This is a genomic window from Tessaracoccus sp. MC1756 (assembly GCF_014164735.1).
GTDB lineage: Bacteria > Actinomycetota > Actinomycetes > Propionibacteriales > Propionibacteriaceae > Arachnia.
The window spans coordinates 173015-402405 of record NZ_JACJFZ010000001.1 but is presented as its reverse complement, the minus strand read 5'-3'; the positions used below and the strand labels follow the sequence as shown (position 1 = coordinate 402405).

The window sequence follows — 229391 nt, the reverse complement described above, 5'->3', positions numbered from 1 at the left end:
AGATGCGTAGCTACACCTGCGCCCAGTGCCACGTCGAATACTACTTCGAGAAGGACACCAAGGAACTCGTCTTCCCCTGGACCAAGGGCATCGACATCGACGACATCTGGGAGTACTACGAGGAGGACGGCCACGTCGACTGGGTGCACAAGGACACCGACGCCGAGATGCTCAAGGCCCAGCACCCCGAGTTCGACATCTGGTCCAACGGCATCCACGCCGCGTCCGGCGTCAGCTGCGCCGACTGCCACATGCCGTACGTGCGCAACGGCGCTCAGAAGGTGTCGGACCACCACCTGCAGAGCCCCCTGTTCGACGCCAACGCCTCCTGCGGCACCTGTCACAACGAGAGCGGTGAGGAGATGACGTCGCGGGTGGAGAACATCCAGGACCGCTACCTCCACTCCCGCAACCAGGCCTTCGATGCGCTAGTCGACCTCATCGACGGGATCACGCAGGCGCAGGGCGACGGCGTGGACGCCGCCCGGATAGCCGAGGCCCAGGAACTGCAGAAGAAGGCCAGTTTCTACCTCGACTACGTCTACTCGGAGAACTCCAATGGGTTCCACGCCCCCGCCTATATCCACCGCATCCTGGGCGACTCGCTCGACGCGTCCCGCAAGGGCCAGATCGTCCTGACCGGCGTGCCGGTGGCCGACCTGGAGCCGAGCGACGTCACCCGGCAGTACGAGGAGCTCATCGCCGGTGAAGACAACTGACATCCTCGAGTTCCTCGACACCGCCCCGGACGAGATCCGCCCGTGGGTGGAGGAACAACAACGGGCCCTGCGGGCCGGCGGGAAACCGACCGGTGCAGCGAAGGGTGTGACGCGCTCCCGCTTTCGACGCCTGATCGACACGTGGGCCAAGCCGCTCCTGATGGCGGCGACCGTCTTCGCCATCATCTTCGGCGTCTGGTTCCTCGGCCGGCCCCCTGTTGAGCCCGCGGCCGCCCCGCAGCAGACGCAGCTGGGTGAGGCGGCCTCGCGTTCGGTCGATGTGCAGCGGATGGCGGAGTTGACCGCCCAGGTACAGGTGACCCCGTCGGACATCGACGCCCGGCTCGAGCTGGGCGTCCTCCTGCTGGAATCCGGCGACCCGGCGGGCGCCGAGGAACAGTGGCTGGCGGCCGCGGACCTCGACGCCGGGCGGGTCGAGGCGCTCTACAACCTCGGCTTCCTCTACATGTCGAAGGAGCCAGCCGACGAACAGAAGGCCCGCGACGCCTGGGAGCGGGTGCTCGAGATCGAACCAGACTTCCCGCAGGCCGACGTCATCCGAAACCACCTGCCGCAGGGATAGCCCATGAGCCAGCTCGACGACCGACCCCTGAGCGTTCCCGAGGACCCGCTCGTGCTCGGTGACGAGCCCGAGGACGCGCCGAGTGGGCGCCGCGAAGGGCTGTTCCGCACCCTCTACCGATTCCTGCACAACAAGTTCGTCGGCCTCGCCATCATCCTGGCCATGGCCTTCCTCACCCTTCTCGGCACCCTGGTCGCGCAGGCGCCGGGCGGCGTGCTCGACGACCCGGTTTCGGCGCAGCAGTGGCTCGACTCCATCCGCCCACGCTTCGGGGGTTGGACCGATGTCCTCCACTTCCTCGGCTTCTTCAACATGTACCGGTCGGTGCCCTTCCTCGCCGTCGTGGCGCTGCTGGCCCTGTCGATCATCGCCTGCACCACCCACCGGGTCCCCATGCTGTGGAAGCACGCCACGCGTCCCCACCTGCACGTGACCGAGGGTTTCTTCAGCCACGCCCGCTACCGCGCCGGGCGCACCATCCCCGTCGCGCCGGAGCGGGTGGAGGCAGTGGCCCGCAGGGCGCTGAGGGGCCGGCGCTTCCGGGTGCTCGACGACGACCGCGGCCCCGGCCTGAACCTCTACGCCGACCGGTTCCGCTGGGGGCCATTCGGCACCGCGATCGCCCATGCGAGCTTCGTCATCATCCTGATGGGTTTCGTGGTGAGCGCGTTCTGGGGGCTCGACACCCACCTCAACGTCCCCGTCGGGACGCAGGTCGCCGTCGGCAACGGCACCGGCTACGAGGTCGAGGCCGTCTCCTTCCATGACGCCTACAGCGAGGACGGCCGCCCCGTCGACTACGTCTCGCACCTGGTGGTGCACGAGGACGGCGTCCCGGTCGCAGAGCAGCGTGAGGTGCGGGTCAACGAGCCGCTGCGCTTCGACGGCGTCAAGTACCACCAGGCCAGCTTCGGCATCGCGACGATGATCCGCGTGGCCGAAGGCGACACCACGCTGTTCACCGGCGGCGTGCCGCTGCAGTGGACCAGCCGCGACGGCAGCAACGCGCTCGGCCGCTTCGAGATCCCCGCCAAGGGCCTCGAAGTCATCGTCGTCACCCCCGCGTCGGGCCGCTCGGGGTCGACGATCCCCGCCGGCGAGGCCGTCTTCGAGGTCTACTCCGAGGGCGCCGACGAGCCGCTGGCCGTCCTGCCCGCGGCGCAGGGTGCGCCCGTCGAGGCCGGTGGGTTCCAGTTCACGTTCGAGCGCGAGATCCAGTACACCGGCATCACGGTGCGCTCCGACCCGGGCACCGCCTGGGTCTGGGCAGGATCGGCGCTGATGGTGTTCGGCATGTTCCTGACCTTCATGCTGCGGCACCGGCGCATCTGGGTGCGCATCACCCCCGACGGCGACGGCAGCCGCGTGCGCGTCGCGTCGTCGGAGAAGGTCGACGTCCTGTTCGAGCGCGAATTCACGCGCCTCGTCTCTGAGATCACCACCGGAAGGGCATCGAAGCCATGATGGAACTCGCTGAGTACTGCCTGACGGGCGCGTTCATCGTGGCCGGGTTGGCGCTGCTGCTGAACATCGGCGCCGTCACCTCGAAGAAACGCGCCCTCGAGCGGGTCGAGGCCGCCACGGCGCTGGAACTCGTGGGCAGTGGCAGGCCCACCGTCGGGGACCGGCCAGTGCCCGACTACGCCGACTACGGGGTCACGCCGCAGGCCGACACCGCCCGCACCCGCAGCCACGGCCTCGCGTGGTACGGCACCGCGTTCACCGTCATGTCGCTACTGCTGCTGACGGCCTACATCGGCATCCGCATGGCGGTGACGGGCCACGGCCCGTTTTCCAACCAGCACGAGTTCGCCGTGGCCTTCTCCTGGGGCATCCTGCTGGCCTACCTGGTGTTCGAGTGGCTGTACCGGCTCCGCGCCCTATCGCTGGCGGTGCTGCCGGTGACGCTCGGGATGATGGTCTACGCGATGAACCTCGACGCGACCGTCAATCCGCTCGTGCCAGCACTGCAGAACTCGATGATGCTGACGCTGCACGTCGGGTTCGCGGTGATCTCCTACGGCACCGCCTGCGTCTCGTTCGCCGCCGCCGTCCTCTGGCTGGTGCGCCCGAAGGTCAAGGCGCGCTGGCTGCCCGGCCAGGACACCCTGGACGACATCGGCTACCGCGCCGCAGCGCTCACGTTCCCGCTCATCACGATCATGATCGTGCTGGGCGCGATCTGGGCCGACACCGCCTGGGGTCGCTACTGGGGCTGGGACCCGAAGGAGACCGCAGCGTTCGTGACGTGGCTGATTTACGGCGGCTACCTGCACGCCCGTGTGGTGCGGAACTGGCGCGGGAAGAAGGCGGCGTGGTTGCTGGTCATCGGCTTCGCCATGGTGCTGTTCGCGTACTTCGGCAACCACTTCTTCGGCGGGCTGCACTCGTATGGGTAACAACCGCATCGTCTCCGTCGTGGTGCTCGTGCTCACCACGGCCCTGATCCTCGGCGGGGTCTGGCTGCTTCGCGGCGGCACTGCCGAGGGCGCCATGAGCGAGGTGACAGTCGCCGACGGTGGCGGCCGCGCCCCGAGGGTTGGCGAGAGCGCCGCCGACTTCGCCGCCCTCACCGTCGACGAGGCCGCCGTGCGGCTCTCCGATTACGAGGGCAGCCCGGTCTGGCTGATGTTCAACGCCACGTGGTGCGCCTCCTGCCGTGCGGAGAACCCCGACGTGCAGGCAGCCCATCTGGCCCACGACGACGTGGAGGTGCTGGCCGTGTACCTGGGTGAGACCACGCGCGACGTCGCACCCTACGCCGAGAAACTCGGGCTGTCGTACACGCACCTCGTGGACCCCACCACGCAGGTCTCGGCCCAGTACCAGGTGCGCGGCGTGCCCATGCACTTCTTCATCGACGCGGAGGGCAGCGTGCGGTCGGTGCGCGCCGGCACCCTGAACCGCTCCCAGATGGACGAGGAACTAGCCAAGATCGCCGGTTGAGAGCTTCTGCAGCAGGAGGGTCTCGGCCAGCGCGGCCTTGGCGAAGTCGCCCAGGTCGAGGGACTCGTCGATGCCGTGCATCCGCGAGGTGGGATCCACCACGGCGGTGACCAGCACCAGCGCGCCCTCGTTGCGGCTGGCGAACTCACCGACGATCGGGATGGAGCCCCCGATGCCCATCTCCACGGGCTCGACGCCGAACGCCTCGCGGATGGCATCGACGGCGGACCGGGCACGCTCGTCGTCGAGGGAGGTGCGGCTGCCCGCTCCCCCGCGCTCCGACTGGATGTCGATCTTCGCGCCCCAGGGGGTGTGCCTGATCAGGTGCTCGCGCAGCGCCCGGTCCGCGGCGACCGGGTCGTCGCCCGGGGCGAGGCGGACGCTCACCTTGGCGCGGGCCGACGCGATCAGGGTGTTCGACGCGTCCTTGACGGACGTGGTGTCGATGGCCAGCACGGAGCAGGCCGGCTTCGTCCACATGCGCGCCGAGGCCTTGCCCTCGCCAATCCACTGCACGCCGTCGAGGATGCCCGCCTCCGCGCGGAGCTGGGCGTCGTCCTCGTAGTCGATGGTGGGCTCGGGATCGACGGCCAGCCCCTCGATCGCGACGTTGCCCTTGTCGTCGTGCAGGGTGGCCAGCACACGGCACAGGGTGGTCAGCGCGTCTGGCGCCAGGCCGCCCCATTGGCCGGAGTGCACGCCGGATTCGAGCGTGGAGACGGTGACCACCGCGTCGATGAGGCCGCGCAGCGTGGTGGTGAGCGCGGGCCGGCCCACCGTCCAGTTCATGGAGTCCGCGATGATGAAGACGTCGGCGGCCAGTTGCGCGCCGAAGGTGTCCAGGAGTTGCTGCATCGACGGGGAGCCGATCTCCTCCTCGCCCTCGATGAAGACCTTCACGCCCACCGGAGGCTTGCCCTCGAAGGCGCGCAGCGCGGCCAGATGGAGCGCGACGCCCGCCTTGTCGTCCGCGGAGCCGCGCGCGTACAGGCGGCCGTTGCGCTCGGACGCGCTGAACGCGGGCGTGGTCCACGCCTCGGGATCCCCGATGGGCTGGACGTCGTAATGGGCGTACAGCAGCACCGTGGGCTGCCCCTCGGGCGCCGGGAAATGACCGTAAACGGCCGGCTTGCCGCCGGCCTCGAGGAACTCCACCTGGGGGCACCCCGCCTCGCGCAGCAGTTCGGCCACCGCCTCCGCGGCTGTCAGCACGTCGTCATCGTGCTGGGGCACCGACGAGATTGAAGGGATGGCGATGAGACGCTCGAGGTCGGTGAGGACGGACGGCAGTACGACGTTGACGCGGTCATGCAGGCTCATGGACCTAGACTACTACTTTCGCGTGAACCGAAGATGTATTCTGCCTATATGAAACAACGGCCTCCGACGATCGCGCCGCTCCTGCGCACGGACCTCCAAGGGGAACTGCTGGCCGCGCTGTTCCTGCACCCGGACGAGGAGTACACCCTCACGGACCTCTCGCGCCTCCTCGACGCGGGACTCAGCACGGTCCACACGGAGGTGGAGCGGCTGGCCGAGGCCGGCATCATCCGCGAGCGCCGCATCGGACGGGCCCGGATGGTCCGGGCGGATCCCTCCCATCCGCTCACGCCGTCGCTCACCGAAATGCTGACGCTCACCTACGGACCCCCCGCGGTGCTGCCGTCCCTGTTGTCGCGGCTGAAGGGCGTGGAGGAGGCCTACCTCTACGGGTCCTGGGCCGCGCGCCGGCTGGGCGACCCCGGGCCGTACCCCGAGGACGTCGATGTGCTCTTGATCGGCGCCGTGTCCCGCCGCTCGGCGAGCCGAGTGCAGGCCGAGGCGACTGGGCTCCTGCGCCGCGACGTCAACCTGACGGTGCTCCCCGCGGAGGAATGGCGCCAGCCCACCACGGGCTTCGCCAAGACCGTCCGCTCCGGCCCACTCGTGCCACTGACGCTGTCCTAAGCTGGCAGCATGTCGCGCTCGGCCCTGGCAGACCTCATCAAGGAGCGCCGCGTCGAGTCCGTCGCGCGGGACCCCCAACAGGTGGCCACCCTGCGCGAGCAGGCGCGAGCTCACCTGGCCAGTTCCCGGATGATCGGGCACACGGACGTGGCCGGCGCCTTCTCGCTGGCCTATGACGCCATCCGCAAGGAACTCACGGCGCTGCTGCTCGAACACGGGCTCCGCGCGAAATCCGCCGGCTCGCACGCGGCCACCGGTCAGGCCGCGGGCATCCTCCTCGAGGGGTTCGACACCTTCGGTTTCGAGTGGTTGCGCCTAGTGCGCAACGCAACCGAGTACGGATCGACGAAGCGCCCCGGCGCCACCATGGAGGACGTGGAAGAGGCGTGGGAGTTCGCGCGCGAACTCGGCGAGCTGAGACTTAGGCCATCGCAGCGGGAATCGGCGAGAGCCAGACGCTCCTCGCCTCCTCCGCCGACACCGTGAACTGACCGACGAACTCGAACTCGTCGCCCTCCGTGACCTCTCCCAGACGCTGCACCGGCACACCATGCTCGGCGCAGAGGGCCTCGAAGTCGGCGACGTCGCCGCCGGCCAGCGACACGATCACGCGCGCCGCGGACTCCGCGAACAACTCGACGGTGGGGTCGCCCTCGGGCAGCGTCACCGCGAAACCGGTGCCACCCTTGAACGCCGACTCAGCGAGCGCCACCCCCAGGCCACCCTCGCTCAGGTCATGCGCCGACGACAGCAGGCTGCGCCTGGCGGCCTCTCCCATGACCCTGGCCAGAGCCATCTCGGCGTCCAGCTTGACCACCGGTGGGAGCCCGCCGAGGTGGCCGTCGTGCACGGCCGCCTCCCAGATGGAACCGGAGAGTTCCTCGCCGGTCTCGCCCAGCAGCAGGATGGAGTCACCGGGATGCGTGAACGAGGCGCGGATGCGGGTGGCCACGTCGTCGATCACACCGAGCACGCCGACGGTGGGCGTGGGGAGGATGGGCTCCTCCGCCGTCTGGTTGTACAGCGACACGTTGCCGCCGGTGACCGGGATGCCCAGCTCGCGACAGGCGTCGACCAGACCCAGGATGGCCTCCGCGAAGGTCCACATGACCTCCGGATCCTCCGGGGAGCCGAAGTTCAGGCAGTCCGTGATGGCCACCGGCTCCGCGCCGGTGACCGCCACGTTGCGGTAGGCCTCGGCCAGCGAATGCTGGGCGCCCAGGTACGGGTTGAGGTAGGTGAAACGCGAGTTGGCGTCCAGCGCGAGCGCGATGCCCAGACCGGTTTCCTCGTCGATGCGCAGCATTCCCGAGTTCTCCGGCTGCGCCAGGACGGTGTTGCCGCGCACGTAGCGGTCGTACTGCTGCGTGACCCACGTCTTGTCGGCCACGTTGCCGTGCGCCAGCACCCGGAGCAGTGCGGCGCGCAGGCCCTCGGCGGTGTTGTCGCGCGGGAGGTCCTCGGCGCGGTCCGCCTGCACGTCGTCCAGCCACTCGGGGCGGTGGTACGGACGCTCGTAGACCGGGCCCTCGTGCGCGACGGTCTTGGGATCGACGTCGACGATGGTCTCGCCGTTCCATTCGATCACCAGGCGGTCGCCCTCGATGACCTCGCCCACGACGGTGGCCTGGACGTCCCACTTGCGGCAGATCTCCATGAACCGCTCGACGTTGCGGGGCTCGACCACGGCCATCATGCGCTCCTGCGACTCGCTCATGAGGATCTCCTCAGGAGCGAGGTTGGGGTCACGCAGCGGCACCAGGTTGAGGTTGACGAACATGCCGCCGTCGCCGGCCGAGGCCAGTTCCGAGGTGGCGCAGGAGATGCCTGCGGCGCCGAAGTCCTGGATGCCGTTGATGATGCCCGCCTGGAACAGCTCCAGCGTGCACTCGATCAGCAGCTTCTCCATGAACGGGTCGCCCACCTGGACGCTGGGGCGCTTCGCCGGGCCGTCCTCGTCGAACGTCTCCGAGGCGAGGATGGACGCGCCGCCGATGCCGTCGCCGCCCGTGGCCGCACCGAACAGGATCACCTGGTTGCCGACACCGGAGGCGTGCGCCAGATGGAGGTCCTCGTGGCGCAGGACGCCTACGCAGAGGGCGTTGACCAGGGGGTTGCCGAGGTAGGAGGTGTCGAACTGGACCTCGCCGCCGATGTTGGGCAGGCCGAGGCAGTTGCCGTAGCCGCCGACGCCCGAGACGACGCCGGGCAGCACCCGGCGGGTGTCGTCGGCGTCGAGGGGGCCGAAGCGCAGCGAATCCATCACGCCGATGGGACGCGCGCCCATGGCCAGGATGTCGCGGACGATGCCGCCGACGCCGGTGGCGGCGCCCTGGTACGGCTCGACGAAGGACGGGTGGTTGTGGGACTCCGCCTTGAACGTGACGGCGTAGCCCTGACCGATGTCGACGACCCCGGCATTCTCCCCGATGCCCGCCAGGAGCGGTCCCCGCGGGGTCTCCTGGGACAGGGTGCCGAACTTTTTCAGGTGCACCTTCGACGACTTGTACGAGCAGTGCTCGGACCACATGACCGAATACATCGCCAGTTCCGCCGACGTGGGGCGGCGTCCGAGGATGTCGCGGATCATCTGGTATTCGTCGTCCTTGACGCCGAGCGCAGCGTACGGCTGCTCGACGTCGGGGCTCTGGAAGGCATGCTCAACGGTGTCTACCACGGGGACAATCTACCGCGCCGCGCTCGGAACCGTCGCGCGTGCTCAGCGGCGACGCCCCTAACCCCCAGGGGTGGAATACCCGCCTGCGCCGATCGGCAAGGGGAGAGACTGACCCCCTCGTCCTGCATGATGACCCATTCCCTTCTCCACGACGAAGTAGTCGTGGAGCCTTACCAGGAGGAGAACTGGATGTCGCATCCATTCGCCGCCCGCTGCGCGCGGGCCTTCGGTGTGGGTCTCCTGTCAGCCACCGTCGCGCTCAGCGCCGGGACTGCCATGGCCGCACCCGGGCAGGCACCCATCGCCACCACCCCCACCACTCCCGCACCCCCCATCGAGGAACAGCTGGCAGCTCTCGGCGACGAGGTCGTCAGCGGCCGCTGGTTCGTCGAGGTCGACGGGGCCCCCGAGATCGCCGGCGGCACCGCCGGCGCCGCCAAACAGGCCCAGGACAAGGTCATGGCGGCAGCCAAGGCCGAGGGCATCGCGCTGAAGCAGCCGAAGCGCTTCACGGCCACGTGGAACGGCGTCGCCGTCACCGCGAGCGCCGCCGACGCCAGCAAGCTCGACGCGCTGGCCGGGGTACGCGGGGTCTACGCCGTCGTCCAGGTGGACCAGCCCGTCCAAGACGCGGCCGCCAGCCCCGACATCAATTACGCGCGCACCATGACCGGCGCAGACGTCGCCAACCAGGAGTTGGGTTACACCGGCGCCGGGATCAAGGTCGGCATCATCGACTCCGGCATCGACTACAACCACCCGGACTTCGGGGGGTCCGGCACCAACGCCGAGACCAGGGACTTCCCCGGTGAGCGCGTCAAGTGGGGCTGGGACTTCGTCGGCGACGCCTACGACGCGAATAGCGACGACCCGGCCATCAACACCCCCGTCGGTGACCGCTGGCCCGACGACTGCGGCGGGCACGGCACGCACGTGGCGGGCATCGTGGGCGCCGACGGTGAGGTCACCGGAATCGCCCCTGACGTCGACTTCGGCTCCTACCGCGTCTTCGGCTGCGACGGTTCCTCCAGCTCCGAAATCATCATCGAGGCCATGGACCGCGCGTACGCAGACGGCATGGACGTCATCAACATGAGCCTCGGCGCGTCGCTGCAGACCTGGCCCAGCTACCCCACTGCGCAGGCTGCGGACCGCCTCGTCGACGCCGGCGTGGTCATGGTCATCTCCCAGGGCAACTCCGGCGCCAGCGGCACCTTCTCCGGCGGCGCGCCCTCCGTCGCGCACAACGTGATCTCCGTCGGCTCGGTAGACAACGAGCAGTACATGGCGAACTACCTGACCTCCACCGCAGGCACCGAGCTCGCCTACATGACGGCGACAGGCTCTCCCGCCCCGGAGCCCGGCACCACGTTCGCGCTGGTCAACGCCGACCCGGTCACCGCCTGCGTGCCCGCCGAGATCGAGGCGGCCGGCGCGGACGGCCAGGCGCTGCTCATCCAGCGCGGCGGCTGCACCTTCCACGAGAAGGCGCTCAACGCCCAGAACGCCGGCTACGACGCCGTGCTGATCTACAACAACGCCTCGGGCATCATCAACATGACGGTGGAGGGCACCACACCCATCAAGATCCCCGCCATCAGCCTCCTCCAGGCCGACGGCACGGTCCTGGCAGCCGAAGCCGCTGCCGGCGCCACCAGTATCACGTTCTCCAAGGACCAGAAGCGCTTCGACAACCCCACGGGCGGCTCCCAGTCGGACTTCAGTTCCTACGGCCTGGCCGCGGACCTGACCCTGAAGCCCGATGTGTCGGCCCCCGGCGGCAGCATCTACTCCACCTACCCGTTGGAAGAGGGCGGCTACGCCACGCTGGGTGGCACGTCGATGGCGGCCCCGCACGTCGCCGGCGCCGCGGCGCTCGTGCTGGAGGCCCGCCCCCAGGTGGATCCGTACGAGGTCCGGACGCTGCTCACCACCACTGCTGACCCCTTCATCTGGGGCCTCTTGCCCCAATACGGGTTGGCCGAACCGGTGCACCGCCAGGGCGGCGGCCTCGTGGACATCCCGCACGCCATCACCACGGCGACATTCGTGGAGCCGCAAAAGATCTCGCTGGGCGAGAGCGCGGCCGGACCGGTCACGACCACGATCAAGGTGACCAACACCTCCGACCGTGACCTGACCTACGACCTCGGTGTGGAACACGGCGTGGGCACCTGGGGCGAGTCGACCGACTCTCTCGGGTTCTACATCCTCGAGGCCGACGTCACATTCTCCGCCGACAGCCTCATGGTGCCGGCCGGTCAGAGCGCCACCGCCACAGTGACCATCGACGAGAGCTTCGAGGCGGAGCTCGACGGCGCTATCTACGGCGGCTGGATCACGCTCACGTCCGGGAGCGAAGACCTCGTGATCCCGTTCGCGGGTCTGGCCGGTGACTACCAGTCGCTCACCTCACTGGAGTTCGCGGCGCTCACCTACATCGCCGACGAGGGCGTTCTCTCCGTGGCCGAGCCGTGGCAGACGTTCACGCTCGCCGACGGCGACATCCCGCGCATCGCGCTGTACCTCGCGTACCCCGTATCGGGGCTGTACGTCGACGTCTACCGGGCGAACCCGGACGGCACCCGCGGTGAGAAGGTGCACGCGAACTACCTCAACTACGCCACTGAGGTGGACCTCGGCCGCTTCGGCGACCTCGCCACCATCGCGTGGGACGGCACCTATCAGGGCAACCAGAGCGGCAACGGCAAGCTGCGCACCGTCGCCGACGGCAGCTACGTCCTCCAGGTCCGCGTGCTCAAGGCGCTGGGCGATCCCTCGAACCCGGACCACTGGGAGACGTGGGATTCCGCCCCGCTCACGATCGATCGTGCGCAAGGCATCGACGATCCCCGCGACTACAACGGTCCCAGCAAGGGCCGCGGTAAGCGCTGACCCCTGACCGAGGTGGCGATCTCGTCCTCGTGGATCTCCTCGCGCACGAGTCGCACCAAGGTCGCCGGGGCGGCGGGGTGCGCGGCGAGCCAGTCACGGCCCGCCGCGTGCCCGCCCTCCGGGAACCCGCCCCGCACGAGCCGCATGGCGATCTCAATCGGGTGGTCGCGCCACACCTGCTCGAGAGAGGCGAAGTACCGTCCAGCGTACGGTTCCCTCAGTTCCCGCTGGCCGGGTGCGGTGAAGCCCGCCAGCAGCGCATCGACGGCGTCGTTGGTCTCACCGTCGACGGTGTGCGCCCGGCGCCACGCCTCCTCCTTCACCGCCGCCTCCGGGCGCGAAGCCCAGGCCCGCAGGCGCGCCGTGCGCCCCGCCGCGGTGTCGTCGGCCGCCAACGCGGCATCCAGTTCGGCGTCGGTGGCGGCCCCCTGAGTCGAGAGGCTCTGCCACGCCAGCCAGGTGAGATCCGGCGAGAGTTCGAGCCCGTCGACCCCACCGTCGAGCACCCACCGCACGTCCTGCGCGGCCAGCGCGGCCGCGCGGAGGTACGCGCGGGCCCACAGCAACTGCTCCGGGGAGCCGGCCTCGGCGGCCCCCGTGGCCGCGCGGGCACCGTCGCGCCACTGCACGGCCAGGAGGTGGTCGGTGCTGTAGCGCGACACCGCGATGAAGGCGCGCTCGATCAGTGAGGCGAGTACGCCGGTCTGCCGCTCGCCCGACCCCACCACGGACGCGACGAAGGCACCCGGCTGGAGGTAGCCGGCGCGGACGTCGTGCCACAGGGCCGTCCAGGCGACGGCACGGGGCAGTGGGTCCAGGTCGCCGACGTGTCCCAGGAGGAAACCGCGCGACGTCTCGTCGAGCGCGACCTTGGCGAACGTGTGATCGAGGTCGTTGAGGAGGACGGCGTCCGGCAGCGGCCGGCCTGCGGCGGCGACGACGGGGGTTTCGCCCGCGGCGAGCACCACGTCGTGGCGGCTGTCGAGTTCCAGCCGGTCCCCCACCAGACGGTAGAGACCCACCGTCGTGGCGTGCGGCCGGCCTGCGTCTGCGTCGCCCGCGCCGAAGAAGTCGCGGTGCACAACCAATTCGCGCACGGTGCCATCGCCCGGCTCGGCGAGGACCGTGGCGCTCAGCGTGTCGTGGCCGGCGGTCTGCAACCAGGCCGCGCTCCAGGTGCTCAGGTTCCGGTCGGTCTCTGCGGCCAACGCGTCGATGAAGTCCGCCAGCGTGGCGGAGGAGAAGGCATGCGCCGTGAAGTAGCGACGCGAGCCCGCGAGGAACGCGGGGAGGCCGACGAAGTGCACCAGCTGCGTGAGAGCGGAGGCGCCCTTGGAATAGGTGATGCGGTCGAAGTTGGTCTTGGCCGCCTCGAGGTCCGGGATGTCGGCGACCACGGGATGGGTGGTCGGCATGGAATCAGCGAGGTAGGCGCCCACCTTGCGCTGGGTGGCGAAGTTGACCCAGCCCTCGTCGAAGCCCGCGGCTTCGACGGAGACGTGGGTGCCCATGAACTCGGCGAAGGATTCCTTCAGCCACAGGTCTCCCCACCAGCGCGGGGTGACGAGGTCGCCGAACCACATGTGGCTCATCTCGTGGAGAACGGTGTTGGCGCGCCCCTGCAACTGCGCCGGCGTGGGAGTGGAGCGGAAGAGGTACTGCTCGGTGAACGTGACCAGCCCCGGGTTCTCCATGGCCCCGAGGTTGTACTCGGGCACGAAGATCTGGTCGTACTTGGCGCCCCACGGGTAAGGGCCGAAGTTCTCGGTGAACCAGTCGAGGCCGGCCCTGGTGACGCGGAACAGTTCGTCGGCATCCAGGTGCTGCACGAGGCTCCTGCGGCAGAGCAGCCCGAGTTCGAGTTCCCGGGTTTCTGATGGGCCCGTCGGTTGGCGAGCGCCCAGCGGAGCGCCGGTCCACGCCGCGGTCACCCGGTGGTACGGACCCGCGCAGAGGCAGGTGATGTACGTCGACAGCGTGGCCGTGGGCTCGAAATCGACCCGCACCACGCCGTCGGAGACCGGCGTCCGGTTCGCCTCGGGCTGGTTGGAGCCGAACCACCAGCCAGCCGGACCGGTGACCGAGAAGGTGAAGGGCGCCCGCACATCGGGCTGCTCCATGGTGGGGAAGACGCGCCGTGCGTCGGCGGGTTCGTACTGCGTGTACAGGTAGGTCTCGCCGTCCACCGGGTCCACGAAGCGGTGCAGGCCCTCCCCCGTGCGGGAATAGCGGGCGCGCGCCCCGACCAGCACCTCGCAGCGACGACCCACCGGCAGGTCGGTGAGACGGAGCCGGGCGCCGTCATACTGCACGGGTTGCGGCTCGCCGTCGATGAGCAGACTGTCCACTTCGCCGAGGAAATCGAGCCACGTCTCGCCCTCGGCCGCGGTGAGGGTGAGGCGCGCCACGACGGGGAAGTCATGGTGCGCCGGATCGACCGCGTCCCGCACGTCGACCTCGACATGGTAGGCGTGCACCTCGACGGTGGCGGCACGGTGGGCGGTTTCCTGCTGGCTGAGGTTCGCAGACGACATGGAGCCTGAGTCTAGACGTGAGCATCGCACACCTCGGCGTGCGCCTCCGTACTTCGGGTTCGGGGGGTGCGGTTAGGGTTTCCCTAGAAGAAGGGATACTTCCATGGCGAAAGACGAGGATGTCTCATGTCCTACACCGTGAACTGCTCCATCCTCCTGACCGGGCTGCCGCTGCTCGAGCGCGCGCAGGCAGCACGGGACGCGGGATTCGATGCGGTCGAGTTCTGGTGGCCCTTCGCCACCTCCATCCCGCATGCAGCCGAGATCGCGGCCTTCGAGGCCTCGCTGCGCAACGCGGGCGTGCAGCTCACCGGCCTCAACTTCAACGCCGGGGACATGGCGGGGGGTGAGCGTGGCCTCGTGTCGCTCCCGGGCCGAGAGGATGAGTTCGTCGCCAACCTGGACGTGGTCGCCGGCATCGGGGAGCGCACCGGCTGCCGCGCCTTCAATGCGCTCTACGGCCTGCGCGACGACGCCTACACCCCGGACGAACAGGACGCGCACGCCGTAGCGATGCTCCGCAAAGCTGCGGACGCCGTCGACCGGATCGGTGGCACCGTGCTCGTTGAGCCCGTGTCGGGTGCCGAGGGCTACCGCCTGAAGACCGCCGCCGATGTGCTCGCCGTCATCGCCGAAGTGGGTCGTGACAACGTCAAGCTGCTCGCCGACTTCTTCCACCTCGCCGCCAACGATGACGACGTCGCCGCCGTGATCGAGGACCACGCAGCCGACTTCGGCCACATCCAGATCGCCGACTTCCCCGGCCGGGGCGCCCCCGGCACGGGCATCCTCCCGCTGGCCACCTGGCTCGAACGCTCGCAGGAACTCGGCTACGACGGCCACATCGGCCTGGAGTACAAGCAGCCCGACGCGCCCTTCGCCTTCGTCGGCCAGGGCGTCCTCCCCGGCATCTGACCCGCTCCTACCCATTCGTCGAAAGGCGTTCTCATGACCAACATCGCATTCATCGGCCTGGGCATCATGGGGCTCCCCATGGCGAGGAACCTCGTCAAGGCGGGCCACACCGTCGTCGCCTTCAACCGCAGCCCCGGGAAGGTGCAGCAGTTCGCCGCCGAAGGCGGCCGGGGCGCCACGTCCGTCGCCGAGGCAGTGAAGGACGCCGACGTCATCATCACGATGGTGCCGGATTCCCCCGACGTCGAGGCCGTGGTGACCGGTGACGAGGGAGTGTTCGCCAACGCGAAGCGGGGCGCCATCTGGATCGACACATCCACCATCCGCCCAGACGTCGCCCAGCGCCTCGCGCAACAGGCCACCGAAGCCGGCATCCGCGCGATCGACGCCCCCGTGTCGGGCGGCGAGGCCGGCGCGGTCGAGGGCAACCTGTCGATCATGGTTGGCGGCGACGCGGGCGTGGTGGAGGAGGCCCGCCCCGTGCTCGAGGACGTCGGTACCACCATCGTGCACGTCGGCCCGGCCGGTAGCGGCCAGACGGTGAAGGCTGCCAACCAGCTCATCGTGGCCGGCACCATCCAGCTCGTGGCCGAGTCGCTCGTGTTCCTCGAGGCCCACGGCGTCGACCTCGAAGCCGCCGTCCAGGTACTCGCCGGCGGCCTCGCCGGGAACCGCATCCTCGACCGCAAGGCCGCCTCGATGATCAAGGGCGAGTTCGCTCCCGGGTTCCGCATCGACCTGCACCACAAGGACCTCGGAATCGTCACCTCTGCGGCCCGTGAGGCGGGGGTCATCCTCCCCGTCGGCACGATCGTCGCCCAGCTCATGAACTCCGCCCGCCAGCGCGGGTACGGATCGCTGGACCACTCGGCTCTGCTGAAGCTCGCGCAGGACCTGGCCGGCAAGAGCTGAGCCACTCCCCCCCAACCGGACCATCCCCGACGACGACAGTCGCACCCACTAAGGAGACCGCTCATGACCCGGTCCTCATCCACCTGCGTATCGACGTCCAGATGACGGAGATCGAGTTCGACATCGAGACCCGCGGACCGTCGCCCGCCGGCGACTGAGGAGGCCTTCGTGTTGGTCGTCATCGCCCCCGACAAATTCAAGGGTTCCCTGGCTGCGCATGAGGTCGTCGAGGCCATCGCCGCGGGTATCCGCGACGTGATGGGTGAAGGCGCAGAGATCGTGTCCCTCCCCGTCGCTGACGGCGGGGAGGGCACGGTCGAGGCGGCCATCTCGGCCGGGTACGAGCGGCGCACCGCCACGGTGCGCGGCCCACTCGGCCACGGAGTCAACGCCCACTGGGCACTTCGCGACTCGGAGGCTGTCATCGAAATGGCGGCGGCCTCCGGCCTCGAACTCATCCCCGCAGCTGAACGCGACGGTCTCCGGGCGTCGTCGTTCGGCACCGGAGAACTGGTGCGCGCAGCACTGGATGCCGGGGCCAGCACCATCGTCCTCGGCGTGGGCGGCTCCGCCTCCACCGACGGTGGCGCGGGCATGCTGGAAGCCCTCGGGGTCCGGCTCCTTGCCGCCGATGGCTCCCCCGTGGGTCCCGGTGGCGGCCCGTTGGCCGACCTCGCGCTGGTCGACGCCTCAGGGCTCGACCCGCGGCTGGCCGCCACGCGTTTCGTGCTGGCCAACGACGTGGACAACCCGCTCTGCGGACCCAGAGGCGCCGCTGCCGTCTTCGGGCCCCAGAAGGGCCTGACCCCGGACGCCATCCCCGTCATCGACGACGCCTTGGGGCGCTGGGCGAACCTCCTCGGCGAGGCCATCGGGCTCCCGCCAGGAGCGGATCTGCTCCGGGGCGCTGGCGCGGCCGGCGGGGTCGGCTTCGCGGCCCTCGCTGGGCTCGGGGCTGAATCCCGGCCGGGGGCCGAACTCGTGGCCGAGCTCGTGGGCGTGCCTCAGGCATTGGTCGGGGCGGATCTCGCCATCACCGGCGAGGGCAGCCTGGACGAGCAGTCCCTGGGAGGCAAGGCCCCGATGGGCGTGCTCGCCGCCGCCAGGAAGGTCGGGGTGCCCGCCGTGATCGTGTGCGGCAGGTCCCTGCTCGACGACGACCAATGGCAGCAAGCAGGATTCACCGCTCTCTACGCGCTCACCGATCGGGCCACCAGCCCGGAGGAGAGCATGCGCGAGGCGGCGAGGCTCCTGCGCGAGGTCGGACGAGAGATCGCGATGTCGATGTTGACGCCGCTCCCCCAGCGAAAAGGCCACGCCTGACGAACTACCAGCCCCAGGGCGCCGTCGGCACCTGCAACGTGCCGACGCGGAAGAGGCGCTGCGTCAGCGCCGTATGCCGCGCGGCGCCCGGCCGGGCGGTTGTTGACCCGCGGCGAGTAGGGTCAGGCAGAGCTATCCGACAGGGTGCCGCTCACACCTTGGCTGCCCGGTACCCGGCCGCCTCTGCCGCGCTACGCGTTGCGAAGCACTCCTCGGGCTGCGTGCGGCTGTAGTAGCGCTGATCGGGCATGTGGTAGATCATCGAGTTCGCGTTGCCCTTGATGGGATATGCCGACGGGCAGTTCCAGCCATTCGGCGAGGCGGACCCCGACGTCGGCGCCGGGGCCACCGTGACGGGAGCCGCGATCGCCGCTGGCCTGGGCGCGGCAGCTGCGCTGAGGAGTTGCTTGGGGCCCGGAGCCGGCGGCGCCAGGTACGGTGCCGGGGCCGGGATCGTCGTCACGGCGGGTACCGTGGAGGTGGAGAAGCGCACCATCGAGTTGAAGACCTCCTTGGTCTCCTGCTTCACGACTCCCCCGGCCTCCGAGGCGACGGTGGCGACGATGTAGTTGCGGCACGCGCCCCGGCCGGTGGCCGCGGTGTCACACTCGGTGCGCCACGTGCGGCCGTCCGTCGAGGTCCAGGAGCCGGTGTTGCCCAGCGGGTTCGATGCCCACGCCTGGCGTGCCGAGGGGAGGTAGGCGAGGTTGTTGAAGGCCCAGGTGTTCTGCTTGTACCACTGGCCGTTCTCCATGAAGACCTTGGTGGCGAAGATGTCCGTGGTGCACCGGATGATGGTCGCCGAGTAGTTGGAGCACGACGTCTGCCAGTAGCGGTCGTTGATGAGTTGCACACCGGGCGTTGAGTACACGTCGCCCGTGGTGGCCTGTGCGGGCGTCGGGACCAGTAGCCCCGCCGTCGCTATGACGGCTGCGGCGATCCCCGCGAGAATTTTGCGCATGGACATGTCATTTCCCCAATCACCGGGACCCCCGCCCGGTTCCGAGCAGTCTGACACAGCCGGAACTGGGCGCCATCCCCGGGGTGGGGCTATGCAGCCGAAAGCGTCAGACGCGGGCGCCGAGGAACCCGATGACCGACTCGAAGAACCTCGCGCCGTCCGTGGTGGGCGACGTGAGCGGCTCGACGTTGTGCTCCGGGTGCGGCATGAGACCGACGACGTTGCCGCGCTCGTTGGTGATGCCGGCGATGTCATTGGCGGAGCCGTTGGGGTTGTCCAGGTACCGGAAGACGACCTGGTCGTTGTCCTCGAGCTTGCGCAGCGTTTCGGGCGTGGCCTGGTAGTTGCCCTCGCCGTTCTTCAGCACGATGGTGATCTCGTCGCCCTTGGTGAAGGCGGCGGTCCAGACGGTGTCGATGGTCTCGACGCGCAGACGCTCGTCGCGGCAGATGAACTGCTGGCCGGCGTTGCGGATCATGGCGCCCTCGAGCAGGTGCGCCTCGCAGAGGAGCTGGAAACCGTTGCAGATGCCGAGAACGGGCATGCCCTTGTTCGCGGCGTCGATGATGGTGTCCATGATCGGGCTGAAGCGGGCGATGGCGCCACAGCGCAGGTAGTCGCCGTAGGAGAAGCCGCCGGGCAGGATGATCGCGTCCACGCCGTCGATCGAATCCGAGCCGTGCCACAGCGGGACGGCCTCGGCGCCGGTGAGTTGCACAGCGCGCAGCGCGTCGTGGTCGTCGAGCGACCCCGGGAAGGTGACGACGCCGATGCGGGTCATCAGTCGGTCACCACATCGAACGATTCGATGACGGTGTTGGCCAGCAGGGTCTCTGCGGCCTTGCCGATCTGGTCAAGCATGTCGGGCGTGACGTCGCCTTCGACCTCGATCTCGAAGCGCTTACCCTGGCGCACGGACATCCCGTGGAAGCCCAGACGCTGGAGGGCACCCGTGACGGCCTTTCCCTGAGGATCCAGGATCTCCGGCTTGGGCATGACGTTGACAACGACGCGTGGCATGGGGGTAATCGTACCGGAAAGGGGCTGGGCGGCCCGATGTGTCTCTCGGAGCCACCGGCTGATTCCACCAGTCGGAGAACTAGGTGTCCTCTTCGGTGCCGTGTCCGGCGCCGGCGGTCAGGCGGCGAAGGCCGCCACCAGCTCTTCGAGGCTCACCGAGGGCTCGCCCGCGACGGTGCCGTCCGGGTTGACGTCGACCTGGTGCAGCGCGTCGTCCGAGTGCCAACAGACGCTCCAGTCCACACGGGCCGTCAGGAGCTTCTCGATGGTACGGTCCACCAGGTCTCCCGCCTCGGTCACCGAACAGTTCAGCCCGAGCGTCTCGTCCTGACCCATGAGGAACACGGCGCAGGAGTCCTCGTACCGGAAGGCGAAGATCGACTGGGTCTCGCCCAGCGGCGCGATGACCTGTAGGTGCTCGGTGGCGGCAGCCACCGTTGAGGCCAACTGGCGTTCCAGGCCTCGGGCGCTGTTCGTGGAGAGGGCCGGTGATAGCGGGAGTTCCTCCGGCGTCATGCCCAGCAGGCTGAGCGCGAGCCGGCCCTCTTCCCCCGAGGCCAGCAGTTCCAGGAACTGCGGCAACGCCAATACAACTGCACCTTCGGATGTGGTCATCTTGCCCCCCAAGAATCGACACGCGTGGAAATCCACCGAGTATCAACGATAACAGCCTAAGATGCCCGCGCGATACGCTCTTCTGCATGCCGTCCCGTCGCTCCGCAGTGCCGCCCTTCGAGGTGATGACCGTCCTGGACCGGGTCGCCACGATGCGCGCCGGCGGCCGCGATGTGATCTCCCTCTGCGCCGGCGAACCTGCGGGCGGGGCGCCGGCGGGCGTCACCCGCGCCGCGGCATCGCTCCATGCTTCTGGGCGGGTGTTCGGGTACACCTCGGCGCTGGGCATCTGGCCGCTGCGCGTTGCCCTCGCGGAGCACTACCGACGCTGGTACGGGCTGGATATCGACCCTGCCCAGGTGGCAGTCACCACGGGTTCGTCGGGAGGCTTCCTCCTGACCTTCCTCGCCGCGTTCGAGGCCGGCGACCGGGTGGCGCTGGCGCGCCCGGGCTATCCGGCTTACCGCAACATCCTCACGTCGCTCGGATGCGAGGTGGTCGACATCGAGTGCGGCGCCGACGTCCGGTTCCAGCCGACTGTCGAGCAACTCGCCGCCACGCACGCTGAGCGGCGGCTGCAGGGACTGATCCTCGCCTCCCCGGCCAACCCCACCGGGACCATGGTCAACCGCGACGAACTGGGGGCCCTGGTGGACTGGTGCCGGTCGGAAGATGTGCGGTTGATCAGCGATGAGATCTACCACGGCGTGACGTACCCCGTCGGCGGCCACCGCGGCACCTCCGCCTGGGAACTGAGCGAGGACGCCGTCGTGGTGAGTTCATTCTCGAAGTACTGGGGCATGACGGGCTGGCGCATCGGATGGTTGTTGCTGCCTGCCGACCTGGCCGACGCGGTTGACGCGCTGGCCGGCAACCTCGCCCTGTGCCCGCCGGCGCCGGCGCAGTACGCGGCGCTCGAGGCGTTCACCGACGAGTCCTATGCGCAGTGCGACGTCGCCGTTGCCGGTTTCGCAGAGGCCCGCGGCCTGTTGCTGGCCGCGGAGAGCCGGCTGAACTGGGGGGTGGCCGCGCCGGCGGACGGCGCCTTCTACTACTACGCGGACCTCGGTCCCCAGTTGGAGCGTTGGCCCGGCTCTGGGGCGTACGCCTCGGCGCTGCTCGAGGCGGCCGGGGTCGCAGTGACGCCCGGCCGGGATTTCGACACCGTGCTCGGCGACCGCACCGTCCGGCTGTCGTTCGCGGCCGGCGCCACGGCCGTCGCCCAGGCGATCGAACGGATCGTGGCCTTCCAGTCCTAGACGGTCCTGGAGTTATCCACAGCTGCATCGGTAGCCCTTGTGAAGATCCCCGGGGGCTCTATCTTTTAGAACATGCACGTGAATCGACGCAGTACTCGGGGGGCCTTGGAGGTCACCCGGGAGGCGTTGTCGTCGATCGATCACAGCGAGCGCGAGGGGTTGACCGCGGCGGAGTTGGTGGCGCTGATGCAATTGGCCCGCAACCTGGCGGACCGGTTCTCCGCGTTGGCCTCCACGGTGACCAGCGAGGTGGATCGCCGGAGGTCGGCGCGGGAAGCCACCGGCACGGAACTGACCGCGTTGATCTCCACGACGGAGGGCCTGGATTCGCGGGATGCAGCGGGTCAGGTGTTTCAGGCGGCGGAGATCAGCAGACACGAACCCGTGCGCGACGCCGCCCTGGCCGGCAATATCTCACCGAAGCAGGCCGCCGCGGTGGCCAAGGGCATGGCCACACTCCCCGAGTTGCCGGTGGAGATTCAACGCAAGGTCGAAGAGGCCTACGTCGGCAGGGCGCTGGAGATCGGCGCCACACCACGCAAATTGAGGGACATCGCGCCCTTGGTGCTGGCGGAGGTGGCGCCGGAACTGCTCCCCTCACGGGAGTCGGCGCAGGAGCACTTGGCCGCCCAGGCGGAGCGCGCCAGGGCCAGGCGGTATTTCGACTACTCGGACGACGGTGCGGGTGCGGTGAAGTTCCACGGCTGCCTACCCGAACTCGAGGCCGTGCCACTGTTGAAACTGGTGGAGGGCTACGTCGAGCGTGATCGCCGCGCCCAGCGCCGCCGGTTGGCCGGGCTGGCAGGGGCCAGGGCCAGCGCCTCGGACATCCGATCCCAGCGGGTGCTGGACCTGAACCGGACCCCCGGGCAGCGTCGCGCCGACGCCCTCCTCGCCCTGGTCGCCGACCACAGAGAGGGGCCGGTCACCTCCGGAGACCGGCCACGAGTTGTCGTTGAGATGACGCTCCAGGAGCTGCGGGGGCAGGCGGAGGAAGCCCGGCTCCTGCCTGAGGGGAAGCAGGTCGCGGCAGGGGACCTGCGGCGGCTGCTGTGTGACGCCGACGTGATGCCCGCCGTCCTGGGTGGCCGCTCCGAGGTGCTGGACGTTGGCCAGGCGCAGCGGCTGGTGACCCCGGCGATGCGACGGGCGTTGACAATCCGCGACAAGGGCTGCATCTTCCCCGGTTGCTGCAAACCCGACGCCTCATGCGAGGCCCACCACGTGATCCCCTGGTGGGCCGGCGGTGCCACCTCGCTCCGAAACCTGGCGTTGTTGTGTCCCTTCCACCACTCCCAGGTCGAACCGGACAGGTACCGGCGATCCGATCAGTGGAAGGTCATCATGGACCCCCTCACCCAAAGACCCAGAGTCGTCCCACCCGACAGGCATTCGGTGTTCACCCGTAGGGGATCAGGATCGGCCAGGGGGCCGGACTAGGCGCGCCCGCGGGAGACGGTGGGGTCGTCAGCGATGGAGAACCGCAGCGGGTAATCCGTGGCCACGCTGATGCCCACGCGCGGACCGGACACTGTCACGGGCGCGGGGCCGGTGCGAGGGCTGAGGAGCAGGCCGGTGGAGCCGTCGAGCGGCGCCCCGGTATCTGCGAGCGTGATGCCCATGGCCACGGTGAGCCTGGCCGGGCCTGCGGCGAGGTCGTGATCGGTGCGGGTCACCCCCTGCGCTGAGCGGCGGGCACGCGCTGTGTCCACTCCGTCGACGACCTCCCCGGCGCGCACCAGCACACCGGTGGCCGTGCCCTCCGGCCCCACTTTGATGTTGAAGCAGGTGTGGAGCCCCATGTGCCGGTAGACGTAGGCGTGCCAGGGCGGGCCGAACATCGCCGCGTTGCGCGGGTTGGGGCCGCGGTAGGCGTGCGAGGCCGGGTCGTGCGGCCCCGCGTACGCCTCCACCTCCGTAATCCGAAGAGTCACCGGCCCCGGTTCACGGTCGACCGTGAGGTGGGCGCCCAGCAGCCCCCGGGCCTCCCGGGCCACGAGGTCGAGGGCAGCCAGTGCGTCGGCACCGAGGTGGGTGAACAGGATGTCGCGAGGAACCAGCACCCCTCCGACTCTACGTGTCTCCGCTAGCCTGAGAGCCAGTTCAATGACGAGCGGAGGCAACATGAGCAGGGTGTTACCGGCGGGCGAGTCCTAGGTCAGCGCCGTGGACGACCACAAGGGCTACGACGTCTTCCCCCATACGCAGGTCCACATCGGCTGCGCTGAACTGCTCGCGGCGCCGGCGGAGGCGGGGCACGAGGTGACCCACCTGAGCTCCCACGACGTCGCCACGGATTCCCCCTCACGTTGGAGGGGCTGCTACGAGGAGTAGCCGGGCATCTTCAGCAGGCGGCACACGTCGTCGTGGAGCGGCGACACGGGCAGCTCACGGCCATCGGCCTGCGTGACGCGCGCGGCCAGACGGCCGCTGGACAACAGCCAGGCACCCCGGGCCCGGAAGAGGTCCTCGACGGTGATGGGCTTCACCTCCACGCTCAGCCCGGCCGCGGGGCCCTCGTCGAGCAGCTCGGCGATCGTGATGGAGCGAAGGATGCCCTCGAGCGGCGGCGTGGTGAGCACCCCGTCGAGGTCCAGCACGACGCTGGAGGTGGGGCCCTCGAGGATGGTGCCCGACGGGGTGATGAAGATGACGTCGTCGGCGCCGTTGGCGATGGCGTAGCGGCGCGCTGCCATGTTGATGCCGTAGCTCAGCGACTTGGCGCCGGGCAGCAGCCACGGCAGATCGACGATGCCGGAGCCCTCGAAGCCCCGGTCGAGCATCAGGACGCGCACGCCGTCGCGGCGCTCGCGCAACGTGCGCTCGTCCATGGGGGCGGCCATCACCCAGCCGTTCGGCTCCTCGACGCCCTCGGCCCCGCGGGTCATGATGAGGCGCAGCACCGCTTCCCGGTCGGCCTGCCAGTCCCAGGCCCGCACGACCGCCTCGATCGCCCGCCGGTAACCAGCGGCATCCGGCGCAGGCAGGTGCAGGATCTCGGCGGACCTCGCCAGTCGCCCTAGGTGCTCCTCGACATGGAGCGCGGCCCCGTCGACGGCAAGCAGGGCGTCGAACACGCCGTCGCCCCGGACGACGCCTTGGTCGTCGGCGCGGACAATGGGCTGGGAGGGGTCGATGATCGTGCCGTCGAGGAGTGCAACCATGCGGATAGCCATGGCTGGACTCTACGCGGCCAGCGCTCAGGCGGGGCCTGCCTGACCGAGGAGATCCTCGGCCTGCTGCCGGTGGGGAGCCGGGTCGATTCCGTGCTCGGCCAGCCAGGAGTCGTGGCCGTAGGTGGCCGCGTAGCGCTCGCCGGAGTCACAGATCAGCGACACGATGCTGCCGCTCTCCCCCGCCGCGTGCATCTGGCGCGCGATCGTCAGGGTGGCCCACAGGTTGGTGCCGGTGGAGGGCCCGACGGTGCGACCCAGCACACCGGCGACGGCCTGGGCCATCGCCACGGAGGCTCCGTCCGGCACGGCGATCATGCGGTCGACGACCCCCGGCACGAAGCTCGGTTCCACCCGGCTGCGGCCGATGCCCTCGATGCGCGAGCCGCGGTCCGTGTGCACGCCCGGGTCGCCGTCGCGCCAACCGGGCAGGAACGCGGAGAAGTCCGGGTCTGCCACCGCGAGGCGCGTGGCGTGACGTCGATAGCGCACGTACCGCCCGATGGTGGCGGCCGTGCCGCCCGTGCCTGCGCTCACGACGACCCACGACGGGATGGGGTGACGCTCGAGTTCCAACTGGCAGAAGATCGAATCCGCGATGTTGTTGTTGCCGCGCCAGTCCGTGACCCGCTCGGCGTGCGTGAACTGGTCGAGGTAGTGCCCCCCGGTCTCGCTGGCGAGGCGGGCGGCTTCGTCGGAGATGGCCGTCGGGTCGTCGACGAGGTGGCAGGTGCCGCCGGCGCGTTCGATGAGGCCGATCTTCTCCTCGCTGGTGGAGCGCGGGATGACGGCGATGAACTTCAGCCCCAGCAGCCGCGCGAAGTAGGCCTCGCTGACGGCCGTGGAGCCACTGGAGGATTCGATGACTGTGGTGTGCTCATGGATCTGCCCGTTGCACAGCGCGAAGAGGAACAGCGAGCGCGCCAACCGGTGTTTGAGCGAACCGGTCGGGTGCGTCGATTCGTCCTTGAGGTAGATGTCGACTCCGGGGTAGGCCAGCAGCGGGAGCCGGAGCAGGTGCGTATCGGCGGAGCGGTTTGCGTCGGCCTCCACCTTGCGGATGGCCTCGTGGACCCAGGCGCGGTCCGCCGCGTCCGAACGGTCGATGTCCTGGCCAGGCGTCATGTCTCAGGCTGCCTTGAAGTCCACACCCGTCAACCGGCGGTAGGCCTCGAGGTAGCGGCTGCGGGTGGCGGCGACCACGTCGTCCGGAAGGGCCGGCGGCGGGGTGTCAGAGGTCCTGTCCCAGCCGGATTCCTTGGCGAGCCAGTCACGCACATACTGCTTGTCGAAGCTGGCCAGGGACTCCCCCGGCGCCCAGAGGGCGGCGTCCCAGAAGCGCGAGGAATCGGGGGTGAGCACCTCGTCGGCCAGCACGAGCGTGCCGTCGGGGCGGCGGCCGAACTCGAACTTCGTATCGGCCAGGATGATGCCGCGGTCCGCGGCGAGCTCGGCGGCCCGCGAGTAGATCTGCAGCGTGAGGTCCCGCAACTGTGCAGCGAGCGCTTCGCCGTGGATGCCGGCGATGCTGGCGTAGTCGACGTTCATGTCGTGCTCCCCCATCGGCGCCTTGATGGCCGGCGTGAAGATGGGCTCGGGCAGCTTGTCACCGTCGCGCAGGCCCTCGGGCAGCGGCACCCCGCACACGGTGCGCGACTCCTGGTACTCCGTCCAACCGGACCCGGTGAGGTAGCCGCGCGCGACGCACTCCACCTCCACCATGTCCAGCGACTCCACCAGCGTGGCGCGGCCGGCGACCGCCTCGGGCACCTCCGTGGAAACGACGTGGTTCTCGACGATGTCCGTGAGCTGGTCGAACCACCACAGCGACAGCTGGGTCAGGATCGCACCCTTGTCGGGGATGAGCGTGCTCAGCACGTGGTCGTAGGCCGAGATGTTGTCGGTGGCGACCATCAGGATGCGCCCGTCCGCTGCGTACAACTCGCGGACCTTGCCCGCGTGCAGGAGGGGGAGGTTGAGGAGGTGCCCGTACTGACTCACCGGGTGAGCGTACCAATCCCGGCGCCGTCGCCGCCCCGCCTCATCCACGTCCTCCTCGATCAGCGCCATGTCCGCCGAGGAACGGATCAGGCGATCAGGGCCGTCGCCGAAGACGCCCGACCCGTTACGGTGACGGTACGGTCCCCGTTCACCCGCGCCACCAGGAGATCCGCGAAGGCCCCGGTGTCGCCGAGTGCACCGGGCACCATGTCGATGCCGAGCGCTGCGCACCGGTCGACCATGCGGTCGCGGAGGATGCCCTCCGCCACCATGAAGCTGACCGCGACCACCCGCGCCGCTTGGTCGCGCAGGCGCGGGACGACCTCTTCGACGGCGTCCCCACCGTCGAGCGCGGCCACGGCCCATCTGCCCCACCCCAGCCGTGGAGAGGCGGCGATCGTGTCGGCCACTGCCGTCACGGCGGGGCGATCGGAGGATCCTGCCACGAACACCAGCACCGCGGTCTCCGGGTCCGGCAGCACTCCTGCTGCGGTGAGCGCCTCCTCACAGGCCGCGAGCAGGCGCGAATCCGGGCCGAGCGGCGGCGTCGGCGTGACGGCGGAACCGTACGCTCCGAGCGCCTCGGCTGCGGCAGGGATGTCGACCCTCGCATGGTAGGCCTTGGTCAGCAGCACGGGGGCCGCGACGGCAGGCCGGCCCTGCAGGGCGAGGGCCACGTCGTCGATCGTCGGGCCGTGGTGGTCCAGGTACGAGGTGTGCACCCGGCGGCCCGGTTGGCGCACCCGGACGGCGCCGGCGATCCGTTCGACGGCGGCCGCATGACGCGGATCCGGCGAGCCGTGCGCGATCAGCACGATGTCCATCAGATCGACGCCCCGGCGTAGCGGTCCGGAGCGTCCGCCATGCCCGCGGCCATGGTGGCCCCGTCGGCTTCGTCGATCAACAGGAACGCCCCGGTGCGGCGCAACTCGTGGTAATCGTCGATGGGCAGGTCGTCGGCCAGCCGGATGCGGACCCGGCCGATGTCGTTGAGCTCCAACTGCTGAGGGGCTCGGGCATATTCGACGGCCTCGATGTCGAGCTGGTCCAGGATCTCCTCCACCAACGCCCGGACGGTGCGGGTGCCGGCGCGCAGCAGCACGCGGTCGCGGGGACGCACCGGGCGCTCGGAAAGCACGCACACCATGCCACTGACGGTGCGGGTGACGTGCCCGGGCTCTTCCACCGAGGCCAGGAGGTCGCCGCGCGAGATGTCGATGTCATCGGCCAACCTGACCGTCACCGACTGCGGCGCGAAGGCCTCAGTGAGCTCCCGCACCGTGCCGTCGGCCTGACCCTGGTCGATGCCGATGACGCGCGAGCGGCGGCCAGAGGGCAACACGGCGATCTCTTCGCCCACCCGGACGATGCCTGCGGAGATGCGTCCCGCGTAGCCGCGGTAATCGCGATGACCGTCCGATTGCGGGCGGAGCACGGCCTGCACGGGCAGCCGCAGCGGCTGGGTGGCCGGGTCTGTGCCCACCGGCACCGCTTCGAGGTGCTCGAGCAACGTCGGGCCCGAATACCAGGGTGTGTTGGTCGAGCGCTCGACCACGTTGTCGCCCCGCAGCGCCGAGAGCGGCACTGCGAGCACGTCCTGGATGTCGAAGCGCGCGGCCACCGTGCAGGCATCAGCGACGATCTCGGTGAAGCGGGCTTCATCCCAGTGGACGAGATCCATTTTGTTCACCGCGATCGCGACGTGCCGCACTCCCAGCAGCCCCGTCACGGCGAGGTGCCGACGCGTCTGTTCAACGACGCCGTGCCGCGCGTCGACCAGGATCAACGCCAGCTCTGCCGTCGAGGCGCCGGTGACCATGTTGCGCGTGTACTGCACGTGGCCGGGGGTGTCGGCGAGCACGTAGGACCGGTTGGCCGTCGAGAAGTAGCGGTAGGCCACGTCGATGGTGATGCCCTGCTCGCGCTCGGCACGCAGACCGTCGGTCAGCAGCGCCAGGTCCGGGCCCTCGAGCCCGCGCTCGCGGGACACCCGGTCCACGGCGTCGAGCTGGTCCGCCAGCACGGATTTGGTGTCGTACAACAGCCGGCCCACGAGCGTGGACTTACCGTCGTCGACGGAGCCCGCGGTGGCCAGACGGAGAAGGTCGTGCGTGCTCATCAGAAATACCCCTGCTTCTTACGGTCTTCCATCGCAGCCTCGGAGAGGCGGTCGTCGGCACGCGTGGCGCCGCGTTCCGTGATCCGCGAGGCAGCCACCTCGAGGATGACGTCCGACACCTCGCGGGCATCGGATTCGACGGCGCCGGTGCAACTCATGTCGCCGACGGTGCGGTAGCGCACCGTGCGGGTCTCGAGCGTCTCCCCGTTGGTCGGGCCGCCCCAATCGCCTGGCGCGAGCCACATGCCGTCACGCTGGAACAGTTCTCGTCGGTGGGCGTAGTACAGGCTGGGCAGCTCGATCTGCTCCCGCTCGATGTAGCGCCAGACGTCCAGCTCCGTCCAGTTGGACAGCGGGAACACCCGCACGTGTTCGCCCGGCGCATGCCGGCCGTTGTACAGGTCCCAGAGTTCGGGCCGCTGCCGACGCGGGTCCCAGGCGCCGAACGAGTCGCGCAGCGAGAAGACGCGCTCCTTGGCCCGGGCCTTCTCCTCGTCGCGGCGGCCGCCCCCGAAGACGGCGTCGAACCGGCCCTTCTCGATGGCGTCGAGCAGCGGCACTGTCTGCAGCGGGTTGCGGGTACCGTCGGCGCGCTCACGGAGCCTGCCGTCGTCGATGTAGTCCTGCACGCTGGCCACGTGGAGCCTGGCGCCGACGCGCTCGACGGTGCGGTCACGGTAGTCAAGCACCTCCGGGAAGTTGTGCCCGGTGTCGACGTGCAGCAGCGAGAACGGCAGCGGGGCGGGCGCGAACGCCTTGAGCGCCAGGTGCAGCATGACGACGGAATCTTTGCCGCCGCTGAAGAGGATCACGGGGCGTTCGAACTCGCCCGCGACCTCGCGGAAGATGTGGATGGCCTCTGATTCGAGGTGTTCCAGGTGGCTCAGGATGTAGCTCATGTGTGTAGTCCGCATTCCGTCTTGTTCTTGCCCGACCATCGGCCGGCCCTGGGATCCTCGCCGGCCGCGACCGGCCGGGTGCAGGGCTGACAACCGATGGACGGGTAGCCCTTCTGGCGCAGCGGGTTGAGGTGGACGTCCTCCTCGAAGGCGAACCGGTCGACGTCGTCGTCCGTCCACGCCGCGATGGGGTTGATCTTGATCATGGCGCGCTTGGCATCCCAACCGACGAGCGTGATGTCGGTACGGGTGGGCGCGTCGACGCGGCGCATGCCCGTCACCCAGGCACTGTGCCCGCTGATGGCGCGCTCCAGGGGCTCGACCTTGCGGATCGCGCAGCAGCGATCGGGGTTGGACTCGAAGAGCCGTGGCCCGTGCTGCGCAGCCTGCTCGTCGACGGTGAGCAGCGGCAGGACCGTGCGCAGCCGGACCCGGCCGGCGTAGTGGTCGCGCGTCTCGAGGGTTTCCGGGAAGTGGAAGCCGGTGTCGAGGAAGAACACGTCGAGAAATGGGGCGCTCTGGGCGATGAGCTCGACGAGCACCTCGTCACCCATGGACGAGGCGGCCGTCACGTCGGAGCCGAACGTGTCGGCCGCCCAGGTGAGCACCTCGCGGGTGAGCGCCACCCGCCCGAGGTGCCCCTGATAGCGCTCGTCGGCCTCCAGCGCCGTGAAACGCGCCTGCGCCTCTGCCGCGGTCTCGCGGAGGGTCATCGGAGGTCGTCCTCCTCCGCGCGGTGCGCCCACTGACGGAAGGATTCCCCGTCGATCCGCTGCGCGAGGAAGGTGCGAGCGAGCCGCTCGATGTACTCCGGCAGGTCTTCGGCGGCGACCTTCAGCGCCCGCGTCTTGCGCGCGAGCTGGGGTTCGAAGCCCAGGCCGCCGCCCAGGTGCACCTGGAAGATCTCCGTCAGGTTGCCGTCGGCGTCCTGCTGCACCATGCCCTTGAGGCCGACGTCCGCCACCTGAGTGCGGGCGCAGGCGTTCGGGCACCCGTTGACGTGGATGGTGAACGGCACGTCGAAGTCCGGCAGCCGAGCCTCGAGTTCCTCGACGACGGTGCGTGCCCGGGCCTTGGTCTCGACGAGCGCCAGCTTGCAGAACTCGATCCCGGTGCAGGCCATCACACCCCGGCGGAACTCAGAGGGGCGCGCCTTCAGGTCGAGTGGGTTGAGCGCCGCGACGAGGGCCTCCGTGTTCTCCAGGGGGACGTCGAGCACCAGCAACTTCTGGTGCGGGGTGAGGCGGACGCGCCCGGACCCGTACTGCGACGCCAGGTCGGCGATGCGCTTGAGACGCGTGCCGGAGACCCGGCCGGCGATGGGGGCCACGCCCACCCAGAACAGCCCGTCGTTCTGCGGGTGGATGCCGATGTGGTCGCGGCGTGCCTGCGACACGTCGGGGGCCGGACCGTCCACGAGGCGGCGGTGGAGGTACTCGTCCTCCAGCACCTGCCGGAACTTCTCCGGGCCCCAGTCCGCCATGAGGAACTTGAGGCGCGCCTTGTTGCGGAGCCGGCGGTAGCCGTAGTCGCGGAAGATCGACGTGACGCCGGCCCACACGTCGGGGATCTCGTGCAGCGGCACCCATGCGCCCAGCCGCTGCGCGAAGATCGGGTTGACGGACAGTCCGCCGCCCACCCACAGGTCGAAGCCCGGCCCGTGCTGCGGGTGCACCACGCCGACGAACGAGATGTCGTTGGCCTCATGCACGATGTCGAGCGTGGTGTTGCCGGAGATGGCGGTCTTGAACTTGCGCGGCAGGTTGGAGAACTCCGGGTTGCCGATGTAGCGCTCCAGGATCTCCCGCACGGCGGGGGTGCCGTCGACCAGTTCGTTCGCCGCGATCCCCGCCACCGGGGAGCCGAGGATCACTCGCGGCACGTCGCCGCAGGCCTCGGTGGTGGAGAGCCCCACCGCTTCGAGACGCTCCCAGATTTCAGGGACGTCCTCGATGCGGATCCAGTGGAGCTGGATGTTCTGGCGGTCCGAGATGTCCGCGGTGTCGCGCGCGAACTCGGAGGAGATGCCGGCGATCACCCGCAGCTGATCGTTGGACAGGGCGCCGCCGTCGGAGCGCACGCGCATCATGAAGAATTCAGCGTCGAGCTCCTCGGGCGCCAGCGTGGCCGTCTGGCCACCGTCGATGCCCTCCTTGCGCTGCGTGTAGAGGCCCCACCACCGCATGCGGCCCCGGAGGTCGTCGCCGGGGATCGACGCGAAACCCTGCTTCGAGTACACGTCGATGATCCGCTGGCGGACGTTCAGGCCGTCGTCGGCCTGCTTGAGTACCTCGTTCGGGTTGAGCGGGGTCTTGTCGCCGTCCGCCCACGCGCCGGTCACCTGTACGCGCTTGGGCCGCGCTGCCACATCAGTCATGGGGGGTCCTTCTCTAGGGCCTTGTCACCCGCCCACAACCTCCCAGGGGGCCCACGTCATTCCCCACATCGCCTCCAGCGAACATGTCAATCGTTCAACTACGCGTCACGGGTACGCCCCGTGCGGTACCCCCGCCCTCGACGGCGATGCCGTGGATGCCGATGAGGCCGAGGAACACGGTGTCATAGGTGCCCCGCACCGTGACCTGAGCGCCCGAGGCCTGCGTGAGCCGGACGTCCGCGGTGTAGCCGGCTGCCTGGGCGAAACCGAGGGCCTCGCGCTTGCCGGCCGCGATGTCCAGCCTGACGCCGGCGTCCGTCAGCGACACCTGATGCGTGGCGGCGCGGGCTGCCTGGGCCGCGATCTCCCGGGCCTCCTGCTCGGCCGCGGCGTGTCCGGCGAAGTCCACCCCGAGGCCGACGGTGACGATGAACGCGGGGAGGGCCACCGCTGTCCAGACGGACAGCGACAGCCCTCTCTCGTTTCTGCGACGCATGCCGCCATTGAACAGGTCTCCCGGGTCACCGTGTCCGGTGCTGCGGTCAGGCTGTGGACAACTCAGAGCACGGATCCCGGGCGGTAGGCCGCGGCCTCGGGATCAGCCTCGACGATCTCCGCCACCCGGGCGACGACGCGCGCCACCTGCGCCTGGGCCGTGCCGGCCAACTCGAGGGGGCTGCCCACGAGCCCGCCCAGTTCGTCGCGCGAGAGGCCGAGCCTGTCGTCGGAGGCCAGCCTGTCGAGCAGGTCGTTGGTGCGCGCGCCCTCGCGCAGATCCAGCGCCACGGCGACGGCGTGCTCCTTGATCGCCTCGTGCGCCACCTCGCGGCCGACGCCCTTGCGCACCGCCGCCATCAGCACCTTGGTGGTGGTGAGGAAGGGCAGGTAGCGCTCGAGTTCGGCCTCGATGACAGCCGGGAAGGCGCCGAAGTCGGCCAGCACCGTGAGGAAGGTCTCGAACAGCCCGTCGAGGGCGAAGAACGCGTCGGGCAGCGCGACGCGGCGCACCACGGAGCAGGACACGTCGCCCTCGTTCCACTGGTCGCCGGCGAGCTCACCGAGCATCGACACGTAGCCGCGCAGGATGACCGCGAGGCCGTTGACGCGCTCGCAGGAGCGGGTGTTCATCTTGTGGGGCATGGCCGACGAGCCGACCTGGCCCTCCTTGAACCCCTCGGTGACCAGTTCGATGCCTGCCATCAGGCGGATGGTCGTGGCTACATTCGAGGGAGCGGCGGCGATCTGTGCGAGGGCGGTCACCGCGTCGTAGTCCAGGGAGCGCGGGTAGACCTGACCGGTGGAGGTGAACACCGCGCCGAAGCCGAGTTCCTCAGCGATGCGCCGTTCCAGCTCGGCCAGCTTGTCGGCGTCGCCCCCGAGAAGGTCCAGCATGTCCTGCGCCGTCCCGACGGGGCCCTTGATACCGCGGGCCGGGTAGCGGGCGATCAGGTTGTCGAGCCGGTCGAGCGAGACGAGCAGTTCGTCGGCGGCGGTGGCGAACCGCTTGCCGAGCGTGGTGAGTTGCGCGGCGACGTTGTGCGAGCGGCCTGTGAGTGGCTGGTCGGCGTACTGCGTGGCCAGGCGGGCGAGCTCGGAGAGCGTGGCGACGACGCGGACGCGTACCACCCTCAGCGATTCGAGCACCTGCAGTTGCTCGATGTTCTCGGTGAGGTCGCGCGAGGTCATGCCCTTGTGGATGTGCTCGAACCCGGCGAGCGCGTTGAATTCCTCGATGCGGGCCTTCACATCGTGGCGGGTGACGCGCTCGCGCTCATCGATGGAAGCCAGATCCACCTGGTCGACGACGCTCTCGTAGGCCGCGATCACTTCGTCGGCGTCAGCACCGCCGAAGTCGACGCCGAGGTCGCGCTGGGCCCGGAGCACTGCGAGCCACAGCTTCCGCTCGGAGATGATCTTGGCCTTGGGGGCCCAGATCTGGCGCATCTGCGTCGACGCGTAACGGTTGGCCAGCACATTGGGGACGCTCATGGCCAAATCCTAGCCTCCCCCTTCTGGCCCTGCGCTCGCTGGGCGTCCTGTCAACGCCCGCTTCGCCTCTTGGCCAACAACCGCTGGAGCAGGACGAACACCAACAGCACTGCGCCCGTGATGATCGTCAGGTACTGCGGGTCGATCGAGCCGTCCTTCGTGATGATCAACCGCAACACCTGCAACACCAGAACCCCGATGACCGACCCCAGCACGTAGCCCGCCCCTCCCGTCAGCAGGGAGCCCCCGATGACGACGGCCGCGATCGCGTCGAGCTCCCAGCCCAAGCCCGTCACGTTGCGCGCCGAGCCCTGCACGCTGGCGGTGTACACCACCGCCGCCAAGCCCGAGCATGCGCCCGAGATCACGTAGATCAGTAGCCGCGTCCGCGCCACGGGCAGCCCCATCAACTCGGCCGAGTTCTCCGACCCCCCAATGCCGTACACCGTGCGCCCCATCCGAGTGCGGTGCATGAAAAACACGGCGCCGAGCACGACGAGGAGCGCGATCAGCACCCCCGGAGTGACCGTGAAGTCGTTGACCTTGGGCCCGTCGTACAGCTTCCACCTCGTCGACAGCCACTCGAACGGAGAGCCCTCGGGCGCCCGGACCACGTCAGTGGTGAGCATCGACGCGAGCCCGCGCGCCAGGAACATCATCGCCAAGGTCGCGATGAAGGGCTGAACGTTGAAGAACTGCACCATGACCCCGGCGAACAGCCCGAACAGCGACGCGAGGACGATCATCGCCAACACGCCCAGCCACCCGTTGAGGCCCTGGCCCATCAGCATCACCCCGGCCACGGAGCTGAAGGCGACCACGGCCCCGACGGACAGGTCGATGCCGGCCGAGATGATGACCACCGTCATGCCCACCGCGAGGATGAGCATGGGTGCCGCTCCTCCCAGCAGGTCCGACATCGTGCCGGGGTGGAACACCCGACCGTAGGCGACCTGCGCGTAGATGAGCATGCCCAGCAGCAGCGCCAACGCGATCAGGGTGGGCAGCAGGCGCTGGGCGCGATGCCACCACCCGGCCACGCCACTCGCGCGGGATTCCTGGGCGCGAGGCAGATCGGGTGCAGGCCGCACCTGGTCGACCAGCGAGCTCGACGCGCTCATGAGAGGACCCCCTTCGGTTCAGACCCGGCTCTTCCAGCCGACGGCACGACGGGGCCCCCGGGCGGCTTCCGGCGGAACAGCAGGGTGCGGATCCGCTCGGACTGCAGCAGCACGAGGACGATGATCACCAACGCCTTGAACGCGGGCGTGGCGGCGGACGGCACTCCGAGGAACACGACGGTCTTGTTGAGGGTGGCGATCAGCAGTGCGCCCATCGTGGACCCGAGGACGGAGAACTTTCCCCCCGCCAGGGAGGTGCCGCCGATGACGACCGCCAAGATCGCGTCCATTTCCATCAGGTTGCCGGTGCTCGACGGGTTGACGGTCATCACCTCGGAGACGTTGAACATCCCGGCCGTCGCAGCCAGGACGGCCGACAGCGCGTAGACGGCGATCAGGATGGGCCGCGGGCGGATACCTGCCAAACGGCTGGCGTGCGGGTTGATCCCGATGGATTCGATCATCAATCCCAGCGCGGTGCGCCGCATCAACAGCGCGACCAGCACGACGATGACCACAGCCAGCACGAAGCTGGTGGGGATGCCCAGGATCTGGCCGTTGGCCAGCAGCCGGAAGGGCTCGTTGCTCGCGTTGGTGTTCTGCCCACCCGTGACGACCCGGGCGATCCCGCGGGCGGCCATCATCATCACCAAGGTGGTGATGAACGGCTGCAACCCAACGACGGAGACCAACACACCGTTGACGGTGCCGAGCACGACGGCCACAAGCACGGCGAGGCCGATCGCCTGCAGCATCGCGGCCACCGACGTCGTCCCGCTCAGGTCGCTGAGCGTCTGCATCGCGACCGCGCCGCCCACCGCCATCATCGAGCCCACCGACAGGTCGATGCCCTCGGTGGCGATCACGAACGTCATGCCCAACGCGATCATGATGATGGGCGCGGAGACGCGCAGGATGTCGAGGACGTTGCCCGTCATCATCCCCGTGGTGGGGTTCAGCCCGACGGACAGGTAGCGCGGGTCCTTGACGGTGTTGACCAGCAGCAGCACGACGATGCCGACGATCGCCCAGAACCATGAGGTCCGCAGGAGCGCCTTGACCCGGCTCATGCCCCGGCCCCCTTTCCGGCGGTGGCGCGCTCCTCGGCCCCTGGTTCCGACTCCGCGGCAATGATCGAGACGATGGATTCGGCGCTGACACCGGGGCCGTTGACCACTTCGCCCACCTTCTCGCGGTCCTTGAGGATGACGATGCGCTCGGACAGGCGCACCACCTCCTCCAACTCGGAGGAGATGAACACGACGCTCATGCCGCCGTGAGCGAGTTCGGCGACCGTCTCCTGGATGTCCGCCTTCGCCCCGACATCGATGCCTCGGGTGGGTTCGTCGAGCAGAAGCAGCTCTGGATTGGTGGCCAGCCAACGGCCCAGCAGCACCTTCTGCTGGTTGCCGCCGGACAGCAGCCGGATGGGGCGGTCAGGGTCCCTGGGCCGCACGTCGAACCGCTCCATGTAGGTGTCGACGAGCTTGTCGACCTCCTTGGCGCGCACCCGCCGCATCCAGCCCCGGCGGGCCTGCACGGCCAGCATGATGTTCTCGCGCACGCTGAGGTCGCCGACGACGCCGTCCTCACGCCGGTTCTCGGTGGAGTAGGCGATCCCGTGCGCGAGACCCGCCACCGGCGACCCGATGGTCACCTTGTGGCCCTTGACCTCGATCGTGCCGGAATCCGGCTTGTCCGCCCCGGCGATCAGCCTGGCGAGCTCCGTGCGTCCGGCGCCGAGCAGGCCGGCGAAGCCCACCACCTCACCGGGGTGGATCTCCACGTCCGTGGGGTTGATGGCCCCCTTCCGCCCCAGGTTCGTCGCGGAGAGCAGGGGCGTTCCCGTGCGGTCGCGCGCCTCCCTCTGTCGGGTGGAGCCCAGCGCCTTGAGCGACTCGAAGTCCTTGCCGATCATCTTCGAAATCAATTGTGTGCGGTTGAGCTCGTCCACGAGGTACTCGCCCACGAACTGCCCGTTGCGCAGCACGGTGATCCGATCGCTGATCTCATAGACCTGATCGAGGAAGTGGGAGACGAACAAGATGGCGACGCCCTGATCGCGCAGGTGCCTGATCACGGTGAAGAGCACTTCGACCTCGTTGGCGTCGAGGCTGGAGGTGGGCTCGTCGAGGATCAGCACCGTGGAATCCGTGGCCATCGCCCGCGAGATCGCCACCAACTGCTGCAGCGCGATGGAGATCGACGACAGGGGCGCCCGCGGATCGAGGTGCCCCAGGCCCAATCGTGCCAGCGCCCGGCGGGCTTCGTCGTTGGTCTTGCGCCAGTTGATGCCGGCCCGGCCGCTCTCCTCGTGGCCGAGCATGACGTTCTCACCGATGCTCAGGTTGGAGCAGAGGTTGACCTCCTGGTAGACGGTTGAGATGCCCGCCGCCTGGGCCGACGCCGTGCCGGTGAGGTGGCGCTCAACTCCGCCGACGAGGATCTGTCCGGTATCGATCTGATAGACGCCCGTGAGCGCCTTGATGAGCGTGGACTTGCCGGCCCCGTTCTCCCCCATGAGCGAGTGCACCTCGCCCGGCAGCAGGCGGAAGCTCACGTCGTCGAGCGCCTTGACGCCGGGAAACGTGATGGACACCCGCTGGACCTCGACGACGGGCTCGGTCATCATGCACGCACCTCTCGTGTGAGCGTGGGGCCGCCGGATGACCGACGGCCCCGCCCGTGATGGAACTACTCTGTTGTGAGGCTAGAAGCCCATGCCGTCGTCCAGCGCCTTCTGGCCCGCCTCGGCGGAGTCGAAGGCCTCGCCCGGAACGATGATGGTCTTCTCGACCGACTCGCCCGCCAGCGCCTTGTTCACCGCGTCGATGGCCAGGTCGCCGAAGAAGGGGTTGTACTGGGCCACGAAGCTCAGGTCGCCCGCGGCCAACGCTTCCAGCGCGCCGGACGTGCCGTCGATGGTGGCGATCTTGACGTCGGTGCCAGGGGTCAGGCCCGCATCCTTCACGGCCTGCGCCGCGCCGATGCCCATTTCGTCGTTCTGCGCGAAGATGAACTGGATGTCGTTGTTGTTGGCGCGCAGCACGGTCTCGGTGACCGACTTACCCTCGTCGGCACTCCAGTTGGCGGTCTGGGCGCCCACCTTGTTCCAGCCCTCAGCGCCGGCGATGGCGCCTTCGAAGCCCTCGTTGCGTTCGTTGACCACGGACAGCCCGGGCACGCCTTCGAGCACGTAGTAGTTGGCACCGTCGGGGAAGGCCGTCAGCGCCCACTCGCCCACCTGCGCCGCTACTGCGACGTTGTCGGGGGCGATGCGGGTGACGTAGAGGTCTTCGTTGCCTTCAACGCCGCGGTCCAAGAGGATGACCGGGATCTCCGCCTCCTGGGCCAGCGCGAGCGAATCGCCCCAGCCGGACGCTTCGGTGGCGGTGAGCAGGATCACGTCGACCTCGTCGTTGACGAAGGTGTTGAACGCGTTGATCTGCGAGTTCTGGTCTGTCGGGCTCGACGCCGGCGCGTACTTGAGGTCGAAGCTGGCGTCTTCGCCGAACGCGTCGCGGATGGCCTTCTCGTGTGCATCGCGCCATCCGCCTTCGGGGCCTACGGCCACGTAGCCGACGGTAATGGCGTCGCTGCCAGCATCGGTAGTGGGATCTGTGGTAGCGCCGGAGGCGGCTCCGGTGGTGGCATCGGTTGTGGGCTCGGGATCTGCGTCACCCGCACACCCGGCCATGGTGAGGGCTAACGCCCCCGCAGCGAAGAAAGTGATGAGAGCGCGAGCCCCCTTGGTAAATGCCATGGTCTCCTCCTCGAGCCGGCTGGTCGCCAATGTGGGCGTTGTTACCGAGAACAATCTTGCCCCAGCGACGACAGTCGCGCCATGGGAACAGATTGAGTGTTACCTCTTCGTTACTGTGCGCGGACGGGCGGTCGAGGATCTGATCAGGAGCTCGGGCTCGATCAGCTCCCTATCCTCGACGGTGCGCCCCTCGATCGCCGCGATCAGTTCGCCGATGACGAGGCGACCCAGTGCCGCGAAGTCCTGCCGCACGGTAGTCAAGGGTGGGAGGAAGTGGCGCGCATCCGGCATGTCGTCGAACCCGACGACGCTGACATCCTCGGGGACTCTAATGCCTCGGTCCATGAAGCCATGGATCATGCCCAGCGCCATCTGGTCGTTGGCTGCGAAGACGGCGGTGGCCTCACGAAGCTCGACCGCGCTCGCGAAGGCGTATCCCGAATCCGACGACCAGTCGCCCTTGGCCGGCTCTACGATCGGCAGCCCTGCCTCCACCAACGCCGCGCGCCACGCCTCGGCCCGGGCGCGGGCGTCGAACCAATCCAGGGGGCCGGCCAGATGGAGGATGGTGCGGTGGCCGAGTTCCAAGAGGTGGGCCATAGCCATCGACGCCCCGGCCCGCTGGTCCACGGAGGCGGTGTGCAGGTCGGCGTCCGGCTCCTCCTTGATCACCAGCATGGGCACCACGACTGGGCCCTCGCGGAGCCTGTCCAGAGAGGAGGCCCTGGGCGCGATGACGCACAGGGCGTCCACCCCCTGCTTACGGAACTCCGCCAGGCCCGCGTCGACGTGCCCGTCGTCGTCACCGGTGGCCGTGTACGCGGTGACCGCATACCCGTGCCGACGGGCGGCGCTCTCGACTGCTCGCAGCGTCGTGTTGGGTCCGTATTCGGAGGGCGAATCGACGAACGCGCCGATGCGCATCGTTCGGTTGGTCTTCAGCGCCCTCGCGATCGAGCTACGCGTGAAGCCGAGTTCGTCGATGGCCACCAACACGCGGAGGCGCGTGGCCTCGCGGATGTTGGGGTGCCCGTTCAGGACCCGCGACACCGTCGTGTGGGAGACCCCGGCCTGCGCAGCCACGTCGTAGATGCTCGGCCGGCCGGCAACGCCAGCCTGGCTACTCATTGCCCGCCCTTCCATCGCGCCCTGGGATCATGATAGGTCCCAGGGCGGCGCGCGGACCGGCGGCGGTCAGCTTCTCGCGGCGCTCAACACGCCGACCAGGTGCGGCTTGCCCTCCTTGTTCACCACGGCAAAGGTCGCCGTGCCGTCCTCCCCCGCCGCTGTGAAGCCCACCTTGCCCGGCAACAGAATGGGTTTGGCGAGCTGCACCTGCACCTCGTAGGCCTCCGGCAGCCGACCACCCAGAGCGGCCACCGCCCGCGCGTGCGTCCACATGCCGTGGATGATCGGGCGCGGGAAGCCGAAGAGCCTCGCCGTGAGCGGGTACAGGTGGATGGGGTTCGCGTCACCGGAGACCTTGGCGTACTGCCGGCCGAGATCCGCGGGCAGCCGCCACAGTTGAGACGGCTCCCGTGTTGGCGCAGCCAGGCGCACCGACTCCCCTGGTTCGCCGTCGACCTTCGCGCCGGCGGCCAGATAGTTGGAGGTGCCGCTCCACACCAGTTCGTCGCCGGCATGGATCTCGCCGACCATGTCGAACGCCGCGCCCTTCGCATGCGGTGCCAAGTTCTCCGTCCGCACCGACATCCTCAGGCGCTCGCCCACCCGGACCGCCCGGCGGAGCCGCATCGTGTTGGTCACGTGCACGAGCCCGGCCAGCGAGAACGGGAAGTCGTCCTGCGCCATCAGCGCCGCCTGGAGCGGGAACGTCTGCACGTGCAGCCACGTAGCGGGCACCTCGTCGCGGAGGGAGAACCCGGTGACGCGGCAGTACTCCGCGAGGCGCGCCACGTCCTGCTGGTGGTCCATCACCAGGAAGGAACGCTCCGGCAGTTGGGCGCGTCGGCCCTTCTTGGTCACCGCACCGGTCAGGGCCTTGAGTAGCAACTTGTTGACATCGGGCAGTTCGCGCAGCTCGATCACATCGCGTCCCATGGCTCACGCCCCCACGAGGTTCTGGCCACACACCCGAATGACCTGACCGTCGACTCCGCCGGAGGCGGGGCCGCAGAGGTAGGCGAGCGTTTCGGCGACATCGACGGGCTGACCACCCTGGCTCAGCGAGTTCGTGCGGCGGAAGATCTCGCGCTGCAGGAACGGGATCGCCGCGGTCATCTCCGTTTCGATGAAGCCGGGGGCGACTGCGTTGGTCGTGATGGGCCGGTCCCGGAGTTCGTCGCGCATCGCCCAGACCAGGCCCATGACCCCTGCCTTCGAGGCAGCGTAGTTGGTCTGGCCCTTGTTACCGGCGACACCGGAGGTCGAGGCGATCCCGACGATGCGGGCCTCCTCGCCGAGCCCGCCAGGCACGTCGTTGTTCAGGAGGTACTCGTTGATGCGCATCTCGGCGGCGAGGTTCACGTCGAGGACGGAGCCCCACAGTTTCTCGTCGAGGTTGGCGAGCATCCTGTCGCGGGTGATGCCCGCGTTGTGGACGACGGCCCAGATGTGACGGCCGGGGTACCGGGAGGCGACATGCGCAGCGATGCGTGCACCCGCGTCGGGGACCGTGATATCGAGCTGCAGCGCGGAGCCCTGCACCTCGTTGGCGACCTTGGCCAGCGCATCCCCGGCGCCGGGGATGTCGACGGCGACCACCAGGGCGCCGTCGCGCGCAAACGTGCGGGCGATGGCCGCGCCGATACCGCGGGCGGCGCCGGTCACCACGACGAGGCGGTCGGTGAACGGCTGGTCGGTCACGTCATGGGCGATTTCCGCCGGCCCGACGCGCCACGCCTGACCGGAGACGAACGCAGAGCGGCCCTCCAGCAGGAACGACATCGTCGACGCGAGGTCCGAGGCAGACGCCCCACCGCGCAGGAACACCAGGTTGGACGTGGCGCCGCCCCGCAGTTCCTTGCCGACGGTGCGGTTGATGCCGTCGATCGCCTGGGCCACGGTCTTCGCCTCGAGGCCCTCGACCTCCGAGGCATCGGTGGCGAGGAGGATGACGCGCCCGGAGGGCTCCAGCCCGCGCATGACCGGGCGCAGCAGTTGGCGCAGCCCTTCCAATTGGGTGATCTCCCGCAGCCCCGTCGCGTCGACGACGAGCGCTCCCGGGCGCTGGGGATAGCGCGGCGCCTGGGCGCGCCCCTTCTCGTCCGTGGTCCGGTTGTCGGTCACGTCCAGGAGCGGCTCCCCGGGCGTCACGCCCAGCAGGGCGAGCGTTTCGCGGGCGATGCCGCCCCCGTCGAGTTCACCCAGCAGCACCTCGCCCGTGGGCATGGTGCGGCCACGACGCAGGGTGGGTGGTTCTGAAACGCCCAGCTTGCCGGCGACGAACTTTCCGGCGGGCGTGCCGTAGATCATTTCGAGAACGTCCATGTCAGGCCTCCAGAATGGCGACGATGCCCTGGCCACCGGCCGCGCAGATCGAGATCAGCCCGCGCGAGCCGGGTCCCTTGGCGGCCAGCATCTTGGCGAGCGAGGCGGCGATCCGGCCGCCGGTGGCGGCGAACGGATGTCCTGTGGCCAGCGACGACCCCTTCACGTTCAGCTTGGCGCGGTCCACTTCACCCAGCCCCTGCTCCTCGAGTGACTTCAGGGTGGCCACCACGGTGGAGGCGAACGCCTCGTGGAACTCGTAGAGGTCGAAGTCCTGCAGGGTGAGCCCGTTGCGCTTCAGCAGTTCCGGGATGGCCCGGGCGGGGGCCATCAGGAGGTCCTCGGAGCCGGTCACGTAATCCGACGCGGCGACCTGCGCATCGACGACCTTCGCCAGCACCGGCCACCCCTTGGCCCGGGCATGTTCCTCCTCCGCGAGCAGCACCAGTGCGGCGCCATCGGTGAGTGCCGTGGAGTTGCCGGCCGTCATGGTGGCGTTGTCCCTGCCGAACACGGTGCGCAGCTTGCCCAGCGCGTCCATGGTGGTCTCGGGTCGCAGGATGCCGTCCTTCGCGACCTTCAGATAGGGGGTGACGAGGTCGTCGAAGAAGCCCTCGTCCCAGGCCCCGGCGAGCCGCTGGTGCGACTGGTAGGCCAGTTCGTCCTGCTCTTCGCGACTGACGCCCCACTTGGTGGTGGTCATCGCCTGGGACTCGCCCATGCTGAGCCCGGTGCGGGGCTCCACGACGGCGGGCGGTACCGGCATCAGGTCCGCCGGGCGCAGCTTGCTCAGCGCGGCCAGTTTCTCGGGTAGGTTCCTCGCCCGGTGCAGGGCGAGCAGAGCCCGGCGCAGCGGTTCGGTGACGACGATGGGCGCATCCGAGGCGGAGTCGACACCGCCGGCGATCGCCACGTCAGCCTGGCCGAGCCGAATCTTGTTCGAGGCGTAAACGACGGCCTCCAGGCCCGTTGCGCAGGCCTGCTGGAGGTCGCACGCCGGCGTCAACGGCGACAGTGCGGAGCCGAGCACCGCCTCGCGGGTGAGGTTGAAGTCGCGGGTGTGCTTCAGGACTGCCCCGGCCACCACCTCGTCGACCTTCTGCCCGGCCAGCCCGAAGCGGGCGACCAGCCCGTCGAGGGCGGCCGTGAGCAGGTCCTGGGCGGAGGCCGCGGCGTACTTGCCGCCGGCCTTGACGAACGGGGTGCGGTTACCGCCGACCACCACCGCAGTGCGTGAATTCATGAGGGATCCTCCGGAGCGCGGAAATATTACCTGTAACCGAGGGTAGCAGGTACGCGGAGTTTCAGGTACCGTGAGTTACATGAACAACGTTGAGCAGATCGTCGACGGTCGCGCCGCCCGCTGGGAGCAGCACAACACCGAGCGTCGGCAGACGCTGGTGGAGGGCGCCGTGAAGGCGATCCGCAAGCACGGCCCGGGCGTCGGCATGGATGAGATCGCCGCCATGGCGCAGACCTCCAAGACCGTGTTGTACCGCCACTTCGGCGACAAGGCCGGGCTGTACCAGGCCGTCGTCGCCTCGGTGCACACGTTCATCCTGCGGAAGTTGCCGCTCGAGAAGGGCGCGCACATGCACCCGGCAGAACTCGTCTCGCAGGTGGCCGACGCCTACCTCGCCGTGGTGGAACGCGACCGCAACCTGTACCTGTTCGTGACCTCGCGGCCCACGGGCGACACGCCCACGTCAGACCCGGTGGGCTCGATCACCGCCCGGATCGGCGACCAGGTCGCGGAAGCGATGCGTGCCTGGCTGGGACGCGAGGGGCTCGACGAGGACCCCGCCAACATCTGGGCCCACGGCGCCGTCGGCTACATCTGGGCCGTGGCAGACCGGTGGATCGTCACCAATCTGCGCCGCCCAAGGGCCGACGTCGTGGCCTACATCAACCAGTTCTTCACCCCGGCTTTCGAAGCACAAAAGACACAAAGGAGTGACACCCCATGACCATCACCCCCACCGGCGAAGGCCTGCGACGTGCCCTGGACGGTCCGTTCCATGCGCTGAAGCAGCGCTGGCGTCACGAGGTGAGCGCAGACGACGTGGTCCGCGACACCGAGCTCAGCGTCGAAGAGGCCCGCGAGTGGACGTTGGACAGGCTCAAGCGGCTGACCCAGCGCGAATTCGTGACCGCCGGCTTCCCCGCCGCGCAGGGCGGCACTGGCACCTCGGCCGAATCAGTGGCCAACTTCGAGATGATGGCCATGGGGGACCTCTCCCTCACCATCAAGTCCGGCGTCCAGCACGGCCTGTTCGGCGGCGCCATCACCAACCTCGGCACCCAATGGCACCACGAGACGTTCCTGCCGGGCGCGATCGACGCGTCCCTTCCCGGTTGCTTCGCCATGACGGAGCTGGGCCATGGCTCGGACGTGCAGTCCATCGAGACCTCCATCACCTGGGACGCGGAGACCGGCGAGCTGGTCGTCCACTCCCCCAGCCCGACGGCGGCGAAGGCCTACATCGGCAATGCCGCCCGGGACGGCCGCATGGCCGCGGTGTTCGGCCAGTTGTGGGTCAACGACGTGCACCATGGCGTCCACGTGGCGCTCGTGCCCATCCGCGACGAGCAGGGCGACCCCATGCCGGGCGTCACCATCGGCGACCACGGCCACAAGGGCGGCCTCCTGGGCGTCGACAACGGCACCATCGTGTTCGAGCATGTACGCGTTCCGCGCCGGATGCTGCTGGACCGCTACGGCGGCGTCGACGAGAACGGCGAGTACCACTCGCCCATCGCGTCGCAGAACGCGCGTTTCTTCACGATGCTGGGCACCCTGGTGCGCGGCCGGATCTGCGTGGGGGGCGGCGCTGCGTCGGCCACCCGCAAGGCGCTGAGCATCGCGGTGCGCTACGCCAACCGCCGCCGCCAGTTCCGCCAGCCGGGGTTGGGCGAGGAGATCCTGCTGATGGACTACCTGCAGCACCAGCGCAGGCTGCTGCCGGACGTGGCACGCGCCTACGCCTACGGCTTCGCCCAGAACGAGGTGTCGCTGCAGCTCCAGCGGATCATGGAGGCCGACGGCTCGGATCCGCAGGCCGCCCGCGAACTCGAGACGCGCGCAGCCGGCATGAAGGCCGTGCTGACCCGCTGGGCCAACGACACGCTGCAGGAGTGCCGCGAGGCCAGCGGCGGCGCCGGCTACATGTCGGACAACGGCATCACGCTCGCCCGCCAGGACGCCGACATCTTCGCCACGTTCGAGGGTGACAACACCGTGCTCCTGCAACTGGTGGCCAAGGCACTGCTGCTGGACTACAAGTCCACCTGGGGCGACATGGATCTGGCCGGCACCGCGCAAAAGACAGCCAAGCTCCTGGGCGGCCGCTTCCTGGAGCGGACCACAGCCCGTTCGGCCATCGACAGGCTGGTGGCGACGGCGAAGCGTAAACCGGAGGCAGAGCAACTGCGGGCCCGAGGTTGGCACGTCGAGATGTTCGAGTACCGCGAGCGCCACATGGTCGAGGGCCTCGCCCAGCGCATGCGCGCGGCGGGCAGGGCCAAGTCGTTCGACGCGATCAACGCCTGCCAGCCGCACATGATCGAGGCTGCCAAGGCCCACGTCGACCGCGTGGTCCTGGAGGCCTTCATCGCGGGCATCGAGGAGTGCGACGACGACTACGTCAAGGCGTTGCTGATCAAGGTGTGTGACCTGTACGCGCTGGCCACCATCGAGACGAACCGGGCCTGGTTCCTCGAGCACGAGGTGTTCGACGCCAGGCGCAGCAAGACGATCACGTCCACCGTCGATGCGTTGTGCGGCGAGCTGCGCGCGCACTCGCTGGCGCTGGCGGAGGGTCTGGGCGTGCCGGAGGAATGGCTCGTCCATCCACGCAGGGCCGTGCCGCCGATGATGCAGGCCGAGGCCCCCGTCGCCGAAGCGGAGGAGTTGCGCAGGGTCAGCTGATCGCGATCTCGGACCGGGTGTGGGGTAACTCCACCCAGGTGCGTCCGGGCGCCATCGCCAGGGGTCTGCCGCCGGCGACCGTGAAGGTGAACTTCTCCGCGATGGCGCCCTTCGCCCAGGTTCCCGTGACGGCCTTGCCGCCCTGGAGGTAGAAGAACGGACCGGTGTTGTCGACGATGTCGACGACGGGGTCGGCCGCGCCGCCGCCCTTCCAGATCTTGTCCATCCGCCACGCGGCCTGGATGATCAGCACGTTGTCGCAGACCAGTTGGATGTCACCCTCAACGATGTGCGGGCCCCAGGGCTGCGCGCGGGCGTACTGCCGGGTGCCGGGGTCGTACTCGTAGCTCATGGCGAAGTCGCGGCCGTAGGGCACCTCGACCCTGTGACCCGCGCTGCCCGCGGTCGCCGACGACTGCGCGGGGTCTGCCACGAAGGGCAGGTAGTCAGCCGGGGGCGGCGCCGTCATGCGTTCGGCGAGCTGGGCCATCTCCGCGGGGTGGGCCATGATCGCCCGGTCGAACTGGCTCTTGCCGTTGGCCTTGTAGATCCGCGACCGGTCCACGCTGTAGGCGCCCGTGTCGCGCCACTCGAGGTAGGTCATCCGCTCGAGGTTCTCGTTGTGGGCCTTGACGTAATTCATCACCCAGTCGGCCGCCCCCGTGTTGCCGAGCACCGGACCCATGGGGCTCAGCACCGGGACGTCGACCGGGCGCATGGAGCGGATGGGCCCGACCGCTGTGGGGTACCTGCTGTGGAACACCGGCACCAGGCGCGTGTAGGAATCCCCGTTGGGCTGGCAGAACCACATGTCCGCTTCGGCGAATCCCGCCGTCTGGGGGTTCTCCTGCTTCAGGTTGGGCACCTTGAGCGCGACGGCGGGGCCAAGGAGCGTCGCGGCGTCCTCCACCGGCAGCCAGGTGAGGGGCGCGCGCGTCACCGGGGTCGGCGACGGGGTGGGGGTGGGCGACGGCTTCGTCGACGGCTTCTTCGAAGGCAAGGGGCTGGGCGTCGGCGACTCGACCGTGGGCTGCTGATCCGTGGCGCAGCCCGCCAGTGCAGCGGTGCCGCCGAGTAGGCCGAGAAGCAGGTGCCGACGCGTCGTCACTGACGTCCCCCCTTGGTCGCTAACAAATCGCCTCATGCTAGCGGAGGCGGACGCGGCCGATCAGCGCGGAAGGCGATCAGCGCCAGAAGTGATCAGTGCGGGATGCCGATGTCTGTGCGGTTGAACCCGTCGGCGTAGTCGATGCGACCCAGGAGTCCGTAGGCGTTGGCGCGGGCCTCGTCCACGTCGGCACCCCTGCCCACCACGCCCAGCACGCGCCCGCCGGCCGCGACCAACTGGTCGCCGTCGAGGCGGGTTCCGGCGTGCAGCACGTAGGCATCCGTCTCGTCGTCGGGCAGGTTGATCGCACCGCCGGCAGCCGGGACGCTCGGATACCCGGCCGCGGCCTGCACGACGACCAAAGCGGCTCCCTCGCGCCACTCGAGCTCTCCCACGGTGTCGAGCTCACCGCGGGCCGCGGCCCGGAGCACCCCGGCCAGCGGGGTCTTCAGCAGGGCTAGGACCGCCTGGGTCTCCGGGTCACCGAAGCGGACGTTGAATTCGACGATCCGCAGCCCCTTCGATGTGAGGGCCAGGCCCGCGTAGAGCAGCCCGACGAAGGGCGTGCCGCGTCGACGCATCTCGGCGAGGGTGGGGTTGATGACCTCGTCCATCACCTGCTGGGTGAGGCCGGGCTCGGCCCACGGCAGCGGGCAGTAGGCGCCCATTCCGCCGGTGTTGGGGCCTGCGTCGTTGTCGCCCACCCGCTTGTAGTCCTGGGCGGGCAGCAGGGGCAGCGCCCGTTCGCCGTCGCAGATGGCGAACAGGGAGGCTTCCGGGCCGTCGAGGAAGTCCTCGATCACGACACGGCCGCAGCTCTCCGCGTGGGCGAGTGCCTCGTTGCGGTTGCTGGTGACGACGACGCCCTTCCCGGCCGCGAGCCCGTCGTTTTTCACGACGTAGGGGGCGCCGAACTCATCAAGGGCCGCTTCATACTCCTCGCGGGTGGTGCAGACGCGCGCATCGGCCGTCGGCACGCCTGCTGTACGCATGACCTCCTTCGCGAACGCCTTTGAGCCTTCGAGGACCGCCGCCTCGCTCCCGGGGCCGAACGCATCGATGCCTTCGGCGCGCAACGCATCGGCGACTCCGGCCACCAGCGGCGCCTCGGGGCCGATCACGACGAGGTCGATGGCGAGCCGTCGTGCGAGGTCCAGCACCGCTTCGGGGTCAGCGGGGTCCGCGGAGTGGAGCGTGGCGATGGAGGCGAGCCCGGGGTTGCCTGGCACGGCATGCAGCTCGGCGACGGAGGGATCAGCGACGAGGGCGCGGCCGAGTGCATGTTCGCGGCCGCCCGAGCCCAGCAGGAGGATCTTCACCCGCGACAGCCTAGTGGGCCACCGCGAAATCAGAGCGCAGGCGGATGTTCGTCGTCGGCGATGGGCTCGTGCTCGACGTCCTCTTCGATGTGCTTCTGGGTGCCGATCCGCATGCCGAACCAGGCCACCAGGGCCATGGCTCCCACCGGGATGACCCACCACCAGCTCCACGGGAAGCCGCCCTCGCTGGTGGCGGCGATGATGAACCCGAGGCCGAACAGGGCGGCCCCGACCGCCAGGGCGATCACGATCCATTTCATTCTCGGCTGCACGGCCCCTCCTCGGATGGTTGATGGTCCGACCCTACGCATCTGACGGGTCACGATCACCACCCCGAGAGGTGCCACCGGCGGAGTCCACCACCGGCCAGGCGACATGGACGCACCCGTCCCGCAGGCTCACGCAGGCCCGCAGCTCGCCGATGGCGACCTTCTCGATCTGCCGGATCCGCTCGCGGCCCACGCCATGGGCCAGACCGATCTCCTCCAGGGTCTGCGGCTCCCCGCAGAACCCGAACCGGCGGCGCAGCACGTCCACGGCGCGCGCATCGCTGAAGACGAGCGGGTCCAGGAGCACGCGACACAGCCACTCAGCCTCGAGCGCCTCGCCGACCCCGGCCGCCTCGTCCACGAGTACCCCGCCGAGCCAGTCTGCGCCCAGCCCGTCCTCGCAGAACTCCAGGCCGACGGGGGTGCGCAGCCCGGCCAGCCACCGGATCATGTCCGGATTGATCCCCTCCGCGTCCAGGGTCTCCCGGTTGTCGCCGGTGAACCGGTGCCAGGAGCCACTGCCCTGCGCGGCGAAGAGCCCCGCCACACGTCGGTACGTCGCATCCGTGTGGACGGGGATTCGGATGAGGTCGCCCTGATCGGATTCCGCGCGCCTCACCGTCTGCGCCAGCCACCAGAGCGCATACGAGTCGAACGTGGTGCCCAATGTGTGGTCGAACTTCTCGACGGCGCGGACCAGCGCTGCGGCCGCCTCCTGAGCCCGGTCCTCCACCGGCAGCCTGCCGCTCCCGGACGTGCGGGCCACCCGCAGCGCCAACGGGAGGCGGCGCTCGATCACCCGCCTCTTGGCCTCGGCCCCCGCCTCGGCAACCCTTTCCAGTTCCGCCGGGGGCCACCGTCGATCCCCCTGCTCCAGCAGATGGGTGGCGTAGAGCCCAGCCTCGATGGCCGTCCACGTGCCCCGCTCGGCGCTGATCCGCTGATGCATGCGTCGTTCCCCTCATCCGGCTGGGAACGACGCTATTAGGACACTCGGACAATTCCTGGCGACGGCCCGATTGCTAGGGGGCGTCTCCAGGGTGCTGGGCGTCGTACTCGGCGTCCGCACGGTCCGCAGCTTCCTGGGAGCGCTGGATCACCAGGCGGAACCCGACGATCACCGCGATGAACGCCCCGCCGAGGGGCACAGCCCACCACCAGCCCCAGCCGATGCTCTCCTGGGTCACGGCGATGACCACCGTGCCGATCATGAACACGGTGATCAGCGCGATGAGCGCCACGACGAGGGGACGGACCCGCACGTCAGATCAGGTTGTGGATGGCGACCGACTGCTCGCGGCCGGGACCCACCCCGATGCCGCTGATGCGCACGCCGATGAGGTGCTCGAGGCGCTTGACGTAGTCCTGTGCCTTGACGGGCAGGTCCTCGAACGTGCGGGCGCCCGAGATGTCCTCGTGCCAACCGTCGAGGTATTCGTAGACGGGCTTGGCGTGGTGGAACTCGGACTGCGTCATCGGCATGACGTCGTGGCGCACGCCGTCGACCTCGTAGGCGACACACACGGGGATCTTGTCCCAGCCGCTCAGGATGTCGAGCTTGGTGAGGAACACGTCGGTGAAGCCGTTGATCTTGCAGGCCTGCTCCACCAGCAGCGCGTCGAACCAGCCACAGCGACGGGGGCGTCCGGTGGTGGCGCCGAACTCACCGCCGATCTCACGCAGCTTCTCCCCGTCCTCGTCGAACAGTTCGGTGGGGAACGGGCCCTCGCCGACCCGGGTGGTGTAGGCCTTCGCGATGCCGATGGTCCGGTCGATCCGCGTGGGGCCGACGCCGCCGCCCGTGGTGGCACCGGCCGCCGTGGGGTTCGACGATGTCACGTACGGGTAGGTGCCCTGGTCGACGTCGAGATGGTGCGCCTGCGCACCCTCGAACAGCACCACCTTGCCCTCGTCGAGCGCATCGTTGACAAAGCGGCCGGAATCGATGATGTAGGGCCGGATGATGTCGGCGTGCGCGAGCAGCGACTCGACGATCTCCTCCGGCATGATCGGGCGGCGGTTGTACACCTTGACCAGCAACTGGTTCTTCTGGTCGAGCGAGGCTTCGATCTTCTGCCGCAGGATGGACTCGTCCAGGATGTCCTGGATGCGGATGCCGAGGCGGTTGACCTTGTCGGAGTAGCAGGGGCCGACGCCGCGGCCGGTGGTGCCGATGCGGCGCTTGCCGAGGAAGCGCTCGGTCACCTTGTCGATGACCTTGTGGTACTCGGTGATGATGTGCGCGTTGGCCGACACGTAGGGGTGCGGCACGTCGACACCGCGGTCCTTCAGCACGCGCAATTCACCTGCCAGGACGTCGAGGTCGACGACGACGCCGTTGCCGATCACCGTCGTGGTGCCGGGGTTCAGGATGCCGGACGGCAGCAGGTGCAGGACGAACTTCTCGCCGCCCACCACCAGCGTGTGACCTGCGTTGTTACCCCCGGAGTAGCGCACACAGAGATCCACCCTGTCGCCCAACTGGTCCGTCGCCTTGCCCTTGCCCTCGTCGCCCCATTGCGCTCCGACAACCACCACACTCGGCATCTGGCTACTCCCATTCGTACATAGAGATGGCCCCGCGCGTCGCTTGGGGCCGTGCCACCGCAGTCTACCTCGCCGGGATGGAGCTCACGCGTGCTCCTCAAAGGGCGGCGAGAGGTTGGGCACAGAGCGCCCACCGATTGCGGCCGGATGGAAGAATGGAACCTGACGCGCGCACGCGCGCCGTGCAAAGACGCAGGAGTAGCGTGATGAAGAAATTGATCAATTCCCCTGACGACGTCGTCCGGAATGCTCTGAAGGGCGTCGAGGCCTCAGATCCCGAAGTCCGCGTGGATCACGACAACCGCATCGTCTACCGCGCCCAGCAGAAGGACCAGGGCAAGGTCGCCCTCATTTCCGGCGGCGGTTCCGGCCACGAGCCCATGCACGGCGGCTTCGTCGGGCTCGGCATGCTCGACGCCGCGTGCGCCGGTGAGATCTTCACCTCCCCCACCCCGGACCAGATGCTCGAGGCCACCACCACTGTCGACGGGGGGGCGGGCGTGCTGCACATCGTCAAGAACTACACCGGCGACATCATGAACTTCGAGATGGCGGCAGAACTCGCCGCCGACGCGGGGATCACCGTCGAGACAGTCATCGTGGCCGACGACGTGGCCGTGCAGGACTCCCTCTACACGGCGGGCCGCCGCGGAGTCGGCACGACGGTGCTGCTGGAGAAGATCGTCGGCGCCGCCGCAGAGGAGGGCCGCGACCTGGCGGCAGTGAAGGAACTGGCGCAGAAGGTCGCCGACAACGGCCGCTCCATGGGCATGGCGCTCACGTCCTGCACCGTCCCCGCCGCTGGCCGCCCCACGTTCGACCTCCCAGAAGACCAGATGGAGATCGGCATCGGCATCCACGGTGAGCCCGGACGGCACCGCGAGCCCATCGGCGACGCGAAGTCCGTGGCCAGGCAACTGGTCGAGCCCATCCTGCACGACCTCGACTTCACCGGTGCCCCGGTCATCGCCATGCTCAACGGCATGGGCGGCACCCCTCTCATCGAGCTGTACCTGATGTACGGCGAAGTCATCGACCTGCTGGGCGAGGCAGGCGTCCGCGTCGAGCGCAACCTGGTGGGCAACTACATCACCAGCCTGGACATGGCCGGCTGTTCGCTCACTCTGCTGCGTGCAGATGACGACATCATCGGCCTGTGGGACGCGCCGGTGCGCACCGCCGGGCTACGGTGGGGCCTGTGAGCGAGAACGAACTGACCCTCGACGACCTCGCGGAGTGGCTGCGCCGGTTCGCGCAGATCGTCGACGAGAACAAGATCTACCTGACGGACCTGGATTCGGCGATCGGGGACGCGGACCACGGTGCGAACATGGCCCGCGGCACCGCGGCCGTCGTGACCACGCTCGACCAGGCCAACAGCATCGACGCGCTGCTGAAGAAGGCGGGGATGACCCTGGTCAGCACGGTCGGCGGCACCGCGGGCCCGCTCTACGGCACGCTGTTCATGAAGATGGGCATGGCCACCGGCCAGGTCGTCACGCTGAGCGCCGCAGACTTCGCGGGTGCCCTGCGCTCCGGGATCGACGGCCTGATCGCCCGCGGGAAGACAGAGCTCGAAGACAAGACGATGGTCGACGCGCTGCTGCCGGCCATCGACGCCCTCGACGCGGCGTTGGATGAGGGCGCCACCCTGCACGACGCCGTCGAATCGGCGCAGGAGGCCTCGGCCGCCGGTCGTGACGCGACCGTCCCGCTGGTCGCCCGCAAGGGCAGGGCCAGCTACCTCGGAGAACGCTCGGCGGGCCACATGGACCCGGGAGCAGCCTCGGCCACCTACCTGTGGGATGCGTTGTCGCACGTGGTGCAGGCCTGATGGCGGTCGGCATCGTCGTCGTCTCCCACTCACGACGGCTCGCGGAGGCGGCCGTCGACCTCGCGCTGCAGATGGTCCACGACGACCCGCCGCCCATCGCGCTGGCCGCCGGCACCATCGACGGTGGCATCGGCACGGACGCGACGGCGGTGACGTCGGCGATCTCAGAGGTGGACCGGGGCGACGGCGTGGTGATCTTCGTCGACATCGGTTCCGCCGTGATGAGCGCGGAGTTGGGCATCGAACTCTACGGCTCCGGGGGCCACGACATCCGCGTGCTGGCCGCCCCTTTCGTCGAGGGCATCATGGCCGGGGTGATCAAGGTCGCCAGTGGCGCCGGCATCGACGAGGTCGAGGCTGAGTGCGTGGCGGCGATGGGCCCGAAGCAGGCCCATCTCGGCACCCCGGAACAGGTGCGCGCGGCCCCCGAATCGAACCGCTCGGCGCAGGCGCGCGGTGAGGCGCGGTTGGTCAACGAGGCAGGGCTCCACGCCCGGCCGGCTGCGATGTTCGTCGCCAAGGCCCGTCAGTTCGACGCCCAGGTCCTGGTCAGCAAGGGCGTCATCGGCCCGGTTCCGGCCACGAGCAGCATCGGGCTCGCCACGCTTGACGCCCGGATGGGCGACTCCCTCTTCATCGAGGCCACCGGCGCTGAGGCGCAGGAGGCCGTCGACGCGCTGGTGCGTCTCATCGAGTCCGACTTCGCCGGCTGAGCCTTCAGTCGGCGTCGGCGGCGAGCGCCTGGTACGCCTCTTCGGACGAATCGCGCAGGAACTGCGCGCAACGGTCCTGCTCCTCGGCCTCACCGATCCGTCCCGCGGCAACGCTCAGCGCGTACAACGCCCGGAGGAAGCCCCGGTTGGGCTCGTGCGCCCAGGGGATCTGGCCGCTGCCCTTCCAACCGTTGCGGCGCAGCAGGTCAAGCCCGCGGTGGTAGCCGGTGCGGGCGTAGGCATAGGCGGCGATGTCGTTGCCGAGGTCGCTTTCGGCCAGACAGGTCTCGGCGAGCAGTGCCCAGCAGAGCGAGCTCTCAGGATGCGACGCCACGACGTCGAGGAACCCCCCGCTGCCCCGCTCGACGATCGCTTCGAGAGCGGGGTCCTCGGGCAGGTGGACCACGACGTCGGATGCCATGAGATTGGGGTGCGTCTCGCTCATGGCGACAGCCTACACAGCGCGCGTCACAGCAACCTGAAGGCACTCCGCGTCAATCCCCGGCGTCCAGCACCGGTGCTCAGCGTTGCTCATGCACCTCACTGGTACCTCCAGCCTGCTCCCCACCGACCGGCGACACATGGAGCTCCGTCGCGTATGCGGGCGGACACGTCAGGTGCGTCAGTCGAGGCAGAACTCGTTGCCCTCGGGGTCCTGCATCACGATCCAGCCCGCGTCGCCGTTGTCGGGCGCCGGCTCCTCGCGCCGCACCCGCTTGGCGCCGAGGCCGACGAGCCGCCCGCATTCCGCTTCGAGCACGTCCATCCGGTCGGCCCCCACCTGCCCGGGCGCCGCCCGAACGTCGAGATGGAGCCGGTTCTTGACCACCTTGCCCTCCGGCACCCGCTGGAAGAAGACCCGCGGGCGCACACCGTCGGGATCGATGATCGCGTTGATCGAGTTCCACTGATCCCTGGGCACACCCCAGGCGACGAGTTGCTCCTCCCAGGTGTCGAATTCTGGCGGCGCCTCACGAACGTAGCCCAGCACCTCGCACCAGAATTGGCCGAGCGCCAGGGGGTCAGCGCAGTCGAAGGTAACCTGAAAGTCGAAGCGTCGCGGCATGCCACCAGTGTGGGCCTTTTTCTCCGTGGCCGCTTGCGGGCCGTACACTTTCCCGCGGCCCTCCGCCTTCTATCTCTGGGAGACCCCCATGCCCCAACGTTCCGATCTGCGTAACGTGGCGATCATCGCCCACGTCGACCACGGAAAGACCACCCTCGTCGATGCCATGCTGTGGCAGTCGGGTGCTTTCCGGGAAGGCTCGGACGTCAACAACCGGGTGATGGACTCGATGGACCTCGAACGCGAGAAGGGCATCACCATCCTCGCGAAGAACACCGCCGTGCACCACCGCCGTCCCAACGGCGAAGACACCATCATCAATATCATCGACACGCCCGGCCACGCCGACTTCGGCGGTGAGGTCGAGCGCGGCCTCGAGATGGTCGACGGTGTGATCCTCCTGGTGGATGCCTCTGAGGGACCGCTCCCCCAGACCCGCTTCGTCCTGCGCAAGGCCCTCGCGAAGAAGCTCCCGATCATCGTGGTGGTCAACAAGGTCGACCGCGCGGACGCCCGCATCTCCGCGGTCGTCGAGGAGACCTACGACCTCTTCATCGACTTGCTCGACGACGACGCGGCCGATGGCCTCGACTTCCCCATCGTCTTCGCCTCCGCCAAGGCGGGCCGCGCGTCGACGACCCAGCCGGCGGACGGCACCATGCCCGACAGCCCCAACCTGGAACCGCTGTTCGACACCCTGTTCGACACCATCCCCGCCCCCGAATACGAAGAGGGCGCCACGCTGCAGGCGCACGTCACCAATCTCGACGCCTCTCCGTACCTGGGTCGCCTCGCGCTGCTGCGGGTCGTCGCCGGTGAACTGAAGCGCGGCCAGCAGGTGGCCTGGTGCAAGACCGATGGCACCATCCAGAACGTCAAGCTCACCGAACTGTTGCGCACCGAGGCCCTCGACCGCGTCCCCGCGGAGAGCGCGGGCCCGGGCGACATCGTTGCCATCGCCGGCATCCCGGACATCATGATCGGCGAGACCCTCTCGGATCCGGAGAACCCCAAGCCGCTGCCGCTCATCGCGGTGGACCAACCGTCGATCTCCATGACCATCGGCATCAACACGTCGCCGCTGGCCGGCAAGTCCGGCAAGAACCTGACGGCCCGGCTCCTCAAGGCCCGCCTGGACCAGGAACTCATCGGCAACGTCTCCATCCGCGTCTCGCCCACCGAGCGGCCCGACACCTGGGAGGTCCAGGGCCGAGGTGAACTGCAGCTGGCCATCCTCGTCGAGATGATGCGCCGCGAGAACTTCGAGCTCACCGTCGGCAAGCCCCAGGTGGTCACCCAGGTCATCAACGGCAAGGTCCACGAGCCGATCGAACGCCTCACAGTCGACATCCCCGAAGAGTTCGTCGGCACCGTGTCCCAGCTCATGGGGCTGCGCCGCGGCCGCATGGAACAACTGGTCAACCACGGCACCGGCTGGGTCCGCCTCGAGTTCATCGTCCCGGCACGCGGCCTGATCGGCTTCCGTACCGAGTTCCTCACAGAGACACGCGGCACGGGCATCATGAACCATGTCGCGGAGGGCTACGAGCCCTGGGCCGGCGACTTCCGCACCCGTCCCACCGGCTCGCTGGTTGCGGACCGCACCGGCTCGGTCACGTCGTACGCGCTCTTCAACCTGCAGGAGCGCGGCACGCTGTTCGTCTCCCCCGGCGCCGAGGTCTACGAGGGCATGATCGTGGGCGAGAACCCGCGTCCCGAAGACATGGACGTCAACCCCACCAAGGAGAAGAAGCTGACCAACGTGCGCTCTTCCACCGGTGACGAGCTTGAGCGGCTGATCCCGGCCAGGCAGATGTCGATGGAACAGCAGCTGGAGTTCTGCGCGGCCGACGAGTGCCTCGAGGTCACCCCGGCCGTCGTGCGCATCCGCAAGGTGGTCCTCAACGGCAATGAGCGTCAGCGGGAGCGCAACCGCCAGAAGAAGAACTAGCCGGGCATGTAGAACGCCGGGCGTGCCTTGGGGGGATCTGCACGCCCGGCGTCCATGTTGCGGCCACGTTGCCGCTAGGCAAACACTCCGCCGACGGTGGAAAACCGTGTACGTCTACGGTACGACGGCGGGAGGGTCATTACAAGGATCCTTCGGCCAATTCGCGCTCGAGGTTGGCCCGCGCCGAGCGCTCCCACCGCTCCCGCCCGAGCGCTGTGGCGAAGATGCGGGGCCGTGCCAGCATGCGCTCAGCGAACGCCCGACGGCGGGCCCGCCACTCCTCCGGGGTCAGCCCTGGGAGCTCCGCCCTGATCGCCTGCACGTTGGCCAGGTACCGTTCCCAGGTGAGCCCCAGACCGTGCAGATCTGCATCCGCGACGCGCGCGGCACGCTGGTCGTCGTCCGCAGGCGCGTGCGAGATCGTGATCAACACCAGCCGGCACACCTCGTCCACCTCCGTGGGAGTCAGGTGCGGCGCGAGGAGAGCGCGGGCCTGCTCCGCCGAGGCCAGTTCATCCTGCGGAGAGGTGTTGGTGTGCACCGCGTCGTGGCACCAGTAGGCCAGGCGCTCGAGGTCACCGGCACCCAGAAGGTCGAGGGCCTCCAGCCCGTCGGTCAGGTGCGAGACGCCGTGGTAGCGACGGTGGGGTTCGCGCCAACGGGCCAGCAGCTCCGCCGCCACCTCCTCCGGGAGCGGGTCCGTCACCACAGGCGCACCACCCCGTAGGCGATGCCCGCCCACAATGCGGCCCACAGCACGCTGGCGAAGGTGCCGATGATGAACAACTCGCCTTTGCGGGAGGCGCCGGACGCCGACGTGGTCTTCAGGTCGGCGTAACGCCCGAGCCCCTTGACGGCGAGCACGATGGCGATTCCCTCCGGGAACCCCGCCACGAGGCAGCAGTAGATGGCGATGCGCTCAAGGATGCCCACCCACCGCCCGCCGGGCAGTTCCTGCTGGGCCGCGACCAGGCCCAGATTCCTCCGGGTTTGTTGCAGATCGTCCTCCGCTTGGACGGCGACCTGATCGATGCGGCGCAGCAGCCACCGGATCACGCCGTTGCCGAGCAGCGCGAACGCTCCGCCCGCCATCAGGACGGCACCTTTCGTCAGCAGCTCCAGCACGCCTCAGACGCTACACGGCGACACCGACAACAGGGGCGGGAGGCGGGCAGGTGCGCGGGCGGCTCGAAGAGACCTTCACCCGGCAGATCTTAAGCTAGTATCTTCATATGTCTCGAATGAAGGATTGGTCTAACGTCGTCGCGGTCCTCTTCGATGTCGTCGGTTCCCGCGGCGAGTCCCGCGCGCAACGCCACCGCGCCCTGCTGTCCGCCGTCGACGACACCAACCGGCGGGTGCCGCCGCTGGACGCCCTGCGGTTCACCGTCGGCGACGAACTCCAGGGCATCTACGCCTCGGTGGAGGAGGCGCTGCGTGCGGCCTATATCCTGCGCCTGACCCTGGCGCCGGAAGTGGACCTGCGCGTGGGCATCGGCGTGGGCGAGGTGAAGGTGATCGACGAGGAGCGGGGCATCCAGGACGGCACCGCCTGGTGGCGCGCCAGGGAGGCGGTCGACGCCGTGCGCGCACAGGCCTCTGACGCCGGCTACCGGGGCACCCGGACGGCCATCGTGGGCGTCCAACCGTCGCTACTGCACTCCACGGTGGGGCTCATCGACGCGCACCTCGCCCGGCTCCGTGGGACCACCGTCGGGTCCCTGCTGGGCCTGCTCGACGGGCTGAGCAACGCCGAGATCGCGGAGCGGGAGGCCATCTCCGAGTCCGCCAACTCCCAGCGGGTGATCAACAATGACCTCCGGCCGCTCGCCGACGCCATCCGGGCGGTCACGGGCGGCTAGCCCGGGGCTCAGTCCTCGTGCTCCTCTGGGTCCTCGGCCATCCGGTTCTTGCGGCCCATGGTCACGATCAGCGGGTCGACCGGTTTGATGACCGAGGGGTCCTTGCCGTCGTAGTCGTGCAGGCCGAGAAACAGGCGCATGGCGTTGAGCCGGGCGCGCTTCTTGTCGTTGGACTTGATGCGGTACCACGGGGCGATCTCCGTGTCGGTGTGCTTGAGCATCGCGTTCTTCGCCGCCGTGTAATCGTCCCACCGCCCCAGCGACTCCAGGTCCATCGGGGACAGCTTCCACTGCCGCACGGGGTCGATCTGCCGGATGGCGAACCGGGTGCGTTGCTCGCGTTGTGTGACGGAGAACCACAGCTTCGTCACCGTGGTGCCCGCCTCGATGAGCATCTGCTCGAACAGGGGCGCCTGCCGCACGAAGGTGTCGTACTCGTGGTCCGAGCAGAACCCCATCACACGCTCCACGCCCGCCCTGTTGTACCAGGAGCGGTCGAACATCACGATCTCGCCCGCCGTCGGCAGATGCTGGATGTAGCGCTGGAAGTACCACTGGCCCCTCTCCCGTTCCGTGGGCACGCCCAATGCCACGGTGCGGGCGTAGCGGGGATTGAGGTGCTCGGTGAAGCGCTTGATGGCGCCACCCTTGCCCGCCGCGTCGCGGCCTTCGAACAGGATGACGTGCTTGGTGCCGCGGTCCTGCGCCGAATACTGGAACTTCAAGAGTTCGATCTGCAGCTGCCGCTTCTCGATCTCGTACTCGTTGCGCCCCATGAGGACGTCATACGGGTAGCGGTCGCGCCAGGTCTCCACAGCCTGTCCGAGCGGGTCGACGAGATACGGGTCCTCGCCGTGCACATCAGTGACGGCGAAGCCCTCCGCGAGCAGTTGGTCGATGTATTCGCGCAGGCTCGATTGACTCATATCAGGATCCAACCACTTCCGGGTGAACCGAGGGCGAACACACGCGCGACCACCCCCTGTTCGCCGACAGGCGACGAGACGCACCCGTCGCCGTTTGGTTCCATGGGCAAGGATCGGGGCATGGCTGATATCACCCACAAAGGAAACCCCGTCCGTACCGTAGGCGAACTGCCCGCAGTCGGCTCCACCGCCCCGGATTTCGTGGTCACCGGCACCGACCTCGCCGAGGTCCGGCTGTCCGACTTCGCCGGCAGGAAGCTGCTCATCAGCATCTTCCCGTCGCTCGACACCGGAGTGTGCGCCACCTCGCTTCGCACCTTCAACGAGAGCGCCGCCGGCCTCGAGGGCGCCACCGTCCTGAACGTCTCGCGCGACCTACCGTTCGCGCACGCCCGGTTCTGCGAGTCTGAGGGCATCGACAACGTCGTGGTCGCCTCCGATTTCCGCACCGACTTCGGCGAGAACTACGGCGTCACGCTGGAGACCGGCGCGCTCAAGGGCCTCCTCTCGCGCTCCGTCATCGTGATCGACGAGAACGGCAAGGTCGTCTACACCGAGCAGGTGCCGGAGATCGGCCAAGAGCCGGATTACCAGGCCGCGCTCGCCGCGCTGAACTGACCTGTTCGCGACACCCCCACGCTCGGCTGATGCTGAGCGTGGGGTGTGTCGTTGGCGGCGTCAGCCGAGCACGGGCCGGATGTGCAGGCCGACCTCCGGGTCCACCAGCACCTCCTGGGCCGCGGCGATTCCGTCGGCCAGCAGTTCCGCGTCGACAGGCACGTTGCGCTTCACCAGCGCAAGGGCGATGGGGCCCAGTTCGTGGTGGCGGGCCGACGAGCCCACGAAGCCGACGGTGCGGCCGCCGTATTCAACAGGGGAGCCCTGTTCCGGCAGCTGCGACAGGGAACCGTCCAGGTGCAGCTGCACCAGCCGACGGGGCGGCCGGCCCAGCGTGTGCACGCGGGCGACCGTCTCCTGCCCGCGGTAACAGCCCTTGTTGAGGTGCGTGCCGACCAGGCCGATCTCGTTCGGGATGGTCTTGTGGTCCGTGTCGACGAAGAAGCGCGGTACACCGGCGGCCACGCGCAGGGCGTCGAACGCCCAGGTGCCTACGGCGGGCTCCAGCTCGGCGTCCACCGGAACGAAGACGTCCAGCCCTCCGACATCGGAGTCGCGGACGCGCCACTGGGGATCCAGGGGCACCTTGTGCCCGACCCACGCGAGGCGCAGGTCGGTCCGTAGGGTGACGTCCACGCGCATCACGAACCGCATGGAGTCGAGGAACTTCACCAGCGCCTCAGCCCTGCCCGGTTCGGTCCAGGCGAGGAAGCTGGTGCCGTCGTCGGTGCCGTGGAGCACGTGCTCGATGTGCCCCGTGGGTGACAGGATCAGCGCCGTCGTGGACTGCCCCGCCTCCAGGCCGGACAGGTGTTGCGTGGTGATCGAATGCAGCCAGGTGAGGCGGTCCGCGCCGGAAATCTCGACGATCTCGCGGTTGCGCAGATCCACGACACCCTCGCCCGAGGCGAGCGAGCGGGCCTCGGCGACGGGGTTCCCGAAGTGCCAGATAAGCCCCGCGTCGAGGCCCTCCTCCATGGCGACGGCGGCCATCAGACCCTCTTCAGGCGGGCCCACATGTGCGGGCGCAGGTCGTGGGCGGTGGTGGAGCGGTCGAGCGCGTACATGAGGTCGCCCTCAACCTTGCCGTACAGCCGCTGCCCGGACATGTGCTCGACGGCGGCGGACTCGCCGCGCACCACCGCGTCTGTGGTCATGTCGATGCGGGTCACCTGGATCTTGCCGATCAGGATCTCGGTCCAACCCTCGGAGTTGGCCAGTTCCACCTCGACGGAGGCGTCGGGCTTCGGGCGCCAGAACCCGGTCTCCATGCCGAGCACCTTGGAGGCCCGCCCGATACCCTCCACGGCCTCCTGCTGCTCGGCGGGGTCTGCGTCGAGCAGGAAGGTCTGTGAGATGTAGTAGAGGTAGTCGTCCCCGTTGTGCTGGAACTCCATGCGCTGTTCGAACTGGAAGCCGTTGCCCTCATGGTCTGTGCCGTGGCCGGTGCCTTCCCAGCGACCGACCATCCAGCCCAGCGCCGTCAGTGCGGGATTGAGCCCCTCAGGGACCTCGATGTCAATATTCATCTGCGGTTCGGTCGACATGCGGGCCAGTATACGAAGCAGCCACAATGGGCACCATGCGTGTTGTGGTGACCAGGGTGCTCGAGGCCTCTGTGAAGGTCGACGGCGAGTTGGTCGGCGCGCTCGAGCGCCCCGGTCTGCTCGTCCTGACTGGCGTCGGCCACGACGACACCTCCGACGACGCGGAGGCGCTTGCCCGCAAGATCTGGTCGCTGCGGATCCTCGCCGACGAACAGTCGGCCAGCGACATCGACGCACCCCTGCTGGTCGTCAGCCAGTTCACCCTCTACGCCTCGACGCGAAAGGGGCGCCGGCCGTCCTGGAGCCGCGCGGCAGGCGGTGGCGTGAGCGAGCCGCTCGTCGAGGAGCTCTGCCGGCAGTTGGAGTCGCTGGGCGCGACGGTGGCGCGGGGCCGCTTCGGCGCCCACATGCTCGTCAGCTCCGTCAACGACGGCCCCGTGACCATCACGATGGACACGAAGAACTGGGAGTGAGCCGGTTCAGGCCGGGGTGAGGAACTCCACCGAGCTGAGCGACACGGCGTCGGCGTTGGCCTCGCCGTCTCCGGGAGCCGTGGCGTCCAGCACCGTCATGGTCACGCCCGTGGCGGCCAGCGGCGGGAAGCGCACCTCCTGCGGGTTGCGGTTGTTCGCCGCCAGGCCCTGCACGAAGAAGGACCCGTCGTCGAACTCCCACCTGATGCTGAGGATGCGCCGCTCCGTCAGGTACCGGTCGGACCAGGCGGTGTTGCCGTTGACCACGCGCACGCCGACGAGGGGCCGGCGCCCGCTGAACGTGAACGTCACCTGCTCCCCCACCCCCTCGCCGTGGCAGCGCCACAGGGTGCCCGAGTCGTCGTCGATCAGCATCGCAGGCGTGTCCCGCGTGCCGCCCTCCAGGCACTGCCCCTCGGCCGCCAACACGTTGGCGACCACCACGGCGTCCGAATACGGCACCCCCGCGGTGCTGGGTGGGGCGGAGGCCGTCGCGGTGGGCAGCGGCGCAGGACTCACGGTCACCACCGGATCCTGGTTGCCGCGGAAGAAGAACAGTCGCCCGACGGCGAAGGCCAGCAGCACTGCGAGCACCAGGATGCCGGCCAGCATGCGCAGCGAAATCCCGTCCTGCCCCAGCGGCACCGTCTTGACCGACGACCGCTCGGGCGCATGGGACCGCTCCGGTTCCCCGCGCGCCTCCTCGGGCCCTTCTTCGGCCCCTTGCCGGAACAGATCGTCCGGAAGGTCCTGCGTCATGGGGAACATGGTAGCGGTGGAGCTCAGGCCGCCCCGGAACGTGCGTATCGCGGGGGGCGACGTACCACTAGGATGAGGTCGTCCCGCGGAGCGCGGAAGGAGGGCAGCCATGAGCAACATCGTGTTCGTCTCCTCCAAGGAAACGCCTCCGGAACTGGCACTGCTGAGCCACCAGATCACCACCGTAACGTCGGCCGCCCAGGCGTTGATCGACGCGGAGGGCGCTGATGTCGTCGTGGTGGACGGCACCGTCGACCTCGCGGGGGCCCGCTCCACCTGCCAGGCACTGTCGCGCGGCGGCAACGCCCCGGTGCTGCTGATCGTGGCGCTGTCCGGGCTTGCCGTGCTGTCGCCGGACTGGGGCTTCAACGACTTCGTGGCCGCGGGCAGCGAGCCGGCCGAGATCGACGCGCGCATCCGGGTGCTCACCCGCTCCAGCGCGGACCCCGATCTGCTGGTGGCCGGGCCCATCCGCGTGGATGGGGCCGCGTACACCGCCACGCTCGACGGGGCACCGCTCGACCTCACCTACACGGAGTTCGAACTGCTGCGCTACCTGATGCAGCACCCCGGCCGCGTGCTGTCGAGGGAGACCCTGGTCAGCCAGGTATGGGGGTACGACTACTACGGTGGCACCCGCACCGTGGATGTCCACGTGCGCCGGCTTCGGGCTAAGCTCGGCCAATTCGACTACTACATCGGCACTGTGCGCAACGTTGGTTACCGCTTCGCCAGTGCGAGGGAGGCTCACCGTGCTGGTTAGCTTGACGACGCTGACACCGACGATGCGCGACGCCCTGCGTGGCCTCGTCGACGCGATCACCGAGCATGACGGTATCTCCCCGGTCAACGAGTCGGGCTCGCTGGGCATCGACGGCGTGCGCGAGGCCGACTTCTTCTTCATGGGCAAGCGGAAGGACCCGTACGGCTTCGTCGTCTGCGATGAGCGCGACGGCACGCTACTCGTGGGCGTCCATCCGGACCACCGTCGTGAGGGCATCGGCACCGAGCTCCTGACGGAGGCGCTGCGGGCCCACCCCGAGTCGTCGGCCTGGGCCTTCGGGACGCTGCCCGGCGCCCCCGAACTCGCCTCCCGCGTCGGCATGCGGGCGGTCCGTTCCCTGCTCCGCATGGAATCCCGCGCCGACTACTCGCAGCCGATCACCGGGCCCCTGCCCGACGGCTACACCCTCGACACCTTCACCCCCGCAGACCGGGAACAGGTGGTCGCGGTCAACGCCGCAGCCTTCGCGCACCATCCCGAGCAGGGCCGGCTCACCGTCGCGGAGTTCGACGACCTCACCCGCCAGCCGTGGTTCGATCCCCGGGGCCTGTTCGTCGCCCGTCAGGACGGCGACGTGGTCGGCTTCCACTGGACCAAGCGGCACGGCGGCGGCCTCGGGGAGGTCTATGTGATGGCCGTGGCACCCGAGCACGAGGGCAGGGGCCTGGGTCGCGTCCTGCTGGAGGCCGGTCTCCAGCACCTCGCGCGGCAGGGCGACGACCGCATCCAGCTCTATGTCGAGGGCAACCAGGAGCGCGTGGTGGCCATGTACCGCAAGGCGGGCTTCGAGATCGTCCAGACCGACACGAGCTTCCACGCCGAGAGGACCCCTGCATGAGCGATCCAGTCATCGACGCCGCGGACAATGCACGGTTGCCGGCAGACCGCTACCTCGATCGTGAACTGAGCTGGCTGGCCTTCAACGACCGCGTCCTCGACCAGGCCAAGGACTCGCTCCGGGTTCCGCTGATCGAGCGTGCCAAGTTCCTGGCGATCTTCTCGTCGAACCTGGACGAGTTCTTCATGGTCCGCGTCGCGGGCCTCAAGCGCCGCATCGCGGCCGGCGTGGCCGTCCCCACCGTGCTGGGCAAGATGCCCGGCGAACTGCATGCCGAACTGCTCGCCAAGGTGGGCCGCCTGGTGAACGAGCAGTCGTTGGTGTTCCAGAAGGATGTCCGCCCCGCGCTGCGCGCCGAGGGCGTTGAAATCCTCAAGTGGGAGGAACTCACGGCCAACGAGAAGGACTCGATGCGGGCGCTGTTCGCCGAGCGGATCTTCCCCGTGCTCACCCCCCTCGCGGTGGACCCCTCGCACCCCTTCCCCTACATCTCCGGCCTCTCGCTGAACCTGGCGGTGCTGCTGCGCAACCCCGTCACCGGAACGAGGCAGTTCGCCCGCGTGAAGGTGCCGCCGGTGCTCTCGCGCTTCGTCCGACTCGCGGAGGGCCGCTACCTGCCGCTGGAGGAGATCATCTCCCGGCACCTGGGGCAGCTGTTCAGCGGCATGCAGGTGCTCTCCCACACCACCTTCCGCGTCACCCGGAACGAGGACATCGAGGTGGAGGAGGACGACGCCGAGAACCTCCTGTTCGCGCTGGAGAAGGAACTGCTGCGACGCAAGGTCGGTCGCCCCCCGGTCCGCCTCGAGGTCGAGGACGACATCGACGAGAAGATGCTCGACATGCTCATCAGCGAGCTCGACATCAACGCCAACGAGGTCTACCGGCTGCAGGCGCCGCTGGACCTCACGGGCCTTTTCTCGCTGGACGACTCCAACCGGGAAGACCTCAAGTACCCCAACTTCCTGCCGATCACGCACCCGGACCTGGCGGAGGTGGAGAGCGCCAGCCCCGCGGACATGTTCAAGGCACTGAAGCTGCGCGACGTGCTGGTACAGCATCCGTACGACTCGTTCGCCACCTCCGTGCAGCGCTTCATCGAGCAGGCGGCGGCTGATCCCGCGGTGCTCGCCATCAAGCAGACGCTGTACCGCACCTCCGGCGACTCCCCCATCGTCGACGCCCTCATCGAGGCGGCCGAGATGGGCAAGCAGGTCCTGGCCATCGTCGAGATCAAGGCCCGCTTCGACGAACAGAACAACATCGGCTGGGCGCGGAAGCTGGAGAAGGCCGGTGTCCATGTGGTCTACGGCATGCTCGGGCTGAAGACCCACTGCAAGCTGTCGCTGGTGGTGCGGGAAGAGGCAGACGGCCTGCGCCGCTACGCCCACATCGGCACCGGCAACTACAACCCGAAGACCGCCCGCCTCTATGAGGACATGGGCCTGCTGACGGCGCACCCCATCATCACCGACGACCTGGCGCGGCTCTTCAACCACCTCTCGGGCATGACGCAGGAGACGCACTACCGCCGCCTGCTGGTGGCCCCGGACGGTATCCGGCGCGGGCTGCTGGACTACATCGACGGCGAGATCGCCAATCAGCGACGCGGCCTACCGTCGGGTATCAAGATCAAAGTCAACTCCATCGTCGACGAGGCCATCATCGACGGCCTCTACCGCGCGTCGCAGGCGGGCGTGCCGGTGGACATGTGGGTGCGCGGGATCTGCACCATCAGGCCGGGAGTCCCCGGTCTGAGCGAGAACATCAGGGTCCGGTCCATCCTGGGCAGGTTCCTCGAGCACTCCCGCATCTATTCGTTCGTGGGGGGCGGCCAGCCCATCGTGGGCATCGGCTCGGCAGACCTCATGCACCGCAACCTGGACCGCCGTGTGGAGGCCATCGTCGGGCTCAGCAACCCGGCGCATCTGCGCCACATCGACGAACTCTTCGCGATGGCGTTCGACCCCGGCACCGTGCACTGGGAACTCAACGATTCGACGTGGACGGTGCACACCACCGGTCCGGACGGCTCCCCGTTGAGAGACATCCAGGAATGGCTCATCCAGCAGACCGCGGCCCGGCGCTCGACCCGATGAGCCGCCGCGTCGCCATCCGCGCGGCGGGGGCCGTCGTGCTGCGGGGCACCGGAGACGACGTCGAGGTGCTGATGATCCACCGCCCGGCCTACGACGACTGGTCACTGCCGAAGGGCAAGGGCACCGTCGACGAACTTGCACCCCAGACCGCGGTGCGCGAGGTGTTCGAAGAGGCCGGGGTCGCCGTCCGGTTGGGGCTACGGCTGCCCCCCATCGAGTACAAGCTCTCCAAGGGGCTCAAGGCCGTCCAGTACTGGCGCGCCGAGGTGTTGGCGGAGCATCCCTTCGAGCCCAACCGCGAGGTCGACAAGATCCGCTGGGCCCGGATCGACCGGGCCATGAGGACCCTCACCTACGCCGACGAGCGGCGCCTGCTGTCGACGGCACTGCTGAAGCCGCGCACCACCCCCCTGCTGCTCGTGCGCCACGGCAAGGCCATGCTCCGCAAGGACTGGAGCGGGCCGGACCAGGAGCGTCGCCTCACGGGGCGCGGCCGGCGCCAGGCCCGGGAACTGGCCCAGTTGTTCGGCGCCTACGGCGTCGAGCACCTGGTGAGTTCCTCCTCGACCAGGTGCGTGGAGACGTTGCGCCCCTACGCGGAACAGCGCGGGCTGGAGATCGTCACGGAGGACGTGCTCACCGAAGAGGAGGGCACGGTGCATCCGCGGGAGGTCCGCCGCTTCGTGGCCCGCCTGTTCAAGCGCACCACGGCCCCCACCGCGCTCTGTGGGCACCGCCCCGTGCTGCCGGCGATGTTCGAGGGCCTGGGGATCAAGGCCAAACCCATGGTGGTGGGCGAAGTCGTCGTCGTGCATCGGGACGACGACGGCGACCTCGTCGCCGTCGAGGTGCACAAGCCGACGGCCTGATCCGGATCTCGGCTCTGGGCGTCCCCAGGGGGTAACGATCACGTCACAAATACCCGAGAAACCCCCGGGCGGGGCCAGAACTCGCCCCCCGTTCATCATCTGTTAACCAAACCCGGACCATTCGGTTACCTGGTCGTCCTACGTTCACATGCAGGAACACACAGTTCGTTCAGTTCCAGGGCCAACTCGCGGCCCATTCCCGTCTCGGAAGGTATCCCGAAATGAAGATCCGCCTGACCGCCGCTGCCGGCCTCTCGGCCGCCCTCCTCCTGTCGGCCTGCGCCGCCAACGAGGGCACCACCAACGCTCCCGCGGAGAACACCCCCGCCGCCAGCACCGCAGAAGCCGCCCCCGCCTCGAACCTCGAGGGCACCCTCTCGGGCATCGGCGCCTCGGCGCAGGAAGTCGCCCAGCAGACCTGGATCGCCGGCTTCCAGACCGCTAACGAAGGCGTCACCATCAACTACTCCCCCGAGGGCTCCGGCGCAGGGCGCGAGGCCTTCATCGGCGGCGGCGCGGACTTCGCCGGCTCCGACCGGGCCTTCAAGCAGGAAGAGATCGACGAGAACACCTTCTCGCAGTGCGTTGACAAGCCGATCAACCTGCCCGTCTACATCTCCCCCATCGCCGTTGTCTTCAACGTCGAGGGTGTCACGGACCTGAACCTGGACGCCGACACGCTGGCCGCCATCTTCAAGGGCGACATCACCAAGTGGAACGACGAGAAGATCGCCGCTCTGAACGAGGGCGTCGAACTCCCCGACCTCGACATCACGGCCGTGCACCGCTCCGACACCTCGGGCACCACCGAGAACTTCACCGACTACCTCGCCGCCGCTGCTCCCAGCGTGTGGGACGCCGAGAAGTCCGGTGACTGGCCGTACGAGGGCGGCGAGGCCGCCGCTCAGACCCAGGGCGTTGTCTCCGCCGTCTCCGGCGGTGTCGGCACCATCGGCTACGTCGATGCCTCGCAGGCCGGTGACTTCTCCACCGCCAAGCTCGGCAAGGAAGGCTCGTTCCACGGCCCCACCACTGAGGCCGCCGCCGCCATCGTCGAGAACTCGCCGGTGGAAGATGGCCGCGCCGAGAACGACATGGCCATCAAGGTCGACCGCGAGGCCGAGGGCTACCCGATCGTGCTCGTGTCGTACCTGATCGCCTGCCAGGACTACCAGGACGACGCCAAGGCCGAACTGGTGAAGGCCTACGCGACCTACATCGCTTCGGAAGAGGGCCAGTCGGCCACCGCCGAGCGCGCCGGTTCCGCGCCGCTCTCCGCCGCGCTGTCCGAGCAGGTCACCGCCGCGATCGACTCCATCCAGTGATCATCAGCCTCTGATCGATGCAAAGTCGCGTCGCCCGAAACGGGTGACGCGACTTTGCACGATCAGGGGCGTGTAATCTGCAAACCGCTACTCTCGTTTCGATTCAGGAGCGCCCATGTCGGCAACGGAAGCCCCCGAAGCCCCGCAGACAGACACCGGACCCGAGTCCGAGTCCCATTCGCTCACCCGCAGCAAGAAGCGTTTCGGCGACTCCTTCTTCCGGGGTCTGTCCACCGGGTCGGGCGTCCTGATCCTCGTCATCCTGGCCGCCGTGGCCGCCTTCCTCGTGGGCCTGGCGCTGCCGGCACTCCTGGCGGACCCTGAGACGTTCCAGTTCGGGCGCGGTCAGAGCTTCTGGTCCTACGTCGCCCCCTACGCCTTCGGCACGATGTGGTCGGCCCTGCTGGCCATGGTGATGGCCGTCCCTGTCGCCGTCGGCATCGCGCTGTTCCTCACGCACTACGCCCCCAAGCGGGTGGCCTCGTCGTTCGGTTACATCATCGACCTGCTGGCCGCCGTGCCGTCCGTCGTCTTCGGCCTGTGGGGCATCGCGGTGCTGGCACCGGCCATGCGGCCGCTGTTCCTCTGGCTCAACGAGAACGCCGGATGGATCCCGCTGTTCAGCGGCCAGGTGTCCGGCACCGGCCGCACGATCTTCACCGCCTCCGTCGTGCTGGCCGTCATGATCCTGCCGATCATCACCGCCATCTCCCGTGAGGTGTTCCTGCAGACACCGAAGCTCCATGAGGAGGCTTCGCTGGCGCTCGGCGCCACCCGCTGGGAGATGATCAGGCAGGCCGTGATCCCGTTCGGCTTGCCGGGCATCGTGTCGGCTTGCATGCTCGGCCTGGGCCGTGCCCTCGGCGAGACGATGGCCGTGGCCATGGTGCTGTCCGGCTCGGGCATCATCAGCTTCAAGCTCCTCACCAGCCAGAATCCCAACACCATCGCGGCCAATATCGCGCAGTCCTTCCCCGAGGCACATGACGTCGGCCGCAACGAGCTCATCGCAACCGGCCTGGTGCTGTTCATCATCACGCTGATCGTCAACATGACCGCGCGGTGGATCATCAACCGCCGCAAGGACTTCTCGGGAGCCAACTGATGAGCACGACACAGACCGCACCGTCCCCGAAGACGAACGTGACCCCGAAACCCACCACCCTGACGCACGGCAACCTCCCGCCGTACACGGGCGTCGCGGCCTTCGTGGTCTCCGTGGCCGTCGCGGCAGGCCTGTTGGCGCTCCTGAAGTCGGCCAACATCGCCAGCGTCGTCGCGGCGGCCGCCGTGCTGTTCCTCCTGGCGATGTTCATCCTCTCCAGCGCCGTCGAGGGCGGCCGCCGTGCGAAGGACCGCCTCGCGAAGTACGTCGTCACGGGGTTCTTCCTGATCGCGCTGACCCCCCTCGTCTCCCTGGTCTGGGGCACGGTGGCCAACGGTCTGGCCCGTTTCGACGGCGTCTTCTTCTCCTGGTCGATGCGCAACGTCCTCGGTGAGGGCGGCGGCGCCGTCCACGCCATCTGGGGAACGCTGATCGTCACCGGCATCGCCACGCTGATCTCGGTGCCCGTGGGCCTGATGACGGCGATCTTCCTCGTCGAATATGCCGGCAACGGCAAGCTCGGAGCGGCGATCCGATTCTTCGTCGACGTGATGACGGGCATTCCTTCCATCGTCGCGGGCCTGTTCGCCTACACGTTGTTCTCCATGGTCTTCGGCGCCGGCCATAAGTCCGGCATGTCGGGTGCCGTCGCATTGTCGGTCCTCATGATCCCGACGGTGGTTCGTTCCACCGAGGAGATGCTGCGGATCGTGCCCAATGAGCTGCGCGAAGCCTCCTACGCCTTGGGTGTGCCGAAGTGGCGCACCATCCTGAAGGTGGTCCTGCCCACCTCGATCGCGGGCATCGTCACCGGTGTCGTGCTGGCCATCGCCCGCGTCATCGGCGAGACCGCGCCGCTGCTGGTCACGGCCTCCATCACGTCGTCGATGAACCTCGACCCCTTCGACAACCCCATGGCCACCCTGCCGGTGTTCGTGTACAACCAGTACATGTACGCGCCCGGCATTGATACGGCGGCGTACCATGCACGTGCATGGGCCGGCGCGCTCACCCTCATTCTGATCGTTATGGGACTGAACGCCATCGGGCGATTCATCGCCTGGAAGTTCGCCCCCAAGGCCGGACGCTGATTTAAGGAACCTGGAAATGTCCAAGCGTATTGAGATCAAAGACCTTGACATCTATTACGGCAAGTTCCATGCCGTGAAGTCGGTCAGCATGACCATCGAGCCCCGTGCGGTCACTGCGTTCATCGGGTCGTCCGGCTGCGGCAAGTCCACCGTGCTGCGCTCGCTGAACCGCATGCACGAGGTGATCCCCGGCGCCTACGTCGACGGCCAGGTACTGCTTGACGGCGTGGACCTCTACGCCGCCAATGTGGACCCGGTGCGCGTGCGTCGCCAGGTGGGCATGGTGTTCCAGCGCCCCAACCCGTTCCCCACGATGTCGATCAAGGAGAACATCCTGGCCGGTGTCCGCCTGAACAACGCGCGCATCTCCCGCAAGGACGCCGACGAACTCGTCGAGAAGTCGCTGCGCGGTGCCAACCTGTGGAACGAGGTCAAGGACCGCCTGGAGCGTCCCGGTTCCAGCCTCTCAGGCGGCCAGCAGCAGCGTCTGTGCATCGCCCGCGCCATCGCCGTCGAGCCCGACGTGCTGCTGATGGACGAGCCCTGCTCCGCGCTTGACCCCATCTCGACCCTGGCCATCGAGGACCTGATCAAGGACCTCAAGGAGGACTACACCGTCGTCATCGTCACGCACAACATGCAGCAGGCTGCACGCGTGTCCGACCGGACGGCCTTCTTCAACCTGAAGGCCCACGGCCAGCCGGGCGAACTCATCGAGATGGGTCCGACGGAGAAGATCTTCCACAACCCGGAGCAGAAGGCTACGGAGGACTACATCACCGGCCGCTTCGGCTGAGCCTGGCAATCACCTGACGGCGTCGCCTCTGGCGGCGCCGTTCTCCGTCTGGGGTCGGCGTCGGTGCCGCCAAATCTAGATTCGGGGTCGTCCAGCACCCCAGATCCAGATGCAGTTGCTTCTTCGGCCAGGGAGCGACGCCGCACACCCCAAATCCAGATTCGGGGTCGTCCAGCACCCCAGATCCAGATCGAGGTCCTCCGGGACCACCCGCCGGTCGCTCGCGATGGTTGCGCCATCGCCCCCGGGGAGCCGACGACGGGCGCCACGGAGGTGCGCGGCGGTGTGCTGCAGTGTTGTCCGAGTGGGCCACGGTGTTGTCCAACGGGCGCCAGGTGTTGTCCCTCCACCTCCTGGTGTTGTCCGTTGCAGCACAGGCACAGACAAAGAGTCACCCTGCATGCGAGCGTCGGCACATGTACCCGCGTCAGTCTCTGCCCATCAACCTGGTCTCCCTCGCCAGGCAACAGGCCGGCATGATCACCACGAGGCAAATGCTCGACGGTGGTCTCAGCCGTACTGTCGTTCGTCGCTTGACCGGAGCATGGACCCGTCTCATGTACGGCTTGTACTGCACGGAGCGACCCACCTGGAAGTCGGCCGTCTGGGCCGGCCTCCTGGCTGGTGGGGCCTCCGCCTCCGTGGGCGGCGCGGCGGCGCTCTACCTGGACGAGATCCTCCGTGATCCCCCAGAACTGGTTACCGTGTGGAGCGCCGAAAGCCGGGCCAATCTCGCCGTGGGTGAGTGGTCGATTCTTCTCAGGCGCGGAGAGCGCACCCCGATCGGGACGGTCCCCCGGACGCGCGTGGAGGAAAGCCTGCTGGATATGGCGGACCACGCTGCCCAGGATGACCTGACTGACGCCGTCGTACGGAGTTTCACCAATGGGAGAACCACGGCCAGCCGTCTTCTCGAAGCCCTGGAGGCTCGGGGTCGCAACGCGCACCGTCGGCACCTGCACGATCTTTGCCACCACGCCGCCCGAGGCATCGAATCGGCCCTCGAATGGCACTTCAGTCGCTCCGTGATCGCGGCGCATGGGCTGCCGGAACCGATACTCCAGCCGAAGAGCGACCACGGACGCTCAGATGGTCATTGGCCAGAGTTCAGGCTTCGGTTCGAACTGGATGGTCGCCGCGACCATACAGACGCAAGCAGAGACTGGTACCGGGACAACGCCCACAAGATCCACAACGACGAAGACACGCTTCACTATGGCTGGAACTCGTCCACGAAGCAGGCGTGCCGCACGGCAGCGCAGCTCGAGGACGGTCTGCGGAAGCTGGGGTGGCCCGGGCGAGCCCGCCCCTGCAGGGCAGTTTGCGACCTGCATACGCTTCGCGCAGCCTGAACCCGTCGTCGGGGAGTCCCCGAATCTGGATCTGGTGCCGTCCGCGACCCCGAATCTTGATTCGGGGTCCATCGCCCCACCGGAGCCAGGTGTGGACCGAATCTTGATGTGGGTCCGTCCGCGACCCCGAATCAAGATTTGGCCTCTCCCCCGTGCGTCAGTGCTTCGCCGCCGCAGCGGACGGCGCGACCCGGGTCCGGGAGCGACGCGCCACCCAGCCCATGCCGCCGGCCGGCAGGATCAGCACCGCAGCGACCAGCGCGAGGCCCCCATACCCCAGCCAGGCAAGGATGGGGCCGCCGATGAGGGCGGCAGCCGCACCCGCGTAGTTCATCAGGGCATCGGTGGCGCCCTGCAGCGGCACGCGCATGTCGCCGGAGTTCGTGCGCGCCAACAGCGCAGAACCGGAAATCATCGTGAACGACCAGCCGACGCCCAACAGGACCAGCGCCACCGTGACCAGCGGGAACGACTTCGGGGCGACGAGGATGATCCCGGCCGTCGACGCCAGGAGCAGGAGGCCGACGACAGCGGTGCGCATGGCGCCGAAGCGGTCGGCGAGCCAGCCGACGACGGGGCTCAGCGCGTACATCCCCATGATGTGGAGGCTGATCACCAGGCCGATGGCGGACAGCCCGTGCCCCTCGTGCCCGAGATGCACGGGTGTCATCGACATGACGCCCACCATCACGGCGTGCCCCACGACGATGAGCAGCACCGCGAACCGCGCCACAGGGTGCGTGGCGGCCCACCTCAGTGCCGCCACCGCGCCCGTCTTCGGGGCCGAGACCGCCTCTGTCACGGTCACCACGGGCGCGGCGGAGAGCGGGTTGCTGCGGTAGAGGGCCACGATGGCCACCCCCGCCAGGGCGAAGCCGGCGACGCTGAACAGATAAGGCCCCGCGAGTTCCGGTAGCCGGACGCCCGACCCGAGGGCCGCACCGGCGCCGCTCAAATTCGGCCCCACCACCGAGCCGATCGTCGTCGCCCACAGCACGATGGACATCAGGGTGGCCCGACGGTCCGGGCTTGCCAGGTCTGCCGCCGCGTAGCGCGACTGCAGGTTGGTCGCCTGCGCAGCGCCGAACGCCACGAGCCCCGCGAGTACGAGCAACAGCGAACCTAGCCAGGCGCCGATCAGGACGACCACAGCGCCCGCCGCCGCGATCACGTAGCCCAGGGCCAGCGCGAGCCGACGACCCCGTCGCGCCGCCAGATTGGCCAACGGCACCGCCAGCACCGCCGCGCCGAAGATGCTGACCGCCTGCCCGGTGCCGGCCAGGTGGTCGCCGCCCATGGAGGCGACCAGCAGGGCCCCGACCGCGATGCCGGAGGCCACCCCGATCCCCCCGAAGGTGTTGCTCAGCAGCAGAGCGGTGATCGAGCGACGGGAACTCATGCGGGGAACTGGGGGCCGACGCGCCAGTAGTAGAGCGGCTCGGCAGGTTTGCCGCAACTGGCAGGAGCGGCGCCGTCCGTCGTGACGCGCTGCACATCCACCGTGATCTCCCAGCCCCTCAGCCGCACGCGCACGCCGGGACCCCCGTCCAGCAGTTCGCTGGAGAGGTCGACGGCGGGGACGGGCGTGAGCGAGATGCCCGCCGTGTCCGGGTGGGCGGTCTCATCGCGGCGTCCGAACTCGGCCAGCGCCCAGGCCTCAGCGGCCTGCTGCTCAGGCGGGAGGTGCGAGCGACCCCGGTCCTTGCGGGCGCCGCCCGGCCACAGGGCATGCTCCTCGGCCGCGCGGTAGGCACTCAGCGCCGCCACCGCGTTGAGCCGTCCGAGGACCTGACCGGTGGGCAGCAGCAGCATGGTGGGGGCGAAGCGGTGCCCACCGAGGTGGGAGGCTTCCCAGATCGATTCCGGACCCACCTCCCTGGTGAGCGCCGCCAGGATGGGACGGCCGGCCAGGGCACAGCACTGGTCGCGCCGGGCGTGGCTGCACACCAGCATGGCTGCACCGCCGCCACGACCTTCCGGCACACCGGTGCCGCCCCAGGCCCGGACCATCCCGAGGAGTTCAGATGGATCCGCGACCTCCCAGCGGCGCAGCCAGCCGCCGTCGTCGAACCCCCCTGACAGGAGGACGGCGAGGGGGTCCGTCCCGATCGTGCGGCGCTCCGGGTGCCGGATCAGGACGAAACGCCCACCCAACCCTGCGATGGTCGCCTCCAACTCCGCGCCCACCGAGGCATCCAGCAGGCGCGCGTCGGTGGCGGCGAGCGGGCCCCAGGGGCCGGGGATCTCGAGGCAGACGTAGAAGTTGGCGCGCGCGGCGGTGCCCCAGGCGGGGAGGTCGGCGCGCGACCACTCCATCGAGCAACGCAGCATGGAGTCGAGACTACTCGTTCGGCACCTGGACACCGGGTGACGCCACGGACCGGTACCCCCGGTAGGTAAGCCTCACCTTGATTGAAGAAGCCGTTCGAATGGCGAAGACTGGCGTCATGGCTGGCTTCATCAGGCGTTACCCACTCGTGGCGGCCACCCTGACCGCCCTGGTCACGGTGCTTGCGCTCCACTTCGCCGGGCGGGCCGTCGCCGCCCAGTGGATCGGCACCGGCTACGTCGTCTTCATCGTCGCCCTCACCGCCGTGGACATGGCGAGGGACATCGCGCGGGGGCACTACGGCCTCGACATCCTCGCCGTCGTGGCCATGGCCGCGGCCATCGGCGTGGGGGAGTACATCGCGGCGATGATCGTGGTGCTGATGCTGACCGGAGGTGAGGCGCTGGAGGACTTCGCCGCGGCGCGAGCCACCCGCGACCTCGACGCCTTGCTCAAGCGGGCCCCCGTGACCGCTCACCGCCTGGCTTCCGAGGAGCCGACGGCCGCGGTCACCGACATCCCTGTCGACGACGTGCGTCCCGGCGACCTCCTCCTGGTCAAGCCCTCCCAGGTGGTGCCCGTCGACGGCGACCTCCTGACCGACGAGGCGACCTTCGACGAGTCATCGCTCACCGGCGAGTCGCTGCCCGTCGCGAAGGCCCTCGGCGACCCCGTCCTCTCCGGCTCGGTCAACACCCAGCGCGCGGTCCGCATCCGGGCGACCGCCGACGCCGCGTCGTCGCAGTACCAGCAGATCATCGCGCTCGTGCAGCAGGCGGAGGACGCCAAGGCCCCCACCGTGCGTCTCGCCGACCGCTACGCCATCCCGTTCACCCTCATCTCGCTGGTGCTGGCGGGCCTCGCCTGGTGGCTCTCCGGCGACCCCGTCCGCTTCGCCTCCGTCCTGGTCCTCGCCACCCCGTGCCCCCTGCTCATCGCCGCCCCCGTCGCCTTCATGGGCGGCATGAGCGCCTCCGCGCGCTCCGGCATCATCGTCAAGGGCGGCGCCACGCTCGAGGCTCTCGCCAGGGCGAAGTCGATCGCCTTCGACAAGACCGGCACCCTCTCGCACGGGGAACCCGAACTCGTCGACGTGATCACCGCCAACGGCACCTCCCCCGACGAACTGCTGAGGCTGGCTGCGTCCGCGGAGCAGTACTCGTCACACGTTCTCGCCAAGGGCGTCATCCGCGCCGCACGGGAGCGTGGCCTGACCCTCAGCAGCACCCACGACGCCGAGGAGATCGCCACCAACGGCGTGCGGGCGCGCATCGACGACCGGCGCGTCGTCATCGGCAAGCTCGCGTTCGTGCGCGCCGAGGACCCGGCCGCGCACCCAGTGCAACTGGGTGCCGGCCAGACCTCCGTCGCGGTCGCCGTCGACGGCCGCTTCGCCGGCACCCTCCTGCTGGCCGACAGGCTCCGGGAGAACGCGGCCCAGACCGTCGAGCAATTGAGGGGTCTCGGCTTCGAGAAGATCGCGATGCTCACCGGCGACAACCAGGACACCGCCGGGACCCTCGCCGATCAGGCCGGGATCGGGCATGTGCACGCCGAACTCCTGCCCGCGGAGAAGGTGGAGCGGATCCGCGCGATGCCCGGCCCCGTGATCATGGTGGGCGACGGCGTCAACGACGCCCCCGTGCTCGCGATGGCGGACGTCGGCATCGCCATGGGCGCCCGGGGTTCCACGGCCGCCAGCGAATCCGCGGACGCCGTCATCGTGCGTGACGACGTGCACCGGGTGGTGCGCGCCGTTGAGATCGGCCGGCACACCTACCGCGTGGCGCTGACCGCGATCTGGATCGGCATCGTCCTGTCGCTGGGCCTGATGCTCGTGGCCGCGTTCGGGTACATCCCGCCCGTGGCGGGGGCGCTCACGCAGGAGGTGGTCGACCTCGCGGCCATCCTCTACGCACTGCGCGCGTTGACGGGAGGAAAGCCCGACACTCAGGCGCAGTCCACCAGCCCGACGGCCGACTTGAGCCGCAGCACGCGGCTGGTGGAATCCAGCACCTGAGCCGCGAACGACTCGTCGTCGCCCGCCGCCTCCAGGGTGGCGGTCACCATGGCGCGCATGATCGAGGGGTTGGCGTTGATCACGAGGTCCCCACCGGCGTCGAAGAACCGGACGGCGCGCTCCCCCGGCTTGATGGCCTTCACCGCGGCGGCGGCGCCGAGGTCGTCGGCGATCACCACGCCGTCGAAGCCCAGTTCCCCGCGCAGGAGGTCCGTGATGACCGTCTGCGAGAACACACCCTCGTTGTCCGGGTCGATCTCCTCGAACACGGCCGACGACACCATGACCGAATCCACCCCGGCCTCGACGGCGGCGCGGAACGGCTCGAGGTTCCGGGAATCCCGCGTCGTGTCGGTGTCCTGCGCGGCGCCGTAATCCGTGTTGGTGGTGACCTCACCCAGCCCCGGGAAGTGCTTGACGGAGGTGGCGATCCCGGCCGACCGCATTCCCTCGATGAACCCCACCACGGAATCCGAGACAGCTTCAGGCTCGGCACCGAAATCGCGCTTCAACTTGCCGATGGGCTCGTTCGACAACCGTTTGTCCTCGGGCACCACATCGGCGACGGGGGCCAGGTCGTAGCGGATCCCTGCCGCATGGAGTTCCTCGGCCCAGCCGGCCGCGGCTTCCCGCAGTTCGGACGGGGGCAGGGCTCCCTGGTCGCGCGCCGGCGGGATGGCGTCGAAGCCCGCGCCCTTGAGCCGCTGGACGGCGCCGCCCTCCTGGTCGACCGCGACGAGGAGGGGCAGCTGCGCGGTGCCGAGGCTGCCGAGCTCCGCCGTCAGCTTCCGCAGTTGGCTGGTGCCCGCCGTGGTGTTACCCAGCAGGACCACCGAACCGATCCGGGAATCCGAGATGGCCGAGCGCGTCGTCGGGTCCAGCCCGCCGGTGTCGACGCCGACCATGAAGAGCTGGCCCACCTGCTGCTCCAGCGACAGTTCCTCCGCCAGTGCGCGGCACTCGTCGACCGGTGCGGCCTCAGGTGAGCTCAGTTCCCTGGGTGTCGTTTCGACGTCCGCAGCAGGGGTCGATTGGGACGATCTGAGGGCAGGCTCAGCCGCGCGGTACTGCGCCGGGATCAGCGGTTCGGTGGCGCAGCCGGTCAGTCCGAGCGCCGCCACCCCCGCCGCTGCCAGGATGCGCCTCACTTGTGCTGCTCCGCGTGCCGCTGGGCGGAGAGCAGGCCTAGCAGCGCGTTCTCGACCACCTCCGGCAGCGCGGGGTGGATCCAGTACTGACCGCGGGCCATCTCGTCGACGCGCAGCCCGAAGCACATCGCCTGGATGAGGGGCTGGATCAGTGTGGGCGCCTGGGGGCCGATGATGTGGGCGCCGAGCAGCCGCAGGCTCCCCGGATCTGCGAGCAGCTTGACGAAGTGCCCCTCATCCTCGAGCGCCCAGCCGTAGGCCACGTCGCCGTAGCGCTGGCGGGCGGCGACATACGGGGTGCCCCAGTTCTTGAGCTGCTCCTCGGTGGCCCCGACGGCCGCCACCTGCGGGTCACTGAACACGGCATAAGGGACGTAGCGATGGTCCGTCTCGATGGGGCGCTCCGGGTGCAGGAGGTTGTGCTGCACGGTACGCATCTCAGCGTTGGCCACGTGCTTGAGCAGGTAGTCCGAGGAGACATCGCCCAGCGCCCACACGCCCTCGGCGCTGGTGCGCTGCTGCGCGTCCACCCGGATCTGGCCGAAGGCGCGCGTCTCGACTCCCCCTGCGGCCGGGTCCAGGACATCGGAGTTGCGCTCCCGTCCGACGGCCATCAGTACCGCGTCGGCGTAGTACTCGTACTCGATGCCGTTGCGGTCCGTCGTGACGACGGTGACCCCGCCGTCGGCGCTCCGCTCGAAGGACGACAGCGCCTGGTTGAGGCGCAGCTGCACGCGCCGGCCCAGCTTGTGGGCGAACTGCTCCGAGATCTCACGGTCGGCCCCGCGCAACAGGACCTCTGAGCGGTTGATCAATGTGACCTTCGTGCCGAGCGAGGCGAACACGTGCGCGAACTCCGCCGCGATGAAGCCACCGCCGAGGATCACGAGACGCCTAGGGCGCTCGTCGACGCGCATGATGGTGTCTGAGGTGTAGAGGCTGCTGCGGATGTCGGCGATGCCCGGCACGTCCACCATGCGCGGCCGGGAACCCGTGGCTAGCACGATGCGGTCCGCGCTGATCTGGACATCGCCCACCTGGAGGGTGCGCTCGCCGATGAAGCGCGCCTCGTCACGGAAGACGGTCACGTTCGGGGACCTCATACGCCAGTCGAGCCCACCGGCGGAGATGGGGTCGATGCGGCCGAAGATGCGGTCGCGGATGGCCGCCCAGTCTGAACCCTTGTACTCCAGGTCGACGCCGAGGCGGGCCGCCTCAGGGGGCGAGGCCGCTAGGTCTGCCGGGAGCACGAACATCTTGGTGGGGATGCAGCCGCGGTTGAGGCAGGTGCCGCCGAACGTCTCGTCCCGGTCGATGAGTGCGATGTTCCACTTGTCGAACCGTTCATCGATGAGGGAGTTTCCAGAGCCGGAACCGATGACCACGAGATCGAAATGCTGCATGCCGCCCATTGTTCCATGCGTAAGGTAAAGGCCATGAGCAACACGTGGTCTGTGGTTACCGGAGGATCGACAGGGCTGGGGGTGGCGTTCGCCGAACGCCTCGCCGCCGAGGGCAGCGATGTCTGGCTGGCGGCCCGCAGCGGGGACCAGATGCAGGCAGTCGCCCGCCGGTTGGAGTCCGAGTACGGCGTCGCCACCCGTATCTCGACGGTGGACCTGACCCACCGGGAGGCCCGCCGCGCGTTCGTCGAGGAGGTCCGGGCGGCCAAGGTGGGCCATCTGGTGAACAATGCCGGCTTCGCCCAGCTCGGCCACTTCGCTGCCTCAGATCCCGAGGGCACCACCGACATGTTGGAACTCAACGTCGTGGCGCTCACGGACCTCACCCACGCCGTGCTGCCCGGGATGCTGGAGCGGGGCAGGGGCGCCATCGTCAACGTCGCCTCCACCGCGGCGTTCCAGCCGACGCCGAACATGGCCTCCTACGCGGCGAGCAAGGCATACGTCCTGAGCTTCAGCGTGGCGCTGTGGCGCGAACTCAAGCCCACCGGCGTGCGGGTCATCGCCAGCTGCCCCGGAGCCACGAAGACCGAGTTCTGGGCCAGGGGCGGCGACGACAACATGATGCGCAACCGCCGTACCCCCGAGCAGGTCGCTTCGGTGACCTTCGACGCGCTGCGGAAGCACCGCCCGTTCGTGGTGGACGGCACCATGAACCGCGTGATGGCTTTCGCCACCCGGCTGGTCCCGATGGATCTGCAGACGCAGGTCGCCAGCGTCGTCACGGCCTCGCGTTAGGAGACGGTGACGGCCTTGTTCTCCTTGACCTCGACCGGCGGATCGCCTTCGGGGACGGTCACGGTGATGTCGAGGCTGCCCTTCGGCAGCGACGTGGTCACCGTCCACACCCGCCAGCCCTCGACGTTGACACCCGCCGTGGTCTGGGCCGTGGTCTCGAGGATGACCTCGCCCGAGTCCTGATCCGTGATCCGGACGACGGGCACGCCCACGCCCTCCTTCACGGTGCCGATGATCGAAGCCTGCCCCGCGCTCAGCGTCGCCTGGTTGCGCGGTGAGCTGATCCACACCGCCGGCATCGGGTCCAGGCCGGTGCGCCCGTAACCCTCGGGATCGTTGAAGCCCTCGGGCGGGGTACCGCCGTCGGAGCGGAAGACCACCTTCAGCCGCGGGTTGCCCACCAACTCGGAGGCCGTGTAGATCACCTGGTCACGCGCCCTGGCGATGGCGACGGGTGACGTCAGGCCCTCATAGGCCTCCGCCGACAGGTCGACGACCAGCTCGTCGCCGTGGATCTCGGCGCTCAGCAGCTTCCCGGCGCTCCAGACGGTGCGGTAGTCCGGATCCATCGGCACGAGGCCCAGCAGGGAGTTGAGCGCCGCCCGCACCAGGTTCCCGGTGGAGGGCAGGTCGCGCAGCTCCCGGTAAAGCCTCCAGTCGCTCGCCACGTAGTACAGCGGGGTGTTGCGCACCGTGGCGTTGATCGAGCGCGACTCGACCGCAGTAGGTGTCACCACGGGTTCGGGGGCGGGTTCGACGGTGGTGCCGATGTCGTCGCGCATCAACGCGGCCAGCACGATCCCGACGAGGACGGCGAGCACCGTCAGCACCACCACGGCGCGGCGCCGGAACCTGGTGCCACGGTCTTCGGATATCTGCTCCAGTTCACCCTCGAGCATGTCGGCCTCCGGCACCGCGGTGACGCGGGCCGCCGACCGCAGCGCGGCCGTCAGCTCCTGCGAGAGCGACTCGATCACGCCGGGCTGGCTGCCGAGCGTGGGCGCACCGACGCTGGAACGCAGTTGTTCGAGCGCCCCCTCGAGCTTGACGTTGGCGCCGCGCACCGAGAGCCGCATGATGCCGGCCAGGTCCGGGCCGAAGACCGAGAGGTAATGGCTGACGATCAGCAGCTCCGCGGTGCGCGGGGCCATGGCGGACACGGCGCGGAGGATCTCGTCCTGCCGGGGCTCATCCACCCGCGGCAGGTGCAGTGGCTGCAGCGCGGGCCGCGTGGCCCGCGCCAGGTGCACCACGTGTTCCTGCACGAAGTAGACGCGCTCGAGGGGGTCGATGAGGCGGTTGGATCCGCGCTGCAGTGCAAGCAGCGCGCTGCGGACGATGGTGGCGGACTGGTCCTCGGCGCCGAGGAGGACGCAGAGCCGGTGCAGGGTCGGCCCTTCCTCCTCGTACAGCCTGGGCAGCCAGTCTGCCGCCTCATCGCCAGCCACAGGTCAGATACCGGCGTACGAGTGCAACCCACTGAACAGCAGGTTGACGCCCACGAAGTTGAACCAGAAGGCGAACACGCCGATGACCGCGATGATCGCCACCGGGCGGCCACGCCAGCCCGCCGTCGCGCGGGCGTGCAGGTAGGCCACGTAGACCACCCACGTGATGAAGGACCACGTCTCCTTGGGGTCCCAGTTCCAGAACCGTCCCCAGGCGTACTGCGCCCAGATCGAGCCCGCCACGATGGTGAACGTCCAGAGCGGCACGGCGAACGCGTGCATCCGATAGGACAACAGGTCGAGCTTCCCGGTCGACGGCACCTTCGCCAGGTAGCCGCGGATCTCGCCCTCCCCCGCCTGGGCCCGTCGCTCGGCGCGTTCCCGGAGCAGGTAGAGGATCGAGGCGAGCGCCCCGACGTTGAACGCCGCGCCGGCGATGGCCGCGGCCACGATGTGGATGACGAACCAGACGCTGTGCAGCGCCGGCACGAGCGGCGCGACCTCCACGTACCACTGCGTGACGGCCAGGCCGACCCCGATGGTGAAGAGCAGCGTCATGCCCAACCCGAGCCAGCGCATCCCCCACTTCAGGGCCACCACCAGGTACAGGACGGCCGCGAAGGCCATCGTCGACGTGATGAACTCGTACATGTTGCCCCACGGCGGCCGCCCGGCCGCCACGCCCCGGAGCACAACGGCCGACACCTGCATCAGCGCAGCCACCACGGTGAAGATCAGGCCGAGCCGGCCGAACAGGTCCACGCGGGTGCGGGCACCGTCCTCAGAACCGTCGACGGGACGCACGGGGGACTGGCCCCGCGCGGAGGACCACTCGACGGCGTGCGCGGCGAACGCGATGAGGTACACCACCGCGGCATAGACCATCAGGGTGTAGGACCACTCGGACAGGGTTGTCATGCAACGGGCTCCTCGTTGTCGGGGTGGGGCGCGGCCCCACCATTGTGCCCCGGTTCGCCGGTGGCCGCCCCGAGGAGGTCGGCCACCTCCTCGTCGAGGCCTGTTGCCGTGTCTGTACGGTCGAGGCCACCGACGATGACCTCCCCGTCGGCGATGCGCACGAACAGCCGCCGAGGCCGGATGTACAAGCTCAGGGTGAGCCCGATGACGCCGACGGAGATGGCGAGGAGGGTGAGCAGGTTGCCTGGGGTCTCACTGACCTGGAGGCGCACCCACCGCTTGTAGCCGTCGAAGCTCACGGAGCCGAGGTCGTCCGGCAACGACATGTGCGCGCCGGGCAACATCCGGGCGCTGAGCACCTGTCCGTCATCACCCGGCACCTGCTCCATGCCCTCGCTGTTGAGGACGTACACGTTCTCCGGCGCGCCGGTCTCGACTGGGGGCTCACCGAACCAGGCGTTGAGGAAGACCTCCGGGTTGAGCGCATCCGGGAACACCGAATGGGGACCGGTCTCGTCCAGCACCGCAGTGGGGAGGAACCAGGCCTCGAACGCCAGCCGCTGGGGACGCGCGTCCGGCACCTTGATGACGCCGGCGGAGGAGAAGTTGCCATCCTGGGGCAGGAACACGACGGGGCCGCTGAAGGCCACGTCGCCGTTGCCGTCCGTGACGGTGAAGATGGGGGCGTAGCCGTGGGCCTGCAGGTTGACCTGGGTGCCGTCGGCCGTGATGAGCGGTTCGTTGACCGTCATCTGCACGGGGCGCGTGCCCTGGGAATCCGAGAGGGTGACGTCGGCGTCGAAGACCCGTGCGGCGCCGCGCTGCACGTCGCCCGTCTCGAACTCGGCACGGAACTCGTCGATGGTGACGCTGAAGCGCTCCAGGTGGTCTGTGTCGAGGAAACCACCGGAGGTGAAGTCGTCGTACTGCGTGATGACGTTGGAGAAGCCCCGGCCCTCGACGACGATCGCGCTGCCGGAGAAGCCCCACAGGCTGGACCAGGCCAGCCCCACGAGCACGGCCAGGAGGGAGAGGTGGAAGGTGAGGTTCCCGAACTCGCGCAGGTAGCCGCGCTCGGCGCTGACCCCGGCGTCGGTCACCTTGGTGCGGTACCGCTTGGACTTCAGCCACGCCTCCGCGCGAGCCTCGGGGGCATGGCCTGGGAACGCCGCCGGGGCAAGGGCGGCGCGGGCCGTCACCGGCAGCCGCTCGATGCGGGCCGGCACTTTCGGCGGGGGCTTGCGCACCGCGCGCCAGTATTTCGTCACGCGCGGGATGATGCAGCCGATGAGCGAGGCGAACAGCAGCAGGTAGACCGCCGAGAACACCGCCGAGGTGTAGATGTCGTAGAAGCCCAGCGGCTCGAAGATGCGGTCCCAGCCTGGGTTGGCGGCCTTGAAGTCGATGACCTCGATGGGTTCGGTGTTGCGCTGCGGGATGATCGAGCCCGGGATCGCGGCCACGGCCAGGAGGAACAACAGCAGCAGCGCCGTGCGCATGCTGGTGAGCTGGCCCCAGGCCCACCTCAGTGTCTCCGTGACGGGGGTGCGCCGCCGGTTCACAGAATCGTCCCGAAGTTGGCGGCCCACTGTCGGAGCACCACCATGAGCATGTCCCACAGACCCGTGATCATTGCGACGCCCACCAGCATCATGACGATGCCGCCGATGCGCTGCATCAGGCGCTGGTTGCGCTTCATCCAGTTCAGCCGCGGCGCCAGGGCCGTGAAGGCCAGCGCGAAGGCGACGAACGGCAGGCCGAGGCCCAGGGCGTAGAAGAAGGCCAGAAGACCGCCGCGCGTGGCGGAGCCCTCATTGAGCGCCATGGTGAGCACCACCGACAGCGCAGGCCCGATGCAGGGCGTCCAGCCCAGGCCGAACACCATGCCGAGGAGCGGCGAGGCCCACACCCCCATCTTCGGCGTCACGCTGGGTGTCCACATGCGCGGCATGGGGAGGAAGCCGGCGAACGCGGCGCCCAGCACCAGGATGATGAAGCCGAGCACGCTCGTGATGAGCGAGGAGTTGCTCAGGAGCGCGCCGCCGATGCCGCCGATCAACGCCCCCGTCAGAACGAAGACCACCGAGAAACCGAGGATGAAGCCGAGGGTGCCCAACAGCAGCAACCGCTTCTTCGCCGTGCCGTCGGCGATTTCGCTGGCCCCCAACCCCGACGCGTAACTGAGGTAGCCGGGCAGCAACGGGAGCACGCACGGGGAGGCGAAGGACACCAGGCCGGCGAGCACCGCGACGGGGATGGCGAGCAGCATCGACGACCCGAGGGCCGTCTGCACCCAACTCTCCAGCAGGATCACGACGCGTTCACGTCCTCCACGATGCCCTTCAAAGTCGATGCGCTGACCTCGCCGAGGACGCGTGCGGCGACGCGGCCCTCTGCATCGATGATGACCGTGCTGGGGATGGCCTTGGGCGGGAGCTGGGCGAATTCCAGCAGCAGGACGCCGTCGGGGTCATGGAGCGACGGGTACTCGATGCCAAACGAGCGCTCGAACGCCTGGGCAGCCGCAAGCGTGTCGCGGGTGTTGATGCCGAGGAAGTTCGCCGAGCCCTCGAGTTCCGCGGCACTCTTCACCAGTTCGGGGGCCTCCGCTCGGCACGGCGCGCACCAGGATCCCCACACGTTGATGATGAGCGGCTGCCCGGCCAGGTCTGCCGTCGAGAGCGTCTCGCCGTCGAGCGTCTCTCCTTCCAGCACCGGGGCCGCGGAGCGTTCCTCCGGCGCGATGATCGTCACGCTGCCGTCGCCGCCGACGAAGCCGGCCGTGCCGCCGGCGCCCTCGTCTTCTGCAGTGGAGCAGGCGGTCAGCAGGAGGGCCGCAGCGGCGAGCCCGGCGACCAGTCGGGTCACGTGCCCACCCTCCACCTGCGGCCGGCCTTGACCGGCAGGAGGTCTGCGGCGGGCTCCGCGTAGTCGACGGCGGTCACCCGACCGTCGCGGAGGGTGAAGCTGGTGACCGAGCAGAGGGTGCACTGCCGCTTCCGCGGGTCGTGGGCGAAGCGGCGGCCCTCAGCGGCCATGCGGGCGATCCAGATCGACAGCTGGTGGCTCACGACGAGGGCCTGGCCGCCGTCACCGGCGGCCACGGCGGCGTCCTGGATGGCGGCGGCCATCCGCTTGGCGATCTCGGTGTACGGCTCACCCCAGCTGGGGAGGAGAGGGTTGCGCATGTGCCAGAACATCCTGGGGTCGCGCAGGGCGCGGTTGTCGCGGCCGAACGACTTGCCCTCGAACTTGTTGTCCGCCTCGATGACCCGATCGTCCTCGACCACCTCGAGCTGCGGGAAGAGCGCCGCCGTGGGGGCCAGGGTTTCCTTGGCCCGCTGCAACGGCGAGGTGCGCAGGTGCGTCAGCGGCACGTCGCGCCAGTGCTCGGCCATGCGAGCGGCCATCTGGTGGCCGAGTTCCGAGAGCCCGAAGCCCGGGAGCCGGCCGTAGAGCAACCCGTCCGGGTTGTGTACCTGGCCGTGCCGCATGACGTGCACCGTAGCTGTGGTCATGGGGAGAGCCTACGCAGTGGCTTCAACGGGCTTGCGCCGGCGACGGCGCTTCCGCTGCGAGGGCTTGGTGAGCGGAAGCCCGGCGTCGAGCTGGTCCTGCCTGCGGCGGTCTGCGAAACGGGCGAGGGACTCAGCCAGCGACTCGAAAGTGGGGGCGTCGGCGGTCACGTCGACGCGAAGCCCGTGGATCTCGCAGGCGGCTGCCGTTGCCGGCCCGATGGCGGCCACGACGGTGGCGGCGTGGGGCTTGCCCGCGATGCCGATCATGTTGCGCACCGCGGTGGCGGAGGTGAAGACGACGGCGTCGAAGTTGCCGGTCTTGATGTCCTCGCGCACCTCCGGCGCGGGGGGCGCTGCACGGACGGTGCGGTAGGCGGTCACCTCTTCCACTTCCCAGCCGAGCTTGCTCAGCCCCACGAGGAGGGGCTCCACGGCGACATCGGCACTGGGCACGAGTACCCGGTCCAGTGGGTCGATGAGGTCGTCGTAGGCGGGGAACTCGTGTGCGAGGGCGCCGGTGGTGTTCTCCACCACGGGGACAAGGTCCGCCTTGATGCCCAGCCGGGCGAGCGCCTCGACGGTGCCGCGGCCCACGGCGGCGAGGTTGATTCCGGAGAGCGCGCGGGAGTCCAGGCCGTACTCGTCGAGCCGCTCAGCGATGGCGCCCACGGCGTGGGGCGAGGTGAACACGACCCACAGGTAGCGGCCGTCGACGAGGCCGCGCACGGCGCGTTCCATGGCCTGCTCGGTGCGAGGCGGCTCAATCGTCATGGTGGCCACGATCTCCGTGGAGGCGCCGTAGTGCGCGAGTTCCTCGACGAGGGGGTCCAGCGGGTCCTTGGTGCTGGGAGCCACCACCCGCCAGTCGAACAGGGGTTTGCCCTCGAACCAGGCGTAGCGCTGGCGGCGGGATTCCTCGATGCCGGGGCCGACGATGAAGAAACACTCGTCTGCGTCCGAGCTTTCCACCTCGGCCCACGTGAGCAGTTCGCTGACCTGGCCGGTGCTGCCCACGCCCGTGAGCGAGAGGCAGGCGCCGTCGGCGCCGTAACGCTGGATGGCCTGCCCTGCCAGCCGGCCGGCGGATTCGCCGGTGGCACGCACGATCAGCGTCTCGGCGGCGGGCCATCTGTCGATGTCCGGCACCTCGAGCGTTGCGTCGAGGGCCGCGAACGACGACGTCGCCGCAACGGCACCGAACGACAGGGCCGCGCTCCACCGGTTGATGCCGGGCACGACGTTGACCCGTAGGCCGGCGGCCTGGAGCACCTCCGGAAGTACACCACCGGCGTCGGCATCTGTGAAGAAGTCTCCTCCGTGGAGACGGACGACCTTTCGCCCCTTGGCGACCGCGCTGAGAATGGCCGTGACCTCGTCGTCTCCGCCGGCGAACCTGAGTTCGGCGTGCGCCGGGACGAGATGGCTGACCGTTTCCTCGTCGTCGTCCTCGTCGATGATGACCAGATCCGCCATCCGGAGAGCGCGGGACCCGCTCATCGTCAACAGGCCCAGGTCTCCAGGGCCGGAGCCGACGAAGGTCACAGAACCTCCAGTTGGTTCAAACTCCGGCGGGGAGGCCGGGGAAGTTGGTTCCATGGAGCTGGTCACGTCGAGGATTTTCCGTTCTTAGGCCTTCAGGGGGTCCAGTCTGCGGAGATGAACTGGGGCGCGCTGGTAGCCAGCGCCGCACGCAACGTCGTCTCGTCGACGAACCAGTAGCCATGCAGCTCCTGATCCACGAAGGTCACCGGGACGTGGTCTGTGAACCGCGCCCGAAGATGTTCGTGGGTGTCGACATCAATGACGCGCCAGCCCACTCCCATATCCTCACAGGTTCTGCGGATGACAGCTTCGGCTTCCACACAGAGGTGGCAACCGTCGCGGGTCAACAGCAGTACCCGGGAGGGTGGAGTCACTACTTACCGGCGCGGCGACGCTGAATACGAGTGCGCTTCAGCAGTTTGCGGTGCTTCTTCTTCGACATGCGCTTACGGCGCTTCTTGATGACAGAACCCACTGTGTGCCTTTCTAGCCGGGGTTGTACTACGGACGTATCGACTGTCCTGCGGACGGTCAGACTCTCAATCTTAACCTGCACCGGGCAGGTTCAACCAATCCCGCTCCGCCGCGGACATGGTCGGCGACTAGCTCTTGCCCATCTCGATGCCACGGTTGCGGCACGCCTCGATGGCGTCGAGGAACGCGGCGCGCACACCGTGGTCGTCGAGAGAGCGCAGGGCGGCTGCTGTGGTGCCTGCCGGCGACGTGACCATCTCGCGCAGTTGGGTGGCCGACTTCCCGGTCTCAGCCAGCATCGCGGCCGATCCGACGAACGTCTGCGTCACCAACTCCGTGGCCTCCGCCCGGGTGAGCCCCTGATGCACGCCGCCTTCGATCATGGCCTCGGCGACGTAGAAGAGGTAAGCCGGGCCGGAGCCGGAGAGTGCGGTCAACGCGTCCAACTGCTTCTCGTCGATCACGACCGCGCGGCCCACGGCGTCGAGGAGCCCGCGGACCCGCTCGACGTGCTCCGCCGTGGCGTGGGTGCCGCGGACGACACCGGCCATCCCCTTGCCGACCAGGGCCGGCGTGTTCGGCATGACGCGGATGACCGCGCGCCCCGGCACGGCGCTCTCGAGCGCTGCGAGGGTCACGCCGGCGGCGATGGAGACCACCAGGGTCTCCCCCGCCAGGTCGTCCTTCAGCACCTTCAGAATGCCGTCGATCTGGTGCGGCTTGACCGCCAGGATGACGGTGTCTGCCTGGGCCGCCTCCGCGAGCGACACCCCGGTGACGCCGTGGCGCTCCTCGAGTTCCTGCACGCGGGGCTCGTAGGCGTCGACGATCACGACGTCGGTGCTGGGGATGCCCGAAGCCAGCCAGCCGGCGATGAGGGCCTCCCCCATCGCCCCGGCGCCGATGACCCCGATCATTTGACGAGCAGTTCTGCGATCTGGATGGTGTTCAGTGCGGCGCCCTTGCGCAGGTTGTCGTTGCTGATGAACAGCACGAGCCCCTTGCCGCCCTCGATGCTGCGGTCCTGACGGATGCGGCCCACCAGCGAGGTGTCGCCGCCCGCGGCGGCCAGCGGCGTGGGCACGTCGGAAAGTTCGACGCCGGCGGTTTCCGCCAGCACGGCGCGCGCCTCGTCCGGGGTGATGTCGCGGTCGAAACGGGCGTGGACGCTGAGCGAGTGACCGGTGAACACAGGCACCCGCACGCAGGTGCCGGCGACGAGCAGGTCAGGGAGATGGAGGATCTTGCGCGACTCGTTGCGCAGCTTCTTCTCCTCATCCGTCTCGCCCTCACCGTCGTCGACGAGGTTGCCCGCCAACGCCACCACATTGAACGCGATGGGGGCGACGTACGGGCCGGTGCTGGTGGGCTGGAACTGGGAGCCGTCGTGCGCGAGCACGGTGGGGTCCTCGATCTGGCCGAGTTGGCCCGCGAGGGCCTCCACCCCGGCGACGCCGGAGCCGGACACGGCCTGGAACGTGGTCACCTGCAGCGCGACGAGGCCCGCCGCGTCGTGGAGGGCCTTGAGCACCGGCATGGCGGCCATGGTGGTGCAGTTGGGGTTGGCGATGATGCCGAGTTCTGCCTTGTCGACGTCCTCCGGGTTGACCTCGGAGACGATCAGCGGCACGCGCTCGTCGAGGCGCCAGGCGCTCGAGTTGTCGACGACGGTGGCGCCCGCTGCGGCGACCTTCTCGGCGTACGCCTTGGAGGTGGAGCCTCCGGCCGAGAACAGGGCGACATCGAGACCGGCGAAGTCTGCCTTCGCCATGTCCTCCACGATGATCTCCTCGCCCTTCCAGGGCAACGTCCGGCCTGCGGACCGCTCGGAGGCGAAGTAACGGATCTCATCGACGGGATAGTTGCGCTCCTCGAGCAGGGTACGAAGAACTCCGCCGACCTGCCCAGTGGCACCAAAAACTCCAACACGCATGGGCGCATTCTAACCGCCGTTGCCGAGGTCGCCATGGTCGTCGAGCCGCTGTGGACGGCCGCGGGGCGGAACGCTGGGTCGTAGAGCCTGGAGCCGCAGCGCCTCGGCCGTCTGGGTTCAAGCGGAAAGACCCAGGTGCTGGTGGCTGCGCTGGACAGGGCAGGCACGCCGGAGCTGAGCACGTGCCAGGCGTCAGGGCGGACTTCAGGTCACACAAGTGCTGGGTTTGGCGCCATCCTCGGGCACAAACCCAGCATTGAACACGGCCGCCCAATTTCAGTGCTGGAAGTGACGCCGTCATCGGGCACAAACCCAGCAGTGAAGCAAGGCTCAAGCCGCCGGACGACGCTGGGTACCGCCCATCTGACGCGTTGGCTACCCTCGCCCGCGGTGAGCACCAGCGGCCGAGAGCCGATACTGACGGGAAGAACCCCCGGCTTCCAAGCGTGTTGCCTGGAAGACCGGGGGTTCCGTTTCAGCTACTGGTCAGCTGACCGTCTGAGCCGCGCGCGGACGCCCGGCCCAGGTCAGGATCAGCCTCGCTTCTCGGGTCCTCCGAACATCACGATGTTGTTGAAGACCCACTCGTTGCTCTGCGAGAAGGTGTAGCCACCCGCAGGCCTCGCCGTGGCGGCGTACACCGTCGTCCAGGTGTAGGAGCGGCAGGCGCCCCTACCGGTGGCGGCAGTGTCGCATTCGGTCTTCCACTGCCGACCAGCGGAGGTGAACTCGCCGGCTTGGCCGAGCGGGTTGCCCTTCCAGGCCTGACGCGTCATGTACGGCAGGTACGTCAGGTTGTTGAACGCCCACCCCGACTCGCGGACGAACTGCCCGTCCTCGACCTTGACCACCGTGGCCCAGATCTCGGTGCGGCACCGCTCCGTCTGCGAGTACGCCTCACAGGTCGTCATCCATTGACGGCCGTTGAAGTCGTGCTTTCCGGGAAGCGTGTAAGGCACCGTGGGCACGTACTCGTCCGAGGCCGGCGTGGTCGTCGGCTTGCCCGAAGGCGTGACCGTCGGCTTCACCGACGGCTTGACCGAAGGCGACGGGCTCGGCGACATCGTGGGGGCTGCCTTCTTCGCCACCACGAGGGTGAACGTCGAGTCGGTCGCGTTGCCCTTGGCATCGGTGACCGTCACCGTGATGGTGAACGTGCCGTCCGCCGTCGGGGTGCCGGAGATCACGCCGGTGTCGGCGTTGATGGTCACGCCGGCCGGCAGCCCGGTGGCGGCGTAGGTCAGCGGGGTCGGCGCGTCGGTCGCCGTCACGGCGATGCTCAGCGCCTTGCCCACCTGGGCATCGGCCGGGGCCACGATGGCGTCCACCACGGGTCCGTCCGTATCGGGCACGACGGGCGGGGCGCACCCGACCCAGACGTTGGCCCAGTCGAAGTGGTCCTGACCGTTGTGACCGTTGGGGTTCAGCACGAGCTGGATGCGGTTCACGCCGGTGACGTCGACGGTGGCGCGCTTGGTGCCCGACGCTGCGGTCACCACACCCGAGGTCCACAGCTGAGTTCCGCTTCCGTCTTCGACGGTAGCGGTCACGTTGGCCGCGGAATTGGTACGCATGCGGTCGTCGATGCCGTAGTCGAACTCCAGCAGCGTGCAGTCGGCGGGCAGGTCGATCACGACGCGGGAGGCGGCGTGGGCCCCGATGCCCTTGGCATAGGTGCGGCCCGACAACGTGATGGCACCGCCGTCGCCGGCAGCGTCCTCACCGTTGGCGGAGTCCCGCTCCACAGGTCCCCACCCGTTCGTGGCCGAGACCCATTCCATGTCGGAGAGATAGGTCCCTCCGGCGATCAGGTCGAAGGCCCGGGAGGCCAGCAGGACGTCACCGTAGATGAGCTTCGCGGTGAACTCGTCCCATCCGGTGCGGTCCCCGGCGTTGAGGGGCAGTCGCACCGAGACGGTGCCACCGGCCGGGACGGAGACAGTGACCGGGTCGCCCAGGAAGATCTCGTTGCCTTCGGCACCCAGCGTCACGTCGTGCGGCGCGTCGGTGCGGTTGCGCACCTCGACGCTCAGCGTCGCCGTGTCGCCGGCCTGCTGGACTGACAGCTTGTCGACGGTGATGAGCGAGCTCGCCACCACCTCGGCGTTGGCCAGCGCGTCGATGACGGCGTCGCGCTTGGCGACCAGATCCGAGCGGGCCGTCTGTGTGTCCGCGGAGTTGATCGGCTGCGCGAGGGCGGCCGCGACTGCGGCGTGCTGCGAACCCAGTTCAGCCTTCGCGAGGTCGAGCAGTTCGGCGTCCTCCTGGCCGTCCTTGAACAGTTCCCAACGGATGGAGGCCACCGGGCCGTCGCCCCCGGGGTAGACGAGGTACTCGTCACCCTGGGCGTAGCGGAACGTGGGGGTCTCGTAGACGGATGCCGGCCACGAGTTGTAGGTCCAGCGGAGGTAACCGTCGAGGTCACGCTGTTCGACCACCCAGGGCAGTACGCGCACGTTGACCGGCCGGGTGGCCGTGATGGTGTTCGGGTTGGCGGGTTCGGCCCATGTGTAGAAGAGGGTCGGCTCGCCGGCCGCCCGGCGGGAGTCGATCAGCTGCTGCGACACCGAACCGAGGAAGGACAGGTTGAACGAGATGTAGTCGGCGATGTCGGCCTCGGCCAGGGAGTTGGCCGCGAGCGCGATCTTGCCGCTCCACTCGGGGTTGACCGACTCGAGCACGGCGAACATGGCGTTCATGCGCGTGAGGGTCTGCTCGTCGAACGCCAGGGAGGTGTCCTCCCACCAGCCCTTGGCCTTCAGGTGGGTCTCGAACGCGGAGAGGAAGTCGCCCCACGCCTCGTTGTAGCGCTCGCTGCCCACCGTGACCGGTTCGTCGACCCACTTGTTGGTGGTGGTGTCGAGGTAGAAGAGCCGGTCGCGGCTCTGGAACTGCAGCATGGTGAAGGCGTGGATCCGCTGGGCGATGCCCGCGGCCTTCGCGTCGGTGACCAGGCGGTCGAAGACGCCGAAGTCGAAGGTGAAATCGGTGCCGTCGTAGCGCCACTCGACGGTGGAGCGGTAGTTGGACGCGGTCTGCGGGCGGATGGTGCCCTGGTGGTCGACGAGCCACGGGTCCTCGGTGATGACGAGGTTCAGCACGTCCTGCCCGGCCTCAGCCAGGTCCTCCCAGTACGGCACGAGGGCCTGGAAATGCTCCTCGCTCCAGTGCTCGAGTCCCAGATGGTCGGCGACGGTGTCGGGGTGCTGCCACAGGTCCAGGACGAACGGGCGTTCTGCCACGTCACGGAACTGGAGGTCGGGGACCACCACTTCCAGCGGGTAGCTGCCGATCTCGCCGGCGTCGGAGCTGACCGTCACCGAGGTGGTGTAGGTCCCGGCCACGGTGTCCGCGGGCACCCGGACCGTGAGCCAGATGGGCTGGTTCATGCTCGTGGGCAGGTCGACGGATTCCTTGACCTCCAGCGGGTCGGCGATGACGGTGCCGGCCTGGTCGGCGTTGGGGATGTAGCGCGCGTAGCGTACCTCCACCGAGCCGGCCGGGAGGGTGCCCCCGGCGACGGTGGCCCTGACGCCGGTCAGGTCGGCGCCTGCGGTGACGGCGAGCTGGGCGCTGCCGCGGCTGTTCGCTGGGACCTGCAGCTTCAGGGGGCCCGACGCGGGGTCACCCACGGCACCGACGCGCGGCACGCGGGTCAGCGACGAGGTGGCGAAGTCGCCAGTGGGCACCCAGACCTGCGCGTCGAGTCCGGCGCGCATCTCGCGGAGGTCCACGGGGAACAGGTCTGCGGTCGCATTGACCGTCTGACCGGCTCCCGTGGCCGTCGCGGTGTAGGTGGTGGACCACACACCGGTCAGGAGGTCGGCTTCGGTGACGATGCGGTTGGGACTGTTGTTCTTGCAGGCGTAGCTGGCGCCCGGCGCGAGCGACGAGAAGTTGCACACGTTCGCTCCGGACGGTGCGCTGAAGGAGATGCCCGTCAGCGGCACGTTGCCGGTGTTGTAGACCTCGACCCAGGGCTGGATCCGGTCACCGAGCAGGCCGTCGGGCGCGTTGGAGTAGATCGCGTCCAGCACGGGGCGGATCTCGAAGCGGGGCTGCGCGGTGAACCCGGCGCCCTGAGTGACCGCGATGCCGACGGTGACAGCACTGGTGCCGGCAGGGTTGGTGTAGGTCAGCTTGACCGGGTGGTTGCGTGTCTCGGCGGTGGCCGGCGCGGTCAAGGAAAGCGTGACCTGGGCCGAGGCTCCGGCTTCGAGCGAGGGCACGGACACCGGCCCGGCGGTCCACCCAGCGGTAACAGGCTGAACGGTGCCTGCCGCGAGTGCGCCGCCGCTCTGGTTGGTGACGGTGACGGACACCGGCGCGGTGGTTCCACCTGTCATCGAAGGTGCGGAGGCCGTGACCTTGGCACACACTCCGCCGAGCCAATCGAGGTCGAACTTGGTGAACGAAATGTGTCGGTAGCCCTCGCGCTCGTAGAAGAGCCCGAAGCCACCCGCGCCGAGCTCGCCTGTAGCGTCGGGCAGCGGGGTAAGCGTCGAGTACGCCGAGGCGCCGGACTGGATCACCTTGGAGACGGGCCAGGTGGCGCCCGAGTCGCACGACATCCGCACGGTGAGGTTGCGGCGCACATTGCTGTTGGCGGTGTTGGAGAACAGCAGGATCTGCGCCTTGGGGTCCGTGGGTGCGGCGTCCGGGAAGGCGCGGATGATGGAGCCGTTGTTGGCCGGATCGGGCAGCGTCGGGTCGTTGGTCCAGGGGCCGTAGGTCTCGCCCTGGTCCGTGGAGACTGCGTAGGCGCGCTGCGGGGCGCGGCGCGTGTTGACCATCACATTGCCGTTGGCGAGCTCCACGGACTTGTTCTCGTCGGCGCCGCCGCCGGGCACAGGCGCGGACGCGTGCCAGGTGGCACCGTGGTCGTCGGAATAGACGGACACTGCGCTGTAGCCGGCGCCCTGGATGTTGACCGTGTACTGCTGGATGAGGCGGCCCTTATGCTCGCCCTGACGCAACTGGATCCCCTCGCCGGAGGCGGCGAACATGCCGGCCCAGTTGGTCTTGCCGGCTTTGATCTGGTCGGTGATGCGGTGGTGGGTCCAGGTCATGCCGTTGTCCGCGGAGACCGAATAGTCGGCGTGCAGCACGTTCGGGTCGTCGTGTCCGGCGCCGGTGCCGGAACCTGCGAAGCCCTGGTTGATGGACGCCGCGTAGAACAGGAAGACCTTGTTCGTCTCGCGGTCGACGATGACGGAAGGGTCACCGAAGCCCTTGGGCGCAGTGTCCTGACGGACGACGGTCTGCGGGCCCCACGTCTCGCCACCATCGGTGGAGCGGCGCATCAGCATGGTGATGTTGCTGGGCAGGTCCGCCATGGAGGGCCGGCCGTCGTAGAAGGCGAGGATGTCGCCGTTGGGGGCCACCGACAGCGCGGGGATGCGGTAGCGCAGCCAACCGTTCTCGCCGCGGTTGGCCAGGTCATCCAACTCCAGGCCAGCGGCCAGTCCGTCAGCGGGGGCCCAGGTCCCGGCCGCTGCATCGTTGACGGTCAGCGTGAAGGTGGTGGTGTCCGTGCCGACGGAGTTCGTGGCGGTGACGGTCACGACTGCGACCGCCGCCGTGGTCGGGGTGCCGGAGATGAGGCCTGTGGTGGCGTTGATCGAGACGCCCGCGGGGAGGCCGGCGGCGCTGTAGGTGATGGGGGCGGTGCCGGTGGCGCTGGGCGTGACCCAGACCGGCGACCCGACGTTGACGGACGCGTCGGCGATCGCTGCGAGAGCCGGCGCCTCGGGGGCCGCCGGCTGAGTGACGGGGAGGGTTCCGTTCAGCGTGGTGAGGATCGGATCGCCCCCGGTCGAGGGCGTCTGCGTCCACGTGAGGTCGAACGCAGCCTGGCCCGCGGCGGCGTCTTCTTCGGTCACTGTGTAGGTGATGGCCGGCGTCCCAGTCCGTGCGCACGTGTACTTGCCGCCTGTACCGCCGGGGAATGCGGGCCAGTCGCAGCTGGCGGCATTGGCCAACGTGGTGGAGCTGGCGACAATGTCGCGCGTGGGCGCCTCAGCGTTGGACTCCATGCGGAACTCCATGGTGACCACGTCGCCGGCGGCATACTCCGCCTTGACTGGCGCCACAGACTGGATCTGCACCCGGCCGATGTTGACGTTGATCCACTCCCCCACGGTTGGGGTCGTGGCCGCCGAGGCGGCGGTCGGAGCGAGGGAGAAGCTCCCCAGCGCCAAGGCTACGCTGAGTAACCCTGTCAATATCGTTCGGAGGGAGCACTGAGCGCTCGTGGGGGCTGCATTCATCGTCGGCCTTTCGCAGGTGGGCGTCAGCGCCCACTCGTCGTCTCGCAGACCGCAACCGTACGAACTTTGGATGAACAATCCCTAGGGTGGCACCAAACCGCTCATCCGAGTTGTCCGACGTCCGCCGACCACACCTCGTGATCCTCCGCTCTCTTGACGATGGGCACCGTCAAACCTGAAGGCTGACCTCAGAGGCCGACCCACCCCATCACCACGGGCAGCAGCGGTGCACCGAGGAAGGCGACAATGTCCAGCAACGTGTGCACGACCACCAGCGGCATGACCCGCTTGATCTTCAGGTAGAGCCAGCCAAAGACCAGGCCCATCACCAGGTTGCCGATGAAGCCGCCGAAGCCCTGGTAGAGGTGGTACCCGCCCCTGATGACGGCGCTCACCACGAGGATGACCCACATCTGGCCGCCCCGCTGGGCCCATCTGGTGAACAGGTAGCCCACCATCACGACCTCTTCGAGCACGCCGTTCATCACCGCCCTGGCCAGCAGCATGGGCACCGTCCACCAGTTGTCCGCCAGGTTCGCCGGTTGGACCTGGGTGTTGATCCCGATCTGGAAGGCGAAGATGAAGAAGGCCAGGCCCGCCACCCCGATGACGGCGAACACGCCGAAACCCCATGCCACGTCGAAGCCGGGCCTGCGGAGGTCGAAACCCATCACGCGCCAGGGCCCCTCGGCCGGTCGGTGGTGCACGGCCAGCAGGAACAGGACGAGCACCACGGGCATCAGCGGGAAGATGAGGCCGGCCACCTGGTACGCGAGGTCGAGCCAGGGCCGGTCCGGTGTGGTGGACGTGTTCATCCGCGTCACCTGCTGCGCCAGCGGCTCCGGGCGGGTGAGTTTGTTGATGATCGACAGCAGGGCGTAGACCGCGGACTGGCCGAGCGAGATGAGCAGCACCACCACGATCTCGGTGCGCAGGCGTTGGAGCCCCGGGCGGGGAGCGGACGTGACTGTCATGGCCTCAACTCTTGTCGGCCACCGCGCGCAGGTAGCTGAATGCTGTGCGGGGGCGGGCGGCGATGCGGGTGGTCAGGTACTCGAACCAGCCCGGCCCGAAGGGGACATAGGTGCGCGACGTGAAGCCGATGTCCGTCAGGCGACGCTGCTCCAGCGGCCGCACGCCGTAGAACATCTGGAACTCGAACCCGTCGCGGGGTATGGCGTTGCGCCGTGCCAGGTCCTGGGCGATGGCGATCAGCGTGGGGTCGTGCGAGGCCAGCATGGGGTAGGCACCCGATTCCATGGCGACGCGGAGGCAGCGCACCAGGGCAAGCTGCTTGTCGCGCTCCCGGCGGTAGCCCATCGACGGCGGCACGGGGTAGGAGCCGACGCACAGCCTCACGCGGGCGCCGTCGCCGGCGGCTGTGGCGACGTCACGCTCGGCCCGTCGGATGTCGGCAGGCAGTGTGATGCCGAGGAGGGGGTGGTCCGACCGCGCCTGTTGCCAGAGGTCGAGCGTGGGCTGGTACTCGCCTGCCCCCTGCATCTCCAACGTGATCAGGGCCCCGGCGTCATCTGCGGCCCGGCACAACCCGTCCAGCACCGCTGCTGCTGCCACGCGGTCGTCGCGGAGGCCGAGGGACGACGGCTTGACCGACAGTTCAGCGCCCCGGGCGAGGTCCCCCAGATGCTCGAGTGTCTCGAGGATCCGGCCCGGCGACTCCGACTCGTCGTCGCTGGTCGGCAGGTAGGCCAACGAGATCTCGAGGCCCTGCTTCTTCAGCTTACGGGCCACAGAGATGGCGTCGGCCTCGGCGGGCACCACGTACGCGCTGGCGAATTCCTCGGCCACGCCGCTACTGAGGGCGGCGCCCTGAACCCACCGCGACCGGATGACCGAGCGCACTGCGCTGTTGAGCCGCGACATGTCAGCGGGCCCCGGCCTGCGCCTTGGCGAGCGTGTCGCGCACGGTCTGAAGGGCCCCGCCCAAGAGGTCCTCGCGTTCGTGGCGCGAGCGTGCCCGGCGCGTCGACACCTCGAGCACGATGTGCCCGGTGTACCCGGTACGCACGATCTCAGCCAGGACGCCCCAGGCGTTCTGGTCCCCCTCGCCGGGAAGGAGGTGTTCGTCCTTGAAGGACCCACGACCGTCTGTGAAGTGCACGTTGGCCAGCCTGTCGCCCCAGGCGTGCACGAAGTCCATCGACTGACGCTGCGAGGTGGACGCGTGGGACAGGTCCAAGGTCAGGTGGTCGTAGTCATAGGGCGTGGGATCCCAGCCCGGCAGGTAGGTCTTCATCGGGCCGGCGGGCGTGCGCCAGGGGAACATGTTCTCCACGCAGTACTTCACGTCGCCTGCGGCGTTGAGCCGCTTGATGCCGTCCACGAAGCCGGCACCGTACTCACGCTGCCAGCGGAAGGGCGGGTGCACCACGACGATGTCGCCACCCAGGTGCTGCACCGCCTCACCGGAGCGCTTGAGTTTGCCCCACGCATCGGAGCCCCACGTGCCCTGGGTGATCAGCAGGGTGGGCGCGTGGACCGACAGCACCGGCATGCCGTGGTAATTCGCCAGTTTCTCAACAGCCGCGATGTCTGTCGACAGGGCGTCGACTCCGACCATCAGTTCGATGCCGTCGTACCCGAGCGCCGCCGCCAACTCGAATGCGCTGGCGGAGGCTTCCGGATACACGGAAGTGGTCGACAAGAGAACCTTCGACTGGGTCACATCGCCACCCTACCGCGCACACAGAGCCCGCCGGTCCCCCGTGGGATCGTGATCGCGGACACCGCGCTGAAGGCCCCCCGGGCAAGCCTCGATTAGTCGTTTCGCCCCCACGAGGGGAAGAATGTCGGTATGCACGTCGACCATTTGATCTTCGCAACCGGTCCAGCAGGTCTCAAGGGTGAGGCTGAACGACTGGCTGACGCACTGGGCACCGAATACAAGGACGGCGGTTTCCACCCCCGCTTCGGTACGCGCAACCACATCATCCCCTTGGCGGACGCCCGCTACATCGAGGTGGTCGAGGTGCTCGACCACCCCGCAGCCGACAAGGCCGCCTTCGGCCAAGCTGTCCGCGCCCGCTCCGAAATGGGCGGCGGTTGGCTCGGCTGGGTACTGAGCGTCAATGACATCTCCCCCTACGAGAAGCGCCTCGACCGCTCCGCGGTGCCGGGCTCGCGCCTGTTCCCCGACGGCCGCCGCCTCGAGTGGGTCCAGATCGGCATCCGCGGCCTCATCGCAGATCCGCAGCTCCCCTACTTCCTCGAGTGGAAGTCGGACGATTCGCTCCGCCCCGCCGCCCTCCACGGCGACTGCGCATTGAAGGAACTGCAGATCTCCGGCTCAGCGGACCGCCTCTCCGAATGGCTGGGCGTGGACGTGGCGGACCAGATCGACGGCATCAAGCTGGACCTGGTGTCGCCCAACGGCACCCCCGGCCTCAACTCCGTCACGTTCGACACCCCCTCCAAGGGCACCGTCACCATCTAGTTCGTGGGGCCACCGACGACGGCTCGTCCGATTTTGTCTGCGCCGTGACCTAGGCTCAAGCGCGTGGCGAAGAAACAGGACACCTACAACTGCACCGAGTGCGGCTGGACGTCCGTGCGCTGGGTCGGCCGCTGCGGCGAGTGCCAGGCCTGGGGCACAGTGGTCGAGCGCGGGGCGCCACGGCTGCGCGCGGTGGCCTCCTCCGTGCCCATGCAGCAGGCGGTGCCCATCTCGCAGGTGCCCACGGATTCGGCCCAGCGCAAGCTGACCACCATCGCGGAACTCGACCGCGTGCTGGGTGACGGCCTCGTTCCCGGTGCGGTCGTCCTGTTGGCCGGCGAGCCGGGTGTCGGCAAATCCACGCTCCTGCTCGACGTCGCCGCCAAGTGGGCCCGCTCCGGTGAGAAGACCCTCTACATCTCCGGCGAGGAGTCCGCGTCCCAGGTACGGCTACGCGCTGAGCGCACCGGCGCAGTCGACGACGAACTGTACCTCGCCTCGGAGACAGACCTCGGCACGGTGCTGGGCCACATGGAACAGGTGCGCCCCTCCCTGCTGGTGCTCGACTCGGTGCAGACCATCTCGGCTGCGGACGCAGACGGCGCACCGGGCGGCCCCAGCCAGGTCCGCGAGATCACCGCGGCCATCGCCCGCGTGGCCAAGCGCGAGAACATGGCCGCCATCATCGTGGGACACGTCACGAAGGACGGCGGCATCGCCGGTCCCCGCACGCTGGAGCACCTGGTGGACGTGGTGCTCACCTTCGAAGGGGACCGCCATTCAGGTTTCCGCATGGTGCGGGCCACGAAGAACCGCTACGGCCCCGCAGACGAGGTGGGCTGCTTCGAGATGAGCGAGAACGGCATCGTCGAGGTGCCGGACCCCTCCGGGCTGTTCACCACCGCGCACAACGAGCCGGTGCCGGGCACGTGCGTCACGGTCACGCTCGAGGGACGGCGTCCCCTGCTGGCGGAGATCCAGGCGCTGATCGCACCCTCTCCCCAGTCGTCGCCGCGCCGCACCACCCACGGGCTCGACGGTTCCCGCATCGCCATGGTGCTGGCCGTCCTCGAGCGCAAGGTCCGGCTCCCGCTGTCGGCGCACGACGTCTACGCCTCAACCGTGGGCGGGGCCCGGGTCACAGACCCCTCGGCAGACCTCGCCGCGGCGGTGGCCATCGCGTCGGCCGCCCTTGACAGGCACTATCCCAAACGGCTCCTCGCTCTGGGCGAGGTTGGCTTGGCCGGAGACCTCCGACGGGTGCCGGGAGCCGAGCGACGTCTCGCCGAGGCGGGCCGGCTCGGATTCGAGCTGGCACTCATCCCCACCGGCTCGCGCGACGTCACGGCCCGCGTGCCGAAGCTCGGGAACCTGCGCGTGGTCGAGGTCCCCACTCTGGCAGACGCCCTGGGGGTACTGGATCTCCGGCGGCCCTGACCGCGCCCGGCCATGGACGAACGGTTTCCGTGGAGACAGGATACGCACGCCGCCACCGCGCGGCGCGGCCTAGGATACGAGGGCCGCAGACGGCAGACGGAGGGCAAACACACGTGAAGACCACCACCTCCATCCCGGGGCTGTTGGTACTGCGCCTGAACGTGCAGTACAACGACGACGGGTGGTTCAAGGAGAACTGGCACCGTGCGTCGTTCAGTGCGGCAGGGTTGCCGGATTTCGGGCCGGTGCAGCAGAACGTGACCCACACCGTGGACCGCGGCGTCACGAGGGGCTTCCACGCCGAGCCCTGGGACAGGCTCATCACGCTCACCAGCGGAAGCGCCATGGGCGCCTGGGTGGACCTCAGGCCGGGCGAGTCCTTCGGCCGCACCTACTGCTGCGACCTGGACACCTCGGTCGCCGTGTTCGTGCCGCGCGGAGTGGGCAACGCCCATCAGGTCCTGGAGGACGGCACCACGTTCTCCTACCTGCTGGAACACCACTGGACCCCCGACGCGCGCAAGCAGTCCGCCACCGCCAACCTCTTCGACCCGGCCCTGAACATCCCGTGGCCGATCTCTCGGGACCGGGCGCTCGTCGCCCAGCGCGATGCCTCGCTGCCGCTACTGCAGGACGCCATGCCGATGCCCCCACGGCGCACGCTCGTCGTCGGCACCGACACGTCGTTGGGCAGGGCCCTGGCCCGCCAACTCCCCCAGGCCGTGGGTCTGCCGTCCTCCGCCTTGGATCCTGGGGCAGCGCCCGTTGACCTCTGGGCCTTCGACACCGTCATCGGAGCCGCCGGCAGACTGCCCACTGGCCTCCCGGACCAGTTCGAGCGGGAGGAAACATGGTCGTCGGCCACGGGCCGGGCGCACCGGCTCGGAGAGATCGCCCGCACCCACCGGCTGCGCTACGTGCACATCTCGGCCGACGCGGCCCTGCAAGGCCCGGGTCCCGAGCACGGTGAAACCGACGCGCTGGACCTCGGTCATCCGCACGGGCAGGCGCTGGCCGCCGGCGAACTGATCGCCGCGACGGTCCCCCGCCACCTGATCATCCGGACCGGCCGGGTGATGGACCCGGATGAGGGGTTCCTCCGCGACATGACGGCCCGGGCCCGGCACCACCAGTCCGTCACAGTGCTGGGAGATCATTTCGGCCGGTTGACCTTCACGGACAACCTCGCGGCCGGGATCATCCACCTCCTCCGGACGGGGGCCGCTTCCGGCGTCTACAACCTGACCGGTGATGGCCGGTCGGTGAGCTGGGCGCAGGTGGCCCAGCGGGTGTTCCAGATCGTCGGTGCAGATCCCGCTCTGGTGCACAGTTCGCCCGCTGGCGACGCGCCGGCCTCCGCCCTGCTGAAGCTCGATAAGATCAAGGCCACCGGCTTCAGACCGGACAACGCATGGCTGGGCCTCATCGACAAGGTGCCCGGGGCCAAGTCCACACCGTTGCCGGTCACCCCGGAGGCCGGTACCGCAGCGGAGAGGGCGCTCGGCAGGCCCTACACGGTCGTGTTCGTCTGCACGGCCAACATCTGCCGCTCGGCCTATGCCGATGTCGTCGCCCGCGCGCGCAGGGTGCCAGGCCTCAGCTTCACCTCGGCAGGGATCCGGGCCCTCGTCGGGCACGAGATCGACCCACCCATGGCGGCACGCGTCGTGGACGGCGACTCCTCCAACCACCGGGCGCGGCAACTGACCCGGGCCATGCTCGAAGAGGCAGACCTGGTGATCGCCATGGCCGCAGACCACCGCCGCTACATCCTCGACAGTTGGCCGGCGCTGGGCCCCAAGGTGTTCGTCATCGGGCACATCGCCCGCGAACTCGCGTCCCTGCCGGAGTCGGCCACGCTCGCGGGCGTCACGGAGCATCTCTGGAGGCACCGCACCTCGGACACCGCTGACGACGTGCCGGATCCCTACGGCCGCGGCGACGCAGCTGCCCGGTCAGCAGCCGACAGCATCGACACCCACCTCGACATCATCCTCGGGGCTCTGACCGAGCTGGCCGGCCGTGACTGAGTGGCTCCGCATCGGCGAGGTGTCACGCCTCACCGGCCTGACGCACCGCACGTTGCGGCACTACGACGCGCTCGGTCTGCTGGTGCCCAGCGGGCGTTCCTTCTCTGATTACCGGTTGTACTCGCCGGAGGATATGGAGCGGCTGCTGGCTGTTCAGCACCTCAAGTCGCTGGGGCTCAGCCTGGACGAGGTTCGGCAGGTGCTGGACGACCCCGGCACGGATGCGGCTGAGCTGATCGGGCGCCACATCGTCGCCGTCGAGGCGCGCATCGGCGAAGAGCAGGAGCGGCTGGCCCGGCTCCAGCGGCTGCGCGCAGCGGCGGAGACCGGGTGGGACGACGTGCTCGACGTGCTGTCGTTGGGCGAGCAGCTCCAGCACGAGGACCCCAACGTGCGGTTCCGGGCCGCGCTCACCGAGCAGGGAGCGGCGGCCGTCGAAGACCTCGTGGAGAGGCTGCGCTCAGATCCGGAGCCGGGTGTCAGGGAAGCGGCCACCTGGGCGCTGGTCCACCGCGGCGCGGTCGTGATGAACGCCATCGCGTCGCTCAGGGACGGCGACGAGCGGGCACGCCAGTCGCTGGCCCACCTGCTGGGCAAACTCCGTGACCCGGCGGGGATCGCGACGCTGGGGCAACTCGCCCTCGACGACTCCGAGGCGGTCGCCGCCAAGGCTGCATTCGGGCTGGGACAGGTCGGCGGCGAGGCGGCGGCCGGGCTGTTGGTGCCGCTGCTCACCGACGAGCGCGGCGCGGTGCGTGAGGAGGCGACCCGGAGCCTCGGGCGCATCCCCGAAGCAGGCTGGTTGCTCAGGGACGCTGCCGCGGACGCGTCGGCCGTCATGCGGCTGCACGCCATGGAGGCCCTAGCGGGCCACAGGGACCCGGCCGACGTGCCGGTGCTCATCGCCGGGCTGCACGATGCCGATCCTGAGGCGCGTTTGGCCGCCCTGCTGGCGCTGGGCGAACGACCCGAACCGGAGGCGACCGACGCCATGGCGGAGCAGGCCTCGTCGACGGACGATCGCACCCGGTTGGTGGCGCGGCGGTTGCTCGGGTTGCCCTAGCCCGCCGCCCCCACGTCGCGTCGCCGCTGACCGCCGATTGAGCGCCCCGGCTGGTAGCGTCGATCACCCGAAACAGGAGGACGGCAATGAACAGCGACCAGTACCACGGCAGCGGCCAGCTCCCAGAGGACATCACTCCCCTCCCCGGCGTGAAGGCGCAGGACCCGGACACGGGAGCGGAGGACCCCCGCCGCTCGGACGAGGAGATCGCCGACGAACTCGAGGACGATCCGGCGATCGATTCCGACACCGGCACCATCCTGGATGCGGAGGACGACGACGACCTTGACGACGACATCGACGAGGACGGCACCGAGGACCTCGGCGCGGTGCCGTTCACACCCGTCCAGCCCAAGCATCTCGGCGGCTGACCGGGGCCTGTCGGATTGACCGACGGGCCCCGGCGGCCACGGGAGCTCAGGAGGGGTTGTGCACCCGCTCCTCGAGGAAGCGACGCGCGACGGCCGCGAGCGAGCGGTCGTCGCCCTCAGCCACGCGGGCCAGGGCTTCGTCAGAGGCGTAGCCCAGTTGACCGAGCGCGGAGACGGCGGCGAGCCGCACGTCGGCGTCCTCGTCGGCCGTTGCCTTTTCCAGGGCTTCAGCGGCGCTGTCCGCCTCGGGTCCGCCGACGTAGCCGAGCGCCTCGGCGGCGTGCTCACGCACGGCCGTCGACTCGTCGGTCAGCCGTGCCACCAGTGCGGCCACACCACCCTCGCCCAGCTTGCGGAAGGCGTCACTCAGCGCGTCGCGCTGCCAGTCGTCGCCGTCACCCAGACGCGCTGCCAGGTCACCGGCGGCCAGATGGCCGCCCGTGTTGGCAGCGGCCCGGTACGCCTTGAGTGCGACGTCCTTGTGCGGGTCCGCCACCAGCCCACGGACGTGCTCGAAGTGCTCCGGGTTGCCCACCTTGCTCACCACGTGGGCGCCGGTGAAACGGACGTGCTCGGAGTCGCTCTGCAGCATGGCGAGGATCTCGTCGTTCGCCTCGTCGGCGTGCTGCACGACGGCCCACGTGAGGTCCTCCCGCACGCGTCCGTCGGTCTCCGTCTTCAGGTGCGCCAGCAGCGCCGGGACGACGGCGGGGTCCTTGATGGACCCGAGAGCCAGCGCGGCCATGCGACGGTCGGTGCCGACGGGGGAATCGAGCTGGTTGATCAGGGTCTGGGCATTTCGTGTCATGCCTCAGAACGTAAAGCCTCACGTCGCGTGAAGGTCAACCGGCGAAACCGAGGTCGACTACGCTGTGGGCAGAACCAGGGACAGGGAGCAACGATGCCGGACATGGCCATGATCACCCGGTTGGGCACGCTGCTGGTGCGCCATATGGGCGCCTTCAGCACGCAGAGCTCAGAGATCCCGGGTGACTCGCCGGACGGCAACAAGACGGCAGAGGACGCGCGCAACTTCACGCGGTCGCTCGAGGAGATGGGCCCCACCTTCATCAAGTTCGGGCAACTCCTCTCCACGCGGCGCGACCTGCTGCCCGCCGTCTACACCGACGAGCTCAGCCGGCTGCAGGACGACGTCGAAGTGGTGCCCGTCGAACAGATTCGCGCGCGCATCGAGGAGTCGCTGGGCGCGCCCGTGAACGCGATGTTCTCGGAGTTCGACGACGTGCCGATCGCCGCCGCCTCCCTCGCGCAGGTGCACCGGGGGGTGACGAAGTCCGGCCGCGACGTCGTCGTGAAGGTGTTGCGCCCCGGCGTGCGCGACCGGGTGCGCAACGACCTGGATTCCCTCGCAGGCCTGGCAGATTTCGTGGACCACAACACGCCCGTCGGGCCCCGGCTCGGCGCCGCGCGGATGCTGGCGCAGTTCCGGCGCTCCATGGCCGACGAGCTGGACTACCGCAAGGAGGCGGCGAACCTGCGCCTGTTCGCGGACCTCGCCGAGGACGAGCGTGACCTCGTGGTGCCCACCCCCATCGACGACTACTCCACCGACGACGTGCTCACGCTCGAGTTGATGCCGGGGAAGAAGATCACCGACGTCGGCAAGATCGAACTGCTCGACGTCGACGGCCCGGCGCTGGCAGGTTCGCTGTTCCATTTCATGCTGAAGGCCATGCTGGTCGACGGCATCCTCCACGCCGATCCGCACCCCGGCAACTTGTTCCTCACCCCGGACCACCGCATCGCCATCCTCGACGTGGGCATGGTCGTGCGCCTGCCCGCGCGGGTGCGGACGTCGCTGGTGAAGCTCCTGGTGGCCATCGGCGACGCCGACGGCGAGGCCGCGGCCATGGTGCTGGCCGGGATGGGCCACCCGCTGGAGGACTACGACGCGGCGGCCTTCCGCGACTCCGTCACCCACCTCGTGTCCTCCACGCTCGCCATGGGCCCGGATCTTCAGGCCGGCACCGTGCTGATGGAACTGGCCCGGCTCTCCGGGGAACACGGCCTCCGTCCTCCTGCCGAGATGACGATGGTGGGCAAGGCGCTGCTGAACCTTGATCAGGCGACGCAGCACCTGGACCCGGGCTTCACGCCCATCGAGGCCATCCGGGCCAACGTCTCCACCATCCTCCGCGCCGGCTTCAGCCCGAGCGCCGGCCAGACGCTGCTGAGCGGGCTGGAGGGCAAGGAGTTCATCGAACGACTGCCCCGCCGCGCGAACCGCATCCTCGACTCCCTGGCCGAAGGCGAGTTGAGCTTCAACATCAACGCCGTGGACGAGGACCGGCTCCACATGGTGCTGCACCAGGTGGCCAACCGGCTGTCGGTCGCGCTGATCCTGGCTGCGATCACCGTGGCCGCCGCACTGCTGATGGTCGCCGACGTCGGCCCCCGCCTCCTGGGCTACCCGGCGCTGGGCGCGATCTTCTTCCTCATCGCCGCCATCGGAGGCCTCGTCATGGTGGTCGGGATCCTCTTCGAGGACCGGCCGCCGGTCCGACGCGTCAAGCGCCGTGACAGGCGCCGCAAGCTGTACGACGACGCCCCCGTAGACTGACCCCGACGTAAGGAGTCCAGGTGCCAAGGTCCGCCATCCGCCGCTATCTGCGGTTGCTCGCGCCGGGCACCCAGCTGCGCGGGGGCCTGGATCGCATCCTGCTCGGCCGCACCGGCGCCCTCATCGTGCTCGGCAACAACACGAAGGTCCAGCAGGTGTGCTCGGGCGGCTTCCAACTCGGCGTCGACTGCACCGAGCAGAACCTCCGCGAACTCGCGAAGCTCGACGGGGCGATCATCCTCTCCAACGACCTCAGCCGGATCGTCGCCGCCGGCGTGCACCTGGTGCCGGAGGGCGACCTGCCCACGGCCGAGACCGGCACCAGGCACCGGTCCGCGGACCGCACCGCCCAGTCGGCCGGCGTGCCGGTGGTCACCGTATCGGCCTCGATGAGCACCGTCTCCCTCTTCCTGGGCGGCCGCCGCCATCCCGTCGAGACCGTACCCCAGGTGATCAGCCGGGCGAATCAGACGCTGGCCACCCTGTCGCGCGTCGTCACGCGGCTCACAGACCAGATGGAGCAGTTCACGCTGCTCGAGATCGGCGAGCAGGTCACCCTGCGCGACCTGACGCACGTGGCGCACCGCCTGGAACTCACCCGCAGGTTGTCCACCGAGATGCAGTTCCATGTGGACATCCTCGGGGTCGAGGGGAGGATGGTCGCGCTGCAGCACACGGAACTGGCCAGCCACTTCGAGGGGGTCGCGGATCTGCTGACGGAGGACTACGCGCACAACCTGGCGGACCCCTCGGAATTCGACCTGCTGGCCCTGCACAACTTCTCTCCCGAGGAACTCTTCAGCGGCGGCCTGGTGGCGGAGCGGCTGGGGTTCGGGGCCAACGCGAACCTGGAACAGAGCCTGGAGACGCGCGGCGTGCGGCTCCTCTCGCGCGTGGGTCGCCTGCCGGCGCCGATGGTGTCGAAGCTGGTTGGCCGATACACGCTGCAGGAGATGTTCGGGGCTTCCGTGTCGCAGTTGATGGAGATCGACGGGATCGGTCCGCGCCGTGCTCGCCAGATCCGCGATGCCCTGTTGCGGATCACCGAATCCAGCGGTTCCTGAGCAAGGGGCGCCTCCGCGCCGAAACCTCTACTTGGCGGTTCCGGGGCTGCGCTATGGTGGACGCCGAACACAGGGGAGCGCCACCGGGGCGCTGAGAGTGCGGGAGGCCGCAGACCCTCAAACCTGATCCGGTTAGCACCGGCGTAGGGAGTTGGGAATTCTCCTCGGCATCCGCCGAGCCCTCCTCTTGAAGGAGCGGACATGAAGTTCTTCGCACACTCGGCCATCGCGGGCACCGCCGTGTTGGCGCTGGCGGCCTGCGGCGGCGCCGCCACGCCGGGGGGCACGGACAGCCCTGCGGGCGAGACGTCCGAGGCGGTCACCTCGTCGTCGACCCTGACTGTGGTGACCCACGATTCGTTCAGCCTGCCGGACGACCTCAAGGCCAGGTTCGCCGAGGAATCGGGTCTGGACGTGACCTACGTCCAGCCCGGCGACAGCGGCACCCTCGTCAACCAGCTGATCCTCACCAAGGATTCGCCGCTCGGCGACGTGGTGTTCGGCATCGACAACACCTACGCCTCGCGCGCCGCGGAGGAGGGTGTCCTCTCCGGTTACGAGTCTGAGGCCCTTCCCGAGGAGGCCGAGCCCATGGCCACCGAGGGCCTCACGCCCATCGACTTCGGCGACGTGTGCATCAACGCCGACAAGCGCTGGTTCGTCGAGCACGACGTGGCGATCCCGGCCACCCTCGACGACCTCCTCAAGCCTGAATACAAGGACCTCCTGGTCGTGACCCACCCGGCGTCCTCCTCGCCGGGCCTGGCCTTCCTGCTCGCCACCATCGGCGAGAAGGGCGACGGCTGGCTCGACTACTGGTCCGCCCTGGCGGACAACGGCCTGAAGGTCGCCTCGGGTTGGACCGAGGCCTACTACACGGACTTCTCGGGCGCCGACGGCGCAGGACCCCGCCCGCTGGTGCTGAGCTACGCCACCTCCCCCGCGTACACCGTGGACGGGGACGAATCCACCACCGAGGCGCTGCTGGACACGTGCTTCCGTCAGGTCGAGTACGCCGGCGTCCTCGCCGGTGCCCAGAACGAGGAGGGCGCCCGCGCCTTCATCGACTTCCTCCTCAGCCCCGAGGTGCAGAGCGTCTTCCCCACCGAGATGTACATGTACCCCGCGGTGACCGACACCGAACTGCCCGGGGAATGGGCCCGTTTCGCGCCGCTGGCGCCGTCGCCGGTGGAGGTCTCCCCCGAAGAGATCGACGCGAACCGCGACCAGTGGATCCGTGACTGGACCGAGGCCATGGGGTGAGGTCGACCCTGGGCTGGCGGCTGGGATGGGCGCTGACGGCGCTCGTCCCGGCCGCCTTCCTGACGCTCTTCTTCGCGTGGCCCGCGTCCGCGCTCGTGCTGCGGGGCTTCCACGACGACACCTCATGGACGCTCGAGGGTTTCAGCTCAGTCTTCGGCTCCCGCCGCACCTGGGGGGCCATCTGGTTCACCCTCGGCTCCGCCACCGCCTCCACGCTGCTGTGTCTGGTGCTCGGGTTGCCGGGCGCCTACCTCCTCTACCGCTGCCGGTTCCGTGGCCGCGACACCTTGCGCGCCCTCATCACCATCCCCTTCGTGCTGCCCACGGTGGTGGTGGGCGTCGCATTCGGCTCGCTGCTGCGCCCCGACGGGCTCCTCGGCTGGCTCGGCCTGAGCGGCACCCCGGCCGCCATCCTCGCTGCGATGGTGTTCTTCAACTACTCCGTGATCGTGCGCACGGTGGGCACCCTCTGGGCGCGCCTCGACCCGCGCCTGGCCCAGGCCGCCGGCACGCTGGGTGCCTCTCCCCTCCGCACACTGCGCACCGTGACGCTGCCGGCGCTGACGCCGGCGATCGTTTCCGGCGCGTCCCTGGTGTTCCTGTTCAGCGCCTCCAGCTACGGCATCGTGATGGTGCTGGGCCAGACCCGGTACCGCACCATCGAGACCGAGATCTGGTTCCTCACCACCCAGCTCCTCGACCTGCCGTCCGCCGCCGCCCTGTCGATCACCCAACTCATCATCGTGTCCGCCGCTCTCTGGTTGAGCGGCCGCGCCCAGGCCCGCATGACCCGCGCCCTGAGGCTGCAACCCGACGTCGACTCGGAGCGCGGCCTCTCCCTGCGCCGCGACGGCCTGGCGCTCGGCCTGACGGTGGCCGTGGCCGTGGTGCTGCTCGGCCTCCCCCTCGCCAACCTCGCGTGGCGCTCACTGCACCGCGACGGTGGGTTCACCGTCGTCAACTACCTGCAACTCGCCGCCGAGGGCGGCGCCGGAGTGAGCGTGTGGGCAGCACTCCGCACCTCACTGGTCACAGCCATCGCAGCGACGGCCATCGCCGTGACCCTCGGGCTGCTCGTGGCGCTCGTCGCCTCCAGGCGACCCCGACGCGCGGCGGGCAGATCCGCACTGGCCGTGGTGGAGTCGCTGTTCCTGCTGCCGCTGGGCGTGTCCGCCGTCACCGTGGGCTTCGGCTATCTGATCACGCTGAACCGGCCGCCGCTGGACCTCCGCTCCAGCATCGTGCTCATCCCCGTGGCCCAGGCCGTCGTCGCCCTGCCGCTCGTGGTCCGCACACTGCTGCCCACCCTGCGCGCCATCGACCCCCGCCAACTCGAGGCCGCGGCCACGCTGGGCTCCACGCCCTGGCAGGTGGTGCGCCGCATCGAGCTGCCCCATCTCGGCCGGGCGGTGGGCCTGGCGGTGGGGTTCGCCTTCGCCACCTCGCTGGGTGAGTTCGGTGCCACGAGTTTCCTGGCCCGGCCGGACAACCCGACGCTGCCTGTGTTGATCTTCCGGCTGTTCGGCCGCCCGGGCGCAGAGAACTACGGCGTGGCGCTGGCCGCCTCCGTGGTGCTGGCAGGATTGGCAGGGATCACGATGGCCGCCGCCGAACGCCTGCGGCCGAAGGAGGTGGCCGCGTGGTGACCGGTCTGGAAGTACGCGATGTGTCGGTCCGTTACGGCCGCACGGTCGCCGTCGACGACGTGTCGCTCCGGGTGGAGCCGGGCACGATCGTGGCGCTGCTGGGCGCGTCCGGATCCGGCAAGTCGACGCTGCTGCGGGCCATCGCCGGCCTGCAACCCCTCTCGTCGGGGGCCATCCTCTGGGACGGCGAGGACCTCGCCCCCGTGAAGGTGCACAAGCGCAACTTCGGCCTGGTGTTCCAGGACGGCCAACTGTTCCCGACGATGAACGTGGCCCGCAACATCGCCTACGGCCTGGGCAGACTCCCCAAGCCGGAGCAGTACGAGCGCGTGGAGGAGATGCTCGAACTCGTCGGCCTGGCAGGCTACGGCAGCCGCCGGACCACCGAACTGTCCGGAGGCCAGGCCCAGCGGGTGGCGCTGGCCCGCTCGTTGGCCCCGTCGCCACGGGCCCTCCTCCTCGATGAGCCCCTCTCCGCGCTCGACACCGGTCTGCGCCGCCGGCTGGCTGACGACCTCGCCAGGATCCTGCGCGAGACCCACACCACCGCCGTCTACGTCACCCACGACCACCAGGAGGCGTACACCATCGCGGACTTCGTGGCCGTGCTCGACGAGGGCCGGCTGCTCCAGCTGGCCTCCCCCGAGACCCTGCGGGAGCGGCCGCACAACAGGCAGGTGGCCGCCTTCCTGGGCTACCGCGCGTTCGTCGTCGAGGCCGAGGCACGCCGCCTGGGCTGGACGGGCAGCCTGGCCACGGGCGAGCTGCTGGGCATCGGCCCAGCCTCGCTCCAGTTGGATCCGCACGGTGTCGAACTGCAGGTCGTCGACCAGACGCTCACCATCGACGACGTCGAGGTGAAGGTGCTGCTGCCCGACGGCCAGACGGCGACGGTGGCCTCGCCGTCGAAACTCGACACGCTCTCAGTTCGGGTGACCCTGGTCGGGGGCGCGATCGTTCCGGCGTGACACAATGTCGCCATGCCGAAGATCGCCGCTGCCTCCGTCGCGGAGCACCGCGCGCAGGTTGAGGTCAAACTCCTCGACGCAGCCGAGGCGCTGCTCCGCGCCGGGCTACCCCTCACCGCTGGGAAGGTGACGCAGGACGCGGGCATCGCGCGCAACAGCATCTACCGCTACGTGGACAGCATCGACGACCTGCGCGGCATGGTCGTGGCCCGCTACCTCCCCCTGTGGTCCAAGACGGTCGGTGATGCCGTCGCCGAAGTGACGGACCCCGGGGACCAGGTTGTCGCCTGGGTGCGGGCCAACCTCGAGGAGGCCGCCAGCAGCGGTCACGGGTGGCTCATGCAGATGGCCCAGCAGCCGGGCGCCTCCAAGGTCACCTCCGCCATCGCGGACCAGGCCCACACCGTGCTGCGCGCCTCGCTCATCAGCGCCTGGCGCGCGCTGCTGAAAGACCCTGACCTGGTCCGGCTCAACGTCGCGCTGACCCGAGGCATCCTCCAGGCGGCGTTCGTGCAGATTGATCAGGGATTTCCGCCTGAGAAGCTGATTCCCTCCGTGGTGGACGCCGCTCGGGCGATGGTGGACGCCGCAACCGGCACCGCCGCACGCGTAAATTAGTTTCGGGCCCCTGCCCCCGCAGCGGTACCCGGGGATAAGATTGGCCCGAACGGTGCCGGATGGGCGCGGAAGGTGCGGGGGCATGTCACCACAGATGGCAGATCGGCTGGTCGCCGTCCTCGCGCGGCTGTCGCCGGGGGTGGTGTGCGTCAGCGGAGGCGCAGCAGCTGACCGTTCCACCCTCATCCTGGGGGCCCTGCAGCGGTTGACCAGCCAGTACCGCGAGCCCTCCCACGTCGACCTGACCACGCTCGACGCCGATCAGGCACTGGCTCGGGTCCTCACCGCGATGCGCAGGCTCCCGGCCCGCCGAACCTCGGCACCAGGGCGGTCCTCCATGTGGGAGCCGGAACTCCTCGTCGCACACCACGCCGAGAACCTCGCGGGCCGCGAGGCCCAGACCGCGGCCGCCGCGGAACGCGAAGGCGTGACCGTGCTCGCTGTGTCCCAGCACCGCCTCGGCGGCGCCCTTCTCGCGTCCCTCTCCCTCGGCCCCGTGGACCACCGACAACCGCCCCGGGCGTCGTCGGAGGACGGCGCGCCGGTGGGCCCCGAGCAGTACGCAGCCATCGCCCGGCAGGCGGCCCTCCACCGTTCAGGCGGCGACGACCTGTCGGCCATCGCTCTGCTGGCCTCCACCTACGATGCCGCCAGGGGGGCCGTCCACGAGCTGGAGGCGGTCAACCCGCCGATGGCGGCGCGGCTCGCCGTCGACCTCCTGCCGGAGGCGGACCGCCGGGGCGACGAGGACATCATCGGCGACGTCCTGTACCGCCTCCTGAAGAGGGCCGACACTCCCCTGGAGGTGAAGCTCGACGGTTTTACGTGGCTGGCCCTCATCGAGTCGTTCACCTCCGACGCGGTCCAACGGGTGCCACGCATCCAGAAGAACCTCAACACGGGGGTGGCGATAGCGGAGGCCCTGGGGCGTCCTGAGGACCTGCTGTTCCCGCGCCTGGCCGAAGTCCTGACCCTGGGGGTGCTGCGCGACTACGACCGCGCCGGCAAGGCCGCCGCTGACGGTCTCGAGATCGCGACGCGCCTCGGACTGGACGGCTGGCGGGCCCGCTTCGAGTTCGGTGTCGCCACCATCCGCCACGTGCTCGGCGACCACAAGGGTGCCACCGACATCGCCATGTCCGCCTGGCAGCGGGCCGAACAGGCCGGGGACCAGAAGGCGATGATCTACAGCGCCCTGCTGCTCGGGCGGCTGCCCTCGACCACACCTGATTCTCCCGGCGGCCTGCCGGCGCTGCGACGGGCCCTGGCGCTCGCCCGCGACCTGGGAGACCGGCGCCTGGAGTCCTTCACTCTGGTCCTCCTGGCGGTTCAGGCGCTCTCTACGGCAGACCCGGCCAGCTCCGCGCCCTGGCTCATCGCGCGCTACCGGCTCGTCGCCCGTAACCGCAACGGCAACGCCCTGGTACCCCACGTGCTGCTGACGCTGCGGCTGGCCGCCCGGATGGGGCACCCCAGGGTTGCGGCCCGGTTGCACGGCTCGCTGCTCCAGTGGAACGAACTCATCCTCGGCGCGCTTCCCTCGGTGCTGCAGACCCAGTACTACGAGGCGGTGGCGATGGCCAGTGCCTCGTTGGGCGAGAACGAGTTCGACCGATGCGCCGAGGAGGGCACGTACCTCTCACTGGAGAGCGCCGCGGCGGAGGCGGTCGATTACGTGCTCCGGATCGCGAACCCCGGTGCCGCGGAGGCACCCGCCTTCTCACCGCCGAGCGAGCTGACCGCCCGCGAGCGCGACGTGCTACGCCTTCTGGTGAGCGGTCACCGCAACAAGGAGATCGCCGAGCGGCTGGTCCTCTCGCCGAAGACCGTGATGCACCACACCAGCGCCATCTACCGCAAGCTCGGGGTACGCGGGCGGGCCGAGGCCGCCGTCGCCGCCGTGCGGGTGGGCATCATCCCGCCCCCGTGAGGCGGGCAGGAACGCAGCGTGGGGTGGGCCCTTTCGGACCCACCCCACGTCGTCTGTGCGGACGCTTACTCCGCGGTCTTCGCCGGTTCCAGTTCCTCGACGGCGGACTTGGCGACGCCGGTGAACGAGAACGGCAGTTCCGATCCCTCTTCCGCGACATCCACCAGGACGATCTGACCGGCGGTCAGGTCACCGAAGAGAATCTTCTCGGCGAGGATGTCCTCGATGTCGCGCTGCAGGGCACGACGCAGCGGGCGGGCACCCAGCACGGGGTCGAAGCCCCGCTTGGCGATCAGCGTCTTGGCCGCGGACGTGAGCTCGATGCCCATGTCCTTGTCCTTCAGGCGGCCCTCGATCTGGGCGACCATCAGGTCGACGATCCGCTCGATGTCCTCCTGCGGAAGCTGGTGGAACACGACGATCTCGTCCACGCGGTTGAGGAACTCGGGGCGGAAGTGCTGCTTGAGCTCGTCCGACACCTTGTTCTTCATCTTCTCGTAGCTCGAGCCATGGTCGTCGGCCCGGGAAAATCCCAGGTTGACCGACTTCGAGATGTCGCGCGAACCGAGGTTCGTCGTCATCACGATGACCGTGTTCTTGAAGTCCACGACCCTGCCCTGCGCATCCGTGAGGCGACCCTCGTCGAGGATCTGCAGGAGCGAGTTGAAGATGTCCGGGTGGGCCTTCTCGATCTCGTCGAACAGCACGACGGAGAACGGCTTGCGGCGCACCTTCTCCGTGAGCTGGCCGCCCTCCTCGTAGCCGACGTAGCCGGGGGGCGAGCCGAACATCCGGGAGGCGGTGTGCTTCTCGGAGTATTCAGACATGTCGAGCGTGATGAGCGCGTCCTCGTCGCCGAACAGGAACTCCGTGAGCGCCTTGGTCAGCTCGGTCTTGCCGACGCCCGAGGGGCCGGCGAAGATGAACGAGCCGCTGGGACGCTTCGGGTCCTTGAGGCCTGCGCGGGTGCGTCGGATGGAGCGCGACAGTGCGTGCACCGCGTCGCTCTGGCCGATGATCCGCTTGCCGATCTCGTCCTCCATGCGAAGCAACCGCTGGGACTCCTCCTCCGTCAGCTTGAACACCGGGATGCCGGTGGAGCCGGAGAGCACCACCGCGATCTCCTCCTCACCGACGACGGCGGGGATGTCCGAATCGCCCTGCTTCCAGGCCTCCTCCTTCTCCGCACGCTGCGCCCGGAGCTTCTGCTCCTCGTCGCGGAGACGGGCTGCCTTCTCGAAGTCCTGCGCGTCGATCGCGGAGTCCTTCTCCCTCTTGTTGGCAGCTATCATCTCGTCGAACTCACGCAGGTCCGGTGGGGCGGTCATCCGCTGGATGCGCAGGCGCGCGCCGGCCTCGTCGATCAGGTCGATGGCCTTGTCCGGCAGGAACCTGTCCTGGATGTAGCGGTCCGCCATGGTGGCCGCGGCCGCCAGGGCCTCGTCGGTGATCGTGATGCGGTGGTGGGCCTCGTAGCGGTCGCGCAGACCCTTGAGGATGTCGATGGTCAGCGCGACGGAGGGCTCGGCAACCTGGATGGGCTGGAACCGGCGCTCCAGCGCGGCGTCCTTCTCGATGTGCTTGCGGTACTCGTCGAGTGTGGTGGCACCGATGGTCTGCAGCTCACCGCGCGCCAGCATGGGCTTCAGGATCGACGCTGCGTCGATGGCACCCTCGGCCGCGCCGGCGCCGACGAGCGTGTGGATCTCGTCGATGAACAGCATGATGTCGCCGCGGGTCTTGATCTCCTTGAGCACCTTCTTCAGGCGTTCCTCGAAGTCACCGCGGTAGCGGGAGCCGGCGACCAGCGCACCCAGATCCAGCGTGTAGATCTGCTTGTCGCGCAGCGTCTCGGGCACGTCACCACGGACGATTGCCTGGGCCAGGCCCTCGACGACGGCAGTCTTGCCGACGCCGGGCTCACCGATCAGCACCGGGTTGTTCTTGGTGCGGCGGCTGAGCACCGTCATGACGCGCTCGATCTCGTGCACGCGGCCGATCACCGGGTCCAGCTGGTTCTCGCGCGCAGCCTGCGTGAGGTTGCGGCCGAACTGGTCCAGCACCTGCGAGCTGGACTTCTCCGCGCCGGTCTCGGGCGCACCGGACATGGAGGACTCGCGTCCCTGGTAGCCGGTGATGAGCTGCAGCACGGTGTTGCGCACGCGGCTGAGATCAGCACCGAGCTTGATCAGCACCTGGGCGGCCACACCTTCGCCTTCGCGGATGAGGCCGAGCAGGATGTGCTCGGTACCGATGTAGTTGTGGTTCATCTGCAGAGCCTCGCGGAGCGAGAGCTCGAGCACCTTCTTGGCGCGCGGCGTGAACGGGATGTGCCCCGTCGGCACCTGCTGACCCTGGCCGATGATCTCCTCGACCTGGTCACGCACGGCCTCGAGGGCGATGCCCAGCGATTCCAGAGCCTTGGCAGCCACGCCCTCGCCCTCGTGGATGAGGCCGAGCAGAATGTGCTCCGTGCCGATGAAGTTGTGGTTGAGCAGCTTAGCCTCGTCCTGCGCCAGCACTATCACGCGGCGGGCTCGGTCCGTGAACCGTTCGAACATAAGAACTTCTTCCCTTCCCGTTGCCGCGCGACGCGCACGGAGGCAACTTGAGTCTCAAGCTTACTAACGCTTGGAGAGGAACAAAGGTCCTACGCTTCTCCCGCGGCGAACAGAGCCGCGGATGGACCAGGGTGCCCGGCGGTGGTACACCGCCGGGAGATCAGTTGGCGGCTTCGTACGCGGCGACGATGTCGGCTGCGATCCGGCCACGGTCGGAGACCTTGTACCCGTTGGCGCGAGCCCAGTCGCGCACGTCCGAGTTGGTCACCTTCTTGGCACCACCGCGACCGGAGGAGGCACGCCGACGGCCGACCTTGTCCGCCTTGGCGATGTAGGGGGCGAGCAGTTCCCGCAGCGCCTCTTCGTTTTCAGGCGTGAGATCGATCGTGTAAGCGTCTCCACCGATAGAGAATTCCACCGGCTTAGCCCCCTCGGCGCCGTCGAAGTCGTCGATGTGAACCACGCGGACCAGTCGGGCCATTGAAATCTCCTTATTAGATGTATCCGGTGAAAGCTAGGATAGCCAGCAGATTAGCGCTTCGGTCGGGTCTATGAATAGAGGGTGCCACCGTGAATTCCACGAGATACAGCGTTGGCGGGCTCGCATTCCCTGACCACCAACCGATCACCCTGGGTCCACGCCACCCCACGAGTGCCGGCCTGATCACGCTCGCCGTGGATACGGAGGCCGATCGTATCGTCGCCGCAGATGTGACCAGCGGTTACGGCCACCGGGGCGCGGAGAAGCTCTTCGAGGTGCGGGATTACCGGGCCATGATCATGCTCGGGGACAGGCACGATTGGCTCGCGGCATTCAGCGGTGAATTGTCGTTGACCCTCACGCTGGAGAATGCGATGCGCCTCAGCGCGCCGCCGCGGGCAATCATTCTCCGCACCCTCCTCGCGGAATTGGCCCGCATTCACTCCCACCTTTCATTTCTCAGCTATTTGTCATCCGGCACGGAGCCGAATGAGCGTCTGTGGCGGGTGGTCGAGGAGATCCGCAGCCGCTTCCTCGCCTGGACCGGCAACCGGGTCCACCCCATGCTGAACCGGGTGGGCGGCCTCGCCACAGATGCCCCCGACGGATGGCTCGCCACCCTGGACGAACTGTTGGACGACGTTGCCCGGCTCTCTGCAGACCTCCGCGCGATCCTCGACCGGACCAGCCGGTTCTCCGGTCTGGGCATTCTCGACCAGTCCGCGTGCCTCGGATTCGGGTTGACCGGCCCGGTGGCACGGGCCGCCGGATTCGACCCGGATCGGCGAGCCGACGGCTACCTCGCTTACGGGAGCGTCTTCCGCCCCGTCCACACCCGAACCGCCGGCGACGCCGAGGCCCGCCTCGGGGTGCTGATCGACGAGGTGGGGACCTCCGTCGACATGATCCGCGTGGCCCTCGCCCTGGCCGCCCAGACGCCTGGAGAGGTCAACATCAAACTCTCTCGTCGCCTCCGGGTGCCGGAGGGTCAGCACAGCACTGACATCGAGGCACCGTGGGGAATCGCCTCGTGCCTGATGAACTCGCGGGGCGGGCAGACGCCCTGGCGGGTGGCGCTGCGCACACCGTCGTTCGCCAACGTCTCGGCACTGGGAAAGGCCCTCGAGGGCGCCACCACAGCACAGATCCCCGACGTCATAGCCTCATTGGGCTACTCCATCGGGGATCTGGACAAGTAGGGCGGGGCTGCGCCTCTCAGGCGTGCCTGCGCAGGTCCGGCAGTACGTCGAGGTTGAGCTTGGCGATGTCCACCATGGTGGGGTGCTCGTCCTCGCCCCAGATGTCGTCGATGCTGGGGTGCAGCGCGCGGCTGGGGAGTTCGACGATGTTGGCGGTGTTCTCGGCCTGACGCTCGGCGCGCTCCGCCTCCAGGTCCGCGATGCGCTTCTCCAGGGCGACGATGCGGGCCTGCCGCTCCGCCACCTCGGCACGCAGCCAGACGCTGTTGCCGCGCATGGAGCTGAGCTCCGACTTGGCGGCTCCCAGCTGGCCACGCAGCTTCGCGATGACCGCCTTGAGGTTGTCTGCACGGGCGTTGTACCGCTCGATCATCGCGACGGATTCGGCGTGGTGCCGGTCCGCCTGTTGCGAGCGCAGATCCACCTCATGCTTGAGTTCCTCTGAGTGCAGCACCCGCTCGAAGCTGAGCTGACGCCACACCACGTAGACCGCAGCGACCGCCATGAGGACAGCGACGATGACCCCCGCACGCACCAGCCAGACGTTGCCCGCCATCGAGGCGAGCGAGACAACGGTGCCGACGGCGAGAATTGTGAGTGCAATAGTGCGCTCTGAGGACTTGTGAGCTGCGCGACGACCAACCATGGCGCCCATTGTAGGTACGCTCGAACAAACACCCGTGTATTGAAACGGGCATGTTGCGGTGTTTTCAGTGCGTCGTGCCGCGGGCTGCTATCTCAGGCCGGCGAGGGCGAGGCTCCGTCGGGCTTGTCCTCGTCATCGTCGTCGTCGTGGATGACGCACGCCCGCTCCAACAGCGCGCCGGCGCCGGCCAGGAGGAGGGCGGCGACGATGGTGGCGCTGCCCTGGATCACGCGGGCCGACGGCAATGCCGCGTCCAGCTGGGAGAGGTAGCGCATCACATAGACGATGTGCCCACCGGCGAACAACGCACCGGTCATGATCATCGACTTGCCGACGGCGAGGGCGGCCAGGCCCTCCTGCGGCGCGAGGCGCTTCTCCTCGATCCGCTTGGGCAGGGCCCTGCTGTAGATGGCCACGGCCAGGGCCAGGCCGACCAGCATGATGGGCACGGACCAGGGCACCACAGGTGGGAAATGGCCGGCGGCCTCGAACCCGAGGATGACCAGGGCGAAGATCACCGCCCCGGACAGGACAGACACGACGGCCTGGCGAGGTGTGGTCAACCCCAGCTTTGGCCTGGGTTCCCTGCTGCTCAAAAGCCAGTGTTGGCTTGGATCGTGATGTCGCGGCGCGGCGTGAGCACGCTGACATCGATGTCGTCCAGCAGTTCAGCGATGGGGCCGTGACCTGCGATCTCGCCGTTCGGGTCCACGTCGTGCCACGGAACGAGGACGAAGGCGCGCTCGTGGGCGCGGGGGTGGGGCAGCTCGATGTCTCCCTCGGAGATGCGCTTGCCCACCATGATGATGTCGATGTCGAGCGTGCGGGGGCCGTTGCGGACCTCGCGGCTGCGGCCGAAGTTCTCCTCGATCGCCAGGCAGCGGTCCAGGATGGTGAGCGGCTCGAGGGTGGACTCGGCCACCACCACCATGTTGAGGAAATCGCTCTGGTCCGGGCCCTCCCCCACCAGTTCGCTCTGGTAGACGGGCGACACATCGACGAGGATCAGGTCAGGCGTCTCCGCGAGGAAATCAACTGCTTCCTGGAGGATTGCGGCCGAGTCACCGAGGTTCGAACCCAGGCTGAGCACCACCTTGGAGATGGGGCGCAGGTTGCCGAGGGTGTCGACATCGATTTCGAAGGGGCCGTTAGACATGTCTGCTCCTGCTGATCGTGACGGATACGTCCGTGAAGGTCTGGTTGATGGGGGCCTTGGGCTTGTGCACCGTAACCGTGACCCGGTCCACTCTCCCATGGCTGAGGCACCTGTCCGCAATCTCGCCTGCGACGGTCTCAATGAGATTTCGCGGTTCGCCGGTGACGACGGCTTCGACATCTGCGGCGATCTCGGCGTAGTTCACGGTGTTGGCCAGTTGGTCGCTGACGGTGTCAACGGTCAACTCCAGTTCGACGTCGACGACGAAGGGTTGACCCTCGCGGCGTTCCTGCGGGAAGACACCGTGAAAGCCGGTGGCCGTGAGCCCGGTGAGCGTGATTCGGTCGATGACGGGGTCCCCCTTAGCTTCCACTGGCACCTTACCGGACCTCTTTCCCGAGGGGAGCTTCGCGGTCCAGTCGACGGGCGACGGCGATGGCGTCGGCCTGCCCACCGACGTCATGGGTGCGCACCGCCCACACCCCGTGGAGCGCGGACCAGAACGACACGGCCGCCGTCGCGCCGTCGCGGCCCAACGGTTCGCGGCCGCCGAGCAGTTCACCGAGGAAGGCTTTGCGGGAGGCGCCTACCAGCACCCGGTGCCCCAGTCCCTGGAACCGGTCGAGGTGGCGCAGCAGTGTCCAGTTGTGGTCCCACGTCTTCGAGAATCCCAGGCCAGGATCCAGGATGATCCGGCCTTGCGGGATGCCCGCCTCAAGGGCCTTGTCGCGCTGCCCGAGCAGTTCGCCCAGCACATCGGCGACCACGTCGCCGTACTGCGCGGTGGGCTGGAACCGTGCGGAATGGTCGCGCCAGTGCATGAGCACGAAATCCGCCGACGACTGGGCCACCACCCCGAGCATGTCCGGGTCCGCCAAGCCACCGGAGACGTCGTTGATGATGCGGGCACCGGCGTCGATGGCGGCCGAGGCCACCTTGGCGCGCATGGTGTCGACGGAGACGGTGATGCCGTCCGCTGCGAGCGCGGCCACGATCGGCACCACCCTGCCCAGTTCTTCCCGCAGACCCACCCGGGCCGAGCCTGGGCGCGTCGACTCGCCGCCGACGTCGATCATGGACGCCCCGGCGGCCAGCATGGCCCGGGCGTGGGCGATGGCGACATCCGCGTCCAGGTAGGCGCCGCCGTCGGAGAACGAATCGGGCGTCACGTTGAGGATGCCCATCACGAGTGTCATCAGGTCACCGCCCGATGATCAGGCTCATGGCCTCCGCCCTGGTGGCAGGGTCGCGCAACAGGCCGCGCACCGCCGAAGTCACCGTGCGCGAGCCCGGCTTGCGCACGCCCCGCATGGTCATACAGGTGTGCTCGGCCTCGATCACGACGATGACGCCCCGCACACCGAGGTGCTCGACGAGGGCCTCGGCGATCTGCGACGTGAGGCGTTCCTGCACCTGGAGGCGACGGCCGTACATCTCGACGAGGCGGGCGATCTTGGACAGGCCCGTCACCCGGCCGTCGATCGACGGGATGTAGCCCACGTGCGCCACGCCGGTGAACGGCAGGAGGTGGTGTTCGCAGAGGCTCACGAGCTCGATGTCCTTGACGAGGATCATCTCGTCGTGGGAGATGTCGAACGTGGTGCCGAGGATCTCGGTCACGTCAGCGCGGTATCCGGCGCTCAGCTCCCCCCAGGCGCGGGCGACCCGGTCAGGGGTCTCCAGCAGGCCCTCCCTGTCGGGATCCTCGCCGAGGGCGATGAGCAGTTCCCGGATGGCGGCCGCGGCGCGCGGCTGATCCACGGCCATCAGTGGCTCGGGGGTGCGGTGGGGGGCCCCCACGGGGAGGGACCTGTCTCGGGCAGCGGCAGCTTCGTGGGCTGTTCGGGGAGGGGTTCCGGTGCGGGGGGCACCTCGACCGGGGGTTCGGTGGACGGGACGCGGAGATCGGAGCCAGTCCAGGCGGGACGCTTGTCGCGCCTGGCGAGGCCCTTGAACACCTCGTCGACCTCCTTGCGGTTCAGCGTCTCCTTGGCGAACAGCTGACGCACGAGCTCGTCGAGGACCGCACGGTTCTCCACGAGCACGTCGAACGCCTCCTGGTGCGCGGTGTGGATCAGCTTGGCCACCTCCTCGTCGACGATCGCGGCCATGTGCTGCGAGAACTCCTGGCTGGAATCCGTGCCGCGCATGCCCATGAACGGCTCCGAGTCGCCGCCGCCCAGCTTGACGGAGCCAACGCGCTCGCTCATGCCGTACTGCATCACCATCGCGCGGGCCACCTTGGTGGCCTTCTCGATGTCGTTGGCGGCGCCCGTCGTCGGGTCGTGGAAGATGAGTTCCTCCGCGGCGCGCCCACCCATCATGTAGGCCATCTGGTCGAGGAGCTCGCCGCGGGTGCGGGAGTACTTGTCCTCGTCCGGCATGACCATCGTGTAGCCCAGCGCGCGGCCGCGGGGAAGGATGGTGACCTTCTGCACCGGGTCGTTGCCCGGCATGGCTGCGGCGACCAGCGCGTGGCCGCCCTCGTGGTAGGCCGTGATGAGGCGTTCGCGGTCGTCCATGAGGCGGGTGCGCTTCTGGGGGCCGGCGATCACGCGGTCGATGGCCTCGTCCAGCATGGGCTGGCGGATCATCTCCTCGTTCATGCGGGCAGCCAGCAGCGCCGCCTCGTTGAGCACGTTGGCCAGGTCCGCGCCGGAGAAGCCGGGGGTGCGGCGGGCGATGGACACGAGGTCCACGTCGCTGGCCAGCGGCTTGCCCTTGGCGTGCACCTGGAGGATCTTGGCGCGTCCGTCCGCGTCCGGGGCATCGACGCCGATCTGGCGGTCGAAACGGCCGGGGCGCAGGAGCGCCGGGTCGAGGACGTCAGGGCGGTTGGTGGCGGCGATGAGGATCACGCCGCCGCGCACGTCGAAGCCGTCCATCTCGACCAGCAGCTGGTTGAGCGTCTGCTCGCGCTCGTCGTGGCCGCCGCCCATGCCGGCACCGCGGTGCCGGCCGACGGCGTCGATCTCGTCGATGAAGATGATCGCCGGGGCGTTCTCCTTGGCCTGGTTGAACAGGTCACGCACGCGGGAGGCACCCACGCCGACGAACATCTCGACGAAATCAGAGCCGGAGATGGAGAAGAACGGCACGTTCGCCTCGCCCGCCACCGCTCGCGCGAGGAGGGTCTTGCCGGTGCCGGGCGGGCCGTAGAGCAGCACGCCCTTGGGGATCTTGGCGCCCAGCTTCTGGAACTTCGCGGGCTCCGCCAGGAACTCCTTGATCTCTTCCAGTTCCTCGACGGCCTCGTCAGCGCCGGCGACATCGCCGAACGTGGTCTTGGGCGTGTCCTTGGAGACCAGCTTCGCCTTCGACTTGCCGAAGGACAGCGGTCCGCCGGCGCCGCCGCCGGACATAGAGCGCATCAGCCAGAAGAAGACCAGGATGATGATGAGGAACGGCAGGCCCGTGTAGAGGAACATCTGCAGCAGGCCGGGCGTGGGGTTGCGGCCGGTCCACTTGTCGATGGTGCCGGCCTCGGCACGCTTCTCCAGCAGCGGCACCACGTCGTCGACCTGGTTACCCACCCACTGGGACTGCGTCTTCTTACCGGTGTGGTCCGTGACCTGGATCTGCTGTTCGCCGTCCACCAGGATGACTTCGGTCAGCTTCGTGTCACCGGCGAGCAATTCCAGGGTCTCCGAAGTGGGGACCGTCTGGTAGCCGGTAACTGAACTGATCATCTGCATCCCCAGCATGAGGAACACGATGCTGATGAGAATCCAGGCGAACGGGCTCTTGAAAAATCTCTGCAACTTGGGGTCAGCTCTCTGGCGGCATTAAGGACGCGCCCTGAGTTGACGCGGGCGCACGGTCACATTACCAGCGGCCGCAAGACCTCCGGCTCCGCTGAGAGCGGACGGCGCGCAGGCTCAGGCGTAGACGTGGGGCGCGAGCGTGCCGACGTCGCGCAGGTTGCGGTACCGGCCGGCGTAGTCGAGGCCGTAGCCGACGACGAATTCATTGGGGATCTCGAAGCCGACGTACTTGACGTCGACGTCCATCTGGGCGGCGTCGGGCTTGCGGAACATCGTCATGATCTCGAGGCTGGCGGGGTTGCGGGTGGCCAGGTTGCTCATCAGGTAGCTGAGCGTCAGGCCGGTGTCGATGATGTCCTCGACGACGATGACGTCGCGGCCCTCGAGGTCGGCGTTGAGGTCCTTCAGGATGCGCACCACACCGGAGGACTGCGTACCGGCGCCGTAGCTGGACACGGCCATCCAGTCCATCTCCACGTGGCTGCGCATCGCGCGCTGCAGGTCACTCATGACCATCACCGCGCCGTTGAGCACTCCCACCAGCAGCAGGTTGCGGCCCACGTAGTCGGCGTCGATCTGGGCGGCGATCTGGGCCACGCGGGCCTGGATCTCGTCGTTGGTGAAGAGGACCTTCTCGAGGTCGCCTGAAACGTCTGCAGCATCCACGCAGACGAGCCTATCGCACGGTGAGCTGGTGTCCGACCCTCAGCACCCGGCCACCGGGGACGGCGATGGCCCCCTGGCCGTGCCAGTTCGTGAGGAGGGCGTCGACGGCGAACACATGCTGGGATCCCACCGTGGGCGACACCCGGGTCAGCCAGCGGTGCAGCACCCGCCAGCGCAGCGCGTCGGGCAGGGTGGCGAGGTCCTCGACGGTGAGGTCGCCATCGACCGGCACCGCCCGTGCCGCAAGTTCGTCGAGGAGTTCGGCATCCGCGCGGGCGAGGTGCGCGGTTCGTGCCAGGGCCGGCGCGAGGTCTCGACCGACGGCCCGTCCCAGGTCCGTGAGGTGCTGCCGGAAGGCGACCCTGGCGAACCTCGGGTCGGCGTTCATGGGGTCCTCCCACGGCGTCACGCCCCAGTCGTGACAGGCGGCCTCGGTGTCCGCGCGCCGGAGCCCGAGCAGCGGCCGCAGGAGGGTCACGACCCGGGCGTCGCCCCCCGGGGCGGACGGGGCCGCGGCGAGAGATGTGGAGGCCGCCATCCCCGAGAGCGACCGCGTACCCGAGCCGCGTAGGAGGCCCAGCAGCACCGTCTCGGCCTGGTCGTCGAGCGTGTGGCCGAGCAGCACCGGCAGGCCGGGGGCGGTGAGCGCCGCGAGCCGGGCCTCCCGGGCGGCGGCCTCCAGCCCACCGGCGGAACCGTCCACCCTGACGCGCACGACCTCCGCCGCCATACCTCGGTGGTCGAGCAGCGAAGCCACCCTGGCCGCGACCTCGGACGAGCCCGCCTGGAGACCGTGGTCCACGACGAACGCCCTGACGCTGCCACCCCGCTGCCTCGCCGCCCACTGGGCGCCGAGCGCCAGCGCCAGCGAGTCCGCGCCACCTGAGCACCCGACGACCGCAGCCTCAGGCAACACGGCGTGGACCGCGCGCGCGACGCGCAGCGCGGCCGGGCCGAGCTCGCGCCTAGCCATGGACCCGCTGCAGCCAGAGCGCCGGGTCAGAGATCTCCTCCGCGGTAGGCAGGTTGTCCGGCCGCTCGAAGGCGCGCTTGAGGGCGGCGCGGTTCTTCAGCCGCTGCACGCGCAGGCAGAACTCGAGCCCGTCGCGGTACTGGGCGTTCTTGTCCAGGGACTTCGACAGCCGGGCTAGCAGCCCCGCCCGCTCCGGCCGCGCGAAGGCCCGGCGCATGCCGGGGATGGTGGGCGCGTGGCGGCGCCCGGCGTAGTCGGAGGTGTAGTCCGCGTGACCCTCGAGGAACGTCATCGTCGCGGTGAGCTCAGCCATCGCGGTGGCCGCGTCTGCCGAGGTCAGGAGGGCGGAGACGTCCCGAGTTCGGGCCCATCGGAGCAGGCCCTCCCCGAGCGGCACCTCGTCGTGGACCACCAGGCGCATCCGCTCGGCCACGTAGTCGCGTAGCCACGGCGCCAGCCGGAACTGCAGGGCGTGGGTCTGCTCATGGAGCGCCACCCACATCCGGAAGTGGGCGGGGGTGAAGCGGTGCGAGCGTTCGTGGGCGACGATCGTGGGGGCCACCAGGTAGAGGGTGTCCGAGCCGGTGAAGGCGTCGTACTGCCCCAGCAGCCGGCGGCTGACCGCCCGCATCCCCACGCCGATCAGCAGGCCGTTGCGCACGGCAGAGCCTAGTGCGGCTGTCCCCGTGTCTGCCGGACCCAGACCCAGTTCGGTGACGGCACCGTCGGCCATGCCACGCACCGCCCTCCCCCAGCCGTCCCAGTCGACGACGCGGACGCGGGTGGCGCCCACCGCCTGGAGACCCAGGTGCTTCGCCGCGATCTCCCCTGCGCGACGCGCGGTCACGCGGAGGTCCGCCACGAGGCGGGTGAGCTCCCGGGAGGTCAGGTCCGGCAGGTCGTCGGGACGCAGCGCCGCGACCCTGTGGGCCAGACGCCAGTTGATGCTTGGGGCGTGTTCCATCAGCAGCCGCACGACGCGAGGGTGCCGGTGGCCTGGTCCGTCCAGACCCGCGCGGCGAAGCCGTCCGGCGCGCCGTTGATGAAGAAGGCGAAGGCCAGGAGCCGGTCATCCGCAGTGAGAGTGGTGCCGCCGAGAGTGGCCACCAGCGACAGGGAGCCGGTCTTGGCCCGGGCGATACCGCGGGCCGGGCGCGAGACGGGGTCCGCGAACCTCTCGGCGAGGGTGCCGGTGACCCCTGCGGTGGGCAGCCCGTCGAGGGTGACGGAGAGCCGGGGCTCCGACGCGAGCCTGGCGAGGGCCGCCGCGAGCATGTTCGGGGTGAAGCGGTTGCCCCGCGAGAGCCCCGAGGCGTCGTGGAGGACGGTGCCCTCATCCCAGATCCCCAGTTCGGAGAGTTGCTCCTGGATGGCTGCCACCGAGCCGGCGAACGTGGCCGGGTGCCCGGTCCGGACCGCCAACTGGTGACCCATCACCTCGGTGAAGGAGTTGTTGGAGCGCTGCATGAACTGCTCCACGAGGATGTGCACGGGCAGGGATTCGATGCGGGCGATCTCCTCGGCGTCGCCCGAGCCGGGCGCTGCGACCGGGGCGCCGGTCACAGCGACCCCGAAGGCGTTCAGCTGAGCGGCGAACGTGGTGGCCGCTGTCAGGGCCGGGGTGAGGCTACGCGGGCCGCCCCTGGGGCCGCGCCCCTCGTCGATCCACAGCGCCGAGATGGCCGTCACCTGGTCGCGGTAGGTCTCCGGCCAGGTCTCGTTCCAGCCCGGGCCGGCGAAGTGCGATTCGTCGTAGCCGAGCGTGACCGACGTCACCCCGGCGGCGCGCAGGGACGCGACGGTGCGCTTGGCCAGTTCCTCGGTGGTGGGCAACTGGGGATAGGCCCCCTCCGCGTTGGCGATGCTGCGCAGCATGGGGTCGCCCCCACCGACCAGCACCAGTTGACCGGGGGCCGGCTGGACGACCCGCGTCGCGAACGTCTCAGAGCCCTCGAACGCGTTCATCACGGCCAGCGCGGTGAGCGTCTTGGTGTTCGACGCGGGGATCAGCGGGGTCTTCTCCTGCGCCGCCGCCACCACTTCGCCGCTGGCGACATCGACCACTTCGTAGCCGATCACCACGGGCTCACCGCCCTCGGCCGGGACCAGCTTCGAAGTGTCCAGCGCCGCGATCTTCGCCTCGAGCGCAGCGCGGTCCGGCAGCACGCCGGGCGCGGGCAGTTCGACCGCCGCCACCAACCCGGTGCCGGCCGGGGGAGGCGTCGGGGACTCGGCAGGCGTCGCCTCCGGGGTGGTGGGTGGGGCGAAGAGGGTGGGGCTGACGGTGGTCGGAGCCCCGTCGCGGGTGAGGCCGGTGACGGCCAGCGCTTCCCTGTGGAACACGGAGACCAGGAAGCCGCCGGCGAGCAGTACACCAACCACGAGCCAGGTGATCACCCACTCCGCGACGCGTCCACGGCTCCGCACACCGACCTCCAAAGGGGTATCCTGCAGGGGACCCGCAACGATGCGCGGGTCTTCGACACCAATCATAGGAGTGCCCAAGTGAGCGAAGACGCGCCTGTTGGTCTGAGGCCGATCGATCCCGGCCGTCGGGTCCTGTTCGACGTCACGGTGGAGATCCCCAAGGGCACCAAGAACAAGTACGAGATGGACCACAACACCGGCCGGCTGCGTCTGGACCGCGTGCTGTTCACTTCGACGCAGTACCCCTATGACTACGGTTTCGTGGAGGGCACGCTGGGCCTCGACGGGGACCCGCTCGACGCCATGGTCATCGGTGCTGATCCCACCTTCCCCGGTTGCCTCATCGAGTGCTACGCCGTGGCGATGTTCCGCATGACGGATGAGATGGGCGGCGACGACAAGGTCCTGTGCGTGGCCACGGCGGACACCCGCCGCGCCAACATCACGGACCTCGCTTCGGTGCCGGAGCACATGCTGCTCGAGATCGAGCACTTCTTCTCGGTGTACAAGGACCTGGAGCCCGGCAAATCGGTCGAAGGCGCCACCTGGACCAGCCGCGCAGAGGCCGAGGCCGAGGTGCATGCGTCATTCGAGCGCGCCAAGGGCACGCCCTACGAGCACCACCACGTCAACCTGGCCTAGTCAGCCGGTCAGCGTCCCCGTCCAGGCGGCCACCAGGCAGCCTGCGATGGTGACCAGCGAGTAACCAACGGCGATCTCGGGCCGCCTGCGGCCGAATTCGCGGGCGGCCTGCCAGCAGGCTGACGAGAAGGTCGTGAAGGCACCGCAGAACCCGGTGCCCACCACCGCCAGCCAACTTCCCGAGAGGTGCACGGACGCGGCGCCCAGGATGAAGGACCCCACGAGGTTGACCCCCAGCGTCGCCTTCCAGGGTGCCCAGCGCCGGGCCACGATGACGTCAACGCCGGCCCTGGCCACAGCACCGAAGCCTCCGGCCAGGCAGATGAGCCAGATCACCTGTGCTCCCGCACCGTGCTCCGCCACCCGGCGAGGTGGCCCATTCCGGCCGCGAACACGCCGAAGGCCGTCTCCAACACCGCGATGAGCACGCCAGCCACGGACAGCGACTGCACGGCCAACGTGGACCAGGATGTGAACGACGCCACCCCGCCGACGGCGAGGAACAGCCGCACCAGGGTGACCTTGCGGCGGTAGAGGCCCGAAATGAGGCCGAGCGCGAAACACCCGAGCAGGTTGATGGCGGCCAAAGCGATCACCTCATGCCCGATGAGGTTGAGGAGCCCCAGACGCAGCCCCGTGCCGAGCGCGCCGCCCGCGAAGACCGCCGCGGCCCTCGCCCACCATGTGTCCACCATTCCTGCAGCCATCGCTGGCAAGGATAACGCCTGTGGTTTGTGGGAAACTGGCCAGATGCCCCGTTATCTGATGCTGCGCACCCCGTCTGCCAACCGTGTCTACGCCGGCGAATCCGGGCCGCTGACCGCCGCGGAGCTCGAGATCACCGCGCCGTTCGCCACGGAGATCGAAGAGCAGGACATCGCGGGCGTCGGCTACCTGGCGTTCCAGGCGCCTGAGCTGAACGAGGGGCAGTTGGCCACCGTCGCCCGACAGTCGGCGGCGTTCGCCCTCTTCGAGGATTCCGCGCCCGAGGGCCTCCTCCGTCCGGTGGCCATGCCCAGGCCGTTCCTGTTCGACGACGACCTCGTGACCATCCCGAAGTACCAGGGCAAGACCAACGAGCAATTCACCCAGCTGTTGCTGAGCGTGACGCTGGCCGCGGTCACGCGCGAACCGACAGGCCCCCGGCAGGTCCTCGACCCGCTGGCCGGACGCGGCACAACCCTCTCCATGGCCCTTCTGCTGGGCCACGACGCCTTCGGCGTGGAGGGCGATGCCAAGGCCTTCGAGATGATGGCGTCCTTCTACAAGACGTATCTGCGCCGCAGCCGGATCAAGCACGTCGCCGACACCACCCCCGTGCGGCGGGAGGGCAAGAACGTGGGCAAGCGTTTCGACGCGGAGATCACCACGCCGGAGGGAAAGAGCATTCTCACGGCCTTCACCGGAGACACCAGGGATTCCGCCGCCCTGTTCGGCAAGAAGCGCTTCGACGCGATCGTGGCCGACGCCCCCTACGGCATCGCGCACGGCTCGACCACGGACGTCCGCGGCGTGTCCGGCAAGCGCGACCGCTCCCCCGCCGGGCTCCTGAAGGAGGCCATCCCGGTGTGGGCCGGGCAGTTGATGCACGGCGGCGCGCTGGGGCTGTCCTGGAACACCTTCGGTCTCTCCCGGGAGGACCTCGCGCACCAGCTCACGTCCAACGGCCTCACGGTGCAGGCCGGCGGCGCCTGGGAGCGCTTCGCGCACCGCGTCGACTCCGCCATCAAGCGCGACCTCATCGTCGCCGTCAAGCGCTGACCTCCGCCGGGAGATTTCTGCCACATCGCGCCGTGTAGGGCCGATGTGGCAGCAATCTCCCTCGTTCCTCCAGGCGTAGAGTGGCCCGATGAGACGACTGGTCCTGATGCGGCACGCCCACACCGAGCCCAACAACGTCCACGGCGACAGGGCCCGCCGCCTGACCCCGCGCGGCATCCAACAGGCGCAGGAGACGGGCGTCGAACTTCGCGCCCTCGGCGTCGACTACGCGCTGGTCTCGGCCGCGGAGCGCACCCGCCAGACCTTCGCGGCTCTCGGCCTGGACGTCCCGGCCGAGTTCCAGGACGCCCTCTACCACCACGGCACCGAGACGATCATCCAGCGGATCTCCGAGACCGACGACGACGTGCAGGCGCTCCTGGTTGTCGGCCACGCCCCCACCATCCCCAGCCTCGTGGCCGAGCTGGCCTATGCCAGCAACCGGTCCGCAGCCGACGACGCCCAGTGCCACTTCCCCACCTCCTCGTACTCCGCGTTCTCCTTCGACGGGAGCTGGGCGGACCTCTCCGACGGCGAGTTCGGCCACGTGCGGCTCGATCACCTCGCGCGCCGCTGAAGTAACGCCGTCGCAACAACCGCGACCCCAGGTTGAAACCCAGGGCCCGCATCGCTAACGCGTTCGTTACCCCGTGGTGCCCATCGTCGAAATGTGCTGCCACCAGGATTCGTTGGCATGGAACTCCTCGAAATTGATACCGGCGACACAGCCTGGGTCCTCATCAGCGCAGCGCTGGTGCTCCTCATGACGCCTGCCCTGGCGTTCTTCTACGGCGGCATGGTCAGAGCCAAGTCCGTCCTCAACATGCTCATGATGTCGATCGCCACCATGGGGGTCGTCGGGGTCCTGTGGATCGTCGTCGGCTTCTCGATGTCGTTCGGCAACGACATCGGCGGCGGCCTGCTCGGCAACCCGTTCGAGTACGCCTTCCTGAACGGGCTGATGTCGCCCGATGCTGTCGTCGGCACCATCCCGACGGCCGTGTTCGCAGGCTTCCAGGGCGCGTTCGCGATCATCGCGGTGGCACTGATCTCGGGCGCGGTGGCCGACCGGATGAAGTTCTCCGCCTGGCTCGTGTTCGCGGCTGTGTGGGCCCTGCTGGTCTACTTCCCCGCAGCGCACTGGGTCTTCAGCTTCGACGAGAGCGTCAGCGCCGAGGGTGGGTTCATCGCCAACTCCATCCAGGCCATGGACTTCGCCGGCGGCACCGCCATCCACATCAACGCCGGCGCGGCCGCGCTGGCGCTGGCCCTCGTGCTGGGGCCGCGACTGGGCTTCGGCAGCGTGCCGATGCGCCCGCACAACCTCACCCTGGTGATGCTGGGCGCCGGGCTGCTGTGGTTCGGCTGGTTCGGGTTCAACGCCGGCTCGGCGCTGAGCGCCGGCACGCTGGCCGGTGTCGCCTGGGTCAACACCCTGGCGGGCGCCGCGGCGGCGATGCTGGGCTGGCTCCTGGTGGAGCGGCTCCGCGACGGCCACGCCACCTCGCTCGGCGGCGCGTCGGGCATCGTGGCCGGCCTGGTCGGCATCACGCCGGCCGCGGATTCCGTCAGCCCCCTGGGCGCGCTCATCATCGGCCTGCTGGCCGGCGTGGCCTGCGCCTACGCGATCAGCCTGAAGAACCGCCTGGGCTACGACGACTCGCTCGACGTGGTGGGCGTCCACCTCGTCGGCGGCCTCGTGGGCACCCTGGCCATCGGCCTGCTGGCCGACCCGGCCTCCCCGGCCGAAACGGCCGGCCTGCTCTACGGCGGCGGCGTCGACCAACTGTGGCGGCAGACGCTGGGCGCCACAGTGGTGCTGGTCTACTCCTTCGCGGTGACCTACGCCATCGCCAAGGTCCTGGACCGGGTCATGGGGCTGCGCGTCCCGCAGTCCGCCGAGACCCACGGCATCGACACCGCCGTGCACGCGGAGACCGGCTACGACCTCAGCCACGTCGGCTACTCCACCTACGGCGTCAAGCAGACGCTGATCGTTCCTGTCCGAGAGGATGCCCGTTCATGAGGCTCGTCACCGCCATCGTCCAGCCCACCATGCTCACCGCCGTCCAGATCGCCCTGGCGCACCACGGCGTCGCCGGAATGACCGTCACCGAATGCTCGGGCTACGCCCGGCAGCGTGGGCACAAAGAGTTCTACCGCGGCGCGGAGTACACGATCGACTTCATCACCAAGGTGAAGATCGAGGTGCTCGTCGAGGACGCCGAGGCCGAGGCGGTGATCGGGGTGATCACCGAATCCGCCCGCACCGGCTCCGTCGGCGACGGGAAGGTGTGGTCCACCATGGTCGACGAGGTGGTCCGCATCCGCACCGGCGAGAGCGGCGCGGCCGCCGTCTAACCGGTCACGAAGGGGAACGCGGCGAACTGCTTCTCGAGCCTGGAGGCCGTCGCCGGCGTGATGTCGGTGAATGCATCGACCTCGAACTGCCGCTTCCCCGGACGACCGCTCCTCGTCCACACTCCCACCACCCTGCCGCCGATCACCACCGAACGCTTGAACACCCCGTTGTTGCCGGGGACGAGCCGCTGGTGGTGGTCGGCGGTCATGGCGAACAGGCGGTCCTGGTAGCCGAGGACGAACTCATCGAATCCGGGCAGCAGCAGTGGCGCTGACGTGGCCCGGCCCAGCTCCCGGGCTTCCTCCAGGAGCCCAGGACGCCAGTAGCTGGGCTCCTCCGCGCCGTCGGTCTCGAACTCGCCGACAATGGGCGCCAGGCCCCGCCGGATCTGGGCAAGCGTCAACTTGGTCCACCACGCGAAGTCGCGCACCGTGGCCGGCCCGTGGGTGGTGAGGTAGCGGCGCAGGAATTCTGCGGTGGCCGCGTCGAGGTCACCGTTGAAGCGGTCCTCCAGATCTGTGCCCCGCGGCAGCCAGGCGTCGGCCAACACCAGGTCCTGCTCGGTGCCGTTCCACGGCCCGTAGACGACGGTCCCCTCGGCGATGAGGTGGAACAACAGGTGGTACCCGCGCCCCCCTTTGGTGCGCAGGCCGTGCTCGTCCCAGAGCTCGAACAACTCCGACCGGGAGAAGGGCTCCCCCAGCAACCCGACGGCGAGGTCGCGCGCACGACCCAGTTGCTGCTGGTCCAGTTCGAGCTGCTGCTTGCGCCGGTCCGCCGCCCGGATGGAGGGCCACGAGCACAGTTGCGTGATCCAGGCCGCGTCCGCCGCGGGCATCAGGAACACCGTGCCGCGCATGGGGTAGCCCCGCACGATCCGGGCCTCGTTGAGGGCTGTCAGCACGTCGTCGACAGAGTTCGACGGGGTGCGCAGCGCCGCCGACGCCAGCACTCCCGGCAGGTCCTGACCCTGCATCGCGCCGAACGCGGTGAGGGCATCAACCGGGGACGGGTAGGGACGGGTGATCAGCCCCTGGGCGACAAGGCGGCTTCTGCCGAGCGTGGATGCCATGCGCCCCAGTATTCCCGGTGTCGGGGACAGTTCAGGCCAGGTTGCGTGCCACCACAGCGGCGACCTCGCGGCCGCTGCGCACCGCACCCTCCATGTAGCCGTTGAAGCGGGTGGAGTACTCCGCGCCCGCCCAGTGCAGCACGCCGTCGGGTTCGGCCAGCACCGGCCCGTTGGTGGTCCAGACGCCGGGCGAGAAGTGGGCACCGTGGCAACCGCCGGTGAACTTCTCTGTGGCCCAGTCGCGCTCGATGTAGGCGAGCGGCTCTGCCGCCTCCTGCCCAAAACTGCGCACCACGGAATCTGTGAAGGCGCGCTCGCGCAGGGTGATGGAACGACGCGACAGCGAATCCGCGTCTGCGCCCTCGAAGAAGCCCATGAGGTGCCCCTTGGAGGCGCCCACGGCAGTCGTGTCGAAGGTGACGCGGACGGCGCCCTCATCGGCGGAGGACTGCCCGCTGAGGCCGCGTTCGCGCCAGAAGGGGGTTTCGTAGATCAGGAAGGCCTTGATCACGTTGCCCGGAGCGACCTTGTCGGCCGCTTCGCCGCGCCACTCCGGCAGCGGCGGCTCATGCTCGAGCGACATCGCGAGACGGGGAGGCAGGGTTGAGATGACCTGCTTGGCTTCGATGACCTCACCGTCGGCGAGGTGGAGGGTGGCGGAGAGGGGGCCGTGCTCCACCTTCACCACTTCGGCGCCCAGCCGGACGACGTCACCGAGCTTGGCGGCGAGGGCCTCAGCCACCGTCGCCATGCCGCCCTGGACGCGACGCTGGTGGAGGCCACCGTTGCTGGCGAGCATGGTTTCGAGGTCCGGACCGGAGTTGACCTGGTGGAGGCCCTCCAGCAGCGTGCAGTCCTTCGGCATGGGGCCGAACGCGGCGGAGTAGACCTCCGAGAAGCGACGCTGCGCTCCCTGCGTGCGCAGGTTGGTGGTGATCCAGCGACGGAGGTCCTGGTTCAGCCAGGCGTCGTTGGCCTTGCGCCAGGCGTTGTCGGAACGGAAGCGCTCGGCGAGGCGGCGCAGGCGCAGCAGGCCCTGCCCCAGGTCTGAGACCTCGAACGGAGTGAGGGCCGGTTCGTCCTCCGACGACGGCACGGCCAGCGCCTGCCCGCGGAGACGGATGATGAGATTGCCCTCGGCGGGTAGCCCGATGACCTCGAGGCCGAGGTCGTCGATGATCTCGAGGAGCGAGTCGAATCCGGGGCCGATCCACTGGCCACCCAGTTCGACGTAGCTCCCATCGGCGAGGGTCTTGTTCTCCACGCGCCCGCCGACGCGGTTGCGAGCCTCGAGCACGGTGACACTCAGCCCTCGATCCACAAGATGCTGTGCGGCCACCAGCCCTGCAAGGCCAGCCCCGATGATGGCGCAGTCGAACACGAGTTTCCTCCTCTACCGGACGTCTCGGGCTCGTTCCCGAAACGCAGACACCAGACTACAAGGCGACCGGGGGCCCGATCCTCCTGGGTCGGCCATGGGACTTCGCTCCCCCCACCGACGCGTCACGCCACAAGGCTCAGGCCCCCGGTCGGGGACCGGGGGCCTGATTGGAGCCGCCCACGGGAATCGAACCCGTGACCTACGCTTTACGAGAGCGTCGCTCTACCGACTGAGCTAGGGCGGCAGCAAGACGGAACTATACAGAACCACGGGCACCTTGTGCCAACCGGCTACGAGCAGCGCGTCCCCTCGTCCGGGACCACCCCGTCGTACAGAAACTCGTTGACCGCATCGCGGATGCAGGTGTTGTCGCCGGTGACCGCACCGTGACCGGCACCCTCGAGAGTGAGCAGCGCGCCCGACTCCAGTTGCTCGGCCATGGACACGGCCTGTTCATACGGCGTGGCTGAGTCGCCCGTCGTGCCCACCACGAGGATGGGGGGCGCGCCCGGGGCTGTGATCTCCAGTTGGGGAGCGGAGCCCGCCGTCCAGAACTCGCAGGCGTACGAAGTGCCCATGTGGGGCGCCATCACCGGCGCCACTGAGAAGGTCTCCTTCCACGCGGGGAGCACAGCGGCGGCGCCCTCATCCACCCCGTCGACGCAGCCCATCGCGGGAAAGGCGTACAGCGGGGTGCCGTAGCTGTCCGGGGCGCGGCCGTTGTACAGGTCCGCCAACACAAGCAGCGACTCGCCGTCGCCGGCGATGGCCTCTCCGATGTACTGCGCCAGGGAGCGGTAGGCCTGGTCGTCCTCGTAGAGCAGCACGGCGATGCCCAGCGCGGCAAGCGTCTGCGTCAACTGCCTGCCGTTGACATCGAGGGGTCTCTGGTCGAGGCGGGTCAACATGCTCTCGATGTCGGCGCGGATGGCGCCGACATCGTCGCCCACATCACAGAGGTCTGAGCCGGCGCACCAGTCGATGAAGTTGTTCAGGGCGAGTTCGAACCCGGCCACCTGCGGGGTCGGTTCGCGATCCGTGATCTCGACGGCCGCGTCGAGCACCAGCCGGCCGGTGGTGTCCGGGAACAGCTGGGCGTACATGGCGCCCACGTAGGTGCCGTAGGACACCCCCAGGTAGTTCAGCTTCGGCGCGCCGGACAGGTGGCGGAGGAGGTCGAGGTCGCGCACCACGTCGATGGTGGTGAGGTGGTCGAGCAACTTCCCGGAACCGTCGCGGCACTGCTGCGCGAAGTTGATGGAGCCTTGGCGCAGCGCCTTGTCCTCGGCGGTGTCATCGGGGCTGCTGTCGAGCAGCACCATCTGCTCGGTCTCCTTGAACGTGCCGCACACGACGTGCGTCGACCCGCCGGTGCCGCGGGGATCCCAGCCGTAGGTGTCGTAGTTCTGCCAGCGGCCGGCCAGCCCGATCGCCATGTCCTGGCCACCGAACCCGGGCCCGCCCGGGTTGACGAAGAGCGGGCCGCGCGAGGAGTCGCCGCCAGGCACCCGGGTCATCGCGAGTTCGATGGCGTCGCCTTCGGGGTTCTCCCAGTCGAGGGGCGCCAGCACCGTGGCGCACTGGGCGCGGCCGCCCTCGCCGCACTCCTCCCACTCGACGGTCTGGGTGGCGTACTCGGGGTAGCTACCCAGCCCGTCCAGGAAGTCGACGCTGGGCTGGCCCTCCGCCCGGTAGTCGAGTTGCCGATCGGCGTTCGCGTTGGCCACCGGTGGCATGGTGGGCTGCTCGGAGATGGCCTTCGCCGGAACTCCCGGCATCCGGGAACCGGACGGCACCGGCGACGGCGTCACCGTGCCCGGCCTGGTGGGTGAGGCGGGCGTGTCGCGGCTACGGCCGCCGACCATGCCGCCGAGGAACAGGGCACCGACGAGGGCCAGCGCGATCATCGCCAGGATCATCTGGGTGACCTTGACCGACCTACTCATCAACAACCTTTCCCGCCACGCGTTCCCTACGCGCCCGCGCCGTCGAACATACCGACTCCAGCGGACACCGCACGACCTCGCCCGTGGGCCGACGCACCGTCACGGCGTTGGACGGCACGTCGTGTCCCACCACGACGCCGCCTGCTCCGTCGTCCGTGGTCACCTGGTCACCGATCGACGGGGCCTTCCGCAGGAAATCCACGTACAGCGGATGCTCATACTTCAGACAGCACAGCAGCCGCCCGCACGCGCCGGAGATCTGCAGCGGGTTCGCCGGCAACCCCTGCACCTTCGCCAGCCGCATCGAGACCGGCTCGAAGTCCTCCAGGAAGGTGGCGCAGCAGAGGTCGCGGCCGCACTGGCCGATGCCGCCTAACACCCTGGCGGCGTCCCGTGAGCCGATCTGCCGCAGATCTATCCGGGCGTCCAGCGCCCTGGCGAGATCGCCCAGCAGTTGGCGGAAATCCACCCTGTGCGGGGCGGTGTAGTAGATCGCGACGACGCGGTCATACTCGGCCGAGCGGTCGAGGAAGTCGATGCCGACCACTTTCATCGGCAGTTGCCGCTTGGCGATCAGCTCACGGGCCACCGTGTTCGCGTTGGCGCGAAGCCGGCGGTTGCGCTCGTCGCGCTCCATATCCGCCGACGACGCCGGGCCCGCGCAGCGCGGGAGGTCACCGTCGGCAAACTCCACGTCTTCGGGCGCCCACACGCACTGGGCCACCTCCACGCCGTCGGCAGTTGGGTACCGGACCCAGTCGCCGACCGTGTAGTCGCGCTCTCCTGGGTCCAGGTAATGCAGTTGGCCGTGGCGTTCGAACGCCACCGCCATCACCCGTGTCATGCGCATAGCCTAACCAACGGCTCAATCCGCCGGGACAGAGGCGTCCCCGCGAGGGAACCTCGCGGGGACGCGCACAGGGTCAGGCAGTCAGGGCGTCAACTCCGGCGCGCCTCGCGTGCGTCCTCGCGGCTGCGGTGGATGGCACCGTCGATGCCGAACCGGCCGCCACCGAGCGACAGGAACAGCACGCCGATGCCCGCGAGCAGCAGGTCCTTGTCGCCGAGGAACCCTTCCATGCCCTCTACGAACGGGCTGAAGCTGCCCCAGCGGACCAGCACGAGGGTGGCGACCGCGAGCACCGTCAGGAGGACACCGACGATCCGCACGCCCAGCCCGATCACGAGCATCACGGCCATCGCCGCGAGGGTGAACCCGACGATCCAGGCCACCAGACGGGGCTCGGGGATCAGGGGCTGGCCGGCGAGGAACTCCGCGGTGTCGTCGATGCTGTAGAGCACCTGGTACGCCAGGATGCCGAGGACGCCGGCCGTGATGAGCCGCAGCACGAACAGGCCGAAGCTTCCGAAGCCGCCGACGCCCCTACGACGGGGGCGCATCTCGCGTTCCGCGTTCGCCTGCGAGGTTTGCACCATGCCGAGGCGGCGGTCGCGCTCCTCCTTCTCGGCACGCAGTGCTGCGGCGCGGGCCTCTTCCTCTGCGGCCTCGTCCGCGAGGCTGCGGCGCTCCGCCGTCGTGTCCAGCACCTGGGTCTCGTCGGCGTCCGTCCGGTACAGGCCCGCCATCCCGGGCGCGGCGAGGCCACCGGCGCTCGCACCCGCGGCACCGCCCGTGGCGGCCGCGACGGCGGCCAGCGATGTCGTGGCGTCAGCGTCGCCCGAGGGGCGGCCGAAGCTCGACTCCTCCGGGCCACGGACGGTGGTGGGCTCGTCGTCGTCGACCCTGGTGGCACCGGTGTCGCCGGGGCGCTCGTCGTCCAGGTACTCGTCGTGGGTTTCGGTGCCGGCCTGCGCCTCGGGCAGTTCGTTGTCGTCGACGGGGGTGGCGCCGGTGTCGCCGAAGGGCTCATCGTCGATCCCCTCCGACACCTCACGGGTGAGGTCATCATCTGCGGTGTCAACCGGGCGGTCGTCCTCGAAGACCGTGGCGGTGCCCGGCACGTCGTCATCCTCCGCGGCGGCGCCGGTGATCTCCTCAGGCGTCTCCCCCAGCTCGACGGTGGACACAGGCTGGTCCTCACCGGCTACCGCGTCGTCCGGATCCGGGGCGGTGGGCAGGCTGGAACGCTCCGCGACCGACTCCTCGCTCGCCTCGTCCTCCGGGGTCTCCGGGAGCACCGGCTGCTCTGGCGTCTCCGGCTGCGCGGGAGGATTGGGCACCGGCATGGCCTGCTCCGACGAGTAGTCGTCCCACTCGGTGGGCTCGACGGGCACACCGTAGTCGTCGGCCTCTTCCGTCCACTCCGCACGGTCGCGCGGCGTGCCTTCCTGGACCCAATCATTGTTGGACATCGGCTGTTCCTATCCCTGGGCAGTCTTGCTTTTCATCTTGGCACCGACTGGAGCCCCGGGCCGGGGTGACACGCCCGTCCGGCTCAACTCCGGCGCGCGAGGGACAAGCTGATCAGGAGCGACTCCAGCGCCAGCAGCGGGGCGACGTTGCCCTCCAGCGCGGTACGCGCCTGCAGGATGGCGTCGAGGGCATGCACCGTCTGTTCGGGCGTGGAGCGGCGGGCGACGGGCTCGATCTCGTCTGCCAGATCCGCGTTGACCAGCGGCACCCCCGGCGCGGTCTGGGCGACCAGCACGTCGCGGTAGTAGCCGGTCAGTTCTGTCAACACCCGGTCGAACGAGTCGCGTTGCAGACGCTTGCCCCGCATCTTCTGCTGGTCCTCCAGTTCACGGATGGCGGCCTGGGCGTTGCGCGGCTTGGCGCTCCCGCGCCCCCCGATGCCGAGGGCCTCCTGCAGCGCCGCCATCTCCTTGGCGTCGAGTTCCGTGGTGGTCTGCTCGGCCTCCTCCTTGGCGGCGGCCACCAGGTTCTCCGCGGCGGTCAGGCAGGCGGAGACAGAGGTGAGCTTGCCGGGCAACGTGAGAATCTCATGACGACGGATGCGGGCGGTCTCCGAGCGCGCCAGCATGCGGGCCCGGCCGACGTGGCCCTGGGCCGCGCGTGCGGCGTGGGCCGCGAGCGCCGGCGCGACGCCGTCGCGCTCCACCAGGAGCCGGGTGACCGCCTCGTCGCTGGGGGTGGCCAGCTTGATGGTGCGGCAGCGCGAGCGGATGGTCACGATCACGTCGTCCGGGTTGGGTGCGCACAACAGGAACACCGTGCGGGGAGCGGGCTCCTCCAGGCCCTTGAGCAACGCATCCGCGCCGCGCTCGGTGACCCTGTCTGCATCCTCCACCACGACGATCTGGTGGCGCCGCTTGACCGGAGCCATGTTGGCGCGGCCCACGAGGGCACGCACCTCGTCGACACCGATGGACAACTGCTCCGTGCGCAGCAGCGTCACATCCGGGTGCGCGCCCGAGAGCGTGGTGCGGCATTCCTGGCACTCGCCGCAGCCACCCTGCGGGCACTGCAGGGCGGCGGCGAAGGCCTTCGCCGCGTTGGAGCGACCGGACCCGGGAGGACCGACGAACAGCCAGGCGTGCGTCATGGCGTGCCGGTGCCCCTCGACGGCGCGGCGCAGCGTGGCCACCGCCCGCTCCTGCCCGATCAGCTCAGAGAACACATCACCCATGTGGTTCATCCTGCCATCAGGCGGGGACGGCATCACCTTCGGCGACGTCATCGTCCACCCGGGACTGATCGACGCGCCGGGCCCGCAGGTGGGCACGCAACGACCAGCCGACGGCGGCCGCCCCCAGCGCGAACGCCAGGAGGTAGGCCGGCAACTGCAGGCCCTCGGGCATCCCGAGGCTGCGGACGAGCGAGCGGGCGTTGACCAGCACGATCGTTGCACCCGCCGCGGCACCCAGCACGCGGGGCGGCAGGTGCCGGACGAGCCAGGCTGCGATCGGGGCGGCGATCAGCCCGCCGAGGAGCAGCGCGCCCGCCATCCACGGCACAATGGCGCCCCCGCCCAGGCCGACGAAGAAGCCGACCGAAGCGGCGATCGCGATCAGAAACTCTGACGCATCGATGGTGCCGATGACCTTGCGCGGCTCCATGTGCCCCGACGCCAGCAGCGCGGGGGTCCCGACGGGACCCCAGCCACCGCCGCCGGTCGCGTCGACGAACCCTGCGAACAGGCCCAGCGGCGCGAGGAACTTCGTCGGCAGCCGCTGGCCGAGCTTGCGGGTGGAGATACCGAAGAACGTGAAGCGCACCAGGACGTAGGCGCCGAGCACCAGCAGGATGATGGCCATCAGCGGCGCTGCGGCCTCCGTCGAGATCCTGGAGAGGAAGGTCGCCCCCGCAAACGCGCCGATGGCGCCGGGGACGCCGATGCGCAGCACCACCTGCCAGTCGACGTTGCCGAACCGGTGGTGCGAGATGCCTGAGGCGAGGGTGGTGCCGATCTCGGCGAGGTGGACGGTGGCCGAGGCCATGGCCGGGTTGGTGCCGATGGCCAGAAGGAGGGTGGTCGACGTGACCCCGTAGGCCATACCGAGGGAGCCGTCGACGAGTTGGGCGGCCAGTCCGACGAGGGCGAGCAGGACGAAATTGAGCATGGGGTGCCTCTGTGTCTGGGATCGTGTGGGCGTGCGGGAGCGGCTAGCCCAGACACATGGCGCCGGTGATGCGCATCAGGACGACAGGCGTGGGAGACGTCGGTGTGCTCTCGGCGGCGGAGTCGAACATGCGGAGAGTCAAGCAGCTACATCGGCGCTTGTTAACATCGAATCCCCCGGTTTCGCTGCACGCGGAACGCGGAATATCTGGCTGTCAGCCGCATTCGCGGCCGGGAAAGGGCTCAGCCGGCGAGGAGCGACTCGACGCGGCCCGCGATCTTGGCGGCCATGAGGTCCCTGCCCTCCAACGCCTTCATCACGAAGTACTCCTCGGGCCGCTCTGCGGCCAGCGCGAGGAGGTGCCGGCGCACCCTGCGATGGAACTCCAGGCCCGCGCTCTCGAGGCGGTCCTTATCCTGCTTGATCGACACCGCGTCGTCAGGATCGGCGTCAAGGAGGATCGTGAGGTCTGGCCGTAGACCCCCCACGGCCCACCAGGCGATATCGGCGACCTCGCCGAGCGCGAGGTCCCGGCCCGCACCCTGGTACGCGATCATCGAGTCCACGTAGCGGTCGCAGACCACCACCTCGCCGCGTTCCAGCGCCGGGCGGATCACCTCGTGCACGTGCTGGGCCTTGTCCGCCGCGTAGATCAGCGCCTCGGCGCGGTGGTCGACGTCGCCGGATGCGGGGTCCAGCACCAGCCGGCGCAGGGTGGCGCCGAGTTCCGTGCCCCCCGGTTCGCGCGTCACGATGTGCGGCAGGCCCCGGGTCATCAACCACGACTGCAGGCGCCGAACCTGCGTGGACTTGCCCACCCGGTCGCCGCCCTCGAACACGATGAACAGTCCGCTCATGAGGTGGGCTTCTTCAACTGCTTCGCCTGCTTCTTCTTGGCCTTCGCCAGCAGCTTCCGCGCCTCGGCCACCCGCTCGGGCCAGCGCTGGATGAAGTCGCGTCGACGCAGCGCCGCCCCGCCCCGGGTCCGCTCGTAGTCGAGGCCCAACTGGTAGGCCTGAGACGGCGACAGCCCGTCGAGTTCGGGGGTTCCGCTGCGGAGGCCCTTGGACGCCCTCCGCAGTTCGTCGAGCACCTCGTCGAGGGTCCGCAGCATCGTGCCCATCATCTTGGGCATCATCGGGGCCAGCACGTTGGCGGCCACCTCCAGCTGCTCGGCCGCCCGCAGGGCCGCCTGCCAGGCCTCATCCGGCGACGCGGGCGTGAGGCTGCGGCAACGGTCGGCCAGGATGAACGTGGCCTGCTCGGCACGCTCGAACAGCAGTTTCGCGGCCGGCTGATGCGACAGGTCGCCCAGCCTAGGCGCCCGGGCCCCGGTGACCAGCGCGTCGATCGCGTGCAACGTGGGCTGCTCGATGTCCCTGGCCGAGGCGAAGGGCAGGCCGGTGAGCCCGCTCTCGACGCTCTCCCGCCAAGCGGGTTCGAGCACGGTCGCGAGGCCCCGGAGGTCGCGTCCGAACTCCCACAACCGGTGGTTCAGCGCGCCCACCTCGTCGGGGTCGCCGGTGCGTCTGTCGAGGTCTGCCCGCACGATGTGGCCCAGGTGCCCGGCGAAGAGCGCGGCGACGAACTCCTCGAGGGACGCGTCGCGCCACAGTTCGCGGGGCTTGGGGAACCCGGTGAGGCCGGTGGCGGGGGCGCCCAGCCGCTGCTGGAGGTGGGGGAAGTCCGTCACCAGCGTGGACCCCCCGGCCTGGGCGGCGCTGAGCAGGAACTCGCGCTGCTGACCGGTCAGGGCCTCGCTGGGCGTGAACGTGACCTCGCGGTATTCGGAGCTGAGCACACCGTCGCGGCGCACCTGGACCTTGTCGTCGCGGACGATGGCGGCGGTCGCGTTGTCCGCGTCGCGGAGGAACCACTCGTCGCGCTCGCACGTCATGGCCGCGATGGGCCCGAGCGTCGCGCCGCGCACGAACGGCTTCACGAGGCGGGCGAACCGTTCCGGGAGGTCGCCGCTGCCGGACACGGGCTCCGCCTGCTCGCTGGGCAGGTGCGGTTCCCACGCGGGGGCGGCGAGGTACCACTGGCCGGCCCCGGCCACCACGCGGTGGGCGACGACGACGCCGGCCCTCAGCAGGCGACCGTCCGGCGCGTCGATGATGGTGCTGTCCATAACGAAACTCGCCGAGGGCCTGCGCACGAGGCGCTCCAACCCGACCGCGGTGGAGGTGAATTGTGGTGGTTCCGAGGTGAACGGGACCTCGAACCGGATCGCGCCCGTGGGCGTGCCCTTCTTCGCCATGGCTGTCAGCCTAACTACTTCTTGGGGGCTGCCTTGCGGGTGGTCGTCTTGCGCGTGGTCGTCTTGCGCGCAGGACGGGTCGACGGGCCCTTGGCCCGCTTCTCAGCGATCAGTTCGAAGGCGCGTTCCGGGGTGATGGCCTCGGGCGCGTCGTCACGGCGCAGGGTGGCGTTGGTCTCGCCGTCGGTGACGTAGGGCCCGAACCGGCCGGACTTCAGCACCACAGGCTTGCCGGAGACCGGGTCTGCGCCGAACTCCGCCAGCGGGGCGGCCGCGGCGGCGCGTCCGCGCGTCTTCGGCTGGGCATAGATGGCCAGCGCCTCCTCGAGCGTGATCTCGAAGATCTGGTCCTCGGTGGCCAGCGACCGCGAATCCGTGCCGCGCTTCAGGTACGGGCCGTAGCGTCCGTTCTGGGCGGTGATCTCGTTGCCCTCCTCGTCCTTGCCGACGGTGCGGGGCAGGCTGAGGAGCTTGAGGGCGGTGGGCAGGTCGAGCGAGTCCAGCGACATCGACTTGAACAGCGAGCCGGTGCGCGGCTTCTTGGACTTCGGGGCGTCCTCTGGCAGCACCTCGGTGACGTACGGGCCGAAGCGGCCGTTCTTCGCCACGATCATGAGGCCGGACGCCTCGTCGACGCCGAGCTCACGCTCCTCGTCGAGTGGCTGGGTGAGCAGCTCCTCGGCGACGGCGACGGTGAGCTCGTCCGGGGCCAGCTCCTCCGGCACGTTGGCGCGGCGACCGTCAGAGGCCTCCACGTAGGTGCCGTAGCGGCCGACCCGTACGTCGATGCCGGAATCCTTCAGCGGGAAGGTGGACAGGGCGCGGGCGTCGATGTCGCCGAGCTCGCTCACGAGGGACTCGAGGCCGTGATGGGTGTCGCCTTCGGCGCCGCGGTAGAAATCCGTGAGCACCTGGAGTCGCTGCGCCTTGCCGGAGGCGATCTCGTCGAGCTGGTCCTCCAGCTCGGCGGTGAAGGCGTAGTCCACCAGTTCGGTGAAGTGTTCCTCGAGCAGCCGGGTGACGGCGAACGCCAACCACGTCGGCACCAGGGCCGAGCCCTTCTTGAAGACGTAGTCACGCGCGGTGATGGTGCGGATGATGGAGGCGTAGGTCGACGGGCGGCCGATCTCCAGTTCCTCCAGCTTGGCCACCAGCGACGGCTCGGTGTAGCGCGACGGGGGGCGGGTCTCGTGGCCCGCGGGCTCGGCCTTGGCGACGGCCAGCTCCTGCCCCTCGGTGAGCACCGGGAGGCGCGACTGCGCGTCGTCGGAAGTCGACTCATCATCGACGCCCTGCACGTAGGCCTTGAGGAAGCCGGGGAAGGTGATGGTGCGGCCCGAGGCGACGATGCCGGCCGAGGTGGTCTCGGCGTCGGCGACCGTGGTGGCGCCGATGGTGGCGTCGATCCTGATCGAGACGGACTCGCCGCGGGCGTCGGCCATCTGGGAGGCCAGGGTGCGCCGCCAGACCAGCTGGTAGAGGCGGTAGGCGTCGCCCGAGAGACCGGTGTCGTCCGGGTGGCGGAACGAATCACCGGCGGGACGGATCGCCTCGTGCGCCTCCTGCGCATTCTTGACCTTCGAGGCGTAGACGCGGGGCTTGTCGGGGAGGAACCGCTCGCCGAACAGCGCGCGCACCGCCTTGCGGGCGGCGGTGATGGCCTCACCCGAGAGCGACACCGAATCGGTTCGCATGTAGGTGATGAAGCCCTTTTCGTAGAGTTCCTGCGCCACCGACATCGCGCGCTGCGAGGAGAAGCCCAACTTGCGGCCGGCCTCCTGCTGCAGCGTGGTGGTGCGGAAGGGCTCGTAGGGGCGGCGGGTGTAGGGCTTGGCCTCGACGGAGGCGACGCGGAGGTCACCGTCGGCCAGCGCCCCAGCCAGCGCCTTGGCCGAGGCTTCGTCGAGCACCAGCGCATTGCCGGCGGTGAGTTCGCCGTCGGCGTTGAAGTCGCGGCCCTGCGCCACCTTCGCGCCACCCACCTCGACGAGGCGGGCGGGGAAGTTGCGGGGGTCCGTGTCCGGGCCGCCGTCGAGCGTGAGGTCCAGGTCCCAGTAGGACGCGGGGACGAACGCGATGCGCTCGCGTTCGCGGTTGACGATGAGGCGGGTGGCGACCGACTGCACGCGGCCGGCCGACAGCTTCGGCATGACCTTCTTCCACAGCACCGGCGACACCTCGTAGCCGTACAGGCGGTCGAGGATGCGGCGGGTTTCCTGCGCGTCCACGAGGTCGACATCGATCTCGCGGGGGTTGCGGACGGCCTCCTCGATGGCGGACTTGGTGATCTCGTGGAACACCATCCGCTTGACCGGCACCTTGGGCTTGAGCTCCTCCATGAGGTGCCACGCGATGGCCTCGCCCTCGCGGTCACCATCCGTTGCCAGGAAGAGTTCGTCGACGTCCTTGAGCTTGGCCTTCAGGTCCCGGATGGTCGCCTTCTTGTCCGGCGAGACGACGTAGATGGCGTGGAAGTCGTCGTCGACGTTGACCCCGGTGCGCGCCCAGGCCTCGCCCTTGTACTTGGCGGGCACCTCGGCGGCCTTCGTGGGGAGATCGCGCACGTGACCACGGCTCGACTCCACGATGTAGTCGCCGCCGAGGTAACCGGCGATCTTGGTCGCCTTGGTCGGCGACTCGACAATCACGAGACGCTTGCTTGACATGCAGATCTGTCCTTTAACAACGGGGAAACTCGTGAGGAACAATAGCCTGAGCTGTCAAGCTTGCCCGCTTCGGGCACTCGAACCCCTAGCCGCGGCGACGTCGACCCTTGGCGGTCCACTGCACTTCGGTACCGGTGCGCGGGTCGATGATGCGCTCCTTCTTGGAGAGTCGCAGGAACCAGCCACCCCAGGCCGCCAGCAGGACCACACCCAGCGTCAGCGACGCCCAGACGGGCATGCCGAACGGCAGCTCCGTCCCGTCGGAGAAGAGCGCCAGGACGCCGCTGACGAGGAACCAGCCGGCCACCGCGGTGTAGCCGAAACCGGCGAGGGCGAACAGGACCTGTCCCCGGAAGAGGCGCATCAGGAAGGGAGCGGATTGATCCGCGACGGCGACCCCGGTGGCGCTCGCCCGTTCGGCCGCATACGCCTTGACGGGGCCGAAGGCCTCGACGGGATCCTCCCCCGTCTCGGCGACGTGGGACTCCACTTCGGCCAGGATCTCCCCGATCCGGTCGCCGGGGACGTCGAGCAGGCGCAGTTCGAGAGCGAGGTCGTCGATGTAGTCGGTGGCGTTCATGAGTGCTCCTTCAGGAGGGCGGAGAGGTTATGGGAGAAGGCACGCCAGGTGTCCGCGCGGTTGCGGAGGTCCGCCGCGCCGTCGGCGGTGAGCCGGTAGTACTTGCGGCCGGGGCCCGAATCACCGGCGCGCCAGTCGGTGTCGACAAACCCGGCCTCTTCGAGGCGGCCGAGGATGGGATAGAGGGTGCCGCCCTTGACGGTGCCGAAGCCGGCGTCGCTCAGGCGGCTGGTGATCTCGTAGCCGTAGGTCTCACCCTCGGCGATGATCGCAAGAACGGCCACTTCGAGGAAGCCCTTGAGCCAACTCGACGGCCAGGGAGTTGCAGGTACCATGACTAGATCGTATATCTATCTAGTCAGCGATGCAACCTATATCGCGTGGGAACCATCGCCGGCGAGGATCAGCATCTGGTCGAGGAGGGCCTGACGGATCTCTGGAAGCAGCGCGGCGGCCAGCTCCGCAGCGTTGAGGTCGAGGACCTGCGCGACGGCGGCCACCACCTGGCCAACGGTCAACTCGCCGTCGAGCGCGCCGAGGGCGGCGGCCAGGGCGGTGTCGGCTTTGATGGCACGCAGGAGCCCCACCCGCTGGCGGAACACCACGTGCTCCGGATTCTCCGCGCCGGGCCAGCCGATGGTCTCCTGCTCGACGTCGACGAGCCGGGGCCGGGCGGCCAACAGCTCCGCGGTCGGCAACTGGAACGCGTCGACGGCGGTCCCGTGCCGCGCGAAGACGTCTCCCACCGGCTGGGCGACAGCGTGCGGCCAGCTCTCGAAACGGCGGTACGGCTCAGCCCGCTCCGCCCTGGTGACGAGCACCCAGCCCATCCCGATGCTTTTCACGCCCAGGCGCTCGAAGTAGGCCAGCCACTCGTCGTAGGCCGTCCTCCACCGATCGGTCCCCGCCAGCCCGGCGTCGGTGAGCCACATCTCGATGTAGGAGAACACGTCCAAGCGTTCCCGCTCGATGATCCAGGCGTCACAAGCGTCCGGGATCCAGGCGTTGAGCCGTTCCTCCCACGGTTCATCGGTCACGGCCCAGTTGGTCAGCAGTTGGAGCGAACCCCCGCGATTGAGGTGGTCCGCGGCACCGCGGATCAGGGTCTCGACGAGGGAGTCGCCCTCGAAGTTCGCCTCCCGGTAGGTGAGGGTGTCGGCCTCGTCGGTGGGCGGACTCATGACGAACGGCGGGTTCGACACGATGAGGTCGAACCGCTCCCCCGCCACCGGCTCGTAGAGGGATCCGTTGCGGTAGTCCACCTCGACACCGCCCAGCCCGGCGGTCACCCTCGCCAGTTCAAGGGCGCGCTCGTTGACGTCCGTGGCGACCACCCGGCCGGCGTGCCGACTGAGATGCAGCGACTGCACCCCACAGCCGGTGCCGAGGTCCAACGCGGTGTCCACAGGCGTGCGCATGGTCAGCTGTGCGAGCGTGGTGGACGCGGGCGACACTCCCAGCACGTAGTCAGGGCGGATGGGCGACATCCCGTGGTCGAGGCCCGGGGTGGGGTCGGCCACCACCCATCCGGACGCTCCGTCGTCGGGCGAGCCGTAGGGGCGGATGTCCACGACGGCGCGGACCGAATCCCCGTCCGCCCGCACGAAACCCTCCTCCAGCAGGGCGTCCACATCGACCGCAACGGCCACCGCCTCGCGCGGCACCGCCTGTTGGAGGATGAAGAGCCTGATCAGCGCGGCCTGCGGGTCTGCGGCGGCGCGGAGCGCCACGTCGGCCGGCACGGTGCAGTTGCGCCCCAGCCCCGCCTGGCCATCCTCACCGATCCGGTCGACCACCGCATATGAGGTGTAGCGGGCGGCGGTGAGCTGGTCGCGGAGCGCGGCGGTGTCGATGGCCATGGCGACATCTTAGGCAGGGCGGCGTCGGACGAATCGCCATCGACGAGGCCTGTCGGCCTGACCCTCCCGGTTGCGACCATGGGCGCATGGCACTGAAAAGGAACGTAGTGATCGCCGCCATCGCGGCGGCAGCATTGGGGGTCAGCGCCTGCAGCGGAACCGCGGAGATCCCCCAGACGCAGGCCCCGGCCAGCTCCACCGCAACGGCCCAGGAGACCGGAGCAGGCGGCTCAAAGAGCGCTGCGGTCGAGACCTCCGCCGAGGCGACGCCGATGCAGGAGGATTCGCCCGCTGTCGAGCCGAGCGAGGAGGAGTCGCCCCCCGAAGAGGCGTCCGGCGAGCTCCCCTGGGACGAAGGCCCCGTGGACACGGAGGCCTTCCTCGACCTGTACCGCCCGGTGCAGGAGTCGATCACGACGATGAAGATGACCACCTCGACGTCGGTCCCAGGCTCCGAAACCGTCACGTACGTCGACAGCACGGACCCGACCAATCCCCGCACCTACACGGTGCTCGAGGCCGCCGGGAAGAAGGTGGAGTCGGTCACGGAGGGCACCACCGCCTATACGCGGACCGACGGCGGGGCCTGGCAGGAGCAGCAGATCCCCGACACGGCTGAGGGGACCAAGCCCACCCTCGATGCCGAGACCCTCCGTGGCCTCGTCGAATCCATCGAACTCGTGGACAAGGGCGAGCGGAAGTTCACCGTGGTGCTGGATCTGGGGGCGCTGGTGCCCTCCGCGGCGCCCGGGACGGAAGGGATCCCCACCACCTGGTGGCTCGATGACCAACTGCGCCTGGTGAAGCAGGAAATGACGATCATGGAGGCGACGGCCATCACGGAGTACTCCGAGTTCAACCAGCCGGTGGACATCCCGCAGGTGCCGTAGGCCTGAACTGGAGCGCCCGCGACGGGGACGGATCCCTGCCGCGGGCGCTTCTGCACTGGGCGAAGACGAGCGCTGCCTTGTTCCGTCACACGGAGTCGGTGGCTCCCTGCCAGAGGTTGATGCCTCCCACTCCCGAGTGCTCGTCGATCGCCGAGAGCTCGTCCTCGGTGAAGGCCAGGTTGGTGAGGGCGTCGAGATTCGCGTCGAGCTGGCGCACCGACGAGGCGCCCAGCAGCGCGGAGGTGACGGACGCTTCGCCCTGGTCGCGGAGCACCCAGGCGATGGCCATCTGGGCCAACGACTGCCCGCGGCCCTCGGCGATCCCATTCAGCGCGCGGAGGTGTTCGAGGTTCTTCTCGTTCAGCAGCCCCTCGTCGAGCGACTTCCCCGCGGCGGCGCGGGAATCAGCCGGGATGCCGTCGAGGTAACGGTCGGTGAGCATCCCCTGCGCCAGCGGCGAGAAGGCGATGACGCCCATGCCGTTGGCGGCCGCGGACTGCAGGAGGCTGGGCTCGCCGTCCTCAACCCAGCGGTTGAGGATGGAGTACGACGGCTGATGGATGACCAGCGGCGTGCCGAGTTCACGCGCGATCTGCTGGGCCTTGGCCGTCAACTCCGCCGAGTACGAAGAGATCCCGGCGTACAGGGCGCGGCCGGAGCGGACGATGAAGTCCAGGGCCTGCATGGTCTCCTCGACGGGGGTGTCCGGGTCAGGGCGGTGGTGGTAGAAGATGTCGACGTAATCGAGACCCATGCGTGCCAGCGAGTCGTCGCAGGACGCGACGAGGTACTTGCGCGAGCCGCCGAAGCCGTAGGGGCCGGGCCACATGTCCCAGCCGGCCTTCGAGGAGATGACCAGTTCACCGCGGTACCGCTTGAAGTCCTCGGCGAAGTGGCGGCCGAAGTTCGTCTCCGAGGAGCCGTAGGGCGGGCCGTAGTTGTTCGCGAGGTCGAAGTGCGTCACGCCGCGGTCGAAGGCGCGCCTCAGGATGTCGCGCTGCGTCTGGAGCGGCTTGTCGTCTCCGAAGTTGTGCCACAGGCCCAGCGAGATCGCGGGCAGTTTCAGGCCGGAGGTGCCGAGCCGCCGGTACGGCATGGAGTCATAACGGTCTTCCGCTGCAACATAAGTCATGCCGTCAGCCTATTGGCACGCCGTAGGCGGTGCTGGAGGCGGTCACGTTCCCGCGGTGGCGCTGCGCAGAAAGGTCCGTGGCGCACCGGGCAGGGCCGGCTCCAAGGGGGCACGGACCGCGATCTCGACGACGACGTGCCGGCCGCCGCCCCGCACGGCGCACTCCGCGACCGAGACCCCGTTGCGGACCGCAGCCTCGCCCGCCGCGGAGCAGGGGTCAGCGCCCTGGACCGACGCCGACACCGCTGCGAGGGCGGCGAGCTCGGCCGCCTGTTCGGCGTGCCTGGCCGCCGAGAACCACGCGATCAGGACCCCAGCCACGGTGAACGACGCCAGGAGTGCCAGGCTCATCCCCATCGTCAGCAGCACCCCTGCCGAACCGCGCTCGGTGTGGCGGCTCACGGCCCGATCCCCGGTTCGTAGGCGGCCCAGGCCCGGGCCGAGACGTCGACGACGCCCAGCCTCAGAACGGGCACCGGCAGCGTCACGCTGGCCTGGACCCCGAGGTGCTCCCTGACCACCTCTATGCGTGCGCCTTTCGGCACCCGGGCCCTGGCTTCGGCGAAGGCTTCGTCGTCACCCCGGGCGGCCTGCCGGGCCAGCTGGGCGCTGGCCTCGGCGGCCGTTGCCTGGGCCACTCCGAGGAGGGAGGCCCCGACCAGGCCAACGGTGAGGACCACGGCGAGCAGCAACCCGACGCAGAGCTCGACGGCGACCATCCCCTGTTCACCCCGCCGGGTCCTCCCTCCTCGGATCACCCTCCGACCTTGAGCAGATCGGAGATGTTGAAGTCGCCCTGCAGCACCTTGCCGAAGACGCCGGTGACCCAGTCGAAGAGCACCTGGAAGAACGCGTTGTCGGAGAAGACCCGGACCAAGAGGATGGCGACGGTGGCGGCGGCGAGCAGGCCGATGGCGTACTCGACGGTGGTGAGGCCCCGCTCAGTGAGGCGGCGCAGCTGTGCCCTGCGCTGGGGGTGGAGCACGAGGTTGGACATGGAGGTTCCTTTCCCGAGGTCGGCCGCCTTTCGGCCGGTCTCACCCCCATTGATCGGAAAAGGGCACCCTGAATCACCGCGTGAACCCGCGTGTGTGGATTAGTCAGGCGGACAACACCGCGGGCTGTGGACAACGGGTGATCGCCCTAGACTCCGCGTCGAGCAGCAGCCCGAGCAGCTCGGCCGCATCCGGCTTGTTCAGCACCTGGTTGGCGTTGCCACACTTGGGCGACACCACGCAGGCAGGGCAGCCCTCGGCGCAGCCGCACCGGGTGAGGCGCTCGAAGGTGGCTGCCAGCCACTCCCCGATGACCTCGTAGCCCCGGTACGCGAAGCCGGAGCCACCCGTCATTCCGTCGTGCACGAAGATCGTGCAGAGGCCGGTGTCCGGGTGCAGGGCGGTGCTGACGCCACCGATGTCCCACCGGTCGCACGGCGCGAACGCCGGCAGGAGCCCGATGGCGGTGTGCTCCATGGCGTGGGCGGCTGCGCCCATCTGGAGTTCAGCCCAGCCCAGGCGGCCGGCGAGGTGCGCCGGGACCGTCCACCACACCGCCTGCGTGGTCATCCGGTGCCGCGGCATCTCCAGGGCGGTGGTGTCCCACACTTCATGGGTCACCTCGTCGCGCCGGAGGTAGGCCAGCACCTGGGAATCCAGCCGCACGTCACCCCGGCAGACCTCAGTGACGCCCAGCCGCTTGCGGTCCACCTCGCGGAGGATCTCGATGTCGAACGACGACTGCGGTTGCGTGTAGTACCTCGGCCTGCCCTGGACGACGAATGCCTGGTGCTCCTCGCGGTCCAGTTCATCGACGAGGAACGTTTCGCCTTGGTGGAGGTACACCGCGCCGGGGTGGACGGTGCGGTCTGCGGCCGCCATGTCCACCACGCCGACCACCCGGCCGGTGTCGCGCTCGATGATGTCGACGGGGCGCTCCCCGATGGCGCGCAGGTCGATGAAGTCGACAGCCCGGTCCGGCCTCGTCCAGAAGTAGCGGCCGGCGCGGTTGCGCAGCACCCCCTGCTGCGCCAGCGCGTCAGCCACCATGGAAGTGGTGGGGCCGAACCACCGCTCGTCGTCTGCTGACAGCGGCAGTTCCTGGGCGGCTGCGGCGAGGTGGGGCCCGAGCACCCGGGGGTTCTCGGGGTGCAGCACCGCCCGCTCGACGGGCGCGTCGAAGATCAGTTCCGGATGCTCGAGGAGGTAGACGTCCAGCGGGTTCTCCCGGGCGAGGAGCACCACGAGGGCGTCCTGGCCGCGGCGCCCCGCGCGGCCCGCCTGCTGCCAGAAAGACGCGAGTTTGCCCGGATAGCCGGACACCAGCACCGCATCCATCCCGGCGACGTCGACGCCGAGTTCCAGCGCATTGGTGGAGGCCAACCCCCGCAGCTCGCCGCTGTGCAGGGCTGCCTCGAGTTCGCGCCGGTCATAGGCCAGGTAGCCGCCGCGGTAGGAGGCGACCCTGGTGGGCTCGCGCGCCACCTCCTGCGCAGCCAGGGAGACCAGTTCGGCACCCTGGCGGGAGGGCACGAACGCGATCACCTGCCTGCCCTCGTCCGTCAGCCCCGCCAGCAGGCGGGCTGTGTCGTCGCGCAGCGACTTCTCCGGCCGCCACAGCGCCACCGTGCGGCGGCCCGACGGCGACGAGTCCTCGTCGACCACCTTCACCGGGCCGGACCCGATGAGGGTCTCCGCGAACTCCCCGGCGTTGGGCGCCGTGGCCGACGACAGCGCGACGACGGGGTCTGCCCCGTACTGCGCCGCGATCCGCCGCAACCTGCGCAGCACTTGCGCCACGTGCGCCCCGAAGATGCCCTGATAGCGATGGGCCTCGTCGACGACGATGTAGCGCAGCGAGCCCAGGAACCTCGACCACCGCTGGTGGTTGGGCAGCATGGAGAAGTGCAGCATGTCCGGATTGGTCAGGATGAAGCTGGCGTGGTCTCTGGCGAAGCGCCGCTCGGCCTCGTCCGAGTCACCGTCGAGCGGGGTGATGCGCCAGGTCTGGGGCCCGAGTGCCGCCGCCGCCCGGGCCTGGTCGTGCGCCAGCGCTTTGGTGGGCGAGATGTACAGCGCGGTGTGCCGAGGGCCGGTGAGCCGGGCACGCATCGAATCCACGCTGACGCCCACCTTGCCGTGCACGGCGCCGGTGATGATGGGCATGAGGTAGCCGAGCGATTTGCCGGAGCCGGTGGGCGTGCACACGATGCTGTGCTCGCCGTGGAACAGGGCGTCTGCGAATTCCACCTGGTGCCGCCAGGGTGCGGCGATGCCCGCTGCAGCGATCTGTTCTGCGGCCTTGACCGGCAGCCAACTGGGCCACGCCGTGGGCACGCCAGAGGAGGCGTCGCGCTGCGAAACAGCGGTCACCTCGTCGCGGCCCAGCACCCAGGAAAACGTCACCCCTCAACTGTGCCAGCCGCCACCCACAATTTCTGAATCGACCGCCGTGTCGATTCAACCCGAGAAGAAGTTCTGGATCAGCCCGGCGATGATGGGAACCACTCCGACCAGCATGAAGGCGGGCAGGAAGCACGCCATCAGGGGCACGACCGACCGGACCCCCACCGTCCGGGCGGCCTTGAGCGACCGATCACGGAAGTCCTGCCGGGCGTCCTCGGCGTGCACCCTGAGCACGCCGGAGAGGGACGCCCCGGATCGCTCGGCCCGGGCGATGTCCGCCGCCGGCTGCCCCCAGACCGGGTGCTGCCGCAGCCGTGCCCACGCCTCAGGCCCTGCCCGGCCGAGCGCCAGCTGCGCCGCCACCTCCCGCAACAGCTTCTGCGTGGCGGGTGGTGACACGTCCGCGACCGCCTCCACTGCGGCCGACATGGGTTGGCCCGCTTCCAGGCAGACGCGGAGGAACCCCAGGGCGTCCGGGAGCTCCGCCGCCAGTTCCCCCGTGTCCGGCCGTGGCGCGCGGTACCCCAGCAACACCACCGACCCCAGACCGACCACCAAGCCACCCGCCACTCCGAGCATCCCGTCGAGGGCCAGCATCAGGAGAGCGCCCATGGCCAGGCCCAGGAGCGTCCGTTGACGCAGCGGCAGGGCCCCCTCCCTGCCCTCCAGCCACGCAGGGACCCTCCGTTCGGGCCGTGCCCGGAGCCGCTCCAGCGCCGCAGCCGGCGCGGGCATCGCCACCAGCACCGCCAGGAACGCAGCCAGGGCGGCCATGAGTAACTGGTTCATCTGACCTCCCTCCTTCCCTGCGCGAGCTTGTCGATCCACAACACCCCGGCGGCCGTCAAGGTCACCGCCGTGAGCACCAGCACCTGACCGATGACGCCGCCGAACAGGAATTGCAGTGGGTCTGCGCCGGCTGCGAAGCCCAGGCCGACGGCCAGGAAGGGCAGCGCGGCCATGATGTGGCCACTCGCGCGCGCTGCAGCCAGCTCGGCCTCGATCACGGCCTGCAGTTGCCGTTGGCGCCGCAGATTCTCTGACACCGACGACAGGACGTCCGCCACCGGGGCTCCACTCCTCTCGCTCACCCGCCACGCGGAGGCGACGGACCGCATCCCGCCCTGACCGGGGACGGAGGCAACCCGCTCCAACTCCGCCCCGACATCCGAGCCCAACGCGGCGGCCGCGGCAGCAGGGGCGAGGACAGGCGAGTCCCGAGCCGCCTCGGCAAGCGCCACGGTGGGGATCTGGCCGGAGCGCAGCAGGGAACTCAACACGCGGGCGGCCGCGGCGCACTCGCCGGCCCGCCGGGAGGCGCTGCGTCGACGCCGCGCGCTCGCCACCAGCCAGCCGCTGGTGCCGAACGCGATGGCGCCCACCGCCATCCAGCCGACCGCCCGGAACCCCAGCGCCCCCGCCGCCCCGACCACGGCGAGCACCCCGAGCACCACCCACGGCGACACCCGCGTGGGCAGGCGACGGCGGCGCGGCGCCAGGCGACGCAACCCGGGGGCCGGCCCGATCAGCGCCGCCGCGGAGAGGGCGGCCACCAGCGCAGCGCCGGTCACCATCCCACCAGCCTGGTCAGTTCGGCGCCGGCCTCCCCCTCGTAGCGCACCCGTCCCCCGGCGAAGGACGCCGCCGGCGCGATCTCGACCCGGCCGTCGGCGCCCCGCCTGAACAGCCCGATCTGATCCACCGCCCGGGCACCTGAGCGGCTCCGCCGGAGATGGATCACCAGCCGTAGCGCCGCGGCCACCTGGGCGTGACACGCCTCGCGGCCCAGCCCACCCAGTGCTGCGAGGGCTTCCAACCGGGCGGGCACGTCCTGCACCGAGTTGGCGTGCACCGTGCCGCAGCCCCCTTCATGCCCGGTGTTCAGCGCGGTCAGCAGGTCCGTCAGTTCGGCACCCCGCACCTCCCCCAGCACGACGCGGTCCGGGCGCATCCGCAGCGCCTGCCGCACCAGAGTGGTGAGCGTGAGGGCACCTGTCCCCTCGGCGTTCGCCGGCCGGCCCTCGAGTCGCACACAGTGGGGATGATCCGGCACCAGTTCCCGCGCATCCTCCACCACGACCAGGCGCTCCTGACCGGGCACCAAGGCCAGGAGGGCCGAGAGCAGCGTGGTTTTTCCCGTGCCGGTGCCGCCGGAGATCAGGAAGGGCAATCGTGCAGCCACCACGGCCCGCAGCAGGCGCTCACCTTCCGGCGGCAACGAGCCGGCCGCCACGAGGTCTGCCACCGAGAAGCTCCGGCGGGCCGGCACCCGCAGCGACAGGCAGGTGCCCGGCGCCGCCACCGGCGCGAGCACCGCATGCAGCCGCACCCCGCCCGGCAGGCGCCCGTCGACAAAGGGCGACGAGTCATCCAGGCGTCGCCCGGCGGCGGCCGCCAGCCGGATGGCGAGCCTGCGCACCTGCTCGTCATCCACGAAACGCACCTCCGCGCGTTCCAACCCCCGGCCGCGGTCCACGAACACCTCACGGGGCCCGTTCACCACGACGTCAGAGACCCCGGGCTCGGCCAGCAGGTCGTCGAGCGGGCCGGCCCCGACGCTGTTGCGCCGCAGCTGGGCGAGCACGTCGTGCACCACCGCATCGGTCACGATGACGCCCATCCCGCGCAGCGCGGCCGCCACGTCCACCGGGGTGTGGGTGCGGCCCAGCCCGGCCAGGCGGGTCTGGAGCACATCGAGTTGCACCTCAGCCACCGCGCACCTCCGCCAGCAGGGCCGCAACCGCTCTGCGGTACCGGCGCGCAGCCGTGCTGACAGGCGACAGCCCCAGCTCAACCAACCGGACCACCGCCTTGTCGTGTGGGATGGCCGCCAGGCAGGGAAGGCCCAGCGCGCGCGAGACGACCTCCGCGGGGATGGACCGGCCGGGCCCACGCCGGACCACCACCGCAGCGGGCTGCACGGACCGGCCCTCGACCAGCATCCGCGCTGAGGCGACGGACCTCACGTCCGCGCCGACGACGAGCAGCGTCCGGTCCGGCTCCACCTGCGGCGCCTCACGGCCGGCATCGATGACCACGAGGTCTGCGGAGCGGGCCAGCGAGCCGACGGCGGCCGCCACCGCCGCCGCCGGTGGCGCGGAGGGCGACTCCCGGCCCTGCGCCAGGAACGCTGCCCCCTCGGCCATGGGCAACCCGCCGATGAGATCTCCCAATTCGCCCCGCGCGTGACTCAGGTCTGGCCACCGCACGCCGTCGACGGTCTCCGCTCCGACGATGAGGTCCAGCCCGCCGCCCGCCTGCGCCAGATCCACGCACGCCGCGCGCATCCGCTGTGCCGCCGCCACCAGCGCCAGCGAGGCCGCCAGCGTGCTCACGCCCAGACCGCCGGAGGCGCCCACCAGCGCCACGACCGTGGCCCGCACCGCGTCCGCGCGCACCGCCGTCGAGATGGCCTCCGCCAGGTGACCACCGTGGTCAGGCAGCGGCAGCACCGGCAACGCGAGCGCGGCGGAGCAGCGCGCCAACTCCCGCGGCGAGTCGCCGACGAGGTGGGCCTGCCCGGGCGCGACGCCCGTCCAGCGCGTGGCGACCTCTGTGGACACCAGCCGCAGGGCCGCCTCCGGCCAGGCCAACCGCACCTCGTCAGGGTGGTGGGCCACGCGCAGCGGCACCTCGAAAGCGGCCGCCGAGACCTCCACCGCCTCGATGACGGCCGGGTCCCGGGAGCAGAGCAGAACGTAGGGTTCCATGCCCACCACTGTGGTCAACGGGCGGCCCGATTTTCGACGGATGTGCCCCGTTGTGGATAACCTTCCCCGGCGCGGCGTCCTCCGTCGTGACGCACAACCCGCCAGCTAGGCTGGCCCCACCACATCAGCTACGCGGAAGGATGGCATGAGCATCACCCTGCCCGACGAGGCCCTCACCTGGCTCTCCGTGTGGCAGGACGTGCGCGGGCTGGTCCTGGCCGGCGACACGCATCTCACGCGCCGGCTCTCGGCCGCCGGGCACACCCTGTTCGCGCTGACCGACAGCCCCGCCGTCCACGTGCGGCTTGCCGAGCTCACGCGGGTCACGCCGCTGCTGGCGCGGCCGGAGGCGGTGCCGACGGATCCGCTGCAGTTCGAAGTGGTCTTCGCGCACCAGAGCCTGCACCGCTACAACCTCGACCAAGCCCTCCCCCAACTCGCCCGTGTGCTGCGCAGCGGCGGATGCGTCAGCGCCTCCTACCTGGTGCGCGACGACTCGGTGCCCTGGGTGCGGCGGCTCGCCGCCCTGTTGCGCCGCTATGACCCCATGGCCATGAAGGGCGACTACGGCCACCAGAGCCTCGACGTGCTGGGCCGCTCCAAGTACTTCCCAGAGGTGGAGCGCCGCGCGTTCCGGATCTGGCAGGCCGTCAGCCGCGAAGACCTCATCGCCATGGTGCGCAGGCAGCCGCTGGCCGGCAACCTCGACCAGAGCCAGCTCGACACCCTCATCGGCCAGGTCGTCGACCTGTTCGACGGAGCGGTACGCCCCGGCGAGAACCTGCGGCTGCCCTACCAACTGCTGTGCTGGCGCGCCTGGGTCAGCCACGAGGAACTGACCGGCCCCGTCGAATTACCCGATAGCGGCCTGGCCATCCCACTGTGATCTATGCGGTACTAGGCTGTTAGCTGCGAAAGGAGCATCCAATGCCCGCTGAGCCCCGCCACCCGTTGGTCGACATCAAGGACTCGCTCTCCGAGTTCGTCTCGAAGACGTCCGAGCTCGCCTCCGCCGAGATCAAGCCCGCCGCCAAAGCCGCAGGCGTGGGCGCCGGGTTCTTCGCCGGTGCCGCCGTCTTCGCCCTGCACGCCATCTGGATGCTGGTCATCCTGATCGCCCTAGGTGTCGGCCTGCTTCTCAACGCACTCACCTCCATGGGGCCGTTCCCCGCGATCACGCTGGGTTTCCTAGTCAGCGTCCTGTTCTCACTGCTCGTGGCCGCCGTCCTGTTCACGCTGGGCCGCGGCAAGTTCAGGGACGTGAAGATGCCGGAGGCCACCATCTCCGAGGCCCGGATGACGCTCGACGCGGTGGTCGACGCCGTCGCCTCCCGCACGAAGGACACCGACGTCGTGATCCGCTCCGAGGACCTCCCCCAATTCCGCGACGCAGACCTCGAGAAGTCGTTCGGCCGTCCGTAGTACCTTGTCCCACATGATCAAGTGGGAATACTTCGTCGCGCCCGTCCTGTCGCACGTCGCTCAGCAGCTGCTCAACAACTTCGGCTCCGATGGCTGGGAACTCATCCAGCTCGCCCCCGGCCCCAACCCGGACACGCTGGTCGGTTACTTCAAGCGGCCCATCCAGGAGGCCTGATGCCCACCTCCGAGCGCCTGACCGCACTCGGCATCGAACTGCCGCCGGTAGCTGCTCCCGTCGCCGCCTACGTGCCGGCTACCCGGGTGGGAAACCAGATCTGGACCTCGGGCCAGCTGCCGTTCGTCGACGGTGAACTCGTCGCCGTCGGCAAGGTGGGGGGCGCGGTGTCGCAGGACGACGCCGCTGCCGCGGCCCGCACCGCGGCGCTCAACGCCGTGGCGGCCGCCGCGGCCCTCGCCGGCGGTGTCGACAACATCCGCCGCGTGCTGAAGGTGGTGGTCTTCGTGGCCAGCGAGCCGGGCTTCACGGCGCAGCCCGCCGTCGCCAACGGCGCCTCCAACCTGCTCGGCGACATCTTCGGCGAGTCCGGCGTCCACGTGCGCAGCGCGGTGGGCGTGGCGGTGCTCCCGCTGGATTCGGCCGTGGAGGTCGAACTCGTCGTCGAGGTCTGAGGTGGACCAGCCGGCGATCATCAACGAGACGCTCGCCGAGGCCTACCCCGACGCTCGGTGCGAGCTGGATTTCCGCACCCCGTTCGAGCTGCTCGTCGCCACGGTGTTGTCGGCGCAGTCGACGGACCGCCGGGTCAACGCGGTGACCGCAGACCTCTTCCGACGCTTCCCCGACGCCACGGCGCTCGCTGAGGCGGACAGGGAAGAGGTTGAGGTCATCATCGGACCTGTCGGGTTCTACCGGAACAAGACCACCGCCATCATCGGGCTGAGTCGGCGCATCGTCGATGAGTTCGACGGCCAGGTGCCGGGCACCCTCGACGAGCTCGTCTCACTGCCGGGAGTGGGACGCAAGACCGCCAATGTGGTGCTGGGTAACGCGTTCGGCGTGCCCGGCGTGACCCCCGACACCCACCTCATCCGGCTGGCCAACCGCTTCGGCTGGGTGGACAGCACCAAGCCCAACGATGTCGAGCGCTCCGTCGGAGCCCTGTTCCCTCCCGAGGAATGGGTGATGCTCTGTCACCGCGTGATCTGGCACGGTCGACGGTGTTGCCACGCCCGGCGCCCGGCCTGCGGGGCCTGCCCCGTCGCCGAATGGTGCCCCCGCCGCGACATCGGCGAACAGGATCCGGCGAGGGCCGCCAAGCTCATCCGCGAGCCGAGGAACTGACGTCGCACCGTTGGCGGCGTCGGGTTGAGGCCCTCCCGCCGTGGGGTAATCTCGCAGCACGATGAGGATCAGGTCTGCCATCGCCGCGCTTGGCGCGGCTCTGCTGCTCGCCGCGTGCACGCCCGGCCCGAGCACCACCCCCACGGCGCCCGCCACGCCACCGCCGGATCTCGCGGCGCTGCGCGTCGAGTACGGGCTGCCTGACTGCCCTGACACGGATCCGGCCGCCGAGCAGGTCGACGGCGGGCTCCCCCACACCCAACTGACCTGCCTGGGCAGCGACAAGACCGTCAACCTGGCCGGCCTGGAGCGCACGCCCACCATCATCAACGTGTGGGCCCAGTGGTGCGGCCCCTGCCGCGAGGAGGCGCCCTTCCTTCGTGAGGGCCTTGCCGAACTCGACGGCGTCGCCTTCCTCGGAGTCGACTACAACGACCCCCTCCCCGATTGGGCCATCGAGTTCGCCGGCCTCGTCGGCTGGTTCTACCCCCACGTGACGGACCAGGACAAGACGCTGCAGGTGCCTCTCAAGATCCCTGGCATCCCGTCGACATACTTCATCGACGCCGACGGGAAGATCGCCGGGGTCCACGCCGGGCCCATCGAATCCACCAAACAGTTGCAGGACCTGGCCGCCCGGTACCTGGGGGTCTCATGAGCATCGAGCGCGTCTTCGGCCGCCTCCGCGGCGCGCTGGCGCAACCCCAGGAGGCCCGCCACATCGGGATCGACCGCACGCCGCGCGGCGAACGCTCAGCAGCCGTTCTGGCCCTGTTCACGGACGACGGCGACCCGTCGCTGACCTTCATCACCCGGGCCACCACCATGCGCCGGCACGCCGGGCAGATCGCACTGCCGGGGGGCGCCGTCGACGACACGGACGTCGACCGTGCGGACACCGCGCTCAGGGAGGCGCGCGAGGAGATCGGACTCGACCCCACGCAGGTCACGGTGTTAGGACAATTGCCGGCGCTGTGGGTGCCGGCATCGCGCTACGACGTCACCACCGTGGTGGGCGCGTGGCCGGGTGGGGACGAGCTCACCGTCGTGGACCCGCGCGAGGTGGCTGAGGTGCACCACTACCGGGTATCGGAACTGGCGGCACCGGAGACACGCGTGATGGGCCGCCACCCCAGCGGGTTCATGGGCCCGTCGTTCGTGTTGGGCGACCAGTTCATCTGGGGCCTCACCGGGCACCTCGTGGATTGGGTCTTGGACCTGGCCGGATGGTCACTTCCCTGGGACCGGGGCCGGGTTGCAGACGTGCCCGCGCGTTTCCTGCGGGACTGACTGACTGTTGAGGCGGCGGGTGGAACGCTCCACCCGCCGCCTCGATCAAGTGCTTCAGTGGTGGTCCACCGGCACGACCGTGAAGCCTGCGCCGTTGTTGTAGTTGACGAGCACGTCGAACCACGAGTCGATGTCGGGCCGCTGTCTCAGCAGCGCTCGGCGCTCACGTTCGGTCATTCCCCCCCAGACACCCCATTCGATCCGGTTGTCGAGCGCCTCTGCGAGACACTCAGATCGGACCGGGCATCCGACGCAGACTGAACGAGCCCGTTTCTGATCTTTACCTTCTGGAAAGAGTGCGTCCGCCATGTCCCGGCATTTGGCCTGGAGCGTCCATTCACTAACCTCGGCGAGCGACATCATCTGCCCTCCCTTGCGCAGTTTCGTCCTATGCGTCGACCGTAGCGCATGTCGTGCGGTTTGCAACAGGGGGGTTCGGGCTACCGCCCATGCCAGCGGCCATTGAAACGTCTGACAAAGGCGTTTTGGACCCCCTCACGTAGAATGCGCCCTATGAAGTCTGCCTCCCTGGGCCAGAAGGGCTATTCCCTCCTGATGTTCTTCGCGGTATCACTCCTGTCGGGCCTCCTGCTCGCAGGGCTGGCCGTGCCGATGACCGCTCTCGCCGGCAACGGCGTGAAGATGGCTGCCGAATCGCTGGAGCAGTTGCCGGCGGAGTTCGAGACCCCGCCGCAGTCCGAGCGATCGCGCGTCCTGATGGGCGACGGCAAGGTGCTGGCCACGTTCTTCGACGAGAACCGCATCTACGTGCCGCTCGAGGACATTTCGCTGTTCATGCAGCAGGCGCAGATCGCCATTGAGGACCACCGCTTCTACGAGCACGGCGCGATCGACTTCCAGGGCTTCGGCCGAGCGGCCGTGAAGACGCTGACAGGCGACACCCAGGGCGCGTCGACGCTGACCCAGCAGTACGTGAAGCTCGTGCGCGTCGAAACCGCGTCGATGAACAACGACCAGGAAGGTGTCCGCAAGGCCACGGAGGTGTCCCTCGAGCGCAAGATCGTCGAGATGCGCTATGCCATGGCCGTCGAGGAGAAGCTCACCAAGGACGAGATCCTCGAGCGCTACCTCAACATCGCCTACTACGGCGACGGCGCCTACGGCGTGGAGGCCGCGGCCCAGCACTACTTCCAGGTCTCAGCCAAGGACCTGGACCTGGCGCAGTCGGCGATGTTGGCCGGCCTGGTCCAGAACCCCGTGCAGACCAACCCCACCAAGTACACGCAGCGCGCCATCAACCGGCGCGACACCGTGCTGAACCGCATGGCCGAGCTCAAGCTCGTCACCAAGGCGGAGGCCGCCGCCGCCAAGGAGACGACGTTCGATCCGTCGAAGATCAAGCGCCTCCCCAACGGCTGCGTCGCCTCCCAGTTCCCTTTCCTGTGTGACTACGTGCAGCGCACGCTGATGACGATGCCGAGCATGGGCGAGACGGAGGAAGAGCGCCGCAACATGCTCAACCGCGGTGGGCTCACCATCCACACGCTGATCGACGCCGAGGCCCAGCTCGCCGCTGAGGCGGCTGTCGCCTCCCTGATCGCGCCGCTCGACCCAGTGTGGGGCTCCTCCGTGCTGGTGCAGCCCAGCACCGGCCTGATCGTGGCGATGGCCCAGTCGCGCCCCAAGATGGGACCGGACGAGGCCGTGGGCGAGACGTTCAAGAACATCAACGTCGAAGGCTCCATGGGCGGCATCGAAGGCTTCCAGGCGGGCTCCACATTCAAGGCCTTCACCATGGCGGCCGCGCTGGACCTGGGCATGACTCCGGACCAGAAGTACGACGCCCCCAAGGAACTCGAGATCGACGGCGAGACCTTCACCAACTGTGAGGGTCCGTTCAAGACCCGTGCGGACCGTCCGGTCAGCAACTACGACAGGGGCTACGGCACCATCGACATGCGCAAGGCAGCCGAGTCGTCGGTCAACACGTACTTCATGCAGCTCATCCAGGCGGTGGGGATCTGTAACACCACCACGATGGCCGAGAAGGTGGGCGTGAAGCTCGCCAACGGCGATCCCATGAACTCCCAGGCCTCGTACCCGTCGTTCACGCTGGGCACCGCCTACATCACGCCGCTGTCCATGGCCGAGGCCTACGCCACGTTCGCCAACCGCGGCATCCACTGCACCCCGATCATCCTGCAGTCTGTCACGACGAAGGACGGCAAGAAGCTCGAGGTGCCGCCGGCCAACTGTGAGCAGGTCATCCGGCCTGAGGTGGCCGACGGCGTCAACTACCTGCTCCAGGGCGTGGCCATGAACGGCACCGGTCGGCGGGCGGCGCTGCGCGACGGCCGCGACGAGGCCGGCAAGACCGGTACCACCAACGAGAACAAAGCCGTCTGGTACGCCGGTTACACCCCCGAGATGGCGGGCGTCGCCATGATCGGCGTCGATACCGCCAACACCTGGTGGAAGACCCACACCCAGACCGTCAAGGGCACCATGCCCGCCAGCGGCACGTATCTGGAGGGATCCGGCGGCGGCGACGCGGGCCAGATCTGGAAGGCTGCCATGACCTCGGCGCTCGCCGACAAGCCCAAGACGAAGTTCACCGAGCCCAGCAAGACCATCCTCGAGGGCGAACTGGTGCCGGTGCCGGACGTCAAGGGGATGGGGTACAACGAGGCCAAGGAGACCATCGAGGCGGCCGGGTTCACAACCCGCACACAGCGGGAGTACTCGAGCCGCCGCAAGGGCGCCTTCCTCGGCATCACCCCGTCTGACCAGGCCGTGAAGTTCTCCAGCATCACGCTGCGGGTCTCAGCCGGTCCGGAGCCCGCGCCGAAGCCTGCGCCGAAGCCAGTGGTCCCTGAGCCCCCAGCGACGGCCCCCGCTGCCCCCGCGCCGCCCGCCGCTCCTCCGGCAGCACCTCCCGGCCAGCAGCCGGGTGGCCCTCCGGGCCAGGGCGGGGACGACGGCGACTGATGCGCGCCGCCACCAAGACCCTCGGCGGCCTGGCCGGCCTGGGCGCCGCCTGCTTCGGCTGGGGCCTCGTCGAACGCAGCCTGTACACCGTGCGCCGGGTGCAACTCGACGTGCTGCCGCAGAGTTCCGCAGAGCTCCGCGTGCTACACGTGTCAGACTTCCATCTCATGGAATCCCAGCGCGGGAAGCAGGAATTCATCGCCGCCCTGGCAGGGCTGGAGCCGGACCTCGTGGTCAGCACCGGCGACCACATCTCTCAGGCCAAGGCCATCCCGGCCCTGATGGCGTCGCTGGAGCCCCTGCGTGGCATACCCGGAGTGTTCGTGTTCGGGTCCAACGACTACTTCGCGCCGCAGTTCCGCAACCCGCTGAGGTACCTCACACGCGGGTCGTCCAACGGTCACAAGCAGCCGGAGCCGCGCCAACTCCCCACGGCGGAGCTCGCCGCGCATCTCGAGGGACTGGGTTGGGCGAACCTCACCCAGGGCCGCACCGTGCTCGAGGTGGCCGGGCATCGGCTGGCCTTCCGGGGCACCGACGACGCCCACCTCGGCCGCGACGACTACGCCGCCGTCGGCGGGCCGCCGGAGCCGGGCGCAGCGCTCAACATCGGCGTGACCCACGCGCCGTACCTGCGGTTGCTGAACGCCATGACTGCGGACGGCGTGGATCTGATCTTCGCGGGCCATACCCACGGCGGTCAGGTCTGTGTGCCGGGCCATGGGGCGCTGATCACCAACTGCGACCTCGACACGGCACGCGTCAAGGGCCTGTCCACCCACACCTCCGGGGGACGCACCGCGCACCTCCACGTGTCTGCGGGTTTGGGCACCTCCCCGTTCGCGCCGTACCGGTTCGCATGCCGCCCTGAGGTGACGCTGCTCACCCTGGTTCCCGGGCCGGAGCGGACCATCGCCCACGGCCCCATCCGGAACCGTGAATTCGCACCTGAGGCCGCCGTGCGCTAATCTTTCCCTTGGCTCAAAAAGCCATCGGGGTGTGGCGCAGCTTGGTAGCGCGCGTCGTTCGGGACGACGAGGCCGCAGGTTCAAATCCTGTCACCCCGACCATGTGATGTCTCAGGACATCGGACTAGCCTGAACCCTCTGGGTTCAGGCTTTTATGGTTCCCGGGGCTGGTGGTCCGCCGCGGCCCGCGGAGCGGCTCAGTAGACTGCGAGCTTGCCCTGATCGTCGTTGCAGACGAGGCCCACTCCGGTGGGCAGTTCCAACCCGGTGAGCTCCGCGCAGTCCGGCGTCGCCTGGAGCACCGTCAGGAGATGCCACTGGCGCGTCTCGCCGTCCTCTCCCCAGATCGCCTGGCCACCACCACAGTCCGTGCTGATCGTGCCGAGGATGAAGCCGTCCTGGTGCTTGCTCATCACGCTGAGGCCCAGCACGGTGCAGCCGTCCGTACCGGCGGACGTCATCGCGTTCTCCGCGTAGTCGCGGAACGCCGGTGACGCCTCCTCAAGCAGGTGGAGCTGCGAGTAGGCGACATTGTGGATGTGGCGGTCCTCCCACCCGTTGGTGGGTTGGAAGTCCGGACCCGCCCCAGCCGACTGCATCGAGGTGAGCTCGCTGGAGCGCGCAGCCGCCCTCGACATGACCTCGTCCACCTCGGCGGCGGCCTTGGCCTGCTTCTCCGCGGCAACGACCTCCTCCGGGAGCTCTTCATCGGCGGCGTCCTTGGGGACACCGAACGACGGAGCCAACTGCCTGGCCGACACGGCCGACGACACCATGGAATCCGGGGCGCACGCGGGCAACAGCAGCAGCGCCGCGGCCGGGGCCGCGAACCAGGTGGCCCTCATCAGAAGTCCCGGGCCGAACCGTCGTCGCCCAGACAACGCAGGCCCGGGGCGCCTGCGGGGATGCCGTTGTAGGCGAGGTCCGCGCAGGGCACGGGGTCGCCGAACTGAACGATGTAGTGCCACTGGTTGTCGGTGATGCCCCACACCACTTCGCCGCCCGCGCAGTTCGACTCCTCAGTGCCATAGGCGAAGCCGTCGGAGTGAATGCCGTGGAGGATGACCTCCTCGGTGACGCAACCGGTCTCGTCCTCGACGCCGACGCGGCTGGTGAGGAACGCGCGCAGCGACTCCGGCAGTTCGGTGGCCTTGATGATGTCGGCGCCCGAGCGCAGCGTCAGGTCCAGCTTCGTCCAGGGGCCGCCCTCCTGCGGGGGCTGTTCGACCGGGGACAGGCTGGTCGTCGACTCGGCGGTGGGAGGCGGGGCGGACTCCCTGGCCGACGCGGATTCACTGGGCGAAGCCGACTCCGACGCCACGATCTCCGTCTCCGCCGTGGGCGGTGGTTCAGTGGCGCCGGGCGTGGTCATGTCAACCGCCGGCGCCGTGGGGGACGGCGCGGCCGGTTCGGGGGAACACCCGCCCAGTGCAGCTGCACACGCGAGCACGCCCGTCAGGATAACTGCCGTTCGCACCCCAGCACTGTAGCAGCGTGAGACAAAGTCCCATCAAGTAGCAATGAATGAAAATGTCTGGCTATGGTGGAAATGGAAGCGCTCAACGGAGATGCGTGATTCCACCGCAACGAAGGGGTCCCATGACAACCGCCACCCAAGTTCACCGGAAAACACGAGCCGACCTCCCCGCCACGGGCGAGGCACCCACCCACCCGAAGCTGGTGGCATGGCTCGATGAAGTTGTCGAGCTGTGCCAGCCCGACGCCATCCATTACTGCGATGGTTCCGACGCGGAGTACGACCATCTGGTCCGCGTCCTCGAAGAGGCGGGCACTGTCATCCGCCTCAACGACGAGAAGCTACCCAACTCGATCTACGCTCGCACGGACCCGGACGACGTGGCCCGCGTCGAGGACCAGACGTTCATCTGCTCCGAGGACGAGCGCAACGCCGGCCCCACCAACAACTGGATGGCCCCGGCCGAGATGAAGCGCGTCATGAAGGGCCTCTACGACGGCTGCATGCGCGGGCGCACCCTGTACGTCATCCCGTTCTGCATGGGCCACATCGAGGCCGACGACCCGAAGTTCGGCGTCGAGGTCTCCGACTCCGCCTACGTGGCGTTGTCGATGCGGATCATGACCAGGATGGGAGCCGAGCCGCTCAAGGCGATGACGGACACCCAGGCCGACTTCGTCCCCTGCCTCCACTCGGTGGGCCTGCCGCTCGAGGAGGGCGAGCAGGACGTGCCGTGGCCCTGCTCGGAGACCAAGTACATCGTCCACTTCCCCGACGAGCGGATGATCTGGTCCTACGGCTCCGGCTACGGCGGCAACTCCCTGCTGGGCAAGAAGTGCTACTCGCTGCGCATCGCCTCCGTCATGGCGCGCGACGAGGGCTGGATGGCCGAGCACATGTTGATCCTGCGCCTCATCTCCCCGGAGGGCCGCAAGTACCACATCGCGGCCGCGTTCCCGTCGGCCTGCGGCAAGACCAACCTGGCCATGCTCGAGCCGACGGTCCCCGGCTGGAAGGTCGAAACCCTGGGCGACGACATCGCCTGGCTCCGCTTCGGTGAGGACGGCCGGCTGTACGCCACCAACCCGGAGACCGGCTTCTTCGGCGTGGCGCCCGGCACCAGCTACGAGACCAACCCCAACGCCATGCGCACCATCGCCAAGGGCAACTCCATCTTCACCAACGTCGGCCTCACCGCCGACGGCGACGTGTGGTGGGAGGGCATGACCAAGGACAAGCCCGAGAACATCACTGACTGGAAGGGTCGCCCCTGGAGCGGCTCGACCGGTCCGGAGGGTGGCCGCAAGGACGAGAAGGCGGCGCACCCCAACAGCCGCTTCTGCACGCCTATTGAGCAGTGCCCCATCCTGGCGGACGACTACCACAACCCGCAGGGTGTGCCGATCGACGCGATCGTCTTCGGCGGCCGTCGGGAGAACACCATCCCGCTGGTGACGCAGTCGCGCAACTGGAAGCACGGCGTCTTCATGGGCGCCACCTGTTCCTCGGAGACCACCGCTGCGGCGAAGGGTGCGGTCGGCGTGCTGCGCCGCGACCCCATGGCGATGCTGCCGTTCATCGGCTACCACGTGGCCGATTACGTGCAGCACTGGATCAACATCGGCAAGAAGGCCGACGAGGCCAAGCTGCCGAAGGTGTTCTACGTCAACTGGTTCCGCCGCGACGGGGACGGCCGCTTCATGTGGCCCGGGTTCGGCGAGAACTCCCGCGTGCTGAAGTGGATCGCCGAGCGCGTCGACGGCAAGGCCGACGCCGTGGAGACCCCCACCGGCTTCGTCCCCACGAAGGAGTCGCTCGACGTCGACGGACTCGACATCTCCGACGAGGACCTGGAGGCCGTGATCAGCTACCGCCCGCAGGAATGGCACGACGAGGTCCCGCGCATCGGACGCTGGTTCGACAGCTTCGGCTGGCGTCTCCCGCGCGAACTGGTCGACGAACTGCGTCACCTGGAGGTCGCCGTCGGGCGCGCGCCCAGCTCGATGTGGTGATGAACCTGCACCGACCTGCCCGCTGAGCAACGATCGCCGGCATCGCCCCGTTCGGGCGGTGCCGGCGATCGTCGCGCGGGGGGGTCAGCGGACGATCTCGAGCCCGTCTGCCACCTTCTGGTCCAGCGGCGACCAGTCGGTGACCGGGTTGTTCTTCAGGGACAGGAACGTCAGGTTCTCCAGAGCCGCGAACGGGGAGACGTCGGTGATCTCGTTGTCGTCCAGGTTGATTGCCACCAGCAGCGGCAGCTCCGTGACGAACGAGGCGCCGGTCAGGCCCGCGTTCATGGCCATGAACGTCTCAAGGCGATCGAGGTCGGTCACGTCGGAGGCCTTCAAGCCGGTCACCGGGGCGTCGGGGCCGCCGATGAGTAGATGCTCGAGCCCGCGGAGCGCGTTCAGGTCGGACAGGTCGGCCAGCGGGACCTGGTACAGATTGAGGCTCGTCAACTTCGACAGCGAGGTCAGGGGATCCAACGAGAGGGCCCCGGCGGTGTAGCGCCGTCCCTGGATGTCGAGTTCCGCGAGATCCCTGGCCACCTCGATGCCTCCGAGGTCCTGGACGGTATATCCGTTGGCCGTGGTGCATTTCAGGGTGACCAGCCCCTCCACCTCCGAGCGCAGGATCCGGTCGTGCCCCGTCTGCGCTCGGACGCAGTTGGTCAGGGAGCGGTCAGCGAAGGTGACCTCGTCCACGGGCTGGGTCGGCTCGGGCGACGCGGTGACGGTGGGGATCCCGATCGGCACCTCAGCCACCGTGCGGTCGTCGGTGAAGCGGACGATGTTGTTGAAGACCCACTGGTCCTGCCAGCCGTAGACGCCGGCGGCACGCTCCCCCGCGGTCTGGGTGACGACGGTTGCCATGGCGTAGGAGCGGCACCCACGGCGCCCGGTTCGCTCGTTGTCGCACTCGGTCCACCACTCGCGGCCGTCCGGGGCCGTCCAGTTGCCCGGGTTGGCGAGCGGGTTGGAGCCCCAGAGCTTCCGTGATGCGGGGAGGTAGGTGAGGTTGTTGAAGGCCCAGCCTGTAGTGCGCGTGAACGTGCGCTTCGCACCGTCGTCGAGGTGCGCGTAGGTGATCACGGTGGCCTTGATCTCCGTGCGGCACCGGGTGGTCCGGGAATACGGTTCGCAAGCGGTGCGCCATTCCCGCCCGTTGACCACGTGGATGCCCTCGGTGGTGTAAACATCGACCTCTGCATGCGCAGGCCCGGCTGGCCCGAGGAGTGCCGGCACGACCACCAGCACTGCCGCGAGAAGGAGCTTGAACCAAGAACTCATCATTGCCCCCATCACCGTGCCGTCATCGGCGCTGAGGGCGACCCTAACAGAGCCGCCGCCTCGGCCGGGCGCGACCTCGCCTAACCTGGGGCCATGCAGCGGTTCACGTGGCTCATCGTCCTCATCGCCGGTCTGGCGTTCGCCTTCTCCATCGAGGGCTGGAAGGTGACCGCCGTCAGCGCGCTGCTGGCGGTGTGCGTGATTCTCCTCGCCTGGTGGATGAGCCCGTTCTCCGGCGGCCGCACCAAGCGGCACGCCGACGTCATGGCGCTGCCCGCCGAGCAGCGCCGCGTCGTGGCCTACTGGCGGCCAGGCTGCATCTTCTGCCAGAGACTCCGGGGCGGCCTCGGGAGCGATGCGAAGAAGGTCACGTGGATCAACATCTGGCAGGACCCGGACGCGGCGGCATTCGTCCGCAGCGTCAACAACGGTGATGAGACCGTCCCCACCGTCGTGGTCGACGGCGAGGTGCTGGTCAACCCTGATCCGAGGACGGTTCGCGAGGCCCTCTGAACCGCCGTTGACAACGCATTCTCTTGAGTGAGACGGTGCATGGGTGAGCGGTTCTGTGCTGGTGAGTGGTGGTCTGGTAGTCGGTCTCGACGGGGAGGGCGAGCGGGCCGTCGACGTGCGGATCCGCGACGGGGTGGTCACCGAGGTGGGGCCGTCTCTGCCGGTCCGGGGCGAGGAGGTCGTCGACGCCTCGGGCTGTTGGCTGATCCCCGGGCTGTGGGACAAGCATGTGCATTTCGGCCAGTGGGCCCGCTCCACCACGTGGATTGGCCTCGCGGGCACCGTCGGCCCTGAGGAGGTCTGCGCCCGGGTGGCGGAGGCCCTGGAGATGCGTCGCGACGACGGCCGCATCGCAGTGGGGTTCGGCTACCGGTCCGCGGCGTGGGAACGCGTGGGCACCGTCGCGGAACTGGATGCGGTGTCCGGCTCCCAGCCCGTCGTACTGATCTCCGGCGACGCGCACAACGGCTGGCTGAACTCGGCTGCACTGGAGCGCCTGGGGGTCGCGGCCCGCCCGGACCCCATGACGGAGAACGAATGGTTCACCACGCTGGCGCGGCTGACGGCGATGCCGGAGCAGGCCGCCACCGTCGAGGAGGAGGGCGCCGCCGTCGGGTACCTGGCGTCGCGCGGGCTGGTGGGCATCGTAGACCTCGAGTTCGCCGATGCCTTCCGCCACTGGCCCCGCCGCGTGGCCGCCGGGATCCGCGGGTTGCGCGTGCGCGCCGGCGTCTATCCCCCGCAACTCGATGACGTCCTCGGAGCAGGCTGGCGGACCGGCGACACGCTGCCCGGTGGCGACGGGTTGATCACGATGGGGCCGCTGAAGATCATCACCGACGGGTCGCTGGGCACCCGGACGGCGTGGTGCTGCGAGCCCTACCTGGGCCTGCCCGCCGACGACCCCCACCCCTGCGGCGTGGTCAACGTGGCGGGCGAGGAGTTGGTAGCCCTGCTGGACCGGGCGCGGGAGGCCGGCCTGGAACTGGCGGTGCATGCCATCGGGGACCGGGCGAACCAGGCGGCCCTCGACGCCTTCGAGGCCACCGGCGCGGCCGGCTCGATCGAGCACGCGCAGTTGTTGCGCCGCGAGGACGTGCCGCGGTTCGCGCGCCTGGGGTTGACGGCCAGCATGCAGCCGCACCACCTCGTCGACGACCGCGACATGACCGAGCGCTGGTGGGGCGACCGCGCGGACCGGACGTTCCTGGTGAAGTCGCTGCTCGATGCCGGCGCCACCCTCGCCTTGGGTTCCGACGCGCCGGTGTCGCCGCCGGATCCGTGGCTCGGCATCGCCGCTGCGGTGTACCGAAGCGGCGACGACCGGCCGGCGGTGCAGCCGGAGGAGTCGCTGACCGCGCGCGAGGCCCTTGCCGCGTCCGTCGACGGCCGGCGCATCAGCGTCGGCGGTCCGGGCGACGTGGTGCTCCTCCGCACGGATCCGCTGGCGGACCATGGGTCGCCTGTTGCCACTGCCGCTGCCCTGCGTGCCATGGAGGTCGTTGCCACCATCTGCGACGGGGCCCTCACCGCACGGCCATAATGGGGCCCATGATCACGCTGCCCACTTCCCGTGTCCCGGACCCGATGACCGCTCCCCCGCTGCGCTGGGGGGTGCTGGGCACCGGCTGGATCGCCGAACGGTTCTTCGACGCCGCGCACACGCACACGCAGCAGCGGCTGACCGCCGTCGGCTCCAGGACGCAGAGCAGGGCCGACGAGTTCGCGGCCCGGTTCCAGTCGCCCCGGACCTACGGCTCGTACGAGGCTCTGGTGTCCGACCCGGAAGTGGACATCGTCTACGTCGCCACGCCCCACAGTGAGCACCTGGCCAACGCGCAGCTGGCCATCGAGGCCGGCAAGCACGTGCTGGTGGAGAAGGCCTTCACCGAGACCGCGGCCCAGGCCCGCGAGCTCATCGACGCAGCCCGCGACGCCGGCGTCGCCGTGATGGAAGCCATGTGGACGCGGTTCATCCCCCACACTGATGTCATCCGCCAGCTGTTGGCCGACGGCGCGCTCGGCGAGATCGAGACCGTCTTCGCCGACCACGGCCAGTGGTTCGCCGACGACCCCGAGTCGCGGCTGTTCGACCCTTCCAAGGCCGGCGGCGCGATGCTCGACCTCGGCGTCTACCCCGTCTCCTTCATGCACTTCGCACTCGGCTCCCCGGGCCGTGCCCTGTCGCTCGGCACGCGGGCCTTCACCGGCGTCGACCGGCAGATCTCCGCCGTCTTCGACGGCTTCGGGGCATACCCGAACGCGAACGCGCTCATCAACACCACGTGCAAGGCGCTCACGCCCACCCGCGCCTTCATCGCTGGCACGAAGGCCACCGTCGACGTGCCCACCTTCTTCTACGGACCGCAGCAGTTCACCCTGCGCACCGTCGACGGCGAGACCCAGCTGAGCGAGCAGCCCACGCTCCTCGAGCACGAGGGGCTGGCCTACGAGGCCGCCCACTTCGCCACCATGGTGGCCGAGGGCCGCGTCGAATCCGAGTGGATGCCGTGGGACGAGACCCTCGCGGTGATGGACACGATGGAGGCGCTGATCACCTCGCTGCCGCGCGCCTGACGACCTTGACGATCTCCTCGTAGACCAGGACGGCGACGCCTGCGCCCACGGCCACCGCCCAGTGGGCCAGGTCGAGCGACGTGGTGCCGAACGCGTGCTGCAGGAACGGCACCTGCACGACGGCGACCTGCGCCAGTGCGGCCCCGAGCAGCGACACCCACAGCCACGTGTTCGTGAACAGGTGGCTGAAGGCGCTGCCCATGTCGGAGCGGGAGTTCAGCGCGTTGAACAGTTGCATCATCACCAAGGCGGTGAACACCGTGGTGCGCGCGACATCCAACTGCTGCTCAGTCCCGACGAGGTGCTCGAGCCCGCCGAGGAAGCCACCGGGCAGGCTCAGGTCGTAGATGACCAGGCTGATGAGGCCCATCACCAGGCCGGTGCCGATGATGCGCGCCCACATGTGGCCGTCGATGATCCGGTCGTCGTAGGCGCGCGGTTTGCGGCTCATCACGTCGTCGATCTCCGGGTCCACGCCCATGGCCAGCGCCGGCCCGGAATCGGTGACCAGGTTGATCCAGAGGATCTGGGTGGCCAGCAGGGGCACGACGGTGGCCCCGGGGTTGGCGGGATCCGCCAGGCCGATGAACGAGCCCAGCACCACGCCGAGGAACACCGTGGCGACCTCGCCCATGTTGGAGCTGAGCAGGTAGCGGATGAACTTCTTGATGTTGTCGAAGATGACCCGGCCCTGACGGACCGCGGCCACGATCGTGGCGTAGTTGTCGTCGCCGAGGATCATCTCCCCGGCCTCCTTGGTCACCTCGGTGCCGGTGATCCCCATCGCAATGCCGATGTCGGCAGATTTCAGCGCCGGGGCGTCGTTGACGCCGTCGCCGGTCATCGACACGATCTGGCGGTCCGCCTGCAACGCGTCCACGATGCGTAGCTTGTGCTCCGGCGACACCCGGGCATAGACCGACGTGCGGCGCACCAACTCAGTGAGTTCGTCGTCGGAGAGGCCCTCGAGGTCGCGGCCGGTGACGGCCCTGGGCGCGCCTGAACCGTTGTCGGTGATGCCCAGGTCCTGGGCGATCCGGGAGGCGGTGACGGGATGGTCGCCGGTGATCATGACGGTCTTGATGCCGGCGCGGTGCGCCTCGGCGATGGCCTGGGCGGCCTCGTCGCGCGGAGGGTCGATGATGCCGACGACGCCCACCCACACCAGGTCGTGCTCGGCGGTCTCGTCGAAGCCCTCGGGGTCCGCCTCGCCCGCCTCCCGCCAGGCGACACCGAGCGTCCGGTAGCCCTGCTCGGACAGACCGACGACGGCCTGGCCGAGTTCCTCGCGACGCTCGTCCGTGAGCGGCCGCTGGGTGCGGCCCACCTGTTCCTCGACGCAGCGCTCCAGCAGCACGTCGGGCGCGCCCTTGGCGAACAGCCGTTGTTGGTCCTCGCGGTGCCCGAGCACGGACATGAGTTTGCGCTCGGAATCGAACGGGGCCTCCGCGTCGCGCTCGTACCAGCCGACGCGCTCGGTGACACCCTCGAGTTTGTGCTGGGCCACGACGAACGCAGCCTCTGTGGGATCTCCCTGGATGCTCCAGGTGCCGTCGTCGTCCTGGGTCAGTTGGGCGTTGTTGGCCAGCACGCCGGAGGCCAGGAGCCGGCGGGCCTCAGCGGCGGCCTCGTCCCCACCGTCGATCTCGACCCCTCCCTCCGGGGCGTAGCCGGTGCCGCCGAGCCTGACCCTGCCCGAGGCGGTGACGATCTCGCGCAGCGTCATCTCGTTGCGCGTGAGGGTGCCGGTCTTGTCGGAACAGATGACCGACACGGAACCGAGCGTCTCGACGGAGTGGAGGTCCTTCATCACCGCGTTGCGCCGCGCCATCACCTGGACGCCGATGGCCAGCACCAGGGACAGGATGGCGGGCAGGCCCTCCGGCACGGCGGCGACGGCGAGGGAGACCCCCATCAGCAGGATGTCGACGGCCTCGTCGAGGCTGCGCACGCCGTTGACGAGCGCGACGGCCCCCATCACGACGATGGCGATCACGACGACCAGCAGCCCCAACATCTTCGAGATCTTCGCGATCTCCTGCTGCAGCGGCGACGGGTCGCGCTGCGTCTCGTCGAGCAGCGTGGCGATGCGGCCCATCTCGGTGTCCATGCCGGTGCCGGTGACGACGGCGCGGCCGACGCCCCGCGAGACAGCGGTGCCCTTGAAGACCATGTTGACCCGGTCCCCCAGCGCCGCCTCGCCCGACAACGTGCCGGGGTCCTTCTCCACGGGTTCGGACTCGCCGGTGAGCGAGGCCTCCTGCACCTTCAGTGACGACGACGTGAGCAGCCTGCCGTCGGCGCCCACCGCGTCTCCCTCCGAGAGCACCAGGATGTCCCCGGGGACGATGACCGACGACGGGACATCGGTGAGTTTGCCGTCGCGCAGCACGGTGGAGTGCGTGGCCGTCATGTCCGACAGTGCCGCGACGGCGTTCTCGGCCTTGTTCTCCTGAACGAAGCCGAGCACCGCGTTGGCCACCACGATGATCGCGATGACGAGCGCGTCGACGGGCAACCCCGAGGCTCCCTCGGCGAACCAGGCGAAGAGGGAGATGACGATCGCCACCAGCAACAGGTAGATGAGCGGGTCTGCGAACTGGCGCAGGAAGCGGCGCCAGGCGGGTTCGGCTTCGGCACCGCGCAGCTCGTTGGGCCCGAACTGTTCGAGGCGTTCGGCGGCCTCCTGCGAGGTGAGGCCGTTGCGTGGATCGACCGTGATCTCTGCGGCCACGTCGTCTGCGGATTTCGTGTATGCCGGTGCGGTCATGGGCGCAAACTCGCTTTCACAGGTGCCTTTCTTCCACCATACGCGCGTCCCCTATCGTCGAAAGCTCAGGCGACCAGGCTGCGGGGCTCCTCGTCGGCCAGCGCGAATCCAGCGGCGTGGGCCTCCGGGGACGAGGCAGAGAGGACCGCCAGCGGTCACTTACTCCAGATGGAATCGAAGACATCGGCGACGAGGTCGTCGAAGATGCCGAGCTCCCATGCCACGTCCAGGGCGGTGTAGCGGGAGCGGTAGAACATGGCCTTGGGAAACATGGTGCGCACGTCGTCGCGCGTCACGCCGATGTCCTCAGGCCGGGACGGGGCACCCGCCTCGCGCAGCATGGTGCTGAGTTCGGCGGTGGTGACCAGTTGGGCGCGCAACTCGTCCACGACGGCGGGCCATCGGTCGAGCAGGGGCTGCAGGCGTGCGACGAGTTCGTCGCCGGCCGCGTACTTGGCACGGGTCTCCCGGGCGGCGTGGTCCGCCAGCGCACCAGTGAAGCGGCTGCGGATGTCAGCCTCGATCTCGCTCCACGGAGCGCGGGCGGCGGCCGCTGCAGGCAGGTCGATCGCGGTGAGGTCGCGGGCCAGCAGCGCCTCGTAGAAGGCGCACATGGCGAGGGAGCCGACGGCCACCTTGAAGCCGTGCGACAGGGGCGGGTTGCGGTCGGCGCCCAGCCCCTCGATCTCCCACAGGTGGGCGAAGTAGTGCTCGGCACCGGAGGCCGGGCGCGTGCCGTCGTAAGCCTGCATGGCCAAGCCGGAGAGGCATAGCCCCTCGACCAGGCCGGAGAAGGCCTCGACGTTGCCGGCCGCCAGTTCCGCCGGGCGGGACAATGCGGTCGCCACGCCCGACTGGACCATGTCCCACACGGCCCGGTCGATGGGCTCGACGCCGGTGTGGTGCGCGAGGATCCAGTCGGCGCCGCCCGGGATCTTGGCGACGAGGTCGCCGTAGCCGGAGGCGGTCATAGTCGGCGGCGCGGCGGCCACCACGTCGAGGTCCATGATGACCACGACGGGGGCCTTGCAGTTGCGGGTGGCCTTGACGCCGTTCTCCGTCATGGGGGCGCCGGCGCCGGTGTAACCGTCCATGGAGGCGGCGGTGCCGACCACGGCGTAGTCGCGGCCCAGCTCGAACGCGGCGAGCTTGACCAGGTCGTTGATGGTGCCGGAGCCCAGCGCGATGGGCAGGTGCGTCCCGGGTGACTGGGGGGAGGCGGTGGCAGCATCGTCGGACGTCAGTGCGCGCTGGATTTGCAGGCAGTTGTCGTAGGACGCGTACAGCGCGGGCTGGCCGGGGAAGACCAGCGGTTCAGCGACCTCACACCCGGCCTCGCGCAGGGAGGCGACGAGGGGCTCCCCCGCCACGGCCCACGTGTTCTCATCGGCCACGATGAGGAACGGACCGGTCCCGAGGTGGGCGGCGACGAGCCGCCCACTCTCTGCGAGCGCACCGCGCTCCACCGCCGCGCCCACCGTGTCGATTGCTCGGCTCAGGGCCGCGCGGAGGGTCTCACTCGTCACGGCCGAACACCACCTCGACGCCGAGGGCGAGGGCGGGGGTCGCGTCGACCCGCCGGGTGTTCTCGCCCGGGAAGGCGGGAGCGTCCTTGGCGCCCTCGATGACTCGGGTGGTGTATGCCATGTTCGTTCCTTCACTCGTTCTACGAGGTGGTCGTGGACTGACCGATGCTCCAACCACGCTATGGCAACGCGCCGCACACCGTTGACGAAAGGCGAGTACAACGCGGGCCTGTCGGGTGATGTGCCTGTCCTTCCCAGTTCCGGGTGGTCAGCTGCCGGAGCCGTTGGAGCCGAAGAAGGAGTCCCAGGGGACGTTGACCTGGCGGTCGAGCCCGACGACCTCGTAAAGATGCCGCAGCAACGGGAACTTCTCGGGCGCGACGATCCCGCGGTCCGTGAGCTTCACCATGGCCTCCCCGATGACGGCGATGGCCGCTGCACCCTCGAGCGTGACGCCGGGCATCTGGTCGCGCGCCTGGCTGAAGGTGAGGCCGCTGCCGACGAGCCGGCCGCACTTGACGTTGCGGCCGCCCATCGACGTGACGAAACAGTCGCCGATACCGGGCAGGCCCAGCGGCGTGGTGGGGCTGCCGCCGAGGAGGTCCATGAACTGGATCATCTCGATGGAGGCCTGGCCGAACAGGGCCGCCCCGTAGTTGAAGTTGACGTAGCGCTCCCCCGCAGTGTCGCCCATCGCATCGAGGATGCCGCTCATGAAGCCGGCGCCGAACGCGTAGCAGTTCTTGGTGGCGGCGCAGACCTCGACGCCGACGAAGTCGGTGTTGGTCCACACGTGGTAGGCCTCGGTGGCGAAGAGTCCGCGCCACATGTCGAGGACCTCCTGCCGGTCGCCGGTGAACACGACGGAGGTGTGGCGACGCACGGCCACCTCGCCGGCGATCGACGGCCCGGCGATCGCCGAGAAGGTCACCTGGCTGCGCAGTTCGTCGGGGACCTCGCCGGCCAGGACCCGGGGCAGGATGGTGAGGTTGCCCTCGTCGTCGGCCTCCATACCCTTGGCCAGCGCGATGACGTGCATGCCGGGGCGCAGCAGCGTCGCGAGCTGCTGACCCGCCCAGTGGACGCCGAACGAGTTGACGCCGCTCAGCACGAGGTCGATGCCGTCGAACGCGTCGGCGGCCTCTTCGAGCTGATAGGCCGTGGTGCCTTCGGGGAGGGTGAGCCCGAGGTTGGGGTGCACCCCGGTGCTCTTGATGGAGTCGATGATCTCGCGGTCGAGATGCGTGCCCACCAACCGCATCGTGTGGCCGTTGTCAGCCAGCGGGGTGGCCAGGGCGCTGGCCATGATTCCTGCACCGAGAACCGCGATCGTCGCCATGTGTGCTCCTTTGCCGCTGTCACGCTTCGATGCGTGAGCTTGTCGATGGTCTGACGCTACTGGGACCTTGTCGTCATTGCGAGGCGGTGAGGACGGGCTTCTGCCACCGTTGTGCGGACGGCCGGTTGATTCCGGTGCGTGGGACAGCGCCGGGCTGGCACTGTGGAGGCACACACCGATCAGAAGGACCCCGCCATGACGCTCAGCTCCCCCACCGGGTGGTACGACGCCTACGTCTTCGACCTCGACGGCACCATCTACCTGGGCGACGACCTGCTGCCGGGCGCGAAACGGCTCATCGAGGAGCTGCGGGCGGCGGGGCGGGTGGTGAAGTTCCTGTCCAACAACCCGACGAAGGACCCGCAGCAGTACCAGGCGAAGTTGGAGCGGCTGGGCCTGCCCACCCCGCTGGAGGACATCGCCAACACCGTGGTCACCACCACCCGGTGGCTGCTCGACCACCACCCCGGCGCGGCGCTGTTCGTGATCGGCGAGGAACCGCTGCAGCGCGCGCTGCGGGAAGCCGGGTTCCGCCTCACCGAGGACCCGGCGGAGGTCGACATCGTGGTGGCGTCCTACGACCGGGGCTTCGACTACCGCAAGCTGCAGATCGCTTTCGACGCCATCTGGTTCCACAAGCGGGCGTTCCTGATCCAGACCAACCCGGACCGGTTCTGCCCGTTCCCCGGTGGCCGCGGCGAGCCGGACTGCGCGGCCATCACCGCCGCCATCGAGGCGTGCACCGGGGTGACGTGCCAGGTGTCGCTGGGCAAGCCGTCGGCGTTGATGCTGGAGGCGGCGCTGGGAGCCGACGACGTGGACCTGAGCCGGTGCCTGATGATCGGCGATCGGTTGATGACGGACATCCAGATGGCGATCGACTGCGGCATGCCCTCGGCCCTGGTGCTCACCGGTGAGTCGACCGTCGACGACGTGCTCGCCCAGCCGGAACACAACCGCCCCACCTACATCGTCGAACGGATCGACCAGTTGCTGCCAGTGTCAGGCGGATGAAATGCGACAGGTCGGCGCCCGCGGACGCCGACCTGTCACTGCAGACCCGACGGGTCAGGCATCCAGATTGTGATGGTGGGGACGCTCGTCCTCCAGTTCGGTGAACGCCAGACGACCCTCGTCGTCCTCTTCTGCCTCGTGCAGGGCGGAGGTGCCGGCGACCATCCGGGTACCCCGGCCCTCAGGCAGGACGGTGCGGCGCAGGATGACGTAGACCAGCGGAGTGATGACGAGCGTCAGCAGGAAACCGATCGGCAGGATGCCGGTCACCTGCAGCGAATAGGAGATGGCGAAACCCACCAGGAGTGCGATGATGCCCGCCCAGTTGAACAGTTCCACCCGCCGCGTCGACGCCGGTTGGCCCTTGCGGACGATGAAGTAGTCCGTGACCACCAGCGAACACAGGGCGAACGTGGCGATGCCAAGTGCGGCGAGGAACTGGACGAGCAGTCCCAGAATGCCGGCATACACGGCGACGAGCGCGATGACGTTGCCGATGATGAGCATCACGATGCGGCTGGGGGTCTTCTGGAAGAGCGCGTCGAACAGGTTCGACAGCGTCAACGATCCGGCGTAGGCGTTGATCGCCTGGGCCTTGACCTGCGCCGCGTACATGACGATGAAGCCGATGATCCCGGCGAGGATCACGAAATAGGCACCCGCATTGTTGTGCGCCAGGAACTGGACCTTGTCCGCGATCGAATCGCCCATCTGCGATTCGGCGAGGGCAGGGTTGTCCGAGAGGTACTGCGCCACGACGGTGTCACCAGCCTGGTAGAGCAGGGCTCCGAGGGAGACGACGCCGAAGTTGACGATGATGTTGCCGCCGATGGCCATGATGGCGACGTCCTTCTTGTTGCGCGCATAGCGGGCGAAGTCGGCGCCGGTCAAGGCCAGTGCCCCGGCGAATCCGATCATGCCGGCCAGCACCGCCAGGAAGGCCCCGGGGCCGAATCCTTCGGGGCGCTGCGTCATGATCTCGCCCAGCGGCTGGGTCGACCGGTTGACCGCGATGAAGAGGATCGCGATGAGCAGGGCGCTGGCAATGATCGTCAGCCACAGCGACGAGATCTGGATGAGTTTCAGACCGAACAGCGCAAGCAGGATCCATGCGACCGTGAGGACGCTGTAGATGACGATGGCGTTGAGCATCGTTGGTTGCCACCCCAACAGGAACAGGGTGCCGTTGTAGAGAAGCGCGTTCTCGAGCGCCAGGAAGCTCAGGATCATCCAGGCGAAGATGAGCGACGCGAGCGCGGAGCCCCGCGCGCCCAGTCCGTGGAAACGGGTGCTCACAGTGCTGGACATGCCAGTGCTCTGGGCTACCCGGCCGACACCGGTGCCGATGACTGAGCCGAACGTCGCTGAGATCACGGCCGCCACCATGGTCCAGCCGACGCCGACCATGTAGCTGGAAGTGCCCCCGATCAGCAGCATAGCGAGGGTGGTGCCGACGCCGGCGGTGTTGGCCAACAGCGACCAGCCACTCACCCGCTCAGCTTCGGACACGGGATTGAGGACGTTGTCCTCCATCTTGTTGCGGATGCTCTGCTCTTTGGCACTGCCCGTTGATTCCGTCACGGATCCTCCTTGATCGTGTGCACTGTGCGGTGCGGATGGAACGGGATTGTTCGCTGAAAGGCCAGTGGCCCGATAGACGCGTGTCCGGCCATTCCGGACAGGACACTGCGTCCGGAACTGCCGGACAGGCCGCACACTGCGCCTTGGGAGCAGGCTTACGGTCCTGTCATGAACAACGACGTTTCCAGCACCCGGCTAAGGCAGCCGAAGCACGCCATCCAGTCCTTCGCCGAGCGTGACGCACGGTGGACAGCCCTCTCGCAGGCAGCCATCGACGAGGGCTACGACGTGCTGCTCTTCGCCGCAGCGGACTACCGCGGGCACAAGGGCAGCGTCCGCTACATCTCCGGCTATAACCCGTGCCACCGCTACGGCTACGCGGTGATGTTCCCGGGGGAGGAACCGAAGGTTGTCCTGCCCCAGAACCTGGAAGCGGACCGGCGCCCCGACCATGACTGGGTTTCCGAATACCTGACCCCCTACAACTTGGGCCGGGGGTTGGCCGAGGTGCTCGGGAGCAAGGGGGACTCCCCCCACATAGGCATCATCGGGCTGCGCCAGGTGATGAAGGTCGAGGATTATCTGGCCATCACGGAGCTTCTCCCGAGGGCGAAGATCTCGGATGCGGGCCAGATGTTCAGCCGGATTCGCGCGATCAAGTCCCCGGCGGAACAACTCGCTGTCAGGGAGAGCGCCTACATCCTGGATGCGTGCTTCGATCGCCTTCTGGAGATCGCCAGGCCGGGATTGACTGAGCAGCAGATCGCGGCCGAGATGTTCAAGATCGGCTCGGAGCTCGGCGGGCAGGATCCGCTGTTCCTGACCATGTTCGCCGAGATCAAGGGCAACACCGGCAGGGCAACCTTCGGCCAGCCGGAGGATCGCATCCTCGGTGTCAACGATGTGTTCACCTTCTCCTACGAGATCGTCGGCCCGAACGGCTATTGGACTGAGCTGTCGCGCATGGTGACCTTCGCAAAGCCGACGTCGGCGGTCTCGGAGATCGCCGACGCGGTCGCGGCCGGCATCGACGCCGCGCAGCAGGCGCTCGTCCCCGCCACAGCCTTCAGCGATGTCCAGCGCGCGGTGATCTCGGCCGTTGAAGCCAGGGGCGCCAAGTCCGAGTACTGGTCGGGTCACGGCATGGGCCTCGACGTGCTGGAGGAGCCCTGGATCGGGCTCGATGTCGTCGGCGACGATGCCGATGCCGGGGCGGTGACGAAGGCGGCCGACGGTCAGGTGCTGGCCCTCCACCCGACGCTCTGGAATGAGGAGTTCCAGTCCATGGGCTACATGTCCGACTCGTTCATCATCGTGGACGGTCACGCAGAGAAGTTGTCGAAGCACCCCACTCAGATCCATCAGATCAGCTGATCCGACGTTGACCAAAGGAGGTCACATGTCTGAAACCCCAACCCGAACCGTCGACCCGGTGCTCGCCTCAGTGCTTGCCCGTAGGTTCGACGCCATCGCCAAAGAGATGGCCACAGTGCTCATGCGCTCGTCCAGATCCCCGATCTTCAACGAGGTCGGAGACCTTGTCACGGTCATCTTCGATGCGAAGGGACGAACGATGGCCCAGGCGGAGTTCGCCGCCATCATCGCCTTCGGAGCACAGCCCCCACTGAAATACATCATCGACTACTACGGCGATGACATCCACGAGGGCGACGTCATCATCCACAACGATGTCTACACCGGCGGCAACCAGAACGCAGACACAGGCATCTACATGCCGATCTTCCACGACGGTGAACTCGTCGGATGGACTGCGTCCAAGGGACACCTTGCAGATATCGGCGGCATGACGGCTGGCGGCTACGATCCTGCAGCGCGCGAAGTGTGGCAGGAAGCGTTCCGTATCCCGCCGGTGAAGTTGTACGAAGCAGGTAGGCGTCGAAACGATGTCTGGGATCTTGTCTCCGCCAACATCCGCTTCGGTTTCGTCATTGAGGACATCAAGGCGATGATCGGCGCCTGCGAAGTGGGCAAGCGCCAACTCCTCCAGGTTCTCGATCGGCATGGGCGCAAGGTCATCGATGACCACATGCAGTATGTGATGGACGCCTCCGACAAGCAGGTCCGTGCCGAATTGGCCACCTGGCCCAACGGCGTCTACCACGGCGAGAGCGAAATGGTCAGCGACGGGGTGGACCCCTCGAGCCGACACATGATCCGTGTGAAGATCACCATCAGCGATGACGCCATCGAGTTCGACTTCACCGAATCGGACGATCAGACCCCAGGCATCGCGAACCAGCCCAAGGCCTCGGCCGCCGGCGCGGTGCGCATCAACTTCCTGATGCTCGTAGCGGCTGCAGGGGTGGTCCTCCCGACGAATGAGGGGATGTTCGGCCCGGTCAAGACGATCTTCAGGGAGGGCTCACTCCTGAACCCGAAGTTCCCCGCGGCGACCATCTTCGGCAACCAGATGACCGACAACATCACCGAAGCCATCATGATGGCGCTGGCCGGTGCGCTTCCTAAGCGGGTGACCGCCGGTTGGTGCAAGGCGATGAACGCGACCATGACCGGCGTGGATCCTGACACCGGCGAGCCCTACGTCTCACTCACCGTCTTTCAGCGCACGGGTCCTGGCGCCATGAACGGCTATGACGGCTGGGACGGGTTCGGCTTCAGCGGCGTCGTCGGGCAGATGCGCTCTCCCGACATCGAGATGTTCGAACTCACTTCTCCGCACTTCTTCCTGTACCACGAGTACGACCCGGACAGTGCCGGCGCGGGACAGTGGAGGGGCGGGATGGGCACCCGGTCTGCCTGGCGTGTGGAGGGTCTGGACGCGCACGGTGTCACTCTGGGCGAAGCCGCCATTTCAGAGGGCGCCGTCCCCGGGCGCGGGCTTGATGGCGGCGAGGACTCCGGCCTCAACGTCATGCGGGTCGAACTGCCCGACGGCAGCGTCTACGACTGGGGGTCCAAGGAACGGATCGCCATTCCGACCGGCTCCACCATTGTGTCGCTGTGTGGCGGCGGCGGTGGCTACGGCGACCCGCGCAAGAGGTCAGCGGAACTGGTCACCGACGAGGTTCGCAACGGGATCACCAGCATTGAGAAGGCCCGCACTTCCTATGGAGTGGTCGTCGACTCCGAGACCCTCGAACTGGATGAAAAGGCCACGGCGGCACTTCGCACCGACAAGGAGAACGAGAAATGAGCACGATGCGCGTAGGTGTGGACGTGGGCGGTACCTTCACCGACTTCCTGGTCGTCGATCAGGACGGCTCACGTCTGATCCATAAGACGAGTTCCATCCCCTCCGACCCTGCACGTGCCGTCACCAAGGGGCTCCGCGAGATCGCCGAGAAGCGCGGTGAGTCGGTGGAACAGTTCCTGGCGCAGGTGAGCACGATCGTGCACGGGACGACCGTCACCACCAACGCTCTCCTCACTCGACGGGGCGCCAAGACCGGCCTGCTCGTCACTGACGGGTTCCGCGACGTGCTACCCATCCGCGACGGCACCCGCGAGGAGCCCTACGACAACCGGATGCAGAAGCCGAAACCCCTGGTCAATCGTCAGCTCACCCTTCCGGTGGGAGGACGCATAGACAAGCACGGCGACGAGGTCACCGCGCTGGATGAGGAGTCTGTGCGCGAGGCAGCGAGGTTCCTGAGGGAACAGGGGGTCGGCGCCGTCGCCATCTCCTTCCTGCACTCGTATGCCAACCAGAACCATGAGACCCGCGCCAACGAGATCCTCGAGGAGGAACTGCCGGACGTTTACATCACGCGCTCGAGCAGGCTCCTCTCCCAGGCCCGCTACTACGACCGCACCTCGACATCGGTCCTGAACAGCTATGTCGGCCCCATCATCTCGGACTACCTGGCCGTCCTCACGGAGACCCTGGAGGAGGCTTCGTTCGGGGGGATCCTTCTGATCATGCAATCCAACGGTGGCGTCGCCACCCCTGAGGAACTGGCACGCCGCTCGGCGCTCTCGCTCCTGTCCGGCCCTGCTTCCGGCCCAACCGCGGGCCTGATGGAAGTGGCCGTCCACGGGTTCGACCGCTGTCTAACCGTCGACATGGGCGGCACCAGCTTCGATGCTGCCATCGTGGCTGGCGGACGGCCGCTGGTGATGACGGACGGTCTGATCGACCGCTGGCGGATCGCTCTTCCCATGGTGGACATCCATACCATCGGTGCGGGTGGTGGCTCCATCGCACGCGTCGACGAGGGCGGCATGCTCATGGTCGGGCCACAGAGCGCGGGAGCTGTTCCGGGACCGATCTCGTATGGTCGCGGCGGGGAACTACCCACGACGACCGACGCGGATGCGGTGCTCGGGTATCTCTCCCCGGAGAGCTTCGCCACCTCAGGGTTGAACCTTGACGTCGATGCGGCCCGCAAGGCCATCGGTGAACAGATCGGTGAAAAGCTGGGTCTGGATCCGCTCACCGCGGCCGCGGGGATTTACGACGTGGTCAACGTCTCCATGGCTGCCGGCGTGCGCGAGATCACGGTGCGGCGCGGCCTCGATCCACGTGACTTCCCGATCGTGGTCGCCGGCGGCGCGGGGCCCGTGCACGCCGCCGCCATCGCCAGGGAACTGGAGATCCCGATGCTCATCGTGCCGCGCCAGTCGTCGATCTTCTGCGCGGCCGGCATGCTGGTGTGCGATTTCCAGCATGACTACGTCCAGAGTCAGAAGTGGGACCTCGCCGGTATCGAGACCGACGAACTCAAGGCCCTGTGGTCAGAGATGGCCGAGCGTGGGCGACGCACCCTCCACTCAGAGGGGGTCACGGATGCCGACATCGAGTTCCTGCCCTCCATGGACATGCGCTACAAGGGTCAGTGGTTCGAGATCAACGTGCCGCTGGCGTCCAGCTCGCTGGAATCGGTGGATCTCAACGAGATCGCCGCGGAGTTCCATCGCCTGCACGATGTCCAGTTCGGGTACCACTCGGAGGCGTCGCCCATCGACGTGTTGAACGTCCGTCTGGCCGCCATCGGACGCGTGCGTGGTTCGGTGGGCAACTCGGAAGAGGCGCCCGAAGGTGCCAACCCGGTGTCCGGGGAGCGCGAGATGTGGAGCCCGGCCCAGCGCCGGATGGTCACCGCAACCGTGTACAACGGTGAGTTCATGAGGCCCGGCGATGAGATCTCGGGGCCGGCCATCATCGAACTGGGCACGACGTCGATCGTGGTGCTGGATGAGTACGACGTGGTCGTGGATGTGAGCGGCTCGTTCGTCCTGTACCTGCGCAGCAGGGCCGAGGAGATGCGCTCGCAGATCGCGGTGGCAGCAGCGGTCTGACGGCCGCGGCGCAGCGGAGAGCCAGGGGGTGGGTCGTCACCTGCCCCCTGGCTCGCGCTCAGCGCAACTCACGTGCTGTTCCGGTCCAGCCCATGGCGCGCGAGGTTTCGATGGCCGCTTGGCGCACCGCCGCCCCGAGCTCCTGGACTCTCGTCCGGTTCATGGATGCCGCCGTGTCGCCGATCCCGATCGCTCCCATGGCGAGATTGGTGCTGTCGAACACCGGCGACGCAACAGACCGGATACCGGGTTGGCTCACGTCCGTCACGATGTAGCCGAAACGCTCCCACCCCGTCAGTTCTTCCTCCAGCGACTCTTGTTCCTCCGCCGTCAGGAGCGGTCCGAGTTCCGCATTCCTGGCCGCCTGCGACATGGTCGCCAACACGGCACGCCCACAGCCAGAGGCGTGAATCGCCCACCTTCGGCCGGTTCGGTTGATGGTGGCGACGCGGGTCGAGGCCCGTTTCCGGTAGGCATAGAAGACGGCACCAGGGAGGTAGGCGGCAACATGGACCTCGACGCCGAACCTGTCGAGGTGACGTTGAATGGGCTGCTGGGCCGCGTCCACCAGGCCTTGCCGCTCGATGACCTGCCCGCCGAGCATCGCCAGCCCGATTCCCAACTGGAAGCCGCCATCGGGCCTGGCTTCCAGCAGGTTGGCTGTCACGAGGGTCCGGCAGAGGTCATGCACCGTGCTACGCGGAATTCCGGTCTTCGACGAGATTTCGCGCACGGTGAGCAGGCGGTTCATCCGATCGAACACGCCGAGAATCAGGGCCGCCTTTGCCACTGACTGCACATCACCAGCCACGGGAGAAGCCTACTCCGGATGATCAGTCGGCCCAGACGGATGACTCTCCTGAGATCCAGTGTCCCCTGCGATCTCATCGGAGGAAGAGGGCTTTGAGCCTCTTGGTGGCGACCGTGACGCCGATGAGGATCATCACCGCGAAGTAGCCGAGGTGCGCCCACATCGACGGCTGGATCAGGCCCGTCGTCAACTGGCGGATCATGTCCACCCCGTGCCAGAGCGGCAGGGCCATGATCACCCACTGCACCGCCTCCGGGTAGACGGTGATGGGGAAGAACGTGGCCGAGAGGAGGAACATCGGCAGCATCACGAAGAACACCAGGTCGAGGTGCTGGAAAGACGTCATGTAGCTCGTCGCCGCGAGGCCCACGGAGGCGAAACCACAGGCCACGACCAGCGCCGCGGGGATGGCAAGCAGGGCCGTCCACGAGAGGTTGAGGTCGAGCAGCGTGGTGACCACCATGAACCCGCTGGCGTAGAGGAGACCGCGGAACAGCGCCATGAATATCTCACCGAGCGCCACGTCCATGGGGCCTAGCGACGTGGACAGCATCTGCTCGTACAACTTGCCGTAGCGCATCCGGAAGAACACGTTGGTGGTGGAGTCGTACAGCGCGCCATTCATGGCCGACACCGCCATCAGCGACGGCGCGATGTAGGCCGCGTAGGGCACCTCGCGGCCGTAGAACTCGACGCCACCGATCAGTGCTCCGAGGCCGAGGCCCATGGACAGCAGGTAGAACACCGGCTCGAAGAACCCTGACAGCACGACGAGGTAGTTGTTACGGGCGATCACCTTCATGCCACGGGCGACCACCGAGCGGGTGTTGCCGCGGTAGATGCCGCGCAGCGCCTTCGGCACCCGCGTCTGCCGGGCGAGGGAATCTGTGCTCACTGATCCAACCTCCTGCGGAAGTGGCGCACGGACAGCAGCCCGCCGACGACGGCCATGGCGGCCAGGAAGCCGACGTGGATGAGGCCCATGCCCACCGTCAGGGGCGCGCCGTAGAGGACGGTTCGGCCCAGTTCGGCGGCGTGCCACAGCGGCGACACCCAGCCGATGGGTTGCAGGTAGCCGGGCAGCGTCTCCAGCGGGAAGTAGGTGCCGGAGAACAGGGTGAGCGGCACGATGATGAACCGCTCGATGAAGCTCAACTGGCCGCGCTCGTCCTTCTGCGTCGAGACCCACGCCATCACGCTGAAGCCCACCGCCACGGCGAGCAGCAGGCCGATGGGCAACAACAGCAGCACTCCCCACCACCGGCCGATGCCGAACACGAGCAGCGCCACCAGGTAGAACCCGATCATGGGGAGGACGCGCACCATCACTGCCGCCTGGAAGCCACCCGCCATCTGGCCAGGCGTGATGGGGGTCAACCGCATGGCGTTGAACAGGTTGTTCCACTTGAAGCCACCGAACACACCGAAGGTGTTCTCCTGCGACGCCACCTGCATGGCGCTGGCCAGCACCAGCGCCGGCGCCACGAACGTGAGGTACTGCACGCCGTCGATGCCCTTGCCGTCGTCGACGAGGACCCCCAGCCCGGCGCCGAGGCCCAGGAGGTAGATGAACGGCGACCCGATCCCGGTCAGCAGGAGCGTAGCGAGGTAGGCGCGCATGTGCATCACCCACTGCTCCACCACCGCCCACCACCCCATGCGGGCGACGACGCGGTGGTCTGCCGTGAGCCGGGTGTCGATCACCGGTTTGTCCGTGGCGAGGCTCATTCGATCAGGCTCCTGCCTGTGAGGCGGAGGAACACGTCCTCCAGCGACGACCTGCGCACCAACGAGGTGACGGGCTCCAGCCCCCGCTCGACGACGGACTGCAGCGCGTGTTCGCCGTTGTCGGCGTAGATCAGCACCCTGTCCGGGAGGAGTTCCTGCCGCTCACCGATCCCGTCGAGCCGTCCCGCGGCCGCCTGGTTGCGCGACGAACCGAAGCGGACCTCCAGCACCTCGCGGGTGGCGTACTGCCTGATGAGCTGCTGCGGCGAACCCTCGGCGACGATCCTGCCCTTGTCGATCACGACGAGCCGGTCGCACAACTGCTCCGCCTCGTCCATGAAGTGCGTGGTCACCACCAGCGTGACGCCCTCCTCCTTCAGCCGGAAGAGACGGTCCCACAGGACGTGGCGGGCCTGCGGATCCAGGCCTGTGGTGGGCTCGTCGAGCAGCATCACCTTGGGGTTGTTGATCAGCCCTCGGGCGATGGTGAGGCGGCGCTTCATGCCGCCCGAGAGCCCGTCCACCCGGGCCGTGCGCTTCTCGCGAAGCTGCGCGAAATCGAGGAGCTCCTCAGCGCGTGCCCTGACGTAGGCGCGGGGCAGCCCGAAATAGCGGCCGTAGACGTAGAGGTTGTCGATGACCCGCAGTTCCTCGTCGAGGAGGTCGCCCTGGGGGACGATGCCCAGCTGCGCGCGGATCTCCGGTCCGTGCCGGTTGGTGTCGAGGCCCAGCACGCTGAGTGCGCCGTCGGAGCGGGTGGACGTGGCCGCGATCATCCGCATGGTGGTGGACTTGCCCGCGCCGTTGGGGCCGAGGAAGCCGAAGGATTCGCCGGGCGCGATGTCGAAATCGATGCCGTCGACGGCGGTGAAGCTGCCGTAGCGCTTCGTCAAGCCGCGGGCGGAGATCACTGGTGTAGGCACCCCAGCAACCTACAACCTGCCCCGGACAAACCACACCGGGTCAGTCCGGCGGATCTGCGAAGGCCTTGGCCAGGGTGATCATCCGGCCGCGGAAGTCGTCGGAGGCCGGCGCATATCCGGCCGCCCAGACGGCGTTGAGCACCAACCGGACGAAGGTCCAGGCGTAGGCGCGGTCGAGGTCGAGCCCGGCGGCATCGGCCACGACGTCGGCGCGGAGCCGCACATGGGCCCGCAGGTTGTGCGCGCGGGCCGCCACGTCGGCGCGGTTCCACACCACCGGGGCCACGGCATAGGCCCACTCCCCGACGACGGGCTTGGGGTCGATCGCGAGCCAGTCGCCGCGTGCCGGGTCCAGCGGCGCGAGCACGTTGGCGTCGTGGAGGTCCTCGTGCACCAGCCGGCCGGGGACGGGGCCGGCGAGGAGATCGTCGAGCGTGCTGTGTGCCTGCTCCGCAAGGCGTCGGGGAACGGTGCGGTCGGCCGCGGCCAGCTGGCCGCGCCACCGTCTGGCCTTGTCGGCGACCCTCGGGAACTGCGGCGAACCCTCGCGGTCGAGGCTGCGGAAGAGTCCACCGATGGTCTCGCAGGAATCCAGGACGGAGGCTGAGGTGAGCGGGCGGGAGGCGTCGAGCCGCTCCAGCAACAGCGCGTCGGCCGCAGGGTTGGCGGCGATGAGCCGGACGGCGCCGTGGCCGTCCCAGAGCCTCAGGGCCAGATGCTCGAGATCCGCCTCGTGGTGCGGCCAGCCCACCTTCACGACGGCGGGCTGGCCGTCGTGGAGCACCGGCAGCACCAGTGCGTTCTCGCCGTGCCACGGGTCGCCGTCGGGCGTGAGGTCCCAGCGGGCCAGGTGCTCCTCGATCAGATTGGGGAGCCGGGCCAGCCAGGTGTCGCCGTCGATCGGGCGCGCGCCGAGCACGTCGGCGGGGCGGCCGGCGACGAGTGCGCGGAACGGACCTGGGATCACGTGCTCCACGCTAGTGGGGATGCGGAGGGGCGGACCGCCGACGCGGCCCGCCCCCCCACGTGCGCGCTACTTGATCTTGGCCGAGCGGTTGCCCGAGGTGCGGGTCACCTGGACGACGGAGGGACGCGGTGCCGCCACCTTGTCGCCGACCTGGACCGGGCCGTCCGCCGGGAGCTGATCCGGCCACAGGGAGGTGTGGGCGCCCCAACGGCCGTCCTCACCCGGGTGCTGCACGGCCACGAAGACCGAGTCGTCGCGGTCGTGGATGACCGGGCCGCAGGTCTCGGAAGCCGAGGGCACTGCGAGGAACTGCTCGACCCGGCCGCGGTTCGGGCCGTCGACGGTGACCTTGTGCAGGGCGTCGCACAGGCCCAACGTGCCAGGCTGGCCGTCGGTCGAGATCCAGAGGTTGCCCAGGGAGTCGAACGCGATGTTGTCGGGGCAGGAGATCGGTGAGACCTTGTCGGCCGGGTAGCCGGAGAAGTAGGTGCGGGTCGAGGTGCGGGGGTCACCGCAGAGCATCAGGATGTTCCAGCTGAACTTCTCGGCGGCGTGGTCGTTGCCGTCCTCGACCATCTCGACGATGTGGCCGTCGCGGTTCGCGGTGAGCGGGTTGGCCTCGTCGACGGCGCTGCGGCGCGAGTTGTTGGTGAGCGCCAGGTAGACCTTGCCGGAAACCGGGTTGGTCTCCAGGTCCTCGGGCCGGTCCAACTTGGTGGCGCCGACGCGGTCCGCGGCGAGGCGCGTGAAGACGAGCACCTGCTCAGCGGTCATGCCCGGCACCAGCGATGCGGTGCCGCGCACCAGCGGGACCCACTCGCCGTAGCCGTCGAAGGCGCCGTCGGCCGGAAGGTCGCCGTCGCCGGTGATCTCGGCGTCGGGCGAGTTGCCGTGGTAGCGCGCCACGTAGAGCGTGCCGTCCTCGAGGAGGCGCATGTTGTGCTGCTTGTCGCCCTGGATGAAGGTGCGCGACGACACGAACTTGTACACGTAGTCGTGGCGCTCGTCGTCGCCGGAATAGACCACCGCCTGGCCCGACGGCGCGATCACGCAGGTGCCCGCCTCGTGCTTGAAGCGGCCCAGCGCGGTGTGCTTGACCGGGGTGGAGGTGGGGTCCTCCGGGTCGATCTCGACGACCCAGCCGAACCGGTTCCCCTCGTTGGCGTACCCCTCGTTGCGCAAATCGAAGCGGGGGTAGACCGTCTCCCAGCCGCGGCCGGTGGCGCCAGAGCCGATGCCGTAGCGCGCGTGCTCGGCCGAGCCGTCGCCGCGGAAGTACTGGTTGAAGTTCTCCTCGCCGGAGAGGACGGTGCCCCACGGGGTCGTGCCGCCGGCGCAGTTGTTGAGGGTGCCCTCGACGAGGGTGCCGGTGGGGTCGTCGGCGGTCTTCAGCAAGTCTGAGCCGGCGGCGGGGCCGGAGACCGAGAAGGAGGTGAAGCCGGTGATGCGACGGTTGCGACGGCCGGCGCGCACGTACGTCCAGGGCTGGCCCTGCTTGTCGCGCTGCAGGTCGACCACCGAGAAGCCGTGGGCGGCCAGCGCGATGTCGACGACCTCCTTGGCGTTCCCGAGGCGGAAGGCGTCGGAGAACATGATGCCTTCGTTGGTGTACTCGTGGTTGCACACGAGGTAGCCCGAACGGTCGTTGCCGCCGTCAGAGATGACGTTGAGGTAGTCGCAGTTGTAGCCGAACTGCTGGGCCTGCGCAGCGCCGGTCTGGTTCTCGATGTCGAAATCCGGGGCGTCGGCGAGGATCGGGTCGCCCCACCGGATGATCGGGTCCCAGCGGTAGCCGCGGGGCACAGTGACGGTGTCCACAGAGCGCGGCACCGGGGCGATGGCCTCGAAGGGGAGCTTCCCGCCGCCCTGCGGAAGGACGCCGTTGTCCGCGGCGGCGGTACCGGCGGTGACGTGCGACACGACGAGGGCGCCGGTGATGCCTGCGGCGCCGCCCAGTGCGGCACGGCGGGAGAACACGGCGGAGACGATGTCGCGGAACGACTCGTTCTCAGTGGTGTTCGGCTCGGGATGCGAACAGGCGTTGCCGCACTTCAGTTCGCAGGTGATGGGCGAGCGGTTGCCGCGCGTGTGGCCGAGCATGGGAAGCAGACGCTTCATTCGAAACCCCTTGGGTGGTAGGCGATCGGGCACAGCTATCCCATCGGACCAAGTGGGCAGGATCCGGTCGTCCAGGTGACCGCTGGATGAACAGTTGTGGACGACCTGGCCAACCGGCCGGGCGCGGGGGCCCCCGTCGACGGACCGGCCGGCTGGACCTGCGGAGTTCGTTGCGGCGAAGGGAACGATGGGCCAGTGGGTAGGCTGCGTCCATGCACATCGACGCGTTCCGGGAGCTCCCGCTGGATCGCTCCCCCGGGGCCGCACCGCTGCCCGTTCAGGTGGCGGCCGGCATCCGCGACTTCGTGGCGCTGGGCTCGCTTCTTCCCGGCGAACCGGTGCCGTCGACACGGGCGGCCGCCGCCGCCCTGGGAGTTTCGCGCGGCACCGTGGCGGCTGCCTACGACCAACTCGTCGCCGAGGAATACCTCGTGGCCCGGGACCGCTCCGGCACCGTCGTCAACCCTGACCTGCGCTCGGTTTCAGCCCCCACCGTGAGCAATCGGATGGGGTCATCGCCCCGACACGCCGGAAAACGGCCCGAAACCAACCGTGACCCCATCCAACTGCTCACGGCCTCCGACGGCGGGGCCTGGCCCGACGACGCCGCCTGGCGCAGTGCCTGGCGGCGAGCCGTGACGGACGAGCCGGTCCCCGCGCTGGCGGAAGCGGTGGCCGAACACCTGCGCCACATGCGCGGCGTGGTGGTCGAGGCGGACCGCATCACGGTGACGTCCGGTGCGCGCTCCGGGCTGTCGTTGCTGCTCGCGGTGGCGGCGCGGCGGGCGGGCAGGCGCCCGCGGGTCGCCGTCGAGTCGCCCGGCTTCCCGGGCCTGCGGCGACTGCTGGAACATTCGGCCGTGGACACCGCGGCGCTGCCCGTCGGCACGGCGGGCCCGCACCTGGAGGCACTGAGCCGCGCCCACCGTGGCTCCCCCATCGACCTGGCGATCGTCACACCCAACCACCAGTACCCCAACGGCGGGGCACTGTCCGCCCGCCACCGGCAGGCCATGATCGCCTGGGCGCGCGACGAGGGCGTGGTGCTGGTGGAGGACGACTTCGACTCCGAACGCCGCCACCTCGGCCCGCCACTGCCCACGCTGTGGAGCCTGGACCCCCCCGTCGTGGCCCATCTGGGCACGTTCGCGGCGGTGATCGGACGGGGCGTGGGCACCGGTTACCTGGTGGCGCCGCCCTCGTGGCATGCCGAGATCGTCGGGGCGGCCGACGCGACGGGCGCCGCTCCCCCATTGTTGCTGCAACGCGCCGTCGCCGCCTATCTCGCCGACGGCGGCCTGCGCCGGCGCCTGGCACGGGCCCGCCGTCGCGCCTCCTCCACGAACCGCGAACTCACGTTCCGCTGAGGCCAGGCCGGGTCAGTCGACGATCTGGAACTGGACGCCCTGGTCGTCCTCCACAGTGGCCACCCGCCCGTTGGGAGAATCCATCGGCCCGTCGACGAGCCGGCCACCCAGTTCCTGGATCCTGCCGATCGCCTCGTCGGTATCCGCCACTGAGAAGTAGACGCGCCAGTAGGACACGGGCACCTTGGAGGGGACGAACTCCGAGGCGTCGCACAGGCCGGCCACCGCGTCGTCGCCCTGGCCGTTGGTGGCGTACTGCCACTCCATCCCCTGGTCGCCCACGGGCTGCACGTCCCACTGGAAGACGTCGCGGTAGAACTCCAAGGCCGCGTCGTAGTTGCCGGTCATGAGTTCGAACCAGACGGGGGCGCCCGGCTTGTCCTTTGCCTGGATGGCGACGGTGTCGCTCTGCCAGGCGCCGAGGGCGGCCCCGGTGGAGTCGCTGAGGAACGCCATGGTGCCCTGCCCGGGGATCTCCATGGGCTCGACGTGGATCTCGCCGCCCGCCTGCCGGGCCCGCTCCGTCATGGCGCGGATGTCGTCTGTGCGGAGGTAGATGCACCAGGTGGGGATGCCCATGTCGGGCTGCTGCACCATGGCGCCGCCGACAACCTCGTCAGCGCGCATGATCATGTGGTAGTTGCCGTACTCCTCGCCGGAGTTGTCGAACCGCCAGCCGAACAGGCTGCCGTAGAAGGCCTGGGCCTTGGGGAGGTCCTGCGCGTAGAGCTCGACCCAGATGGGCGCGCCCTTGAGAGTGGTGTCGGTCATCGTTGGCCCCTTCTCATCGTGAGCCCGGTGGCTCACTGAGCAGCCTAAGCCGACGGGTGGGGCAGGTCCATAGCCTTCGTCACCCGGCTGGTGCGTGCCGTTCGATGAGGATGCGGCGGCCCTCGAAGGCCCTGCTCAGCGTTGCCTGGTCCGCGTATTCCAGGTCTCCGCCGACGGGCAGGCCGGAGGCCGGCCTGGTCACCCGGACACCGAAATCATTGAGCATGCGGCTGAGGTACGACGCGGTGGCCTCGCCCTGCGTGTCGGGATCTGTGGCGAGGATGACCTCCTGCACCTCCCCGTCGGCAAGGCGCTGGAACAACTCGCGGGTGTGCAGGTCTGCCGGGCCGCGGCCCTCGATGGGCGAGATGGATCCGCCCAGCACGTGGTAGAGCCCGCGGAACTCGTTGGTGCGCTCGATGGCCACCACGTCCTTGGATTCCTCCACGACGCACAGCTGGGAGCGGTCGCGCCGGGGATCGCGGCAGATGCGGCAGCGCTCCTCCTGCGAGACGTTGAAACACACCTCGCAGAAGCGGGCGAGCTGCTTGACCCTCCGGAGCGTGTCGGCAAGCGCGTAGACATCCTCCTCGGGTGCATCGAGGAGGTGGAACGCGATGCGCTGCGCGCTGCGCGGACCGATGCCCGGCAGCCGGCTCAGCTCATCGATCAGTTCCTGGATTGCGCCTTCGTACACTCAGCCCCCGAAGCCCGGCATGCCGGGCATGGTGGGGAGTTCGGGAAGCGTGGCGGCCGTGGCGGCGTCCACCTCTGCCCTGGCGGAACGGAACGCGGCCACAATGAGGGCCTGCAGCGTCTCGATGTCGTCGGGATCCACTGCGGCGGGCTGGAGCTCGATCTCCTGCATGTCGCCCTTACCGCTCAGGGTCACGCTGACGAGGCCGCCGCCTGCGGTGCCGGTGAACGACTGGTTGCCCAGTTCCTCCTGCGCCGCCTGCAGATCTGTCTGCAGCTTCTGCGCCTGCTGCATCAGCGCGTTGATGTCAAAGTCGCCAAACATTTCTCACTCCTGAGTGGGGGTCGGTTACAAGCATAGAAGGCCGGCCGGACGGTCAGCATCAGTCGTCGTCGGCATCCCGCACCGAGATGACCTCGGCGCCGAACGCATTGCTGAGCAGTTCCTCGGCGTTGTGGCCCGCGTCGAGCACCGCGTCGTCCGCTGACACCTGCTCCGACGGCGGGGGCGGCTCCATCCGGGCGCGCTGCTGCGGCTCGGGGTGGGGATCAGGCTCATCCGGGGCGACGGGTGCTCCCTGGGGCCGCTGCGCCGGGCGGGCATCCTGCTCGCCGCTGGCCAGCACCGACTGGATGCGCAGCTCGACGCCGATCACCTCGATGAGGGCGTCCGCCAACACATCGGCGCTGCCGCCGGAACCGAAGTTCTCCCGGGGGCCGGGCGCATCGAAGCCGAGCACGAGGGCACCGTCGGTGATGTCGACCACCTGCGCGTGGTTGCTGAGCAGCATGAAGGTGAACCGACGGCGGCGCTTGACCTCGTCGAGCACGTTGGGCCAGACGCGCCGCAGCTCGGCGGCGGTGAGCTGGCCCTGGGAAGCGGGGCGCCGCTGCTGCACGGCAGGCTCCGGGGCGACCTCCGGCTGCGGGGCGGCCTCCGGCTGCGGGGCGGGCCGCTGCTCAGGAGCCGGGCGCTGCGCCGGCGCGGGGCGCTGTTCACCGGCGGGACGCTGCTCGGGGGCCGGGCGCTGCTCGGCCGCGGCGGGCTGCTCGGCCGCAGGACGTTGGGCTGCAGCGGGACGCTGGGCGGGCTGCTCGGGCGTGGGCCGCTGCTGTTCTGCGACCGCTGCCGTCTCGGCGGCTGCGGGCGCCGGACGCTGGCGCTCGTGCTCCGCCGCGCGCGGCCGCTCGGGCTGGCGCGGGCGGGCCGCACCGGTGTCCTGCCAGTCTTCGACGGGGGCGGCCTCGCCGCTGCCCATCATGCCGACGCGGCGCTCGAGCCTGTCCATCCGGGCGTGCAGGCCGCGCTCGTCGGCGTCCGCACCCGGCAGGAGGACGCGGGCGCACATCAACTCCAGGTGGAGCCGAGGCGCCGTCGTGCCGCGCATCTCCGTGAGGCCGGTGGCGATCACCTCTGCGGCGCGCGTCAGCTCGCCCGAGCCCATCCCCGCCACCTGCGTGGCGAGGCGCTGCGCCTGATCTGCCGCCACCTCGAGCAGGCCGTTGGTGGCGGCTTCCGGCACGGCGGCCAGGATCACAAGGTCACGGAGCCGGCGCAGCAGGTCTTCGGCGAAGCGCCGGGGGTCCTGGCCCACCTCGATGACCTTGTCGATGGTGTGGAAGACACCTGCGGAATCGCCGGCGGCGAAGGCGTCCATGATGTCGTCGAGCAGCGCATCCGGCGTGTAGCCCAGGAGCGCGGCGGCCTGCGAGTAGCTGACGCCCTCCTCGTCGGCCCCGCCGAGCAGCTGGTCCAGCACCGACAGCGAATCGCGCACCGAGCCGGCCCCGGCGCGCACCACGAGCGGGAGCGCGGTGCGGTCCACCGCCACGCCCTCGGCGTCACAGATGCTGGCCAGGTAGTCACTCAGCACCTTCGGCGGCACCAGCCGGAACGGGTAGTGGTGCGTGCGGGAGCGGATGGTGCCGATGACCTTCTCCGGCTCCGTCGTGGCGAAGATGAACTTGGCATGCGGCGGCGGCTCCTCCACGAGCTTGAGCAGCGCGTTGAAGCCCGCCGTCGTGACCATGTGGGCCTCGTCGACGATGTAGATCTTGTAGCGGCTGGCCACAGGCGCGAAGTAGGCGCGCTCGCGCAGGTCACGTGCGTCGTCGACGCCACCGTGCGAGGCCGCGTCGATCTCGATCACGTCGATGGACCCGGGGCCGCCGCGGGCGAGGTCCACGCAGGACCGGCAGATCCCGCACGGGGTGTCCGTAGGGCCTTCCACACAGTTGAGGCAGCGCGCCAAGATGCGCGCAGAGGTGGTCTTGCCGCAGCCGCGCGGGCCGGAGAACAGGTAGGCGTGGTTGACACGGTTGTTCTTCAAGGCGCGTTGCAGGGGGACGGTGACGTGCTCCTGGCCGATCACGTCAGCGAACGAATCCGGACGGTAGCGGCGGTAGAGCGCCAGCGGTGCCGCGGGAGCCTCGATGCGCGGGCTGTGGTCGAGCTTCGACGGCGGCACGTGCGTCACGGCCGGCAGCTCAGGCTCCTCGTCCGGCTCCACCTCCGCGAAGAGGCTGGGGCCCGTCTGCTCAGGGATGGCACCGGGCGCCGGCTCATCGTCGAACAGGCTGGGCCCGTCCATGGGCTCGAAGCCGGGACCCTCATCAGCGATGGGGGCGTACTCGTCTTCTTCGATGTACTCGTCGTCCACGATTCCCACCCTATTGCAGCCTCCGGACATTCACCGGGCAAAGAAAAAGGGCCCCTCGCGCACCCGGAAGAGCTCACTTACCCTTGCTGCCTTCCGACCCTGGGGGAGTTGGGCGAGTTACCGCCGCGCGAGGAACCTTGGATCACTCTACCCCATCCGGATCGGCGCTTCACTTCCGCGCTTTTCCCCCCGAATCCAGATGTGGGGCGGTCCGGCACCCCGAATCTGGATTTGGGGCCTTCCCCGCGCGGCGGCCCGACGCCCCGGATCTGGATTCGGTCCGGTCCGGCACCCCGAATCTGGATTTGGGGCCTTCCCCGCGCGGCCGCCCGACGCCCCGGGATCTGGATTCGGTCCCGTCCGGCACCCCGAATCTGGATTTGGGGTCTTTCCGGCGGCGGTGGCAGGGTGGCGGAATGGTCAGCAGTCTCGATCCCGCGCTCGCCGAGGTGTGGCGCGGCCCGTACCTCGAAGCGATCCACCACGGCGCGGTCGCCGTCACCGGCCCAGACGGCGTGCGCCTCGCGCTGGGGGACGCCTCCACCCCGTTCCTCGCCCGTTCAGCCGTCAAACCCATCCAGGCGGTGGCCATGCTGCGCTACGGGCTCGACGTCGAGGGCACCGAGCTCGCGCTCGCCGGAGCCTCCCACGACGGCGAGCCCATCCATGTCGACGGCGCCCACCGCGTCCTCGAGGGCGCCGGCCTCTCCCCCGCGCACCTGCAGACCACGCTGGCCTTCCCCTCCCGCGTCCCCCTCGACGCCTGGCTGGCGCAGGGCCGGGGCGCGGAGGCGATCGCGCACAACTGCTCTGGGAAACACTCGGCGATGCTGCGCACCTGCGTGCGCGCCGGCTGGCCCACCGACACGTACCTGAGCCCGGACCACCCCCTGCAGGTGGCCATCCGCGAGGAGTTGGCCGCCCAGACCGGTGAGCCCGTGGGCGACCCCGTCGTCGACGGTTGCGGCGCCCCCGCCTTCCCCACCAGCCTCACCGGGCTCGCGCGCGCCTTCGGAAAGATCGCCGGCGCGACGGACGGCCCCGAGCGGCGGCTGGCAGACGCGTTCCGCGCCCACCCCGAGTTCGCGTCGGGCACCCGACGCGACGAGGTCGTCTACCACCGCGAGGTCCCCGGCCTCATCTGCAAGGCCGGTGCCGAGGGCACCCTGGCGCTCGGCCTGCCCGACGGCACGGGAATCGCCATCAAGATCACCGACGGTCGCCACCGCGGCACCGTGCCCGTGGCGGTGGCGGTCCTGAAGGCGCTCGGCCACACGTCGGCGGCCCTCGAAGCGCTCGATCCCGAGCCGGTGCTGGGCCACGGCACGAAGGTGGGCCACCTCGCGCCGTCGCAGCAACTGCTGACAGCACTGGCGGAACTCGACGCCTGACCCGGTGCGGCGCCGGAGGCACCCGGCACTTAGGATGCTCCCCGGCCCCTGTCACCTAGCCCCCGAAGGCTGCCCATGAACGCCGTCGTGCTGTCCGTCCTCGTGATGCTGATCCTGTCGGTACTGCGCGTCCATGTGGTCTTGGCGCTGTTCCTCGGCGCCCTCGTCGGCGGCCTGACCGCCGGGTTGGGCCTCGAAGCGACGATGGTGGCCTTCCAGGACGGCCTCGCCGGGGGCGCGAAGATCGCGCTGAGCTACGCACTGCTGGGCGCCTTCGCCATGGCCGTGGCCCACTCCGGTCTGCCGCAGCTGCTCGCGAACTGGTTCATCGCCAAGCTCGACAGCGCCGACATGTCCACCTCACAGAAGGTGGCGGCCTGGGCCAAGTGGGGCATGCTCACCGGCGTGCTGGCGATGGCGATCATGAGCCAGAACCTGATCCCCGTGCACATCGCGTTCATCCCGCTGCTGATCCCGCCGCTCCTGGTGGTCATGAACCGGCTGCGGCTCGACCGCCGCGCCATGGCGTGTGTCCTGACGTTCGGCCTGGTCACCACCTATATGTTCCTGCCCATCGGCTTCGGCAAGATCTTCCTGTACGACATCCTCTACGGCAACATCCTCAAGTCCGGCCTCGACGTGAGCGACGTGCCGGTGATGCAGGCCATGTGGATCCCGGCGCTGGGCATGGTCATCGGCCTGCTCCTCGCAGTCGGCGTCACCTACCGCCGCCCGAGGGGCTATGACACGACCGCCGTCGTGGACGTGGAGGCGCCGAAGGCGATCGACAGGAAGAAGGTCTTCATCGCACTGGTGGCGATCGTCGCCTGCTTCGCCATCCAGACCTGGCTGACCCTCATCGACTCCGCCGCGGACTCACTTCTCGTGGGCGCACTGGTGGGCCTCTGCATCTTCGTGGTCACCGGCGCCGTGAAGTTCACCGACGCGGAGCACGTGTTCACCGGCGGCATGAAGATGATGGCACTCATCGGCTTCATCATGATCTCGGCGCAGGGATTCGCGGCCGTCATGCAGGCCACGGGCGAGATCGGTCCGCTCGTCGAGGGCACCTCGGAGCTCTTCGGCGACAACCGCGGCATGGCCGCGTTCGCCATGCTGTTCGTCGGCCTGCTCGTGACCATGGGCATCGGCAGCTCGTTCTCGACGCTGCCGATCATCACCGCGATCTACGTGCCGCTCTGCCTGGCGTTGGGCTTCTCCCCACTGGCGACCGTCTCGATCATCGGCACCGCCGGTGCCCTCGGCGACGCCGGCTCCCCCGCGTCGGACTCGACGCTGGGCCCCACGGCCGGTCTCAACGCCGACGGCCAGCACGACCACATCCGCGACACCGTCATCCCCACCTTCCTGCACTTCAACCTCCCCCTCCTGGCCGCCGGCTGGGTCGCGGCGATGGTGCTCTGACGCTCGGGCGGAGAATCCTCCGCCGGCTCTGCAACCTTCCGGCCGGCCACTGCGTATCAGTCGATGAAAGCCCTGGCCGCCCGGGGTTAGGAAATGACCGCGGCGCCGTTTACGATTGGCAACGATGTTTGCCTGGGAGGAAGCTCGAAATGCGTAAGAAGCTGTTGGGGGTCGCAGTCGCCGCCTTGGCGATGACACTGGTCGCGCCGTTCGCGACTGCCGAAGAAATCAACCCCACCCCGCCGGGGGAACTGCCACCGCTGGCGGCCTCCCCCACACCCACCCCGACGCCCACGCCCGCGGTACAGCCGAAGCTGACACCCGAGCAGGCCGTCTACGTCACCCCGGGCTACCACCTGGTGGCCGGGCGCTACTGGTACACCTCGTGCGAGATGTACTCCTCGACGACCGTGCGGTGCCGCACCAGCATCTACGCTTCCACGGTCTTCCAGAAGGACGGCCAGTGGTTCACGCAGAACGCGTGGGTGTTCAACAACCTGACCTACCTGCCGTCCCCGCGCTCCGTGTGGGCCAACAACCCGTTGGGTAGCACCGGCGAGTGGACCGCCACGGACGGCCGCAAGTGGCGCTCCGAGTGCGACACCGCAGCCACCGGCCGCGGCGCCTGCCGCAGCTACGCCGTCGCCACCACCGCGTCGGTGGCCACCGGCCAGGTGACGCAGAAGACAGACTGGGTGTTCAACGGCATCGTCAAGTTCGACAGCCAGTACAGCCCGTGGGTGAAGAGCATCCCGGCCACCAACCCCCGCCCGGCAGGTGTGCCGTACCCCACCGCCCCGGTGCCCGTCGTCACGCACCCGCTCGTGCAGTCCGGATTCCGGCTGGATCAGCGCTGCATGACCGGCCGTGCGTTCTGCGTCTCGAAGGGCCAGGACAAGATGGCTTGGGTGATCAACGGCAAGGTGCAGACCATCGTCGACGTGCGCTTCGGCAGGACCGCCACGCCCACCCGCAACGGCGCCTTCAAGATCGGCTGGAAGTCGCGTGACCACTTCTCCAGCATCTACAAGGTGGACATGCCGTTCGCGCTCTTCTTCGACGGCGGCATCGCCATCCACTACTCCGCCAACTTCGCCCGCGTGGGCTACAGCGGCGGCTCCGGTGGGTGCGTCAACGTGCGTGACTACGCTCAAATGGAGCGCTTCTTCGACATCGCCCGCGTGGGCGACAAGGTGATCGTGTACAACTGATCCACCCTTCACCAGGCACTTCGACGGCGCGCCCGCCAGGGCGCGCCGTCGCTGCTTTTCGGCCGGATTTGAGGCAGGGCGCGCAACTCCGGTAAGTTTCTCCCTGGAGGATTCGCCTAGAGGCCTATGGCGCTCGCTTGGAAAGCGGGTTGGGTTAACGCCCTCACGAGTTCGAATCTCGTATCCTCCGCCATCAGACCCCCGTCCGGGCTTCCCGGGCGGGGGTCTTGGAGTTCCCGCCTACGAGCGGGTCACCGAGTGACCTCGAAGTTTGGCAAGCTGGGCCCATGGACGGCCTCCTGGACGACGACTTCGACCCGCTCGCGCCGGTCCACGTCGCCGACCCTTCAGACGAGGTAGCGGAGGAGGACGCCGCCAACTCCATCGCGGATCCGCAGCGGATCGTGCGACTGTGGTTCGAGGACGGCCGTCTGGTCAGGGTCTCGGTCTCCCCCATCTGGCACCGCAAGCTCGGCGAGCACCGCACGCTCGGCAGTGCTTTCGCGGCAGTGTTGGCCGCCGCGCGGATCCGCGTCGCGGAGCCCGAAGAGCTCCCGGAGCCGAATCTCGACGGCGTGCACTTCTCCGGTCTCTGGCGCTTCGGCCCAGATCCGTTCACCACGTTCCAGTTGGCCTTGGAGAACGTCAACCGACGCTGGCAGGCCGCGGCCCGGCGGCACCTCGAGCAGCCGCCCGCTGGGTCGGAGCCCGTGAGCGTGGTCCAAGAGGGCGCCCTGGGCGTGCGGCTGGACGAGCAGGGTCACCTGGTGGCCGTCGAATTCGACGAGGACTGGCTGGATGAGGCCGATGTCCGCGAGATCAACGACGGCGTGTTGAGGCTCGCCCAGCAGGCCTACGCCCGCTACGCTCCCCCCGCCGACACCGCCGGCGAACTGGCCTCCATCACGCGCGAGCATGAGATTCTGATGGCCGGCCTGCGCCGGATGCTGACCGGAAGGGACCCAGCATGAGCAGCGACGAGGAACTCTGGGACCAACTCGCGTTCCGCGTGACCCGCTCCCAGGTGGGCGGCGTCCGCGCCGAGGACGACGACATCCTCGCCGCCGCAGACCTCATTGAGACCAGCATCAACCCCCACCGCGGTGCCCAGGCCGGCATGGCCGGGGCCGCCTCCCCGGGGATGATGCCTCCCATGATGATGGGCGGCGCCGGCGGCGCCGCTGGTGGTGCAGGCGGCCCCGCAGGCGGCCTTGGAGCAGGCGGGCGGGTCGCGGACCCGGGCGCCGGGCCCCTGTCGGTCCCAGCGTCGGCCCCGGCGGCAGCCGGCGTCCCCGGCGATGCCACGGCCCTCTCACGCCAGAGCGGAGGCGGCGGCGCCGGCGGCATCGGCGGTGGCGCGGGGCCTGCTCCCCTCGCAAGCGGCGGCGGCCCCGGTGTCGAACCCGCGGCGGCCGCGGAGGCTGAGCCCCCCGTCGAGCGGGCCGGCGAGGTGGCGGGGCTGGCGATGGTGGCCAGCGAGACCGCAGACCTCGGCCGTGCGGTGGCGGTGGCGGTGGCGGTGGCGGTGGCGCCGGCGTCGGAGCCGCTCGACGGGTTCGAGGCGGACCCTGCGGAGTTGCACTGGCTGGGGGAACGCTGGTCTGAGCTGGCGGAGCGGGTGGCCGGTCTGTCGCGGCACCCCGAGGCTGGGATGGGGCTGTTCAAGGACGCGGAGCGGGCCCAGCACGTCCTCAGCCAACAGCTGGACGCCTGGCGCACCGGCGCCATGGACGAGTTCGAGGCGATGGCGGAGCGGCTGCACGTGACGGCCGCCCAGTACGGCCGCGCCGACGATGAGGGAATCGCGGAACTGCGGCGCACGGAAGGGCTGGAGGCATGACCACCCGGACGCTCGTGATGAGGCTGGCGCAAGTGCAGGCCAGCCAGCTGCGGCAGCAGGACGCCGACGCCACCGCCCCGAAGGCGGATTTTGATGCCGTGCGCGACGCCACCTGGAGGCTGCGACACTCGGCCCAGCGGGTGCTGGACGCGGACCTGCGGCAGAGCCGCGACGCCGTGGCGGAGATCGCCCGCCACCACCCGGAGATGCAGACGGTGATCGGCTACCTCGTGGCAGACGGCGAACGCGCCGCCCGGGCAGATCTTGAGGAGGCCGTGGCAGAACTGCGCACCGCCGTGGACGAACGGCTCACCCCCCATTCCCCCGTCCCCGCCCGGCTGGAGACGCAGCAGGGCGAAGTGCTGGCACAGGCGGACCACCTCGACGAGGCCCTGCGCACCGCCCGGGAGTTGCAGGATTCCGGTACCTGGCAGGGCGAGGCCGCCCAGGCGTACCGCACGGCGGCGGACACCCAGGCCGGCGCACTGCAGGAGTACGCGGCGGTCACACGCGCGTCGGCGGAGTACCTCGGGCAGGCCGCGCTGCTTCACCGCGCCACCTTCTTCCTCTGCGCGGAGTCCCTGAAGGCCGCCGCCGCCCACATCGACATGCTGGCCATCCGGGATGCGGGGCACCTGTTCGCCCGCACGCGCCGGGCCATCGCTCAGGTGAAGCGGGCCACCTCCCACCTGGGCCGCGACCTCGACGGGGCCCTGCGGGGCGCCCCGGCCCTGGATCTCGCCCGGGGCCTTGAGGACCTGGTGCAGGGCGCCGAGGTCCTCAAGGGCAACTGGCCGCAGGGCGGCGAACCGCCGAAGTGACCCTGCATTCCATCGCATGCCACGACCGCGACTTCACCCAGTGGCGCGGCGGCGCGGACCACGCCCTGATCTGGGCCGTGCTGGCCGATGTCGACGACGTGCGCGCCGCCGTCGACTCCGCCCGCGCCCACTGGGCCGACGTGCTGCTGCCGCGCTATGACCGCCAGCCGCACATCACCGTCGGCTACGGCGGGCCGGTGCCGAAGCCCGGCGCCACCCCGGAGGATGAGCCGTACACCCACGAGCGGATCGACGCGGACCGGGCCGCCGTCGAGGCGTTGGGCCTGGCGCCGTTCGAGGTGCGGATCGGCGGCTGGGACACGTTCCAGATGGTGCCGTACCTGCGCGCGGAGGCCCCCGAGTTGCAGGCCGTGGCCCGGGCGCTCCGGGAGGACCGGCGGCGGCCGTACGTGCCGCACGTGACCATCGGGCTGTACTCCGTGTCGGCGCCGCTGAGCGGGTTGGCGGGGCGGGCCGCCGGGTGGGAGTCGCCGTCGATCACGCTGCCCGTGACCCGGCTCAGCCTGCTGCGCTACGACGCGGCGGACGTGGCAGGGCCGCTGACGGAGGTGGACGCGATCGACCTCAGGCGGCCAGCGCGAACGCCACGAGGAACACCGTCTGGATGACCTCGATCAGCGAGCCGAAGGTGTCGCCGGTCCAGCCCCCGAGCCGGGTCAGGAGGTGCCGGCTCCACAGCGCCCCGACGAGCGCGGCGGCCGCCAGGCCGATCGCTGCGGCGAGCAGCGTCTGGTAGCCGCCGGCCCACCAGGCGCCACCGAGGACGACGCCGGCGACGGCGACCAGGGTGATCGCCGCGGTGCTGAACCTGGTGACGCCGACGAAGAGCGCCCCGAAGCCCTGCTGCCGCGCCGACAGTGGGGAGACGCTCGCCACGGTGATGCCCAGCCGACCCGCGGCGGCTGCGGACGCCAGCGCCACCCCGCCCAGCAAGGGGGTGGGCATGGAGGCGAGGGCGGCGGCGTCGATGAGCAGCACGAGGACGAGGGTGGCCACCCCCATGGGGCCGATGTCGGAGCGGCGCATGATCACCAGCGCCTCCGCCGGTGGGCGGCGGGAGCCGAGGCCGTCGGCGGTGTCGGCCACCCCGTCGAGGTGCATCGCGCCGGTGACCCCGGCGAGGAGCGCAAGGCCGAGCATGGCCCCCAGGAACGGGCCGGCGAGGTGCCAGGCGCCGAACACGACCACGCCCCCGGCGGCGCCGATCAGCAGCCCCAGCCAGGGGAAGGCGGCCATGGCGCGGGCAGCGAGCCGGCGGTCCACCTCGAACGCGCGCACGGGGATGATGGTGAACAGCCCCGTGGCCGCGCCGAGCGGACTCATGCCCACCGCTTCGCGATGCCGGCCACGCAGAACCAGACCTCGTCGACGGCCGTCGCGAGGCTGGCGTTCAGGCGGCCCAGCTCGTCGCGGTAGAGGCGCCCGGAGGCGGTTGCGGGGACCACGCCCAGGCCCACCTCGTTGCTGACGAGGATCACGGTACGGCGGGTGGTGCGCACCGCCTCGACCAGCGACACCGTCCGGGCCGCGACGGTGTCGCGCCAGCCGGGCGCGTCGTCCCAGGCCCCGGCCTCGAAGAGGACGCGGTCGAACCAGACGGCGACGCAGTCCACCAGGACCGGCGCCTCGTCGTCGGCCCCGATGACCGAGGCGATGTCGAGGGTCTCCGTGGTGCGCCAGGTGCCGGGCCTGCGCTCACGGTGGAGGGCCACGCGGTGCGCCCACTCGGTGTCGCCGTCGCGCAGCTCGGAGGTGGCCACGTACTCCACATCGGCGACTCCCGCGAACTGGGCCTCGGCCCAGGTCGACTTGCCCGAGCGGGCCCCACCCAGCACCAACGCGGTGCCACCACCTGTGAACTGCATCAGCCCTCCGAGACGCCTGCGCTGGCGAAGGTCGCCATCTCGCTCAGGATACGGGCGGCCGCCTGGACCATGGGCAGCGCGACGGCGGCGCCGGACCCTTCGCCGAGGCGGAGGCCGAGGTCGACGAGCGGGCGCAGGCCGAGGTGCGTGACGGCGGCCTGGATGCCCGGCTCGGCACCGGCATGGCCGGAGACGAGGTAGCCGCGCACGTCGTCGTTGAAGGCGACCGCGACGCAGGCCGCGGAGCACGCGATGACACCGTCGAGGATGACCGGCACCCGACGCGAGGCGGCGCCCAGGATGAACCCCGCGATGGCGGCCTGCTCGAGCCCGCCGATGGCGGCGACCGTGCCCAGCGCGTCAGTGGAGTCGGGGCGGTGGAGCGCGATGCCGCGCTCGATGACGTCCACCTTGCGGTTCAGCATCTCGTCGTCGGCGCCTGCGCCGCGGCCGGTGACAGTGGCGGCGCCGGTGCCGGTGAACACGGAGATCAGGGCGCTCGACGGCGTGGTGTTGCCGATGCCCATCTCGCCGGTGAGCAGGCACTTCGCCCCGCCGTCGATGGCCTCGAGGGCTGTCTCGATGCCCACCTCGACCGCGGCGCGGGCCTCGTCGAGCGTCATGGCGGGTCCCTCCGTGAAGTCGGCGGTGCCGGGGCGCACGCGGCGGTTCCGGATGGCGGGGTGCTCGGGCGCGTCGTTGGCGACGCCGACGTTGGTGACCCAGACGGTGGCCCCGGCCTGGCGGGCGAGGGCGTTGATGGCCGCGCCACCGGCTCCTATGTTGAGCATCATCTGCACCGTGACCTCCTGAGGCCAGGGGCTGACACCCTGCGCGCAGACACCGTGGTCGCCGGCGAAGAGGCCGATCACCGCGGGCTCCGGGATCGGGGGCGGGCAGACACCGGCGATGGCCGCCAGCCGGTTGCCCACCGTCTCCAGGTGGCCGAGGCTGCCGGGCGGCTTGGTCAGCTGGTTCTGGCGTTCCTCAGCGGCGGCCAACGCCTCCGCGGAGACGGGCTGGATGGCGGCGAGTGTGGTGTCGAGCAGCGACATGGGTTTCCTTCGGGTTGGATGGTGGGGTGATCTTGATTCTGGGCGGCACCGCGGAGGGGCGCCGGTTGGCGGCCGCGCTAGGGAGCGGAGCCGTGCTCTCGTTGGCCGGGCGAACGGAGGACCCCTTGACAGTGGGCGACACCCGGCGCGGCGGGTTCGGCGGCGCCGAGGGCTTGGTGTCGTACCTGCGGGAGCACCGCGTCGAGGCGGTGCTGGATGCGACGCATCCGTTCGCCGCGACCGTGTCGGCCAACGCCGTGGCCGCCTGCGCCCGGGCAGGGGTGCCGCTGCTGCGCGTGGTGCGGCCCGGCTGGGGCGGGCACCCCCTCGCAGCGACGTGGCGCTGGCTGGATTCGCACCCCGAGGCCGCGGCTGCGGCTGCCGAGGGCGAGCGGACGGTGCTGCTCACCGTGGGGCGGCAGCACACCGTCGACTATGTGCCGGCGCTGGCGGGGCATCGCGTGGTCGCGCGGGTGGCGGAGGCTCCCTCCCAGACCCTTCCGGCGGGCTGGGAGGTGCTGACTGTCCGCGGGCCGTTCACGGTCGGCGGCGAGCGGGAGTTGTTCCGCCGGTACGGGTTCGGCGTGGTGGTGACCAAGGACTCGGGAGGCGCGGCCACTGACGCCAAACTGACCGTCGCCGAGGAGCACGGGGCCGAGGTGATCATGCTGCGGCGCCCCAAGCTGCCGGCGGCCGACGAGGTGGCGAGCGTCGAGGACGCCCTGGCGTGGGTGAGTCACCGGCCCACCCCCAGCTGACGCAGCGCCTCGACCAGGTGTTCGTGGACGTCCGGCGTGCGCACCGCGAGCCGCAGCCAGGAGGGGCCGAGCCCGGGGAAGGTCTCCCCGCGCCGCACGGCGAAGCCTCGCTGAGCCAGCGCTCGACATGGCCCTTCCATGAGCAATTGGATGGGGTCGTCGGAGGTTTGGGGTGTTTTCCTCGGCGTGTCGCACCGTGACCCCATCCAATTGCTCACGGTGTCGACCAGCACGAACGGGGCGGCACCCGGGACTGGACGCAGGCCGAGGTCCGTGAGGCGGCGGGCGAAGTCGCGACGATGGGCAGCGGCGTCCCGCGCGAGCCCGGCCGCCTCCGCCCGGGCGCGCGGGGTGAGGCACGCGAGGGTGGCCCGGATGGCCGGGGTGGAGACGGACCACGGCGGCTGCTGCTCCGCAAGGGCGCGGATGAGGGCGGGGTCTCCGACGACGTAGCCCGCGCGGAGACCGGCCAGCGCCCAGGTCTTCGTCAAGGAGCGCAGCACCAGCCGCCCGGGCATGCTGGGCGCGATGAGCGTCTCGGGTTGGCCGGGCACGGCGTCGAGGAAGGCCTCGTCCACCACCAGCACCCCGGCGCGCAGCGCGGCCAGGTCAGCCGCGGAGTGCAGCACCGCCGTCGGGTTGGTGGGGTTGCCCACCACGATCAGGTCGGCCGGCGGCACGACGCCGGGGTCGAGTTGAAAGTCGGTCTCGGGGGTCAGTACGTGGCGCTGGGGTGTGCGGCCGGCGGCCAGCAGAGCGGCCTCGGGTTCGGTGAACTGCGGATGCACGATCAGGGAGGAGCCGGTGACGGCGCGGGCGATGAGGGTGAAGGCCTCGGCGGAGCCTGCCGTCGGGAGCACCATCGCGGGGTCGACGCCGTGGTGCTCCGCGATGGCGAGCCTGGCGGGTTCCGGGTCCGGGTAGGCGGCCCAGTCGGCGTCGCGCATGATGGCCTCCACCAGCCACGCCGGGGTGCGGGGCTGACGGACGTTGACGGCGAAGTCGATGAGCCCCGGCGCGAGATCCTTGTCGCCGTGGTGCCACAGGTCCGTCATGCGCCCACTGCCTCGGCGAAGCGGGCCGCGAGTTGCGGGTGGCCGGCCCAGTGGACGTGGAGGTAGGACGCGTGCAGCGTGGCGGTGGCAACGCCGTCGGGGTCCGGGAGCAGCCAGGCGGGACCGGCGGCTGGACGGTTGAGGAGCCGCGTGCGGTGGAACTCGTGGCCGGTGACCTCCTCCCCCGGGCGGCCCAGCAGCGAGGCCCGCTCCGTGGTGGCGGTGCGGTACCCGAGGGTGAGCCGGGGCGCCATCGCGGCGTCGGCGTCGATCGCGCCTGCCATGGGGACGCCGTCGAGGCTGCGGCACAGGTACAGCAGGCCGGCGCACTCGGCGACGGTGGGGAGGCCTGAGCGGACGGAGTCGCGGATCTCCCCCATCAGGGTGGCATTGGCCGCCAACTCGGCGGCATACATCTCGGGGAAACCACCACCGAGCCAGAGCCCGCGGGTCCCAGCAGGGAGGGAGTCGTCGAGGAGGGGGTCGAACTCGACGACGCGGCAACCCGTGGCGGCGAGCAGCTCGTCGGTCTCGGGATAGCGGAAGGTGAAGGCCCGGCCCCCCGCGACGGCGATGGTGGGCGTGCCCTCCACTACGCAGCCCGGATCCGGGCGCCACGGCACCACGCCCAGGGGTGCTGCGGTCCTGGCCACCGCCAGCACCGCGTCGAGGTCGACGTGCGCGGCCACGGCCTCGCCCATGGCGGCGATCTTCGCGTCGTCGCGCTCCGCCGCCGGCACCAGGCCGAGGTGCCGCGACGGCGCCTCGATCTCGAGGTTGCGCGGCAGCACGCCGAGCACCGGCAGGCCCACCTCCTCGACGGCGGCCCGGGCCTCCGTCGCGTGGCGGTCACTGCCCACCTGGTTGAGGATCACCCCCGCCACGCGGATTGCGGGGTCGAAGCGCGCCATCCCCAACGCCACCGCGCCGACGGTGCGCGAGGTGTGCCGGGCGTCGACCACCAGCACGACGGGGGCGTCGAGCAGCCTCGCGACATGGGCCGTCGACCCCTCACCCCTCGTGCCCAGGCGACCGTCGAAGAGGCCCATCACGCCCTCCACCACGGCGACATCGGCCCCCTCGGCCCCGTGCCTGAACAGCGGCGCGATCAACTCCTCGCCGCACAGCACCGGATCCAGGTTGCGCCCGGGCCGCCCGGTGGCGAGGCCGTGGTAGCCGGGGTCGATGTAGTCCGGGCCCACCTTGAACGGCGACACCGTCAGCCCGCGCGCCCGGAGGGCCGCCATCAGGCCCGTCGCGACGGTGGTCTTCCCGCTGCCCGACGACGGTGCGGCCACCACGATCCGGCTCACCATTCGATGCCCGCCTGCCCGCGCTGGCCCTGCGTGAAGGGATGCTTCACGGGCACCATCTCGGTGACGAGATCCGCAGCCTCGATGAGCGGCTGTGGGCACCGTCGACCGGTGATGACCACGTGCTGCGTGCCTGGGCGCTCGTGGAGCACGGTGAGCACCTCGTCGAGATCCACCCAGCCCCAGGCGATGGGGTAGGTGAACTCGTCCAGCAACCAGAAGCGGTGCCGCTCCTCGGCGAGGCCCTCGCGGATCCGTGCCCATCCTTCGCGCGCCCCGGTCTCCGGGTCAGAGGCGGTGTGGGCCCGCGACCAGCTCCAGCCGGTGCCCATCTTCTCCCATGTGACGTCGCCGGCCAGCGCCGCGAACGCCGCCTGCTCCCCGGTACGCCACTTGGCCGACTTCACGAACTGGTAGACGCCCACGCTCCAGCCCTGGGCCCAGGCGCGCAGTGCCATGCCGACGGCGGCGGTGGTCTTGCCCTTCCCGTCGCCCGTGTGGACGGCCAGGACGGGCCGGTTGCGCAGTTCCTTCGTGCTCATCGCTGCAGCGCCCACGTCACGACGGTGCGCGCCGGGGTCCAGCCCAGCAGGCGACCGATCGGCTCGGCGTGCTCGACGCCGACCCTCGCCAGCGCGCCACCCCACCGTCGATGGGCCGCGACACACACCTCTTCGGCCTCGACCGTCACGCCGTGCACGACGATCCGGCCGCCCTCCGGCAGCCGGCCGATGGCCAGCTCCACCAGGGCGGGTGTCGCGCCGCCGCCGATGAACACGGCGTCGGGGTCCGGCAGCTCGGCGAGCGCGTCCTCGACGGCGCCCCGGACCAGTGTGTAGCTTCCGGCCGGCGCCAACCGCCTGGCGTTGGCCTCCGCCCGGTCAGCCCGCTGATCGACCCGCTCCACACCGACGCAGCGACAACCTTCCGCCGCGCGGCACCACTCGATGCCCACCGAACCAGCGCCGGCCCCCAGATCCCACAGCAACTCACCCGGCATCGGCCGCAGGTGCGCGAGCGCGCCTGCGCGCAGCGTCCGCTTCGTGATCAACCCATCGTGCTCGAAGACCTCCTCCGGCAGGCCGGGGGTGCGGCCGAGGACGGTGCAGTGCGGGTCGTTGATCATCGTGCCTCCAGCAGTGCGGTGACGTCGTCGAGGTGTCTCGGGGTGCCCGCCAACCCGAGGCGACCCGCGAGCTCGAGCGGCCACGGACGGTGGAGCCGGGCGGCGGTCAGCAGCGCCGCGTCGTTCAGCAGCGACACCGGCCCCTGCCGCACGTTACCGTCCACCACCACGGCGACCTCGTCGGCCCAGGCCAGCGCGAACGCCACATGGTGCGTGGCCAGCAGGATCCCGGCGTCCAGGCCGTCCAGGGCGGCCAGCAGTTCGTGGACACCCTCGGGGTCGAGGCCCGCGGTGGGTTCGTCCAGCAACAGGTAGTCGGGACGCATCGCGACGGCGCCCGCGAGCGCCACCCGCTTCCGCTCGCCGTAGCTGAGGCGATGCGTCGGCCGCGCCGCGAGGTGCGCGATGCCCAGTTGCCGCAGCGTCTCGTCCACCCGCACTGCGGCGTCGGTCTCGGACAGCCCCAGGTTCAGCGGCCCGAACGACACGTCCTGGCGCACGTCGGCGGAGAACAACTGGTCGTCGGGGTCCTGCAGCACGAGCTGCACGCGGCGACGGTGGGCGCGCAACCCGGCGCGCGACCGCTGCAGCGGCTGATCGTCGAGGAGCACCCTGCCGGAGCGCAGTTCCAGGGCCCCGGCCAACGCGTGCAAGAGCGTGGTCTTCCCGGACCCGTTGGCGCCGAGCAGCGCCACCTTCCCGCGCCCCACCTGGATGGACGCGCCGGACAGCACGGGCCGGTCCGGGTAGGCGACCGTGATCTCCTCGGCAACCAGCATCACGCCACCGCCCAGACGGCGAGCCAGATGCCGACGACGAGCGCGGCGTCGCGCAGCACGCTCAGCCCGGCAGCACCCGGGGCGGGCCGCAGGGTCGGCAGGTCCTCCTCGTAGCCGCGCAGCGCCAGGCCGTGCTGCAGGCGCGTGGCGCGGTCCCAGGTGCGCAGCAGGACGGTGCCGGTGGCGTCGGCGGCGTAGCGCAGCCGGCGGGTGAACGGGGCGTCGGCGGACAGTCTGGCCTGCTGCGCCTGCTGAAGAGCGACGGCGGTGCTCAGCAGCACGAACACCAGCCGGTACATCAGCTCGGCGATCTCCAGCAGCGGTGCCGGGATGCGCAACCCGCGACACCAGGCGAGCAGGTCCACCATGGTCGTGGTGGTGACCAGCAGCAGCAGGGCGAGCGTGCCCGCGACGCCGTGTGCCAGCACATCCAGCGCCCTGGCCCCGCCGTCGGGCGCCCACGAGAGCACGGCAGCGCCGCCCACCTGCACGGCGAGCGGAAGGACCCCCACGGCGATGAAGACCACCGGCGGCACCGTGACGAGCGCCACGAGGGAGGCCCGGATCCGTGCGGAACCCAGCATCAGCGCGACGGCGACCGCAGCCACCAGCGCGGACCCTGGCCACGCCGGGGTCACCAGTGCCGTGAGGACCAGGGCGAGCGACAACGCCACCCTGATGCCGACGGGACGCGCGCGCCACGGCGACCCCCAGGCCGCGTCGTCGACCGTCGCCAAGTGCGCCATGGCCCTACTCCTCCGTAGCGTCGGGAGGGACGCGACGGGTCAGGCGGCCCAGCAGGAAGCCGAGAACGACTCCCCCGACAGCCGCCTGGATGGCGAAGAGGCCGGCCTCCACCTCCGGCCCGTAGCTGGCGGGCGAGAAGAGGGGCTCTGCCCAGGGCTCGGCGGGGAGCATCGCCCCCACCGTCGCATCCGTTCCCTCGAAAGTGGCGCCGTCGGGAGCGAGGACCACCGCGAGGAGGTAGCCCACCACCAGCGCGGCGATGATGGCGATGACGGTGACCAGCTCCCAGGTGCGGAACCTACCCCTAGACATGGGCGCCCTCGCTGAGCAGGCCCAGGCGCACCAGTTCGGGGCGCGCGGCGCGCGCCAGAAACCCGAAAACCAGGACGCCCAGCACTCCCTCTGCCGCGGCGAGGGGGATCTGCGTGAGCGCGAACACCGTGGCGAACTTGGCGAAGGCTGCAGCGAAGCCGCCCGCAGCGTCGGGGAACGCCAGCGCCAACTGCGCGGAGGTGACCAGGTACGTGGTGAGGTTGGCCACGAACATGGCGCAGCACACCGGCAGCCATGCCGGCGGGCGCAGGGCCCGGACGAGGCGGAAGGCGCCGTAGGCGGCCCACGGGCCGGCCACCGCGAAGGAGAAGACGTTGGCGCCGAGTGTCGTGAGGCCCCCGTGCGCCAACAGCAGCGCCTGGAAGAGCAGCACCAGCGTGCCGATGAGCGCCATCACGGGCGGGCCGAACACCGCGGCCCCCAACCCGGTACCGGTGGGATGCGACGACGAACCGGTCACCGATGGCAGCTTGAGCGCGCTCAGCACCAACGTGAAGGCACCGACGGCGGCGATGAGCAGTTTGTTCTCTGGACGCTCGCGTGAACTCCGCACCACGGCGACGGCGCCGTGGATCACGAACGGTGCGGACGCTGCGAACCAGGCTGCGCAATGCAGCGGTGGCAGCATCCCCTCTGCGATGTGCATGGGGATTCCTTTCGGCCGGGATGTCGCGTCCCGGCGATCGGGTGGTGGGGATCCAGTTCCTGACTCTCCGCCCGGCTGGGCGGTTCACAGTGGCGCGACCGTGCCGGCTTTTCCGGCTTCCTGGTCTCCTCACGGGGGTTTTGTGTTGTGTCCCCATCCAACCAGACACCCGCCCCGAGGACCGCCGGGGGGTGCACTACGGTGTCGGCGTGACCTACGACTACCTCACCGACGGCTCCGAGATCTACCGCGAAAGCTTCCGCATCATCCGGGAGGAAACCAACCTGGAGCGCTTCCCCGAGGACATCAGCCGCGTCGTGGTGCGCATGGTGCACGCCAGCGCGGCCACCGACCTCGCCGACGACGTGGACTTCACGCCGGGGGTCGTCGCAGCGGCCAACGCCGCGCTGCGGGCCGGGGCGCCCATCTTCTGCGACTCGTCGATGGTCGCAACCGGCATCATCCGCTCGCGTCTCCCGCGCGACAACGAGGTGATCTGCCACATCAAGGACCCGGCGCTGGCCCAACTGGCTGCTGACAATGGCATGACCAAGACGATGGCCGCCATCGACCTGTGGCTGCCCCGCCTCGACGGCGCAGTCGTCGCCATCGGAAACGCCCCCACCGCGCTCTTCCGGCTGCTCGAAGTGGTGGCAGAAACGGGGGTCCGGCCCGCCGCCGTGGTGGGCATCCCGGTGGGCTTCGTCGGCGCCGCGGAATCGAAGGCGGCGTTGGCCGCCAACAGCCTCGGCCTGGAGTACCTGGTGGTGCGCGGCCGACGCGGCGGCTCGGCGTTGACGGTGGCCGCGGTCAACGCGATCGCCAGCGTGGACGAGCTGACCAACACGTCCCGGCAGGAGGGCTGATGGGCCGCGAGGTGGCGCTGATCGGCATCGGCGCGGGCGACGCGAACTGGCTCACGCTCGAAGCGGTCGCGGCGATCCGCGAACTCGACGTCCTGTTCGTGGTGGTCAAGGAGGACGAGTACGAGGAGCCCGTCGCGTTCCGGCGTGATCTGGTGGCCCGGCACCGGGGATCTGATCTTCCCGGTGTGCGCGTGGTGGAGTTGACAGACCCGCCCCGGCCCTGGCGCAGCACGCCCGACTATCCCGCCGCTGTGACCCGGTGGCGGCAGCAGCGCTTCGAGCAGTGGGGCGCCGCCATCGACGGGGCGCTCGGCGCCGGCGAGACCGGCGGCTTCCTGGTGTGGGGCGACCCCAGCCTGTACGAGTCGACGCTGGCCATCGTCGAGCGCATCGCGGAGGCCGCCGTCGAACCGTTCTCGGTCCGCGTGCTCCCAGGGATCAGTTGCGTGCTGGCGCTGGCGGCGCGGCACCGCATCCCGCTCAACCGGCAGGGCAGGGCCGTGCAGATCAGCCCAGCGCGGCTCCTGGCCGACGGGCTGCCCGACGGCGTGGACGACGTCGTCGTGATGCTCGACGGTAAGCAGACCTTCGCGACGATCGATCCCGCCGGCATCGAGATCTACTGGGGCGCGTACCTGGGCACGCCGGATGAGATCCTCCTCAGCGGCCGACTGTCCGACGTCCGGGAGGAGATCACCCGGGTGCGGGCCGACGCCGCGGCCCGTAAGGGATGGATGTTCGACACCTACCTGTTGCGGCGGGTGGGGCTCGACGCCTGAGCCTGCCGCCTGCAACTGGTCGAAGGATCCCGACGCCGACCGCGATGCCCACCCGCCCGGCCTGCGTCTCCACCTCCTCCATGAGGCCCGCCTCTCCGCCGCAGACAGTGTCGTCGACGAGGTCCGTCAGTCCGTGCGCACCACCACAGCCCAGGCCACCGCGTCGTTGAAACTGGCGCTGGATCTCGGGGAACGCTTCCCGCTGATCGCTGCGGCGTTGAACGACGGGGAGATCTCGCTGGCGCAGGCCGAGGCGATCGTCTCGGGGCTGCGGAAGCTGCCCGGCCGGTTGACCCGCGCAGATCTGGTGGAGTGCCAGAAGTCGGTCCTTGAACACGTGGACACCCTGGGGCCTTCGGAGTTGCGGGAGTTGGCGTCGCGGCTGGCCGAGGTGATCGATCCTGACCTGGCGGACGCCGACGAGGCGAAACGCCTGGCGGCCGAAGAGCGGGCCGCGCGCAGGGGAAGGTTCCTGGCGCCTTTCGCCGGACCATCACGGCTCGATCCGGATCACCGGCCTGCTACCGGTGGCAGATGCCGCGTTGTTGGCCGCGCAGCTGGAGGCGTTGCTGCCGTCGGCCTCCTCCTACGCGGACGCGGGCGAGACGCCCGGGCCGGAGGTACGCCGCGCCGACGCCCTGGTGCTGCTGGTCCAGGCCGCGGCCGCTGGCGGTGACCTGCCTGCTCATGGTGGGGACCGGCCCCGGGTCCACATCACCATGAAACTCGACACCCTCACCACCGGGCTGGGAGCGGTCGGGTTGCCGGGCCTGGACGTCGACGGCCTCACCCCAGGAGCGGCCCGCAGAATGGCGTGCGACGCGGGCGTGATCCCCATGGTGCTCGGCAGCGACTCCCAGCCCCTCGACGTCGGCCGCGAGCATCGGTTGTTCACCCCCGCCATCCGCGCTGCCCTGATGCTGCGGGACGGGGGCTGCGCGTTCCCCCACTGCACCGCCACACCGGCCTCGTGTGACGCGCACCACATCGTCCCCTGGTGGGCAGGCGGTCAATCCTCACTCGCCAACGGCGTTCTCCTCTGCCCGCACCATCACCGGCTGGTCGAGCCAGACCCACAACAGTCACCCGAATCGCAGTGGCAGGTCCACCTCGACCCGGACACCGGAAGGGCATGGTTCACCCCACCGAGACACATCGACCCCGCCCGCAGACCCAGGCAACACCCACGACACCTGCTGCGCGACCTCGTCCCCTCCACCAAGGCACCACCCTGCCCAGACGAATCCGAGCCCCCTGACTTCAGCAAGCTCGACGAACTCATCGCCCGCACCGCCGCAATCTGGCAACCCGCCCGCTGAGCTAGGGCTGGCTCAGGACACGACGCTCAGGAGTCGGGGTCCGCGACGATGGCCACCACCGCGTCGCGTACCGCGCGGGACAGGCGCGGGTCCCGGTTGCCGATGACCGCGACCGTCAGCCCGTGGGCGTCCGCCGTTGCCGGCGTCCACGCGGTGCCGGCCCGTGCGTCGTCGGCCCGCACGCAGAACCGGTGGTGCGCCTCGGCCATCTGGGAGGCGGCGCGGTTCGCCGTCGGGTCATCGGTGGCCGCGAGGATGTACCAGGCGTCGCCCAGGTCGGAGTCCAGGAACGCCCGCCGGATCCATTCGAACCGGCCCTCCTCAGCGAGCGCCCGCAGCGCGGGCGTCAGATGGGGCGCCACCACCCTCAGCCGCGCCCCGGCCTCCAGCAGCCGTGGCACGCGGCGCTCCGCGACCTTGCCGCCGCCCAGAACCAGCACGTCTCGGTTGCGCAGCAACAGCCCCGCCAGATAGGTGGGCGACCCATGCGGCGGCGCCTCCGGCAGCATCTCCAGGTAGCGCTCCACCACCACGTCGGCCAGTTCCGCGCACGCCCCGATCACGTCGGCTACCCGAACCTCGGCATCTGGGTGGGCGGCGGCCCATTCGTCGGTCTGCCGCTGCGTCCAGGTGCTGAGCATGCCGGGGAACAGCCAGTGCCCCATCACAACGATGCGGCGCGCCCCCGCAGCGTACGAACGATCCAGGGCGGTGGGCAGCGACGGGCGGGTGACCTGGATGAACGCCGGTTCGACGTCGGCCCACTCCCCCCGCTCCAGCAGCATGCGAGCCAGGCGCACGTGATCGGCATTCGCGTCCGGCACCAGGGCGCCACGGCCCACGAACACGACGCTGGTCTCGGCAGGGGCCCAATCGCCGCGGGCCGCGTGGAGCCGGCCCTCAACGGCCTCCATCAGACGCGGATGTGGGCCCAGATGCGCCGCGTAATCCACATGAGCTGAGGGCACCGCCGACCGTGCCTCGGCGATGAACTCCGGAATGTCCGAGCGCACATGCCCGCCGGTGCCCAGCATCAGCGGGACGACGACGGCGCGCGGCCCATGCTGCTCCAGTGCCTGGGTGAGGGCTGCGGTGATCGACGGCTCAGTGAGTTCGACGAACCCCACGCTGACCGGCACGCCTGGCACCCTCTCGCGCACCAACTGGGCGAGTTCCAGGCACGCCTCCACTCCCGCTTCGAGCCGCGTGCCGTGGGCCGCGATCAACAGGGGGGTCCTCATGCGTTGTCCTCGGGGTGTAGTTCGGGCGCCGGTCCTTGGTGAGCCTGCAGCTCGTTCACGGCGCCCTGCTCCTCCAGAACCACCGACCCTGTCCGGTGTATTCCCTGCCCCTCTGGAACCGCCGGATCCATCCAGGTGTAATCCCGCGGGGTGACCATCAGCTGGCGCCCCCCGCCGGACGTGACGTACTTCGTCGACGACGAGCCCACCACGACAAGGGAATTCATGTCCACCCACTCGGGCCGGAACTCCGCCAGCGTACTCAGGATGACCTTCTGTCGAGGGCGCTCCGCCTGCTGGACCACCGCCACAGGGGTGTCGGGCGGGCGGTGCTCGCCGAGGATCTCCAGGGCCCGCGGGAGATGCGCCACCCGCTTGCGGGAGCGCGGGTTGTAGAGGACCGTGACGAAGTCGCCGACGGAGGCGCCGTGGAGGCGCCGCTCAATGGACTCCCAGGGGGTGTGCAGGTCGGACAACGAGATGGTGGCATGGTCGTGGCCCAGCGGCGCGCCAAGGATGGCGGAAACCGCGAGCGAGGCGGTCACGCCGGGCACGACGTCGACGTCCACGCCGTCGGTGCCCTGCTCCAGCACGGGGCTGGCCATCGCGTAGATCGCCGGGTCGCCGCCGCAGACCAGTGCGACGTTCTCGCCGGCCCGGGCCGCGTCGATCGCCGAGGCCGTGCGCTCCTCCTCGGTGCCCATCTTCGTGGCCATGATGCGGGCGCCGGGGCGGATGAGGTCGCGGATCTGCTTGACGTACGGGGCGTACCCGACGACGTAGGTGGCCTGCTGGAGACGCTGCTTCGCGCGGGGCGTGAGGAGGTCGCGGACCCCGGGGCCGAGCCCCACGACGCTGAGCCGCCCCCGCGCGGGGATACGGCCGACGGCGCACGTGGCGTCCTGGGTCTTCTGTTTGGGCACGATGAGGCGGGCGCCGCGCGCCATCACAGAGGCCTCCGAGACCGACGGCGTGCCGACGTGCTCCAGCGCGTACTGGCTGGGCGTCGGCACGTCGAAGACGGCCAGTTCCGCGGCCGGGTAGTCGAGGAGCTTGACGCCCAACTGATGGGCGAGCTGGATCAGCCCGAGCTCGCCGGCCTTGGCGTCGATGGTGGTGAGCGCGGTCACCGACTCGAGGGCCAGGCTGTGCTCAGCGAGGGTCGCCTCGAGGAGTCCGCGGAGGTGCTCGGCGGAGGTGCCCTTGTTGCAGCCCATGCCCACCACGAGGCTGGGGGGATGCAACACGACGGTGGGGACTGTTTCAGTCTCAACCAGCGTGTGGTCCGTGACGAGGATGCGGGCGACGGGGCGTTCGCCGTTCTCTGACACGTTGGCCGGCAGCGGCGGCAGCGGCCACGGCTGCCACTTCTCCACGAGCACCGGCCCGCCGTCGATGATGGCCCGGGTGACGGCCGCGACGTCGCCGGAGTAGGCCCAGCCCAGGGTGTCCAGGGCGGGGATGTTCAGCGCGTCGGTGGCGGTGGTCAGCACCGGCGTGGCGCCTGTGGCCTCGGCGATCCGCCGGGCCAGGTCGTTGGCGCCGCCCGCATGCCCGCCCACCAGCGGGACGGCGAACCGGCCGGCCTCGTCGACGACGACCACGGCGGGGTCGGTCTTCTTGTCCCGCAGCAACGGCGCGATGATGCGCGAGGTCGCTCCCAGGGCGAGGTGGCTGACGATGAGATCGCACCGCTGCCAGGCGGCCGCCAGCCCTTCGCGGGCCGGGCCGTCGAAGCGGAGCGTGGCTCCGACGACGCCGTCGATGGCGTCGGCGTGCCGCCGGGCCGCCGCCGAGTTGGTGACCTGACCGATCACGTTCCCTGAGCCGGTCGAAGGGCGGAGGCCCGGGCCGTCGAGGATGATCACGACGTTGGGCTCCGTCACTTCTGCCGTCAGCGCCTCCTCGGGCGAGAACCAGCGCACCCGTTCGTCGGCCTCCCCCAGCCGTTCGGCGACGACGAAGCGCAACCCCTCGGCAGGGGCGAGCGCCGCCGCGATCTCGCGCAGGCCGGTACCCGGCCCGGTGAGCACCGCGACCTTCGGGTGCCTGCGCGCCGCGGCCACGGCGTCGTCGATGGGGCGCCCGTGGGCGGAGACCACGACGGCGTCATCCCAGGGCAGCGCGACGGCGGCGAAGGCGGCCGCCACGGAACTCACCGCCGGCCGCACCGAGAGCTCGAAGCCGTCGGCACGGAGCCGGCGCACGATGCCGTGGAAGCCGGGGTCGCCGCTGGCGATCACCAGCGCGTCGGCGCCGTCCGGCAGGGAGCGCAGCCGCTCCAACGCCGGGGTCAGCGCACCGAGCACCACCCGGCGCGGCTCCTCCACCCCCAAGGCCTCCAGGTGCCGCCGGCCGCCGACCACCAGCGCCGCCCGCTCGGCCAGCTCGACCGTCTCCGGGGCGAGCTGCCCCAGGTACCCGTGGACGTGGATCATGACAGTTCCTCCGTGACGCCCCGCGTGCCGTGGGCGCGCAGGTCTGCCTGCGCCTGGGGTTCGGCCGCGCGGTACTCGTGCCGGAATCCGGGATGGTAGAGATGCGACCGGGTACTGAGCGGTCCTTCGGCCAGCGCCGGACCCACCAGGACGACGGTGTGCTTCCACAGCTTGTGCTCGCGCATCGTCGCCGAGAGCTCTTCAAGGGGGCAGCGCAGCATCAGCTCGTCGGGCCAGGTCACGCGGTACCCGACGATGCACGGGGTCTCCGGCGGGTAGCCGCCCGCAAGGAGCTCGTCCTGCAGCACCTTGTTGCGCGCCGCGGACAGGTACAGCGCCATGGTGGCGCCGTGCGCGGCGAACGAGCGCACGGTCTCCTTCGGGGGCATCGGCGTGCGGCCGCCCTCCAGCCTGGTGAGGATCAGCGACTGCGACACCTCCGGCACCGTGATCTCCACCTCCATGCGCGCGGCCGCGGCCGAGAAGGCGGAGATGCCGGGCACGGATTCGAAGTCGAGCCCCAGTTCGCGGATCAGGTCGCGCTGCTCCGCGGTGGCGCCGTAGATGGAGGGGTCGCCGGTGTGCACCCTGGCGACGGTGAGCCCCTCGTCGCGGGCCCGCTCGTAGAGGGGCGCGATGTCCTCCAGCGAGGCGGACGCGGAATCGATGACCTCGGCCCCCGGCTTCACGCCTGCGACGATGTCGGGATGCACCAGCGAAGACGCCCAGATGACGATGTCGGCCTCCCCGATCACGCGCGCCCCGCGCAGCGTGATGAGATCAGCGGCGCCCGGACCGGCGCCGACGAACACCACCTTGCCGCTCACAGCGCACCGCCCGTCCCCGTGCGGCGCGGGGCGCTCAGCACGGTGGAGAAGTAGGGCGCCCGTTCGTCGTCGGTCAGGTCGTCCAGCGCCACGAGCCGCTGCCCCTCGAGGGACACGTTGACGCCCAGCACGGCGTCGCGCCCCTCCTCCCGGAGCACGCGCACCAGTTCGGGTAGCTTCCGGCCACCCTTGTAGGCGACCACGGTGTCGGCGGCTCCCAACAACTCCCGCACCCGGTCGAGGCCGACGGTGACCGGGACCAGTGCCAGGATCTCCTGCCCCTCGACGAGCGGCGTCTTCGACTCAGCGGCCAGGGCCTGCATCGCTGTGATCCCGGGAATCACCTCCACCTCGACGCCCTGCCGCGACTCCACGACGTGCGCCGCCAGGTACGAGAACGTCGAGTACACCGACGGATCGCCGACGGTGGCGAAGGCCACGCGCTGGGCCCCGCCGTCGAATTCCTCCAGCGCGGCCGACGCGGAGGTCAGCCACGCCTCCTTCCGCCGGTCCGAGACGCCGCTTCGGTCCGCCATGGAGAACGGGATGCGCCGGATGCGCGCGTCGGGCGCGACCTCCGCGACGATCAGCTCAGCCCGGCCCGGACCGTCGCCGGAGGCCTCCGTCGCGGGGACGAGGACGACGTCGGCCGCCCTCAGCGCCAGCGCAGCTTTGATGGTGGTGAGAGTGGGATCTCCTGGGCCGACACCGACGCCGATCAGACGTCGTGGGGCAGGGGTGGGGACGGTGGACACCGTGGCCTCCTGTGGGTTCGCTCGCCCGGACAAAGTGGCCGCGCAGACAGAGTTCCTGACTCACCCGTTAGGGCTCACAGTGGCGGGACCGCCCCGGATTCACACCGGGTTCCTCTGACGCTCTGCGCGTTGGCAGTCATCCTCGCAGACCCCCTTCGGGCGCCGACGGCGGGGTCATCCGAGCGACAGGATGCGCTCCACGTCCGCGTGTTCCTCCAGCGCGTCGGCCACCGCTTCGAGCATCATTTCGCGCCGCTGCGCGAACCCGGGCGCGGCCGACGGCGTCCAGTCACGCCCCGCGGCCTGGGCCACGACGGCGAGCCAAGCCCGGCGGAAGTCGTCTGACTCCAGCGCGCCGTGCCACATGGTGCCCCACGTCTGCCCGACGCGGACGCCGCCGAGGAACTCCTCGCCCCGGGTCGACGGGTGGACGCGGCCGTGGTGGATCTCGTAGCCCTCCACGGGAACCCCGCGCCACTGACCCTTCGGCCGGCCCAGCACCTTCTCCGCCTCGAACCGCACGTCCACCGGCAGGAGCCCCAGGCCCGGCACGGGGGTGTCGTCGCCGCTCTCCACCGGGTCGACGATGGCGCGCGCGAGCATCTGGAACCCGCCGCAGATCCCCAGCACCGGCCGCCCGGCCGCCGCCCTCGCGGTCACCGCCTCGGCCAGGCCGGTCTCGCGCAGCCACGCCAGGTCGTGCAGCGTGGCCCGCGACCCCGGCAGCACCGCCAGGTCCGCCGCGGCCACCTCTGCGGGATTCGTCGTCACGCTCACGTGCACCCCCGGCTCCGCAGCCAGGGCGTCCACGTCCGTCGCGTTGGAGATGCGCGGCATCCGGATCACGGCGACGGTGAGCCCGCCGTCGGCCTTCTCCTCGCCGCGCCAGCGGGCCACCTCCAGGGCGTCCTCGCCGTCGACCCACATGCCAGGCAGCCACGGCACCACGCCGAAGTTGGGCAGGCCGCACCGGCGGGTGAGTTCGTCCAGCCCCGGGTCCAGGACGGCCTGGTCGCCGCGGAACTTGTTGATGAGGTAGCCGGCCAGCAGCGCCCGGTCCTCGGTGTCGAGCAGGGCCCAGGTGCCGTAGATGGAGGCGAGGACGCCGCCTCGGTCGATGTCGCCGACGAGCAGCACGGGCAGGGTGAAGGCCCTGGCCAAGCCCATGTTGGTGTAGTCGCCCTCACGGAGGTTGATCTCGGCCGGGGAACCGGCGCCCTCGCAGATCACCAGGTCGTGCCGGGCCGCGAGCTCGCGGTAGGCATCGTGGGCCGCCTGCGCCAAGAGCCGCCGTCCGGTGGCGTATTCGCCGGCCCGCAGTTCGCCCGCTGGTTGGCCGCGGAGGATGACGTGCGCGCGCCGGTCGCTGCCCGGCTTCAGCAGCACGGGGTTCATCGCGGTCGACGGCGTGACCCCGGCCGCGATGGCCTGCAGGTACTGCGCGCGGCCGATCTCGCCGTCGGCCACCACCATGGAGTTGTTGCTCATGTTCTGGGCCTTGAACGGCACCACGTCGATGCCCCGCCGCCGCGCCGCGCGGCACAGCCCGACGGTGATCAGCGACTTCCCCGCATCCGACGACGTGCCCGCCACCAGGAAACTCATCGCCGCCCCCTCCTCAGCAGGGCGAACCCCGCCGCCAGAGCCGTCGCCGCGCCGGTCACGAGCGTGACCAGCTGCGCCGCCTTGCGCACCTCACACGCGCCCGGTCGGGGCCCGTCGCCGAGCCGCCCCCGCTCCTCCACGCGATTGGCGTACACGTTGCGCCCGCCCAACTGCACGCCGATGGCGCCGGCCCAGGCGGCCTCGCACCAGCCGCCGTTGGGCGAAGGGTGGTTGCCCGCGTCGCGCAGCGTGATGGCCCAGGCGCGCCGGGCCGAGCCGCCGACCGCGGGAGCGAGCGCCGCACCCAGCACCCCGGTGAGACGTGCCGGCAGGAGGTCCAAGGCGTCGTCCAGCTTCGCCGACGCCGTGCCGAAGCGGCCGTAGCGCTCGTCGCGGCGCCCCACCATGGCGTCGAGCGTGTTGACCGCCCGGTGCGCCAGCAGGCCGGGGACGCCCAGCAGGGCTCCCCAGAACAGCGAGGCGACGGCGGAATCCGCCGTGTTCTCCGCCATGGATTCGACGGTGGCGCGGGCCAGTTCCGGCGCGTCGAGCTGGGCGGCGTCGCGGCCGCAGAGGTTGGGAAGCTGCGCGCGGGCGCGGGCGAGGTCGCCGATCTCCAGGCTGTCGGCCATCGTGTCGCCCTCGCGGGTGAGGCTGCGGGCGCCGAGCACGGCCCAGGTGGCGAGCGCCGTCGCGGCGGTGTGGAGCACGGGGTGCCGGCGGGTGAGCCGCTCGGCCGCGACCCCCAGCGCCACGACGGGCGCCACCGTCGCCGTCGTGTAGACCGCCCCGGCGGCGACGGTGTCGTCGTAGAGGGGGCCTTCGGCGCGGGCGGCGAAGGAGCCGAACCAGGCCACCGGGTGGTGGCGCCGGGGGTCGCCGACGATCTGGTCGGCGAGCACGCCGAGAGCGAGGCCGAGAGCTCTGGAGATCACGGGGGAAGGCTATCGGGCCAGGTTGTGGGTGCGGACCTCGCCGTTGCCGAACTCGTGCCACTCGACGCTGCGGTGGTCCCGGCCGTCGAGCACTGCGAGCAGGATCCGCAGCGTGTCGCCGTGCGAGACGAGCACCACCTCGCCGTCGACGTCCGGCAGCCCCGCCATGAAGATCGTGAGGCGCTCGTGCACGTCGCGCACCGATTCGCCGCCGCCCCAGCGCACCTCCGAGATGTGGACGCCGTCGGGTACCGGCTCCTCGATGAGGTCGTCGTAGCTGAGCCCTTCGAGCCGGCCGAGGCCCTGCTCGCGGAGCGCCGGTGTCGCCTGGACGGGCACGCCCAGCGCGCGGGACACGGCGTCGGCGGTCTGCAGCGCGCGCACCTGGTCCGAGGACCAGATGGCGGAGACCGACCTGCCGGCGAGCAGCTCGGCGACCGACGCTGCCTCGGCATGGCCCTGCTCGGTCAGCGGCACGTCGGGGGTCTGGCCCTGGAGCCGGCGCTCCAGGTTCCACGCGGACTGCCCGTGCCGCACCAGATGAAGAATCACGCCGGTGAGTCTAGGGTGAACGCATGAGAGACGCCGTGGACGACCTGATCTGGGACGAGGCCCCCAAGGAGGCCGGAGCGATAGCCATCCTGGACGCGCCCGCGCTCGTGGAGGACGCGCTCACCATCGCCGATGACGTGCGGGTCTTCTGCGACGACTGGCGCGACGCCGCGTCGGTGGCCCCGGAGTACCTGGTGGCCAACCCCGACGACCTCGGCGGCGTCGACCTGGCGCTCGCCCGCCTCCCCAAGAGCCTCTCGGCGCTGGACCACCACGCGGCCGTGGTGCAGGGCGCCCCGGACGTGACGTACCTGGGCGGTGCCCGCATCCGGCACATGAACCACACGATGAACGAGGTGCTCGCCAAGCACTTCGTGGCAGTGGCGGCCTCCCTGGGCCGCTCGAAGTCGCGGGTGCTGCGCGCCTGGGGGCCGCAGGGCCTGGAATCCGACTGGCCGAAGGTGCGCCAGCATGAAGACCTGGGCTACGCAGTCGCCGCCTACGGTGCGACGTTCGGCGGCACGAAGGTGGACCCCGGCACCCGCCTGCTGCTCATGGCGCTGGCCGGCGGGGGCGACCACGCCCCGCTCGAGGCCGACACCGTCCTGGACTGGGGCTGCGGCAACGGGTCCGTGGCGATGTGGCTGGCCAAGGAGGGCGTCGACACGGTGCTGGCCCGCGACGTGAGCTGGTCCGCCGTGGCCGGCACCTCCGTCGCCGCCGAGA

211 protein-coding genes, 3 tRNA genes, 1 other RNA gene, 5 pseudogenes and 2 riboswitches (2 of these 222 running past the window's edge) are annotated in these 229391 nt (G+C 69.4%); of the genes and pseudogenes, 86 read left to right on the top strand and 134 right to left on the bottom strand.

The annotated features are described in order from the left end of the window. The 5 genes in view from H5393_RS01870 to H5393_RS01850 are tightly spaced (at most 3 nt apart) and all read left to right on the top strand, a layout consistent with a single transcriptional unit that may run on beyond the window. A protein-coding gene (locus H5393_RS01870) for an ammonia-forming cytochrome c nitrite reductase subunit c552 (protein WP_182765299.1) crosses the window boundary here: on the top strand, positions 1–719 show its 3' portion. Its footprint begins 742 nt before the window's first position; 719 of the gene's 1461 nt are visible here — the last part of the coding sequence; its start codon lies beyond the left edge, outside the window; it ends in the stop codon at positions 717–719. After that, positions 706–1302, top strand: a complete 597-nt coding sequence (locus tag H5393_RS01865; protein ID WP_182765298.1) for a hypothetical protein — start codon at positions 706–708, stop codon at positions 1300–1302. The genes H5393_RS01870 and H5393_RS01865 overlap by 14 nt, the downstream gene beginning before the upstream one ends. Positions 1303–1305: 3 nt before the next feature. Continuing rightward, positions 1306–2766, top strand: coding sequence for a cytochrome c biogenesis protein ResB (locus H5393_RS01860; protein WP_182765297.1), 1461 nt, complete (start codon positions 1306–1308; stop codon positions 2764–2766). Continuing rightward, positions 2763–3701, top strand: a complete 939-nt coding sequence (ccsB, locus tag H5393_RS01855; RefSeq protein ID WP_220488143.1) for a c-type cytochrome biogenesis protein CcsB — start codon at positions 2763–2765, stop codon at positions 3699–3701. Before H5393_RS01860 ends, ccsB (H5393_RS01855) begins: the two co-directional genes overlap by 4 nt. Then, positions 3694–4248, top strand: coding sequence for a TlpA disulfide reductase family protein (locus H5393_RS01850; RefSeq protein WP_182765296.1), 555 nt, complete (start codon positions 3694–3696; stop codon positions 4246–4248). Before ccsB (H5393_RS01855) ends, H5393_RS01850 begins: the two co-directional genes overlap by 8 nt. Here H5393_RS01850 and H5393_RS01845 read toward each other — a convergent pair. Further along, positions 4228–5568 carry a dipeptidase gene (locus tag H5393_RS01845; protein WP_182765295.1) on the bottom strand — a complete coding sequence of 447 codons (1341 nt, stop codon included), beginning with the start codon at positions 5566–5568 and terminating at the stop codon, positions 4228–4230. The two genes, H5393_RS01850 and H5393_RS01845, sit on opposite strands and share 21 nt — an antisense overlap. A gap of 48 nt (positions 5569–5616) precedes the next feature. Between H5393_RS01845 and H5393_RS01840 the strand changes: the two genes are divergently transcribed. Beyond that, a complete protein-coding gene (locus H5393_RS01840; protein WP_182763913.1) occupies positions 5617–6195 on the top strand; it encodes an ArsR family transcriptional regulator in 579 nt (192 codons plus the stop codon). A gap of 9 nt (positions 6196–6204) precedes the next feature. After that, positions 6205–6681 (top strand): hypothetical protein, encoded by a 477-nt coding sequence (locus H5393_RS01835; RefSeq protein WP_182763914.1) that lies wholly within the window; start codon positions 6205–6207, stop codon positions 6679–6681. Here H5393_RS01835 and purL read toward each other — a convergent pair. Continuing rightward, the gene (gene purL, locus H5393_RS01830) at positions 6617–8872 is read right to left on the bottom strand and encodes a phosphoribosylformylglycinamidine synthase subunit PurL (RefSeq protein WP_182763915.1); all 2256 of its coding nucleotides are present in this window, start codon (positions 8870–8872) and stop codon (positions 6617–6619) included. The two genes, H5393_RS01835 and purL, sit on opposite strands and share 65 nt — an antisense overlap. 189 nt (positions 8873–9061) lie before the next feature. Here purL and H5393_RS01825 point away from each other — a divergent pair, with 189 nt between their 5' ends. After that, entirely contained in the window at positions 9062–11767 is a 2706-nt protein-coding gene (locus tag H5393_RS01825; RefSeq protein ID WP_182765294.1) for a S8 family serine peptidase, read from the top strand. On the opposite strand, the gene pepN is transcribed toward H5393_RS01825, so the two are convergent. Further along, positions 11731–14301 (bottom strand): aminopeptidase N, encoded by a 2571-nt coding sequence (gene pepN / locus H5393_RS01820; protein ID WP_182765293.1) that lies wholly within the window; start codon positions 14299–14301, stop codon positions 11731–11733. The genes H5393_RS01825 and pepN overlap by 37 nt on opposite strands. A 126-nt stretch (positions 14302–14427) precedes the next feature. Between pepN and H5393_RS01815 the strand changes: the two genes are divergently transcribed. The 3 genes from H5393_RS01815 (at position 14428) to H5393_RS01805 (ending at position 17451) form a co-directional block, all read left to right on the top strand. Further along, positions 14428–15216, top strand: coding sequence for a hydroxypyruvate isomerase family protein (locus H5393_RS01815; RefSeq protein WP_182765292.1), 789 nt, complete (start codon positions 14428–14430; stop codon positions 15214–15216). Positions 15217–15249: 33 nt separating this feature from the next. Continuing rightward, positions 15250–16128 carry a 2-hydroxy-3-oxopropionate reductase gene (locus H5393_RS01810; RefSeq protein WP_182763919.1) on the top strand — a complete coding sequence of 293 codons (879 nt, stop codon included), beginning with the start codon at positions 15250–15252 and terminating at the stop codon, positions 16126–16128. A gap of 168 nt (positions 16129–16296) precedes the next feature. Continuing rightward, the gene (locus tag H5393_RS01805; RefSeq protein WP_182765291.1) at positions 16297–17451 is read left to right on the top strand and encodes a glycerate kinase; all 1155 of its coding nucleotides are present in this window, start codon (positions 16297–16299) and stop codon (positions 17449–17451) included. Between the two features lie 151 nt (positions 17452–17602). On the opposite strand, the gene H5393_RS01800 is transcribed toward H5393_RS01805, so the two are convergent. From H5393_RS01800 to H5393_RS01785, 4 genes are all read right to left on the bottom strand, one after another. Further along, entirely contained in the window at positions 17603–18412 is an 810-nt protein-coding gene (locus H5393_RS01800; RefSeq protein ID WP_182763921.1) for a hypothetical protein, read from the bottom strand. A 106-nt stretch (positions 18413–18518) separates the two neighbouring features. Continuing rightward, complete coding sequence (gene purQ / locus H5393_RS01795; RefSeq protein WP_182765290.1) at positions 18519–19193, bottom strand: phosphoribosylformylglycinamidine synthase subunit PurQ; 675 nt, start codon at positions 19191–19193, stop codon at positions 18519–18521. Beyond that, positions 19193–19432, bottom strand: coding sequence for a phosphoribosylformylglycinamidine synthase subunit PurS (gene purS / locus H5393_RS01790; RefSeq protein ID WP_182763923.1), 240 nt, complete (start codon positions 19430–19432; stop codon positions 19193–19195). The genes purQ and purS overlap by 1 nt, the downstream gene beginning before the upstream one ends. Before the next feature lie 117 nt (positions 19433–19549). Next, positions 19550–20047: a hypothetical protein gene (locus H5393_RS01785; RefSeq protein WP_182763924.1), complete on the bottom strand. Its 498-nt coding sequence runs from the start codon at positions 20045–20047 to the stop codon at positions 19550–19552. A gap of 86 nt (positions 20048–20133) precedes the next feature. Here H5393_RS01785 and H5393_RS01780 point away from each other — a divergent pair, with 86 nt between their 5' ends. Further along, positions 20134–21306: an aminotransferase class I/II-fold pyridoxal phosphate-dependent enzyme gene (locus H5393_RS01780; RefSeq protein WP_182765289.1), complete on the top strand. Its 1173-nt coding sequence runs from the start codon at positions 20134–20136 to the stop codon at positions 21304–21306. Between the two features lie 78 nt (positions 21307–21384). Then, positions 21385–22746 carry an HNH endonuclease signature motif containing protein gene (locus tag H5393_RS01775; protein WP_182765288.1) on the top strand — a complete coding sequence of 454 codons (1362 nt, stop codon included), beginning with the start codon at positions 21385–21387 and terminating at the stop codon, positions 22744–22746. Here H5393_RS01775 and H5393_RS01770 read toward each other — a convergent pair. Continuing rightward, complete coding sequence (locus H5393_RS01770; RefSeq protein WP_370585895.1) at positions 22743–23369, bottom strand: DNA-3-methyladenine glycosylase; 627 nt, start codon at positions 23367–23369, stop codon at positions 22743–22745. The genes H5393_RS01775 and H5393_RS01770 overlap by 4 nt on opposite strands. A gap of 103 nt (positions 23370–23472) precedes the next feature. Between H5393_RS01770 and H5393_RS01765 the strand changes: the two genes are divergently transcribed. Next, complete coding sequence (locus tag H5393_RS01765; RefSeq protein ID WP_220488142.1) at positions 23473–23640, top strand: hypothetical protein; 168 nt, start codon at positions 23473–23475, stop codon at positions 23638–23640. Here H5393_RS01765 and H5393_RS01760 read toward each other — a convergent pair. The 18 genes and pseudogenes from H5393_RS01760 to H5393_RS01675 form a co-directional block, all read right to left on the bottom strand. After that, complete coding sequence (locus H5393_RS01760) at positions 23628–24482, bottom strand: aminotransferase class IV (RefSeq protein WP_182765286.1); 855 nt, start codon at positions 24480–24482, stop codon at positions 23628–23630. The two genes, H5393_RS01765 and H5393_RS01760, sit on opposite strands and share 13 nt — an antisense overlap. A gap of 24 nt (positions 24483–24506) precedes the next feature. Beyond that, complete coding sequence (locus H5393_RS01755) at positions 24507–25604, bottom strand: PLP-dependent cysteine synthase family protein (RefSeq protein ID WP_182765285.1); 1098 nt, start codon at positions 25602–25604, stop codon at positions 24507–24509. Positions 25605–25628: 24 nt separating this feature from the next. Beyond that, positions 25629–26480: pseudogene (locus tag H5393_RS01750) on the bottom strand (phosphoribosylaminoimidazolesuccinocarboxamide synthase); the annotation flags it as partial. Between the two features lie 86 nt (positions 26481–26566). Continuing rightward, positions 26567–27304 (bottom strand): sirohydrochlorin chelatase, encoded by a 738-nt coding sequence (locus tag H5393_RS01745; protein WP_182765283.1) that lies wholly within the window; start codon positions 27302–27304, stop codon positions 26567–26569. Next, positions 27304–28599, bottom strand: coding sequence for a sulfate adenylyltransferase subunit 1 (locus H5393_RS01740; protein ID WP_182765282.1), 1296 nt, complete (start codon positions 28597–28599; stop codon positions 27304–27306). Before H5393_RS01740 ends, H5393_RS01745 begins: the two co-directional genes overlap by 1 nt. Continuing rightward, the gene (gene cysD, locus H5393_RS01735; protein WP_198928267.1) at positions 28599–29498 is read right to left on the bottom strand and encodes a sulfate adenylyltransferase subunit CysD; all 900 of its coding nucleotides are present in this window, start codon (positions 29496–29498) and stop codon (positions 28599–28601) included. Before cysD ends, H5393_RS01740 begins: the two co-directional genes overlap by 1 nt. Beyond that, entirely contained in the window at positions 29495–30211 is a 717-nt protein-coding gene (locus tag H5393_RS01730) for a phosphoadenylyl-sulfate reductase (RefSeq protein ID WP_182765281.1), read from the bottom strand. Before H5393_RS01730 ends, cysD begins: the two co-directional genes overlap by 4 nt. Beyond that, the gene (locus tag H5393_RS01725) at positions 30208–31875 is read right to left on the bottom strand and encodes a nitrite/sulfite reductase (protein ID WP_182765280.1); all 1668 of its coding nucleotides are present in this window, start codon (positions 31873–31875) and stop codon (positions 30208–30210) included. Before H5393_RS01725 ends, H5393_RS01730 begins: the two co-directional genes overlap by 4 nt. Before the next feature lie 94 nt (positions 31876–31969). After that, on the bottom strand, positions 31970–32371 hold the full coding sequence (locus tag H5393_RS01720) for a pilus assembly protein (RefSeq protein WP_182765279.1): 402 nt from the start codon (positions 32369–32371) through the stop codon (positions 31970–31972). Positions 32372–32433: 62 nt separating this feature from the next. Continuing rightward, positions 32434–33864: an adenylosuccinate lyase gene (gene purB / locus H5393_RS01715; RefSeq protein ID WP_182765278.1), complete on the bottom strand. Its 1431-nt coding sequence runs from the start codon at positions 33862–33864 to the stop codon at positions 32434–32436. Between the two features lie 50 nt (positions 33865–33914). Then, positions 33915–34985 (bottom strand): ABC transporter permease, encoded by a 1071-nt coding sequence (locus H5393_RS01710; RefSeq protein ID WP_182765277.1) that lies wholly within the window; start codon positions 34983–34985, stop codon positions 33915–33917. After that, on the bottom strand, positions 34982–36055 hold the full coding sequence (locus tag H5393_RS01705) for an ABC transporter permease (RefSeq protein WP_182765276.1): 1074 nt from the start codon (positions 36053–36055) through the stop codon (positions 34982–34984). Before H5393_RS01705 ends, H5393_RS01710 begins: the two co-directional genes overlap by 4 nt. Further along, a complete protein-coding gene (locus H5393_RS01700) occupies positions 36052–37617 on the bottom strand; it encodes a sugar ABC transporter ATP-binding protein (protein WP_255436242.1) in 1566 nt (521 codons plus the stop codon). Before H5393_RS01700 ends, H5393_RS01705 begins: the two co-directional genes overlap by 4 nt. A gap of 78 nt (positions 37618–37695) precedes the next feature. Beyond that, positions 37696–38748: a substrate-binding domain-containing protein gene (locus tag H5393_RS01695; protein WP_182765275.1), complete on the bottom strand. Its 1053-nt coding sequence runs from the start codon at positions 38746–38748 to the stop codon at positions 37696–37698. A 99-nt stretch (positions 38749–38847) separates the two neighbouring features. After that, the gene (locus tag H5393_RS01690; RefSeq protein WP_182765274.1) at positions 38848–39876 is read right to left on the bottom strand and encodes a LacI family DNA-binding transcriptional regulator; all 1029 of its coding nucleotides are present in this window, start codon (positions 39874–39876) and stop codon (positions 38848–38850) included. Positions 39877–39942: 66 nt separating this feature from the next. Next, on the bottom strand, positions 39943–40809 hold the full coding sequence (locus H5393_RS01685) for a MaoC/PaaZ C-terminal domain-containing protein (protein WP_182765273.1): 867 nt from the start codon (positions 40807–40809) through the stop codon (positions 39943–39945). Positions 40810–40812: 3 nt separating this feature from the next. Further along, entirely contained in the window at positions 40813–42198 is a 1386-nt protein-coding gene (locus tag H5393_RS01680; protein WP_182765272.1) for a 3-oxoacyl-ACP reductase, read from the bottom strand. 1 nt (position 42199) lies between these two features. Then, positions 42200–43441, bottom strand: coding sequence for an acetyl-CoA C-acetyltransferase (locus H5393_RS01675; protein ID WP_182765271.1), 1242 nt, complete (start codon positions 43439–43441; stop codon positions 42200–42202). Positions 43442–43520: 79 nt separating this feature from the next. On the opposite strand from H5393_RS01675, the gene H5393_RS01670 reads away from it, so the two are divergent. Together H5393_RS01670 and H5393_RS01665 are read left to right on the top strand one after the other, a co-directional pair. Further along, on the top strand, positions 43521–44165 hold the full coding sequence (locus H5393_RS01670) for a TetR/AcrR family transcriptional regulator (protein WP_182765270.1): 645 nt from the start codon (positions 43521–43523) through the stop codon (positions 44163–44165). Continuing rightward, the gene (locus H5393_RS01665) at positions 44162–46126 is read left to right on the top strand and encodes an acyl-CoA dehydrogenase (protein WP_182765269.1); all 1965 of its coding nucleotides are present in this window, start codon (positions 44162–44164) and stop codon (positions 46124–46126) included. Before H5393_RS01670 ends, H5393_RS01665 begins: the two co-directional genes overlap by 4 nt. Here the strand turns inward: H5393_RS01665 and H5393_RS01660 are convergent. From H5393_RS01660 to H5393_RS01635, 6 genes are all read right to left on the bottom strand, one after another. Beyond that, positions 46119–47234 (bottom strand): DUF3048 C-terminal domain-containing protein, encoded by a 1116-nt coding sequence (locus H5393_RS01660; RefSeq protein ID WP_182765268.1) that lies wholly within the window; start codon positions 47232–47234, stop codon positions 46119–46121. The two genes, H5393_RS01665 and H5393_RS01660, sit on opposite strands and share 8 nt — an antisense overlap. A 92-nt stretch (positions 47235–47326) precedes the next feature. Then, entirely contained in the window at positions 47327–48553 is a 1227-nt protein-coding gene (gene purD / locus H5393_RS01655; RefSeq protein WP_182765267.1) for a phosphoribosylamine--glycine ligase, read from the bottom strand. A 29-nt stretch (positions 48554–48582) separates the two neighbouring features. Then, the gene (locus tag H5393_RS14425; protein WP_182765266.1) at positions 48583–48813 is read right to left on the bottom strand and encodes a hypothetical protein; all 231 of its coding nucleotides are present in this window, start codon (positions 48811–48813) and stop codon (positions 48583–48585) included. 43 nt (positions 48814–48856) lie between these two features. Beyond that, on the bottom strand, positions 48857–49771 hold the full coding sequence (locus H5393_RS01645; RefSeq protein ID WP_182765265.1) for a sigma-70 family RNA polymerase sigma factor: 915 nt from the start codon (positions 49769–49771) through the stop codon (positions 48857–48859). Between the two features lie 73 nt (positions 49772–49844). Next, on the bottom strand, positions 49845–50084 hold the full coding sequence (locus H5393_RS01640; protein WP_182765264.1) for a hypothetical protein: 240 nt from the start codon (positions 50082–50084) through the stop codon (positions 49845–49847). A gap of 1 nt (position 50085) precedes the next feature. After that, positions 50086–51369, bottom strand: coding sequence for an adenylosuccinate synthase (locus H5393_RS01635; RefSeq protein ID WP_182765263.1), 1284 nt, complete (start codon positions 51367–51369; stop codon positions 50086–50088). A gap of 206 nt (positions 51370–51575) precedes the next feature. Here H5393_RS01635 and dhaK point away from each other — a divergent pair, with 206 nt between their 5' ends. Genes dhaK through dhaM form a run of 3 tightly spaced genes read left to right on the top strand, consistent with a single transcriptional unit; the run spans position 51576 to position 53916 of the window. Further along, positions 51576–52571: a dihydroxyacetone kinase subunit DhaK gene (dhaK, locus tag H5393_RS01630; RefSeq protein ID WP_182765262.1), complete on the top strand. Its 996-nt coding sequence runs from the start codon at positions 51576–51578 to the stop codon at positions 52569–52571. Then, a complete protein-coding gene (gene dhaL / locus H5393_RS01625; protein WP_370585894.1) occupies positions 52568–53203 on the top strand; it encodes a dihydroxyacetone kinase subunit DhaL in 636 nt (211 codons plus the stop codon). The genes dhaK and dhaL overlap by 4 nt, the downstream gene beginning before the upstream one ends. Then, positions 53203–53916, top strand: a complete 714-nt coding sequence (gene dhaM / locus H5393_RS01620; RefSeq protein WP_182765260.1) for a dihydroxyacetone kinase phosphoryl donor subunit DhaM — start codon at positions 53203–53205, stop codon at positions 53914–53916. The genes dhaL and dhaM overlap by 1 nt, the downstream gene beginning before the upstream one ends. A 4-nt stretch (positions 53917–53920) precedes the next feature. Here the strand turns inward: dhaM and H5393_RS01615 are convergent, their stop codons facing one another. Continuing rightward, positions 53921–54361, bottom strand: coding sequence for a DUF3151 domain-containing protein (locus H5393_RS01615; protein ID WP_209455113.1), 441 nt, complete (start codon positions 54359–54361; stop codon positions 53921–53923). A gap of 177 nt (positions 54362–54538) precedes the next feature. Next, positions 54539–54982 (bottom strand): VOC family protein, encoded by a 444-nt coding sequence (locus H5393_RS01610; protein WP_182765259.1) that lies wholly within the window; start codon positions 54980–54982, stop codon positions 54539–54541. An 88-nt stretch (positions 54983–55070) separates the two neighbouring features. Between H5393_RS01610 and typA the strand changes: the two genes are divergently transcribed. Beyond that, a complete protein-coding gene (gene typA / locus H5393_RS01605; protein ID WP_182765258.1) occupies positions 55071–56933 on the top strand; it encodes a translational GTPase TypA in 1863 nt (620 codons plus the stop codon). A gap of 139 nt (positions 56934–57072) precedes the next feature. Here typA and H5393_RS01600 read toward each other — a convergent pair whose 3' ends face one another. Both H5393_RS01600 and H5393_RS01595 read right to left on the bottom strand, forming a co-directional pair. Then, positions 57073–57639 (bottom strand): metal-dependent phosphohydrolase, encoded by a 567-nt coding sequence (locus H5393_RS01600; protein WP_182765257.1) that lies wholly within the window; start codon positions 57637–57639, stop codon positions 57073–57075. Beyond that, positions 57636–58058 carry a hypothetical protein gene (locus H5393_RS01595; RefSeq protein ID WP_220488140.1) on the bottom strand — a complete coding sequence of 141 codons (423 nt, stop codon included), beginning with the start codon at positions 58056–58058 and terminating at the stop codon, positions 57636–57638. The genes H5393_RS01600 and H5393_RS01595 overlap by 4 nt, the downstream gene beginning before the upstream one ends. 116 nt (positions 58059–58174) lie before the next feature. On the opposite strand from H5393_RS01595, the gene H5393_RS01590 reads away from it, so the two are divergent. Continuing rightward, positions 58175–58795 (top strand): SatD family protein, encoded by a 621-nt coding sequence (locus H5393_RS01590; RefSeq protein WP_182765256.1) that lies wholly within the window; start codon positions 58175–58177, stop codon positions 58793–58795. Between the two features lie 8 nt (positions 58796–58803). On the opposite strand, the gene ppk2 is transcribed toward H5393_RS01590, so the two are convergent. Next, entirely contained in the window at positions 58804–59721 is a 918-nt protein-coding gene (ppk2, locus tag H5393_RS01585; protein ID WP_182765255.1) for a polyphosphate kinase 2, read from the bottom strand. A gap of 120 nt (positions 59722–59841) precedes the next feature. Here ppk2 and tpx point away from each other — a divergent pair, with 120 nt between their 5' ends. Then, positions 59842–60339, top strand: coding sequence for a thiol peroxidase (tpx, locus tag H5393_RS01580; RefSeq protein ID WP_182765254.1), 498 nt, complete (start codon positions 59842–59844; stop codon positions 60337–60339). Positions 60340–60399: 60 nt separating this feature from the next. Here the strand turns inward: tpx and H5393_RS01575 are convergent, their stop codons facing one another. Further along, complete coding sequence (locus H5393_RS01575) at positions 60400–61335, bottom strand: folate-binding protein YgfZ (RefSeq protein WP_182765753.1); 936 nt, start codon at positions 61333–61335, stop codon at positions 60400–60402. Beyond that, positions 61332–61886, bottom strand: coding sequence for an FABP family protein (locus H5393_RS01570; RefSeq protein ID WP_255436240.1), 555 nt, complete (start codon positions 61884–61886; stop codon positions 61332–61334). Before H5393_RS01570 ends, H5393_RS01575 begins: the two co-directional genes overlap by 4 nt. Before the next feature lie 35 nt (positions 61887–61921). On the opposite strand from H5393_RS01570, the gene dtd reads away from it, so the two are divergent. Then, positions 61922–62359 carry a D-aminoacyl-tRNA deacylase gene (gene dtd / locus H5393_RS01565; protein ID WP_182765253.1) on the top strand — a complete coding sequence of 146 codons (438 nt, stop codon included), beginning with the start codon at positions 61922–61924 and terminating at the stop codon, positions 62357–62359. 6 nt (positions 62360–62365) lie between these two features. On the opposite strand, the gene H5393_RS01560 is transcribed toward dtd, so the two are convergent. Beyond that, entirely contained in the window at positions 62366–63118 is a 753-nt protein-coding gene (locus H5393_RS01560) for a hypothetical protein (protein ID WP_182765252.1), read from the bottom strand. A gap of 109 nt (positions 63119–63227) precedes the next feature. On the opposite strand from H5393_RS01560, the gene H5393_RS01555 reads away from it, so the two are divergent. The 9 genes from H5393_RS01555 (at position 63228) to H5393_RS01515 (ending at position 73377) form a co-directional block, all read left to right on the top strand. Beyond that, positions 63228–63881 (top strand): response regulator transcription factor, encoded by a 654-nt coding sequence (locus H5393_RS01555; protein ID WP_076061934.1) that lies wholly within the window; start codon positions 63228–63230, stop codon positions 63879–63881. Further along, positions 63871–64740, top strand: a complete 870-nt coding sequence (gene mshD / locus H5393_RS01550) for a mycothiol synthase (RefSeq protein ID WP_182765251.1) — start codon at positions 63871–63873, stop codon at positions 64738–64740. Before H5393_RS01555 ends, mshD begins: the two co-directional genes overlap by 11 nt. After that, the gene (locus tag H5393_RS01545) at positions 64737–66839 is read left to right on the top strand and encodes an RNA degradosome polyphosphate kinase (RefSeq protein WP_182765250.1); all 2103 of its coding nucleotides are present in this window, start codon (positions 64737–64739) and stop codon (positions 66837–66839) included. Before mshD ends, H5393_RS01545 begins: the two co-directional genes overlap by 4 nt. Next, a complete protein-coding gene (locus H5393_RS01540) occupies positions 66797–67708 on the top strand; it encodes an NUDIX hydrolase (protein WP_182765249.1) in 912 nt (303 codons plus the stop codon). Before H5393_RS01545 ends, H5393_RS01540 begins: the two co-directional genes overlap by 43 nt. A 221-nt stretch (positions 67709–67929) precedes the next feature. Beyond that, a complete protein-coding gene (gene pstS / locus H5393_RS01535; protein WP_182765248.1) occupies positions 67930–69033 on the top strand; it encodes a phosphate ABC transporter substrate-binding protein PstS in 1104 nt (367 codons plus the stop codon). Between the two features lie 115 nt (positions 69034–69148). Next, positions 69149–70138 (top strand): phosphate ABC transporter permease subunit PstC, encoded by a 990-nt coding sequence (gene pstC / locus H5393_RS01530; protein ID WP_182765247.1) that lies wholly within the window; start codon positions 69149–69151, stop codon positions 70136–70138. Continuing rightward, positions 70138–71229 (top strand): phosphate ABC transporter permease PstA, encoded by a 1092-nt coding sequence (gene pstA / locus H5393_RS01525; protein WP_182765246.1) that lies wholly within the window; start codon positions 70138–70140, stop codon positions 71227–71229. Before pstC ends, pstA begins: the two co-directional genes overlap by 1 nt. A 16-nt stretch (positions 71230–71245) precedes the next feature. Continuing rightward, complete coding sequence (gene pstB, locus H5393_RS01520; protein ID WP_182765245.1) at positions 71246–72025, top strand: phosphate ABC transporter ATP-binding protein PstB; 780 nt, start codon at positions 71246–71248, stop codon at positions 72023–72025. A gap of 557 nt (positions 72026–72582) precedes the next feature. Then, positions 72583–73377 carry a nucleotidyl transferase AbiEii/AbiGii toxin family protein gene (locus H5393_RS01515; protein WP_182765244.1) on the top strand — a complete coding sequence of 265 codons (795 nt, stop codon included), beginning with the start codon at positions 72583–72585 and terminating at the stop codon, positions 73375–73377. 157 nt (positions 73378–73534) lie between these two features. Here the strand turns inward: H5393_RS01515 and H5393_RS01510 are convergent, their stop codons facing one another. Next, positions 73535–74776: an MFS transporter gene (locus H5393_RS01510; protein WP_182765243.1), complete on the bottom strand. Its 1242-nt coding sequence runs from the start codon at positions 74774–74776 to the stop codon at positions 73535–73537. Next, a complete protein-coding gene (locus tag H5393_RS01505) occupies positions 74773–75708 on the bottom strand; it encodes a sucrase ferredoxin (RefSeq protein WP_182765242.1) in 936 nt (311 codons plus the stop codon). The genes H5393_RS01510 and H5393_RS01505 overlap by 4 nt, the downstream gene beginning before the upstream one ends. A gap of 116 nt (positions 75709–75824) precedes the next feature. On the opposite strand from H5393_RS01505, the gene H5393_RS01500 reads away from it, so the two are divergent. Continuing rightward, positions 75825–77726 carry a heavy metal translocating P-type ATPase gene (locus tag H5393_RS01500; RefSeq protein WP_182765241.1) on the top strand — a complete coding sequence of 634 codons (1902 nt, stop codon included), beginning with the start codon at positions 75825–75827 and terminating at the stop codon, positions 77724–77726. On the opposite strand, the gene H5393_RS01495 is transcribed toward H5393_RS01500, so the two are convergent. Both H5393_RS01495 and H5393_RS01490 read right to left on the bottom strand, forming a co-directional pair. Further along, positions 77657–78874 carry a glycoside hydrolase family 3 protein gene (locus tag H5393_RS01495; protein WP_182765240.1) on the bottom strand — a complete coding sequence of 406 codons (1218 nt, stop codon included), beginning with the start codon at positions 78872–78874 and terminating at the stop codon, positions 77657–77659. The genes H5393_RS01500 and H5393_RS01495 overlap by 70 nt on opposite strands. After that, a complete protein-coding gene (locus tag H5393_RS01490) occupies positions 78871–80277 on the bottom strand; it encodes a mycothione reductase (RefSeq protein ID WP_182765239.1) in 1407 nt (468 codons plus the stop codon). The genes H5393_RS01495 and H5393_RS01490 overlap by 4 nt, the downstream gene beginning before the upstream one ends. Before the next feature lie 33 nt (positions 80278–80310). Between H5393_RS01490 and H5393_RS01485 the strand changes: the two genes are divergently transcribed. Next, entirely contained in the window at positions 80311–81075 is a 765-nt protein-coding gene (locus H5393_RS01485; RefSeq protein WP_182765238.1) for an SDR family oxidoreductase, read from the top strand. On the opposite strand, the gene H5393_RS14785 is transcribed toward H5393_RS01485, so the two are convergent. The 15 genes from H5393_RS14785 to H5393_RS01410 form a co-directional block, all read right to left on the bottom strand. Then, a complete protein-coding gene (locus H5393_RS14785) occupies positions 81072–82523 on the bottom strand; it encodes a GerMN domain-containing protein (protein WP_182765237.1) in 1452 nt (483 codons plus the stop codon). The two genes, H5393_RS01485 and H5393_RS14785, sit on opposite strands and share 4 nt — an antisense overlap. A gap of 3 nt (positions 82524–82526) precedes the next feature. Further along, positions 82527–83441, bottom strand: coding sequence for a c-type cytochrome biogenesis protein CcsB (gene ccsB, locus H5393_RS01475; RefSeq protein ID WP_182765236.1), 915 nt, complete (start codon positions 83439–83441; stop codon positions 82527–82529). After that, on the bottom strand, positions 83438–85003 hold the full coding sequence (locus H5393_RS01470) for a cytochrome c biogenesis protein ResB (RefSeq protein WP_370585893.1): 1566 nt from the start codon (positions 85001–85003) through the stop codon (positions 83438–83440). Before H5393_RS01470 ends, ccsB (H5393_RS01475) begins: the two co-directional genes overlap by 4 nt. Continuing rightward, positions 85000–85710 (bottom strand): cytochrome c biogenesis CcdA family protein, encoded by a 711-nt coding sequence (locus H5393_RS01465; protein WP_182765750.1) that lies wholly within the window; start codon positions 85708–85710, stop codon positions 85000–85002. Before H5393_RS01465 ends, H5393_RS01470 begins: the two co-directional genes overlap by 4 nt. Before the next feature lie 41 nt (positions 85711–85751). Continuing rightward, positions 85752–86309, bottom strand: coding sequence for a TlpA disulfide reductase family protein (locus tag H5393_RS01460; protein ID WP_182765235.1), 558 nt, complete (start codon positions 86307–86309; stop codon positions 85752–85754). After that, positions 86306–86959 (bottom strand): histidine phosphatase family protein, encoded by a 654-nt coding sequence (locus H5393_RS01455; protein WP_182765234.1) that lies wholly within the window; start codon positions 86957–86959, stop codon positions 86306–86308. Before H5393_RS01455 ends, H5393_RS01460 begins: the two co-directional genes overlap by 4 nt. A 9-nt stretch (positions 86960–86968) precedes the next feature. After that, positions 86969–88567, bottom strand: a complete 1599-nt coding sequence (locus tag H5393_RS01450; RefSeq protein ID WP_182765233.1) for a uroporphyrinogen-III synthase — start codon at positions 88565–88567, stop codon at positions 86969–86971. Positions 88568–88593: 26 nt separating this feature from the next. Further along, positions 88594–88875 (bottom strand): glutaredoxin family protein, encoded by a 282-nt coding sequence (locus tag H5393_RS01445; protein WP_182763985.1) that lies wholly within the window; start codon positions 88873–88875, stop codon positions 88594–88596. Continuing rightward, positions 88875–88976: a 30S ribosomal protein bS22 gene (locus H5393_RS14415; protein ID WP_074436903.1), complete on the bottom strand. Its 102-nt coding sequence runs from the start codon at positions 88974–88976 to the stop codon at positions 88875–88877. The genes H5393_RS01445 and H5393_RS14415 overlap by 1 nt, the downstream gene beginning before the upstream one ends. Positions 88977–89103: 127 nt before the next feature. Beyond that, positions 89104–89892 carry a pyrroline-5-carboxylate reductase gene (proC, locus tag H5393_RS01435; RefSeq protein WP_182765232.1) on the bottom strand — a complete coding sequence of 263 codons (789 nt, stop codon included), beginning with the start codon at positions 89890–89892 and terminating at the stop codon, positions 89104–89106. After that, complete coding sequence (locus H5393_RS01430; protein WP_182765231.1) at positions 89889–90908, bottom strand: aspartate-semialdehyde dehydrogenase; 1020 nt, start codon at positions 90906–90908, stop codon at positions 89889–89891. The genes proC and H5393_RS01430 overlap by 4 nt, the downstream gene beginning before the upstream one ends. Positions 90909–91441: 533 nt before the next feature. Next, complete coding sequence (locus H5393_RS14410) at positions 91442–97048, bottom strand: glycoside hydrolase domain-containing protein (RefSeq protein WP_182765230.1); 5607 nt, start codon at positions 97046–97048, stop codon at positions 91442–91444. 317 nt (positions 97049–97365) lie between these two features. Then, positions 97366–98151, bottom strand: a complete 786-nt coding sequence (locus tag H5393_RS01420; protein WP_182765229.1) for a CPBP family intramembrane glutamic endopeptidase — start codon at positions 98149–98151, stop codon at positions 97366–97368. Positions 98152–98155: 4 nt separating this feature from the next. Then, positions 98156–99061 (bottom strand): hypothetical protein, encoded by a 906-nt coding sequence (locus H5393_RS01415; protein WP_182765228.1) that lies wholly within the window; start codon positions 99059–99061, stop codon positions 98156–98158. 1 nt (position 99062) lies between these two features. Continuing rightward, positions 99063–99863, bottom strand: a complete 801-nt coding sequence (locus H5393_RS01410; RefSeq protein ID WP_182765227.1) for a sugar phosphate isomerase/epimerase — start codon at positions 99861–99863, stop codon at positions 99063–99065. 129 nt (positions 99864–99992) lie between these two features. On the opposite strand from H5393_RS01410, the gene H5393_RS01405 reads away from it, so the two are divergent. From H5393_RS01405 to H5393_RS01385, 5 genes are all read left to right on the top strand, one after another. Further along, complete coding sequence (locus H5393_RS01405; RefSeq protein ID WP_182763991.1) at positions 99993–100631, top strand: VOC family protein; 639 nt, start codon at positions 99993–99995, stop codon at positions 100629–100631. Positions 100632–100694: 63 nt separating this feature from the next. Continuing rightward, on the top strand, positions 100695–102068 hold the full coding sequence (gene radA / locus H5393_RS01400; protein ID WP_182765226.1) for a DNA repair protein RadA: 1374 nt from the start codon (positions 100695–100697) through the stop codon (positions 102066–102068). Positions 102069–102181: 113 nt separating this feature from the next. Further along, positions 102182–104098: a dTDP-4-dehydrorhamnose 3,5-epimerase family protein gene (locus H5393_RS01395; RefSeq protein ID WP_182765225.1), complete on the top strand. Its 1917-nt coding sequence runs from the start codon at positions 102182–102184 to the stop codon at positions 104096–104098. Beyond that, the gene (locus tag H5393_RS14780; RefSeq protein WP_182765224.1) at positions 104091–105161 is read left to right on the top strand and encodes a HEAT repeat domain-containing protein; all 1071 of its coding nucleotides are present in this window, start codon (positions 104091–104093) and stop codon (positions 105159–105161) included. Before H5393_RS01395 ends, H5393_RS14780 begins: the two co-directional genes overlap by 8 nt. Positions 105162–105247: 86 nt before the next feature. Beyond that, complete coding sequence (locus H5393_RS01385; protein ID WP_182765223.1) at positions 105248–105532, top strand: hypothetical protein; 285 nt, start codon at positions 105248–105250, stop codon at positions 105530–105532. 46 nt (positions 105533–105578) lie between these two features. Here H5393_RS01385 and H5393_RS01380 read toward each other — a convergent pair whose 3' ends face one another. Continuing rightward, the gene (locus tag H5393_RS01380; RefSeq protein ID WP_182765222.1) at positions 105579–106340 is read right to left on the bottom strand and encodes a HEAT repeat domain-containing protein; all 762 of its coding nucleotides are present in this window, start codon (positions 106338–106340) and stop codon (positions 105579–105581) included. Positions 106341–106442: 102 nt separating this feature from the next. Here H5393_RS01380 and H5393_RS01375 point away from each other — a divergent pair, with 102 nt between their 5' ends. The 7 genes from H5393_RS01375 (at position 106443) to H5393_RS01345 (ending at position 115602) form a co-directional block, all read left to right on the top strand. Then, positions 106443–108113: an AarF/ABC1/UbiB kinase family protein gene (locus H5393_RS01375; RefSeq protein WP_220488139.1), complete on the top strand. Its 1671-nt coding sequence runs from the start codon at positions 106443–106445 to the stop codon at positions 108111–108113. 20 nt (positions 108114–108133) lie between these two features. After that, positions 108134–109177 carry a DNA integrity scanning diadenylate cyclase DisA gene (gene disA, locus H5393_RS01370; protein ID WP_182765221.1) on the top strand — a complete coding sequence of 348 codons (1044 nt, stop codon included), beginning with the start codon at positions 108134–108136 and terminating at the stop codon, positions 109175–109177. Between the two features lie 61 nt (positions 109178–109238). After that, positions 109239–109345: riboswitch (TPP riboswitch) on the top strand. Between the two features lie 33 nt (positions 109346–109378). Beyond that, positions 109379–110440 carry a thiamine ABC transporter substrate binding subunit gene (locus H5393_RS01365; RefSeq protein WP_182765220.1) on the top strand — a complete coding sequence of 354 codons (1062 nt, stop codon included), beginning with the start codon at positions 109379–109381 and terminating at the stop codon, positions 110438–110440. Then, on the top strand, positions 110437–112086 hold the full coding sequence (locus tag H5393_RS01360) for an iron ABC transporter permease (RefSeq protein WP_182765219.1): 1650 nt from the start codon (positions 110437–110439) through the stop codon (positions 112084–112086). The genes H5393_RS01365 and H5393_RS01360 overlap by 4 nt, the downstream gene beginning before the upstream one ends. Continuing rightward, the gene (locus H5393_RS01355; protein WP_370585892.1) at positions 112080–113054 is read left to right on the top strand and encodes an ABC transporter ATP-binding protein; all 975 of its coding nucleotides are present in this window, start codon (positions 112080–112082) and stop codon (positions 113052–113054) included. Before H5393_RS01360 ends, H5393_RS01355 begins: the two co-directional genes overlap by 7 nt. A 12-nt stretch (positions 113055–113066) precedes the next feature. Further along, complete coding sequence (locus tag H5393_RS01350; protein ID WP_182764000.1) at positions 113067–113672, top strand: TetR/AcrR family transcriptional regulator; 606 nt, start codon at positions 113067–113069, stop codon at positions 113670–113672. Positions 113673–113754: 82 nt separating this feature from the next. Further along, positions 113755–115602 carry a LuxR C-terminal-related transcriptional regulator gene (locus H5393_RS01345; protein WP_182764001.1) on the top strand — a complete coding sequence of 616 codons (1848 nt, stop codon included), beginning with the start codon at positions 113755–113757 and terminating at the stop codon, positions 115600–115602. 65 nt (positions 115603–115667) lie between these two features. On the opposite strand, the gene H5393_RS01340 is transcribed toward H5393_RS01345, so the two are convergent. Next, the gene (locus H5393_RS01340; protein WP_182765218.1) at positions 115668–118163 is read right to left on the bottom strand and encodes an ATP-dependent Clp protease ATP-binding subunit; all 2496 of its coding nucleotides are present in this window, start codon (positions 118161–118163) and stop codon (positions 115668–115670) included. 160 nt (positions 118164–118323) lie between these two features. After that, positions 118324–118644, bottom strand: a complete 321-nt coding sequence (locus tag H5393_RS01335; RefSeq protein ID WP_182764003.1) for an Lsr2 family protein — start codon at positions 118642–118644, stop codon at positions 118324–118326. Between the two features lie 89 nt (positions 118645–118733). Between H5393_RS01335 and H5393_RS01330 the strand changes: the two genes are divergently transcribed. Beyond that, positions 118734–119843, top strand: coding sequence for an NADH-quinone oxidoreductase subunit D (locus tag H5393_RS01330; protein WP_182764004.1), 1110 nt, complete (start codon positions 118734–118736; stop codon positions 119841–119843). A 16-nt stretch (positions 119844–119859) separates the two neighbouring features. On the opposite strand, the gene H5393_RS01325 is transcribed toward H5393_RS01330, so the two are convergent. The 11 genes and pseudogenes from H5393_RS01325 to dacB form a co-directional block, all read right to left on the bottom strand. Continuing rightward, positions 119860–120489, bottom strand: a complete 630-nt coding sequence (locus H5393_RS01325; protein WP_182765217.1) for a hypothetical protein — start codon at positions 120487–120489, stop codon at positions 119860–119862. 92 nt (positions 120490–120581) lie between these two features. After that, positions 120582–121052, bottom strand: coding sequence for a DUF3180 family protein (locus H5393_RS01320; protein ID WP_182765216.1), 471 nt, complete (start codon positions 121050–121052; stop codon positions 120582–120584). Between the two features lie 29 nt (positions 121053–121081). Then, positions 121082–121645, bottom strand: coding sequence for a 2-amino-4-hydroxy-6-hydroxymethyldihydropteridine diphosphokinase (gene folK, locus H5393_RS01315; protein ID WP_182764007.1), 564 nt, complete (start codon positions 121643–121645; stop codon positions 121082–121084). Beyond that, positions 121638–122024, bottom strand: a complete 387-nt coding sequence (gene folB, locus H5393_RS01310; RefSeq protein ID WP_370585891.1) for a dihydroneopterin aldolase — start codon at positions 122022–122024, stop codon at positions 121638–121640. The genes folK and folB overlap by 8 nt, the downstream gene beginning before the upstream one ends. Before the next feature lies 1 nt (position 122025). Continuing rightward, complete coding sequence (gene folP, locus H5393_RS01305; RefSeq protein ID WP_255436239.1) at positions 122026–122841, bottom strand: dihydropteroate synthase; 816 nt, start codon at positions 122839–122841, stop codon at positions 122026–122028. Between the two features lie 4 nt (positions 122842–122845). Then, a complete protein-coding gene (gene folE / locus H5393_RS01300; RefSeq protein ID WP_182765214.1) occupies positions 122846–123412 on the bottom strand; it encodes a GTP cyclohydrolase I FolE in 567 nt (188 codons plus the stop codon). Continuing rightward, positions 123315–125406 (bottom strand): annotated as a pseudogene (gene ftsH, locus H5393_RS01295) (ATP-dependent zinc metalloprotease FtsH). Before ftsH ends, folE begins: the two are co-directional and overlap by 98 nt. Before the next feature lie 117 nt (positions 125407–125523). Beyond that, positions 125524–126075, bottom strand: coding sequence for a hypoxanthine phosphoribosyltransferase (gene hpt, locus H5393_RS01290; RefSeq protein WP_182765213.1), 552 nt, complete (start codon positions 126073–126075; stop codon positions 125524–125526). A gap of 10 nt (positions 126076–126085) precedes the next feature. Then, entirely contained in the window at positions 126086–127048 is a 963-nt protein-coding gene (gene tilS / locus H5393_RS01285; protein WP_182765212.1) for a tRNA lysidine(34) synthetase TilS, read from the bottom strand. Beyond that, positions 127041–128024: a zinc-dependent metalloprotease gene (locus tag H5393_RS01280; protein WP_182765211.1), complete on the bottom strand. Its 984-nt coding sequence runs from the start codon at positions 128022–128024 to the stop codon at positions 127041–127043. Before H5393_RS01280 ends, tilS begins: the two co-directional genes overlap by 8 nt. After that, entirely contained in the window at positions 128012–129475 is a 1464-nt protein-coding gene (gene dacB / locus H5393_RS01275) for a D-alanyl-D-alanine carboxypeptidase/D-alanyl-D-alanine-endopeptidase (RefSeq protein WP_182765210.1), read from the bottom strand. The genes H5393_RS01280 and dacB overlap by 13 nt, the downstream gene beginning before the upstream one ends. A gap of 102 nt (positions 129476–129577) precedes the next feature. On the opposite strand from dacB, the gene H5393_RS01270 reads away from it, so the two are divergent. After that, a complete protein-coding gene (locus H5393_RS01270; RefSeq protein WP_255433719.1) occupies positions 129578–130117 on the top strand; it encodes an inorganic diphosphatase in 540 nt (179 codons plus the stop codon). On the opposite strand, the gene H5393_RS01265 is transcribed toward H5393_RS01270, so the two are convergent. Beyond that, on the bottom strand, positions 130118–130453 hold the full coding sequence (locus H5393_RS01265) for a CrcB family protein (RefSeq protein ID WP_182765209.1): 336 nt from the start codon (positions 130451–130453) through the stop codon (positions 130118–130120). It lies immediately after the preceding gene. Beyond that, positions 130450–130824 carry a CrcB family protein gene (locus H5393_RS01260; RefSeq protein WP_182765208.1) on the bottom strand — a complete coding sequence of 125 codons (375 nt, stop codon included), beginning with the start codon at positions 130822–130824 and terminating at the stop codon, positions 130450–130452. Before H5393_RS01260 ends, H5393_RS01265 begins: the two co-directional genes overlap by 4 nt. Before the next feature lie 43 nt (positions 130825–130867). On the opposite strand from H5393_RS01260, the gene H5393_RS01255 reads away from it, so the two are divergent. The 4 genes from H5393_RS01255 (at position 130868) to H5393_RS01240 (ending at position 134239) form a co-directional block, all read left to right on the top strand. Next, positions 130868–131878: a TRM11 family methyltransferase gene (locus tag H5393_RS01255; RefSeq protein ID WP_182765207.1), complete on the top strand. Its 1011-nt coding sequence runs from the start codon at positions 130868–130870 to the stop codon at positions 131876–131878. An 88-nt stretch (positions 131879–131966) separates the two neighbouring features. Continuing rightward, complete coding sequence (locus H5393_RS01250; RefSeq protein ID WP_182765206.1) at positions 131967–132455, top strand: histidine phosphatase family protein; 489 nt, start codon at positions 131967–131969, stop codon at positions 132453–132455. Positions 132456–132572: 117 nt separating this feature from the next. Further along, positions 132573–133904: an ammonium transporter gene (locus H5393_RS01245; RefSeq protein ID WP_182765205.1), complete on the top strand. Its 1332-nt coding sequence runs from the start codon at positions 132573–132575 to the stop codon at positions 133902–133904. Beyond that, entirely contained in the window at positions 133901–134239 is a 339-nt protein-coding gene (locus H5393_RS01240) for a P-II family nitrogen regulator (protein ID WP_076063044.1), read from the top strand. Before H5393_RS01245 ends, H5393_RS01240 begins: the two co-directional genes overlap by 4 nt. Here the strand turns inward: H5393_RS01240 and H5393_RS01235 are convergent. The 14 genes from H5393_RS01235 to H5393_RS01170 form a co-directional block, all read right to left on the bottom strand. Beyond that, positions 134236–135312, bottom strand: a complete 1077-nt coding sequence (locus tag H5393_RS01235) for a winged helix DNA-binding domain-containing protein (RefSeq protein ID WP_182765204.1) — start codon at positions 135310–135312, stop codon at positions 134236–134238. The genes H5393_RS01240 and H5393_RS01235 overlap by 4 nt on opposite strands. 31 nt (positions 135313–135343) lie before the next feature. After that, positions 135344–136693 (bottom strand): FAD-dependent oxidoreductase, encoded by a 1350-nt coding sequence (locus H5393_RS01230; protein WP_182765203.1) that lies wholly within the window; start codon positions 136691–136693, stop codon positions 135344–135346. Positions 136694–136861: 168 nt separating this feature from the next. Beyond that, positions 136862–136937: transfer RNA gene (locus H5393_RS01225), tRNA-Thr, on the bottom strand. A gap of 46 nt (positions 136938–136983) precedes the next feature. Next, positions 136984–138639 carry an alpha/beta hydrolase gene (locus H5393_RS01220; protein WP_182765202.1) on the bottom strand — a complete coding sequence of 552 codons (1656 nt, stop codon included), beginning with the start codon at positions 138637–138639 and terminating at the stop codon, positions 136984–136986. Next, a complete protein-coding gene (locus tag H5393_RS01215) occupies positions 138632–139483 on the bottom strand; it encodes a regulatory iron-sulfur-containing complex subunit RicT (protein ID WP_182765201.1) in 852 nt (283 codons plus the stop codon). Before H5393_RS01215 ends, H5393_RS01220 begins: the two co-directional genes overlap by 8 nt. A gap of 95 nt (positions 139484–139578) precedes the next feature. Beyond that, on the bottom strand, positions 139579–140952 hold the full coding sequence (locus H5393_RS01210; protein ID WP_182765200.1) for a DoxX family protein: 1374 nt from the start codon (positions 140950–140952) through the stop codon (positions 139579–139581). 83 nt (positions 140953–141035) lie between these two features. Further along, positions 141036–142187 (bottom strand): DNA polymerase III subunit delta', encoded by a 1152-nt coding sequence (locus tag H5393_RS01205; protein ID WP_255436236.1) that lies wholly within the window; start codon positions 142185–142187, stop codon positions 141036–141038. A gap of 16 nt (positions 142188–142203) precedes the next feature. Beyond that, positions 142204–143121, bottom strand: coding sequence for a sulfite exporter TauE/SafE family protein (locus H5393_RS01200; protein WP_182765198.1), 918 nt, complete (start codon positions 143119–143121; stop codon positions 142204–142206). A 242-nt stretch (positions 143122–143363) separates the two neighbouring features. After that, positions 143364–143978 (bottom strand): dTMP kinase, encoded by a 615-nt coding sequence (gene tmk, locus H5393_RS01195; RefSeq protein WP_182765197.1) that lies wholly within the window; start codon positions 143976–143978, stop codon positions 143364–143366. After that, positions 143975–145381, bottom strand: a complete 1407-nt coding sequence (locus tag H5393_RS01190; protein ID WP_182765196.1) for a hypothetical protein — start codon at positions 145379–145381, stop codon at positions 143975–143977. Before H5393_RS01190 ends, tmk begins: the two co-directional genes overlap by 4 nt. A 14-nt stretch (positions 145382–145395) precedes the next feature. Beyond that, positions 145396–148047 carry a type I DNA topoisomerase gene (gene topA, locus H5393_RS01185; RefSeq protein ID WP_182765195.1) on the bottom strand — a complete coding sequence of 884 codons (2652 nt, stop codon included), beginning with the start codon at positions 148045–148047 and terminating at the stop codon, positions 145396–145398. Positions 148048–148132: 85 nt separating this feature from the next. After that, complete coding sequence (locus tag H5393_RS01180) at positions 148133–148627, bottom strand: hypothetical protein (protein WP_182765194.1); 495 nt, start codon at positions 148625–148627, stop codon at positions 148133–148135. Next, positions 148624–148962, bottom strand: coding sequence for a PadR family transcriptional regulator (locus H5393_RS01175; protein ID WP_182765193.1), 339 nt, complete (start codon positions 148960–148962; stop codon positions 148624–148626). The genes H5393_RS01180 and H5393_RS01175 overlap by 4 nt, the downstream gene beginning before the upstream one ends. 36 nt (positions 148963–148998) lie before the next feature. Continuing rightward, positions 148999–150486, bottom strand: coding sequence for a methyltransferase (locus H5393_RS01170; RefSeq protein WP_182765192.1), 1488 nt, complete (start codon positions 150484–150486; stop codon positions 148999–149001). Positions 150487–150572: 86 nt separating this feature from the next. Between H5393_RS01170 and H5393_RS01165 the strand changes: the two genes are divergently transcribed. Further along, positions 150573–151376: a hypothetical protein gene (locus tag H5393_RS01165; protein WP_182765191.1), complete on the top strand. Its 804-nt coding sequence runs from the start codon at positions 150573–150575 to the stop codon at positions 151374–151376. An 85-nt stretch (positions 151377–151461) separates the two neighbouring features. Here H5393_RS01165 and mgrA read toward each other — a convergent pair whose 3' ends face one another. The 9 genes from mgrA to ssd form a co-directional block, all read right to left on the bottom strand. Next, positions 151462–152508, bottom strand: coding sequence for an L-glyceraldehyde 3-phosphate reductase (gene mgrA / locus H5393_RS01160; RefSeq protein ID WP_182765190.1), 1047 nt, complete (start codon positions 152506–152508; stop codon positions 151462–151464). A gap of 42 nt (positions 152509–152550) precedes the next feature. Then, positions 152551–152910, bottom strand: a complete 360-nt coding sequence (locus tag H5393_RS01155; RefSeq protein ID WP_182764032.1) for an Rv3654c family TadE-like protein — start codon at positions 152908–152910, stop codon at positions 152551–152553. Next, the gene (locus H5393_RS01150; protein ID WP_182765189.1) at positions 152907–153227 is read right to left on the bottom strand and encodes a TadE family type IV pilus minor pilin; all 321 of its coding nucleotides are present in this window, start codon (positions 153225–153227) and stop codon (positions 152907–152909) included. The genes H5393_RS01155 and H5393_RS01150 overlap by 4 nt, the downstream gene beginning before the upstream one ends. Positions 153228–153262: 35 nt before the next feature. After that, positions 153263–153505 carry a DUF4244 domain-containing protein gene (locus tag H5393_RS01145; protein WP_182764034.1) on the bottom strand — a complete coding sequence of 81 codons (243 nt, stop codon included), beginning with the start codon at positions 153503–153505 and terminating at the stop codon, positions 153263–153265. Between the two features lie 103 nt (positions 153506–153608). After that, positions 153609–155909: a DEAD/DEAH box helicase gene (locus H5393_RS01140; RefSeq protein ID WP_182765188.1), complete on the bottom strand. Its 2301-nt coding sequence runs from the start codon at positions 155907–155909 to the stop codon at positions 153609–153611. 54 nt (positions 155910–155963) lie between these two features. Then, positions 155964–156698, bottom strand: a complete 735-nt coding sequence (locus tag H5393_RS01135; RefSeq protein ID WP_182765187.1) for a type II secretion system F family protein — start codon at positions 156696–156698, stop codon at positions 155964–155966. Beyond that, positions 156695–157483 (bottom strand): type II secretion system F family protein, encoded by a 789-nt coding sequence (locus H5393_RS01130; RefSeq protein ID WP_182765186.1) that lies wholly within the window; start codon positions 157481–157483, stop codon positions 156695–156697. Before H5393_RS01130 ends, H5393_RS01135 begins: the two co-directional genes overlap by 4 nt. Continuing rightward, entirely contained in the window at positions 157477–158622 is a 1146-nt protein-coding gene (locus H5393_RS01125) for a TadA family conjugal transfer-associated ATPase (protein ID WP_182765185.1), read from the bottom strand. The genes H5393_RS01130 and H5393_RS01125 overlap by 7 nt, the downstream gene beginning before the upstream one ends. Then, entirely contained in the window at positions 158615–159619 is a 1005-nt protein-coding gene (gene ssd, locus H5393_RS01120) for a septum site-determining protein Ssd (RefSeq protein WP_182765184.1), read from the bottom strand. The genes H5393_RS01125 and ssd overlap by 8 nt, the downstream gene beginning before the upstream one ends. Positions 159620–159764: 145 nt before the next feature. Between ssd and H5393_RS01115 the strand changes: the two genes are divergently transcribed. The 7 genes from H5393_RS01115 (at position 159765) to H5393_RS01085 (ending at position 163634) form a co-directional block, all read left to right on the top strand. Beyond that, positions 159765–160505, top strand: coding sequence for a class I SAM-dependent methyltransferase (locus tag H5393_RS01115; protein ID WP_182765183.1), 741 nt, complete (start codon positions 159765–159767; stop codon positions 160503–160505). Positions 160506–160546: 41 nt separating this feature from the next. Beyond that, positions 160547–161041, top strand: a complete 495-nt coding sequence (locus tag H5393_RS01110; protein ID WP_182764041.1) for a phage holin family protein — start codon at positions 160547–160549, stop codon at positions 161039–161041. A gap of 13 nt (positions 161042–161054) precedes the next feature. Continuing rightward, entirely contained in the window at positions 161055–161216 is a 162-nt protein-coding gene (locus tag H5393_RS01105; RefSeq protein WP_182764042.1) for a hypothetical protein, read from the top strand. Further along, complete coding sequence (locus tag H5393_RS01100) at positions 161216–161671, top strand: RidA family protein (protein WP_182765182.1); 456 nt, start codon at positions 161216–161218, stop codon at positions 161669–161671. The genes H5393_RS01105 and H5393_RS01100 overlap by 1 nt, the downstream gene beginning before the upstream one ends. Before the next feature lie 19 nt (positions 161672–161690). Further along, on the top strand, positions 161691–162344 hold the full coding sequence (gene nth, locus H5393_RS01095; RefSeq protein WP_370585934.1) for an endonuclease III: 654 nt from the start codon (positions 161691–161693) through the stop codon (positions 162342–162344). 61 nt (positions 162345–162405) lie between these two features. Further along, a complete protein-coding gene (locus H5393_RS01090; protein ID WP_182765181.1) occupies positions 162406–163002 on the top strand; it encodes a TlpA disulfide reductase family protein in 597 nt (198 codons plus the stop codon). After that, positions 162999–163634, top strand: coding sequence for a CoA pyrophosphatase (locus H5393_RS01085; RefSeq protein ID WP_182765180.1), 636 nt, complete (start codon positions 162999–163001; stop codon positions 163632–163634). The genes H5393_RS01090 and H5393_RS01085 overlap by 4 nt, the downstream gene beginning before the upstream one ends. Positions 163635–163688: 54 nt before the next feature. Here the strand turns inward: H5393_RS01085 and H5393_RS01080 are convergent, their stop codons facing one another. Then, positions 163689–163994 carry a WhiB family transcriptional regulator gene (locus tag H5393_RS01080; protein ID WP_182765744.1) on the bottom strand — a complete coding sequence of 102 codons (306 nt, stop codon included), beginning with the start codon at positions 163992–163994 and terminating at the stop codon, positions 163689–163691. A 153-nt stretch (positions 163995–164147) separates the two neighbouring features. Between H5393_RS01080 and H5393_RS01075 the strand changes: the two genes are divergently transcribed. The 3 genes from H5393_RS01075 to H5393_RS01065 all read left to right on the top strand — a co-directional run bounded on the left by H5393_RS01075 (position 164148) and on the right by H5393_RS01065 (position 167653). Continuing rightward, positions 164148–166583, top strand: coding sequence for a transglycosylase domain-containing protein (locus H5393_RS01075; protein WP_245243988.1), 2436 nt, complete (start codon positions 164148–164150; stop codon positions 166581–166583). Further along, positions 166583–167551, top strand: coding sequence for a metallophosphoesterase (locus H5393_RS01070; RefSeq protein WP_182765179.1), 969 nt, complete (start codon positions 166583–166585; stop codon positions 167549–167551). The genes H5393_RS01075 and H5393_RS01070 overlap by 1 nt, the downstream gene beginning before the upstream one ends. A 25-nt stretch (positions 167552–167576) precedes the next feature. After that, positions 167577–167653, top strand: a tRNA-Pro gene (locus H5393_RS01065). A gap of 95 nt (positions 167654–167748) precedes the next feature. On the opposite strand, the gene H5393_RS01060 is transcribed toward H5393_RS01065, so the two are convergent. Further along, positions 167749–168396 carry a hypothetical protein gene (locus H5393_RS01060; RefSeq protein ID WP_182765178.1) on the bottom strand — a complete coding sequence of 216 codons (648 nt, stop codon included), beginning with the start codon at positions 168394–168396 and terminating at the stop codon, positions 167749–167751. Then, positions 168396–169028 carry a hypothetical protein gene (locus tag H5393_RS01055; protein ID WP_182765177.1) on the bottom strand — a complete coding sequence of 211 codons (633 nt, stop codon included), beginning with the start codon at positions 169026–169028 and terminating at the stop codon, positions 168396–168398. The genes H5393_RS01060 and H5393_RS01055 overlap by 1 nt, the downstream gene beginning before the upstream one ends. A 122-nt stretch (positions 169029–169150) precedes the next feature. On the opposite strand from H5393_RS01055, the gene H5393_RS01050 reads away from it, so the two are divergent. Next, entirely contained in the window at positions 169151–171040 is a 1890-nt protein-coding gene (locus tag H5393_RS01050; RefSeq protein WP_182765176.1) for a phosphoenolpyruvate carboxykinase (GTP), read from the top strand. 84 nt (positions 171041–171124) lie between these two features. On the opposite strand, the gene H5393_RS01045 is transcribed toward H5393_RS01050, so the two are convergent. Then, positions 171125–172321 (bottom strand): leucine-rich repeat domain-containing protein, encoded by a 1197-nt coding sequence (locus tag H5393_RS01045; RefSeq protein ID WP_182765175.1) that lies wholly within the window; start codon positions 172319–172321, stop codon positions 171125–171127. 93 nt (positions 172322–172414) lie between these two features. Here H5393_RS01045 and H5393_RS01040 point away from each other — a divergent pair, with 93 nt between their 5' ends. The 3 genes from H5393_RS01040 to H5393_RS01030 are packed head-to-tail and all read left to right on the top strand — an operon-like array spanning position 172415 to position 175411. Next, entirely contained in the window at positions 172415–172834 is a 420-nt protein-coding gene (locus H5393_RS01040; RefSeq protein WP_182764052.1) for a glutaredoxin domain-containing protein, read from the top strand. Between the two features lie 43 nt (positions 172835–172877). Then, positions 172878–174377: an amidohydrolase gene (locus H5393_RS01035; RefSeq protein ID WP_182765174.1), complete on the top strand. Its 1500-nt coding sequence runs from the start codon at positions 172878–172880 to the stop codon at positions 174375–174377. An 8-nt stretch (positions 174378–174385) separates the two neighbouring features. After that, on the top strand, positions 174386–175411 hold the full coding sequence (locus H5393_RS01030) for a Gfo/Idh/MocA family protein (RefSeq protein ID WP_220488137.1): 1026 nt from the start codon (positions 174386–174388) through the stop codon (positions 175409–175411). Here H5393_RS01030 and H5393_RS01025 read toward each other — a convergent pair. From H5393_RS01025 to H5393_RS01015, 4 genes are all read right to left on the bottom strand, one after another. Continuing rightward, complete coding sequence (locus H5393_RS01025) at positions 175389–178181, bottom strand: cation-translocating P-type ATPase (RefSeq protein WP_182765172.1); 2793 nt, start codon at positions 178179–178181, stop codon at positions 175389–175391. The genes H5393_RS01030 and H5393_RS01025 overlap by 23 nt on opposite strands. 155 nt (positions 178182–178336) lie before the next feature. Further along, positions 178337–179707, bottom strand: a complete 1371-nt coding sequence (locus tag H5393_RS01020) for a sn-glycerol-1-phosphate dehydrogenase (RefSeq protein WP_182765171.1) — start codon at positions 179705–179707, stop codon at positions 178337–178339. Continuing rightward, positions 179697–179828, bottom strand: coding sequence for a hypothetical protein (locus tag H5393_RS14395; RefSeq protein WP_255436235.1), 132 nt, complete (start codon positions 179826–179828; stop codon positions 179697–179699). The genes H5393_RS01020 and H5393_RS14395 overlap by 11 nt, the downstream gene beginning before the upstream one ends. Before the next feature lie 147 nt (positions 179829–179975). Beyond that, the gene (locus H5393_RS01015; protein ID WP_182765170.1) at positions 179976–181046 is read right to left on the bottom strand and encodes a 2-dehydropantoate 2-reductase N-terminal domain-containing protein; all 1071 of its coding nucleotides are present in this window, start codon (positions 181044–181046) and stop codon (positions 179976–179978) included. Positions 181047–181241: 195 nt separating this feature from the next. Here H5393_RS01015 and H5393_RS01010 point away from each other — a divergent pair, with 195 nt between their 5' ends. Continuing rightward, positions 181242–182060, top strand: a complete 819-nt coding sequence (locus H5393_RS01010; RefSeq protein WP_182765169.1) for an HAD-IIA family hydrolase — start codon at positions 181242–181244, stop codon at positions 182058–182060. Between the two features lie 54 nt (positions 182061–182114). Here the strand turns inward: H5393_RS01010 and H5393_RS01005 are convergent, their stop codons facing one another. Beyond that, positions 182115–183641: a cytosine permease gene (locus H5393_RS01005; RefSeq protein ID WP_220488136.1), complete on the bottom strand. Its 1527-nt coding sequence runs from the start codon at positions 183639–183641 to the stop codon at positions 182115–182117. Positions 183642–183809: 168 nt separating this feature from the next. On the opposite strand from H5393_RS01005, the gene H5393_RS01000 reads away from it, so the two are divergent. From H5393_RS01000 to H5393_RS00990, 3 genes are read left to right on the top strand one after another with little or no spacing between them, the layout of a single operon-like run. After that, complete coding sequence (locus tag H5393_RS01000) at positions 183810–185015, top strand: M24 family metallopeptidase (RefSeq protein ID WP_182765168.1); 1206 nt, start codon at positions 183810–183812, stop codon at positions 185013–185015. A 25-nt stretch (positions 185016–185040) separates the two neighbouring features. After that, positions 185041–186816, top strand: a complete 1776-nt coding sequence (locus H5393_RS00995) for a hydantoinase B/oxoprolinase family protein (RefSeq protein WP_182765167.1) — start codon at positions 185041–185043, stop codon at positions 186814–186816. Beyond that, positions 186813–188921 carry a hydantoinase/oxoprolinase family protein gene (locus tag H5393_RS00990; RefSeq protein WP_182765166.1) on the top strand — a complete coding sequence of 703 codons (2109 nt, stop codon included), beginning with the start codon at positions 186813–186815 and terminating at the stop codon, positions 188919–188921. The genes H5393_RS00995 and H5393_RS00990 overlap by 4 nt, the downstream gene beginning before the upstream one ends. A gap of 58 nt (positions 188922–188979) precedes the next feature. On the opposite strand, the gene H5393_RS00985 is transcribed toward H5393_RS00990, so the two are convergent. The 6 genes from H5393_RS00985 to H5393_RS00960 form a co-directional block, all read right to left on the bottom strand. Next, on the bottom strand, positions 188980–189732 hold the full coding sequence (locus H5393_RS00985; RefSeq protein WP_182765165.1) for an IclR family transcriptional regulator C-terminal domain-containing protein: 753 nt from the start codon (positions 189730–189732) through the stop codon (positions 188980–188982). A 73-nt stretch (positions 189733–189805) separates the two neighbouring features. Beyond that, positions 189806–190627 (bottom strand): ABC transporter permease, encoded by an 822-nt coding sequence (locus H5393_RS00980; protein ID WP_182765164.1) that lies wholly within the window; start codon positions 190625–190627, stop codon positions 189806–189808. Next, the gene (locus H5393_RS00975) at positions 190624–191460 is read right to left on the bottom strand and encodes an ABC transporter permease (protein WP_182765163.1); all 837 of its coding nucleotides are present in this window, start codon (positions 191458–191460) and stop codon (positions 190624–190626) included. The genes H5393_RS00980 and H5393_RS00975 overlap by 4 nt, the downstream gene beginning before the upstream one ends. After that, the gene (locus H5393_RS00970; RefSeq protein WP_182765162.1) at positions 191457–192383 is read right to left on the bottom strand and encodes an ABC transporter ATP-binding protein; all 927 of its coding nucleotides are present in this window, start codon (positions 192381–192383) and stop codon (positions 191457–191459) included. Before H5393_RS00970 ends, H5393_RS00975 begins: the two co-directional genes overlap by 4 nt. A 40-nt stretch (positions 192384–192423) precedes the next feature. Then, positions 192424–193350 carry an aminoglycoside phosphotransferase family protein gene (locus H5393_RS00965; RefSeq protein ID WP_220488135.1) on the bottom strand — a complete coding sequence of 309 codons (927 nt, stop codon included), beginning with the start codon at positions 193348–193350 and terminating at the stop codon, positions 192424–192426. 66 nt (positions 193351–193416) lie between these two features. Continuing rightward, positions 193417–195468, bottom strand: a complete 2052-nt coding sequence (locus H5393_RS00960) for a PhoX family phosphatase (RefSeq protein ID WP_182765161.1) — start codon at positions 195466–195468, stop codon at positions 193417–193419. 212 nt (positions 195469–195680) lie between these two features. Here H5393_RS00960 and H5393_RS00955 point away from each other — a divergent pair, with 212 nt between their 5' ends. Continuing rightward, entirely contained in the window at positions 195681–196835 is a 1155-nt protein-coding gene (locus H5393_RS00955; protein ID WP_182765160.1) for a PLP-dependent aminotransferase family protein, read from the top strand. Positions 196836–196847: 12 nt separating this feature from the next. Here the strand turns inward: H5393_RS00955 and H5393_RS00950 are convergent, their stop codons facing one another. From H5393_RS00950 to ffs, 5 genes are all read right to left on the bottom strand, one after another. Next, on the bottom strand, positions 196848–197606 hold the full coding sequence (locus tag H5393_RS00950) for a VOC family protein (protein WP_182765159.1): 759 nt from the start codon (positions 197604–197606) through the stop codon (positions 196848–196850). A 79-nt stretch (positions 197607–197685) separates the two neighbouring features. Further along, a complete protein-coding gene (gene recR / locus H5393_RS00945) occupies positions 197686–198303 on the bottom strand; it encodes a recombination mediator RecR (RefSeq protein ID WP_076062914.1) in 618 nt (205 codons plus the stop codon). Next, positions 198304–198627: a YbaB/EbfC family nucleoid-associated protein gene (locus tag H5393_RS00940; RefSeq protein ID WP_182765158.1), complete on the bottom strand. Its 324-nt coding sequence runs from the start codon at positions 198625–198627 to the stop codon at positions 198304–198306. It abuts the gene before it with no gap. 58 nt (positions 198628–198685) lie between these two features. Further along, complete coding sequence (locus H5393_RS00935; RefSeq protein ID WP_370585889.1) at positions 198686–200992, bottom strand: DNA polymerase III subunit gamma and tau; 2307 nt, start codon at positions 200990–200992, stop codon at positions 198686–198688. 13 nt (positions 200993–201005) lie between these two features. Further along, an RNA gene (ffs, locus tag H5393_RS00930) (signal recognition particle sRNA small type) lies at positions 201006–201102 on the bottom strand. Between the two features lie 276 nt (positions 201103–201378). On the opposite strand from ffs, the gene H5393_RS00925 reads away from it, so the two are divergent. The 8 genes from H5393_RS00925 (at position 201379) to H5393_RS00890 (ending at position 208279) form a co-directional block, all read left to right on the top strand. Continuing rightward, positions 201379–202353 carry an asparaginase gene (locus tag H5393_RS00925; protein WP_182765157.1) on the top strand — a complete coding sequence of 325 codons (975 nt, stop codon included), beginning with the start codon at positions 201379–201381 and terminating at the stop codon, positions 202351–202353. 75 nt (positions 202354–202428) lie between these two features. Next, positions 202429–203778: a Na+/H+ antiporter family protein gene (locus tag H5393_RS00920; protein ID WP_182765156.1), complete on the top strand. Its 1350-nt coding sequence runs from the start codon at positions 202429–202431 to the stop codon at positions 203776–203778. A 149-nt stretch (positions 203779–203927) separates the two neighbouring features. Further along, positions 203928–204989, top strand: a complete 1062-nt coding sequence (locus H5393_RS14285; RefSeq protein WP_209455120.1) for a L,D-transpeptidase — start codon at positions 203928–203930, stop codon at positions 204987–204989. 105 nt (positions 204990–205094) lie between these two features. After that, positions 205095–205182 (top strand) — tRNA-Ser (locus H5393_RS00910). A gap of 94 nt (positions 205183–205276) precedes the next feature. Further along, positions 205277–205960 (top strand): hypothetical protein, encoded by a 684-nt coding sequence (locus H5393_RS00905; protein WP_182765155.1) that lies wholly within the window; start codon positions 205277–205279, stop codon positions 205958–205960. After that, positions 205957–206829, top strand: a complete 873-nt coding sequence (locus H5393_RS00900) for a hypothetical protein (protein WP_182765154.1) — start codon at positions 205957–205959, stop codon at positions 206827–206829. The genes H5393_RS00905 and H5393_RS00900 overlap by 4 nt, the downstream gene beginning before the upstream one ends. Then, positions 206826–207650, top strand: a complete 825-nt coding sequence (locus tag H5393_RS00895) for a hypothetical protein (RefSeq protein ID WP_182765153.1) — start codon at positions 206826–206828, stop codon at positions 207648–207650. Before H5393_RS00900 ends, H5393_RS00895 begins: the two co-directional genes overlap by 4 nt. Beyond that, entirely contained in the window at positions 207647–208279 is a 633-nt protein-coding gene (locus tag H5393_RS00890) for a 2'-5' RNA ligase family protein (protein WP_182765152.1), read from the top strand. The genes H5393_RS00895 and H5393_RS00890 overlap by 4 nt, the downstream gene beginning before the upstream one ends. Here H5393_RS00890 and H5393_RS00885 read toward each other — a convergent pair. Continuing rightward, a complete protein-coding gene (locus H5393_RS00885) occupies positions 208236–208994 on the bottom strand; it encodes an adenosylcobinamide-GDP ribazoletransferase (RefSeq protein ID WP_182765151.1) in 759 nt (252 codons plus the stop codon). The two genes, H5393_RS00890 and H5393_RS00885, sit on opposite strands and share 44 nt — an antisense overlap. Beyond that, positions 208991–210591, bottom strand: a pseudogene (gene cobT / locus H5393_RS00875) (nicotinate-nucleotide--dimethylbenzimidazole phosphoribosyltransferase). The gene H5393_RS00885 and the pseudogene cobT overlap by 4 nt, the downstream one beginning before the upstream one ends. Before the next feature lie 26 nt (positions 210592–210617). Between cobT and H5393_RS00870 the strand changes: the two are divergent. Continuing rightward, the gene (locus H5393_RS00870) at positions 210618–211349 is read left to right on the top strand and encodes a cobalt-precorrin-6A reductase (protein ID WP_182765149.1); all 732 of its coding nucleotides are present in this window, start codon (positions 210618–210620) and stop codon (positions 211347–211349) included. On the opposite strand, the pseudogene H5393_RS00865 reads toward H5393_RS00870, so the two are convergent. The 7 genes and pseudogenes from H5393_RS00865 to H5393_RS00835 form a co-directional block, all read right to left on the bottom strand. Continuing rightward, positions 211328–213720, bottom strand: a pseudogene (locus H5393_RS00865) (cobyrinate a,c-diamide synthase). The gene H5393_RS00870 and the pseudogene H5393_RS00865 overlap by 22 nt on opposite strands. After that, positions 213714–214259 carry a cob(I)yrinic acid a,c-diamide adenosyltransferase gene (cobO, locus tag H5393_RS00860; RefSeq protein WP_182764074.1) on the bottom strand — a complete coding sequence of 182 codons (546 nt, stop codon included), beginning with the start codon at positions 214257–214259 and terminating at the stop codon, positions 213714–213716. The pseudogene H5393_RS00865 and the gene cobO overlap by 7 nt, the downstream one beginning before the upstream one ends. Next, positions 214256–214843: a precorrin-6Y C5,15-methyltransferase (decarboxylating) subunit CbiT gene (cbiT, locus tag H5393_RS00855; protein ID WP_182764075.1), complete on the bottom strand. Its 588-nt coding sequence runs from the start codon at positions 214841–214843 to the stop codon at positions 214256–214258. The genes cobO and cbiT overlap by 4 nt, the downstream gene beginning before the upstream one ends. Continuing rightward, entirely contained in the window at positions 214840–215637 is a 798-nt protein-coding gene (locus tag H5393_RS00850) for an energy-coupling factor ABC transporter ATP-binding protein (RefSeq protein ID WP_370585933.1), read from the bottom strand. The genes cbiT and H5393_RS00850 overlap by 4 nt, the downstream gene beginning before the upstream one ends. Further along, positions 215622–216368: a cobalt ECF transporter T component CbiQ gene (gene cbiQ / locus H5393_RS00845; protein WP_182764076.1), complete on the bottom strand. Its 747-nt coding sequence runs from the start codon at positions 216366–216368 to the stop codon at positions 215622–215624. Before cbiQ ends, H5393_RS00850 begins: the two co-directional genes overlap by 16 nt. Before the next feature lie 4 nt (positions 216369–216372). Further along, positions 216373–216681, bottom strand: coding sequence for an energy-coupling factor ABC transporter substrate-binding protein (locus H5393_RS00840; RefSeq protein ID WP_182765148.1), 309 nt, complete (start codon positions 216679–216681; stop codon positions 216373–216375). Further along, complete coding sequence (locus H5393_RS00835) at positions 216674–217348, bottom strand: energy-coupling factor ABC transporter permease (RefSeq protein WP_182765147.1); 675 nt, start codon at positions 217346–217348, stop codon at positions 216674–216676. The genes H5393_RS00840 and H5393_RS00835 overlap by 8 nt, the downstream gene beginning before the upstream one ends. A 209-nt stretch (positions 217349–217557) precedes the next feature. On the opposite strand from H5393_RS00835, the gene H5393_RS00830 reads away from it, so the two are divergent. The 4 genes and pseudogenes from H5393_RS00830 (at position 217558) to H5393_RS00815 (ending at position 220312) form a co-directional block, all read left to right on the top strand. After that, the gene (locus H5393_RS00830; RefSeq protein WP_370585888.1) at positions 217558–218214 is read left to right on the top strand and encodes a precorrin-8X methylmutase; all 657 of its coding nucleotides are present in this window, start codon (positions 217558–217560) and stop codon (positions 218212–218214) included. After that, complete coding sequence (gene cobF / locus H5393_RS00825; protein ID WP_182765145.1) at positions 218214–218993, top strand: precorrin-6A synthase (deacetylating); 780 nt, start codon at positions 218214–218216, stop codon at positions 218991–218993. Before H5393_RS00830 ends, cobF begins: the two co-directional genes overlap by 1 nt. A 133-nt stretch (positions 218994–219126) precedes the next feature. Continuing rightward, positions 219127–219399 (top strand): annotated as a pseudogene (locus tag H5393_RS14775) (DUF222 domain-containing protein); the annotation flags it as partial. Continuing rightward, complete coding sequence (locus tag H5393_RS00815; protein ID WP_182765739.1) at positions 219392–220312, top strand: HNH endonuclease signature motif containing protein; 921 nt, start codon at positions 219392–219394, stop codon at positions 220310–220312. The pseudogene H5393_RS14775 and the gene H5393_RS00815, both read left to right, overlap by 8 nt. Before the next feature lie 26 nt (positions 220313–220338). Here H5393_RS00815 and H5393_RS00810 read toward each other — a convergent pair whose 3' ends face one another. The 7 genes from H5393_RS00810 to H5393_RS00780 form a co-directional block, all read right to left on the bottom strand. Next, complete coding sequence (locus tag H5393_RS00810) at positions 220339–221553, bottom strand: CbiX/SirB N-terminal domain-containing protein (protein WP_076061072.1); 1215 nt, start codon at positions 221551–221553, stop codon at positions 220339–220341. After that, complete coding sequence (cobJ, locus tag H5393_RS00805; protein WP_182765144.1) at positions 221550–223991, bottom strand: precorrin-3B C(17)-methyltransferase; 2442 nt, start codon at positions 223989–223991, stop codon at positions 221550–221552. The genes H5393_RS00810 and cobJ overlap by 4 nt, the downstream gene beginning before the upstream one ends. Next, positions 223988–224818 carry a precorrin-4 C(11)-methyltransferase gene (gene cobM, locus H5393_RS00800; protein ID WP_182765143.1) on the bottom strand — a complete coding sequence of 277 codons (831 nt, stop codon included), beginning with the start codon at positions 224816–224818 and terminating at the stop codon, positions 223988–223990. The genes cobJ and cobM overlap by 4 nt, the downstream gene beginning before the upstream one ends. Next, positions 224815–225573 (bottom strand): precorrin-2 C(20)-methyltransferase, encoded by a 759-nt coding sequence (gene cobI, locus H5393_RS00795; protein ID WP_182765142.1) that lies wholly within the window; start codon positions 225571–225573, stop codon positions 224815–224817. Before cobI ends, cobM begins: the two co-directional genes overlap by 4 nt. A gap of 27 nt (positions 225574–225600) precedes the next feature. Further along, positions 225601–225732: riboswitch (cobalamin riboswitch) on the bottom strand. Between the two features lie 15 nt (positions 225733–225747). After that, the gene (locus H5393_RS00790; RefSeq protein WP_182765141.1) at positions 225748–227178 is read right to left on the bottom strand and encodes a cobyric acid synthase; all 1431 of its coding nucleotides are present in this window, start codon (positions 227176–227178) and stop codon (positions 225748–225750) included. Continuing rightward, complete coding sequence (locus tag H5393_RS00785; protein WP_182765140.1) at positions 227175–228113, bottom strand: cobalamin biosynthesis protein; 939 nt, start codon at positions 228111–228113, stop codon at positions 227175–227177. The genes H5393_RS00790 and H5393_RS00785 overlap by 4 nt, the downstream gene beginning before the upstream one ends. 9 nt (positions 228114–228122) lie before the next feature. Continuing rightward, a complete protein-coding gene (locus H5393_RS00780) occupies positions 228123–228665 on the bottom strand; it encodes a histidine phosphatase family protein (protein WP_182765139.1) in 543 nt (180 codons plus the stop codon). A 23-nt stretch (positions 228666–228688) separates the two neighbouring features. Here H5393_RS00780 and H5393_RS00775 point away from each other — a divergent pair, with 23 nt between their 5' ends. Continuing rightward, positions 228689–229391 carry the 5' portion of a class I SAM-dependent methyltransferase gene (locus H5393_RS00775; protein WP_182765138.1) on the top strand. The gene runs 296 nt beyond the window's last position, so the window shows 703 of its 999 coding nt (coding positions 1–703); its start codon is at positions 228689–228691; its stop codon lies off the right edge, out of view.

Bases quoted from the DNA above. Each gene is read 5' to 3' on its own strand.
- H5393_RS01145 (WP_182764034.1), bottom strand. From the start codon at position 153,505: ATGTCCAACCTCGTGCTCCACCCCCAGCGCAGGGCACAGCTGCGCCGC.
- cbiQ (WP_182764076.1), bottom strand. From the start codon at position 216,368: ATGGCGCACTTGGCGACGGTCGACGACGCGGCCTGGGGGTCGCCGTGG.
- purQ (WP_182765290.1), bottom strand. From the start codon at position 19,193: ATGACCCGCATCGGCGTCGTCACCTTCCCGGGGTCGCTCGACGACCAC.
- H5393_RS01175 (WP_182765193.1), bottom strand. From the start codon at position 148,962: ATGGTACCTGCAACTCCCTGGCCGTCGAGTTGGCTCAAGGGCTTCCTC.
- H5393_RS01500 (WP_182765241.1), top strand. From the start codon at position 75,825: ATGGCTGGCTTCATCAGGCGTTACCCACTCGTGGCGGCCACCCTGACC.
- H5393_RS01615 (WP_209455113.1), bottom strand. From the start codon at position 54,361: ATGAGCGAGACGCACCCCAATCTCATGGCATCCGACGTCGTGGTCCAC.
- H5393_RS01380 (WP_182765222.1), bottom strand. From the start codon at position 106,340: ATGACACGAAATGCCCAGACCCTGATCAACCAGCTCGATTCCCCCGTC.
- H5393_RS01025 (WP_182765172.1), bottom strand. From the start codon at position 178,181: ATGACCGCACCGGCATACACGAAATCCGCAGACGACGTGGCCGCAGAG.
- H5393_RS01545 (WP_182765250.1), top strand. From the start codon at position 64,737: ATGAGCGATCCAGTCATCGACGCCGCGGACAATGCACGGTTGCCGGCA.
- H5393_RS01690 (WP_182765274.1), bottom strand. From the start codon at position 39,876: ATGAGTAGCCAGGCTGGCGTTGCCGGCCGGCCGAGCATCTACGACGTG.
- cobJ (WP_182765144.1), bottom strand. From the start codon at position 223,991: ATGATCCACGTCCACGGGTACCTGGGGCAGCTCGCCCCGGAGACGGTC.
- H5393_RS01745 (WP_182765283.1), bottom strand. From the start codon at position 27,304: ATGGACATCGTGCTGATCGCGCACGGCTCGCCGGATCCGCGTCATGCG.
- H5393_RS01665 (WP_182765269.1), top strand. From the start codon at position 44,162: ATGACCATCACCCCCACCGGCGAAGGCCTGCGACGTGCCCTGGACGGT.
- H5393_RS01850 (WP_182765296.1), top strand. From the start codon at position 3,694: ATGGGTAACAACCGCATCGTCTCCGTCGTGGTGCTCGTGCTCACCACG.
- H5393_RS01040 (WP_182764052.1), top strand. From the start codon at position 172,415: ATGCAGCGGTTCACGTGGCTCATCGTCCTCATCGCCGGTCTGGCGTTC.
- H5393_RS01235 (WP_182765204.1), bottom strand. From the start codon at position 135,312: ATGGCATCCACGCTCGGCAGAAGCCGCCTTGTCGCCCAGGGGCTGATC.
- H5393_RS00955 (WP_182765160.1), top strand. From the start codon at position 195,681: ATGCACATCGACGCGTTCCGGGAGCTCCCGCTGGATCGCTCCCCCGGG.
- tmk (WP_182765197.1), bottom strand. From the start codon at position 143,978: ATGAGCGGACTGTTCATCGTGTTCGAGGGCGGCGACCGGGTGGGCAAG.
- H5393_RS01670 (WP_182765270.1), top strand. From the start codon at position 43,521: ATGAACAACGTTGAGCAGATCGTCGACGGTCGCGCCGCCCGCTGGGAG.
- H5393_RS01695 (WP_182765275.1), bottom strand. From the start codon at position 38,748: ATGGCATTTACCAAGGGGGCTCGCGCTCTCATCACTTTCTTCGCTGCG.
- proC (WP_182765232.1), bottom strand. From the start codon at position 89,892: ATGATCGGGGTCATCGGCGCCGGGGCGATGGGGGAGGCCCTCATCGCC.
- pstS (WP_182765248.1), top strand. From the start codon at position 67,930: ATGAAGATCCGCCTGACCGCCGCTGCCGGCCTCTCGGCCGCCCTCCTC.
- H5393_RS01785 (WP_182763924.1), bottom strand. From the start codon at position 20,047: ATGACCACATCCGAAGGTGCAGTTGTATTGGCGTTGCCGCAGTTCCTG.
- H5393_RS01130 (WP_182765186.1), bottom strand. From the start codon at position 157,483: ATGGTGACCGGCGCTGCGCTGGTGGCCGCCCTCTCCGCGGCGGCGCTG.
- folP (WP_255436239.1), bottom strand. From the start codon at position 122,841: ATGACACTCGTGATGGGCATCCTCAACGTGACGCCCGATTCGTTCTCC.
- cobF (WP_182765145.1), top strand. From the start codon at position 218,214: ATGGGCCGCGAGGTGGCGCTGATCGGCATCGGCGCGGGCGACGCGAAC.
- H5393_RS01515 (WP_182765244.1), top strand. From the start codon at position 72,583: ATGTACGGCTTGTACTGCACGGAGCGACCCACCTGGAAGTCGGCCGTC.
- H5393_RS01205 (WP_255436236.1), bottom strand. From the start codon at position 142,187: ATGGGTGATGTGTTCTCTGAGCTGATCGGGCAGGAGCGGGCGGTGGCC.
- H5393_RS01835 (WP_182763914.1), top strand. From the start codon at position 6,205: ATGTCGCGCTCGGCCCTGGCAGACCTCATCAAGGAGCGCCGCGTCGAG.
- H5393_RS01840 (WP_182763913.1), top strand. From the start codon at position 5,617: ATGAAACAACGGCCTCCGACGATCGCGCCGCTCCTGCGCACGGACCTC.
- H5393_RS01755 (WP_182765285.1), bottom strand. From the start codon at position 25,604: ATGACGCCTGGCCAGGACATCGACCGTTCGGACGCGGCGGACCGCGCC.
- H5393_RS01340 (WP_182765218.1), bottom strand. From the start codon at position 118,163: ATGTTCGAACGGTTCACGGACCGAGCCCGCCGCGTGATAGTGCTGGCG.
- typA (WP_182765258.1), top strand. From the start codon at position 55,071: ATGCCCCAACGTTCCGATCTGCGTAACGTGGCGATCATCGCCCACGTC.
- H5393_RS00840 (WP_182765148.1), bottom strand. From the start codon at position 216,681: ATGTCTAGGGGTAGGTTCCGCACCTGGGAGCTGGTCACCGTCATCGCC.
- H5393_RS01845 (WP_182765295.1), bottom strand. From the start codon at position 5,568: ATGAGCCTGCATGACCGCGTCAACGTCGTACTGCCGTCCGTCCTCACC.
- H5393_RS01810 (WP_182763919.1), top strand. From the start codon at position 15,250: ATGACCAACATCGCATTCATCGGCCTGGGCATCATGGGGCTCCCCATG.
- H5393_RS01635 (WP_182765263.1), bottom strand. From the start codon at position 51,369: ATGCCGAGTGTGGTGGTTGTCGGAGCGCAATGGGGCGACGAGGGCAAG.
- H5393_RS01800 (WP_182763921.1), bottom strand. From the start codon at position 18,412: ATGCGCAAAATTCTCGCGGGGATCGCCGCAGCCGTCATAGCGACGGCG.
- H5393_RS00900 (WP_182765154.1), top strand. From the start codon at position 205,957: ATGAGCAGCGACGAGGAACTCTGGGACCAACTCGCGTTCCGCGTGACC.
- H5393_RS01385 (WP_182765223.1), top strand. From the start codon at position 105,248: ATGAACAGCGACCAGTACCACGGCAGCGGCCAGCTCCCAGAGGACATC.
- H5393_RS01110 (WP_182764041.1), top strand. From the start codon at position 160,547: ATGCCCGCTGAGCCCCGCCACCCGTTGGTCGACATCAAGGACTCGCTC.
- H5393_RS00960 (WP_182765161.1), bottom strand. From the start codon at position 195,468: ATGAAGCGTCTGCTTCCCATGCTCGGCCACACGCGCGGCAACCGCTCG.
- H5393_RS00995 (WP_182765167.1), top strand. From the start codon at position 185,041: ATGTCTGAAACCCCAACCCGAACCGTCGACCCGGTGCTCGCCTCAGTG.
- purS (WP_182763923.1), bottom strand. From the start codon at position 19,432: ATGCCACGCGTCGTTGTCAACGTCATGCCCAAGCCGGAGATCCTGGAT.
- folE (WP_182765214.1), bottom strand. From the start codon at position 123,412: ATGGCCGTGGATCAGCCGCGCGCCGCGGCCGCCATCCGGGAACTGCTC.
- dhaM (WP_182765260.1), top strand. From the start codon at position 53,203: ATGGCGGTCGGCATCGTCGTCGTCTCCCACTCACGACGGCTCGCGGAG.
- H5393_RS01000 (WP_182765168.1), top strand. From the start codon at position 183,810: ATGAACAACGACGTTTCCAGCACCCGGCTAAGGCAGCCGAAGCACGCC.
- ccsB (WP_220488143.1), top strand. From the start codon at position 2,763: ATGATGGAACTCGCTGAGTACTGCCTGACGGGCGCGTTCATCGTGGCC.
- H5393_RS01090 (WP_182765181.1), top strand. From the start codon at position 162,406: ATGAGGATCAGGTCTGCCATCGCCGCGCTTGGCGCGGCTCTGCTGCTC.
- H5393_RS01190 (WP_182765196.1), bottom strand. From the start codon at position 145,381: ATGGCGAAGAAGGGCACGCCCACGGGCGCGATCCGGTTCGAGGTCCCG.
- H5393_RS01420 (WP_182765229.1), bottom strand. From the start codon at position 98,151: ATGACAGTCACGTCCGCTCCCCGCCCGGGGCTCCAACGCCTGCGCACC.
- purB (WP_182765278.1), bottom strand. From the start codon at position 33,864: ATGAGCGTCCCCAATGTGCTGGCCAACCGTTACGCGTCGACGCAGATG.
- dtd (WP_182765253.1), top strand. From the start codon at position 61,922: ATGCGTGTTGTGGTGACCAGGGTGCTCGAGGCCTCTGTGAAGGTCGAC.
- H5393_RS01015 (WP_182765170.1), bottom strand. From the start codon at position 181,046: ATGGCGACGATCGCGGTTCTCGGTGCAGGAATCATGGCCAGCGCCCTG.
- H5393_RS01455 (WP_182765234.1), bottom strand. From the start codon at position 86,959: ATGACCACAGCTACGGTGCACGTCATGCGGCACGGCCAGGTACACAAC.
- H5393_RS00835 (WP_182765147.1), bottom strand. From the start codon at position 217,348: ATGCACATCGCAGAGGGGATGCTGCCACCGCTGCATTGCGCAGCCTGG.
- H5393_RS01700 (WP_255436242.1), bottom strand. From the start codon at position 37,617: ATGATGACCGAGCCCGTCGTCGAGGTCCAGCGGGTGTCCATCACGTTT.
- H5393_RS01325 (WP_182765217.1), bottom strand. From the start codon at position 120,489: ATGGTTGGTCGTCGCGCAGCTCACAAGTCCTCAGAGCGCACTATTGCA.
- cobO (WP_182764074.1), bottom strand. From the start codon at position 214,259: ATGAGCACGAAGGAACTGCGCAACCGGCCCGTCCTGGCCGTCCACACG.
- H5393_RS01540 (WP_182765249.1), top strand. From the start codon at position 66,797: ATGGCTCATCCAGCAGACCGCGGCCCGGCGCTCGACCCGATGAGCCGC.
- H5393_RS01505 (WP_182765242.1), bottom strand. From the start codon at position 75,708: ATGCTGCGTTGCTCGATGGAGTGGTCGCGCGCCGACCTCCCCGCCTGG.
- H5393_RS14285 (WP_209455120.1), top strand. From the start codon at position 203,928: ATGCGTAAGAAGCTGTTGGGGGTCGCAGTCGCCGCCTTGGCGATGACA.
- H5393_RS01710 (WP_182765277.1), bottom strand. From the start codon at position 34,985: ATGAGCGCGTCGAGCTCGCTGGTCGACCAGGTGCGGCCTGCACCCGAT.
- folK (WP_182764007.1), bottom strand. From the start codon at position 121,645: ATGTCTAACGGCCCCTTCGAAATCGATGTCGACACCCTCGGCAACCTG.
- tilS (WP_182765212.1), bottom strand. From the start codon at position 127,048: ATGGCTAGGCGCGAGCTCGGCCCGGCCGCGCTGCGCGTCGCGCGCGCG.
- H5393_RS01675 (WP_182765271.1), bottom strand. From the start codon at position 43,441: ATGAATTCACGCACTGCGGTGGTGGTCGGCGGTAACCGCACCCCGTTC.
- H5393_RS01180 (WP_182765194.1), bottom strand. From the start codon at position 148,627: ATGAACGCCACCGACTACATCGACGACCTCGCTCTCGAACTGCGCCTG.
- cysD (WP_198928267.1), bottom strand. From the start codon at position 29,498: ATGAGCTACATCCTGAGCCACCTGGAACACCTCGAATCAGAGGCCATC.
- H5393_RS01555 (WP_076061934.1), top strand. From the start codon at position 63,228: ATGAGCAACATCGTGTTCGTCTCCTCCAAGGAAACGCCTCCGGAACTG.
- H5393_RS01730 (WP_182765281.1), bottom strand. From the start codon at position 30,211: ATGACCCTCCGCGAGACCGCGGCAGAGGCGCAGGCGCGTTTCACGGCG.
- H5393_RS01780 (WP_182765289.1), top strand. From the start codon at position 20,134: ATGCCGTCCCGTCGCTCCGCAGTGCCGCCCTTCGAGGTGATGACCGTC.
- H5393_RS00990 (WP_182765166.1), top strand. From the start codon at position 186,813: ATGAGCACGATGCGCGTAGGTGTGGACGTGGGCGGTACCTTCACCGAC.
- H5393_RS00810 (WP_076061072.1), bottom strand. From the start codon at position 221,553: ATGAGGACCCCCCTGTTGATCGCGGCCCACGGCACGCGGCTCGAAGCG.
- H5393_RS01345 (WP_182764001.1), top strand. From the start codon at position 113,755: ATGTCACCACAGATGGCAGATCGGCTGGTCGCCGTCCTCGCGCGGCTG.
- H5393_RS00975 (WP_182765163.1), bottom strand. From the start codon at position 191,460: ATGAGCCTCGCCACGGACAAACCGGTGATCGACACCCGGCTCACGGCA.
- H5393_RS14395 (WP_255436235.1), bottom strand. From the start codon at position 179,828: ATGGCATACACCACCCGAGTCATCGAGGGCGCCAAGGACGCTCCCGCC.
- H5393_RS00905 (WP_182765155.1), top strand. From the start codon at position 205,277: ATGGACGGCCTCCTGGACGACGACTTCGACCCGCTCGCGCCGGTCCAC.
- H5393_RS00790 (WP_182765141.1), bottom strand. From the start codon at position 227,178: ATGAGTTTCCTGGTGGCGGGCACGTCGTCGGATGCGGGGAAGTCGCTG.
- H5393_RS01760 (WP_182765286.1), bottom strand. From the start codon at position 24,482: ATGGCTATCCGCATGGTTGCACTCCTCGACGGCACGATCATCGACCCC.
- H5393_RS01045 (WP_182765175.1), bottom strand. From the start codon at position 172,321: ATGAGTTCTTGGTTCAAGCTCCTTCTCGCGGCAGTGCTGGTGGTCGTG.
- H5393_RS00920 (WP_182765156.1), top strand. From the start codon at position 202,429: ATGAACGCCGTCGTGCTGTCCGTCCTCGTGATGCTGATCCTGTCGGTA.
- H5393_RS01060 (WP_182765178.1), bottom strand. From the start codon at position 168,396: ATGAGGGCCACCTGGTTCGCGGCCCCGGCCGCGGCGCTGCTGCTGTTG.
- H5393_RS01260 (WP_182765208.1), bottom strand. From the start codon at position 130,824: ATGGCTGCAGGAATGGTGGACACATGGTGGGCGAGGGCCGCGGCGGTC.
- pstC (WP_182765247.1), top strand. From the start codon at position 69,149: ATGTCGGCAACGGAAGCCCCCGAAGCCCCGCAGACAGACACCGGACCC.
- H5393_RS01645 (WP_182765265.1), bottom strand. From the start codon at position 49,771: ATGCATCAGCGGATCAGCGCCGAGCGGGGCACGTGGACGGCCATCGAG.
- H5393_RS01050 (WP_182765176.1), top strand. From the start codon at position 169,151: ATGACAACCGCCACCCAAGTTCACCGGAAAACACGAGCCGACCTCCCC.
- pstA (WP_182765246.1), top strand. From the start codon at position 70,138: ATGAGCACGACACAGACCGCACCGTCCCCGAAGACGAACGTGACCCCG.
- H5393_RS01170 (WP_182765192.1), bottom strand. From the start codon at position 150,486: ATGGCCATCGACACCGCCGCGCTCCGCGACCAGCTCACCGCCGCCCGC.
- H5393_RS01240 (WP_076063044.1), top strand. From the start codon at position 133,901: ATGAGGCTCGTCACCGCCATCGTCCAGCCCACCATGCTCACCGCCGTC.
- H5393_RS14425 (WP_182765266.1), bottom strand. From the start codon at position 48,813: ATGAAATGGATCGTGATCGCCCTGGCGGTCGGGGCCGCCCTGTTCGGC.
- H5393_RS01075 (WP_245243988.1), top strand. From the start codon at position 164,148: ATGAAGTCTGCCTCCCTGGGCCAGAAGGGCTATTCCCTCCTGATGTTC.
- H5393_RS01430 (WP_182765231.1), bottom strand. From the start codon at position 90,908: ATGCGTGTTGGAGTTTTTGGTGCCACTGGGCAGGTCGGCGGAGTTCTT.
- ppk2 (WP_182765255.1), bottom strand. From the start codon at position 59,721: ATGAGTCAATCGAGCCTGCGCGAATACATCGACCAACTGCTCGCGGAG.
- H5393_RS01740 (WP_182765282.1), bottom strand. From the start codon at position 28,599: ATGAGCACGCACGACCTTCTCCGTCTGGCCACCGCGGGCTCCGTCGAC.
- H5393_RS01685 (WP_182765273.1), bottom strand. From the start codon at position 40,809: ATGGGACGCGATGTGATCGAGCTGCGCGAACTGCCCGATGTCAACAAG.
- ssd (WP_182765184.1), bottom strand. From the start codon at position 159,619: ATGGAACCCTACGTTCTGCTCTGCTCCCGGGACCCGGCCGTCATCGAG.
- mgrA (WP_182765190.1), bottom strand. From the start codon at position 152,508: ATGACTTATGTTGCAGCGGAAGACCGTTATGACTCCATGCCGTACCGG.
- H5393_RS01570 (WP_255436240.1), bottom strand. From the start codon at position 61,886: ATGTCGACCGAACCGCAGATGAATATTGACATCGAGGTCCCTGAGGGG.
- H5393_RS00950 (WP_182765159.1), bottom strand. From the start codon at position 197,606: ATGACCGACACCACTCTCAAGGGCGCGCCCATCTGGGTCGAGCTCTAC.
- H5393_RS00935 (WP_370585889.1), bottom strand. From the start codon at position 200,992: ATGTCCGGAGGCTGCAATAGGGTGGGAATCGTGGACGACGAGTACATC.
- H5393_RS01705 (WP_182765276.1), bottom strand. From the start codon at position 36,055: ATGAGCCGGGTCAAGGCGCTCCTGCGGACCTCATGGTTCTGGGCGATC.
- H5393_RS00925 (WP_182765157.1), top strand. From the start codon at position 201,379: ATGGTCAGCAGTCTCGATCCCGCGCTCGCCGAGGTGTGGCGCGGCCCG.
- H5393_RS01815 (WP_182765292.1), top strand. From the start codon at position 14,428: ATGTCCTACACCGTGAACTGCTCCATCCTCCTGACCGGGCTGCCGCTG.
- pstB (WP_182765245.1), top strand. From the start codon at position 71,246: ATGTCCAAGCGTATTGAGATCAAAGACCTTGACATCTATTACGGCAAG.
- H5393_RS01465 (WP_182765750.1), bottom strand. From the start codon at position 85,710: ATGCTGCTCGCCATCCCCGTCGCGGTGCTCGCCGGCCTGGTGTCCTTC.
- H5393_RS01215 (WP_182765201.1), bottom strand. From the start codon at position 139,483: ATGACACGGGTGATGGCGGTGGCGTTCGAACGCCACGGCCAACTGCAT.
- H5393_RS01680 (WP_182765272.1), bottom strand. From the start codon at position 42,198: ATGGACGTTCTCGAAATGATCTACGGCACGCCCGCCGGAAAGTTCGTC.
- H5393_RS01200 (WP_182765198.1), bottom strand. From the start codon at position 143,121: ATGCTCAATTTCGTCCTGCTCGCCCTCGTCGGACTGGCCGCCCAACTC.
- H5393_RS01860 (WP_182765297.1), top strand. From the start codon at position 1,306: ATGAGCCAGCTCGACGACCGACCCCTGAGCGTTCCCGAGGACCCGCTC.
- H5393_RS01030 (WP_220488137.1), top strand. From the start codon at position 174,386: ATGATCACGCTGCCCACTTCCCGTGTCCCGGACCCGATGACCGCTCCC.
- H5393_RS01405 (WP_182763991.1), top strand. From the start codon at position 99,993: ATGCACGTCGACCATTTGATCTTCGCAACCGGTCCAGCAGGTCTCAAG.
- H5393_RS00895 (WP_182765153.1), top strand. From the start codon at position 206,826: ATGACCACCCGGACGCTCGTGATGAGGCTGGCGCAAGTGCAGGCCAGC.
- H5393_RS01105 (WP_182764042.1), top strand. From the start codon at position 161,055: ATGATCAAGTGGGAATACTTCGTCGCGCCCGTCCTGTCGCACGTCGCT.
- H5393_RS01150 (WP_182765189.1), bottom strand. From the start codon at position 153,227: ATGGTCGCCGTCGAGCTCTGCGTCGGGTTGCTGCTCGCCGTGGTCCTC.
- ccsB (WP_182765236.1), bottom strand. From the start codon at position 83,441: ATGACAACCCTGTCCGAGTGGTCCTACACCCTGATGGTCTATGCCGCG.
- tpx (WP_182765254.1), top strand. From the start codon at position 59,842: ATGGCTGATATCACCCACAAAGGAAACCCCGTCCGTACCGTAGGCGAA.
- H5393_RS01100 (WP_182765182.1), top strand. From the start codon at position 161,216: ATGCCCACCTCCGAGCGCCTGACCGCACTCGGCATCGAACTGCCGCCG.
- H5393_RS01220 (WP_182765202.1), bottom strand. From the start codon at position 138,639: ATGAGTAGGTCGGTCAAGGTCACCCAGATGATCCTGGCGATGATCGCG.
- H5393_RS01485 (WP_182765238.1), top strand. From the start codon at position 80,311: ATGAGCAACACGTGGTCTGTGGTTACCGGAGGATCGACAGGGCTGGGG.
- H5393_RS01510 (WP_182765243.1), bottom strand. From the start codon at position 74,776: ATGAGTTCCCGTCGCTCGATCACCGCTCTGCTGCTGAGCAACACCTTC.
- H5393_RS01210 (WP_182765200.1), bottom strand. From the start codon at position 140,952: ATGTCCAACAATGATTGGGTCCAGGAAGGCACGCCGCGCGACCGTGCG.
- H5393_RS01375 (WP_220488139.1), top strand. From the start codon at position 106,443: ATGGCCATGATCACCCGGTTGGGCACGCTGCTGGTGCGCCATATGGGC.
- H5393_RS01415 (WP_182765228.1), bottom strand. From the start codon at position 99,061: ATGTCGCGGCTCAACAGCGCAGTGCGCTCGGTCATCCGGTCGCGGTGG.
- topA (WP_182765195.1), bottom strand. From the start codon at position 148,047: ATGTCAAGCAAGCGTCTCGTGATTGTCGAGTCGCCGACCAAGGCGACC.
- H5393_RS01165 (WP_182765191.1), top strand. From the start codon at position 150,573: ATGGCACTGAAAAGGAACGTAGTGATCGCCGCCATCGCGGCGGCAGCA.
- H5393_RS01070 (WP_182765179.1), top strand. From the start codon at position 166,583: ATGCGCGCCGCCACCAAGACCCTCGGCGGCCTGGCCGGCCTGGGCGCC.
- pepN (WP_182765293.1), bottom strand. From the start codon at position 14,301: ATGTCGTCTGCGAACCTCAGCCAGCAGGAAACCGCCCACCGTGCCGCC.
- dhaK (WP_182765262.1), top strand. From the start codon at position 51,576: ATGAAGAAATTGATCAATTCCCCTGACGACGTCGTCCGGAATGCTCTG.
- H5393_RS01560 (WP_182765252.1), bottom strand. From the start codon at position 63,118: ATGACGCAGGACCTTCCGGACGATCTGTTCCGGCAAGGGGCCGAAGAA.
- H5393_RS01245 (WP_182765205.1), top strand. From the start codon at position 132,573: ATGGAACTCCTCGAAATTGATACCGGCGACACAGCCTGGGTCCTCATC.
- H5393_RS01010 (WP_182765169.1), top strand. From the start codon at position 181,242: ATGACGCTCAGCTCCCCCACCGGGTGGTACGACGCCTACGTCTTCGAC.
- H5393_RS00885 (WP_182765151.1), bottom strand. From the start codon at position 208,994: ATGAGTCCGCTCGGCGCGGCCACGGGGCTGTTCACCATCATCCCCGTG.
- H5393_RS01080 (WP_182765744.1), bottom strand. From the start codon at position 163,994: ATGTCGCTCGCCGAGGTTAGTGAATGGACGCTCCAGGCCAAATGCCGG.
- H5393_RS01255 (WP_182765207.1), top strand. From the start codon at position 130,868: ATGCCCCGTTATCTGATGCTGCGCACCCCGTCTGCCAACCGTGTCTAC.
- H5393_RS01610 (WP_182765259.1), bottom strand. From the start codon at position 54,982: ATGCCGCGACGCTTCGACTTTCAGGTTACCTTCGACTGCGCTGACCCC.
- H5393_RS01825 (WP_182765294.1), top strand. From the start codon at position 9,062: ATGTCGCATCCATTCGCCGCCCGCTGCGCGCGGGCCTTCGGTGTGGGT.
- H5393_RS01365 (WP_182765220.1), top strand. From the start codon at position 109,379: ATGAAGTTCTTCGCACACTCGGCCATCGCGGGCACCGCCGTGTTGGCG.
- H5393_RS01725 (WP_182765280.1), bottom strand. From the start codon at position 31,875: ATGACTGATGTGGCAGCGCGGCCCAAGCGCGTACAGGTGACCGGCGCG.
- H5393_RS01085 (WP_182765180.1), top strand. From the start codon at position 162,999: ATGAGCATCGAGCGCGTCTTCGGCCGCCTCCGCGGCGCGCTGGCGCAA.
- cbiT (WP_182764075.1), bottom strand. From the start codon at position 214,843: ATGATCAACGACCCGCACTGCACCGTCCTCGGCCGCACCCCCGGCCTG.
- H5393_RS01335 (WP_182764003.1), bottom strand. From the start codon at position 118,644: ATGGCCCGACTGGTCCGCGTGGTTCACATCGACGACTTCGACGGCGCC.
- H5393_RS01135 (WP_182765187.1), bottom strand. From the start codon at position 156,698: ATGAACCAGTTACTCATGGCCGCCCTGGCTGCGTTCCTGGCGGTGCTG.
- H5393_RS01490 (WP_182765239.1), bottom strand. From the start codon at position 80,277: ATGCAGCATTTCGATCTCGTGGTCATCGGTTCCGGCTCTGGAAACTCC.
- H5393_RS01115 (WP_182765183.1), top strand. From the start codon at position 159,765: ATGAGCATCACCCTGCCCGACGAGGCCCTCACCTGGCTCTCCGTGTGG.
- H5393_RS00940 (WP_182765158.1), bottom strand. From the start codon at position 198,627: ATGTTTGGCGACTTTGACATCAACGCGCTGATGCAGCAGGCGCAGAAG.
- H5393_RS01250 (WP_182765206.1), top strand. From the start codon at position 131,967: ATGAGACGACTGGTCCTGATGCGGCACGCCCACACCGAGCCCAACAAC.
- H5393_RS01590 (WP_182765256.1), top strand. From the start codon at position 58,175: ATGAAGGATTGGTCTAACGTCGTCGCGGTCCTCTTCGATGTCGTCGGT.
- H5393_RS01720 (WP_182765279.1), bottom strand. From the start codon at position 32,371: ATGCGTCGCAGAAACGAGAGAGGGCTGTCGCTGTCCGTCTGGACAGCG.
- H5393_RS01350 (WP_182764000.1), top strand. From the start codon at position 113,067: ATGCCGAAGATCGCCGCTGCCTCCGTCGCGGAGCACCGCGCGCAGGTT.